Source organism: Flavobacterium mesophilum (genome assembly GCF_039581405.1).
In the GTDB taxonomy this organism is placed as follows: Bacteria; Bacteroidota; Bacteroidia; order Flavobacteriales; family Flavobacteriaceae; genus Flavobacterium.
This window is the reverse complement of record NZ_JBCPXZ010000001.1, coordinates 1-230,686: the sequence shown is the minus strand read 5'-3', so window position 1 is coordinate 230,686 and position 230,686 is coordinate 1. Positions and strand designations below refer to the sequence as shown.

At 34.8% G+C, this 230,686-nt stretch carries 181 protein-coding genes, 1 pseudogene and 1 riboswitch (1 of these 183 cut by a window edge); of the genes and pseudogenes, 115 read left to right on the top strand and 67 right to left on the bottom strand.

Annotation, left to right across the window (positions count from 1 at the left end; genetic code table 11):
• Positions 1-35, top strand: the 3' end of a protein-coding gene (locus AAYQ19_RS00910) for a GNAT family N-acetyltransferase (protein WP_343532886.1). 580 nt of this gene lie to the left of the window's left edge; only the last 35 of its 615 coding nucleotides appear in the window; its start codon lies off the left edge, out of view; it ends in the stop codon at positions 33-35.
• Positions 36-103: 68 nt separating this feature from the next.
• On the opposite strand, the gene AAYQ19_RS00905 is transcribed toward AAYQ19_RS00910, so the two are convergent.
• From AAYQ19_RS00905 to AAYQ19_RS00870, 8 genes are all read right to left on the bottom strand, one after another.
• Positions 104-910, bottom strand: a complete 807-nt coding sequence (locus AAYQ19_RS00905) for an SDR family NAD(P)-dependent oxidoreductase (protein WP_343532884.1) — start codon at positions 908-910, stop codon at positions 104-106.
• A gap of 48 nt (positions 911-958) precedes the next feature.
• Entirely contained in the window at positions 959-2,509 is a 1,551-nt protein-coding gene (locus AAYQ19_RS00900) for a DHA2 family efflux MFS transporter permease subunit (RefSeq protein WP_343532882.1), read from the bottom strand.
• Between the two features lie 54 nt (positions 2,510-2,563).
• Positions 2,564-3,013: a PaaI family thioesterase gene (locus tag AAYQ19_RS00895; RefSeq protein ID WP_343532880.1), complete on the bottom strand. Its 450-nt coding sequence runs from the start codon at positions 3,011-3,013 to the stop codon at positions 2,564-2,566.
• Positions 3,014-3,245: 232 nt separating this feature from the next.
• Positions 3,246-3,836 (bottom strand): TetR/AcrR family transcriptional regulator, encoded by a 591-nt coding sequence (locus tag AAYQ19_RS00890; RefSeq protein ID WP_343532878.1) that lies wholly within the window; start codon positions 3,834-3,836, stop codon positions 3,246-3,248.
• Between the two features lie 164 nt (positions 3,837-4,000).
• Entirely contained in the window at positions 4,001-4,636 is a 636-nt protein-coding gene (locus tag AAYQ19_RS00885) for a carbohydrate-binding protein (RefSeq protein ID WP_343532876.1), read from the bottom strand.
• 2 nt (positions 4,637-4,638) lie between these two features.
• The gene (locus AAYQ19_RS00880) at positions 4,639-6,087 is read right to left on the bottom strand and encodes a glycoside hydrolase family 30 protein (RefSeq protein WP_343532874.1); all 1,449 of its coding nucleotides are present in this window, start codon (positions 6,085-6,087) and stop codon (positions 4,639-4,641) included.
• 23 nt (positions 6,088-6,110) lie between these two features.
• A complete protein-coding gene (gene mgrA, locus AAYQ19_RS00875; protein ID WP_343532872.1) occupies positions 6,111-7,106 on the bottom strand; it encodes an L-glyceraldehyde 3-phosphate reductase in 996 nt (331 codons plus the stop codon).
• Between the two features lie 32 nt (positions 7,107-7,138).
• A complete protein-coding gene (locus tag AAYQ19_RS00870) occupies positions 7,139-7,579 on the bottom strand; it encodes a GlcG/HbpS family heme-binding protein (protein ID WP_343532870.1) in 441 nt (146 codons plus the stop codon).
• Between the two features lie 151 nt (positions 7,580-7,730).
• Between AAYQ19_RS00870 and AAYQ19_RS00865 the strand changes: the two genes are divergently transcribed.
• Positions 7,731-8,324: a Crp/Fnr family transcriptional regulator gene (locus tag AAYQ19_RS00865; RefSeq protein WP_343532868.1), complete on the top strand. Its 594-nt coding sequence runs from the start codon at positions 7,731-7,733 to the stop codon at positions 8,322-8,324.
• A 4-nt stretch (positions 8,325-8,328) separates the two neighbouring features.
• On the opposite strand, the gene AAYQ19_RS00860 is transcribed toward AAYQ19_RS00865, so the two are convergent.
• Positions 8,329-8,676 (bottom strand): winged helix-turn-helix transcriptional regulator, encoded by a 348-nt coding sequence (locus AAYQ19_RS00860; protein WP_343532866.1) that lies wholly within the window; start codon positions 8,674-8,676, stop codon positions 8,329-8,331.
• Between the two features lie 229 nt (positions 8,677-8,905).
• Between AAYQ19_RS00860 and AAYQ19_RS00855 the strand changes: the two genes are divergently transcribed.
• The 3 genes from AAYQ19_RS00855 (at position 8,906) to AAYQ19_RS00845 (ending at position 11,226) form a co-directional block, all read left to right on the top strand.
• Entirely contained in the window at positions 8,906-9,397 is a 492-nt protein-coding gene (locus AAYQ19_RS00855; protein ID WP_343532864.1) for a GNAT family N-acetyltransferase, read from the top strand.
• Between the two features lie 3 nt (positions 9,398-9,400).
• Positions 9,401-9,886 carry a MarR family winged helix-turn-helix transcriptional regulator gene (locus AAYQ19_RS00850; protein ID WP_343532862.1) on the top strand — a complete coding sequence of 162 codons (486 nt, stop codon included), beginning with the start codon at positions 9,401-9,403 and terminating at the stop codon, positions 9,884-9,886.
• 371 nt (positions 9,887-10,257) lie between these two features.
• The gene (locus AAYQ19_RS00845; protein WP_343532860.1) at positions 10,258-11,226 is read left to right on the top strand and encodes a hydrogen peroxide-inducible genes activator; all 969 of its coding nucleotides are present in this window, start codon (positions 10,258-10,260) and stop codon (positions 11,224-11,226) included.
• A gap of 142 nt (positions 11,227-11,368) precedes the next feature.
• Here AAYQ19_RS00845 and AAYQ19_RS00840 read toward each other — a convergent pair whose 3' ends face one another.
• Together AAYQ19_RS00840 and AAYQ19_RS00835 are read right to left on the bottom strand one after the other, a co-directional pair.
• Positions 11,369-12,142 carry an alpha/beta hydrolase gene (locus AAYQ19_RS00840; RefSeq protein WP_343532858.1) on the bottom strand — a complete coding sequence of 258 codons (774 nt, stop codon included), beginning with the start codon at positions 12,140-12,142 and terminating at the stop codon, positions 11,369-11,371.
• 126 nt (positions 12,143-12,268) lie between these two features.
• A complete protein-coding gene (locus tag AAYQ19_RS00835) occupies positions 12,269-12,685 on the bottom strand; it encodes an OsmC family protein (protein WP_343532856.1) in 417 nt (138 codons plus the stop codon).
• 346 nt (positions 12,686-13,031) lie between these two features.
• Between AAYQ19_RS00835 and AAYQ19_RS00830 the strand changes: the two genes are divergently transcribed.
• Entirely contained in the window at positions 13,032-15,575 is a 2,544-nt protein-coding gene (locus AAYQ19_RS00830) for a dermokine domain-containing protein (RefSeq protein ID WP_343532854.1), read from the top strand.
• Positions 15,576-15,647: 72 nt separating this feature from the next.
• Here AAYQ19_RS00830 and AAYQ19_RS00825 read toward each other — a convergent pair whose 3' ends face one another.
• Complete coding sequence (locus AAYQ19_RS00825; RefSeq protein ID WP_343532853.1) at positions 15,648-16,010, bottom strand: restriction endonuclease; 363 nt, start codon at positions 16,008-16,010, stop codon at positions 15,648-15,650.
• Between AAYQ19_RS00825 and AAYQ19_RS00820 the strand changes: the two genes are divergently transcribed.
• Positions 15,997-16,770, top strand: coding sequence for a LytR/AlgR family response regulator transcription factor (locus AAYQ19_RS00820; protein WP_343532851.1), 774 nt, complete (start codon positions 15,997-15,999; stop codon positions 16,768-16,770). The genes AAYQ19_RS00825 and AAYQ19_RS00820 overlap by 14 nt on opposite strands.
• Before the next feature lie 174 nt (positions 16,771-16,944).
• Here AAYQ19_RS00820 and AAYQ19_RS00815 read toward each other — a convergent pair whose 3' ends face one another.
• Together AAYQ19_RS00815 and AAYQ19_RS00810 are read right to left on the bottom strand one after the other, a co-directional pair.
• Positions 16,945-18,534 (bottom strand): ABC-F family ATP-binding cassette domain-containing protein, encoded by a 1,590-nt coding sequence (locus AAYQ19_RS00815; RefSeq protein WP_343532849.1) that lies wholly within the window; start codon positions 18,532-18,534, stop codon positions 16,945-16,947.
• A gap of 306 nt (positions 18,535-18,840) precedes the next feature.
• Positions 18,841-19,239, bottom strand: coding sequence for a DoxX family protein (locus AAYQ19_RS00810; RefSeq protein WP_343532847.1), 399 nt, complete (start codon positions 19,237-19,239; stop codon positions 18,841-18,843).
• 163 nt (positions 19,240-19,402) lie between these two features.
• Here AAYQ19_RS00810 and AAYQ19_RS00805 point away from each other — a divergent pair, with 163 nt between their 5' ends.
• The 15 genes from AAYQ19_RS00805 (at position 19,403) to AAYQ19_RS00735 (ending at position 33,735) form a co-directional block, all read left to right on the top strand.
• The gene (locus AAYQ19_RS00805) at positions 19,403-19,975 is read left to right on the top strand and encodes a Crp/Fnr family transcriptional regulator (RefSeq protein ID WP_343532844.1); all 573 of its coding nucleotides are present in this window, start codon (positions 19,403-19,405) and stop codon (positions 19,973-19,975) included.
• Between the two features lie 400 nt (positions 19,976-20,375).
• Positions 20,376-20,930: a YceI family protein gene (locus AAYQ19_RS00800; protein ID WP_343532842.1), complete on the top strand. Its 555-nt coding sequence runs from the start codon at positions 20,376-20,378 to the stop codon at positions 20,928-20,930.
• 4 nt (positions 20,931-20,934) lie between these two features.
• Entirely contained in the window at positions 20,935-21,153 is a 219-nt protein-coding gene (locus AAYQ19_RS00795; RefSeq protein WP_133524145.1) for a tautomerase family protein, read from the top strand.
• 5 nt (positions 21,154-21,158) lie between these two features.
• A complete protein-coding gene (locus AAYQ19_RS00790; protein ID WP_343532838.1) occupies positions 21,159-21,893 on the top strand; it encodes an SDR family NAD(P)-dependent oxidoreductase in 735 nt (244 codons plus the stop codon).
• A gap of 1 nt (position 21,894) precedes the next feature.
• Positions 21,895-22,344, top strand: a complete 450-nt coding sequence (locus tag AAYQ19_RS00785) for a nuclear transport factor 2 family protein (RefSeq protein WP_343532835.1) — start codon at positions 21,895-21,897, stop codon at positions 22,342-22,344.
• Between the two features lie 16 nt (positions 22,345-22,360).
• Positions 22,361-23,446, top strand: a complete 1,086-nt coding sequence (locus tag AAYQ19_RS00780; protein ID WP_343532833.1) for an NAD(P)H-dependent flavin oxidoreductase — start codon at positions 22,361-22,363, stop codon at positions 23,444-23,446.
• A 239-nt stretch (positions 23,447-23,685) separates the two neighbouring features.
• Positions 23,686-23,786: riboswitch (SAM riboswitch) on the top strand.
• Positions 23,787-24,079: 293 nt separating this feature from the next.
• On the top strand, positions 24,080-25,069 hold the full coding sequence (locus AAYQ19_RS00775) for a redoxin domain-containing protein (RefSeq protein ID WP_343532831.1): 990 nt from the start codon (positions 24,080-24,082) through the stop codon (positions 25,067-25,069).
• A 56-nt stretch (positions 25,070-25,125) separates the two neighbouring features.
• Positions 25,126-26,604 carry an aminotransferase class V-fold PLP-dependent enzyme gene (locus AAYQ19_RS00770; protein WP_343532829.1) on the top strand — a complete coding sequence of 493 codons (1,479 nt, stop codon included), beginning with the start codon at positions 25,126-25,128 and terminating at the stop codon, positions 26,602-26,604.
• 491 nt (positions 26,605-27,095) lie between these two features.
• Positions 27,096-28,127: a methionine ABC transporter ATP-binding protein MetN gene (gene metN / locus AAYQ19_RS00765; protein WP_343532827.1), complete on the top strand. Its 1,032-nt coding sequence runs from the start codon at positions 27,096-27,098 to the stop codon at positions 28,125-28,127.
• Positions 28,120-28,773, top strand: a complete 654-nt coding sequence (locus tag AAYQ19_RS00760; protein WP_343532825.1) for a methionine ABC transporter permease MetI — start codon at positions 28,120-28,122, stop codon at positions 28,771-28,773. Before metN ends, AAYQ19_RS00760 begins: the two co-directional genes overlap by 8 nt.
• Before the next feature lie 40 nt (positions 28,774-28,813).
• Positions 28,814-29,626, top strand: a complete 813-nt coding sequence (metQ, locus tag AAYQ19_RS00755) for a methionine ABC transporter substrate-binding lipoprotein MetQ (RefSeq protein ID WP_343532823.1) — start codon at positions 28,814-28,816, stop codon at positions 29,624-29,626.
• Between the two features lie 514 nt (positions 29,627-30,140).
• On the top strand, positions 30,141-30,392 hold the full coding sequence (locus AAYQ19_RS00750; protein WP_343532821.1) for a hypothetical protein: 252 nt from the start codon (positions 30,141-30,143) through the stop codon (positions 30,390-30,392).
• Between the two features lie 540 nt (positions 30,393-30,932).
• On the top strand, positions 30,933-31,154 hold the full coding sequence (locus AAYQ19_RS00745; protein ID WP_343532819.1) for a hypothetical protein: 222 nt from the start codon (positions 30,933-30,935) through the stop codon (positions 31,152-31,154).
• 40 nt (positions 31,155-31,194) lie between these two features.
• Positions 31,195-32,643, top strand: coding sequence for an aspartate ammonia-lyase (locus AAYQ19_RS00740; RefSeq protein WP_343532816.1), 1,449 nt, complete (start codon positions 31,195-31,197; stop codon positions 32,641-32,643).
• Between the two features lie 24 nt (positions 32,644-32,667).
• Positions 32,668-33,735 (top strand): type II asparaginase, encoded by a 1,068-nt coding sequence (locus AAYQ19_RS00735; protein ID WP_343532814.1) that lies wholly within the window; start codon positions 32,668-32,670, stop codon positions 33,733-33,735.
• 320 nt (positions 33,736-34,055) lie between these two features.
• Here AAYQ19_RS00735 and AAYQ19_RS00730 read toward each other — a convergent pair whose 3' ends face one another.
• A complete protein-coding gene (locus tag AAYQ19_RS00730; protein ID WP_343532812.1) occupies positions 34,056-35,129 on the bottom strand; it encodes a BamA/TamA family outer membrane protein in 1,074 nt (357 codons plus the stop codon).
• Between the two features lie 248 nt (positions 35,130-35,377).
• Here AAYQ19_RS00730 and AAYQ19_RS00725 point away from each other — a divergent pair, with 248 nt between their 5' ends.
• The 9 genes from AAYQ19_RS00725 (at position 35,378) to AAYQ19_RS00685 (ending at position 46,020) form a co-directional block, all read left to right on the top strand.
• Positions 35,378-36,712: a TolC family protein gene (locus AAYQ19_RS00725; RefSeq protein WP_343532810.1), complete on the top strand. Its 1,335-nt coding sequence runs from the start codon at positions 35,378-35,380 to the stop codon at positions 36,710-36,712.
• Between the two features lie 11 nt (positions 36,713-36,723).
• Complete coding sequence (locus AAYQ19_RS00720) at positions 36,724-37,785, top strand: HlyD family secretion protein (RefSeq protein WP_343532808.1); 1,062 nt, start codon at positions 36,724-36,726, stop codon at positions 37,783-37,785.
• 3 nt (positions 37,786-37,788) lie between these two features.
• Positions 37,789-39,357, top strand: coding sequence for an efflux MFS transporter permease (locus tag AAYQ19_RS00715; protein ID WP_343532806.1), 1,569 nt, complete (start codon positions 37,789-37,791; stop codon positions 39,355-39,357).
• A 21-nt stretch (positions 39,358-39,378) separates the two neighbouring features.
• Positions 39,379-40,071, top strand: coding sequence for an ion channel (locus AAYQ19_RS00710; RefSeq protein WP_343532804.1), 693 nt, complete (start codon positions 39,379-39,381; stop codon positions 40,069-40,071).
• Positions 40,072-40,102: 31 nt separating this feature from the next.
• Positions 40,103-41,203 (top strand): AI-2E family transporter, encoded by a 1,101-nt coding sequence (locus tag AAYQ19_RS00705; RefSeq protein WP_343532802.1) that lies wholly within the window; start codon positions 40,103-40,105, stop codon positions 41,201-41,203.
• Between the two features lie 182 nt (positions 41,204-41,385).
• On the top strand, positions 41,386-43,188 hold the full coding sequence (locus tag AAYQ19_RS00700; protein WP_343532800.1) for a type VI secretion system Vgr family protein: 1,803 nt from the start codon (positions 41,386-41,388) through the stop codon (positions 43,186-43,188).
• A 2-nt stretch (positions 43,189-43,190) separates the two neighbouring features.
• Positions 43,191-44,528, top strand: coding sequence for a DUF3289 family protein (locus tag AAYQ19_RS00695; protein ID WP_343532798.1), 1,338 nt, complete (start codon positions 43,191-43,193; stop codon positions 44,526-44,528).
• A gap of 10 nt (positions 44,529-44,538) precedes the next feature.
• A complete protein-coding gene (locus tag AAYQ19_RS00690; RefSeq protein WP_343532796.1) occupies positions 44,539-45,048 on the top strand; it encodes a hypothetical protein in 510 nt (169 codons plus the stop codon).
• Positions 45,049-45,582: 534 nt separating this feature from the next.
• The gene (locus AAYQ19_RS00685; RefSeq protein WP_343532793.1) at positions 45,583-46,020 is read left to right on the top strand and encodes a hypothetical protein; all 438 of its coding nucleotides are present in this window, start codon (positions 45,583-45,585) and stop codon (positions 46,018-46,020) included.
• A 175-nt stretch (positions 46,021-46,195) separates the two neighbouring features.
• On the opposite strand, the gene AAYQ19_RS00680 is transcribed toward AAYQ19_RS00685, so the two are convergent.
• From AAYQ19_RS00680 to AAYQ19_RS00660, 5 genes are all read right to left on the bottom strand, one after another.
• Positions 46,196-47,248, bottom strand: a complete 1,053-nt coding sequence (locus AAYQ19_RS00680) for a sialidase family protein (protein WP_343532791.1) — start codon at positions 47,246-47,248, stop codon at positions 46,196-46,198.
• A 175-nt stretch (positions 47,249-47,423) separates the two neighbouring features.
• Positions 47,424-48,044, bottom strand: a complete 621-nt coding sequence (locus AAYQ19_RS00675) for a hypothetical protein (RefSeq protein WP_343532789.1) — start codon at positions 48,042-48,044, stop codon at positions 47,424-47,426.
• A gap of 169 nt (positions 48,045-48,213) precedes the next feature.
• A complete protein-coding gene (locus tag AAYQ19_RS00670; RefSeq protein ID WP_343532787.1) occupies positions 48,214-50,142 on the bottom strand; it encodes an OmpA family protein in 1,929 nt (642 codons plus the stop codon).
• A 10-nt stretch (positions 50,143-50,152) separates the two neighbouring features.
• The gene (locus AAYQ19_RS00665; RefSeq protein ID WP_343532785.1) at positions 50,153-51,076 is read right to left on the bottom strand and encodes a PorP/SprF family type IX secretion system membrane protein; all 924 of its coding nucleotides are present in this window, start codon (positions 51,074-51,076) and stop codon (positions 50,153-50,155) included.
• Positions 51,077-51,103: 27 nt separating this feature from the next.
• Entirely contained in the window at positions 51,104-62,311 is an 11,208-nt protein-coding gene (locus tag AAYQ19_RS00660) for a PKD domain-containing protein (protein ID WP_343532783.1), read from the bottom strand.
• A 436-nt stretch (positions 62,312-62,747) separates the two neighbouring features.
• On the opposite strand from AAYQ19_RS00660, the gene AAYQ19_RS00655 reads away from it, so the two are divergent.
• From AAYQ19_RS00655 to AAYQ19_RS00600, 12 genes are all read left to right on the top strand, one after another.
• A complete protein-coding gene (locus AAYQ19_RS00655; RefSeq protein WP_343532781.1) occupies positions 62,748-63,086 on the top strand; it encodes a hypothetical protein in 339 nt (112 codons plus the stop codon).
• A gap of 100 nt (positions 63,087-63,186) precedes the next feature.
• Positions 63,187-64,842: a peptidase domain-containing ABC transporter gene (locus AAYQ19_RS00650; protein WP_343532779.1), complete on the top strand. Its 1,656-nt coding sequence runs from the start codon at positions 63,187-63,189 to the stop codon at positions 64,840-64,842.
• Between the two features lie 2 nt (positions 64,843-64,844).
• A complete protein-coding gene (locus AAYQ19_RS00645) occupies positions 64,845-66,200 on the top strand; it encodes an HlyD family secretion protein (protein WP_343532777.1) in 1,356 nt (451 codons plus the stop codon).
• A complete protein-coding gene (locus AAYQ19_RS00640; RefSeq protein WP_343532775.1) occupies positions 66,181-67,596 on the top strand; it encodes a TolC family protein in 1,416 nt (471 codons plus the stop codon). Before AAYQ19_RS00645 ends, AAYQ19_RS00640 begins: the two co-directional genes overlap by 20 nt.
• A 275-nt stretch (positions 67,597-67,871) precedes the next feature.
• On the top strand, positions 67,872-71,090 hold the full coding sequence (locus tag AAYQ19_RS00635) for a glycosyl hydrolase (RefSeq protein WP_343532773.1): 3,219 nt from the start codon (positions 67,872-67,874) through the stop codon (positions 71,088-71,090).
• An 89-nt stretch (positions 71,091-71,179) separates the two neighbouring features.
• Positions 71,180-73,165, top strand: a complete 1,986-nt coding sequence (locus AAYQ19_RS00630) for a GAF domain-containing hybrid sensor histidine kinase/response regulator (protein ID WP_343532771.1) — start codon at positions 71,180-71,182, stop codon at positions 73,163-73,165.
• Between the two features lie 74 nt (positions 73,166-73,239).
• The gene (locus tag AAYQ19_RS00625) at positions 73,240-73,605 is read left to right on the top strand and encodes a response regulator transcription factor (RefSeq protein ID WP_343532769.1); all 366 of its coding nucleotides are present in this window, start codon (positions 73,240-73,242) and stop codon (positions 73,603-73,605) included.
• Positions 73,605-74,819 carry a YaiO family outer membrane beta-barrel protein gene (locus tag AAYQ19_RS00620; RefSeq protein WP_343532767.1) on the top strand — a complete coding sequence of 405 codons (1,215 nt, stop codon included), beginning with the start codon at positions 73,605-73,607 and terminating at the stop codon, positions 74,817-74,819. The genes AAYQ19_RS00625 and AAYQ19_RS00620 overlap by 1 nt, the downstream gene beginning before the upstream one ends.
• 1 nt (position 74,820) lies before the next feature.
• Positions 74,821-75,642: a hypothetical protein gene (locus AAYQ19_RS00615; protein WP_343532765.1), complete on the top strand. Its 822-nt coding sequence runs from the start codon at positions 74,821-74,823 to the stop codon at positions 75,640-75,642.
• Between the two features lie 10 nt (positions 75,643-75,652).
• Positions 75,653-77,086: a glycosyltransferase family 2 protein gene (locus AAYQ19_RS00610; protein WP_343532763.1), complete on the top strand. Its 1,434-nt coding sequence runs from the start codon at positions 75,653-75,655 to the stop codon at positions 77,084-77,086.
• Between the two features lie 43 nt (positions 77,087-77,129).
• The gene (locus tag AAYQ19_RS00605) at positions 77,130-77,942 is read left to right on the top strand and encodes an AraC family transcriptional regulator (protein ID WP_343532761.1); all 813 of its coding nucleotides are present in this window, start codon (positions 77,130-77,132) and stop codon (positions 77,940-77,942) included.
• A 79-nt stretch (positions 77,943-78,021) separates the two neighbouring features.
• The gene (locus tag AAYQ19_RS00600) at positions 78,022-78,633 is read left to right on the top strand and encodes a DUF417 family protein (protein ID WP_343532759.1); all 612 of its coding nucleotides are present in this window, start codon (positions 78,022-78,024) and stop codon (positions 78,631-78,633) included.
• Positions 78,634-78,705: 72 nt separating this feature from the next.
• Here the strand turns inward: AAYQ19_RS00600 and AAYQ19_RS00595 are convergent, their stop codons facing one another.
• A complete protein-coding gene (locus AAYQ19_RS00595) occupies positions 78,706-80,649 on the bottom strand; it encodes a glycoside hydrolase family 97 protein (RefSeq protein ID WP_343532757.1) in 1,944 nt (647 codons plus the stop codon).
• Between the two features lie 610 nt (positions 80,650-81,259).
• On the opposite strand from AAYQ19_RS00595, the gene AAYQ19_RS00590 reads away from it, so the two are divergent.
• The 4 genes from AAYQ19_RS00590 (at position 81,260) to AAYQ19_RS00575 (ending at position 85,239) form a co-directional block, all read left to right on the top strand.
• Positions 81,260-82,444, top strand: coding sequence for a serine hydrolase domain-containing protein (locus AAYQ19_RS00590; RefSeq protein WP_343532755.1), 1,185 nt, complete (start codon positions 81,260-81,262; stop codon positions 82,442-82,444).
• A 117-nt stretch (positions 82,445-82,561) separates the two neighbouring features.
• Positions 82,562-83,557 carry an SDR family NAD(P)-dependent oxidoreductase gene (locus AAYQ19_RS00585; protein ID WP_343532753.1) on the top strand — a complete coding sequence of 332 codons (996 nt, stop codon included), beginning with the start codon at positions 82,562-82,564 and terminating at the stop codon, positions 83,555-83,557.
• Positions 83,558-83,634: 77 nt separating this feature from the next.
• Positions 83,635-84,459, top strand: a complete 825-nt coding sequence (locus tag AAYQ19_RS00580) for a helix-turn-helix domain-containing protein (RefSeq protein ID WP_343532751.1) — start codon at positions 83,635-83,637, stop codon at positions 84,457-84,459.
• A gap of 12 nt (positions 84,460-84,471) precedes the next feature.
• On the top strand, positions 84,472-85,239 hold the full coding sequence (locus AAYQ19_RS00575) for a methyltransferase domain-containing protein (protein ID WP_343532749.1): 768 nt from the start codon (positions 84,472-84,474) through the stop codon (positions 85,237-85,239).
• A 28-nt stretch (positions 85,240-85,267) separates the two neighbouring features.
• On the opposite strand, the gene AAYQ19_RS00570 is transcribed toward AAYQ19_RS00575, so the two are convergent.
• Positions 85,268-86,407: a PepSY-associated TM helix domain-containing protein gene (locus tag AAYQ19_RS00570; protein ID WP_343532747.1), complete on the bottom strand. Its 1,140-nt coding sequence runs from the start codon at positions 86,405-86,407 to the stop codon at positions 85,268-85,270.
• Positions 86,408-86,634: 227 nt separating this feature from the next.
• Between AAYQ19_RS00570 and AAYQ19_RS00565 the strand changes: the two genes are divergently transcribed.
• Positions 86,635-89,031 (top strand): TonB-dependent siderophore receptor, encoded by a 2,397-nt coding sequence (locus tag AAYQ19_RS00565; protein ID WP_343532745.1) that lies wholly within the window; start codon positions 86,635-86,637, stop codon positions 89,029-89,031.
• A gap of 79 nt (positions 89,032-89,110) precedes the next feature.
• Here the strand turns inward: AAYQ19_RS00565 and AAYQ19_RS00560 are convergent, their stop codons facing one another.
• Positions 89,111-89,890: a bestrophin-like domain gene (locus tag AAYQ19_RS00560; protein WP_343532743.1), complete on the bottom strand. Its 780-nt coding sequence runs from the start codon at positions 89,888-89,890 to the stop codon at positions 89,111-89,113.
• A 64-nt stretch (positions 89,891-89,954) separates the two neighbouring features.
• Complete coding sequence (locus AAYQ19_RS00555; protein WP_343532741.1) at positions 89,955-92,414, bottom strand: glycoside hydrolase family 95 protein; 2,460 nt, start codon at positions 92,412-92,414, stop codon at positions 89,955-89,957.
• Positions 92,415-92,662: 248 nt separating this feature from the next.
• Between AAYQ19_RS00555 and AAYQ19_RS00550 the strand changes: the two genes are divergently transcribed.
• Both AAYQ19_RS00550 and AAYQ19_RS00545 read left to right on the top strand, forming a co-directional pair.
• Positions 92,663-93,298, top strand: coding sequence for a hypothetical protein (locus AAYQ19_RS00550; protein WP_343532739.1), 636 nt, complete (start codon positions 92,663-92,665; stop codon positions 93,296-93,298).
• A 154-nt stretch (positions 93,299-93,452) separates the two neighbouring features.
• Positions 93,453-93,905, top strand: a complete 453-nt coding sequence (locus AAYQ19_RS00545; protein WP_132991169.1) for a hypothetical protein — start codon at positions 93,453-93,455, stop codon at positions 93,903-93,905.
• Positions 93,906-93,991: 86 nt separating this feature from the next.
• On the opposite strand, the gene AAYQ19_RS00540 is transcribed toward AAYQ19_RS00545, so the two are convergent.
• On the bottom strand, positions 93,992-95,599 hold the full coding sequence (locus tag AAYQ19_RS00540) for a class I SAM-dependent methyltransferase (RefSeq protein ID WP_343532735.1): 1,608 nt from the start codon (positions 95,597-95,599) through the stop codon (positions 93,992-93,994).
• A 149-nt stretch (positions 95,600-95,748) separates the two neighbouring features.
• Here AAYQ19_RS00540 and AAYQ19_RS00535 point away from each other — a divergent pair, with 149 nt between their 5' ends.
• The 18 genes from AAYQ19_RS00535 to AAYQ19_RS00450 all read left to right on the top strand — a co-directional run bounded on the left by AAYQ19_RS00535 (position 95,749) and on the right by AAYQ19_RS00450 (position 130,120).
• On the top strand, positions 95,749-96,195 hold the full coding sequence (locus AAYQ19_RS00535; protein WP_343532734.1) for a YybH family protein: 447 nt from the start codon (positions 95,749-95,751) through the stop codon (positions 96,193-96,195).
• Positions 96,196-96,445: 250 nt separating this feature from the next.
• Positions 96,446-98,626 carry an alpha-N-acetylglucosaminidase gene (locus AAYQ19_RS00530; RefSeq protein ID WP_343532732.1) on the top strand — a complete coding sequence of 727 codons (2,181 nt, stop codon included), beginning with the start codon at positions 96,446-96,448 and terminating at the stop codon, positions 98,624-98,626.
• A 271-nt stretch (positions 98,627-98,897) separates the two neighbouring features.
• Positions 98,898-101,909: a SusC/RagA family TonB-linked outer membrane protein gene (locus AAYQ19_RS00525; RefSeq protein ID WP_343532730.1), complete on the top strand. Its 3,012-nt coding sequence runs from the start codon at positions 98,898-98,900 to the stop codon at positions 101,907-101,909.
• 19 nt (positions 101,910-101,928) lie between these two features.
• Entirely contained in the window at positions 101,929-103,545 is a 1,617-nt protein-coding gene (locus AAYQ19_RS00520; protein WP_343532728.1) for a RagB/SusD family nutrient uptake outer membrane protein, read from the top strand.
• A 133-nt stretch (positions 103,546-103,678) separates the two neighbouring features.
• Positions 103,679-105,991 carry a GH92 family glycosyl hydrolase gene (locus tag AAYQ19_RS00515; RefSeq protein WP_343532726.1) on the top strand — a complete coding sequence of 771 codons (2,313 nt, stop codon included), beginning with the start codon at positions 103,679-103,681 and terminating at the stop codon, positions 105,989-105,991.
• 51 nt (positions 105,992-106,042) lie between these two features.
• Positions 106,043-108,313 carry a GH92 family glycosyl hydrolase gene (locus AAYQ19_RS00510; RefSeq protein ID WP_343532723.1) on the top strand — a complete coding sequence of 757 codons (2,271 nt, stop codon included), beginning with the start codon at positions 106,043-106,045 and terminating at the stop codon, positions 108,311-108,313.
• A 13-nt stretch (positions 108,314-108,326) separates the two neighbouring features.
• Complete coding sequence (locus AAYQ19_RS00505) at positions 108,327-108,893, top strand: hypothetical protein (protein ID WP_343532721.1); 567 nt, start codon at positions 108,327-108,329, stop codon at positions 108,891-108,893.
• Positions 108,894-108,980: 87 nt separating this feature from the next.
• Positions 108,981-110,777 carry a hypothetical protein gene (locus AAYQ19_RS00500; RefSeq protein ID WP_343532719.1) on the top strand — a complete coding sequence of 599 codons (1,797 nt, stop codon included), beginning with the start codon at positions 108,981-108,983 and terminating at the stop codon, positions 110,775-110,777.
• 172 nt (positions 110,778-110,949) lie between these two features.
• Complete coding sequence (locus AAYQ19_RS00495; RefSeq protein ID WP_343532717.1) at positions 110,950-111,807, top strand: DUF4861 family protein; 858 nt, start codon at positions 110,950-110,952, stop codon at positions 111,805-111,807.
• Between the two features lie 72 nt (positions 111,808-111,879).
• Positions 111,880-113,709: a metallophosphoesterase family protein gene (locus tag AAYQ19_RS00490; protein ID WP_343532714.1), complete on the top strand. Its 1,830-nt coding sequence runs from the start codon at positions 111,880-111,882 to the stop codon at positions 113,707-113,709.
• Positions 113,710-113,767: 58 nt separating this feature from the next.
• Positions 113,768-117,805, top strand: a complete 4,038-nt coding sequence (locus AAYQ19_RS00485) for a hybrid sensor histidine kinase/response regulator (protein ID WP_343532712.1) — start codon at positions 113,768-113,770, stop codon at positions 117,803-117,805.
• Positions 117,806-117,927: 122 nt separating this feature from the next.
• On the top strand, positions 117,928-118,800 hold the full coding sequence (locus AAYQ19_RS00480; protein WP_343532710.1) for an inositol oxygenase family protein: 873 nt from the start codon (positions 117,928-117,930) through the stop codon (positions 118,798-118,800).
• A gap of 97 nt (positions 118,801-118,897) precedes the next feature.
• Positions 118,898-122,044 (top strand): beta-galactosidase, LacZ type, encoded by a 3,147-nt coding sequence (gene lacZ, locus AAYQ19_RS00475; protein WP_343532708.1) that lies wholly within the window; start codon positions 118,898-118,900, stop codon positions 122,042-122,044.
• Positions 122,045-122,075: 31 nt separating this feature from the next.
• Positions 122,076-123,221, top strand: a complete 1,146-nt coding sequence (locus AAYQ19_RS00470; protein WP_343532707.1) for an acyltransferase family protein — start codon at positions 122,076-122,078, stop codon at positions 123,219-123,221.
• An 86-nt stretch (positions 123,222-123,307) separates the two neighbouring features.
• Entirely contained in the window at positions 123,308-124,945 is a 1,638-nt protein-coding gene (locus tag AAYQ19_RS00465) for a sodium:solute symporter family transporter (RefSeq protein ID WP_343532706.1), read from the top strand.
• Between the two features lie 78 nt (positions 124,946-125,023).
• Positions 125,024-126,550 carry a glycoside hydrolase family 28 protein gene (locus AAYQ19_RS00460; protein WP_343532705.1) on the top strand — a complete coding sequence of 509 codons (1,527 nt, stop codon included), beginning with the start codon at positions 125,024-125,026 and terminating at the stop codon, positions 126,548-126,550.
• A 69-nt stretch (positions 126,551-126,619) separates the two neighbouring features.
• Entirely contained in the window at positions 126,620-128,062 is a 1,443-nt protein-coding gene (locus tag AAYQ19_RS00455; RefSeq protein ID WP_343532703.1) for a glycoside hydrolase family 28 protein, read from the top strand.
• Positions 128,063-128,128: 66 nt separating this feature from the next.
• Positions 128,129-130,120, top strand: a complete 1,992-nt coding sequence (locus AAYQ19_RS00450; protein WP_343532701.1) for an alpha-L-arabinofuranosidase family protein — start codon at positions 128,129-128,131, stop codon at positions 130,118-130,120.
• 72 nt (positions 130,121-130,192) lie between these two features.
• On the opposite strand, the gene AAYQ19_RS00445 is transcribed toward AAYQ19_RS00450, so the two are convergent.
• From AAYQ19_RS00445 to AAYQ19_RS00435, 3 genes are all read right to left on the bottom strand, one after another.
• The gene (locus AAYQ19_RS00445; RefSeq protein WP_343532699.1) at positions 130,193-130,546 is read right to left on the bottom strand and encodes a gamma-glutamylcyclotransferase family protein; all 354 of its coding nucleotides are present in this window, start codon (positions 130,544-130,546) and stop codon (positions 130,193-130,195) included.
• Between the two features lie 147 nt (positions 130,547-130,693).
• Positions 130,694-131,512: a helix-turn-helix domain-containing protein gene (locus AAYQ19_RS00440; RefSeq protein WP_343532697.1), complete on the bottom strand. Its 819-nt coding sequence runs from the start codon at positions 131,510-131,512 to the stop codon at positions 130,694-130,696.
• 110 nt (positions 131,513-131,622) lie between these two features.
• Complete coding sequence (locus AAYQ19_RS00435) at positions 131,623-132,609, bottom strand: GlxA family transcriptional regulator (protein WP_343532695.1); 987 nt, start codon at positions 132,607-132,609, stop codon at positions 131,623-131,625.
• 140 nt (positions 132,610-132,749) lie between these two features.
• Between AAYQ19_RS00435 and AAYQ19_RS00430 the strand changes: the two genes are divergently transcribed.
• Together AAYQ19_RS00430 and AAYQ19_RS00425 are read left to right on the top strand one after the other, a co-directional pair.
• Positions 132,750-133,061, top strand: a complete 312-nt coding sequence (locus tag AAYQ19_RS00430) for an EthD family reductase (protein ID WP_343532693.1) — start codon at positions 132,750-132,752, stop codon at positions 133,059-133,061.
• Positions 133,062-133,126: 65 nt separating this feature from the next.
• The gene (locus AAYQ19_RS00425; RefSeq protein ID WP_343532691.1) at positions 133,127-134,053 is read left to right on the top strand and encodes an NAD-dependent epimerase/dehydratase family protein; all 927 of its coding nucleotides are present in this window, start codon (positions 133,127-133,129) and stop codon (positions 134,051-134,053) included.
• A gap of 73 nt (positions 134,054-134,126) precedes the next feature.
• On the opposite strand, the gene AAYQ19_RS00420 is transcribed toward AAYQ19_RS00425, so the two are convergent.
• Together AAYQ19_RS00420 and AAYQ19_RS00415 are read right to left on the bottom strand one after the other, a co-directional pair.
• Positions 134,127-136,268 carry a catalase gene (locus AAYQ19_RS00420; RefSeq protein ID WP_343532689.1) on the bottom strand — a complete coding sequence of 714 codons (2,142 nt, stop codon included), beginning with the start codon at positions 136,266-136,268 and terminating at the stop codon, positions 134,127-134,129.
• 45 nt (positions 136,269-136,313) lie between these two features.
• Positions 136,314-137,891 carry an FAD-dependent oxidoreductase gene (locus tag AAYQ19_RS00415; RefSeq protein ID WP_343532687.1) on the bottom strand — a complete coding sequence of 526 codons (1,578 nt, stop codon included), beginning with the start codon at positions 137,889-137,891 and terminating at the stop codon, positions 136,314-136,316.
• 230 nt (positions 137,892-138,121) lie between these two features.
• On the opposite strand from AAYQ19_RS00415, the gene ku reads away from it, so the two are divergent.
• A complete protein-coding gene (gene ku, locus AAYQ19_RS00410; RefSeq protein WP_343532685.1) occupies positions 138,122-138,901 on the top strand; it encodes a non-homologous end joining protein Ku in 780 nt (259 codons plus the stop codon).
• Between the two features lies 1 nt (position 138,902).
• Here the strand turns inward: ku and ligD are convergent, their stop codons facing one another.
• On the bottom strand, positions 138,903-141,461 hold the full coding sequence (gene ligD, locus AAYQ19_RS00405; RefSeq protein ID WP_343532683.1) for a DNA ligase D: 2,559 nt from the start codon (positions 141,459-141,461) through the stop codon (positions 138,903-138,905).
• On the bottom strand, positions 141,448-141,927 hold the full coding sequence (locus AAYQ19_RS00400) for a hypothetical protein (protein ID WP_343532681.1): 480 nt from the start codon (positions 141,925-141,927) through the stop codon (positions 141,448-141,450). The genes ligD and AAYQ19_RS00400 overlap by 14 nt, the downstream gene beginning before the upstream one ends.
• Positions 141,928-142,084: 157 nt before the next feature.
• Here AAYQ19_RS00400 and AAYQ19_RS00395 point away from each other — a divergent pair, with 157 nt between their 5' ends.
• The gene (locus AAYQ19_RS00395; protein ID WP_343532679.1) at positions 142,085-142,867 is read left to right on the top strand and encodes an SDR family oxidoreductase; all 783 of its coding nucleotides are present in this window, start codon (positions 142,085-142,087) and stop codon (positions 142,865-142,867) included.
• A gap of 64 nt (positions 142,868-142,931) precedes the next feature.
• Here AAYQ19_RS00395 and AAYQ19_RS00390 read toward each other — a convergent pair whose 3' ends face one another.
• Positions 142,932-143,729, bottom strand: coding sequence for a polysaccharide lyase (locus tag AAYQ19_RS00390; RefSeq protein ID WP_343532677.1), 798 nt, complete (start codon positions 143,727-143,729; stop codon positions 142,932-142,934).
• Between the two features lie 568 nt (positions 143,730-144,297).
• Between AAYQ19_RS00390 and AAYQ19_RS00385 the strand changes: the two genes are divergently transcribed.
• Positions 144,298-145,911 carry an arylsulfatase gene (locus AAYQ19_RS00385; RefSeq protein WP_343532675.1) on the top strand — a complete coding sequence of 538 codons (1,614 nt, stop codon included), beginning with the start codon at positions 144,298-144,300 and terminating at the stop codon, positions 145,909-145,911.
• Between the two features lie 61 nt (positions 145,912-145,972).
• On the opposite strand, the gene AAYQ19_RS00380 is transcribed toward AAYQ19_RS00385, so the two are convergent.
• The gene (locus AAYQ19_RS00380; protein ID WP_343532673.1) at positions 145,973-146,452 is read right to left on the bottom strand and encodes a hypothetical protein; all 480 of its coding nucleotides are present in this window, start codon (positions 146,450-146,452) and stop codon (positions 145,973-145,975) included.
• Between the two features lie 536 nt (positions 146,453-146,988).
• On the opposite strand from AAYQ19_RS00380, the gene iadA reads away from it, so the two are divergent.
• From iadA to AAYQ19_RS00345, 7 genes and pseudogenes are all read left to right on the top strand, one after another.
• Positions 146,989-148,140, top strand: coding sequence for a beta-aspartyl-peptidase (iadA, locus tag AAYQ19_RS00375; protein ID WP_343532671.1), 1,152 nt, complete (start codon positions 146,989-146,991; stop codon positions 148,138-148,140).
• 6 nt (positions 148,141-148,146) lie between these two features.
• Positions 148,147-149,490 carry a putative porin gene (locus AAYQ19_RS00370; RefSeq protein WP_343532669.1) on the top strand — a complete coding sequence of 448 codons (1,344 nt, stop codon included), beginning with the start codon at positions 148,147-148,149 and terminating at the stop codon, positions 149,488-149,490.
• Positions 149,491-149,495: 5 nt separating this feature from the next.
• A complete protein-coding gene (locus tag AAYQ19_RS00365; RefSeq protein WP_343532667.1) occupies positions 149,496-151,034 on the top strand; it encodes a M14 family zinc carboxypeptidase in 1,539 nt (512 codons plus the stop codon).
• 7 nt (positions 151,035-151,041) lie between these two features.
• Entirely contained in the window at positions 151,042-152,325 is a 1,284-nt protein-coding gene (locus AAYQ19_RS00360; RefSeq protein WP_343532665.1) for a hypothetical protein, read from the top strand.
• 10 nt (positions 152,326-152,335) lie between these two features.
• Complete coding sequence (locus AAYQ19_RS00355; RefSeq protein ID WP_343532663.1) at positions 152,336-153,103, top strand: lamin tail domain-containing protein; 768 nt, start codon at positions 152,336-152,338, stop codon at positions 153,101-153,103.
• 36 nt (positions 153,104-153,139) lie between these two features.
• Positions 153,140-153,550 (top strand): (R)-mandelonitrile lyase, encoded by a 411-nt coding sequence (locus tag AAYQ19_RS00350; RefSeq protein ID WP_343532661.1) that lies wholly within the window; start codon positions 153,140-153,142, stop codon positions 153,548-153,550.
• A gap of 165 nt (positions 153,551-153,715) precedes the next feature.
• Positions 153,716-153,979, top strand: a pseudogene (locus AAYQ19_RS00345) (putative quinol monooxygenase); the annotation flags it as partial.
• A 115-nt stretch (positions 153,980-154,094) separates the two neighbouring features.
• Here AAYQ19_RS00345 and AAYQ19_RS00340 read toward each other — a convergent pair.
• The 5 genes from AAYQ19_RS00340 to AAYQ19_RS00320 all read right to left on the bottom strand — a co-directional run bounded on the left by AAYQ19_RS00340 (position 154,095) and on the right by AAYQ19_RS00320 (position 161,889).
• Positions 154,095-155,531: a TolC family protein gene (locus tag AAYQ19_RS00340; RefSeq protein ID WP_343532659.1), complete on the bottom strand. Its 1,437-nt coding sequence runs from the start codon at positions 155,529-155,531 to the stop codon at positions 154,095-154,097.
• Positions 155,521-158,727: an efflux RND transporter permease subunit gene (locus tag AAYQ19_RS00335; protein WP_343532657.1), complete on the bottom strand. Its 3,207-nt coding sequence runs from the start codon at positions 158,725-158,727 to the stop codon at positions 155,521-155,523. The genes AAYQ19_RS00340 and AAYQ19_RS00335 overlap by 11 nt, the downstream gene beginning before the upstream one ends.
• Before the next feature lie 21 nt (positions 158,728-158,748).
• The gene (locus tag AAYQ19_RS00330) at positions 158,749-159,831 is read right to left on the bottom strand and encodes an efflux RND transporter periplasmic adaptor subunit (RefSeq protein ID WP_343532655.1); all 1,083 of its coding nucleotides are present in this window, start codon (positions 159,829-159,831) and stop codon (positions 158,749-158,751) included.
• 144 nt (positions 159,832-159,975) lie between these two features.
• Positions 159,976-160,368 (bottom strand): hypothetical protein, encoded by a 393-nt coding sequence (locus AAYQ19_RS00325; protein WP_343532653.1) that lies wholly within the window; start codon positions 160,366-160,368, stop codon positions 159,976-159,978.
• A 192-nt stretch (positions 160,369-160,560) separates the two neighbouring features.
• Positions 160,561-161,889: a TIGR00341 family protein gene (locus tag AAYQ19_RS00320; RefSeq protein WP_343532651.1), complete on the bottom strand. Its 1,329-nt coding sequence runs from the start codon at positions 161,887-161,889 to the stop codon at positions 160,561-160,563.
• A 184-nt stretch (positions 161,890-162,073) separates the two neighbouring features.
• Here AAYQ19_RS00320 and AAYQ19_RS00315 point away from each other — a divergent pair, with 184 nt between their 5' ends.
• Genes AAYQ19_RS00315 through AAYQ19_RS00305 form a run of 3 tightly spaced genes read left to right on the top strand, consistent with a single transcriptional unit; the run spans position 162,074 to position 164,852 of the window.
• A complete protein-coding gene (locus tag AAYQ19_RS00315) occupies positions 162,074-163,435 on the top strand; it encodes an NAD-dependent succinate-semialdehyde dehydrogenase (RefSeq protein WP_343534378.1) in 1,362 nt (453 codons plus the stop codon).
• Between the two features lie 32 nt (positions 163,436-163,467).
• On the top strand, positions 163,468-164,166 hold the full coding sequence (locus AAYQ19_RS00310; protein ID WP_343532649.1) for a DUF1826 domain-containing protein: 699 nt from the start codon (positions 163,468-163,470) through the stop codon (positions 164,164-164,166).
• A 47-nt stretch (positions 164,167-164,213) separates the two neighbouring features.
• Positions 164,214-164,852, top strand: coding sequence for an MEDS domain-containing protein (locus AAYQ19_RS00305; RefSeq protein WP_343532647.1), 639 nt, complete (start codon positions 164,214-164,216; stop codon positions 164,850-164,852).
• A gap of 55 nt (positions 164,853-164,907) precedes the next feature.
• Here AAYQ19_RS00305 and AAYQ19_RS00300 read toward each other — a convergent pair whose 3' ends face one another.
• Complete coding sequence (locus AAYQ19_RS00300) at positions 164,908-165,111, bottom strand: hypothetical protein (RefSeq protein WP_343532645.1); 204 nt, start codon at positions 165,109-165,111, stop codon at positions 164,908-164,910.
• A 248-nt stretch (positions 165,112-165,359) separates the two neighbouring features.
• On the opposite strand from AAYQ19_RS00300, the gene AAYQ19_RS00295 reads away from it, so the two are divergent.
• The 4 genes from AAYQ19_RS00295 to AAYQ19_RS00280 all read left to right on the top strand — a co-directional run bounded on the left by AAYQ19_RS00295 (position 165,360) and on the right by AAYQ19_RS00280 (position 168,731).
• Positions 165,360-165,974 (top strand): YdeI/OmpD-associated family protein, encoded by a 615-nt coding sequence (locus AAYQ19_RS00295; protein ID WP_343532643.1) that lies wholly within the window; start codon positions 165,360-165,362, stop codon positions 165,972-165,974.
• A gap of 51 nt (positions 165,975-166,025) precedes the next feature.
• Positions 166,026-166,511, top strand: a complete 486-nt coding sequence (locus AAYQ19_RS00290) for a GNAT family N-acetyltransferase (protein WP_343532641.1) — start codon at positions 166,026-166,028, stop codon at positions 166,509-166,511.
• 149 nt (positions 166,512-166,660) lie between these two features.
• Positions 166,661-168,085: an amino acid permease gene (locus tag AAYQ19_RS00285; RefSeq protein ID WP_343532639.1), complete on the top strand. Its 1,425-nt coding sequence runs from the start codon at positions 166,661-166,663 to the stop codon at positions 168,083-168,085.
• Positions 168,086-168,128: 43 nt separating this feature from the next.
• Positions 168,129-168,731, top strand: coding sequence for a hypothetical protein (locus AAYQ19_RS00280; RefSeq protein WP_343532637.1), 603 nt, complete (start codon positions 168,129-168,131; stop codon positions 168,729-168,731).
• 203 nt (positions 168,732-168,934) lie between these two features.
• On the opposite strand, the gene AAYQ19_RS00275 is transcribed toward AAYQ19_RS00280, so the two are convergent.
• The 3 genes from AAYQ19_RS00275 to AAYQ19_RS00265 all read right to left on the bottom strand — a co-directional run bounded on the left by AAYQ19_RS00275 (position 168,935) and on the right by AAYQ19_RS00265 (position 170,690).
• Complete coding sequence (locus tag AAYQ19_RS00275; protein ID WP_343532635.1) at positions 168,935-169,648, bottom strand: hypothetical protein; 714 nt, start codon at positions 169,646-169,648, stop codon at positions 168,935-168,937.
• A 20-nt stretch (positions 169,649-169,668) separates the two neighbouring features.
• Positions 169,669-170,127: a hypothetical protein gene (locus tag AAYQ19_RS00270; RefSeq protein ID WP_343532633.1), complete on the bottom strand. Its 459-nt coding sequence runs from the start codon at positions 170,125-170,127 to the stop codon at positions 169,669-169,671.
• Between the two features lie 197 nt (positions 170,128-170,324).
• The gene (locus AAYQ19_RS00265; protein ID WP_343532631.1) at positions 170,325-170,690 is read right to left on the bottom strand and encodes a DUF3887 domain-containing protein; all 366 of its coding nucleotides are present in this window, start codon (positions 170,688-170,690) and stop codon (positions 170,325-170,327) included.
• 297 nt (positions 170,691-170,987) lie between these two features.
• Here AAYQ19_RS00265 and AAYQ19_RS00260 point away from each other — a divergent pair, with 297 nt between their 5' ends.
• Positions 170,988-172,118, top strand: a complete 1,131-nt coding sequence (locus tag AAYQ19_RS00260; protein WP_343532629.1) for a helix-turn-helix domain-containing protein — start codon at positions 170,988-170,990, stop codon at positions 172,116-172,118.
• 146 nt (positions 172,119-172,264) lie between these two features.
• Positions 172,265-173,254, top strand: a complete 990-nt coding sequence (locus AAYQ19_RS00255; RefSeq protein WP_343532627.1) for a pepsin/retropepsin-like aspartic protease family protein — start codon at positions 172,265-172,267, stop codon at positions 173,252-173,254.
• 712 nt (positions 173,255-173,966) lie between these two features.
• Here AAYQ19_RS00255 and AAYQ19_RS00250 read toward each other — a convergent pair.
• The gene (locus tag AAYQ19_RS00250) at positions 173,967-174,293 is read right to left on the bottom strand and encodes a winged helix-turn-helix transcriptional regulator (RefSeq protein WP_343532625.1); all 327 of its coding nucleotides are present in this window, start codon (positions 174,291-174,293) and stop codon (positions 173,967-173,969) included.
• A 204-nt stretch (positions 174,294-174,497) separates the two neighbouring features.
• Between AAYQ19_RS00250 and AAYQ19_RS00245 the strand changes: the two genes are divergently transcribed.
• Positions 174,498-175,187, top strand: coding sequence for a hypothetical protein (locus AAYQ19_RS00245; RefSeq protein WP_343532623.1), 690 nt, complete (start codon positions 174,498-174,500; stop codon positions 175,185-175,187).
• Between the two features lie 61 nt (positions 175,188-175,248).
• Positions 175,249-176,274, top strand: coding sequence for a saccharopine dehydrogenase NADP-binding domain-containing protein (locus AAYQ19_RS00240; RefSeq protein WP_343532621.1), 1,026 nt, complete (start codon positions 175,249-175,251; stop codon positions 176,272-176,274).
• Positions 176,275-176,424: 150 nt separating this feature from the next.
• Here the strand turns inward: AAYQ19_RS00240 and AAYQ19_RS00235 are convergent, their stop codons facing one another.
• Entirely contained in the window at positions 176,425-177,909 is a 1,485-nt protein-coding gene (locus AAYQ19_RS00235) for a S41 family peptidase (RefSeq protein ID WP_343532619.1), read from the bottom strand.
• Positions 177,910-177,964: 55 nt separating this feature from the next.
• Here AAYQ19_RS00235 and AAYQ19_RS00230 point away from each other — a divergent pair, with 55 nt between their 5' ends.
• A complete protein-coding gene (locus tag AAYQ19_RS00230; RefSeq protein WP_343532617.1) occupies positions 177,965-178,345 on the top strand; it encodes a hypothetical protein in 381 nt (126 codons plus the stop codon).
• A 120-nt stretch (positions 178,346-178,465) separates the two neighbouring features.
• Here the strand turns inward: AAYQ19_RS00230 and AAYQ19_RS00225 are convergent, their stop codons facing one another.
• The gene (locus AAYQ19_RS00225; RefSeq protein ID WP_343532615.1) at positions 178,466-179,095 is read right to left on the bottom strand and encodes a nitroreductase family protein; all 630 of its coding nucleotides are present in this window, start codon (positions 179,093-179,095) and stop codon (positions 178,466-178,468) included.
• A 269-nt stretch (positions 179,096-179,364) separates the two neighbouring features.
• Between AAYQ19_RS00225 and AAYQ19_RS00220 the strand changes: the two genes are divergently transcribed.
• The 4 genes from AAYQ19_RS00220 (at position 179,365) to AAYQ19_RS00205 (ending at position 183,193) form a co-directional block, all read left to right on the top strand.
• Entirely contained in the window at positions 179,365-180,417 is a 1,053-nt protein-coding gene (locus tag AAYQ19_RS00220; RefSeq protein ID WP_343532613.1) for a DUF1852 domain-containing protein, read from the top strand.
• 30 nt (positions 180,418-180,447) lie between these two features.
• Positions 180,448-181,479 (top strand): methionine synthase, encoded by a 1,032-nt coding sequence (locus AAYQ19_RS00215; RefSeq protein ID WP_343532611.1) that lies wholly within the window; start codon positions 180,448-180,450, stop codon positions 181,477-181,479.
• 57 nt (positions 181,480-181,536) lie between these two features.
• Positions 181,537-182,535: a bile acid:sodium symporter family protein gene (locus tag AAYQ19_RS00210; RefSeq protein ID WP_343532609.1), complete on the top strand. Its 999-nt coding sequence runs from the start codon at positions 181,537-181,539 to the stop codon at positions 182,533-182,535.
• Between the two features lie 205 nt (positions 182,536-182,740).
• Positions 182,741-183,193 (top strand): Lrp/AsnC family transcriptional regulator, encoded by a 453-nt coding sequence (locus AAYQ19_RS00205; RefSeq protein ID WP_343532607.1) that lies wholly within the window; start codon positions 182,741-182,743, stop codon positions 183,191-183,193.
• Positions 183,194-183,354: 161 nt separating this feature from the next.
• On the opposite strand, the gene AAYQ19_RS00200 is transcribed toward AAYQ19_RS00205, so the two are convergent.
• Positions 183,355-184,509 carry an OmpA family protein gene (locus AAYQ19_RS00200; RefSeq protein WP_343532604.1) on the bottom strand — a complete coding sequence of 385 codons (1,155 nt, stop codon included), beginning with the start codon at positions 184,507-184,509 and terminating at the stop codon, positions 183,355-183,357.
• 505 nt (positions 184,510-185,014) lie between these two features.
• On the opposite strand from AAYQ19_RS00200, the gene AAYQ19_RS00195 reads away from it, so the two are divergent.
• Positions 185,015-185,392, top strand: a complete 378-nt coding sequence (locus AAYQ19_RS00195; protein ID WP_343532602.1) for a hypothetical protein — start codon at positions 185,015-185,017, stop codon at positions 185,390-185,392.
• A 644-nt stretch (positions 185,393-186,036) separates the two neighbouring features.
• Here the strand turns inward: AAYQ19_RS00195 and AAYQ19_RS00190 are convergent.
• From AAYQ19_RS00190 to AAYQ19_RS00140, 11 genes are all read right to left on the bottom strand, one after another.
• On the bottom strand, positions 186,037-186,249 hold the full coding sequence (locus AAYQ19_RS00190; RefSeq protein ID WP_289877080.1) for a hypothetical protein: 213 nt from the start codon (positions 186,247-186,249) through the stop codon (positions 186,037-186,039).
• A complete protein-coding gene (locus AAYQ19_RS00185; protein WP_289877081.1) occupies positions 186,227-187,339 on the bottom strand; it encodes a hypothetical protein in 1,113 nt (370 codons plus the stop codon). Before AAYQ19_RS00185 ends, AAYQ19_RS00190 begins: the two co-directional genes overlap by 23 nt.
• A 173-nt stretch (positions 187,340-187,512) precedes the next feature.
• The gene (locus AAYQ19_RS00180; protein ID WP_343532598.1) at positions 187,513-187,686 is read right to left on the bottom strand and encodes a hypothetical protein; all 174 of its coding nucleotides are present in this window, start codon (positions 187,684-187,686) and stop codon (positions 187,513-187,515) included.
• A 127-nt stretch (positions 187,687-187,813) separates the two neighbouring features.
• Entirely contained in the window at positions 187,814-188,377 is a 564-nt protein-coding gene (sigZ, locus tag AAYQ19_RS00175; RefSeq protein WP_343532596.1) for an RNA polymerase sigma factor SigZ, read from the bottom strand.
• A gap of 33 nt (positions 188,378-188,410) precedes the next feature.
• Positions 188,411-188,974, bottom strand: a complete 564-nt coding sequence (locus AAYQ19_RS00170; RefSeq protein WP_281233739.1) for a hypothetical protein — start codon at positions 188,972-188,974, stop codon at positions 188,411-188,413.
• A 68-nt stretch (positions 188,975-189,042) separates the two neighbouring features.
• Positions 189,043-189,618, bottom strand: coding sequence for a Crp/Fnr family transcriptional regulator (locus tag AAYQ19_RS00165; protein WP_281233738.1), 576 nt, complete (start codon positions 189,616-189,618; stop codon positions 189,043-189,045).
• A 20-nt stretch (positions 189,619-189,638) separates the two neighbouring features.
• The gene (gene arsB, locus AAYQ19_RS00160) at positions 189,639-190,718 is read right to left on the bottom strand and encodes an ACR3 family arsenite efflux transporter (RefSeq protein ID WP_281233737.1); all 1,080 of its coding nucleotides are present in this window, start codon (positions 190,716-190,718) and stop codon (positions 189,639-189,641) included.
• 1 nt (position 190,719) lies between these two features.
• The gene (locus AAYQ19_RS00155; RefSeq protein ID WP_281233736.1) at positions 190,720-191,334 is read right to left on the bottom strand and encodes an arsenate-mycothiol transferase ArsC; all 615 of its coding nucleotides are present in this window, start codon (positions 191,332-191,334) and stop codon (positions 190,720-190,722) included.
• A 44-nt stretch (positions 191,335-191,378) separates the two neighbouring features.
• Positions 191,379-191,852: a DUF6428 family protein gene (locus AAYQ19_RS00150; RefSeq protein ID WP_281233735.1), complete on the bottom strand. Its 474-nt coding sequence runs from the start codon at positions 191,850-191,852 to the stop codon at positions 191,379-191,381.
• A 33-nt stretch (positions 191,853-191,885) separates the two neighbouring features.
• A complete protein-coding gene (locus AAYQ19_RS00145) occupies positions 191,886-192,371 on the bottom strand; it encodes a GNAT family N-acetyltransferase (protein ID WP_281233734.1) in 486 nt (161 codons plus the stop codon).
• 10 nt (positions 192,372-192,381) lie between these two features.
• Positions 192,382-192,714: an ArsR/SmtB family transcription factor gene (locus tag AAYQ19_RS00140; protein ID WP_281233733.1), complete on the bottom strand. Its 333-nt coding sequence runs from the start codon at positions 192,712-192,714 to the stop codon at positions 192,382-192,384.
• Between the two features lie 756 nt (positions 192,715-193,470).
• Here AAYQ19_RS00140 and AAYQ19_RS00135 point away from each other — a divergent pair.
• The 3 genes from AAYQ19_RS00135 to AAYQ19_RS00125 are packed head-to-tail and all read left to right on the top strand — an operon-like array spanning position 193,471 to position 196,532.
• On the top strand, positions 193,471-194,970 hold the full coding sequence (locus AAYQ19_RS00135; protein WP_343532586.1) for a DUF1254 domain-containing protein: 1,500 nt from the start codon (positions 193,471-193,473) through the stop codon (positions 194,968-194,970).
• 39 nt (positions 194,971-195,009) lie between these two features.
• The gene (locus tag AAYQ19_RS00130; protein ID WP_343532584.1) at positions 195,010-195,813 is read left to right on the top strand and encodes a DUF1254 domain-containing protein; all 804 of its coding nucleotides are present in this window, start codon (positions 195,010-195,012) and stop codon (positions 195,811-195,813) included.
• Positions 195,814-195,869: 56 nt separating this feature from the next.
• Positions 195,870-196,532 carry a DUF1214 domain-containing protein gene (locus AAYQ19_RS00125; protein WP_343532582.1) on the top strand — a complete coding sequence of 221 codons (663 nt, stop codon included), beginning with the start codon at positions 195,870-195,872 and terminating at the stop codon, positions 196,530-196,532.
• Between the two features lie 685 nt (positions 196,533-197,217).
• Here the strand turns inward: AAYQ19_RS00125 and AAYQ19_RS00120 are convergent.
• Together AAYQ19_RS00120 and AAYQ19_RS00115 are read right to left on the bottom strand one after the other, a co-directional pair.
• The gene (locus AAYQ19_RS00120; RefSeq protein ID WP_343532580.1) at positions 197,218-199,608 is read right to left on the bottom strand and encodes an arylsulfatase; all 2,391 of its coding nucleotides are present in this window, start codon (positions 199,606-199,608) and stop codon (positions 197,218-197,220) included.
• Positions 199,609-199,689: 81 nt separating this feature from the next.
• Positions 199,690-201,162 (bottom strand): DUF1254 domain-containing protein, encoded by a 1,473-nt coding sequence (locus AAYQ19_RS00115; RefSeq protein WP_343532578.1) that lies wholly within the window; start codon positions 201,160-201,162, stop codon positions 199,690-199,692.
• 507 nt (positions 201,163-201,669) lie between these two features.
• Here AAYQ19_RS00115 and AAYQ19_RS00110 point away from each other — a divergent pair.
• From AAYQ19_RS00110 to AAYQ19_RS00080, 7 genes are all read left to right on the top strand, one after another.
• Entirely contained in the window at positions 201,670-201,816 is a 147-nt protein-coding gene (locus AAYQ19_RS00110; RefSeq protein ID WP_343532576.1) for a hypothetical protein, read from the top strand.
• Positions 201,813-201,965, top strand: coding sequence for a PepSY domain-containing protein (locus AAYQ19_RS00105; protein ID WP_343532574.1), 153 nt, complete (start codon positions 201,813-201,815; stop codon positions 201,963-201,965). The genes AAYQ19_RS00110 and AAYQ19_RS00105 overlap by 4 nt, the downstream gene beginning before the upstream one ends.
• Positions 201,966-202,523: 558 nt before the next feature.
• Positions 202,524-205,085 carry a beta strand repeat-containing protein gene (locus tag AAYQ19_RS00100; RefSeq protein WP_343532572.1) on the top strand — a complete coding sequence of 854 codons (2,562 nt, stop codon included), beginning with the start codon at positions 202,524-202,526 and terminating at the stop codon, positions 205,083-205,085.
• A gap of 4 nt (positions 205,086-205,089) precedes the next feature.
• On the top strand, positions 205,090-206,541 hold the full coding sequence (locus tag AAYQ19_RS00095) for an L-type lectin family protein (protein WP_343532570.1): 1,452 nt from the start codon (positions 205,090-205,092) through the stop codon (positions 206,539-206,541).
• Between the two features lie 19 nt (positions 206,542-206,560).
• The gene (locus AAYQ19_RS00090) at positions 206,561-207,802 is read left to right on the top strand and encodes a T9SS type B sorting domain-containing protein (protein ID WP_343532568.1); all 1,242 of its coding nucleotides are present in this window, start codon (positions 206,561-206,563) and stop codon (positions 207,800-207,802) included.
• A 120-nt stretch (positions 207,803-207,922) separates the two neighbouring features.
• Positions 207,923-208,840, top strand: coding sequence for a PorP/SprF family type IX secretion system membrane protein (locus tag AAYQ19_RS00085; protein ID WP_343532566.1), 918 nt, complete (start codon positions 207,923-207,925; stop codon positions 208,838-208,840).
• Between the two features lie 11 nt (positions 208,841-208,851).
• Positions 208,852-210,771: an OmpA family protein gene (locus AAYQ19_RS00080; RefSeq protein ID WP_343532564.1), complete on the top strand. Its 1,920-nt coding sequence runs from the start codon at positions 208,852-208,854 to the stop codon at positions 210,769-210,771.
• 168 nt (positions 210,772-210,939) lie between these two features.
• Here the strand turns inward: AAYQ19_RS00080 and AAYQ19_RS00075 are convergent, their stop codons facing one another.
• The 4 genes from AAYQ19_RS00075 to AAYQ19_RS00060 are packed head-to-tail and all read right to left on the bottom strand — an operon-like array spanning position 210,940 to position 213,449.
• Positions 210,940-212,247 carry a PcfJ domain-containing protein gene (locus AAYQ19_RS00075; RefSeq protein WP_343532562.1) on the bottom strand — a complete coding sequence of 436 codons (1,308 nt, stop codon included), beginning with the start codon at positions 212,245-212,247 and terminating at the stop codon, positions 210,940-210,942.
• Positions 212,244-212,627, bottom strand: a complete 384-nt coding sequence (locus tag AAYQ19_RS00070; protein WP_343532560.1) for a PcfK-like family protein — start codon at positions 212,625-212,627, stop codon at positions 212,244-212,246. The genes AAYQ19_RS00075 and AAYQ19_RS00070 overlap by 4 nt, the downstream gene beginning before the upstream one ends.
• A 23-nt stretch (positions 212,628-212,650) precedes the next feature.
• Positions 212,651-213,013: a DUF7222 domain-containing protein gene (locus AAYQ19_RS00065; RefSeq protein WP_343532558.1), complete on the bottom strand. Its 363-nt coding sequence runs from the start codon at positions 213,011-213,013 to the stop codon at positions 212,651-212,653.
• Between the two features lie 43 nt (positions 213,014-213,056).
• The gene (locus AAYQ19_RS00060) at positions 213,057-213,449 is read right to left on the bottom strand and encodes a single-stranded DNA-binding protein (RefSeq protein ID WP_343532556.1); all 393 of its coding nucleotides are present in this window, start codon (positions 213,447-213,449) and stop codon (positions 213,057-213,059) included.
• A gap of 289 nt (positions 213,450-213,738) precedes the next feature.
• On the opposite strand from AAYQ19_RS00060, the gene AAYQ19_RS00055 reads away from it, so the two are divergent.
• From AAYQ19_RS00055 to AAYQ19_RS00045, 3 genes are all read left to right on the top strand, one after another.
• A complete protein-coding gene (locus AAYQ19_RS00055; protein WP_343532554.1) occupies positions 213,739-215,880 on the top strand; it encodes an AAA family ATPase in 2,142 nt (713 codons plus the stop codon).
• Positions 215,877-216,851, top strand: a complete 975-nt coding sequence (locus tag AAYQ19_RS00050; protein ID WP_343532552.1) for a hypothetical protein — start codon at positions 215,877-215,879, stop codon at positions 216,849-216,851. Before AAYQ19_RS00055 ends, AAYQ19_RS00050 begins: the two co-directional genes overlap by 4 nt.
• A gap of 214 nt (positions 216,852-217,065) precedes the next feature.
• Positions 217,066-218,433, top strand: a complete 1,368-nt coding sequence (locus AAYQ19_RS00045; protein ID WP_343532550.1) for a hypothetical protein — start codon at positions 217,066-217,068, stop codon at positions 218,431-218,433.
• A 98-nt stretch (positions 218,434-218,531) separates the two neighbouring features.
• On the opposite strand, the gene AAYQ19_RS00040 is transcribed toward AAYQ19_RS00045, so the two are convergent.
• From AAYQ19_RS00040 to AAYQ19_RS00030, 3 genes are all read right to left on the bottom strand, one after another.
• Positions 218,532-220,145, bottom strand: a complete 1,614-nt coding sequence (locus tag AAYQ19_RS00040) for a DUF4209 domain-containing protein (RefSeq protein ID WP_343532548.1) — start codon at positions 220,143-220,145, stop codon at positions 218,532-218,534.
• A gap of 83 nt (positions 220,146-220,228) precedes the next feature.
• Positions 220,229-220,843 carry a hypothetical protein gene (locus AAYQ19_RS00035; RefSeq protein WP_343532546.1) on the bottom strand — a complete coding sequence of 205 codons (615 nt, stop codon included), beginning with the start codon at positions 220,841-220,843 and terminating at the stop codon, positions 220,229-220,231.
• Positions 220,844-220,981: 138 nt separating this feature from the next.
• Positions 220,982-222,724, bottom strand: coding sequence for a hypothetical protein (locus AAYQ19_RS00030; RefSeq protein WP_343532544.1), 1,743 nt, complete (start codon positions 222,722-222,724; stop codon positions 220,982-220,984).
• Between the two features lie 231 nt (positions 222,725-222,955).
• Between AAYQ19_RS00030 and AAYQ19_RS00025 the strand changes: the two genes are divergently transcribed.
• From AAYQ19_RS00025 to AAYQ19_RS00005, 5 genes are all read left to right on the top strand, one after another.
• Complete coding sequence (locus AAYQ19_RS00025; protein WP_343532542.1) at positions 222,956-227,374, top strand: NACHT domain-containing protein; 4,419 nt, start codon at positions 222,956-222,958, stop codon at positions 227,372-227,374.
• A 155-nt stretch (positions 227,375-227,529) separates the two neighbouring features.
• The gene (locus AAYQ19_RS00020) at positions 227,530-228,690 is read left to right on the top strand and encodes a hypothetical protein (protein ID WP_343532540.1); all 1,161 of its coding nucleotides are present in this window, start codon (positions 227,530-227,532) and stop codon (positions 228,688-228,690) included.
• Positions 228,691-228,790: 100 nt separating this feature from the next.
• Positions 228,791-229,255: a hypothetical protein gene (locus AAYQ19_RS00015; protein WP_343532538.1), complete on the top strand. Its 465-nt coding sequence runs from the start codon at positions 228,791-228,793 to the stop codon at positions 229,253-229,255.
• Positions 229,256-229,322: 67 nt separating this feature from the next.
• The gene (locus tag AAYQ19_RS00010; RefSeq protein WP_343532536.1) at positions 229,323-229,727 is read left to right on the top strand and encodes a hypothetical protein; all 405 of its coding nucleotides are present in this window, start codon (positions 229,323-229,325) and stop codon (positions 229,725-229,727) included.
• A 37-nt stretch (positions 229,728-229,764) separates the two neighbouring features.
• Entirely contained in the window at positions 229,765-230,202 is a 438-nt protein-coding gene (locus AAYQ19_RS00005) for a DUF1810 domain-containing protein (RefSeq protein ID WP_343532534.1), read from the top strand.
• Positions 230,203-230,686 lie beyond the last annotated feature (484 nt).

Sequence of the window (230,686 nt, the reverse complement as noted above, 5' to 3'; positions counted from 1 at the left end):
TTTTTGATCCAAAGAAAAACGAAGATGAAATTTAAATCATAAAAAAAGCGAGACTTCTCAGAAGAGAATTGTCTCGCTTTTTCAACTAAATCAGAAATTTAAATTATCCGTGCGCTTCAACAGAAACGTCTTTCCATTCTTCCCACGTTTTTAATTTTTGCTCGTAAGTTTGTTTTACAAATGGCAACGCCACTCTTCCTAAAAGCAAACGCAATGGAGGGTTTTCAGTTTCAACAAGTTTCAAAATTGCAGATGATGTCGCTTCAACTTTTCCAAAATCATTTTCTGATTCTGATACCGCTTTTTTAAGTCCGTCGTAAACCGGATTGCTTTCACTTCTAATTTCGTTGTGCCAAATATTTGAAGCGTAACCGTTTGGTTCGACTAAAGTAATATTGATTCCAAATTGTTTCACTTCTGTCGCCAAAGTTTCACTTAAACCTTCCAACGCAAATTTTGAGGCATTATAAAGTCCCATTGTTGGTAAAGTTGCTAATCCTAAAATTGAAGAAACTTGAATGATATGACCGCTTTTTTGGTTTCTCATAATTGGCAAAACAGCTTGCGTAAGCCATAAAGTTCCAAAGAAGTTGGTGTCAAATTGTGCTCTTGCTTCATTTTCAGAAGCTTCTTCTATGGCACCCGTTAAAGCATAACCAGCATTATTGATTAAAATATCAATTGAGCCAAAATGTTCTTGCACTTTCTGAACTACCGAAAGTGATTCTTCGCGTTTGTTTACATCAAGTTTTAAGGTCAAAATAGCGTCTCCATATTGTTCTTTTAGATCATTTAAATCGTTAATATTTCGCGCAGTTGCAGCTACTTTATATCCTTTTGCTAAAAAAGCTTCTGTCCAGGCTTTTCCAAATCCTTTTGAAGCTCCTGTAATTAAAATTGTTTTTGACATGGTGTTTGTAATTAAATTATATTAAATATGTTGTTATGATTTTTGTTTTTAGTGATCAGAAAGGATCATGTTTGTTTTTGGTTTTTTTGATTTGCTCATTACAAACAACAATAAGGGAAGTGTAATGGCAAAAAATAATCCTACAAAGAGAAATGCATCTCTGTAACTCAATAATGAAGATTGTCTTGTCACAATGTTTTCCATAAGTTTTAATGCTTTTGATCTTGCTTCGTTGTATGCAAAACCTCTGTTTTGGAAGTAATTGATATAACCGTTTATTCGGTTCATGGCTTTGATATTATTTGGCGTAACATTCGAAATCAAAACATTTCGATGTTCAGCAAAACGGTGCGCGATGTAGGTATTGATGATGGATACACCAAACGAACCGCCCAATTGTCGCATCATATTGTTAAGCGCCGCACCTTGGCCAACATCTTTGTCATCAAGTGAAGAAACTGCGAGCATGGTTAGCGGAACAGTTAATAAAGCCATTCCTAGGGCGCGGAAAATTAATGATGTCGATACCTCAAAAGCACTGGTTTCTAGTGTTATTTCAGACATTCTCCAATTGAAGTAGATGAATAGCAGAAACCCTGTAGCAATTATAATTACAGGAGAAACGCCTTTTTGAAGTAATGTTCCGCAGGCTTTTAAGGCGACTAAAGCAAATAATGCTCCCGGAAGTAAAAGCAAGCCCGTTTGATAAGGTGAAAAACTTAAAAGTCGTTGCGCGACAACAGGACTTATGTAAATGGAAACAAACATTCCGAAACCAGTTACAAAAGTCAAAACTGCAGCAATACTTAATGATTTGCTTTTTAGCACTCTAAGATTTACGACAGGCTTATCGATTTGTAATTCCCAATAAATGAAAGTCAATAAAGCAATTGATGCAATAACGGCAAGAACCACGATATAACGAGTTTCAAACCAATCTTCGACTTCGCCTCTTTCTAAAACCGTTTGCAGGGCGCCAACTCCAATTGCAAGCAAAGCAATTCCTGTCCAATCGACTTTTGAAACCTCGGGTTTTACAGGTGGTTCTTTTAATAGTAAAAGGCACGAAATGGTTACTAAAATCCCAATTGGGATATTAATTAGGAAAATCCAAGGCCAATCATAATTTTCAGTAATATAACCACCAAGCGTTGGCCCAATCGTTGGTCCAATAAAAATTCCAGCTCCAAATAATGCCCCAGCCGTAGATTGTTTATCTTTTGGAAAAAGCTCAAAAACCACAACTTGCGATATTGATAGTAAAGCACCTCCGCCAATTCCTTGAAAGAATCTGAAAAATACAAGCATCCAAATATTTGACGAATGACCGCACATAAAAGAGCAACAAGTAAATAAGATCACGGACCCTATATAATAATTTCTTCGCCCGAGATTGGCACTTAAAAAACTCGTAATCGGAATGATAATTACATTGGCAATTGCATAAGCCGTTATAACCCAAGAGGTATCTTCTAAAGTTGCACCAAGATTACCACTCATGTGCGAAAGCGCAACATTGACAATTGAAATATCAATAAGTTCCATAATCGCGGCGAGGATTACGGTTAAAATCAGCAGTTTTCGTTGTAGAGGTGTCATAATTTTATTTTGTACCGATTGGTATATTTTATGGTAAAAAAAAGCCTTTTGGTATTAAAGGACTTTTTTAACCACATTTGTTTTGAATAAATTAGAATATGCTCTTGCAATTAAGCGAGTTTCGGCTTCGTTCCAGATTTCGCATTGTGCATTTACAAACTGTTTTCCTTTTTTGATAATTGAAGATCTTGCAATTATAGTGTCGCCAACATGTGCCGGAGCAAAATAATCAACATTAAGATTGATGGTGGTATAGAAGTTTTCTTCATCGAGCGAGAACATTGTCGCACCTATGCAATCATCTGCAATTGCGGCTGTTATGCCGCCGTGTAAAGACTGAATCGGATTTGACATTTCATGTCGGATTACATATTTAAAAGTAACGGTACCTTGTTCTGCAGCTACAACAATTGGATTCATCCAAAGCATGAATGGAGAAGGGGAGACAGAAAATTCTCTGCCAATATGATCCTGAAGGACTTGTAATCTGGTTTTTGTTTGCATTTTTTTGTTTTTAGATGATTGTTGATTGTTAATGGTTGATTGTTGGAATTTTGAGTTTTGAGTTTTGCAGCTGTTAGCCTGAGCGAAGTCGAAGGGCACAAAGAAGGGCTTCGACTTCGCTCAGCCTGACAAACGCAAATTTGGAATTTGGATTTTTTTAATTGTTATTTGTTTTTTTTGTACCAATCGGTATATTTTTAATTAATAAAAAAAGCAATTTTTTTGATTGCTTTTATTCCAGTTCTTCTATTGTTTTGCGTACTGAAAACATGACATTGTTTAAATCGGCTAAATTTCCAGTCAATTTGCTGATCATAATAGCGCCTTCAATAAGTGCTAAAATAGTTAAAGCTGTTCTTTCCGCGTCTATATCTTTTGCTTTGAATTCTCCCGCTAAGATTCCTTGTTCAATGAAATAAATTATTTTTTCCTTCCAAGAAATTAGAGTTCTTTCAGCGTATTTTTTTAATATTGGGTGCGTATCGTCACATTCTGTTGCTGTGTTTAAAATTGGGCAACCGCCTTGAGTAACATTTAAATCTGAATACTCGCAATAAAGTTTTGGATAGGCCAATAACTTCCCTTTAAAAGTACTTTCTTTATCAATTTCTCTCGAAAATGCATCCTGAACTTTCTTTACATTATATTTAAAAACCGCAATCGCCACTTCATCCTTGCTTTCAAAATTACCATAAATACTTCCTTTCGTAAGTCCGGTTATATCGGTAATATCGCTTATCGAAGTACCGCTGTATCCTTTCATATTAAAGATTGGAGCCGTTTTTTCAATAATAAATTGCTTTGTTTTTTCTGCTTTGCTCATGACAAAATCATTTTGACACTGCAAATATATACCAATCGGTATAATTAATTACGTTTTTTTTGATTTATTTTTAAATAAACCTGAAAAACAGCTTTTTAAGTAGTATTTATTGGATGAAAAAACTCCCATTTAGGTTAGAATGGGAGTTTTAGGGGCATTATAAATTATTGGGCAGTAAAAGTCAAATAATCAAAATTCATGTTACCGTTTGAAACAATATGAAGCTTTAAGGTTTGTCTGCCTTTTTGCAGCTTTATAGTTCCAATTGTTGCACTGTTCCAATGATGCCATTGCCGCCAATCAATTGGATCTTTGTCATCATGCGTTGAGACGATTTTCATTTTTCCTGTAGCATCTTTTCCGCCCACTTCAATCGAAATTTCACCATCGCCGTTTGCGGTATAAAGTGCTTCTATCTTATAAGTTCCAGATTTAGTTACTTCTACCGTATAATTAATCCATTCTGATGGCATGGTCCAGCCGACATAAAGCGAACCAATACTTCTCGGGACTTTATTATATGGATTGTTGTCAATATCTCCATCTTTAGAATACGAAATATCGACACCTTCATTTATTCTGAATTCATTTAGTGGATTTCCGTTTACCGGATTTAATTTTCCGCTTCCATTATTCTCGGCATCTGTATCATGATAAGCGACTCCTTCGCCACCTAAATCATACAATTCGCATTCGATTTTACCAGGAATATGCTGTAATGCTTTAGCAGTGGAAGTCTGCGAAAAACACGACGACCAACTTATGAGTGCTAAAACATAAAATGTTGCGATTTTTTTCATAGTTATTGAACTTCTAAGGTTGCAATTGAATGTGCTACACTAGTAATTTTTGTCGCTTTTCCTTTTATCCAAAGAAAATAATCTACATCGGCATCTGTTTGATTCATAACTACAACTTCTAGTTGATTGTTTTCATTTACAAATGCAGTCGACAAAAGTTTGTTGCTGCTTGATGAACAAGCAATGCGTTTTGCTCCGGGACGAATAAATTTTGAGAAATGTCCCAAATAGTAATATCCGTTAGTATAAATCAGATTTCCAGTTTTTAGATCAGCGTGAATAGGAGCCATGCAGAAATTCTGAACATGATTTGGACCTCCTTTTTCATCTAATAAAACATTCCAATCTGTCCAAGCCACAGTTCCAATGTTGAAATCATTGATCATTGACATTCCATATTTTTCTCCAAAACTCCAATCGGTCAATAATTTTTGATCAAAATCAGCAGCACAACCTTCCGTTAAAATTAATGGTTTGTCAGGAAAAGCTTCTGCAACACGACGTTCTGCCTCAAAATTCATTCCGGCTTTCATCCAGTCTTCATACCAATGATAGCCAACACCCCAAACATATTTTGCAGCATCTTTATCTTCCAAAACTGTGCTTACACGCTGATACATCAAATCGCGATTGTGGTCCCACATGATCAATTTCTTTTTAGAAAGCCCTGCTTTTTGCATGGTTGGTCCAAGAAAGTTTTTGATAAAATCGCGTTCTTCCTCGGCAGTAAAAATACAAGATTCCCAGCGCTGCACTGCCATTGGTTCGTTTTGGACTGTATAACCCCAAATCGGAATGCCTTCTTTTTCATATTCTTTGATAAATTTGACAAAAAAGTTAGCCCAACTTTGATGGTATTCTGGCTTTAAAGTACCGCCTTGCAAAACATTATTATTGGTCTTCATCCAAGCCGGCGGACTCCAAGGCGAAGCATATAAAGTGATTTTTCCGCCTGCTTTTGCAATGACTTCTTTAATAAAAGGAATACGATATTTTCTATCATGGCTAATGTCAAAGGTTTTTAAGGCAACATCGTTTTCAGCAATATAACTGTAAATATCGCTCGAGAAATCACAGCTTTGCATGTTGGTACGTGCTAAAGTGTACCCAATTCCTTTTTCTTTATCATAATAAGCAGTCAGGATTTCTTGTTGCTTATCTTTTGGAAGCTGATAGAAAACTTCTGCGGAAGCGTCAGTCAAAGCACCTCCAATTCCTAACAAAGTTTGATAGGTTTTAGCTGGATCAACAAAAACAGCAATTTCTTTTTCTGTAGTTTGTGGTTTTGCAGAAAAAGAAAGTGTTTCTGTCTTGCTTAGTTTTTTGTCTGAGTTTTTAGCTGTTACATAAACCGTAACATTTTTATACTCTTTTTGTTGCGCCGAAATATTCGCAACTAAAAATCCAGATAACATGATGGTCAGGCATGTTTTGTTCAAGGATAAATTCATAATATAGTTTTTTGGTTAGAGCGTTATGCTAAAATTTGGTCGATAGCTTGTAATTCATATTCTGAAAACGAAGTATTTTGAAGACAGCCTAATGAATCAAGAACTTGTTCTGCTTTGCTTGCCCCAATGATTACTGATGTAATGCGTTTGTCTTTCAAAACCCAAGCCAATGCCATTTGTGCCAAGCTTTGACCACGTTCTTCGGCCATTTTGTTTAATCGGCGAACTTTTGCAATGTTTTCTTCAGTGATAGCATCTTTTTCCATTGCGCCGTTGCCGCGATTGGCATTTGCTCTTGAATTTTCTGGGATGCCGTTCAAATATTTGTTGGTCAAAAGTCCTTGAGCAAGTGGAGAAAAAGCGATTCCGCCAATTCCGTTTACCTCTAAAACATCTAATAATCCATCTTCAACAGAACGCTCAAACATGGAATATTTCGGTTGATGAATCAAGCAAGGAGTTCCTAATTCTTTTAAAATTTGATACGCTCTTTCGGTTTCGGCAGGACTGTAGCTTGAAACGCCTACATAAAGCGCTTTTCCTTGACGGACAATCAAATCCAGTGCTGCCATGGTTTCTTCCATCGGCGTATTTGGGTCGGGTCTGTGATGATAAAAAATATCTACATATTCCAATCCCATGCGTTTCAGACTTTGATCCAAACTAGCAATCAAGTGTTTTTTAGACCCAAAATCGCCATATGGGCCGTCCCACATTGGCCAGCCGGCTTTGCTTGAAATCAAAAGTTCGTCTCTGTAACTTCTAAAATCATGTTTGAATATTTCGCCAAAAGTGCTTTCGGCAGACCCAGGAGGCGGACCGTAATTATTGGCAAGATCAAAATGTGTAATGCCATTATTAAAGGCAGTATGTAAAATTTCGCGTGCATTTGAAATATCGTCAATAGCGCCAAAGTTGTGCCATAATCCCAAAGAAAGTGCCGGCAATAATAAACCACTGTTGCCGCAACGACGGTATTCCATTTTTTGATAACGATTTGAATCGGGTATGAAAGTCATTTTTAATTATTAATTGTCAATTGTTAATTTATTTAGATGTTTTCAAAAGCTTTTGTCGCGATTTCTAAATCGGTTGTGCCTCTGAAGCCACTGAAACCTACAGATAATTTTGTTCCGTTATTTAAAGTTATAGGTTGTCCGCCTTGCCAGCCAATTAAGTCTGGAGCTTCGATTCCGTTAGCATTTTCATCGAAAATTCCGTTAAAAACCATTTTTTCATATTCTCCCGTTTTTATTCCAGTAAGCCAAACTTGGCTCGCTTTTGTCCAAGCAATTTTGTATGATTGCCTTTGGCGTGGTTTGTCATTTCCATACATTCGGCCATATACGGCACCATCTTCATCAATAATGCAAATCGCGACATTTCCGTTTGAGATTTGTCGATCTTCTTCAATTTGAAGATATTGCGGTATTAGTTTTTCAATTTCGGCGAAAGCCAAAGCAATTTGTGAATCAAGAGTTTGTTCGTTCATTTTTAGGTTATAACAAATAATTTTTTCAAAATTGCAGGAATAAATTATTTCATTTCTTAAACTAGATCAAGAAATATTAATAAATAAAACCTCTTATATTTACTTTTTGTTTGTAAAAGAAGTCATTGCCAATTCCTAAAAAAGATAAAAAATGTTTGCGAAAATTCACGATTACCTTTCCAGATCTGCTCGTCTTTCAAAAGAGGAAGTGAAAATCTTTGAAAAAAGTCTTGAATTTAAATTGGTTCCGAAGAAAACGATTCTGCTCAAAGCCGGAGAAATCTGCAATTTCGAAGCCTATATCAATAAAGGATGTATCAGAGAATATTTTATCGATCGAAACGGACAAGAATTAACGCTCCAGTTTGCTATTGAAGATTGGTGGGTAAGTGATATCACCAGTTTTGAAGATCAGGTTCCGAGTGATATGTATATTGAAACTTTAGAAGATTGTGAACTATTGGTTTTGACCCGACAATCCAAAGAAAATCTAATCAATGAAGTGCCGAGTTTAGAAAGAATGTTTCGATTGATGATTCAGAGGCATTTATCGAAACTCCAAAAACGATTATTCAAAACAGTTTCTTCAACGGCGATGGAGCAGTATGTTGAATTTATAACGCGTTATCCTTCGATTTCACAGCGTGTGTCGCAGCAATATATTGCGTCTTATCTCGGAATAACCCCCGAATTTTTAAGCAGGTTGCGAACAAAACATTTGAAAAGCTTAAAAACTCAGGAATAGAAAATTAGTTTTTTTCTGCTTGTCTGTTTTTAATATGATTTCGATGTGAAATGCCCCATTTAATCATTTCCGAAATTATCGGTCCAAAAGATTTACAATAGGGTGTCGATTCATATAAAATAGGAATCAAGGCATCTGGATCTTCAGTTCTTTTAACCAAATTATTCAGTTCCATATCTTTTAATTCTTTAGACAACATTCTGGATGTGATTCCAGGAATACTTTCCTTGATATCTTTAAATCGGTTATTTCCGTTGCAAATCGAATTGATGATTGGCAGTTTCCATTTTCCTCCCAAAACGTATAAAGTATCTTGAAGTGCTTGAAATTCTTCTTTTTGATTTCTCGCCATGACTTGTATTTGCTTAATTTCTAATTAAAAAATATTTCACGCAGATTCTGCAGATTTAAGCTGATGAATGCAGATTTATTATTGATGATTTTGCATTTCAACTTAACCAAAATCAAAACAAATCTGCTACAATCTGCAAAATCTGCGTGAAACAAAAATATAAATAAATCATAAATAATTGCATTTATGTATTTAACTACGTAGTTTTGTAATATAAAATTTTAAATGCATGAAAACAGTAATAAAACCCATAGCAAACGAATACGAAAATGAAGCTGCGAATTTAATAATCAACATTCAGCAAAATGAATTTGGTGTACCAATTACTTTAGAAGATCAGCCGGATTTATTTAATATTCAAAACTTTTATCATGCTGGAGGTGGCGGTTTTTGGGGCGCTTTTATCGAAGATGAATTAGTTGGAACCATTGCTTTGGTAAAGTTTGATGAACACGAAGCCGCAATCCGAAAGATGTTTGTTAAAAAAGAATTCCGAGGAAAAGAATTTTCGATTGCCCAGAAATTGTTAGAGACTTTAATTCAATATTCCAAAGAAAACGGAATCAATGATTTATATTTGGGAACCGTTTCGATTTTAAAAGCGGCGTTACGATTTTACGAAAAAAACGGTTTTGAATATATTGAAAAGGAAGCACTGCCAGAAAAATTTCCGTTAATGAAGCCCGATACGGTTTTCTGCCATTTAAATTTAAAGAAATAAGAGATGAATATTATAGACGAATCAGGAATATTGGCGATTTCAACGCGATTACAGCGTTTGAGCGAGCAATTGCGAAAAGATGGCGCATTAGTTTATAAATCATACGGAATTGATTTTGAGCCCAAATGGTTTCCTGTAATCTATACGCTTCATCATAAAGATACTTTGAGTGTGGTCGAAATCGCTAATGAAATAGGCTATACGCATCCGTCAACAATTAGCTTGCTGAAGGAATTAGAAAAACAAAAACTGATTCGCTCTAAAAAAGACAAAATCGACGAACGAAAAAGGTTGATTCAGTTAACAGCAAAAGGGCAGGAGCTGATTGAACAAATGAAACCTGTTTGGGAAGTTATGAAAAATGCATTGACTGAAATCACTAATAATCAAAACAATTTATTACGAGCAATTGAAGAAGCCGAGAATAAAATTTTGCATCAAAGTTTTTTGCAACGGGCTTTACAGTTGAAGGGTCAAGAAGAGAAATAAACAAAAGCGATCTGTTTAGGATCGCTTTTCTTATTTATAAATCGGCTTAGAATAATTTGATATTCAGGATGTGATAAATTTCGATATGCTCCAAAAACTACTCCATTCTAGTTTACCACATGCCTAAAAATCGTTTCTATTATGTACGATAAATTTTATCTTTTGGTTTCTTTAAAAATGTTAAAAATTTGGAAAAAAATCCTGCTGCGTAATTTTGTCAAAGTTTTAAACTTTGACAAAGTTGATTAATAAGGAGTTATGCTTTCGTTATAATTTAAATTGATATTTATGTATCTTTATAAAATAGAATTATAAGCGTAAAAGCTTAGTATCTTAGCGACTTAGTAGCTTAGTACCTCAAAAGAAAAATCATGACTATCCAGCAATTAAAATATATTGTAGCACTTGACGAAGAACGTCATTTTGCACGCGCCGCCGAAGTCTGTATGGTGACGCAGCCTGGACTTACAATTCAGCTAAAAAATCTGGAAGAAGAAATCGGAATCAAGATTTTTGATCGCAATAAAGTGCCGCTTACGCCAACCGTTTTAGGAACTGAAATTATTACCAAAGCCAAAAAGATTCTGCGCGAAGCTGATGAAATTCGGGATTTTGTGGTGAATCAGAAAAATCTATTAGAAGGAGAGTTGAAGCTCGGTATTATTTCGACTTTGTCGCCTTATTTGATTCCGCTTTTTATTCAAGCGATGAAAGAAGCGGCACCAAAAGTACATTTCATTATCAAAGAAGGTTATACCGGACATTTAATGCGAGATCTAGAAACCGGAGCAATTGATGTCGCGATTATGGCAACGCCAACAGGAAATCCAAATTTAATTGAACATGTTATTTTTAAAGAACCTTTTGTGGCATATTTGAACCAAACGCATCCAATGGCGAATGATGAATTTTATGAAATGCAACCGGGAGATAAAACTGAATTATTGTTGTTGCATCACGAATATTGCTACAACGCACAATTGCTAGATATCTGCGGATTAAAATCATCCGATAAAATAAAAGAGCAATTTACATACGACATTAATTCGATTGAAACTTTAAAAAATCTAGTTCGTGCGCATTTGGGATTTGCCATTATTCCGAAGCTTTCTACATTGAACGAATCAGGCGGACTTTTCAAACCTTTTAAAGAACCGGTTCCGGTAAGGGAGATAAGCTTAGTAGTTTCGGATTCATTTTCAAAAAAGCTTTTATTAGAAAAAATGAACGAGGCCATTTGGAATTGTCTTCCCGAATCCCTCAAAAAAGATTTTAATTATAGAAAAATCCGTTGGAATGATTCGCCTTATTTTATTAAAGAGGTTAGTAAGTATTCTTAAGAAAATCCAATAAATGAGGAAATTCCAATACAAAAATTCCAAATTCCAATTTGAATAGTTATGTGTTCAAATTGGAATTTGGAATTTATTTTTAGAAATTTCCCCCCAAACCCTTGGAATTTGGAATTTAAAATATTGAAATTTATTTCTTAGATGCCTCAATAATCACATTCGCCACTTTCTCAGGTTGAGAAATAAACACCACATGGCTACCTTTGATTTCAGTGATTTTAGTGTTTGAACGTTTGTACATGGCACGCTCGATATCTGGATTGATGCTTTTGTCTTCTGTAGCAACTATTCCGTATGAAGGTTTAGTTCTCCAAGCCGCTTTAGTGATTGGTGTTCCAAAACCTTTTGCGTAGAAAGCACCTTGAGAAGCGAACATAAAATCAGCATCTTCTTTGCTTAAATCGCCCGCAAAACCAGCGCGGAATTTCGCTTTGTCATAGTATGCAATACCTTTGTCGTCTGGAGCCAAAACACCATTTTCAGGAGCTGGGGGAGCAGTTTGCAACCATTGAACAGAGTTTTCGCCATTATCAGGCTGTAAAGCTGCAATGTAAACCAAAGCCGCAACTTTTGGGTGATTTCCAGCTTCAGTAATTACAGTTCCTCCCCAAGAATGTCCAACCAAAATTGTTGGTCCGTCTTGTTTGTCTAAAGCTAAATTTGTAGCTCTCACATCATCTTCCAAAGAGCTTAGCGGATTCTGAACGATTGTTACATTATACCCTTTTTTAGTCAAAATTTGGTATAAACCTTTATACCCTGATCCATCTGCGAAAGCACCGTGAACCAATACAACGTTTTTAATTTGAGAAACTGTTTTTTGAGCGTTTGCATTTACTGTTGTAAATAATAAAGTAAGAATTAGTGCTCCGAATGCTAAAAAGCTTTTAAATATTGTTTTCATTTTATTTAGATTTTAAATTTTTATTGTTGATTTAATTAGAAATTCCAATATTGAAATTCCAAATTCCAAGCTTTAGCTTGAGGTGTTTTTTAATTGGAATTTGGAATTTTAAAAATTGGGATTTGTTTATAATAAGTTGATTGATAATGTAATTTCAGTATTAAGCAATTTAGAAATTGGACAAATCTCTTTTGCTTTTTGAGCTGTTTTTTGGAAATCTTCTTCAGAGATTCCTGGAACTTTTCCAGTAAGCTCTAATTGGATTAAAGTAATTGTTCCGTCTTCAAAAGTTACTTTGGCTGTTGTATCTAAATCTTCTGGAACAAAACCAGCTTCAGATAATAAAAAGCTCAATTGCATAGTAAAACAGCCAGAATGTGCTGCTGCGATTAATTCTTCAGGATTAGTTCCAACACCTTGCTCGAAACGAGTTTTAAAAGATAATTGTGCATTATCTAAAGTTGTACTTTGAGTACTAATGGTTCCTTTTCCTTCCATTCCTGTACCTTTCCAGTTTGCGTTTGCTCTTCTTGTAAATTTCATGATTTCTATTTTTTAAATTATTTTTTAAGATGTTCAAATCATTTCTTTGATTTTGATGAGACAAAGGTATAGCGATGGCTATTATTAATCAAATTAATAATTTTTAGTATTTATAAAAATAATTTATAATTATTGATTTTACTGGTATAGATTTAAACTTTGAGTCGAAACTTTTTTTGTTCTTAAATTTTCAATAAAAGAAATAAAAGAGGGGATTTACTTACTATTTGGTTTCAGATTAGAATTTGAAACAAACTAAATCGTTGATTTTTAGTTTTATAAAAGCATTGAAATTATTTTTATCCGAAACAATTTTTTATAAGTAAACCAGAAAAATAATTTTTGAATGAATAACCTAATTTTTAGATTTATGAAAAATGCTTTTCTACTAATTACAGTTTGTTTGAGCGCTATTTTGTTCTCTTGCAAGAAAGATAAAGATCAAGTACCGACAGAAACTGAAAAGTCTGAAACTGTCGATTCCACTTTTGCGGATAACGGTTGGCCACGCGAAGCTGAAAATAACGGAACAAAACTCGTTTATTATCAGCCTCAGGTGGATGACTGGAAAGATTTTAAAGAATTGACAGCTCGAGTGGCTTTTTCTTTGACACCGAAAGATGGAAAACAGGTTGTAGGAGTGGCTTCTTTAAAAGCAGAAACTTTGGTTGATAAAGACAACCGAAGCGCTTTTATTAAAAATCTTCAAGTAACCGATATTCGATTTCCAGCTTTGGATGAAAAGAAAGTTCCTGAAATGACAAAACTTTTCAAAGAAACGTTGCCTCAAAGTGGTGATCCGATTTCGGTAGATCGAATCTTGGCCGATTTAAGCCATACGAAAGCGCCACCAAAAGGAATTGCCGCTAAAAACGATCCGCCAGCTATTTTTTATAGTACGAATCCATCGCTTTTGTTGATTGTACAAGGAGAGCCGGTTTTAGTGCCAATTGATAAATCGGATATGCAATATGTGGTGAATACCAATTGGGATTTGTTTTTTGATAAAACAACTAAAGATTATTATTTGTTAGCCGAAAATATTTGGCTGACTTCAAAAGCGCTTGACGGTAAATGGACAAAAACGACGAAACTGCCTTCAGGATTAACCAATCTGCCATCAGGACAAAATTTTGATGAAGTCAAAAAAATGATTCCGCCTCCATCTTCAGGAAATGCTCCAGAGGTTTTCTACAGCAATAAACCAGCCGAATTGATTGCCGTAAGCGGAAGTCCGAAGTTCATTAAAATTGACGGAACTAAATTAATGTACATCGACAATACGGAAAATGATGTTTTTGCCAATGAAGCCGATGGTCAATATTATGTATTATTATCAGGAAGATGGTTTAAATCTAAAGAGTTAAAAGGACCTTGGTCGTATGCAGGAAATAGCCTGCCTGCCGATTTTGCTAAAATCCCTAAAGATTCTCCACGTGCAAATGTGTTGGCATCAGTACCGGGAACGCAAGAAGCCAAAGATGCTGTAATGTTAGCGCAAGTTCCAACAACGGCTATTTTGAAAAAATCAGATGCTGAAGCAAAAGTAAAAGTGACTTATGATGGCGGAACAGCTCAATTTAAACCAATTGAAGGAACAAAAATGCAATATGCGAGCAATACACAAGAGAAAATCATCAAAGTAGGCGATTTGTATTATTTATGTTTTCAAGCGGTTTGGTTTATGTCGACAAGTCCAAACGGACCTTGGAAAACAGCGGATTCTGTTCCGAAAGAAATTTATACAATTCCGCCAAGTTCGCCTGTATATAACGTGACGTATGTAACGCAAACCACTACGGATACTACTGTAGAAAGCAGTTCAACTGCGGGTTATTTGGGTGCTTTTATTATTGGAGCTACTTTTGGCGCGATATTGACATATGGTACAGGCTGGTATTATCCGCCTTATGTATATTATGGAGGATTATATCCAATTTACCGTCCGTGGCCGTATGCGTACGGAGGCGGAGCGGTTTACAATCCGTGGACGGGTGGCTACGCAGCCGGAAGACGCGTTTACGGACCTTATGGCGCTGCAGGAACTTCGGCTTGGTACAATCCAGCAACAGGAAGATACGGGCGTTCTGCAAGTGTGCAAGGTTGGTATGGTGGTCGTACTGCGGCAAGTACATACAATCCGTGGACAGGAAATTACGCCAGAACCAATCAAGGTCATAACGCTTATGCACAATGGGGACATTCTGCCGCTACAAACGGAAATCAATGGGCACAAACCGGACATATCACAACCCGACGCGGAACAGCAGTTGCGTACCAAACTTCGGGTGGAAAAGAAGGTGTAATTACACATCACCGTGGTGGCGGAACGACTGTTCGTACCAACAATAATCTATACGCAGGCCATGACGGACATGTTTATAAAAGAGATGCCAACGGAAACTGGAGTCATTACAACAACGGAAACGGTGGCTGGACGCAAGCAGGAACTTTAGGTTCGTCAAAAAAAGCAGGTGAAGGCATTCAGAATAGAGCGAATCAAGGACTTGGTGCCAATGGAGCAGGGGAGCGCATCCAGCGTGATAACCCGAATCAGGGACTTGGAGCCAATGGTGCTGGCGAAAGAATCCAACGTGATAACTTGCCGAACAACCAAAATTTAGGTGGCGAAACCCGATTAGGTGACAGAACGCAAGGAAATAATTTGAATAGACCGGATCAAACGCTAGGACAACCAAACAAACCTCTTGGAGAACCTGGCCGTGCTGATGTTACAAATGATCTTGACCGTTCTGCTTTTTCAAGAGACCGTGGCGAATCGCAAACGCGTAATTTCCAAAACTTCCAACGCCAAGGTGGTTTTAATGGTGGCGGATTTGGCGGTGGTGGATTTCGTGGCGGTGGTGGCGGATTTAGAGGTAGAAGATAGGTTTTTAGGTTAGTTATTAATTCATAAAAAAATCAGGTTTGGTAGTTGGATGCCGGGCCTGATTTTTTTATTTTAATTTATTTCATCAAAGAAATCCATATCAATTCGTTTTAGTAGAATAGTTTCTTCTACTTGAACGCCTACATTAAATTCTATTGCTAGATTAGCTAATTTTTTGCCATCTATAAGGATTATTTTATGCTGTTTGCTTTCCAACGCAGTCTTTATAGCTTCTGGTGAGAAAGAAGAAGTTGTTAAAAACACCCCTTTATTAAATCCTTTAACTGCTAAAGAACCTATGAAATTTCTAATATCTGGTGAGCCTACATTTCCTTCTTTAAATCTTTTTGCTTGAATACCGACAGATTCGAGACCTAATACATCTTGCATTATTACTCCATCTATACCATTATCGCCACTGGTGCCAGTTACCAAACCAGTAATTGAGGATGAAGTAAAAACGGCCAAAGCACTTGGTCAGCTTATTTTGAGTATCAGGCCGGATGCCAAGATTTTATCGTACATTCAGAGTATTGATGGCGCTGTGACTTATTTGATGGAAAACGATCAGCCGGACTTGATTTTTATGGATATTCAGCTGGCGGACGGACTTTGTTTTGAGATTTTTAAAAACGTTGAGGTCTTGTCTCCGGTTATTTTCTGTACTGCTTTTGATGATTATGCTATTGAAGCTTTCAAATCTAACGGAATCGATTATGTCTTGAAGCCTTTTTCAAGAGATAGCATTTCGCAAGCCATTAAAAAAGCAGGCGAATTGAAGAATTTCTTCCAAAGAAATAAAAAAATGATGCCCGATTTCGATTATCTTTTAACGAGAACTGGGGAAAACACGGGTAAAAGCAGTTTCTTGGTTTTTAAAAACAATAAATATCAAACGATTCAAACCGAGAACATTGCGTTTTTCTTTATCAAAAATGAAACGCCTACGATTATGACTTTTGATAAAAATGAATATCAGCTTACGCAATCGCTAGACGAGGTTCATAAGTTATTGTCACCGATTCAGTTTTTCAGAATGAACCGACAATATTTGGTCAATTTTTCTGCAATTAGAGAAGCAGAGCATTACTTTTCGCGTAAGCTGATCATCAAACTAACAATTCCGACAGAAGAAAAGTTATTGGTTGGAAAAGAGAAGGCAACGGCTTTTTTAAGCTGGCTGGAAAACCGATAATAAATTTGGGTGATTTAACCGCAATCCCGATAGCTATCGGGAGCTAAGATTTTTTTACATTCAAGACTGAATATAACCGCAAAGTTCGCAAAGCTATATGTTTTAAAGCTTTGCGAACTTTGCGGTTAAAAACACGTTGCGTTATATTTTAAGTTTTTGTTTATATAATTGTTTTTAAAGTAAACTAATATAGCTGTTTATATTTATTTCTTTAAGAAATATTTCATCGTGCGAAACCACAATCAAAGTACCTTGATATTCATTCAAAGCGGCAGTCAGAATTTCGATATTTTGAATGTCAAGATTGTTTGTTGGTTCGTCTAAAATGATTAAATCTGGCGCTTGATTTTTTATTGTCAAACCGCAGAGCATTAAGCGCATTCTTTCTCCTCCGCTTAAATAAAGGCAAGGTTTATCCCAATCCGATTGTCCAAAAAGGAAACGGTTTAATCGCATTTTGACATCGTGTTCTTCTAAACCTGAAGTATTGTTTTGTTGCGCTTGCTCGTAAACTGTCAAAGAATTTCTTATTAGCGAATAATCCTGGTCGATATAAACGCTTTCGCAGTCTGCAACCTTAAGAGTTCCTGTTTTTGGCTGTAATTCGTTTAAAAGTAGCTTAATTAACGTGGTTTTACCAGATCCGTTATTTCCTTTTAAAGCGATTCGTTCGCCTGAAAGAATCTGAAAATTCAAATCGGTTTTCCAGAGTTTTTCTTCGCTGTAGCTGTAATTCAGTGATTCGGCGGTAAACATTACTTTTCCTTTGTGCAGGCGTGAATTATCTAATCCGAATTTCATTTTGTCCAAACTGGAAACATTATCGCGCAATTCCCTTAATTCTTGTGCAATGCCACCAATTTTTTCCGCATGAACACTTTTGGTTTTCGAAGTGCTGTTTTCGGCCTTATTTTTCAAAGTATTCATCATAATGCGGGCAACTCCAGCTTTTTCCTGTTTCTTTTTGCCTTTCGCATCTGATTTTTGTTGTCTTTCAATCGTTTCTCGTTGTTTTTCTTTTGCTTTTTGAAGTGCTTTTTCTTTCGAATGAATATCCTGCGCTAATGCATTCTTTTCGACATTCTTTTGTTCCAAATAAAAATCATAGTTTCCGCCGTACGTTTTGATTCCGTTTGACTTTAACTCGCAGGTTGTGTCGAGCAAATTCAGCAATTTGCGATCATGGCTTACAATCAGCATCGTTAAGGACGAATCTTTGATGAATTGATACAACAGATTTCTTCCTTCAACATCAAGATGATTACTGGGTTCGTCCAATAAAATAAGTTTCAGCTGATGAATTATAATTCCAGCAAGAAAGACTTTTGTTTTCTGGCCTCCGCTCAAAAACTGCATTTTTTGATTCAAATCTAAATCAGTTAAATGCCAGTATTTTAAAGCTTCGTTGCATCGATCTTCAATCGTCCAGTCGTCGTTGAGTGTATTTAAATTGGCTTCGCTAACATTTCCTTCTAGAATCTCTCTAAAAGCAGTAAGTTTTGGCCCAATTTGCAACGCTTCAGCAATTGTCAAATGATTGTATTGCCCGAAAATCTGCGGAATATAATACGGTTCCGACTCCATTTCGATTGTTCCGCTTGACGGAAATAATTCTTTTGCAATAATTTTAAGCAAAGTTGATTTTCCAGAACCATTATGTCCTGTTAAGGCAATTTTATCGCCTGTATTTACTGTTAAACTGACGTTGTTGAACAGCAATTCTGTATTAGAATGTGTATATGAAATGTTTTGAAGAATGATCATAATTTCTTTCTTAAGCATTAATAAATGAGCAAAACCAAAGTCTGGCTTGCTGTCTCTATATCTGAAAGAAATTATTTATTCACATTTACTTGAAGCGTTCGTTTGAAAGTGCAAAGATAAGAAATGTTTTAAAAATCAAAAACGACTTTTAAAGCTGCGGCCTGGGCGCATTTTAAATAATAGACCACAGATGAAACAGATCGAACGGATTTTCGCTGAAATTAATCTTGAAAACATGCTTTAGATATTTAAATAAAAATCCGTGATAATCAGTACAATCTGTTTTATCCGTGGCCCATTTAAAAATTAGCCTACAATCATGTTTTTAGAATAATTAGCGGCATATAATTGTCTAAACATAGCATAAGTTACGCTTACCATCGTAAAAGCAATAATGGCATCGATGGTTGCTGGGAAGCCTAAAACTGCCAATTTTGAAAAGAAAGCAAAGATGATGTCAAAGAAAACTCCAGCAAATACCCATTCTTTCAATCGCAATAATTTGTTCGGAATCAATAAAGTGATTACGCCAGAAACTTTAAATACGCCCAAAATGTAAATGAAATGTGCTGGGTAGCCCAATTGTTGTGTTATTCCCCAAACAATTGGGTTAGATGTTAGTTCGAAAAACCCGCTGGCACCAAACCATAAAGAAGTTAAAATGATTCCTGTCCAGTAAATAATTTTTGTTGTTTTTGTGTTCATGATTTTAATTTTTAAGTTGTTAAACAGGACAAAATTGCGTCAGATACAGCAGAAAACATATCAGATTTTAGGTGAAACGGACAATTTGATTTCTCAAATAGACATTCTGAAAGTTCAGCCGATTTTATAACTTTACAGTAGACTTAAAAACCGAAACTAAACGATGGAAGCCAAAGCCATTTTGCAACAACATATCGCCAAGACCGCTGTATTGACAGACGAGGAATTTGATTATTTCTATTCTCATTTCAAACCTTTGTCTTTCAAAAAAGGGCAAACCATTATTAGCGCGGGCGATAAAGTGAACTGCGAATATTTTGTGATTTCAGGCTGTTTAAAGTCTTTTTTCATCAATGATGAAATCAAAATGTATATACTGCAGTTTGCAATGCCAACTTGGTGGGCATCAGATTATAGTGCGTTGTACAATCAAACTGAAGCGACCATAAATGTGGATTGTATTACAGATGCCGAGGTACTTTGTCTCTCAAACGAAGACCGTGAAAAACTCTGCAAAGAATTTCATCAAGTGGAACATTTCTTCCGTTGGCGAACGAATAAAGGATATATCGCTTCCCAAAAAAGGCTTTTATCGTTTATGAATAATAATGTCAAAGTGCGTTACGAAGAGCTTTTGGCGTTATATCCGCAGTTGTATAATCTTGTCCCAAAACATTTAATTGCCGCTTATTTAGGCGTTTCCAGAGAAACCTTAAGCCGACTTTATAATTCATAATCTTTTTTGCCCACGGATTTGAGGGATTAAACTGATTTAGATAGTTTGTTTCACGCTCCCGATAGCTATCGGGATTGCTGATTTAAGCTGATTATTTTTTATCTGCCTAAATCGGCGTGAAACCAAAATTATGCGACACAATATGAATCTGTTCAATCTGCAAAATCTGCGAGAGCTTAAAAATTATGCAGCATTTGACATAAAAAATCTGTGAATATCAGCTTAAATCTGCTATCCCGATAGCTATCGGGAGCGTGAAACAAAAGCCTTTATGCGTGTGCAAAATAAACCTTTGCAACTTTGTCCCTCTGTCTCTTTGTCCCTCAAAAAGTGATCTAGGTCACGTAACCAATTTTGATAACCGCCGTTCCTTTGTATTGTACTTTTAAATACAATAAAAATGGAAACAACAAATTATAAAATCGTAAGTTCAAACAGCAACGTAGAATGGACCGGAAGAAAAGTAACCGGTGCGCATAATGGTACAATTGGTATCAAAGAAGGTAATTTCATCTTGAATGATGGAAAAATAAAAGGAGGAAATGTTGTCATCAATACTTCCAAAATAAAAATTTTAGACATTACAGATCCAGATGCAAATGCACAATTTGCTGGACATTTGGCTTCAGATGATTTTTTCTCAATCGAAAAATTCCCTACAGCATCTTTTGACATTCTTAGTGTAAAAGAAACTGGAAATGGAGTTTATCACTTAGAAGGAAATCTTACCATTAAAGACATTACGCATTTAGTCGGTTTTGACGCCAAAATAGAAAATGGCAGAAATGCAATTTCGCTTAGCGGAAAACTGCTTATTGATCGTACCAAATATGATATTAAATTCCGTTCAGGAAATTTTTTCAAAGATTTGGGCGACACTTTGATTTACAATGACTTTAAGTTGGATTTCAATATCACTGCCGAAGCCATATTTTCAGAACAATCTAAAAACTAAAGACATGCCTTACGTAAAATTAGAATTGACTCGCGAAGGCGTAACACGTGAGCAAAAACAGCAATTAATCAGCGGTATCACCAATTTGATTACCGAGGTTTTGAATAAAGATCCGCATTTGACCCATATTGTGATTCAAGAAGTTGAGTTGGACGATTGGGGTTATGCAGGAGAACAAGTATCAGTATTAAGAGAAAAAGGCATTACAGCCGATAAAAAATAAATACCATGAAAAAACAAACTATAATCGTTACAGGAGCTGCTTCTGGAATTGGAAAAGGAATCGCAAAATACTTTTTGGACAGAGGAGATAATGTTGTTATTAATTCATTGACTCCAAGTGCGCTAGAAAATACATTTAATGAATTTGGAGGAGGAAGTAATCTAGCAATGTTTGCTGGTGATGTAAGCAATAAAGAAACAGGAAAACAATTAGTTAAATTAGCAATTGAAAAATTTGGTTCGGCAGATGTTTTGGTTAATAATGCTGGAATTTTTGATAGCAAGCCATTTTTAGAAGTTGATGAAACGTATTTGGATAAGTTTTTGACAACCAATTTAAAAGGAACCTATTTCACCACGCAAGCAGTAATTCCTCAAATGTTGGAACAAAAAGATGGTGTTGTCATCAATATTGGGACACCCTTGGTAAATCACGGTTTGGGCGGATGGCCGGCTTCAGCACCAGTTTCGAGCAAAGGCGCAATTCATGCACTTACAATTCAATTGGCGGCTGAATTTGGGAAACAAAATATTCGCGTAAACACTGTCGCTCCTGGCGTAATCAGAACGCCAATGCACGGTGATAAAGTTGACGCAAACGGAGGTCTGCATTTACTAAACCGAGTTGGAGAAATTGACGATGTTGCCGAAATGGTTTATACTGTTGCTAAAAGCAATTTCATTACCGGCACAATCATCAATGTTGACGGTGGAAAAGGAGCAGGACACAACTTAAATTAAAATGAAACCTATTTTATTAATTGCTTTTATGCTCTGGACTTTTCAGGGCATAAAAGCTCAAAATACAATTAAAATGGAAAATCAAGCCGAAATTGCTGCTATTAAAGATGCAGTTGAGAATTATTATTTTAAAGGAATTTACGAAGGCGATGTGATGCTTTTGGGAAGTATATTTTATCCGGGAAGCTTTATTTTTGGAGATGTGAAAGGGCAACCTTATTTTAAAACTGCTGATCTTTACTTAGATGGAGTGAAAAACAGACAAAGTCCGAAAGATTCAGGAAAACCTTTTAAAGGCGAAGTATTAAATATAAAAGTCGTAAATTCAATCGCCATTGCAGAAGTTAGTCTGAAAATGTACGATTTTAATTATCGGGATTTTTTATCTTTCCATAAAGTAAATGGAAAATGGCTTATCGTCAACAAAATGTTGACTGACTTAAGTGAATAATTTTAAATTTTAAGTGATGTGGTACAATACAAAAGCATCGGAATTGTTAGGAATTCAGTACCCGATTTTGCAAGGGCCATTTGGCGGAAATCTTTCAACACCAGAACTAACCGCGGCAGTTTCTAATGCTGGCGGTTTGGGCGGTTATGGCGCATATACGATGAGTCCGCAGGAAATTTATGAAGCAGATAAACAAATAAAAGCCTTAACCAGCAAACCGTATAACTTAAATCTTTGGGTTTCGGATTCGGATATGGATCCAAACGGAATTACAGATGGACAATATGATAAAGCAAAAGAGCTATTCAAGCCTTATTTTGATGAAGCGGGAATTCCGTTGCCAGAAAAACCAGCGCCGTTTCAATCCCGATTTGAAAATCAATTGCAAGTGCTTCTAGATATTCGTCCGAAAGTTTTCAGTTTTATGTTTGGAACACTTTCTCCGGATGTTTTGGAACAATGCAAGAAACTTGGAATTGTAACCGTTGGTGCGGCAACAACTTTAGATGAAGCTATTTATTTAGAAAATTCAGGTGTTGATATGATTATCGCTTCTGGATTTGAAGCGGGCGGGCACCGGCCTTCTTTTTTGGCTTCTGCCGAATCATCAGTAACGGGAACTTTTGTTTTATTGCAATTAATCAGAGAAAAAGTAAAGGTTCCGGTTATTGCAGCAGGAGGAATTGCAAATGGCAAGGGAATTGCCGGAGCATTAGCTTTAGGAGCGAGCGCCGTTCAGATCGGAACTGCATTTTTAGCCACTGAAGAATCAAACGCATTGCCGATCCATAGAGAAATGTTATTTTCAGAAGGATCAAAATACACCACTTTATCGCGCGCTTATACTGGAAGGCTAGGGCGTGGTATTTCAAGCCGAATTGCAAAAGAAATTTTAGGAAAAGAAGCATCAGTGTTGCCATTTCCATTACAAACTACTTTTATGTCTCATTTACGAAAAGCGACTTTAGAACAAAAAAAATGGGATATGATACTTTTTTGGGGAGGCCAAATTTCGCCAATTTTAAAGCATAGAAGAGCAGGGGAGTTGATGCATTCTTTAATTGAAGAAACTACAACGTATTTTGACGAATTGAAGAAATAATTACTTAATAATGCTATTCTTGAAGATTAAGTAGAACTCATTTCAGTATCGAAATGAGTTTTTTTTGTGGGTTCCTAGTAAGTTTTAATCTTAAAAAACAAACATTTAAAGGTTTTTAAAATGTTGTTTTTAAGATGGTTATTTCATTCTTTAAAAAATAATTCAAAAAAATCAATTTAAAACTATACTAATTCGGTAGAATTAATATATATTTGTAACGCAGAAAACATCTGCAATGATACTTATCCAGAAAGACTGAGGGAGTAGGCCCAATGATGTCTTAGCAACCTGTTGCTAAATAAGGTGCTAAATCCTTCCCGCCTTGCGGGACAGATAAGGAAGATTTCCAAAGTGAATCTGAGTAAGGTCATCAATATTAAAATTTATTTTTTCAAAAATGAAAACCAAGTCAGTTGCTTCTCGAACTTATTCAGATCGTTTGAATTTATTCTTTCCAGAAAATAACGTTATGGTTTTCCGAATGCGACCACGTTAGATTTTCTTCTTTTTCAATTCTTTAAAATTATATAAAAAGGACTTTGAAATAAAGTCTAGGAGAATTCTATTGCCCAATTTTAAGTAAAAAATCACATTTAAAAACAAAACATATTAATCACTAAAAATTAAATTACCATGAAAAAAATACTATTAGGCTTAGCGTTCTGCTTTGGAATCGTCCAAACTCAGGCACAAGAAAACAATTTGCAATTAAAAGGAACTGTTGTTGATACGGTTGCGCAATATGTATATCTGCAAAAATTTCACAATAAGATGTTTACCACAATTGATTCGGCAAAAGTGAAAGATGGGAATTTCAGTTTTAAAACCAAAGTTAAAACCCCAGAATTATACGGATTAAGCGTGAATACTGCCAGTTCTCCATTGTATGTTTTTCTTGAAAAAGAGCCTATTACGGTAAAATTGAGTCCGAAGAAATATTATTCTACTTCAGTTGTAACAGGTTCAGCTTCTCAAGATTTATTTGAAACGTACAAAAAGAGCAACGATATAGAAATCAGCAAATTCATTACGTCAAACCCTAAATCTATAGTTGCAGCTTATGTTTTGTACAGAAACTGGTCATATCGATTGACTCCAGAACAAATCACACAAAACATTGCTTTATTGGATAAAAGCCTTCACACGACTTCTTATGTGAAAGAACTAAAAGATCTTGCTGTTGTGTTGGATGGACTAGCAGTTGGAAAAAAAGCTCCTGATTTTACTGCCAATAATCCAGAAGGAAAGCCAGTTCGTCTTTATGAAAATTTGAAAGGCTATACACTAGTTGATTTTTGGGCTTCTTGGTGTGGACCTTGCCGAAGAGAAAATCCAAATATTGTGGCGGCGTATAAGGAATTTCATGATAAAGGATTCAATATTATTGGAATTTCATTGGATAAAAAGAAAGAAAACTGGGTTAAGGGAATTCAGGATGATAATTTAACCTGGACACACGTTTCTGATTTGCTTTTTTGGAATAGTGCCGTTGCTAAATTATACGGTGTACGTGCAATTCCAGGAAATTATTTAGTGGATTCAAAAGGAATTATCGTTGCTAAAAACCTGCATGGAGAAGAATTGCAAGCGACATTAAAAAAGCTTTTGGAAAATAAAATCTGATCATCTAAAAGAATTGAAATTAAGAATACAATCGTTAATTAAAAAATGACAAGGAAATGAATGCTATTGAGCCAACAACAAAACCAACAGAGCCTGAATGTTACTTTTCTAAATTTAGAGAAAACACACTAGGAGTTGAACATACTTTCGAATCGGTTTACGGAGAACAGAATCTGATTTATGCAGATTGGGTTGCCAGCGGAAGATTATACGTCCCGATTGAAGATATTATGCTCAATAAAGTTGGTCCGATGATTGCCAATACGCATTCGCTTTCAAGTCAAACAGGAAAAGCTTCCACTTTTGCATATCAGCGCGCTCGAGAGATTATTAAAAAAGCAGTAAATGCTCATGATTCAGATGTTTTGGTAGCAACTGGAAGTGGCATGACTGCTGCTTTGTCCAAACTGCAGCGTATTATGAAGTTGAGAAATAATTCTGAAAATGAAGCAGACAAACCTGTCGTTTTTATTACGCACATGGAGCATCATTCGAATCAGGTTTCATGGTACGAAACGAATGCGGATGTTGTGATTTTGCCTCCAGACGAAAACAATTTGGTTGATCCTAAAATCCTTTTAGAAGAAATAAAAAAATATTCTGATAGAAGTTTGAAAATTGGTTCGTTTACCGCTTGTTCTAACGTTACTGGAATTATAACGCCTTATCACGAATTGGCTAAAATAATGCATCAAAACGGCGGATTATGCTTTGTAGATTTTGCAGCTTCGGCGCCTTATGTAAAGATTGATATGCATCCAAAAGATCCAGAACAACATTTAGATGCTATTTTCTTTTCGCCACATAAATTTTTGGGAGGTCCAGGAACTTCTGGAATTTTGGTTTTTAATGAACAACTTTATAAATCTGATTTTCCTGATAATCCAGGAGGAGGAAATGTAAAATGGACGAATCCGCTAGGGAAGTATTGCTACAGTGATGCGATAGAAGTAAAGGAAGATGGCGGAACTCCGGGATTTTTGCAAGTTATTCGAACGGCTTTAGCTTTGGAGCTAAAAGAAAAAATGGGAGTCGAAAACATCGCCAAAAGAGAAAAAGAATTATTGGATATCTGTTTTTCGAGACTTCAAAAAATACAAGGATTGTCTATTTTGGGCGATTTAAAAAGCAAACGAATAGGCTGTGTTTCGTTTGTGATTGAAGATATTCACTATAATTTGATTGTGAGGCTTTTAAATGACCGTTTCGGAATTCAGGTTCGCGGTGGCTGGTCGTGCGCGAGTACGTATGCGCACTATCTTTTTAATATCGACGAAAAGCGATCAAAAGCCATTACAAATGAGTTGCTTCAGAAAAACCAAACCAATAAGCCGGGTTGGGTTCGTTTGTCGCTTCATCCGATAATGACAAATGATGAACTGCTGTTTGTTTGCAATGCGATTCATCAAGTGGCTTCCAATTACAAAAAATGGCAAAAAGATTATGAATATAATGCAGCAACAAATGAATTTGAAAATCCTAGAATTCAAGATACAATTGCTCGAGAAGTGAATGAATGGTTTGTTTTAGATTAGAAATTTGATCCTGTTTCGATTTTGATTTAAAGAATGTTTCACGCAGATTTTTGTTGATTTAAGCAGATTAGCACAGATTTGTTTTTTAACTCAAAATGCAAAATTTATTTTCTTTCAGGTTTAGTAAAAAATCTATTTGAATCTGCTGAAATCTGTAAAATCTGCGTGAAATCTTAATACATAGTATTATGAAAAAATCAGATGGGTTTCGTGCTGATAGTTTTGAAGAAATCAAATTAATCTATTATTTTGATAGGGTAATAAAAGTTTTTGTGTTTTTTGTATTAAAATTGGAAATTAGTGTTTAAATTTGCAACCGAAATGAAGAAAAATAACCGCAATATGAAGAATTATTACAACAGCAACATGATGTGCTGTAATGTTGTAATGCAATTCATTGAGCTGGCTTCTCTATAAAATGATATTATTTATTTCGAAAAAGCCTTTCATGAACCGTTGAAAGGCTTTTTGTTTTTAACCTTGATTATAAAATGATTGAATTAAAAAATGTAACCAAAACTTTTCACCAGAAAGACAGGATTGTTACTGCTCTTTCTGATGTGTCGTTACACGTTCCACCAGGGAAAATTTTTGGTGTTATTGGAACTTCAGGTGCAGGGAAAAGTACTTTGATCCGTTGTGTGAATTTGTTGGAAAGACCCACTTCAGGCGAAATCATTGTGGATGGAAAAGCTTTGATGCAATTGTCAAACGCCGAATTGGCAATTGAAAGAAGAGAAATCGGAATGATTTTTCAGCATTTCAATTTATTGTCTTCTAGAACTGTTTTTGAAAATGTTGCATTTCCACTGGAATTGGCAGGAACTTCAAAAACTGAAATTAAAACCCGCGTTTTAGAATTATTGGAATTGGTTGGTTTAGCTGAAAAAGCAAACGATTATCCGGCAAGTCTTTCGGGCGGGCAAAAACAGAGAGTTGCGATTGCAAGAACATTGGCAAACAATCCTAAAGTTTTATTGTGTGATGAAGCTACAAGTGCTCTAGATCCTGCAACAACACGGTCTATTTTGAATTTATTGAAAGACATCAACAAACGCTTGAACATTACCATTTTATTGATTACGCATCAAATGGAAGTGGTAAAATCAATTTGTGATGAAGTGGCCGTAATCAGTCACGGAAAATTGATCGAACAGGGAAGTGTAGGCGAAATTTTCGCAGATCCAAAACATGAATTGACAAAAGAATTTATTTCGTCTTCGCTTCATATTGAAGTTCCATCGGTTTATCAGGAGAAATTGCAGAAAGAAGACAACGGAAATTTGAATCCGTTATTGAAACTAGAAATGACAGGAAAATCAGTTAATGAACCGGTTATTTCAGAAGTTTCAAGACTTTTTGATACTGATTTCAAAATCGTAAGTGCACAAATGGATCAAGCGGGCGAAGTTAATTTTGGCGTTATGCTGATTGAACTTTCAGGAAAACGCGAAAATTATGATGCTGCAATTCAATATTTTAATTCAAAACACATAAAAACAGAAATTATAGGTTATGTCTGATTCAATTATAGATTTATTATTAAAAGGAACATGGGAAACCATTGTTATGACCTTTGTCTCGGGATTTTTTGGTTTTGTAATTGGTTTGCCAACAGGAATTTTGCTTTTCTTGACGCGTAAAAATCAAATACTGGAACAACCCGTTTTAAACAGAATTTTATCGGTTTTGGTAAATGTATTTCGTTCTATTCCATTTATCATTCTAATCGTTTGGATGATTCCGTTTACACGTGCTATTGTTGGAACTTCTATTGGTGTTAGTGCGGCATTGGTTCCATTAAGTATTGGCGCGGCGCCGTTTATTGCGCGTTTAGTTGAAAACTCTTTGTTGAGTCTTCCTTCTGGATTGATTGAAGCTGCAAGAGCTTTAGGAGCGACACCTTTTCAGATTGTATATAAAGTATTGCTTCCAGAAGCGTTGCCATCGTTGATAAATGCCGCATCGATTACATTGATTACTCTTGTAGGCTATTCTGCTATGGGTGGAGCAGTTGGAGCTGGCGGATTAGGGCAAGTTGGTTATCAGTATGGATACATTGGTTATGATGCCGTTACAATGAATTCGGTTTTGGCTTTATTGGTAATATTAGTATTCATCATTCAATTTACAGGAGATAAATTATCAAAACGATTTGATCATAGATAATCATCAATTAACAATTTATAATTAACAATTTATAATTATTATGAAATTAAATATTTTAAAAACTGCTGGGTTTTTGGCTTTGGCCCTTATATTGTCTAATTGCGGAAAAGCAAAAAATAATGATCCACATTTTATAAAAGTTGGAGTTGCTTTGGGACCGGAATTGAAAGTGGCTGAAGCAGCAAAAAAAGTAGCGAAAGAAAAATTCGGATTAGAAGTTGAATTGGTTTCTTTCAACGATTATGTGATTCCGAATGAAGCTTTAAGCCAAGGTGATATTGATGCTAATGCTTTTCAGCATAAACCTTATTTAGACGAACAATCGAAGCAAAGAGGTTACAAATTGGCTATTATTGGCAAAACATTTGTTTATCCGATTGCGGCCTATTCAAAAAAAATCAAAACCCTTTCTGAATTAAAAAATGAAAGCACCATTATTATTCCGAATGATCCGACAAATGGAGGACGCTCGTTGTTGCTTTTGCAGAAAAATGGCTTGCTGAAATTAAAAGATGGAGTAGGTTTGTTGCCAAAAGTAACAGATATTATTAGCAATCCTAAAAACTTGAAAATTTTAGAGTTAGAAGCGCCTCAATTGCCACGTGCTTTAGATGATGCAAATGTTTCTATTGCCATTATCAATAATACTTTTGCTTCTGCGGCAGGATTAGTTCCTTCTCGTGATGCTTTATTTGTTGAAGACAAAGAATCTCCATACGTAAATTTGGTAGTGAGCCGAGAAGACAATAAAAATGAAGAGAAAGTAAAACAGTTTTTGCAGGCTTTTCAATCTCCTGAAGTCGAAAAAGCGGCTGAACAAGAATTCAAAGGAGGTGCTGTAAAAGGCTGGTAATTGTAAAAGCCATATTTTATAATTAAAGAGAAAGATAGATTATTTGATTTATTTTTCTCTTTTTTTATTGATATAAACTTAAAAAGGGCAAGTTTTTTCTATTTGGAGAATAGATTGGAAAAATAATGAATGGAAATTATTCACACAATTTTTAAAAATTTCAGTTTTGACAAAGAGTTAAAAACAGCGTTCGATTTTTAATTTTACGAATTGAAAATTTCTGATCAGTAGCAGAGAAATAGCCACTTTATGTTAAAAATGATCTTATAAAATTCTTTTTTGTTCAAACGATGCAATTTAAGCTGTTAAAAATCAAAAGGTTTCATTTTATAATATGGAACAGAGTTGTGTTAAAAAAAAGATATTTTAAGTTTTATTCCTGCCTAACTTTATAAAATATTTAAATGTGTATCGAATTAAAAATAGTTGGGTAGCTTTTTGAACAAGCTTTTTTTGATTTTCATTTTGTTCTCACTAAAAACAAGGATTCATTTAATTTTATAAATTGTATAGTATGTCTGTTCCCAAAGAGTTATATAATTTAAAATTCTCAGAATATTTAGAATCGCTTAAAGTTTTATATCTGGTAGATGATAATTTTAAAGCAATCTGCGATGACTATTGTTCCAATATGCTAAAAACCGAGAAGTATAAGAAGAAATTTGAAATGTATTTTCAATATAAGTTAGAGGCGGAAAATTTAGCAAAAGAATTAGAGGAAGAAATTTTGATTTATCTTATCAGGAATGGCTGGGATAAAAAATAAATATTTTGTTAGTTTTGGTTTATATGGTTAGTTTTATAAAATCCCATTTCCAAGAAATGGGATTTTTTTTTTAATGCATATGGTAATCTCACACACTTATTTTAACTAATGTTTAAGCTTTTTCAGGGTGCTTTTTTTCTTTTGTTTTTAGGTAAAGCTTTAAAAACCTTTCTCTATAAGGATTTTCAAGACTATTTGTCCAAAAAAAGATCCTTTTATTTCATGTTTCAAATTATAAAATGAAACAAAAACATCTAATTCTCAATTGATTTACTTTGTAATTTTATCATGATTTAACATAATATTTTAGAAATACAGTATTTTCATCAAGAAAAGCAATAATTATTTATGATGATTTGTACTACATAATATAATTTCAGTTTTAGAGCATTTGATATACGCCAGTTTTTTATGCAAAAATGATCGGCATCCCCCTGCAGATTGTCGAGAGATACACGCCAGATTAAGAATGTGGTTTTAATTAACTAAAATAATCAAACAATTTAAACTAGAATCATTATGAAAAAAAAGTGTTTACGGATGGTTACGATCAGGTATCTGGCCATTACCATTTGCTTTGTGACCATAAACCTCATACATGGTCAGGATAATGAAGCAAAGAAAAGCATGGAAATCTGCGGATTTGTCATGACCGATGTAGGTTATAAATTTAATCAACAACAAGACTGGTGTTCTTTAGTTAGATCTACTAGTTTGAATACAACTTCTCAGAATTTTTCTAAAGAAAAAACTAATAGTTGATAGCTGTAAAACGTTGTCAATAAACAAAAAAATAGAAAACATGCTAAAAAAAATTAAATACATAGTACTGTGCGGTTTATGTATTACCTCTCTAAAAGCCCAAACCAGAACTGAAAAGGATTTGTTGGGCGAAAAACAAATTCCGTCTAATGCTTATTATGGAGTTCAAACAGCTCGTGCATTAGAGAATTTTCAGATAAGTGGTATGACGACACAGTTTTATCCAGATTATGTTAGAGCTTTTGCAATGGTAAAATTAGCAGCCGCTCGAGCAAATGCTGACGTAGGCCGACTAAAAAAAGACAGACTTGCAGCAATAGAAAAAGCTTGTCAGGCTGTTATTGACGGAAAATACCACGACCAGTTTCTCGTTGATTTGTACCAAGGAGGTGCAGGAACATCAGCAAATATGAACGTTAACGAAGTTCTCGCAAATATTGCCTTGGAAATGAGTGGTCATAAAAAAGGAGAATATCAATTTATAGAGCCTCATGACGACTTAAACATGGGACAATCTACAAATGATGTTTATCCAACTGCAATAAAAGTGGCGCTTTTGCTTCATAACGACAAACTTATAAAAGAAGCAGATTTACTGGCTAAAGCATTTCATAAAAAAGGTGATGAGTTCAAAGACGTTTTAAAAATGGGACGTACAGAAGGTCAAGACGCTGTTCCAATGACAGTTGGACAAGAGTTTCATGCTTTTGGAAATCAGCTTGATGCCGAAGTGAATACATTGCGTAAAGTTGAAGTCTTTTTATGTGAACAAAACATGGGAGCTACGGCTATCGGAACTGGAATTACAGCTTCACCGGGATATGCTGAAAAAGTGGCTACACATTTAGCAAAAATCACTGGAAAACCTATTGTCATGAGTAAAGATTTAATTGCGGCAACTACAAGCCAGCAAGGATTTGTGCTTTATTCATCGGCACTAAAAAGTATGGCGGTTGCGGTGTCTAAAATAAGCAGTGACCTTATTATTTTGACTTCAGGTCCTCGTACCGGTATTTTCGAAATCAATTTGCCTGCGCTTCAGCCTGGATCTTCAATCATGCCAGGAAAAGTTAATCCTGTAATGCCAGAGCTTATGAATCAGCTTTGTTTTAAAGTAATGGGTAATGATCTTACAGTAACGCTTGCGGCACATTCTGGTTTATTGCAGTTAAATGCTTATGAACCTATTGAAGCTATTGCAATGATGGAATCGCAAGGATTGTTTTTTAAATCGTTCCCTTTGTTTAGAAAAAATTGCATTGAAGGTATTACGGTAAACAAAGATATTCTGAACCATTACATGGAAAGAAGTGTAGGTATTGTAACTGCATTGAACCCTGTTCTAGGGTATGAAAAAACAACAGAATTAGCTAAGGAAGCACTTGCGTCTAATAAAGGAATTCTAGAGCTTATTCGTGAAAAGAAATTGCTTACAGAGGATCAAATCAAAAAACTTTTAGATCCTGCAAGTTTAACAGGCCAAAAATAACCATAAACTAAAACGTATATAATCATGAAATTAAATATAAATTTTTACAATAAAATGATTTTGCTGGTGATGTTATCTTTAAGCATCAGCATGTTTGGACAAGCAAAACCTAAAGTTTTAATTCTAGCAACAGGTGGTACAATTGCAGGAGCTGCTAAAAGTGGCGTTCAGTCAGGATATACTTCTGGGCAAGTTACAATTGATGCGATGGTAAATGCTGTTCCCGATGCTTTGAAATTAGCAGATATTAAAGGGGAACAAATCGCTAATGTTGGATCTCAGGATATGTCGTTTGATATTATGATGAAAGTGGCTAACAGAATCAATGAATTGGCTTCTAGCAAAGATGTAGACGGTTTCGTGATCACACACGGTACCGACACTATGGAAGAAACTGCTTATTTTTTGAATCTTGTAGTCAAAACAGATAAGCCAGTTGTACTTGTGGGTTCTATGCGTCCTTCAACAGCTATTAGTGCTGACGGACCTTTGAATTTATATAACGCAATTGCTGTGGCAGCAGATCCAAATGCTAAAGGGCATGGCGTACTTTTGGTGATGAACGATTGGATTCACTCTGCTCAATCCTTGACAAAAGTAAGTACTACTGCTGTTCAGACTTTTATGTCTCCAATTCGCGGACTTATTGGTACTACAGCTTACGGAGTAAATGATTTTTACCATTATCCTGACCAAAAATTCGGAAAAACCTCTGAGTTTGATGTAAAAGGAGTTACAGCATTTCCTCGTGTAGATATTATTTACGCAGATGCTGACATGAAACCTGATTTGATTGATGCTTCTATTGAAAGAGGCGCAAAAGGGATCGTAATTGCAGGAGTTGGAAATGGAAACATGAATAAAGCATCGCTTGAGGCATGCGCCAGAGCCAGCAAAAAAGGAATTATCGTTGTACGAAGCACTCGCGTTGCAACTGGTTTAGTTGGCCGAAATGTGGAATGTAATGATGATGAATTGGGGCTTATCGCATCTTACGGATTAAATCCGCAAAAATCTAGAATTCTATTAACGGTTGCTTTGCTTAAGCCAAGAAAGCTTGACGAGCTTCAAAAAATATTCATGGACTATTAAGAGGCCAATTAAAAAAAATTGTAATGGAGTTTGATTTGATCTTGAAAAAAGGTCAAATCAGCTCATTTTTTGAATTATCAGCGACGGATTTTTGTAAATGATTTAATTCGAAGCAATTCTAAGACTAAAAAATATATTCTTGATCAAAATGGTTTGATATAGAATTTAAGCATAGAATAATATAAGTTAAAAATTGGTTTATTTTTTTTGTTTTGGTTTAGTTTAGTTTAGTTAATGATAGCTTAATAGGTTTTATTATATGAGGATTAATAAAGCCTATGACGCTGTCTTAGCTATTAAACGAATTAAAAGCTGAATGTCTAAAAAGCTTCCCCAATTCTAAAATAAACTCCCCAATCACCTTTACCAACAGCACCATCCAATCCTACATTAAATTTTTCGTTTTTGAAGGCTCTATATCGGTAACCAACGCCGGCGCCTGGATATAATTTCCAGTCAAAACTAGGAGTGTCAGAACCGTAAATAGTTGCAACTCCGGCAAAACCTACAACGCCCATTCTTTTATGAAAATTATAACGATATTCACCTTGAATGGCCATTAATCCATCTCCACGATATTTTCCTTCAGAATAGCCTCTAATATCATCGTTTCCAATAGTGACTTGTTGTTCAAAAGAGATGTTTCCTAATCCAAATTTGCCTGCAAAACGTGCCGCAACAACATCTTTTTTATCTCTAACAGAAATATAAGTATTGTACTCTGAAATAATTTTATTTGCATTTACTTCATTGCCAAACCATTCCGGATAAGTGATCCATCTTGCTCTTATTTTGCTTCCCTTTGTTGGATAATAAACAGCATCGCGAGTATCATATAACAAAATTGTCTGTAAGCCATTTGTATGCGACACAGAGGCTGGCTGTATATCGTCTTGATACGTAGTGTCATAATGTGCGTAAGAATAGCCGATTCCGCCATAAAATGATTTTACTATTTTCCGCAAAGCACTCACGCTTACCAAAAAGGTTTCAGTTCCGTAATCATAAAATCCAGAAGAATCAAAATCATCCATAAAAAATTGCGCATTTTGATTCCCTGCCATCGCAAAAAGCTGCGCGCGCCATTTGTCTTCATTAAAATGCCATTTGTTGAACGAGCATACAAAATAAGATTTGTTCGTAGTGTAAATTGCCGTTATTCCAGACAAAGATTTTGGAGAAATCGTGTCGGTTTTGTCTGTTTTATACATCATCATCGGGATGGCTCCAAACATGAAATCCAATGTTCTATTGTAGCTGATGTACGGCATTACATTAAAATCGATATTCTTGTTTTTAGACTGTGATGTTTTAGTGCTATCTGAGGTCTTTTCTTGAGCCAAAGCGCCAGAAAAATAAAGTGAAAGAAGTATAACAAAAATAGGCTTTTGCATATGGTTTGAAATGAGGTGATTATATAATATTTAAAAGTAAAACCAATTTGTTTTCCATGAAACTTAAGAACGATTTAAGATGTTTCATTTTATAAAATGGAACAAGTTCTTGAAATTTTCCTTTTAAGAATTATCTAAATTTATTTCTTAAAAAAGTCCTAAAAAAGTTAAAATTTAACGGTTTGATTTTGACTAAAGGAAAGAAAAGCAATTCCAAAAAAAAATCAATCTAATAGCTATAGAATTCGATGAGGTATTGGCAACTAAAAGATTTAAAATTAAAGTTTTTGGCCTTGATGTGCTGTTGTGCCCATTTGAGTTTTGCGCAACGCGATACGCTTGCTACAGCAAAAACAATTAAGCTTGAAGAAGCCATAACATTAGGAATCCAAAACAATCGACAACTTAAAATAGCAAATACTGATTTGGCTATTGCCAATGAAAATATCGATCAGGCAAAAATTGCAAAAATGCCTCGAATAGGCGTAAACGGAGGTTATAATTACATAGGGAATCCTAAAATTTATGAAGGGTTTTATGAGAGCAATGTTACTGTAGATTATTACAATCATCAGGCCTTCGCTAATATTATTTCGTCGTTACCCATTTACAACGGAAGCGCAATCAATAAACGAATTGATCAACAGGAACTTATCAGCGAAATGCAAAAATCTGTAGTTAAGATGACCGAAGCGGATGTCAAAAATGCTATTACCGAGCAATATTTCACACTTGAAAAGTTGTACAGACAAATTGAAGTAACGAAACAAAACATCATTAATACCGATTTGCGAATCAGACAATTGAAATCACGCGTAGAAAATGGACAGAATATAAAAAGTGATTTGCTAAGAACAGAATTGCAACAATCTAATTTTAAAGTTTCGGTATTCAGAAGTACCAATACAATCGAATTGATCAGTAATTATTTGGACGTTTTAATTGGTTATCCAACGAATACCATTTTGAAGCCCGTTGTTGCAGAAAGTATGATTCCGACAGAAAATATAAACCTGCAGGAAAGTTTGGCAGAAGCTTTTCAAAATAGAGAAGAAATAAAACGTGCCGAGGTAAAAATCAAATTGTCTGAATCGTCTTTGAGTTTGACTAAAAGTGGTTTTATGCCAAATGTAAATGCTAATCTTATTTTAAATACCGAATATCCAGCACAATGGCCAAATTATGTCAATATTCTGAATTATTGGGCAGCTGGAGTTTCCTTGAATTGGGATGTTTCTAGTTTTTACAATCTTAAACACCGAATTTCAGGTGACAAATTAGAGGTTGATAAAAGCAATACTGCACTTCAAATGACAAAAGATCAAATTAGTACAGAAGTGAAAAATGCTTATGTAAGATATGCTGAAAGCAAAGAAAATATCAAAACGTATAAAAAAGATGTTGAACTTTCAATGAGCAATTATAAAATTGTGAAAAGCCGATATGATAATGATTTTGCTTTAATCAGCGAAATAGTCGATGCTGAATTGCAACTCAACAATTCCAGAATTTCATTAGTCAATGCCAATTTAGATTTAATCATTCAATATTATTCTCTGCAATATGCAATGGGGAAACTTTAATATAAAAAAGTATGAGCGAAGCAAATGCACAAAACGAAACAATTCAGAAAGATAAAAAGAGAAATACCATTCTTACCGTGCTGTCTTTTGGTTTTTTGATTGCTGGTGGTTTGTGGATTTTGAGTTTGTTTTTTGATTTCAGTACTTATGAAACGACTAATAATGCTCAGGTTGAAGCTTATATCAACAGTGTTGCAGCGAGGGCGACGGGGCATATTAAGGAAATTAGATTTGAATCGAATCAATTGGTTCACAAAGGTGATACGCTTGTTGTTTTAGACGATTCTGAATATGTCATTAAAGTAATGCAGGCCGAAGCTGATTTGGCTATAGCTGAAGGTAATCTTCATTCATTGGAACAAAATATTACAACGTCAGCATCAAATCAGGCATCAGGAAAGGAAAAATTGGCTGGCGATATGGCTAGCCTTGAAAAAGCCCAAAAAGACTATCAGCGTTTCAAAAATATGTATGCAGATTCAGCTGTGACTCGAAATCAATATGATCAGGTAATTTCAAAATTAAAATCGGAAGAAGCTTATGTGAAAGCGGGGCAAAAGAATCTGGAAGCTAGCAGTTCGATAACCAAGCAAAGTACGATTAATCTTGAAGCATCACGAGCAACAGTAGAAAGAAAGAGAGCTGATTTGGCCGCCGCAAAACTGCAATTATCATATACCAGCATTATTGCGCCGGGAGACGGATATGTGGGGGAACGCAATTTATCGATTGGAGAATTAATAAACTCAAACCAAACGGTTGCCACAATTGTCTTGAGTCAAAAATTATGGGTTTCTGCCAATTTCAAAGAAACGCAAATTGAAAAAATTAAAAGCGGACAAGAAGTAACGATTACAATAGATGCTCTTGACGGAAAAGAGTTTAAAGGAAAAGTAGTTGGATTTTCTCCAGCAACAGGCGCAAAATTTTCTATGGTTGAACCAGACAACTCCACAGGGAATTTTGTAAAAATAACACAACGAATTCCCGTTAAGATTGAATTTGAAACGCCTGCCAAAGAATTGCAGGAAGTTAGACCAGGAATGAATGTTACAGTTGACGTAAAAAAATAAGAGATGTTTGCAGGAAAAAAAGGAAGCGTTTTTACTCTTATAGGATTATACATCCTTACCATTCCTTTTTTTAATGGGCTTAATGTAACCACTTATGACAATTCCCAAATTATGGGACATTTTGGAGAATCGACAACCGTTTTTACGTACTCGATTTACATTCCCATTTTTGCTATGCTTGGTTTTATGCCTTTGGGACTAAAATTAGGAAAGCAAATCAAGGTGAGAACTATGATTTTATCGGCGTGTTTTTTGTCTTTGATTTTCAATACGGCTTTATTGTTTGTGTCTAGTATTGAGTGGTTTGTGTTTTTTAGATCGCTTTTGGCTATTGTTTCTGTAATTGGAATATTCGCTTCAATGGTTCCGATTTTGATGAAATACAATCCGGCTTTTAATATGGCTTTGTTGTATGGAATTTTGCAGTTTATTCAAAAAGGAAGCCAGCATTTGTATCAATATTTAGGAACTAATTTTACGAGTATGCACAATTGGACTTTCGGGATTTATTTTCTGAATGCCAATTTCTTAGTTGGAATTCTGCTCGCTTGGTTTTTTTATAAAGCCGATGTTGCTCCAATGAAAAATGCTTTTCAATTTGATTGGCGCGGTTGGATTATCATGCTTTTATTCTTTCTGATTATTCTTTTTTTGTGTGCCGAAGGACAAACCAGAAATTGGCTGAGCGATCCTAAAATAGTATTGGCAATAGGTTTATTGTTGATTATGGCAGGAATTTATCTGTTGCATGCTCGTTTTACAGCCGACCCGATTATCAATCCAGATGTTTATAAGTACAAAAATGTAGTAATTGGCGCTTTCTTGATGTTTTACATTGGCGTAATGAATGGCACGGGAAGTGTTGTAACAGGCTATATGACTAATGTGTTAGGTTTTGACCCAGTTCTTAATGCTTTGACCCATTTAGCCATATTATTTGGGTTGTGTATTTCGATTCCGCTTTCGACTTATCTTTTGTACAAAAGGATTTATTTGGCAACGATTTGGGTCATTGGGTTTGCCTGTTATGGATTTTATCATATTATTTTATTTTTTAGATTTTATCCCGGAATTGATTCTACTGATTTTTTTGTGCCGCTTGTTTTTAAAGGTATGGGAATTGGTTTCCTCTTTCCTGTTTCCTTGCTTTATATTTCAGAAGGTGTTCCGCCGCCATTGAGCACATCACGCATGATGACAGGAATTATTTCGCAAGCCGTTTTTGCATCTCTACTTGGAAGCGCAATTCTTGGAACTTTTATTTCGAATATGAATGTCCAGCATAAAACAGGTTTAAGCCAGCAATTGACAGCGATTAATAAAACGGCTGAAAACCAATTAGAAAGCTCCAAAAGAAATTTTATGTATATGGGATTATCAGATGCTGAGGCCCAAAAAAAAGCAGAAAAAAGCCTTTCGAATCAAACCTCGCAGGCAGCAATATTATTGGCTTACAAAGATATTTATCTCGTGATGTCAGCGATATGTTTTTTTCCCATTTTAATAATTCTGCTTTTCAAACTTTGGCGAAGACCAATTGGAAGAGTAGAAGTAGAGCCGATACCAATTTAATCTTAAAAATTGAATACAGTTATGAATGTAAAAAAAGATCGCTTTTTATTTGGCTTATGGAATAAAGAAAGTGGACTCCGTGGAATGCTTATTTTGCTTTTCATTATGCATTTTATTGCCATTCCATTTTTTGGCAATTATCCGCATTTTATGATTGTCTTAAATATTTTTTGGATGTTGTTTCTGTTTGCTGGTATTTTTTCACTTTCCAAGCATAAAAAACAGGCCTTTCTTATTTCAGTAATTCCAATTCTATTTGTTCTGATACAATGGATTGATTATTTCAACCGGAATATCATCATATTGTTTGCTGATCTTATTTTATCAGTAGCAGTTATGGCGCTTTTGATCATATTAGTTTTAAAAAAGGTCTTAGAGCCCGGACCCGTCAATACCTATAGAATAATAGGCTCAATTGTGGTGTATATGCTAATGGTTCATTTTTGGTGTACGCTATATTTATTTCTTTTTAGACATATTGAAGGATCTTTCAATATCGCAGACTCACAATTTGAAAGCAACAGCGATCAGGCGAGTTTTATGTATTTCAGTTACATTACCATGACTTCTACAGGTTATGGCGAAATTGTGCCACTTCATCCTATAGCACGTTCTCTTGTTCAGATTGAAGTGCTCACAGGAGTTTTGTATCCAGTAATTTTAATAGGAAGATTGGTTTCAGACGCTAATTTTTCTCGAGATAAACAAAAATAATTTAACCAATCACATCTAAATCAAAATAAACATGAAAACATCTTATTCGAATAAACGCAAAGAACTCTTTGACACTATTTTACAGTTATTTTTCATATTTCTGATTGTCGGATTCTGTCTCAAATTATTGTTGCCATTTTTTATGCCAATCCTTTGGGCGGTTATACTTGCCGTGGCATTTTATCCCATGTTTGATTTTCTGCAAAGAATCTTAAAAGGAAGAAAAACATTGGCTTCGATTATAATAACACTTGTGATTATTGCAGTAATGCTGGTGCCTGTCATTTATTCTTTGAAGGCGGCTATAGCCAATTTTTTAGAATTGAAAAATAATTTTGAAGCTGGAACCTTAAAAATTGCACCTCCCGGGCAAAACATAAAAGAATGGCCGATAATTGGTAAACCTCTTTATGAATTTTTACTCATGATGTCAACAGATATTGAGCAAGGCGTAGTAAAATATCAGGATCAGATTAAAGAGTTTTCGTCAAAAATTATGGGAAGTATTTTGAGTTCTGGTGCAGCATTTTTGCAATTTATTTTATCCGTAATTATTGCTGGGGTTTTATTAGTAACCTCTGGAGGAAAGGAATTTGCAATGAAATTTCTTGGGAAAATTGCAGGAAATAAAGCAGACGAAATTATGACAATTTCAGTATCAACAATTTTTCAAGTAGTTAAAGGAATTTTGGGCGTAGCGGTAATTCAAACGATTATTCAAGCTGTTGGTTTGTTTATGGCAGATATTCCGTATGCGGGAATTTTGACTTTAATTTGCCTTGTGTTTTCAATTCTGCAAATTGGGCCAATTATCATTAATATTGGTGTTATCGTTTATTTATTTTCTACAGGCGATTCTGGTCATGCTATTTTTTGGACGATATTTTTCATCATCAGCGGATTGTCAGATAATGTCTTAAAACCACTTTTGTTAGGAAAAGGAGCTTTGGTGCCAATGCTGATTATTTTCCTCGGTGTTATTGGAGGATTCATCATGTCAGGATTTATAGGGTTATTCGTAGGACCGATTGTATTTTCAATAGGCTATAAATTGTTTATTGCATGGTTGGATGATAATTCGGCTCCTGTTGAAGAAATTGAAACAGAAGATGTTATTGAGCCTACGGTTTAGGCTTTAATTTAGAAATAACTAAAAATAAAAAATCCCATTCCTAATGAATGGGATTTTTTTTACGGTTTTGTGACAGTAAAAATATCTTATTCTGTTGCAAAAATGTCTTTTAGGGGCTAAACGGAGAGTATTTGTAAAGATATATTTACAAATACACCAACTCAACTAAAAGCCAGTCAATTATGTCAAAATTATTAGAGCAAGTTCATATTTCGATAAGTTCATTCGAAAAAAACATCATTTATTATGATCTGCAACTTTCGCAGAAAATGGCTGATCACCATTATTTTTCCTTTATCTGGCAGTACACAGGAAAAGCCATTATCGATCCCGAAGACCAGGAAAAAGCCATCAGTAAATATATTGGAAGCGAAGTGATTTTTACCTTCAAAGTCAATGGAATCAGACTGATGTCTAAAGGTGTTATTAACGCATTAAAATCTGTTGACCTTCACGGGAGCCCCGCAGGTCTTCATGTTTATGGCATCAGCCATTCTGTACTTCTTGACGATCAGAAAAAATCTAGAATTTTTCTTAATCGAAATCTGCAGCAGATTGCTCTTGAGATTTTTGGAGAAACCAATTCAGGAGAATTTTATCAAAGGGATGCCATAGTACCAACTCATTCTAAAGTTTTTTCCAATAAACTGCAATACAATGAAACCAGTTTTGATTTTCTTAAAAGACTTGCTGCACGATATGGACAATGGTTTTATTTTGATGGTATGCGGATGCAGTTTGGCCAGACAAAAGCCAGCAAGGTAAAACTGATTAATGGATCATCACTTCATAAATTTACGATCGAAACAAGTTTGGTCTCCCGTAAAATTTCTTTCGGCGGATATGATTATTCTGTCGCCAACAGTATACGCAATTCATCTGAAAGGACTAATACAGGAAGCAGAGACAGATTTGCCGTTTCAATGGGATTCAACCAGCCTTCAGTTGCTCCGAGGGAGCTTGGTGTTGGGATTTACACCAACAACGCGCAGAACAAGGAGGAAATTGAAGAAATGGTAAAACTGCAGACTCAGTCAAAAGATGCAAACAGTGTTTTCTATAACGGGATTTCCTATTATCCAATTGGCTTGGGACAGGCTTTTACTATTCAGAACAAAACTGTCGAGCATGAATTGATAGCCGTTGAAGTAATCCATCATTCAGAAGTAAACGGTAATTACAGTTGCGAATTCAAAGCCATTCCTGCAGATGTTGCCGTGCCACATTACACTAATCCACAAGTTTTTGCACTTGCGGAGAGCCAACCTGCAAAAGTGATTGACAATAACGATCCCGAAAAAATGGGCCGCATTAGGGTTGAATATTATTGGAACGGCCGTGGGAACGAAAGCGATTGGATGCGTATGGTTCAACCTTACGCAGGTTTGGGAAAAGGAATGTATTTCAGGCCAGAAATTGGTGAAGAAGTCAGAATTGGTTTTGAAGGTGGCAATGCCGAATGCCCTTATGTTTCAGGAACATATTATAACGGACGTGAAATGCCTGAGTTTTTTGATGAGAACAACAGCATTAAAGGTTGGAAACTTCGTTTTGGGATGTTGTTCAAGTTTATAGAAAAAGTGGGAATCTGGCTTTCTGACCCTAGCGGGAATGAACTACATATGGATGAACAGTCTAAAAGTACAACCTTGACTGTGCCAGAAACTTTTACGATTAACTGTAAAAACTTGATTATAAATGCTTCTGAAAGCATTACTACGACTGCAGGGGGTGATATTACTGAAAGTGCAGGAATGAATCATAAAACTGACGCAGGTTTAAATATTATACAAAGTGCAACAGAAGATTATCTTTTAGCGGCTAAGAATATCACAAAACTTGCAACTGAAAATTATTCGTCTGATGCGAAAGATATATCAAGAAATGCTTCGGGAAAGATAGAGTCTCTATCGCAAGAAAATCACATTCAAAACAGCAAAGGAAACATTGAAAATAATTCCGGCGAAAATACAATTAACTCTTAATCATGGGAAGGATAACTATAGTAGCTAAAAATATTCTTGAGGAAGCTTTAGGAACTATCAGAAATGATGCTTCTCATATTGTTAATCGATCAGGTGGGAAAATAATTCAGAATGCAGATAAAGCAATAAATTATAATGACAAACAAGATCGACAGCCTCCAACAAATATTAGAATATCAAAAGTTGAAGGTCCTTTTGATGATAATGATAAGTTAGTGGATAAAATTGAGCTTGGCAAATCGTATAGTTTTAAAGCTACGCCAACTAGAAAACCAAGTATTACGGAAGTAGCGCTTCTAAAATGGGCTATAAAGTTAGACGACAATAAAAAAGAGATTATTGGCGGAGTAGCTTCATTAAACAAATTAGAAGACAGTAAGATAACGATTGCTTTTAAAATAAATCATGATTTTGAGACAGGCAGAATTTATGCTTTTTATCAAAAGACAGATGATTCCGTTAGTGTTACATTGAGTTTAAAGAAACTTAAATTTCCAATTTTAATTTTGCAAGGTTCCAGACGAAAAGGAAAGAGAGCAATTAAAGTTGGCGATAAAATAATAAGCACTAACGAAACCGCGCCAGATATGCTTCATGGCGATTATCCTGAAAATGAAATAGGCTTTAATAAATTGCAAAACGAGCTGTATTTGGAAGAATACAATAAGTTAATAGGAAAAAAGAATTCTGTAGAATCCTCTCATTCCAGAGCAAAATATTTAGCTGAAGATCGCTTATCACAAATTAAGATTTTTTGCAAAAAAAGCAATGATGAATTGTTTGAAATTTTTAAAGATAAAATGTGGATTTATGCTTCGGGAGATATTAAAACGGTGGTTAGAGATATGGTTGAAAAAGTTAGATCTAACAATGGAGGAGAATATACTAATCAAACCTTAACAAATGCAACTATTAAACATGATAATTCAATTGAGTTTATAAAAGGAGTAAAAGATGCAATAAAAGAATACTTAAAATCAAATTCAGGTAAAATCGATGACTTAGAAATTAAAGATGATTCAAATGGGAAGATTTATAAAATTTTACTTAAGAATGACATAAAAAGTCCAAAATTTGATGACAATTTTAGCGGATTAAGAATCGCGATGAATGATATTTGGACTTATCAAATTTATATTACTCGTTACAAAACTAATGGAACGAATTTTGAAATGGGGCTCGAATATATTTATTACGACCATTTTGGGCTCGATTTCCCGGATATTCATAAATACGACCAAGACATTTTTTATGTTTGGTTTGTATTACAGCACTTTAGAAATTTCAAACCATTTATTACTAAGATTGATATCGTAGGTGAGTTCAAAGGAAATATTTAATTTTATTAAAATGAAAAATCAAACTATATTTTACATCGGATTTATATTAATGATATTAACATCATGCTCTGACAATAAAATCAAAATAGAGCCAATCAATTCTCATTTAAATGAAAGATTAAAAACCGGCAAGAGTTTATCTGACCCTAATTATTTTACATCAGGATTTGTATTTCAATATTATCAAATTTCTGACTATAGTAATTTATCCGATGAGAAATTATTGGATAAATTGGAATCTTTCGTAAATAAAAAATATCCTTATCAAGAAATAAAGAAACATGATGATTTTATGGTGTTTTTTTATAAAAAAAAATTTTTCTCGGATTATGATTATGACACAGTTTATGAATCAGCTCGAGACAATGAATTTGGTGAGATTGACGGTTTTGATAATAATCTAGTATCTAAAATTTATTATTATAAATATGATGGAATGGATACCAGAAAAATATTTGGAAGGGTTATATACAAAAAAGACAAACTCGTTTTCAGTAAAGAAGATACTATAAGTTTTTGAGTTTATAGAGTCATGTAAACAGACATTTTTGCAAAATTGAAGATTTGAAGTATTTGCATTTTGTAAATTTAAACGGAGTAAAAAAAAAAAGACACTTTTTCTTTAATTTTAATCAGTAAGGATTTTAGCACGAGAAAAATAGATATAAAAAAGACAAAAAGCTAGAAATTTATTACATAGATGATCAAGTATTAAAGACTGATACTTTACTAATTAAAAACATAAATAATTAAGGAAATTAAAATATATGACTTTAAAAACAAGGCTATCAATATAAGAGCAGGAAAAAGAAAAGGAGAGCAATATTGTACTCTTATTTATAGAGATAATTTTCATAATGAGAATTACTACAATGATGATTAGGAGTCTATTAACTATATATCTGCAAATCTTTATTAATTCGAAAAACCTCACATACATAAGTACGACCAAGACATTTTTTATGTTTGGTTTGTATTACAGCATTTTAGAAATTTCAAACCATTTATTACTAAGATTGATATAGTAGGAGAACTTAAGGGAAATATTTAATTTATGCTAAAAACAATAAAAATAATAGTTCTTCTTAGCTTAGCAAGTTGCACTAAAAATAGGTCTTTAATAATCGAATCGATCGATGATAGTTACAATAAAAATAGTATTTGTCAATATTATCAACTATCTAACTATGATAATTTATCAAGTCAAGAATTATTAAATGAACTTGATGATTTTGTTGAAAAAAAATATTTTGTTGAAAAAAAATACGAGTTTACAACTTATTATTATAAAAAATGTTTTTTTGTAGATTATAAAAAACATTTAAATGAAGATGAAATAGATTCGGAACTAGGTTTTTTATCAAACTATAAAAGTAAAAACATAGCTTTATTTTATTCTTATAGATATAAAAAAAATATAGTATACAATAGAATAATTTACAATGAAAATGCTGTTGTTTTAAAAAGGGTAGATACTATCGTGCTAAAATAATTTCTATTTTATGAATAGTACGTAATCCGATCGCGCGAATCTTCTTCGCAACGATCGCGCGGATTTGCAATTCGTGCCCATAACGACAAGCAAACATTAAAAGTAAAAAGTCCAAACCAATCTTTGCGGGCACGGATTGTAAATCCGCGCGGTCGAGTTAAATGGGATTTTTTTTTTATTTTTTTAAATCAAATACAGTGTGCTTGATCAGCTTTCGATTATAAGTATAAAGAATATGCACTTTTTTATCTGAAGTCTGAATAATCGCCGGATAACTAAATTCTCCTTCTTTCTGATTTTCTAAATCGAAAAGTTTCTCCCAGTTAATTCCATCATTTGAATATTCAACATCCAGAACATTTCTTCCGTTGAACCAATCTTTCCCCATTTTCAGTGGATTATTAACCAATAAAAAAGATTTATTTGAAACCGTTAAAGCATCAATTCCCGAATTTGAATTGACAACATTTATACTGTCCGTTTTCGTCCAGTTTTGTCCGATATCGTGTGACCAGCTTGTGATAATTTTGTTATGTTTACTTCTAAAAAGCATTTGAATATCGCTTTTAGAATGAACCAAAAATGTTGGCTGAATAATATCAAAATTCTGATTGTCTTCTATATTGATTTTTGTCCACTTTCCGGTCGCTTCGTCAAAAGTTTCAACATGACTTCTCCATAAATTGTTTTGTATACTTTCAGTGCTGCTTCCGCATAAAATAAGTCCGGAAGTAATTTCAATTGGTTTATTTTTTATTGGACCTAAAATTCCGTCTGGCAGATATTCAGGATTGCTCCATGTTTTTCCGTCATCATTTGAAGAAATCATCGCACCAAACCATTCCCTCGGATTTTTTCCAACCTTATAAAATAAATACAGTTTTTTGCTTTCACTCTTGAATAAAACCGGATTCCAACAAGGCAAAGTGTCTTGTCCTTTTATTAATGGTTTAATTAAATTCTCCGGTTTAGACCATTTTTTGTCCTTATAAGAAGCCACATAAATACCTACATCTTTTGCGCCTTCATATTTACCGCCAAACCAAGATGCCAAAATCTCATTTGGTTTTGTTTCAACCAAAGTGGCAGCGTGACAACTCGGCGTTACAGGTTCAGCTGTAACAAACGAATTAGTAATATTATCAGCTTGTGGTTTTTGTTTTAGGCTTGTACAGGAAATAAAACATCCAAAAATTATTGTGCACAAAAAAGTAAACTTCGAATTCATATTTTAGATTTATAAGACAAATATAACATTCTAAAATTCTTTATTTTGATAAAATTTCTACGCTGCTTTTTTGCAAACCTAAACTACAGTTTGAGCTTTGTTTTAAAAACAGTTATAAATAAAAAATCCCATTTCATCAGGAATGGGATTTTTGGTTTTTAATTACAATTTTTACTTATTCTTTATACAAAACAATTGTGGCTTTATAGCCTGTACCAACATTCCATTGGCTTGATTCTATTACAGCACCTTTGTCATCATAAACTTGGAATTCGGCAGTGTTTGGAGAGGCAGAACCTTCGTTTAGGGCTTCAAAATCAATTTTGTTTATTCCCGGAACTAGCGTTATTTTAATGCTTTGATATTCTCCTTTCATGCTTACTTCTGGTTCAATTACTTTATCATTCAAATACACTTTGATTTTATCTCCATCTACAAAAGCTGCGTCACGATAACGAATTGTCGAAGTAAAAGTCGAGGTTTTAAAACTTCCTAAAAACTGATTTTGTCTGTAAAAAATACCCGGAACATTTGCTTCTTGTTTATACAAATTAGTGTCTTTGAAAAGTTCCTTCGGATCAATTTTTGACGGATCCGGTTTCTCGACAGGCGCGGGCGGATTCACTTTTGGTGCTTCTTCTGTTGGAGGAAGAACCTCTTTCGTTTTTGGCGTTTTTGACGGAATAGGTTTGAATTTATTCTCCAATTCTTTTTGCGCATATCCTTGCATCGAAATGCAAAAGATAAAAATCAACAATAAAAAAGGGTTTCTATTTTTCAGTTTTATTAAATACATATACTCTTAAAATTAAAATGTTTGTCTTTTAATTATAAACATTTAATTAGAGTATTTATTGCCTTGGCAAAGAATTGAAACTAAAGAAAGACCCAGCAGTGATTCTTTAGCGCTTCTTCAGAAGAAAAACTTAGAACCTTAGAATCTTAGCACCTTAGCATCTTAAAAACTACATTTTAGTGATTATAAATTCGCTTCGTCTGTTTATTTGATGTTGTGCTTCTGTACAAGGAACTCCATTTGAACAATTATTAAGAAGTTGTGTTTCACCATAACCTATAGCGCTTTCTATGCGTTCAGGAGGAATTCCCTGCGAAATGATATAATCTCGTGTTGCTTTGGCTCTTCGGTCAGAAAGTTCAAGGTTGTATTGGTCATTGGCTCTCGAATCGGTGTGTGATTCTATTTTTATGACTACTTTGCTGTATTGGTTCATTAATAAAACCACTTTGTTCAATTCGATTGCCGAATCATAGCGAATATCTGATTTATCAAGATCAAAATAGATAATTCCAATTTTGATTTTTAAAACTCCATTTTCGCGCAAAACAAGTCCTGCATCAAGTCCAACAGGAACTTCTGTAATTCCTGAATGCTCTGGCGTTGCAACAACAACTGAATTGCTATTAAAATTGTCTTTTGAAACGTCAATTGTATAAGATGTGGAACAATTTATATTTTCGCTGAATTCAAACTTTCCATCAATTTTAGAAACCGTTTCTTCTATTTTTATGCCCGCATTATTTTTAAGCGTTACGATCGCGCCGGCAATTTTGTTGTTTGAAATGGCATCAAAGACATACCCTTCAATAGCTTGTGTACAGCTTCTTTCGAAAGAATAAATATCATCGTCGCCTTTTCCGGTTTTTCGATTAGAACAAACAAAACCTTTGTTGGTTGATTCATTTACTATGTAGGCAAAATCATCCATACTGCTGTTCAATGGCGCTCCGAGATTTGCGGGTGTGTCAAAAATTCCGTCGTTTATTCGGCTTTCAAAAACATCAAGTCCGCCAAGTCCTAAAAATCCATCAGAGGCAAAATACAAAGCTTTATCGGTTATGTACGGAAACATTTCGCGTCCGCTGGTATTTACTTTTTCGCCTAAATTTTTTGGATTTGAATATTGATCTTCGCCTAAAATATCAACAACAAAAATGTCGCTAGAACCGATTGTTCCTGGCATATCAGAAACAAAATAAAGTTTTTTACCGTCTTTACTAACCGAAGGCTGTCCGACAGAATAATTATCACTATTAAAAGGTAGTTCTTTTACATTTTCCCATTTCACGGTTCCGTTGCCGTTTTCTACCGCTTTTGCCGAATAAATCTTCAAATTGTTGACACCTTTGCTGTCTCTTTTTAATTTTCCGTTATAATTATTTCGAGTAAAATAAATTGTTTTTTCATCTGGGGAAAAAGCAACGCAAGCTTCGTGATATTGTGTGGTGATTTCTTTTCCAAAACGTTCTTTAAAAGTCACATTGGTTTGTGATTCACTAATTTTTCCGAGTTGTATATTCAAGTACGGTTGATCGTTCCAGCCATATTTTGCAGTTTTGATATACGAAGAATCAGAAGTTGTTGAATAAACCAAATCTCCTTTGTAAAACATTGGAGCAAAATCAGAATAGGCCGAATTGATTTCCAGATTTTCAAGGATAAACTGTGGTTTTATTTTTTTGATGTCTTCAAGCGTCACGGTTTTTAGCGAGAAATTCTGGCCTCTGGAATCTGTAGATTTTTGCTTTTCAGAAAAGCTTTTCATCCATTTTTTTGCTAAATCATAATTTTGGATTCCTTGCAAAGACTGCGCATATCGGAAATAATATTCTGGTGAAACATCATTTGGATATTCAGACAAAAGTTTGCCATACCATTCGCTGGCTCTTTGCATTTGGGTATTAAAATAATGTGCATCTCCTATGCGTTGCAACATCTCTTTTGAACCATCTCCATTTTTTATCGACATTTCATAAGATTTTGCGGCATCGATATAATGCATTTTATCAAAAAGAGCATCGGCAGCTTTGTTTTTTGTTTGCGCGTTGACCAGCTGTATCGTCAGTAGTATCAGTATAGTAATTCTTTTTTTCATAAATTAAGTATTAAAAGAATCTAGGTGATTTTAAGCCATTTTTGCGTGATATCAATTCAAAACGAAGTACAATTTCATGCGTTCCGCTGTTGTAATTTTGCAATTCTGTTGTGGTGTAATCATATGCATAACCAATCATAAACTGAGGAGCAATTTGTAAAGAAGCCAAAGCACTTACAGAATCGGATGTACGATATGACGCACCAAGAGTAAAGACATTGTTGAACATGAAATTAGCCGAGAAATCAGCGATTATAGGAGCTCCTGCGACATATTTGACTAAAACTGCAGGTTTGAATTTTGTATGCGCAGAAAGATCAAAAACAATTCCGCCGATGAGGTAAAGATGCATTCTTTCATTTACAAGGTCATCTGCAATATCATCGTAATTGTATCGCTCTTTTGTCAAGAAATTCGGAACCGCTATACCAATGTAATCTCTCTCTCCATGCCAGTACATACCAGCACCAACCACTGGAAGAAATTTATTGGTAACATTTTCACGAAATTCAACATCAGGATCTCTGTGACTTCCTTTTGACCAATCGATATTGACTACTCGTCCGCCTCCTTTAATACCAAATGACAATTTATGTGTATCACCAGATTTAATGGTATAAGAGAAGTTGGCATCAATATATTGCTCTTCTGAAGGGCCAATTTCTTCGTTAACGATAGATAAACCAAGTCCAACGTTTTTTGCCACAGGAGTGTCCAGTGTAAATGATTGCGTTGTTGGCGCTCCATCGAGACCAACCCATTGTGTTCTATAAAGTCCGGTTACCGTTAAATGCCCCAATGAACCCGCGTATGCAGAGTTTACCGTGAGTGTATTGTACATATACTGCGTGTACTGCGGGTCTTGTTGTGCAAAAACTGCAGTGACAAAAAGCATCGTGACGATTTTGAAAATCTTTTTTATATTTTGAATCATAGCCAATTTTGTTTTGGTTATTCTTAATTATTTAATGTAAACCCAGCCTGAGATTTTTGGAGAACCATCACCGAGATCAAGAATATAGAAGTAAGTGCCTTCTGGAAGTGTTTTTGCAGATCCTTCGGCCTTTCCGTCCCAAGTATTATCGTAGCCTTTTTTAAAGTAAACGATATTTCCCCAACGGTTGAAAACTTCAAGTTGATTATCTGGAAATTGCGTGATACAATCAATGTAGAAAGTATCATTTTGTCCATCATCGTTTGGAGAGAACTCATTGTAAATTTTCAAGCAATTTGGTTTTACAGTCGCATTGTCTTGATTGTTTGATGCATTAGTGTCAATTTGATCAAGTTTGATAAGACGAGCTGTATTTAAATAACTATTTACATCAACTACTTTAGCAGTAATCGTCAAAGTTTGAGAGCCTTTTGCATTAATAACCGGAATTAACCAAGTTCCCGTTTTACCGTCATAAGTTCCTGATGAAACAGTATAACTCGTAAGTTCATATCCTTTTGGAAGCAAGTCTTGAATTTCTACATTTGTTCCAGCTAAATTTCCAAGATTGTCCGCTGTAATGGTGAAAACCACACTTGAATACATTGGAACATCCGTTTTGTCGACTTCTTTTGTAATGGCAATATCTGTTGACGGAATGTTTATGAATTCAGAATCTTCATCATCTTCGCTTTGATCTCCGTTATCATTATTTGGTTTACTATCAGGATCAAACTGGTTGCTTGCAGTGACTTGTGCAATATTCAGATAATCGTAACTGTCAAGTCCGTGCGGATTGACCACGGTAGCTTGATAGGTTAGGGTAATACCGCCAACAGGAACAGTCAAATCAACCCATCGTATTGTATTACTGCTAAAGATTCCACCTTGATTGATATTCGAAATATTTTTATATCCAAGCGGAATTAAATCTTCAACCGCGACACCAGTTGCTTGCGCAGGTCCGTCATTTCCTAATTGAAGAGTAAATGTTACAACCTCATCTACATTGGCGTTTTTATTATTGATGGTTTTTTCAAGGCTTAAATCGGCAATGTTGACATTGATTTGAACGCTATCGTAATCATCTTCTGTGGTTACTCCATTATTTGGTGTTGAATCAGGGTCGGGTAGGTTGCTTGCGGTAACTTCTGCAATGTTCAAATATTCGCCCGAAGTGCCCGATGGCGGATTTATAGTAGCATAAATATCTAATGTTTGCGTATTGCCACTGTTTACAATTCCTGCGCGCCAAACTCCTGTAACAAAATTGTAGATTCCGCTAGTAGCTGAACTTGTTACATATTTGAATCCCTTCGGAAGTAGATCTTTTACCTCAACGCCTGAAGCATCGCCCGGACCATCATTTGTGACTGTAACATTAAAGACTACTGTATCACCCACATCATAACTAGTATTTCCAGTTAGTGTCGTTTTATTTACAGATAAATCGGCCATTACAATTACTGGTGTTACAGCAATACTATCATAATCATCTTCTGTTGTAATGCCGTTTCCAGGTGTACTGTCAGGGTCAAATTGATCAGAAGTCATTATTTCGGAAGTATTCAGATATTCATTTGCCGAGCCAGTTGGATTTTTTACAAAAACATTAATGATGAGTGTATGACTATTTCCTGGCAAAATAATTCCGGGATTCCATATTCCAGTTACACGATCATAACTTCCTGATGTCGCACTGTTGAAGATGTAATCATATCCTGGTGGCAAAATATCTTTTATAGTAACTCCTGTAGCAATGCTTGGTCCATCATTTCTTACCGTAACCGAAAATGAAATTTGCGAACCAACTGCTGGAGTTAGGTTGTTGTTTATTACTTTTTTCTCTATTGAAAGATCTGCGACTGCTAGTACAGGAGAGATGAGAACCACGCTTAAATCATCTTCACCAAATACACCATTATTAGGTGTTGAATCAGGATCTTTTTGGTCAGAAGCATAAACTTCAGCAATGTTTTCATAATTTCCAGTTCTATTAATTTTTGCAGTAATCAATAAAGATTCGGTTGTTCCGTTTGGAAGGCTTCCAATATTCCAAATTCCTGAACCATTTAGATATTGACCTTTTGTAGCGCTATAAACAATATATTCATAACCACTTGGCAGAAGATCTTTTACTTGAACTCCAGTAGCATCTTGAGGCCCAGTATTAACTACTAGAACTTCAAAAGTAATCGTTGAACCAAAAATTGGATTGAAATTACCGCCAATAATAGTTTTCACAACGGCTAAATCAGCTAATGCTTCTTTAGGAGTTATGGATATGGTTGCATAATCATCTTCAGTTGTGACACCATTATTTGGCGTTGAATCTGGATCAGGAAGACTACTTGCTGTTACCTCAGCTACATTGGCATAGTTTCCTGTTGGATTTACAATCGCTGTAACTTGTAAAGTTTGAGAGTCGCCATTTAATAATGACCCAATGTTCCATTTACCTGTTGTTGGATTGTAAGTTCCTTTGGTAGCCGTAAAACTTGAATATGTATATCCCGAAGGCAATAAATCAGTGACTTCAACTCCAGTTGTATTTTGTGGTCCACTATTAGTAATCACAATTTCAAAAGTAATCTGTGAACTAGTCAATGGAGTTACATTATTTACGGTTTTGGTCAGAGATAAATCTGCAACTTGAATAATTGGTGTTGTGGTTGCCGTTGCATAATCATCTTCAGTTGTTACGTTGTTATTCGGAGTCGAATCTGGATCAGGAAGATCGCTTGCTGTTATTTCGGCAATGTTTAGGTAATCTCCTGTTAGATTAGCTGTTGCCGTAATTTGTAATGTTTCAGATTTTCCATTGATTAAGTTTCCGACTGTCCATAATCCAGTTGTTGGATTATAAGTTCCTGTTGAAACTGTAAATGCGTTATAAGTATATCCAGACGGAAGCAGATCGGTGACTTGAACGCCTGTATTATCCTGCGGACCACTGTTGGTTACCACAATTTCAAAAGTAACTTGTGAACCAACTAATGGAGTTGCGTTGTTTACGGTTTTGGTGAGAGATAAATCTGATGCTTGCGTCGTCGGTGTTATGGTTGCTGTTGCATAATCGTCTTCAGTTGTAACGCCGTTATTCGGAGTTGAATCTGGATCCGGAAGATCGCTAGCACTAATTTCTGCTATATTAGTATAATCTCCAGTAAGATTTACGGTTGCAGTTACTTGCAAGGTTTCGGAAGCTCCATTGGCTAGATTTCCAATTGTCCATAAACCGCTTGTTGCATTATAAGTTCCGCTAGAAACTGTGAAACTGCTAAACGTATATCCTGACGGAAGAAGATCTGTAACCGTAACTCCCGTTGTGTTTTGTGGGCCATTATTGGTTACTACAACTTCAAAAATAACTGGCGCACCAACTAAAGGCGTTGTATTGTTTACCGATTTAGTTAAAGATAAATCAGCAGATTGTGCAATCGGCGTTATGGTTGCTGTTGCATAATCATCTTCAGTTGCAACATTATTGTTTGGAGTTGAATCCGGATCAGGAAGATCGCTTGCGGTTACTTCTGCAATATTTAGGTAATCTCCTGAAGGATTTACAATTGCTGTTACCTGTAAAGTATAAGCGGTAGACACAAGAACTGCTCCAATTGTCCATAATCCAGTTGCAGAATCATAATTTCCAGCAGTTGCACTATATGAAACGTAGTTATATCCAGAAGGCAATAAATCGGTTACAGTTACGCCATTTGTGTCTTGCGGACCTGCATTGTTAATCGTTACACTAAAAGTAACTTGTGAGCCAACCAATGGAGTTGTGTTGCTTACAGTTTTAGTCAAAGACAAGTCGGCAGAAGGAGCAACTGGAGTAGTTGAAGCTTCGGCATAATCATCTTCAGTTGTAATTCCATTGTTTGGAGTTGAATCAGGATCAAGCTGGTCGGCCGCGGTAACTTCCGCTATATTAGTATAATCTCCAGAAGCATTTACAGTTGCATAAAGTTGCAAAGTCTCTGAATTGGCGTTTAATAAATTGCCGACAGTCCACAATCCTGTTGTTGGATTATAAGTTCCTTTAGAAGTGGTATATGACGAATATGTATAGCCAGAAGGAAGTAGATCAGTTATCTGAATACCCGTATTATCATTTGATCCATTATTGGTAACTACGATTTGGAAAGTAACTGTTGAACCAATCAAAGGCGTCGCATTATTAACCGTTTTAGTTATGGAAAGATCTGATGATTGTGGTATTGGAGTTGTTGAAACAGATGCATAATCGTTTTCCGTAATAACACCGTTATTAGGCGTTGAGTTAGGGTCCGGAAGATCAGCGGCTGTAACTTCTGCTACATTCAGGTAATTTCCTGTAGCATTTACCGTTGCAACGAGTTCAAGGGTTTCTAGATTCCCACTAATCAAATCTCCTATAGTCCATATTCCAGTTATAGGGTTGTAAGTTCCTTTTGAATTGTTAAATCCTACAAAAGTATATCCAGATGGAAGTAGATCAGTTACTTGAATACCCGTATTATCGTTAGGGCCATTATTAGACAGTATAATTTCAAAAGTAACTTGAGTGCCTACTACAGGAGTCGGATTGTTTACGGTTTTGGTTATTGACAAATCAGAAGATTGTACAATTGGAGTCGTAATTGCCGATGCATAATCATTCTCTGTCGTATCTCCGTTATTTGGAGTTGAATTCGGGTCAGGAAGATCTGCAGCTGTTACTTCAGCAGCATTAAGATAATCACCGGTATTATTTACTGTGCTTACGATTTGCAAGGTTTCAGAATTGCCATTTAACAAACTTCCAATATTCCATAATCCAGTCGTTGGATTGTATATTCCAGTGGTAACAGTAAAACCAACAAGAGTATAACCCGAAGGCAATAAATCGGTAACCTGAATTCCGGTATTGTCTTGTGGACCATTATTGGTTACAATGATTTGGAAAGTTGCCAGAGAGCCTACAACAGGTGTTGGATTGTTAACGGTCTTCGTTATTGATAAATCGGAAGAGAGCGGTACAGGAGTTGTAGTTGCAGTTCCGTAGTCATCTTCTGTTGGGACACCATTATTTGGAGTTGAATCTGGATCTGCTACACTGCTGTTTGTTATTTCAGCAATGTTTGTGTAGTCGCCAGAAGGATTTACGGTTGCGTTGATTTGTAGCGTTTCAGATTCCGTATTTCTTAGAATATCTAATGACCAAATACCTGTCACGGGATCATAAGTACCACTAGTTGAATTGAAATTAAGAAAAGTATAACCTGAAGGAAGTAAATCTCTAACCGTTACAAATGATGCATCTTGAGGTCCGCTGTTTGTTGTGACAATTTGAAAAGTAACAAGAGAACCGACTAATGGCGTTGGATTACTGACTGTTTTTGTTAGCGATAAATCTGCTAGAGGCTGAACAGGAGTAAGAGTAACGCTGTCTTCATCATCTTCACTTTGATCTCCGTCATCATTATTTGGCGTACTGTCAGGATCAGGAAGACTGCTGGCAATGACTTCAGTGATATTTTTATAATCTCCTGTTGGAAGCACTTTTGCATCTATGATAAGAGATTCTGAAGCACCATTATCAAGCGTTGCAACATTCCAAACTCCTGTTGTAAAATCATAAAGACCATCAGTAGAACTATAATTCACAAATTCATAACCAGAAGGCAAAAGATCTCTCACCAGTACTCCAGTGGTATTATTTGGTCCTTTGTTTGAAATAATAAGTCTGAAAGAGACTTGAGTGCCTATTACAGGACTCGTATTTCCAGCGACTACTTCTTTGGTTAGTTCAAGATCGGCTGTTGGACCTATAAAGGTTAGCGGAGCGTTAGCTTCGTCATCTTCGCTTTGGTCTCCATCATCATTATTTGGTGTACTATCAGGATCGGGAAGGTCACTTGCTGTTACTTGTGCTATGTTTACATAAGTTCCTGAAGGGTTTACAGTTGCTCTAAATGTCAAATCTATGGAAGACCCAGTTGTCAAGACTAAATTCTGCCAAGTTAGACTGCCATCGGCAACATTATAAAAACCACTATTGGATACTGAGCCTGGAATTATAGTAAAACCTTCCGGTATAATATCTTTTACAGCAACTCCAGTCGCGTTTCCAGGACCATTATTTAAAAGATGCAGTGTAAATGAAACTTGATCTCCAGCGGCCGCAGAAGTTGGTGAAACCGCTTTAGTAAGTTCTAAATCAGCTAATTTTAAATTAACGGTTGCACTGCTCATATCATCTTCCGGAAGTCCGTTTCCAGGTGTGCTGTCAGGATCGAATTGGTGAGAAGTTTGTATTTCTGCAACATTTACATAATTTGCTGCAGAAGCTTTATTTACCTTCGCTGTAACTTGAAGTGAGATCGTATTTCCATTATTCAGATTTCCAACATTCCATATTCCAGTAGTGTTGTTATATCTTCCTCCACCATTATCACTTACATAAGTATATCCAGAAGGCAAGTGATCTGAAACGGTAATTCCAGTAGCGTTATTTGGCCCACTGTTCGTAACAGAAATGGTAAAAATTACATTGTCATTAATACTTACAGTATTTGGTGAAACTGATTTTTGAAGTGATAAATCGGCAACATCAAGTACTACAATTGCATCATCCTGATCGTCTTCGGTAGGATTTTGATTATTTGGGGTACTGTCTGGATCATATTGATCTGAAGCAATAATTTCTGCTATGTTTAAATAGGGGCCTCCGGCTCGAATAGTAGCTTTAAAAGTCAAAACAGTTATATTGCCACTTGGAATTGTTAATCCTGTCCAGGTAATTGTATTGTCCCCTACATTGTATTGTCCTGCTAAATTTACTGAACCAGGCACAATTGCAAATCCTAAAGGAATGTAATCGCGCACAGCAACATTAGTTGCAGTTACAGTTCCGCCTTGGGCATTATTATTGTTAAATACTGAAATATTGAAGGTTACAACATCGCCAACACTACCCGTTGTTGGCGTTACTGTTTTAGTCAATTCCAAATCTGCGACAGCTAGTATAGTAAGTGTCATGGTATCTGATGAAACCGCGCAATTTCCGTTGCTTACATTCCATTGAAGTGTGTAAATGCCAGGAATGGTTCCGGTTACAGCAGTAGTTGGACTTGAAGGATCTGAGAATCCAATTGTACTTGGTCCACCAGTTTGTGTCCAAGTGGCGGTACCAATTGTTGGAGCGACAGCGTTCAGATTAATAGGCGAGAATTGAGGTACAATTTGATTGGGTCCCGCATCGGCCGTTGATGGATTTTGATAAATTGTTACAAGAACATTATCTTCAGAAATACAACTTGTTGAAGCAGTTGTAGTAACAGTCCATTTAAATTCATAAACACCAGGAATCAGTCCAAGCATTAAGGAATTTTCAAGATTTGGCGACGCAATATTAGCTGTGTTTGGACCAGAAACCTGTGTCCATGTACCTACGCCCGATGTTACTGCAACGGCATCCATTGTTGTGCTGGCTAGATTACAGAGTTCTTGATCAGGTCCAGCATTTGCAACAGATGGAGGGACATCATTAAATGTTATTTCGACAGTATCTGAAGTAGGTGCACATAATGATGGACTCGTAAAAGGTCCATTAGTAACAGTCCATCTTAAGATATAAGTTCCTAAAACATTAATATTGGATAAAGTTGTAACAGGACTGTTTGGATTATCAATTACAGCGTTTCCACCTGGAGGTTGGGATGCAAATGTCCAAGTTCCAATACCAACTGCAGGCGGTACAGCAGCTGTTTTGTAAGTAGTTTGACAAGCAACGGTGTCATCAGGTCCTGCATTTGCTGTGCTTGGCGGCGCATTCATTTGGATTCGGACAATATCAGAAAGAGAACGGCAGTTGTTGCTTTCAAAAACCCACTCCAAAATATAAAGACCAGGAACAGTCAGATTTGAAACGGTGGTTAACGGTGCCGAAGGGGTATCGATAACAGCGACACTTCCCGCAGGTTGATAAACAAAACGCCATGTAAAGGTGGTAACATCAGGAGGAGGAGCATTTCCACTCATTGTAGCAACTCCACCAACATCGCTGATACATAAAGTTTGGTCTGGTCCAGCATTTGGATCAATACTTGCGCCATTGTAGATGGTCACATTCATAGAATCTGATGTTCCAACACAAGAACTTCCATCTGGAAATGTTGTAGCTATTGTCGTAAAAGTAAAGACATAATCATTTCCAGGAACAACGGTTGCATTTGCTATGTAACTGTCCGGTGGTGATTGCGTAATAACAACATCATTTGCATTTCCTGTTGTACTTGTAAGGGTCCATGTTCCTCTAGAATTTTCACTGGCGATAAGTTGCACACTGGTCACATCGCAAGAAGTTTGATCTGGCCCGGCATTCGCAGCAGGGTCAACCACAACGATCATATCGTCAAAGCTACCCGGACATAAAAAGATACTTTTTGCTGTTATAGTCCATCTAAAAGTATATGTACCCGCAATAAGTCCGTTAATAACTGTATTTGGATTTGATGGATCAACAATCGTAGGCTGATTAGGAGCTCCTGTCAGTACTGACCATTGGCCTAATTCAAAGAAACTATCGTAACTATTTCCAGCCATCGTAACACTGCTGTTGTTGCAAATGTTTTGATCGGGTCCTGCCAATGCTGGGTGAGGCGGAATTCCAATTGTCAGATTGATATCGTCAAAAGCCTGACCACAAATATTAGCATCAACTGTCCATCTAAAAATGTAATAACCACTATAATTAAATGTAAAAACGGCATGAGGATCGTGAATATCGCTGATTGTATAATTTCCCACACCAGAAATTCGTGTCCAAGTACCTGTTGATCCGCCACTTTGTGTCGCAGCCATCGTAATAGTGTTGCCACAAATTTCTTGATCAGGACCAGCATCAGCTATTGGAGGAGTTTCTGCAACTGTTACAGAAACACTGCTTTCACTTGGAAGACAAGTTCTAAGTCTTGAAGTGATTGACCAAGTAAAGACATAAGTTCCATTTCCAGGTACTGTTACCATTGTGTTAGGATCATTAGCGTCAGTAAAAACTACTCCCGCCGATGGTTGCACTGTCCAAACACCAATATCACCAAAATCTGGTGTATTTCCGCTAAGATTAAAACTAGTTGTTCCAGATGTATAGCAGGCATTTGGACCTGCGTTTGAAGGAGTAGGAGCAAGACTGCTGCTGGTATTTATTATAACATTATCAGAAACAGAAGAACCGCAAGAAGGGCCAGGGTGCAAGTAAGAAACGGACCATTGCAGTTCATATGTTGCTGTTGGTGTTGCAAAACCGGAAGCAACTGCATTAGGATCATTTACATCAGAAAATGTAATGGTATCCGGTCCTGAAATTTGGCTCCACGTTCCAATTTCACCAGCTTCAGGCGCAATGGCTGTTAAAGGGACCTGCGAGTTAGCACAGACGACCTGATCTTGTCCCGCATCAACATTGCTTATGGAACTGTCGGATACATAAACAGTAACCGTCGCTACAGAAAAACCACACGTAGCACCACCACCTTTTGTAATATACTGAAAGACGTAAGTACCAGAAATAAGATTGCTTACTTGCGTATCGATAGCGAAATTGTCAGCAATAACTGCTGTATTTGGACCGCTGAGTTGGCTCCAAAAATGCAATCCATCATCAGTGGTTACACCCGATAGAATAGTTGAGGTGTCACCGCAGGGCAAACTGACATCGGTTCCAGCATTTGAAGGTGTAGGGTCTCCAGAAACTAAAATATTTAAAGTATCAAAACCGTAATCACATTCTACAGTTAATGCCCCAGTCTGTTTTCTAATAAATTCAACCGTATAATCTCCTGGTGCTGTAAGCGTTAAAGTCAGCGAATTTCCAACATCTTGCAAAGCGGTTGGAAATGGACCTAAAGGAGAAAGTGCAGGGCCGCTTACAATTCGGTATTGATTTGATCCAGTTCCGGTGACAGCAAGTGGAATCGTAAATACGGTAGCATTACAGCTTCCGACAATATCATTTCCGTTATTGGCAATAATCGTTCGGGTTGGGCCATTGTATTGTACAATATAATCTTTCGTAAAAACACAACCCGTATTGTTATTGGTAAGTGTGTATCTAAAACGGTATGGAGCTCCAGCTGATGAAATATTGGTTACTAAGGTCGTAGGGTTTGTAGGCGAAACAATAACAGCGCCAGGATCTCCTGAAACTTGTGTCCAAAGAACAGTTTCTCCAGCATACAAAGGAGTTTGCGCCACAAGAGTAACTTGATTTATAGTGTTGTCACAAAAGAAGATATTTTCATCTCCACCTGGTAATTGAGTTACATCTTGAGTAGCAGGTGGAACAGTTATTACCACTAAATCATTACCAGAAGCACAAGGTCCGTTAACAGTCCATCTAAAAGTATAAGTTCCTTCCACTAAATTAGAAATCCCCGTATTGTTTGAATTTGGGCTGCTGATTGTGGGTACATTTGGTCCAGAAACAAATGACCATTGACCATTTTGTCCATTAAGTCCACAACCACCATAAGTTCCAGTAAGGTTAGTAGATTGGGTTGTGGTATAACAATTGCTTAAAGTTTGGTCTGGTCCTGCCGAAACCGGTTTTACACCTCCATAATTTGTTACCGTAATCTGAGACGTGGTTCTACAGCGTTGGCCAGGTGCAAATTCTGGACCTTCAATAACCCATTGAAGCGTTGTAACACCACAACTTGTTGTAGGTAATGTTATGGTTGAGGTAGCTAAATTTGGAAAATTGATTACAACTCCTGCGTTATTGGCTCCAACAATTTCCCAAAAACCAGTTTCTCCACTGTTTTGGGGAGCGTTTCCTATAATTGCCAATGTGCCATTATTATTAGGGCAACTAGCAATATTGCTTCCGGCATTTGCAATTGTAATAGGCTTAACATTAACAACTTTATCTTGATAAGACAAAACTCCGTCACCACAAGTAGCGCTATATCTAAAAATATAAGTATTACCGCCAGTATAACCTGAAATTGTTGTACTCGAACTAGTAGGTGAATTTATGGTTACGGCGGGTCCTGAAATTTGAGTCCATTTTACTGTTCCAATTATTGGTGTTGGGTTATTACCTGTCAAGACCAAAGCATCAGTTTCACAAATCGTAACGTTTAATACTCCAGCATTTACGGTACAGTTTTGTGCATTTGTTTTAAAATTTGCTAGAAACAGCAGAGCAAAGATAAAACACAGTTTTGTAAAGGATTTTTCAATTTTCGGAAAAAAGTAAAATTGTGCCATAAGCAATCAAGGTCTTATAGGCGGTAAAAAGATTAAATAACCACCTAATTATTAATTAATGATGATTTGCATTTAATTTGCTGATTTTGTAGGAAGAAAAAAGGAGGGCTTTTCAAAATTAAAAAAAGAAAGCGCTAAAATACTGGTCTTGATGTTTCATATTATAAAATGAAACAATAAATTAGATGTTGCAACATCATCATTATCTGGTATTTATGTTAAAATAAGCTGTAAGAAAAATAAAAACAATGACTCAATTTAAGCATCAATTTCATTAAGAAAAAAATAACAGATACAGATTCAATTCTAATGTTATTTTAATGTAGCGCTGAAAATTTCGACCTAAATTGCGCCTTCAAATTTAGAAGATATGTTAAGCCAAATCAGAAATAGTTTTTTATGCAAATGCCTGCAGGTGTTGCTTATAGGCTATTTTTTGATTAGCAGTATAAACATATCAAACAGTTTTGGCAGAATCATTAAAGAGAATGCTGAAATGCATTCAGTAAAAGGAATCACTTGTCACTTTTTAAAAAAAATATTCAATTGCGACAGTATCTCAGAAGAACTGGATGATTATGAAGCAAAAGATACTAAAACAACAAAACTGGCAAAAGGAATTCTATTATTAGAATACATAGTCCCTTTAGACACTGCATTGCCAGATTTATATTTCTTGATTAGATCAAATACAAAAAACTACATAAGCAACCCGGTCTTCTTGTTTGGGTTTTATGGCAAAATTCATTTGCGCCCTCCTCAAATTGCGCTTTAATTAAAAAAGACTTTTTGAATTTAGAAGCGATTCTAAACCTCATAATATGGCTACTCGCCATGTTTTGATCTATCTATTAATCTTGTATTTACATAAAATCATGACACCTTTTAAACGTTTTTATAGTTTGCTAAAACTAGATAAGCGCGATGTATATCAAATTATATTTTACGCCGCTTTTGCAGGTATGGTAAACCTGTCGTTGCCTTTAGGAATTCAGGCGATTATTAATTTTATTCAGAGCGGACAGCTTAGTGTATCTTGGATTGTTCTTGTAATTTTAGTTACCGTTGGAGTTGGTTTTGGTGGTGTTTTGACCATCCTGCAACTTCGAATAGTAGAGAATTTGCAACAACGAATTTTTGTTCGTTCTTCTTTTGAGTTTGCTTACAGGATGCCTTTGATCAAATTTAAAGAAATGTATTCTGAATATGCGCCAGAAAAAGCCAATCGTTTCTTTGATACTTTGATGGTTCAAAAAGGTACGGCTAAGCTTTTATTGGATTTCTGTACGGCATTTTTGCAAGTTGGTCTCGGAATCATTTTATTGGTTTTGTATCATTCTTTCTTTATGGTAATCGGACTTTTGTTTATTGTGATTCTATATGTCATTTTTAAATTCTCTTATCACGACGGACTTGAAACGAGTCTTAATGAATCAAAATTCAAATACAAAGTTGCCGCTTGGCTTCAGGAAATTGCACGCAATCGTGAAAGTTTCAGGAAAAAAGGCGGTTTTGAATATGCCTTAAAACGCAACGATGGTTACGTAACGCAATATGTGAATTACCGCGAAAAGCACTTTCAGGTAATGAAAAAACAATACATTCAGCTGACTATTTTTAAAGTAATTGTTACGGCTGCCCTTTTATCTATTGGTGGTTTTCTGGTAATTCACCATCAAATGAACATTGGGCAGTTTGTAGCAGCTGAAATTGTAATTGTATTGTTGATCAATTCGGTAGAAAAAATCATTTTCGGACTTGAATCATTTTATGATGTGTTGACTTCTGTAGAAAAAATAGGGCAGGTGACCGATATGGAAATTGCATGTATTCCTGAAAAATCAGCAATAAACGAAGCAGGAATTACAATTGAAACCGAAAGTGTAGCTTACAATTATCCAGATCATAATAAAAAATCGCTAAAAAATATCAATCTGAAAATCAATCAGAGTGAAAAGATATTATTAAGAGGAACAAACGGTGCAGGAAAAAGCACCTTGTTGCGATTGCTCGCAGGTTTATTAGAACCAGAAAGCGGTGCTATGTATGTTACAGATACGTTTATGAATCGCCTTGATGAAGACAGTTACAGAGCGCAGGCGGGAACGTATTTGCAAGGTGACACATTATTTGCAGGCACAATTAGAGAGAATATTCTTTTTGGGAATGAAGAATTGAATAACGACGACTTGAAATGGGCTTTAGACAGTGTTGGCTTAACACCAGACATTAAAACATTTCCAAACGGTTTGGAGCATCAAGTGCATCCAGGCGGACATGAATTATCTGCTTCGGATATTCAGAAAATACTTTTAGCAAGAAGCATTGTTCATAAGCCAAACATATTATTCCTCGAAGATCCGGTTGATAAAATGGATGAATTGACTTCGGGTAAAATTGTTGATTTTTTACTTTCTGAAGAAAATGACTGGACGGTAATTGTTACTTCTAAAAATGATATTTGGAAGAACAAATGCGATCGTATGATTACAATCGACGACGGAAAAATTATTAATGACATAAAGCTTTAATCATGCTCAATATATCTAAAGATAACAATATACTTATAACGCCGGGAAAGTACGCTTCGATTACAAGTGTCGCGCGCCGTCCGCATTATAAAATTTTAAACAGAGTAATAATTGGTTTTTTGGCTTTTTCGGTAGCTTGTCTTTTCTTGCCTTGGACGCAGAATATTTCAGGAAACGGATCAGTAACAACTTTAAAACCAGATCAAAGACCTCAAACTGTACATAATGCCATTGCTGGAAGAATTGAAAAATGGTATGTGCAGGAAGGTGATTATGTGAAAAAAGGAGATACCATTGTTTTTATTTCTGAAGTAAAAGAAGATTATTTGGATCCAAATCTTGTTGACAACACAAAACAGCAAGTTGATGCTAAAAAAATGGCTGTGGAATCCTATGGAGACAAAGTGAATTCTCTTGAAGTTCAAGCAAAATCGCTGAATACAGAAAGAGAATTAAAACTCCAACAAGCGCAAAATAAAATAAGACAGTCACAGCTGAAAATCAAAAGTGATAGTATGGATCTTGAAGCTGTAAAAACACAATTGCGAATTGCAAAAACGCAATTTGATCGTTCGACAGCATTGAATAAAGAAGGTTTAAAACCGCTTACTGATGTGGAGCAAAAAAGATTAAAACTTCAAGAATCAGAAGCTTATATCATTACGCAACAAAATAAACTTTTGAGCAGTAAAAACGAATTGATAAACGCTAAAGTCGAGATCAATAGGATTTCTGCGGAATATGCGGAGAAAATCTCAAAATCAAGAAGTGATAAATTCACGGCTCTAAGTACGCAATATGACACTGAGGCGCAAGTGAATAAACTTCAGAATCAATATGTAAACTACAGTCTGAGAAATGGTTTGTATTACATTACGGCGCCACAAAGTGGTTATGTAAACCGTGCTTTATTGGCAGGTCTTGGAGAAACTATTAAAGAGGGAACTCCAATTGTAAGCATCATGCCAGCAAGCTATGATATTGCGGTTGAAACCTATGTTGATCCAATTGATCTTCCGTTGGTACATCGTGGAGCAAAAGTCAGAGTCTGGTTTGATGGCTGGCCAAGAATCGTATTTTCAGGATGGCCGGGATTATCTTATGGAACTTATGGCGGAAGAATTGTTGCAATTGAAAATTTCATCAGTTCTAATGGAAAATACCGAGTACTTATTTCGCCAGACGGCCCAGATAATAAATGGCCAAAAGAATTGAGTATTGGAGCAGGAGCGCAAAGTATCGCTTTGTTGGAAACAGTTTCAGTTTGGTATGAAATATGGCGAAACCTGAATGGTTTTCCGCCAAATTATTATAAGTCAGATGTAAAGGAGGCAAAAGATGGAAAAGACAAAAAATAAATTGAGGACAGCTATACTGTTTTCTCTTTTATTTCTATTTGGCTTTTCTAACCTATACAGTCAGGATTTTAATAAAGAAGAACTCAGTTACAGCGAATTTTTAGGATATGTAAAAAAATATCATCCGTTGGTAAAACAGGCGAATCTTGAAATCACAAATGCACAGGCAAAATTGATGCTTGCGCGTGGTGGATTTGATCCGAAAATTGAAGTAGATTACAGTAAAAAAGAGTTTAAAGGAACTGAATATTATTCGCTTTTAAACAGCAGCTTCAAAATTCCGACTTGGTACGGAATCGAGATAAAAGCTGGTTTTGATGATACTGACGGACAATATTACAATCCGCAGAATAAAACGCCAGAAGCAGGTTTGACTTCTTTGGGGGTAAGTGTTGCTTTAGGTCAAGGAATGTTTATCAACCAAAGAATGGCGGATGTAAGAGAAGGAAAATTACAATTGAAATTAAGCGATGCGCAACGAAAATTAAAAGCAATTGAAGTTTTGTACAAAGCCAGCGAAGCGTATTTTGAATGGAGAAAAAGTTATAACGAAGCACAACTTTACAACAAGTATTTAGGATTTGCAAGTACTCGTTTTGAAGGTGTAAAAAAACTGATTGAGCTGGGTGATGCGCCGTCGATTGATAGTGTTGAAGCGGGAATCACCGTTAGAAACAGACAATTGAATGTTGAAAACGGAAATTTGAAATTGGCTAAAGCCAAATTATATCTGGCTAATTATTTATGGATTGAAAATGTTCCAGTAGAGTTAGACGAAATGGTAAAGCCAGAAGAAAATCTAAGTCAAACAGTAGAAGGAACGCTTAAGACAGATGCCATGATGGTGAATCTTGAAAGTTTGGAAGCACACCCGAAAATTCAAGCTTTGGAAACAAAGATGGATATGTTGGAAATCAACAGAAAACTGAAAGCAAATTCAATGTTGCCAAAGTTAAATGTAGGTTATAATTATATTTCTGAGCCGTCGTATTGGAACTCTTTTAACGCTGATGACTATAAGTTTAATGTGGATTTCAGTATTCCCATTTTTTTAAGAAAAGAAAGAGGAAGTCTTAAAATGGCTAAGATCAAGATTCAAGATTTAAAATTCGATATCGACCAGCAAAGGCTTGAATTGAAAAACAAAATTAAAGCACAGCAAACCGAAATTACATCTTTGAAAAAGCAAAAAAATGTGATTGATCAATTGGTTAAAGATTATTTGACGATGCTTAATTCTGAAGAAAAGCTTTTTTCATTCGGCGAAAGCTCTATTTTTTTAATCAATTCGCGAGAAAATAATTTGGTTAGCGCAAAATTATCTCAGATTAGTTTGGAGAACCAATTTTACATTTCAAATGCTGAGTTGTACAAAATATTGGCAAATCCAGATTAAGTTAGGGTTTATTTGTTTACTTAGTTGTTGGTTATTTAGGAGAAAACAGCAGTAATTATTTTTACTGCTGTTTTTGTTTTTTATAATGCTGAACAAATATAAAAAATTAAAAGACAGGATAGTACATGACGGATGAATTGAAGGTATTGGATAAATTTGAATTTAATGAAAAATGATTTTCAGTATTATTTCTAACTATCCCAGACCAAACCAAAATGTTTTATAAGCCGTTATTTTTAATTTTTTGCATTAGCATAATCGCAGGTTGTAGCAGTTTGAAAAATAGTCATACAGATACTTTATCGAGTGCTAAATTCGGTTTTTACAATCCACAAGATAGTACACGAACTAAAGCCTGGTGGTTTCATGGAGAGACTGAAACGACAAAAGTAGGAATAACAGCCGATTTAGAAGCTTTCAAAAAAGCAGGAGTTGGAGGCGTGATTTATTATGATCAAAGCCATGGAAAAGCAATCAATGCTTTAGAAGGTTTTTCAAAAGAATGGTGGGCGATGTTGCGATTTTCGGCAGAAGAAGCAGCGCGTATCGGACTTACGTTTGAACTGCATCTTTCAAATGGTTATGTTGCAGGAGGTCCGTGGATAACTAATGAGACGAGTATGAAGCGTCTCACTGCGACTGAAATTGTTGTTGAAGGAGGAAAGAAATTTTCTGCTAAATTACCAGAACCGAAGAACAAGTTTAATTTTTTCAAAGATGTAGTTGTATTGGCTTTTCCAACGCAAGCAGGAGCAGGTAAAACCTCATTTTCCGAAGAGGTTAAAATTACCTCTAATAGCAAGGAAATAAATTTAAAATCCCTTTTCAATCCAGATTCACTCTCAACAACAAAAATTGCTAGAAACGATTCGGGTGTTTACATCAATTTACTATTTTCTGAAGATTTTGAAGCTCGTAGCATAACCTACAAAATGCAACCGAGAGGCAAAGCTTCTTCAAGCGCTACAAATGTTCCTGGTCCTCCAGGTGAAATTTTTGTTGGTACAGGATATCGAGTTCTGCCAGATTTTGGACAGTTGGAAGTTTCTTATGATGGTGTTCACTATGAAAAAGTTTGTGATCTAAAGCCTATTTATAAAGCGCACGAAAGCTGGAGACAAAAAACAATTTCTTTTAATGCCGTAAAATCACGCTATTTTAGATTGAATCTGCATGATTGGTGGGAAGAATCAGAAAAAAATCAAGAACTGCTTTTGAATTCGATTGTATTGAATTCGGTTGCAAAATTGGATCAATACGAAGAAAAAGCAGGACTTTTTGCAGAATATATCGAAGCAGACAAAACACCAAAATACAATAGCTCCGAAGTTATAAAGTCAGAAAATATTATAGATTTAACTGAAAAGATGGATGCTGATGGAACATTAAAGTGGGATGTGCCATCAGGAAATTGGGTAATAATGCGTTTTGCTTATGAACCAACTGGAGCATCAACTAAACATGGAAGGGCAAATTTAATTGGAAGAGAATGCGATAAACTTTCAAAGGAAGCGGCAGAAATTCATTGGAATAATTATGTTGGTGTCATTGCCGATTCTTTGAAAAAATCAAATAGCGGACATCTTTCAGGAATTGCGATGGACAGTCATGAAGCCGGAGCGCAAAATTGGACCAATAATTTCATACAAGATTTTAAAAATTATCGAGGTTACGATCCGACAAAACATTTGCCATCCATGATGGGCTATGTTGTTGACGATGTAAAAAGCTCTGATGGTTTTCTTTTTGATGTTAGACGAAATATAGCAGATTTAATTTCCGATAATTATTACGGAACATTCGATAAACTGGCAAAAGCCCGAGGATTGCATTTTACAGCCCAAGCAATTGGCAATGCCTTGTGTATTGTTGGCGATCCTATTCAGGCAAAAGGAAAAGTTGAAAAGCCTCAAGGCGAATTTTGGGTAATACATCCGAATGGGAATTACGATATAAAAGAAAGTTCTTCGGCGACACATCTGTACGGCAAGAAAATTGCTTCTGGCGAGGCTTTTACAGATGCCAAATATTCAACATCGCTTGCAGAATTAAAATCACTTGCAGATTATGCATATGCTTTTGGCATCAATGAATTTGTTATTTGTGCCTCTGCGTATCAGCCTTGGCTTGACAAAATACCAGGAAGCACAGGAGGCGGAAGACAATATGCAATTAACAGAAATAATACTTGGTGGAATTATAGTAGTCCGTTTTGGGATTACCAAGCTAGAAGTTCTTATTTGATGCGCCTCGGCAAATCGACCGCTTCAATATGTGTTTATCTTGGCGAAAATGCTCCTGTGAAAATTGTTACTAATCGTCTTCCTGAAATACCGGGAGGTTTTGATTTTGATGCATTTTCAACTGATGCTTTGCTGAATAGGATGGATGGAACCGATGGTAAAATAGTGCTTCCTGATGGAGTTGCATATCAAATGATGGTTCTTCCACGAAATGGCGATATCACACTTGATGCCTTAAAGAAGATTGAAAAAATTGTTGAAAAAGGAGGTTCTGTTTACGGTTCTAAACCTCTTGTTTCAAAATCAGCTAAAGATATTGGAAAAGAGCAGGAATACACTAAAATTAGTAATCAATTATGGGGTGGAAATCCTTCTGAAAAAGGTAATAATAACTTCGGAAAAGGAAAGGTATATTGGGGTGGCACATTGAAAGAAGCACTTGAATCTGCAAATATTCAGGCAGATTTGTCTTTAGAAAATTCAGATTGTAAAAGTTCAGCTATTTATTTTACACATAGAAAATTGAAAGATGCTGATGTTTATTTTTTGGACAATCACAAAGACGAAGCAGAAAATAATCTTTTCACATTTTCTTCTAAAGGAAAACAGGTGCAGTTTTGGAATTTGATTACAGGCAAACGTTACGCTGTGCCAATCGAGAAAAACACAAACAATTGCGTTTCTGTTCGATTGTCTCTTGCGGCGCGTGAATCGGCTTGTATTATCATTACTAATGTGTTCGAAAACCTGCCTTTTTTGACTAATCTAAAACCTTCTGAAATTGATGTTTTAAAGGGACCATGGGAAGTTGATTTTGACCAAAAACTTGGCGGTGTCGGCAAAATAACATTTGAAAACCTAAAAGATTGGACAGCATTTAATGATCCCAAAATAAAATATTATTCAGGAACAGCAATCTATAAAAAAATCATATCTATTGATCCTGATGGAAAAAAAGTAACGATTGATGTTGGAAATCCAAATTTTGTTGCTCAAGTTTTTGTAAACGGAATAGATGCTGGAACTGTTTGGTGTTCGCCATGGCAAGTAGACATTACTTCATACTTGAAAAAAGGACAGAATGATTTAGAAATTCGAGTTGCGAATTCTTTGATGAATAGAATGATTTACGATTCTCAACTTCCAGAAAATGAAAGAATAACGTATTCGTATCCAAGTATTGCATCTTCATCAGATAAACTAGAAAATTCTGGATTGAAGAATGTAAAACTTATTATAGAAAAGCTTTAGGGAATTTTTATCATTGTTTTTGCATCTTAATATTTATTCGGAGTTTTCGACGAAATGCTGTACCTTTATGCACTTTACCACTAAATATAATGAGCAAAGAAAACCCCATTCCTGACAATGAATTTGAGCGTTTAGCAGCTTTAAAACGTTACAATATATTAGATTCACTTCCAGATCATGCTTTTGATGATGCCACAAAACTGGTTTCGTATATCTGTGGCGTGCCAATTGCCCATATTTCTTTTATCGATGAAAGCAGACAATGGTTCAAATCTGAAATCGGAATTGGAGTTTCTGAAGTACCACGCGAAATCAGTTTTTGCCAATATACCATTATGGAAAAAAAACTGGTCGAAATCGATGATACATTATTGAACGAACGATTTAAAGACGATCCGAATGTTACTGGCGGTTTTAAAATAAGATTCTATGCCGGAATTCCACTGACTACTCCTGATGGATATAACATTGGAACAATCTGTGCAATTGATCATGTCACTAAAAAACTGGATGAAAATCAACGTAATGCACTTTCAATCATTGCAAAACATGTCATCAATCAGTTAGAAGTGCAAACAAAAAATATTGAATTAGACGCTCAGAAAAAAATTGCGGAGCGAGCGGTTCACGCAAAAGACAGTTTTTTGGCTAATATGAGCCACGAAATCAGAACGCCTTTGAACGCGATTATTGGTTTTACGGATCTTTTGGCACAAACAGAATTGGATGAAGTACAGCGTGATTATATTGATAGTGTCCAAATTGCTGGTGAAAATTTGCTTCTAATTATAAATGATATTTTGGATCTTTCTAAAATGGAATCTGGAAACTTGACAATTGATTCCGAGCCATTTAATTTAAAAAAGACACTTAAGCATGTTTATAATTTGCTAAAAGTCAAAGCGCATAAAGAGGTCGAATTCAATCTGTTTTTAGATGCTGATATGCCAGACATGGTTATTGGAGATCAGGGAAGATTAAACCAGATTTTAGTAAACCTTGTTGGAAATGCATTAAAATTTACTGTTGAAGGTGATGTCACGGTTTCGGTAAAAAAGGTTGATGAAACAGAAGACCATTATTCGCTTAGATTTTCAGTGAAAGACACCGGAATTGGAATTCCGGAGGAAAAACTTAATAGCATTTTTGAACGTTTTACACAAGCTGAAGAAAGTACAACAAGAAGATTTGGAGGTACTGGACTTGGATTAAATATTGTAAAACAGTTGATTGAATTGCAAAAAGCCGAAATCAATGTGAAAAGCAAAGAAGGAAGAGGCTCAGAGTTTTCTTTTGTTATTTCATATAGAAAAGCAGATAAAGCTGTTGATGAAATAAAAATATTATCAAAAAATGATCTTGGAAACCTGAAAATTTTGCTTTGTGAAGATAATCCACTGAATCAAAAATTAGCAAAAAGCGTTATCAATAATTTTGGTTTTGAATTGGATATTGCTGAAAATGGGGAAGAAGGAATCGAGCTTTTGTCCAAAAACAAGTATGATTTGATTCTGATGGACCTTCAAATGCCCATAAAAGATGGGTATCAAACGACTGAGCATATCAGAAATGAAATGAATTTGAATATTCCGATTATCGCTATGACCGCACATTCGCTTGTTGGAGAACAAGAACGCTGTTATAAATCGGGAATGAATGCTTATGTGCCAAAACCTTTCAAACAAGCAGCGCTTTTAAAAGCGATAAAAACAGTAATGAGTCAAGACCCAGATCAAGTAAAAAGAAGATATATTGATTTTTCTATTTTAGATGAAATGGCTTGCGGAAACCCAGATTTCAGAAAAGAAATGATTGATCTTTTTATTGAAAAAATTCCAGCTCAAACGGAGAGTTTAGTTGAAGCATTTAAAAATGAAGAATACGATATAACAAAAAAACTGGCACATAACATGAAATCAAGCACAGACATTTTCATGCTGACCGATTTGACAGAATGTTTGTCCATTATTGAAGAAGAAGCTTCGCAAGGTGAATTCACTTCTGAAAGTGCCGATAAAGTAAATGTTTTACAATGTGGCATCGAAGAGACCGTTAAAATCCTTAAGGAGCTTTGATAAAAAAGAAATAAGTTTTAGCTTTACATATACGCCTAACATAAATAACATTTTTGCCTCAAAATTTAATACCAATGAGAATAGTTTTAGCTGAAGATAATGATATCCTACGCAAATCATTATCATTTTTCTTAGAGTCCAAAGGATTTGATGTCGATCAATTTTCTGATGGAAAAGATGCGCTTGAAGCCATCGAAAAAAACAATTACGACTTGATTTTAACCGATATAAACATGCCCGGCATTAGCGGAATGGAAATTACGCAATATGTCAGGGAAACTATTAATTCAGATGTTCCTATCATAATACTGACTTCTTCTGGTGTAGAACAGACTGAATTGGATTCTTTTGATCTTGGCGCTAATGAGTTTATTGCCAAACCAATTAGTCCTGCTGTTCTTTTAGTACGAATTAATAAGTTGTTAAAAATCAAAGCTTAATGAAATTTCTATATTATTCGATTGTTTTGCTTTTTGTTTCTTCCATTTGTTTTGGACAAGAAGTAAATGTAGACGCCGTTTTGGAACAGGTAAAACAAGAAACAGAGAAGAAAAATTTTGATAAAGCTTTATCATTAATCGAACCTTTGCGTGCAAAATTCCCTGAAAATGAAGATATTCAAACCTACACAGGCCGAATTTATAGTTGGAAAAAAGATTATGCCACATCAATAAAAATATTGAGCCCGTTGGTGGATAGAGCAAATCCAAATCCGGATGCTTTGTTGGCCATTATCAATACCTATTTTTGGTCAGAACAATATGAAAAATGTATTTCGTATTGCGATAAATATTTGGCAATCGAGTCAAAATCAACAAATGTGATCAAAATAAAAGCGACTTGCCTTGAAAAATTGAATCGAAACCAAGAAGCTTTAGAACTTATAGAAAGAGCATCGATTGCAGATAACAGCACACAACCTTTTAGAAGTATTCGAACGCTTATCGGGCAAAAAGCAAAAAATGCAATTGCAGTATCTTACCTTAATATTTCTACGTCAGAGCCTGGAACATCGCCATTGCATTATGGATATGTAGAGTATTCGCACAAATTCAGCAAATCGGCAATTGTGGGGCGTGCAAACGTCGGAAACACAAGCAACGATACGCAAATGCTTTTTGAAACCGATTTTTATCAAACCTTTTCAAATAAAAGTTATTTGTACGCTAACGCTGGACTTTCAACAGGAGAAACGATATTTCCAGTTGCAAAGGCTGGTCTAGAATACTATTTTGCACCAGTTAAAAAATTTGATTTCGCATTTGGAGCCCGATTTATGCATTTTGAAAGTGATGATATAACGTTGCTTACAGGACAAGTTGCATATAATACTGGAAATTATACTTTAGCCTATCGACCATATTATGATACCGGAAATTCGCTGTTTTCTCATGTTCTGAGTTTACAGAAAACCAATGAAGAAAAAGAAAGCATCATAAGACTAGAACTTCAATACGGAACAGTTCCGTATTTGTATCTTTATAATGGTTTCACTCAACCATTAGAAGCATTTAGAGTTGGATTACAATACCAACATCGTTTTGGAGATTCATTTTTCGTTCGTCCAATTTTCCTTTATGAACGCGAGGAATACATTCCAGGAGAATATAGAAACAGGTTTAATGTTCAGTTAATCGTTACGAAGCGTTTTTAATATGGAAAAAGTTTGGGAACTATATGAAAAAGGCGATTGGGTTGTACCATTTTTGATTTTTTCGATATACTTGTTTATTGGATTGTCTTTTGCTTTATATCTGTTCATTATTTGGAGCCGAAATAAAAATATAAAAAGAGAAAAACGCAGAATTGAATACAGCGCAGCAATAGAAGAATTAATGGCAGCCGTTGTGTTTGAAGATAAGACTTTTGCCGTAATTAAAGAAGAGCGAAGTTTGAATTTGTTTTTAAATAATGCATTTTTCAGGGAAGTTGTAATGGAAACGATCATAAATCTGCATAAAAATTATGACGGCGTTTATGCTAAAAAATTAGAGCAACTTTATAAAGATTCGGGGTTGATAAACGATTCGTTTAAGAAACTTCGAAACTTTAGATGGGAGGTAAAGTGCAAAGGAATCACAGAACTTGCTGAGTTTAATATCAATGAGGCATTTGAAAACATTATAACATTTTCAAAAGCAAGAAAAAAGACTCTAAAAATTGTCGCAATTAATGCTTGCATCAAACTTGCGGGAACAAAAGGTATTGTTCATTTGGCAGAACATCGTGATCCTATTGATGATTGGACGCAACTGAATATCATTGGTGCTTTTAAAAAACATGACATTGGTGATACAAAAGGAGTAGAGCTTTTATTGGAATCAAAAAACACTACTGTAATTACACTCGGCTTAAAACTGATTAAGGAGTTAAAGCTTACGCAAAAAGTGCCTTATGTTGCAGAGTTAGTAGATCGGGCGCCGAATACTGTAATTAAGTATGAAGCACAAAATGTATTACAGACCTTAACCGTATAATTATTAGCTAATGGATTTTTTAAATAATGATTTGATATGGTTTGTAGATTGGTATATAGTCCTCATTTTGGGCTATGCTATATTAATCATGTCATCGTATCTTATATTAGCTTATTTGTCTACAAAAGAACTTACGAGCTACCTTAAAAAAAATAGTTTTGTCGATTATGAAGTTTTACTTACAAGCGAATTTGGACCAAAACTTTCTTTGATTGCGCCAGCTTATAACGAAGGTTTTACGATTGAAGAAAATGTAAAGTCTTTGCTTTCATTGAATTATAATAATTATCAAGTTATTGTGGTGAATGATGGTAGTAAAGACAATTCAATGGAAATTCTCATCAAAACGTATGATTTAGTTTTGACCGAACTTGATTTTCACCCCCAAATAGAAACCAAAAAACTAAAAGGAATTTACACTTCCAGAAACGCCGCTTTCAAAAAATTAATTGTAGCCGACAAGGAAAATGGAGGTAAAGCCGATGCTTTGAATGTAGGGTTGAATATTGCTCAAAATCCGTATGTGGTTTGTATTGATGTAGATTGTATTTTGGATAAAGATTCACTTTTGAAATTAGCAAAACCATTCTTAGAATCTCACGGAAAACGAATTATTGCGACTGGTGGTGTAGTGAGAATTGCGAATCAATGTATTATCAAAAATGGGCGTTTGGTCGAAGTGAATATTCCGGATAGTATGATTCCGAGGATTCAGGTTTTAGAATATTTACGTGCTTTCCTTTTAGGAAGAATGGCATGGGGAAGATTGGATGGTTTATTGTTAATTTCGGGCGCTTTTGGCGCTTTTGACAAAGAAATTGCATTATTGGCTGGAGGATATAGCACAAAAACGGTAGGAGAAGACATGGAACTTGTGGTGCGTATGCGCCGTTATATGCTTGAAAATAAATTGCCATATTCCGTAAGTTATATTCCAGATCCGCTTTGTTGGACAGAGGCTCCGGAAGAGTTTAAAATATTCAAAAAACAACGCAGTCGTTGGATGAGAGGAACAATTGAGACATTGAGTTTTCATAAAAAAATGTTCATGAATCCTAAATATAAATTGCTAGGAATGATTAGCGTTCCATATTGGACATTGTTTGAGTTTCTGGCTCCAGGTATTGAATTTATTGGCCTTCTGATCACCTTAGTTTTTATAATTTTAGGAATGCTTAATTGGCATTTTTTCTTTTTGCTGGTATTGTTTGTTTATACTTTTGCCGTTTTCTTTTCAGTTTTGGCATTGTTCAGTGAAGAAAGAACGTTTCACAAATACCCAAAACAAGCCGATTTTTTTAAATTGCTTTTGGCAGCATTTATTGAACCGTTGTATTTTCATCCAATGGCGGTTTATGCGGCTTTAGTAGGTTATAAAGAAAAAATCAAAGGAACGCATGGTTGGGGCGAAATGACCAGAAAAGGTTTTACCAAAAAGCAATAGTTGTTTTTGGATTTTCTTAATCTTCAAAAAAGGAATTTCAGCTATGAAAATTGAATTAGAGAAAACCGATTTTTTAGGAAAAGAAATAAACGAACCGTATTATTATATCTTGATGTTCGACGGAAAAGTTTCTTTTTCGGTTGATCTTGTCGATTATGAGTGCAATGGAAAAAGCCTCATTTTTTTATCTCCTTATCAGTTATTCAAATGGCAAAATTCTTCGGCAGCTTTCATAAACGAATTAAGTTTCCACGGCGATTTTTATTGTATTGAATATCATAAAAAAGAAGTCGCCTGTAACGGAATTTTATTTAACGATATTTATAGCGAACCTTTTGTAACGATTTCTGATTTCATTTATGAAGAAATTAGAAATATTTTTGAAAGAATGAAAAGGGTAGAAGATTCTAAGCTTGATTATGATGATTCGATTCTTAAATCTTATCTGCAAGTTGTTTTGGCATTGAGCAGCAAAGAAAAACAATTGAAAATGTCTTCTGAAATTCAGGAATCTATCGGTAATGCAACGATTTTACAATTTCAGCAATTACTTGATGAACATTTTCGTGAAGCAAAAGAAGTCGCTTTTTATGCTTCAAAATATAAATTGACCGTTAATACATTCAGCAAAAGAATTAAAAAGCATTTCGGGAAATCGCCAACACAACTTATACAGGAACGTATCGTTTTAGAAGCAAAAAAACTGATGCATTTAACGGTCAAGCCGATTAGGGAAATTGCCGTAGATCTTAATTTTGAAGATGAGTTTTATTTTAGCCGATATTTCAAAAAGAATGTTGGAATTTCTCCTAAAGACTTCAGAAAAAAAGTCGGTATTTCTATTGTGGCAAAATAGTCCATGTAAACTCCTTTAAGTCCATTTTTATCCAGACACTTGTAAACTAATTTTGGTGTGTATTTAAAACACAATCAAAATGGAAAAATTTATAAGATTTATTGCTGGCGGACAAAACAATTTTGTTCACTTTTTAAGAATAGCCATCTTCGTTGTTATGGCTTGGATTGGCGGATTAAAAGCCTTTAAATATGAAGCTGACGGAATTGTTCCGCTTGTTGCAAATAGCCCTTTTATGAGTTTCTTTTATAAAGATGCCAATAAAATTGTGGTAAATGAGGAAGGGAAACAAGTTGCTGCTTATACATTACACAAAAATCTAGAAGGCAAAACAGTAGAAAAAAATATTAAATGGCACGAAGAAAATGGCACTTACATTTTCTCATACGGCTTAGGTACTGTAATTGTGTCAATTGGCTTATTGGTTCTTTTAGGAATTTGGTTTCCAAAAATTGGACTTTGGGGCGGACTTTTGACGTTCGGAATGTCATTTGTCACGTTATCTTTTTTAATCACAACGCCTGAAGTTTACGTTCCAAATTTAGGAGGCGATTTCCCAACGCCAGAGTTTGGTTTCCCGTATCTTTCTGTTGGAGGACGTTTGGTTTTAAAAGATATAATTATGATGGCCGGCGGTTTGATAATTGCTTCTGACAGTGCCAAAAGAATTCTAAGCAAAGCAAAAAAATAATTCAGTAAGAAAATAAAAAAATCCCTGCATATTAAGAGTGCAGGGATTTTTATAAAGTCCTGTTTTAAGGAATTATGGCATAAACAAAACCGTTCCACCATTTGCGGAAAGCTCTAGATTGAACGATGCATTATTTAATTTTGTCGTACTGAATTTTGATTCCTGACCTTCACCGTCACTTATGATAGAAACGTTTTTGCCTTTTAACATCGGAAGATTTACTGTGATGTTTTTTGGTGCATTTTCGCCATTAATTGCAGCAACATACCATTTCGTGTTTTTTCTGCGGGCAATTACACAATATTTTCCAGGATAACCGTCTATAAAAACCGTTTCGTCCCAAACTGTTGGGACAGCTTTTAAATAATCGAATAAATACGCTGGTTTTTCTTTTAAGTTTTCTGGTGTCAACCCCCAATGTTGAACGGCAGAAAAGAAAACAACTGCTGTTGCCATTTCAAAAGCATCAGTAGTTTTACGAATTGTACCTTTGTTGGGCTCACGATGCAAACGTTTATTTAGAAAAACTGGACCAAAATCCATTGAAGCCACAGCATTTCGTGTAAAAGGATAAATCGTTGCCGTTGAAGGATATTTGTCGCTGAATGCTTGTTGGAAAACCAAATTTTCTGAAGCAAGAACAGCCTCGCTAGTCATGTAATTTGGGTACATTCTTTCCCAACCACGCGGAAGTGTAGCGCCATGAAAATTAATATTCAAGCCAAATTCTGCCGCATCAACAAGTATGTCGTGATACAATTTCATTGTGGCTTGTTTGTCTCCGCCAAAAAAATCAATTTTTAATCCTTTTACACCAATTTGTTGCAACCATTTCATTTCTTCACGACGTGCTTCTGAAGTATTCATTTTGTTTTTTGGCGTTTGTGGCGCGGTATTCCAATTTCCATTTGAATTGTACCAAAGCAAAACGCCAACATTTTTTGATTTGGCATAATTCACCAATTCAGCCATTTTTTCTTTCCCAATATTGACATCCCAAAGCGCATCAATTAAAATGAATTCGCATTTCATGTCTGCTGCAAGATCAATAAACGTTTTTTGATCGTTGTAATTACAACTTTCATCTTGCCAAACAATCCAGCTCCAACTTGCACGGCCAGAATCAAATATTTTTGAGGTTTTTACCAACGGTTTTACAACATCTGTAGAAGCTGTCGATTCGACAATTGGCTTTAAATTTTTTCCGATTGTAATTGTTTTCCATGATGTTTGCATAGGCAAAGTTGCTGTTGCTGTAATTGGGCCATTATGATTGTTCTCGCCTTCTTGCGGAAAAGTAACAGTGTAAATTCCGTCTGCACTTGCATCACTTAGGCGAGTTCCAACATAATTTCCACTGATTCCAGTTTCAGAAATCAACATCCAGCCTTTATCTTCTACATGAAAAAGTGCAGGAAAAGTAAAACCTAATCCATATTGCGATTTTGTTCCAACAGAAGCTTCTCTAGTATATTCTTCTTCATAAGAAGGTTTTGTTTTTTCCCAACCGCTTAATGGTGGTGCTTGAGGGGTAATAAACGTGGTCGATTGTAAAGGAAGCTTGAAACCCGTAATTTCTTTTTCAATAGTACAGTCTCCACTATTTTTTTTGCTTTTCGGAATTAGATAACTGAAAGCAATATCTGTATTTGTAATTCTAAAAATGACATTTAAGGTATCGTTTGCATTGTTTGTGAAAATGCATTTTAATTGGTTTGCCTTATAATTCACTTGGCTGGTTTTAGAACGATCCAGTTTATAAGACTCTTGGATTTTTTCTTTGGTACTACCAACCAATTTTAGGTTTTTAGAAAAATCTCCGGCAGTACTTACTAGACCAAGGGGAGACTGGCCAAGAAATTCATTGTTTTGAAAATGTATATTATAGAAAGCATTTCCATTGGTTACAGAAATTTCGAGTTTTATGTTTTTATCAGGACTAAAAGCTTCTGTTTTTTGTGCTTGAAGCGAATATGTAATTGAAAATAAAAAGAAACTAAAAAAAAGACATCTCATTTTGGCGGTTTTAAATAGGTTAGTAAAATATAACGGTTAAAAAATAGTTATAAGTGTAAAAATAACACTATTTTTGAAATGTTTTTTAAATGAATCATTTTGAATGAAGATTTTATTTGGCAATTTTGAAGAATAGTTTTGAAAACCCAAGTGTTTAAAGGCGTTTAAGCGTTTTGATTTTCTTTAAAAAAAATTCCAGAACAACCCTATAAGTTGTGTATAAATGATCACGACTAAAATTTATTTACCCAGAGAAGATGCTGTTTATTTTTGAATTAAATATTGTAGATATGATTCTTGAGATTGTATCGCAAAATGTAATAGTTGAAATGATGTTATTGCTTTTCATCTTTTTTGGATACGGAGTTTGCTTATTTATTATTAGAAAAACCATTTTGAATTCTAAAAAAAAGCAATAAGGATTAAAATTCCATTGGTATGATTTCGGTAAAATTAAACTAGAAAATTCTTATTTTGAAATTGTTTATTTTTCTATTAAGTTTATAATCAGATTGTTTAACGATGATTGTACTTTAGAAAAGCTATTTAAAAGCTTAAGTCGGTTGTCTGATAAAAATCGAAAACAGGCTAATCTTTTAATAACTTTAAAATGAGAAAAATTCTTTTGATTACTTTTCTTGCAGGTCTTTTTTCTATGTCTGCCCAAAAATCTACTTCAATTCATAAACTCGACGGAACTTCTATTTCCTCGGATTCTTTAACCAACAAAATCAAAACCTTAATGGCAAAAGCCGATGTTAAAGGATTGGCTGTAGCAGTTTTTAATACAAAAAAGCCTGTTTATATGAAGGCTTTTGGTTACAGTGATGTCGAAAATAAAAAAGAATTGCAATTTCAAACTAATATGTACGGCGCTTCTTTAAGTAAAGCGGTTTTTGCTGTTTTAGTACTGAAAATGGTTGAAGAAGGCGTCATAACTTTAGACAAGCCATTACAAAGTTATCTTCCAAAACCAATTTACGAATATGAACATAAAGTATGGCATGAAGATTACACTGATTTGAAAGCAAGTCCTAATTATGTTAAAGTTACAGCCAGATTGTGTTTGGATCACACTGCTGGATTCCCAAATTGGCGTTGGTTCGAACCTGATGAAAAATTCCGCATAAAATTTGAGCCCGGAACAAGATATAGTTATTCAGGCGAAGGGCTTACATATCTTCAAGTTGTGATTGAGAAAATTACAGGAAAACCCTTGGAAGAGTTGGCTCAAGAAAAAATATTCAAACCATTAGGAATGACAAATTCCAGCTATAAATGGCAGGAAAAATTTGAAAAAGATTATGCTTATGGTTATGATAATGATGGAAAAAAACAGGAAAAGGATAAAGATAATGCACCAAGAGGAGCAGGGACACTCGAAACAACTGCAGAAGATTACAGCAAATTCCTTACGGCAATTTTGAACAAAAAGATTCTTAAACCGAAATCGTATCAAGAAATGTTTAGTTCGCAGATTCGCATTCGTTCTAAGAATCAGTTTGGGCCTGGCGCAACAGAAGATGGCAATTGGAATGATGCAATCGATCTTTCGTATGGTTTAGGATGGGGCGTTTTAAAATCACCTTATGGAGTTGGCGCTTTTAAAGAAGGGCAGGGTTCTGGTTTTCAGAATTATAGTATTGTTTTTCCAGAAAAGGGAATCGGAATGCTGATTTTGTCTAATAGCTATAGTACGGGAGAAATCATAAAATATCTATTAGAAACGGCAATTGCAGATACATATACACCTTGGGAATGGGATCAATATATTCCATATGATGCAAAAAAATAATTTTTATTCTTAAAAATGGCCTTTTAAGCAAAGTGAATTGAGACGTTTAAACAAAGTTGAACCAATACCTTGATAATACCTTTGTTCCAGTTAGAAACAATTAAAAAATTTCAAAAAATGGAACAAAACAATTATCAAGGTGCATTACAACAGCCAATCAATTCTGGTTTTAATGCTTTATCAACAGCTAGCGAAGTCATAAAAGGTATTGATCTTACTGGAAAAATTGCAATAGTAACAGGTGGAAATACAGGTATTGGCCTGGAAACCGTAAAAGTACTTGCAGCTGCAGGAGCAACAGTAATAGTGCCAGCAAGAGATTTAGAAAAAGCAAATAGAAATTTGTCAAATATTGCAAATGTAAAAGTTGAAGCAATGGATTTGTCAGATTCTAAATCAATTGATGCTTTTGCGGAGAAATTTTTAGCTTCAAATAAAACACTTCATTTGCTTATTCACAATGCAGGAATTATGTGGGTGCCACTTCGAAGAACAAATGATGGTATTGAATCACAATTAGCGACAAATTATTTAGCCCAGTTTCAGCTTACCGCAAGACTTTGGCCGGCGCTCAAAAATGCAAATGGCGCAAGAATAGTAAATGTATCTTCACAAGGACATCAATTTGGGAATTTCGATTTTGAAGACCCAAATTTCTTTAATAGAGAATGCGAAACACTTCAGGCTTATGGACAATCAAAAACGGCAAGCAATCTTTTTGCGTTAGAGTTGGATCAAAGGGCAAAAGAATTCAACGTAAGAGCCTATTCGGTTCATCCAGGAGCTATTGGCGGAACTGAATTGGCTAGAGAAGCTCCATTGGAATTATTTATTAAAATGGGATTTTGTGATGCAGAGGGTACTATTTTGCCTGAAGTAGCGGCATCTTTAAAAACCATTCCGCAAGGCGCTGCAACTACAGTTTGGTGTGCTGTAAGTCCTAAACTCAACACTATTGGTGGCGTTTATTGTGAAGATTCAGAAATCGCCTCAGTAACAAATGCTGACCATATAACTCCCGGCGTAAAAAAATATGCATTGGATGAAAAAAATGCCAAGAAATTGTGGAGTTGGAGCGAAAAAAACACAGGAATCAAATTCAATATTAATTAAAGCAAAAAAAGACTGCTGCTTATTTTTTTAATATCTTTAGAAGAAATAAACAGCAGTTTTTCCTGTTAGAAAAAGCAATGGATTACGAAGCAAAATATATTACCGAAGACATCAAACTTTCCTGTTATGAAGATAAGTTTTTCAAATTAGATGTTATGTTTGAACATCATATGCTAATATGGTTTATCTCGGGCGAAACAAAAATTGTACAGGCAGATGCCACATATGTTTATAAAAAAGGAGATATTTTTTTAATTCCGAGAAATCAACTGGCAACTATAATCAATTACCCTAAAGACGGACAACCGCACAAAACCGTCGTTATGCATTTATCTGTAGCGAAATTACGTGATTTTTATGCGAAAATTGAGGTAAAGCCTAAAACGATTGAATCTCATAAAATATATAGCTTTAATGCTCATCCTTTGTTAGAAAGCTGTTTGGCCTCTTTGATTCCATATTTTGATATTGATAATCTTCCGGATGACATTGCTTCCCTTAAAATCACAGAAGCGATTACTATACTTAGAACAATCGATAAAGAAATTGACTCTATTTTGGCGAATTTTGAAGAACCAGGAAAAATAGATTTGGCGGGATATATGGAAAGAAATTTTATGTTTAATCTGCCGTTAGAAAGATTTAGTTATTTAACAGGACGAAGTCTGACTACTTTCAAAAGAGATTTCAGCAAAACTTTTGATATGACGCCACAACGTTGGCTTACGAAAAAACGCTTGGAATTAGCACATTATCAATTTTCTGAAAAAAAGAAAAAACCAATTGATGTTTGTTATGAAACAGGTTTTGAAAATCTTTCGCATTTTTCAACCGCATTTAAAAAGAAATTTGGATATGCACCAACAGATTTATTAAACCGATTAAATAAAGATAACTTATAAATAAAAATAGATATGCCTTGGAATCCAGAAATATACAATAAGTTCAAAGATATCCGATTCAAACCTTTCGTAGATTTAATGGAGCTTATAAAGCCTGCAGAAGCTGGAAATGCAATTGATTTAGGTTGCGGCACTGGAGAGCAGTCGATTTTTTTGGCCGAGAAATTCAAACAGCTAAATTTTCTTGGCGTTGATTCTTCTGCTGAAATGCTGGTAAAATCAAAAGCATTTGAGACAGAAAATCTTCATTTTGAACAATTTTCAATTGAAGCAATCGCTAATTCGGATAAAAAATGGGATTTAGTTTTCAGCAATGCCGCCTTGCAATGGTCGGACAATCACGAAGAATTATTTCCAAAACTCATCAATTCACTTAACTCGGGCGGACAGTTTGCTGTACAAATGCCAGTTCAGAATGAAAATGTATTGAATAAAATATTGCATGAGCTAGTTGATGAAGAACCTTTTAAAAGTTATTTGAAAGGCTGGAAAAGAAATTCCCCTGTTTTAAGTATGGATCAATATGCACAGCTAATGTTTGATGGCGGACTTGAGGACATACAGGTGATTCAGAAAGTATATCCAATTATTGCTCAAAATCACGACGAGCTTTATGATTTTATTTCAGGCTCAGCATTGATTCCGTATATGGAACTTTTGAATGAAGAGCAGAAAAAACTTTTTACAGCTGTTTATAAAGAAAGAATAGCAGTCAATTTCCCGAAACTTCCTGCTATTTACGCTTTTAAAAGGATCTTCCTTTACGGAACAAAAGCCTAAATAATATAAAATTTGAAAGAGGCGATATTTAAATTATTGCCTCTTCTAATTTTTTATGCGTCTTTTTTGCAGGAGCTTTTTTCTTTGATTTTTTCTTCTTTTTAAGCCAAATAATAAATCCTGTGATCGGTAAGCTTGCCGCAATCAAACTGGCAAGAAAAGCAATTATTTTACCGAATAAGCCGAAAAATCTTCCCGTATGGATATCATAATTCGAAGCTTCTATTAGGTCTGCAGTATTAAAATCTTCATATAATTTATAGCGCAGCATTTGCCCAGTTTCGGCATTAAAAAAGAATGTATTTTGCTTTCTTGACCATTTATAAGGGTACAACATTCTCAATCTAATTTCCTCGCTCTTTTTTATAGAAAAGGTTACGGTATTTGCACCAGGATAATTCTGATTTTCTGTTTTGTAAATTCGGTCGTATCGTGCGGCTGAAGATTCTTGGTGAATCATTTCTGAATGTACTTTCCTGCCTTCGCTAAGTTTTGTTCCGGTAACAAAAGCGGCTGCATTTTTTACCTCTTTAAAGGCAAAAAACAGACCAGTAGATACAATGACAATCAAAAAGAAAGAACCATAGAATCCTAAAACATTATGCAAATCATAGTTCACTCTTTTAAAAGTTCCTTTCCATTTTACAGTCAACGACTGTTTTAAAGATCTGATTTGTTGTGGAAACCATAAGATTAATCCCGTCAAGAGCATTATGGCAAAAATCACCACAGCCCATCGCTGAATGAAACCACCTGTTTCGCCTAAAAGCAAATTGGTATGAAGTTTTCGTACTACGGTAAGCCAATCTTGTTTTTCGCTGTTAATTAAAGTGGCATTGTAAGGATTGAAATAAAAAGTCTTCTTTTTGGTACCGATTTCTACGGCTGCGTTTGGAATTTTTTGGTTTATCTTAATTAAAGTAATCTTTTGCTTTGGAACTTCTTTTTCAAAACTTTCGACAATTTTTTCGAGCCCGATAAATGGTTTTTCTTGAACTGGAACATATAATTTTTCTTCTTTTGAGAAACTTCTTATTTCTTCTTCAAAAACATAAATGCAGCCTGTTATACTAATGATGAAAACGATAATTCCAGTAGCTAGTCCAAGCCATAAGTGAATTTGGCGAGTGACGTTTTTTATTTGCTTTAGACTCGGAACTGAAATCATGATCGAAATGTATTTATTAGAAATAATAGGGCTTAGCGCGCAAATATAGTTGTATTTTAGAAATAGTCCAAATAATAATTAGAACGTTTTAAGAATTTGATTTAGTGTTTTTTTGACGCTTATTTTTGGTGATTTTTTTCTAAAAAAATATGGTGATAGAGTTGATAGATTGGAATAAATATTGTTCATTTGCGCCTTAATTTAGAATAAGTATAAATAAACACAATATGAAAATAGCACTACATTTAATATCCTTTTTTATAAAAATACCCCGTTTAAAAATATCATTGTTCAATAATATTGCAGTGTTATTAGTGGTTTTATTTTTCAGTTTTGGCTCAGCTTTTGCTCAGAACGGACAAATTTCTGGAAGTGTAATTACTAACGAAGGAAATGCAGGTCAGGGAGTTTTGGTCAAATTGATTGAAATAAATAAAACTGCTGTAACAAACTCAGCGGGAAATTATGAGTTCAAAAAAGTTCCATTTGGAAAATATACTTTAGAAGTTTCAATGTCAGGTTATGAATCTTCGTTGGAAACAGCTGAAATTACAGAGCAAACACCTTCAATTTCCATTGATATTAAAGTAAATACATCAATTGAAAATTTAGATGATGTTGTAATTCGAACAGGAGGAAACCGATTTGCGAAAAAAGAGAGTTTTGATGTGGCTAAAATGCCTTTGAAAAACATTGAAAATTCACAAGTTTATATCGTAGTAAGCAAGGAATTAATGAAAGAACAAGTTGTCACAGATTACAACAGCGCTTTTAAAAATGTTCCTGGAGCGGGTATTGCCGAAGTTCGTAATCAAGGTCGTACAACTTCAATGTCTCGCGGTTTTCCTACACCACAAGTAGTTAGAAATGGTGTTGGAAGTTTTACTTATACTACAATTGATCCGGCAAACTTAGAGCGTATTGAAGTAATTAAGGGACCATCTGCAACACTTTTTGGAAGTACTTTATCTTCTTTTGGAGGTTTGTTTAATCGCGTTACTAAAAAACCTTTTGACACTTTTAAGGGCGAAGTTTCATATTCTGCTGCAAGTTGGGATTTGAACCGATTGACTTTTGATGTCAATACGCCAATAAATCAAGACAAAACAGCTTTATTGAGAGTCAATAGTGCTTTGCATAGTGAAAGAAGTTTTCAAGATGCTGGTTTTAATAGAAACTTCTCAATTGCTCCAAGTTTTTCATACAAAATCAATGACCGCTTGGATCTTTTGATTGATATTGAATTCGGTTTATACAAAGCAACTTCTCCAACAAGACTTGCGCCATATACAAAAGGAACTGCGACAAGTATTAAAGAACTTGAAATTCCGTACAAACTGTCTTATGCAAATAATACAATCAATTATACAAGCCAACAGTATAATATATTTACACAATTAAAGTATAAAATATCTGATAATTGGACCTCACAGACTCTTTTGTCTCGAACAAGATCCTCTTCTGATGGCTACGTAGTGGCTTTGCAAATGATGTCAAATACTACTTTGAGACAACAGGTTACGTATCAAGAATCACCATTTTATGGAACTGATATTCAACAGAATTTCATTGGACAATTCAATATCGGAAAACTTAAAAACAGAGTTGTAGCAGGTTTGGATTTTTATAGTCTGCGCGCCACTCGAAATGATGCAACAGTAAACATGCCAGCAATGGATTATAAAAAACCAGGTGCTGCATATAACAATTTCAATATTCAGAAAGTACAACCTATGTTTGCGAACGCGACATTCACTAATTTTGTTTCCAATGACGAAGATACCTACAGCGCCTACGTTTCGGATGTGTTGAATGTAACAGATAGATTATTGGCAATGGGAGGTTTACGCGTTGATAAATACGAAAATCATGGAACTTATTACCCAAGTCGTGATTCGATCGCAGGAAATTACAACCAAACGGCTTTGTCTCCAAAATTTGGTTTGGTGTACCAAATCATGAAAGATAAAATTGCTGTTTTCGGGAACTACATGAACGGATTTAGCAATGTTTCTGGTTCTGATTTTAACGGGAATACGTTTAAGCCGAATCAAGCAAATCAATTAGAAGGTGGATTTAAGTTTGATCTTCCTAAAATATCGGCTACGCTTAGTTATTATGATATTGCCGTTACTAATATTACACGCGACGATCCAGATCACGCTAATTTCTCGATTCAAGATGGAACTCAGGTCAGCCGAGGTTTTGAAGCTGAATTGATTGCAAACCCAATTTCGGGATTAAATGTCGTTGCTGGTTATACTTATAACGATAGTAAATACGAAAAAAGCAACCCAAATGTTGAAGGTTTACGACCAAGTACGGCCGGATCACCAAGAACGGCCAACTTGTGGGCAAGTTATAGAGTTGTAACTGGACGTGCACAAGGATTTGGAATTGGTTTTGGAGGCATTTACGGAAGTGAATATTATCAAACGAATACGACTACATTTAAGTTTTCAATTCCGTCTTATACCGTTTTGGATTGTTCGCTTTTTTACGATCAACCAAAGTATAGAATTGGCTTGAAAGTCGATAACTTGACAAACGAAAAATATTGGTCATACCGACTTGCGGCGCAAAACCCTACGCGCTTGACAGCAAATGTGACATTTAAATTCTAAGTTTTTATAATCTTATAAAATCAAAAATGGGATTAGTTCGATGAGAACTAATCCCGTTTTTATTAGTTTATGTTTTATATTATTTAAAATTCTTTCTCAAATCGATGATGGTCTGATTTGGAACATCCAGATTTACAAAACCCCTTCGTGGTCGGTCTAAATCGAGCGTAAATAGCATGACCAAAGAGATTAAGAGGCAAAAACCGATTTGTACCAACCAATCAATTCTGCCACTTCGTCCATCCGAATAACCACCATAAAATGCTGTTATAATCGATAGAAAAAATAGCATGATCAAAATACTTTGCGGTACTTTTGATTTTTCTCCAGCGAGTCGGGTGGAGGTAACATCAATCATGATATTTAAAGCAGGAATCATTTGTTGTGTTGCGGCAAGATTATTAGGGTCTTTAGAAAGATCTGTTGCACGCTTCCATAATTTCGCTGAAATGACTTGAGACAAACTGTCGGCGGCTAAAATTCCTTTTAAGTTTGCACCAGCTTCAAAATAAGCTATTCGAGCTTCAACATAATCCTTAAAATCTTTTCTGAAAAGCGTTCTTGTAGAATCTGGATACAAATCGCTTCGCAATATTGCTGTTCCAATATCATTTGCTTCTTCAACAACAATTTGTCTTCGTGAATTGTAACGATCACTGCTCATTCCGAATGTAAAAGCCAGCAAGAAAAAAAGCAAGGCAACGAGCGCTGATGTTTCAGTAGATTTTTCTTTTGGAGGCCTTTTGCTCTGAATGTAATTCCCAATTTTTTTTCCAATAAAACTTGAAATAATCATTAAAACAAATAGCAAAAGTGCAATTACCCATGCTTCAGTCTGAATTAGCGCATTGTTTTCCATATATTGATTTTAAAATTATGTTTTTGGACATTTTTTATTCTAAATCAATATAAAGATATTGTTTTTATTTTGCTTCAAAAGTATAAGTTCCGCCTTTTTTTGTTTCAAAATCAAATAGTTGTGTTTCTGGAACAACAATTCCTTTCAATTCCGCCTTTTCTGATATTAGAGGTTTTGTAATAGGATTTACTTGATAATATTCATTTGGATTTTCACCTTTAGCGGTTTGTAGTTTAGTTTTAAGTTCCACATTTTTAGCAATTCTGATTCGCGCATTTCCGCCTAAAGAAGATTTGATTACGAATTTTGTCAATTGTGAATTTTTCCATTCAATGTCGATTTCAAAGCCACCTCTTGCTTTTAAACCTTTTACGGAACCATTTGGCAAGGCATCAGGAAGTGAAGGCAAAATATAAATATACCCGTCATAACTTTGAACCAGCATTTCAGCGATTCCCGAAGTACAGCCAAAATTTCCATCAATTTGAAATGGAGGATGAGCATCTAGAAGATTAGGATAGGTTCCTCCAGATTGTCCTTTTGATTCTAGAGGCGCTGGAGTCAATTGGTCAGAAATTAGTTTAAAAGCTCTATTTCCATCCAACAATCTTGCCCACCAATTTACTTTCCAACCCATGGACCAACCTGTTGATTTGTCGCCGCGATAGGTCATGGAGTTTTTTGCAGCTTCCATCAATTCAGGATTTCTAAAAGGCGAAATTTGCCCAGACGGAAATAATCCATACAAATGCGAAATATGTCGGTGTTTATCATCGGTTTTATCCATATCGATCAACCATTCCTGTAACTGAGCATATTGACCAATTTGCATTGGGGGTAATTTACTCAATGCAATTTTTACTTCATCTGAAAGACTTTTATCTTCGTTTAGAACTTTTGAAGCATTTATGAAATTATTAAAAACATCAAAAATCAACTGATTGTCCATCGTTGTTCCGGCAGTTATGCTAACATCTTTAAAGTATTTATTTTCTGGCGACATAGAAGGCGAGACGACAAGATATTTATTTGAAGGATCTTTTTGCAGAACATCTAAATAAAATAGTGTGACTCCTTTTAATGCTTCATAATGCTTTCGCAGAAATTCTTTGTCGCCTGTATATAAATAATGATTCCAAAGATGCTGTGTCAGCCAGGCACCGCCCATCGGCCACATACCATAGAAACCGCCATCGACGACACCGGTAATTCTCCAGATATCTGTGTTGTGATGCATATTCCAACCTCTCGCATGGTACATTTCTTTCGCTGATTCTTGTCCAGTTATGGCCAAATCATCAATCATATCAAACAAGGGCTCGTGCATTTCGCTTAAGTTCGTGTTTTCAGCAGGCCAATAGTTCATTTCAGTATTAATATTGACGGTGTATTTGCTGTCCCAAGACGGATTAAGCTGGTAATTCCAAATTCCTTGAAGCGTTGCAGGTTGTGTTCCAGGTTGTGAGGAAGAAATTAGAAGATAACGGCCAAACTGAAAATACAATGCTACAAGTGCTGGATCGCTGGAATTTGCAAATTCCTTTATTCGTATATCAGTTGGTTTTTTGGCTTGTTCAGACGTTCCCAAATTCAGGCTAACGCGATTGAAGTATTTCTGATACGTTTGAATATGCGCTTTCAGTTCATCATTATATTTTTTGCTAAGCGCATTTTTTAGATATTTTGAAACTTTTTCATCAGGATTTCCCGAAATATCATTGTACTTTTTAAAATTAGTACCAATTGATAAGTAAACAACCACTTCATCTGCTCCAGAAATGGTCAATTGATCTGAAGAAGAAGTTAGTTTTCCGCCTTTTAAAACAGGGATAATTTCGGTTTTAAAATTGATTTTCCCAGTTTTATTCTCCCAAGAACTGCTGGTTCCAGTCGCAATTAAGTGATGGTCAGAAGTAAAGATTGATTTCTTTAAATGAGGAGAAGCAAGACTAATATTAAAATTAAGTTTCCCTTTTTTACTAGAAGATAATTTAATCACAATGACATTATCTGCGAAAGAAGAAAAGATTTCACGTTTAAAAATTACTCCATCAACTTCATAAGAAACCGTGCTGATTGCATTTTCAATATCTAAAGTTCGGCTGTAATTCTTAAAATTTTGGTGTTCTTTAAAATCAAGGTATAAATCGCCCATCGTTTGATAAGGCACTCCATAATTTAGGTCTTTTGGAACAGCTCTAGGATAAGTCTTGTTTGATAGATTTTGAGCTTCTTCAAATTTGCTTTCATTTAAAAGTCTTCTAATTTTCTGAATGCTGTCAAAAGTATTTTTCGGAACGTTATTCCCCGGTTCTCCTGCCCAAATCGTTTCTTCGTTAAGTTGCAGATGTTCTTGTGAAACGCCTCCAAAGACCATTGCGCCTAATTTCCCGTTGCCAATTGGCAAAGCTTCGTTCCAGTTTGTAGCAGGTTTGTCGTAGGTTAATTTCAGGTTTTGCTGCGCATATAGTGGGATTGTAACCATAGCGGTCAAGACGAATAAATAAAATTTATTTTGAATCATATTTGAGTCATTTTAAAGTGAAAATGTCGCAATGAAGTTTTATTTTTATCCAAAATAAGGATTTTGATTCATTTGCTTTTGAAGCATTCTCAAAAATAATATTAGATAATCAGCAGATTATCCTGCAGTGTCCTGTGATTTTAATTCTAAATGAATATTTTTACACAATTATAAGTTGATTTTTATAGATTTGTAAAATCAAAGCATTTCCCAAATCGATGCCGAGAAACAATTAAAATCCAAAGACGATGAAATCTGTAACTTCAATATTTTTATTTTTAGTTTTTGTCTGTTCAAATACCTACGGCCAATTAAGTTCTGATAAAATATTTGAAAGCTTTAAGCAGGGCGAACGCACAAATTGTTCGTCAATTGCATTTATTAAAGCTTCTTTAAATATTTATGGCTTAGACAATCTTTTTGTGACCGAACAAATAAACGAGAAAGAGCAAAAAATAACCTTAAAAAACAATGACTCTTTCCATATTAATAGTGACGAAATAAGCAAAGCCAAAATATCAGCCGATTTTGTTTGTATCAAAGATAATTGTGAGAACGAAAAAATAATCGAATATGCAATTCTGACCTATGCTGTAATGGCAAAATACAAACAGATTATAGATAAAGAAGATACTTTTGACAAAGCATTGGAAGATTTAGAAAGCGGTGAAGTATATACACCAACAATCTATAAGTATTTAGGATTTCAAAAAGGCAAACAAATCGAAAAACTAAAACGCGAAGCAGGAAGTGAGTTTTGCGGTGTGGTTGCATGGTCAACTGCACATGCTGTATTTGTTTGCGAAGAATATATGGACTATTATGGCAACAAGAAAAGCATATGGATTAAATATCCAGGACGCTTCAGAATCATAAAGTCATAAGAATTTAAGATTGAATTTTTAATAATTTGTAATATTTAACCTATAAATTAATATAAACGAAAATTTAATTGCAAAAAAGAAATCAATACAGTTGCAATTTAAGTTAATTTATATATTTTTGTTTCGAAACACCATTAACCAAATCTACTAACAAATGAAAAGCAAGATCTTTTTACTAAGTTTTCTATGCTTCTTGGCTACTGTAGCAGTATCAGCACAAGCAAAAAATGCTCCAAGAAGTATTATCAGTACAACAGCCCTAATCCGTAAATACCATGATCAAAAAGAATTGAGCGGTATGCAAAAGGGAGAACTTTTAGAATTGTACATCGAGCGTATTAAAGTTTTGGTAAAAACACTTCCTTACATTGCTTTGGTTACAAAACCAGGAGTTACAATGGCTGATTTAGGTATTCCAGACGATAATGAGCACAAAAAAGTGTTAGATACTCAAGCACTTGGTACTACAACTTTCTTAGACACAACTGTTGATTTCCAAAGAAAGATGATGCCTTACTCTGATAAAGGAAACCTTATCGCGGCTATCTTATTTTACGAAAGCACATTAAAATCTTTACACGAATTCAACGACTTGAACGAAATGTAATATTTTAGAAAGTATGATATAAAAAACTCCAAAGTCTTTTGATTTTGGAGTTTTTTTATTTTAAAAATTCGATGATTATTTGCAAATCAATTCCCTTTCAATAAATTAATGCTTACCGTCGCAGTGTCAGCATCGGGGAATCTTCTGAAAAATGTTGGATCAGGAAATAATCCGGCTTCGGCAGCAATTTTATTGAAGACGTCTATTTCAACAATATATTGATCAGAAAAGCCATGTGTAGCGTCGTACGCCGTTGCAGGCGTTTTGCCTAAATTTTGAGACGTGAGTTTTGGATTTATTGTATGCAATTCAATTAGAAGCAAGCCAAATTTCCGTACATAAGGCGACCATTTTTGCAAATGCTCCAAAAGATTATCTTCAACAAGATTATTGCTGATTCTTTTTCCTCTAAAAGCGAAAGCACCAGTAGAAGTACTGATTCTTTCTGTATTTACGTTTTCTGGATCTTCCCAAATTCTGTTATGATCCAAAAAAGTTCTTACGTTAAGCAAATCTTTCAGATCAATATTATAGTTCTCTCGCAAATCATCTGAAAGCAAATCGGGACGTCCAATATCGCCCCAAATTACTTTTGCCCAAATATCTGCTTTTATAAGGTTAGCTCTGGTTACTTTCAATGCTGCTTGATTATAATCGGCTCCAACTAAAAATAACGGATATTCGTCTAGCATTTTTCCTCTTAAAGTCTGCCTGTCGATTACTTCAAAAATATGTTGCAGAAAAGCGCCATTTCCACAACCCATATCCAAAATTCCTTTTGGTTGTTCTTCAATCGGCAAATTAAAAAGTTTGACTATAATTTCATCTACCACTTTAAAATAAGTATCATGTGCGCCACCGCTTCCCCAAACATTCATTTCCCGATCTACGTGAATTTCATTTTCGCCATCGGCTATCATTCTTAAAACTGTTGGATCGCCAAACATTAATTCTTCAATTTTGGCAAATGTTGGCAAATACGAAACCGTAACGCCATAAGCACTGGCTCTTTTGGCAAAAAACAAACCGATTTCCGTAAATTGATAATTTCCTTTTTTTTCTAAAAACCATCCTAAATGAACAAAAAAATCGAGTATTTTTTTAAAGTTTTCGGGTGATTTATGAAATTCTTCTGGTTTGAAGGATGTTTCCATAAAATATTTATGAAACATGCCTTTCATGGCCAAACGGACAATTGTAGGTCCGATCAAATAACCTTCAATATGTTTTAAAATTTGATTTTGAATATCATTTGTTAAAGGATTATTAGAAGATTCTAGTCCGTAATTCTTTTTATATTTTTCAAAAATTAAATTTAGTTTTTCGAATGGTGCATCTTCAAATAAACACGGATGAAAATGAGCTGAAAATTGAAGCAAATCCACTACATCTTCATAAAGATAAAATAATGAAAAAGCAGTTTCTGATTTCTCATTTACCGAAATTACGATTTCTTGAGTGCGATTATCGATTTCATAATCTAAGAATCCTTGCGAAGCCAAAATTCTCAAACCCACATTCAAGTAGCCTTCATTTGCTTTGAAAGTAGCGGTAAGTTCGGCTAATTGTACTGTTTTTTTCTTCAGAATATAATTTAAAACGGCCTTGTTTTTTAATGCAATTGCAGTGGGAGCAACTGCTAAACCGTCAAGATGTTTAAAAATGGAGCTTCGAAGTTGTGAGATATCGGTCATAGTACAAAAATGAAGGTTAGTTAAAATTAAGGATTTTTCTTGATTGTTGAACTATTGTTATACAGCTTTTTAGCTTTCTGAAGAGTTGTTCGTTATTTTACAATTTTCGGGATTTGAGAATAATTTCCTTTGTAAAAAATATACAAACCATGAAAACAAAAATTATTTTAAGTGCATTTATGATGCTTACTTTTTGGTGTAAAGCCCAAACGACAGATTCAGCTTTAAAAGAGGTCAAAAAAGTAATTGAAGATAGCAACAAAACGTTCTCTGATTTTACTAACAAAAACGACGGTTCAATTATGGCGAGATATACAGAAGATGCTTGTTTGTTTCCGCCAAATTCAGAACCAAAATGTGGCGCAAAGCAAATCGATTCTTTCTTTAGAGGCGGACCTCAAGTGCATGTTAAATTTACTATTCAGCATCTTTATGGAGACGGAAAAACAACTGTAACCGAAGAAAGTTTTTATGAGATGACGGATATGAACGGCAAAAAACTAGATGACGGAAAAATAATCGTGATTTGGAAAAAAACAAAAGACGGTTGGAAAATGCATCGCGATATGTTTAGCAGTAATCATCCGGCCAAATAACATTTAAAAAAAATGTTGACTACCTGTTGAAATCAGGTCTTTTTCTTGAGATGCCCTAGCAATTTTATTGCTGGGGCATTTTTGCTTAATATTTCTATGGTTTTGAATGATATGTCCATTCTCCCAAATTTCATTCTCTATACTTTTATCTTTAATTCAGTCTTTGCGAAATTGTTCTTTCTGCACAATAATAAAACTGTAGCTATTTTTAAAAATTAATGAAGCCAAGTCTGGCGATAAATAAATTTATATGAAAAATGAATTTCTCAAAATTAAGTGCGATAAGCATTTGATAAAATCCTTTGTTGTTTTTGCATTATTTATTTTGATGCCAAGTGCATATTGTCAAAATACGCAAAAAACACAAAGTGCTTCGGCTGTTCTAGAAAGATTGATAGGCAAGCGTTCGAATGAATTTGTTTTTGAAATTGCCAATAAAAAAGAAAAAGATGAAAGAGATTGGTTTGAAGTGGAAACTACAGCCAACACAGTAAAAATTACCGGTACTTCAAATACGGCAATTTGTTATGCAGCATATAATTTTTTGAGAGATATCGGTGCTGTTTTGATAAGTTGGGAAGGAAATAGAATCGATTTGCCAAAAACATGGCCGAAATATTCAAAAAAACAAACTACGCCTTTTAAGTATAGAGAATATATGAATGCCTGTACGTTTGGTTACACGACTCCTTGGTGGGACTGGAAACGCTGGGAACAAGAAATTGACTGGATGGCTTTTCATGGCATTAATCTTCCGACAGCAATGGAAGGACAAGAAGCCGCTTGGCAATTATTATGGAAAGAGTACGGATTAACTGATCGTCAGTTGCAGGAGCATTTTGCTGGACCAGCTTTTTTGCCTTGGCAAAGAATGGGAAATATCAATAGCCTTGAAGGTCCATTGCCACAAGAGTGGATTGCTAAAAAAGAAGATGTTCAAAAGAAAATTCTTCAACGAATGAGAGAATTGGGGATGCATCCTGTGGTTCCAGCTTTTAGCGGTTATGTGCCAAAAGCGTTTGCAGAAAAACATCCAGAATCTAAAATAAAAGAATTGAAATCGTGGTCGGGAGGAGGTTTTGAAAGCACTTATTTGCTAGATCCAAAAGATCCTTTGTTCAAAGAAATAGGAAAGCGCTTTATAGCGATTTATGCTAAATTATATGGTCAATCGGATTTTTATTTGGCGGATTCTTTTAACGAAATAATACCACCTGTTTCAGAAGAACATAAATATGATGAGTTGTCAGATTATGGAAAAGCAATTTATGAAGCCATCAATGAAGCTTCTCCTGGTTCGACTTGGGTAATGCAGGGCTGGCTTTTCGGCGATAATAAAGAGTTTTGGACCAAAGAAGCTACAAAGGCTTTTCTGAGCAAGGTGCCGAATGATAAAACTATGATTCAGGATTATGCAAATGACCGATATAAAGTATGGGAAAATCAAGAAGCTTTTTATGGAAAACAATGGACTTATGGTTATGTACATAATTATGGTGGTTCCAATCCAGTTTACGGTGATTTGAATTTCTACAGAAATGAGTTGACAAGTTTGCTTAAGAATCCAAATAAAGGAAATATAGTTGGTTACGGCGCAATGCCAGAAGGATTAAATAATAATTCATTAGTCTATGAATACATTTATGATCTTCCGTGGGAACAAGGAAAAGAAACAGTAAATGATTGGTTGCAGAAATATCTAAAAGCTCGATATGGAAAGAATATTTCGGCGCCAGTTGCTCAGGCTTGGCAACTTTTAATCGAATCGGTTTATAGCACAAAATATTGGGAAACTCGCTGGTGGAAGGAAAAAGCAGGGGCGTATTTGTTTTTTAAAGGACCAACGCAAGAAATAACAGCGTTTAAAGGAAATCCGGGAAATAAAGAAAAATTGAAACAGGCTTTGGACATTTTGAAAAAAGAAGCCAAAAATTATAGCAAAGAAAGTCTGTATAATTATGATGTAATTGAAGTTTCCAGACATTATTATTCGCTTATTATGGATGACGTATTGATGGAATGCGTGAAAGCTTATAAAGAAAAAAACATAAAAAAAGGAGATGAACTCTTTAACAAAATAGAAAAACAAGCTTTGGAAATTGATGCTGTCATAGCAGGTGAGCCTTTAAATAATTTAAATCACTGGCTAAAATCGGCGTGGAATTATGGAAGTTCTGAATCTGAATCAAAATTATACTTAAAAAACGCCAAAACATTAATCACGATTTGGGGAGGCGAAGGACATTTAAATGATTATGCTTCTCGTGCCTGGAAAGGAATGTACAAAGAATATTATTGGCCAAGATGGAAGATGTTTTTGAAGGCTCAAAAAGAAGCAGTAATAAAAAACGAACCGTTTGATGAATTGAAAGTGAGAGAATCAATAAAAAAATGGGAAATAAAATGGTGTGAAAGCAATGAAATGTTTTAGCATAAAAAAATATAAAAGGATTTAAAAATAGGATATTGAAATTTGTGAGAATTAAGAAATATTTCTGAATTACTTGCCTTTGATAAAGTTGTAATTTTAGAAAGATATCGAATTTTTAAAGGATATAATATGACAGAATTAGCGTGTAAAGCCTTGATGTTGTTGGGATAATTAAAAAATCCATGTTTATGAATAATCTGTCCATTTACTAAACAAAGCAATAATGCTAATTTCGCTTAACAATTATTTAACCAACTAACTTTAACTTAATATGGAAAAACTAAAACTATTATTATTAGTCTTTTTTGCCGGCTTCTCCTTTAATTGCTGGGCGCAAAAAGCAGAAGTGTCCGGTGTAGTTTTGGACGACAAAGGCATGCCATTACCAGCAGCCAATGTAATTGAAAGTGGAACTAAAAATAGTACCATGACCGATTTTGACGGAAGATTCAAAATCACTGTTTTGAATAAGAATACAAGTCTTTTAGTATCATTTGTTGGGTTTGTAGACCAAACAATAAAAGTAAACGGATCGCAATCAAATTATACGATTAGATTAGCTTCTAGTTCTACAAACTTAGAGCAAGTGGTGGTGGTAGGATACGGAAAAGGATCACGTAAAAATTTAACAACTGCAGTTTCATCTGTAAAAGCGGATGATTTAAATAATGGTGTAATTGCCGATGTTGGTCAGTTGTTGCAAGGTAAAGTTTCTGGTTTGAATGTTTCAAGCAGCGGTGATCCAACTAAAACTGCTTCAGTGGTTTTGCGTGGAGCTTCGACTTTGAACAGCTCACAAGGTCCTTTTTATGTGGTGGATGGAGTTCCAGGTGTTGATATTTCAATTATTGCACCTGATGATATCGTTACAATTGATGTATTAAAGGATGCAGCGGCAACTGCCATTTATGGAAACCGTGCTGCCAACGGAGTTATCATGGTAACAACAAAAAGAGGAAGCAAAGACAGATCACAAATTAGTTATAGCAACTATTTTGGTTTTGAAAAAGTTTCGAATCAGCTTGATATGATGAATGCAGATCAATTGAGATCTTTCCTAACAAAAAATAATTTAAGCTTTACTCCTGAAAATGATAAAGGAGCAAATACAGATTGGCAAAATGCAATTCTGAGACCTGGTTATACTCCCTCAACAACTCAAAACCTGTCGATGAGCGGCGGTGGAGAGCATGGTAATTACTTTGCGAGTGTAAGTTACATCAATAAAGAGGGAGTTCTTCAGGGGAATGAATTTTCACGTGTAATTGCGCATTTAGCTATAGAGCAAAATGCTTTTGATGATCATGTAAAATTCGGTTTGAATGTTACCAATTCAAATAGTAAATACAACAATGTTCCGCAACGAAATGTTGTGCTTCAACAAGCAATCAATCACTTGCCAGTTTCTCCAATAACAAATCCTGACGGAACTTATTTCGAGAATTTTATTCAAACAGGTTATTTTAACCCTGTGGCAATGATGAATCATGCTGATGACGATACAAAAACGAACAATTTCGTTGGAAGCTTAACGACTGAAGTTAAACTTCCTTGGGGATTTACTTATAACTTAAATCTTTCTTACCAACAATTAAATTCATTGCATGGGGAGTATTATGATAGTTATTACCAAAAATACAATAGCTCGAATTTCTACAACAATCCTGATCCACCACAAGTTCACTCATTAATGAATTTTGGTGTAAACGGATCAGCGCTTAGAAACTCATATCAAACAAACAATACAATTATTGAGAGTTTCTTAAACTGGGACAAAACATTCGGAAATCATAAACTAAAAGCTGTTTTAGGTTATTCTTGGCAAGAAGATGTTTTAGGAGATGGATTCCAAGCAACAAACACAAATTTCCCAGTTGACAATGTGAGTTATAATAATCTTGCTTTAGGAAATTATAGTTCAGTTTCTGGTTACAGAGTAGATTTTGGCGATAGTAGAGCGTATCAGAAAAAACGTTTGATTTCTTATTTTGGACGTTTGAATTACAACTTTAAAGATAAATATCTTTTGCAAGGATCTATTAGAAGAGATGGTGGTTCTGTATTTGGAGCAAACAATCAATGGGGATATTTCCCTTCTGTTGGTGGAGCTTGGAGAATTGACAAAGAAGGTTTTATGGCTGACCAAAAAATCTTTACTGATTTGAAACTTCGTGCAAGCTGGGGACAAACAGGTAACTCTTCTGGATTCAATGCTTATACAGCGCAATTTATCTCAGGAAGTTTAGGTACATTTTATTACAACGGACAACAAGTTGGTGCTTACGGACCAAATCAAGCTGCAAATCCAGATTTGAATTGGGAAAAAACAGCTACAGCTAACCTTGGACTTGATTTTACAGTATTAAAAGGAAGATTATCTGGTTCTATCGAGGTATATAACAAGAAAACAACTGACATGATTTACAACTATAATGTAAACCCAGTTTTGGTGCCAGTTGGAACAATTGTAGCAAACGGTGGTGATATGTCAAACAAAGGGGTCGAGGTTACTTTAAACAGTAATGTTGTTAAATCTAAAAACTTTACTTATAATACAAGTTTGAATTTTTCTCACAATAAAAACGAGATTACTAAATTGACTAATCCATATTTTATTGGAGGAGATTCAATCAGAAGAGTGCAACCAGAAGGAGGCGGACAAACAGGAAGTACTTTGCAAATTTTAAAAGAAGGAAAACCTCTAGGACAATTTTTTACGCTTCAATATGCAGGAAAAAATGCAGCAGGTGTTTCTCAATACGTTGCTAAGGATGGTAGTTTAACTACAACACCTCAAATTGGTACAGATTATCACTATGCAGGAAGTGCACAGCCTAAGTTCATGATGGGTTGGAATAATAATTTCACTTACAAAAAATTCGATTTGAATATTTTCTTCCGTGGAGTATTTGGAAACAAAATCTTCAATGCAACTCGTGCCGATTTATTCAGACCTAGTACAGCAATGTCCAGTAATATTCTCGTTGATGCCGCAGATGAATCGCCAAATGACTTGAATGCTTACAAATATTCAACGCGCTTTATAGAAGACGGAAGTTATATCCGATTAGATAATATGACACTGGGTTATGATTTTGGAAAAGTCGGACGATATATCAAAAAGATCCGTATTTACGAAACTGTAAACAATTTGTTTGTGATCACAAAATATACCGGAATTGATCCTGAAGTTGAACAAGGAGGAACGGCACCGGGTGTAGATTCAAATAATTTTTATCCAAAAACCACAACATTCTTGTTTGGTATGAACGTAGTATTTTAAAAATTAAACTGTAAACACGATGAAAAATATATTTAAATATTTAGGACTTCCACTTCTTATGGTTGGTGGTTTATTTGGTTCTTGCGATGATCTTGAGGTGCCAATTACGACACAGTTGACACCGGATGTTTTTCCACAGAATTCGACACAATATATTCAGACAGCGGGACCGGTTTATGCGGCATTCCGTGGTGAATTTTCATTTGCCTATTGGTTTACACAATCACTAAGTACAGATGAATCTATTATGCCGGCAAGAGGAGGAAACTGGTTTGATAATCAGAATTACAGAATGTTGCATTATCATGACTGGACACCAGACAATGGCTGGGTTTCGAGTCTTTGGGATTGGTCATCAAAAGTTATTGGTACAAGCAATCAGGCAATTTCAATTTTAGATAAAGCAATGCCTGCCGGTGCAGAAAAATCAACTACGATTGCAGAATTAAAAACAATGCGCGCAATTTCATATTACATTATGATGGATAATTATGGAAATGTGCCTTTAGATACTGTTTACGGAGATTTCTCAGCACACGCAAAATCAGATCGTAAAGTAGTTTTTGAATTTATTGAAAAAGAATTGAAAAAAGCAATTCCGAATCTAAATCCGGCATCTGGAATAACAACTTATGGAAGACCAAATAAGCAAACTGCAAATGCTTTGCTTGCGAAATTGTATTTGAATGCTGAAGTTTATACAGGAACGCAACGTTATAATGATTGTATTGCAGCAGCCGATGCCGTAATTAATTCTGGATTGTATTCTATTGAACCAAGAGCTAGTTATCTTCAGATGTTTTATCCAGCTAACGGTCCGCAAATGAAAGAGTTCATTTTTGCAGTGCCTTATGATCCAGCTGCAGTAACTGTTGGTTTTAATGGTCAAATGTATCATTCACGTTACGATGTGCCACGTTCTGAAAGAGCAAAATTTGGACTTCCATTTACGCCAAGTGCGCCTAGAAGTACTCTAGCATCCTTCTATGCTTATTTTGATGATCCAAATGATATTCGAAACAAACAATGGTTGACTGGTTTGCAATACATGAATGATGGTGTGACTCCTGTAATGGTTACTACAACTAAAAAAGGGTACGATCAATTCTACACGGGTTCAGATGGTGGCGCAACTTATACATATCAAGTAAACTTGACTCCAGATATTGTTCTTCGTCAAAATGCTGCATTGTTTGACTGTGGAAATGATGAAATTGCTTGGAACATGGGGTACAGAAACATCAAGTTTTATCCAGATAATACGTCAACAAGCCGTAATCAAAACAATGACGTGCCTTACTTGCGTTATTCAGATGTGCTTTTAATGAAAGCTGAAGCGATTCTTCGTGGAGGTACTGCAACTTTAGGTCAAACTGCAACTTCATTGGTAAATATGGTTCGTTCTAACCGTACAACATCTGCTGCTTGGACATCTGTAACATTAGATGATCTTTATAAAGAAAGAAGCCGAGAATTTGCACATGAAGCTTGGCATAGAAATGATATGATTCGTTTTGGAAAATATGAAGGTCAATGGGGCTTCAAAACAAACGCGGATACATATCGCAGAATTTTCCCAATTCCAACCAATGCTTTGGTTTTAAATCCTGCTCTAACTCAGAATACAGGGTACTAGGATTAAAATTTAATTAGAACGCAAATCGCAATTTAATATGGATTTTATAAAAAGGAGAGGAAGAGTAATATTTCTTCTCCTTTTTTATTAAAAACCAAAATTCAAGAGTTGAAAAACCTTTTAGAATAGAATAATGGAATTAAATAAAATATATAAAATTGGACGTATAGGAGTAAGTTTTTGTCTTATGTTTTTAGCGTCATGCCAAAGTGAGAAAACAGTTTATCTCCAAAAAAATCAATTGGTAGATAAAGTGTATCCTTTGCTTGATACCGAAAATTCAAGATGGTTTTACTTTTCATCTGCAAGCCGTCCTTTCGGTATGGTGAATTTAAGTCCTGATACAGAAATTAAGGGAGATTGGGGATGCGGTTATAAATTTAGTACAGATACTATAAAAGGTTTTAGCCATGTTCACGAATGGCAACTATCAGGAATTTCACTAATGCCCGTTGTAGTTAATAAAGAAAATTCGAAAAGGATTTTTAAAGATTTCTATTCAAAATTTAGTCATGAAACCGAAAAAATTACGCCAGGATATCATTCGCTAGTTTTAGACCGTTACCAAATAACTGCTGAATTAACAAGCACAAAAAGGGTAGGTTTTCATCGATATACTTTTCCGGTTAAAGCGCAAAAAGCAATTCTTTTTAATCTGAATACGGTCTTAGGCCCTTGTGAAAATACAGATGGAATATTAGAAAAGAATAATGATAATGAACTTTCAGGATCATTGATTTTGAGTACTAATTTCAGACGACCAAAACCATTAAAAGTATTCTTTAAAGTCAAAATTAATGCACCAATTGCTTCTGTTGTTAAAGATGCTACTACAGGAAATTACCTCATTAACTTAGGCGATTTTGATAAAAATGTATTGATGAAAGTCGGAGTTTCCTATACTTCAGTCCAAAATGCTTCAATTAATATTGATGAAGAATTGCCTCATTGGGATTTTGACAAAGTAGTTGAATCATCAAGGGAAGAATGGAATAATTTATTGGGTAGAATTAAAATCGAAGGTGGTTCAGAAACAGATCAAAGACGATTTTACACTGATCTTTGGCATGCACTGCAAGGCAGAAAAATGATTAATGATGCAAATGGCGCTTATCCTGATAATACAGGAGAAAAATTTAGAGTTGGACAATTACCGTTGGATCAAAACGGGAAACCAAAATACAATCAATTTAATTCCGATTCGTTTTGGGGGGCGCAATGGACAATAAATTCACTTTGGGGGCTTGCCTATCCTGAAATTATGGAGGATTTTGTGCATTCCTTGATGCAGTATTATAAAGATGGAGGAATGATTCCGCGTGGTCCTTCCGGCGGTAATGATACTTATGTGATGACTGGAGCATCGACAACACCTTTTATGGTTACTGCTATTCAAAAAGGTATTGTAAAAGATGATTTAGAATCCATTTATGTTGCGCTTAAGAAAAACCATATGCTAAACGGTATCATGGGAAAAGCAGGTTATGAGCATAAAACCAATATTGGTGGCGGATTAAAATATTATTTAGAAAAAGGTTTTGTGCCTTATCCTTTACCGGAAGGGAATTTTGGAAGTCATCAGGATGGTGCAAGCTTAACTTTAGAATATGCTTATGAAGATTGGACTCTAGCGCAATTGGCGAAAAAACTGAACCATCAAGAGGATTATAATTATTTCTTGAAGCGCTCAAAAAATTACCAAAATGTTTTTGACAAAACGATAGGATGGATGCGCCCTAAAAATGTGGACGGAAAATGGCTGGCGAATTACGATATTTATAAGTATGAAAATGGTTTTATAGAAGCAAACGGAGCCCAGGCAACTTGGTTTGTACCACATAATATTAGCGATTTAGCAAAGTTAATGGGAGGAAATGAAAAAGCGGTCGAAAAATTAAACTCGCAGTTTGAAACTGCTAAGAAGCTAAAGTTTACATCGGGAACCTCTCATGAAGCTGAATTGCATCCAGAATACAGTCGAATTCCGATAAATTTTGGAAATCAGCCATCCATTCAAACTTCGTTTATTTTTAATAAATTAGGAAGGCCAGATTTGACTCAATCGTGGACTCGTGATGTTGTAAAGGAAACCTTTAGCGGCTTAAGTCCTGAAACAGGCTACAATGGCGATGAAGATCAAGGTTTGATGGGAAGTTTGAACGTATTGTTGAAAATTGGTTTATTTCAATTGAATGGAGGAACAGAAGAAAACCCTGAATATCAAATTGGAAGTCCTGTTTTTAATAAAATCTCAATTCAGTTGAATCCTCAGTATTACAAGGGAAAAACGTTTGTTATTGAAGCAAATAATAACAGTTCGAAGAACATCTATATTAATACGGTTAAATTTAATAATAAAGTTATTGATGATTATGCGATTTCGCATAACGATATTACAAATGGCGGAACATTAATTTTAGAGATGTCTGATAAACCAAAACAATAAAACAGCAGCGATTTAAAAGAATAGACTCATAACAAGAAATAAAATCAGCAAATGAAAGTATATACTAAAGCCATTCTTTTTTTAGGAATATCATCATTTTTTACCATTAACGCACAAAATAAGGTATACAGCAACGTAGATCCGATGATTGGATCTGAAGGTGTTGGACGTGTTTTCATTGGACCTTCATGTCCCTACGGAATGGTCAAGCCAAGTCCGGATTGTACTGTAAGTCCCAACAGCGGATGGCTTCCTTTGCCAAAAGAAGTTACAGGATTTAGCCAAGTACATGTGAGCGGAACTGGCGGTGGACCAAAATATGGAAACATCCAAATAATGCCTTTTTCGGGTGAATTAAATAAGCTGGATCAAACTTCATATCGAGCAGAGGAAAATGTAAAACTAGGATATTATGAAACTGTCTTTAAAGGAAATAATATCAAAACTGAAATAACAACTGCTGAAAAAGCGGCGTTTTACAAGATTACATATCCTAAAAATGGAACTAAAGATTTAAAAATTGACCCAGGTTTTTTCTTAGGAGAATCTCCTGAGCCAGATGGGCGTGAAGCACAACAATTTGTAGGTTCTCAAATTGAAATTGTTTCAGATCATGAAGTGAGAGGATATAGCAGAATCCGTGGTGGCTGGAATAATGGTCGTGCTTATACTGTTTATTTTTGGGCGACTTTCGATCAGCCAATTGCAAAATATGTGACTTGGAAAGATGGGAAATTTTATGCTGATCAATCGTCTCAATTTGATTCAGGAAAGAAAACTGCAGCATTGCTTTCTTTTGGAGAAGATGGAAAACAAGAATTAAATGTAAAAATTGGAATCTCTTTTTTAAGTGAATTAAAAGCTAAAAATAACATAGAAGTCGAAATTCCACATTGGGATTTTAATTCGGTATTATCAAGTTTAGAAAATAAATGGGAGGTTTTGTTAAGCCGAATTAAACTTTCGCCAGATACATCTGAAGACTATAAAAAGATGTTTTATACAGGTTTATACCACACGATGTTGGCTCCTGTAAACAGAACAGGCGAAAATCCGTTATGGACAAATGACGAACCTTATTATGATGATTTTTATTGTATTTGGGATACTTTCAGAAGCTCGAGCCCTTTGATCACTTTGATTGATTCCAAACGTCAAGTTGAAATCGTAAATGCCATGTTGAATATTTATAAAAGAGATGGCTATATGCCAGAAGGCAGAAGCGGAAATGATAACGGCCGTACACAAGGCGGATCAAACGCAGAAGTTGTAGTAGCCGATGCTTTTGTTAAAAAACTAAAAGGAATTGATTATGAATTGGCATTAAAAGCGATGCTGAAAGATGCTACAGTTCCTCCAGGTGGAAATGAAGAAAAAGAGGGAAGAGGCGGTTTGATGGAATATCTGCGTTTGGGTTATGTGCCTTATAATGTACCGCGTGCAGGAAATATGACAATCGATTTTTCATATAACGATTATAATATTGCAACCGTGGCAAAAGGATTAGGCTACGCAGATTTATACAATCAATATATTAAACAAGCTGATAGCTGGCAGAATTTGTGGCGTCCCGATTATGAGAATAACGGTTCTAAAGGATTTATTATGCCAAAAGATGCCAATGGAAATTGGTTGGACGATATTGTTTTTGGAGAATCCAAAATTCAGAAACCGACATTCAAATATACGCCCGTAATTATTGAATCGCCTTGGTATGTTTGCCATTGGTGTGTATTTTTCTATGAAGCAACTTCTTGGGAATATTCGTTTAGCATTCCGCATGATGTTCCGGAACTTGTTCGCAAATCAGGAGGAAATATTGCTTTCCAAAAAAGATTGGATACTTTTTTTGATGCGAAATTATATAATGTTGCCAATGAACCTTCGTTTTTGACGCCTTGCTTGTATCATTGGATTGGAAAGCCTTATTTGAGCAGTGACAGAATTCACGAAATTATCACAAACAATTTCAATACTTCTCACGAAGGTTTGCCTGGAAACGATGATTCTGGCGCGATGTCTTCTTGGTTGGCTTTTCACATGATGGGATTATATCCAAACGCTGGTCAGCCTTACTATTTGTTGAATGCACCGTTTATTAAGGAGACTGCGATACAATTAGAAAACGGCAATCAATTTAAGATTACGGCTAAAAATATGAGCAGTAAAAACAAATACATCAAAACAGCATTCTTAAACGGAAAAGCTTATAATCAGGCTTGGATTACGCACGACGATATTATGAAAGGTGGAGAATTGATTTACGAAATGGATTCAAAACCTTCGGCTTGGGGAACGACTATTTTACCACCAAAAAAATAAAAATATCCAGTAGATGAAAAATATAATTTTAGCAATTCTTTTTTGCATAACCTATCAGTTTGGTTTTTCGCAAAATTATGTTCCATCAATTAAAAACAACACAGAGCTAAGCTATGTCTGTAAGTTGCATGGACAAACCAGAACCCTGACGCTTTTGACAAAAATGACTAAAGACACACTTGTTTTTGGTCTGGAAACAAAAGGCGTAAAAAGCAATATTGTAACGAATCAAAAAGCATTAAAAAAAGGTGATGCATTAAGTTTTAATCAAGGCGAATATTCGAATGTTTTAGTTTTAAAACCAAACGAAACTTTCTTCATGATTTCCCAATCAGCCTATCAGGATTTAGTCAAAAATAAAAAGTTTGTCTATAACAATACAACCTATATTTTGGATGAAAAACCAGATAAAAACAGTGTCGTTATAGATGGAAAATCAATTGATGTTTTTCATGTAATTGGACAAGTTGATAAAACCGAAATCTGGATCATAAAAAATCCTGATTTTCCTTTAATCTGTAAAATGACTGAAAACCCATTAGGAATAAATTTTACACTAGTAAAAGTGACAGACAAATAATTTTTTAGCATTACTAAGAACCAATTGACCACTGGTTTTTTATAAAAAAAAACAATCCAACTATTATCTTAACCAATAAACAAGTTTATGAAGAATCAAATGAACCGTGGCGAATTTCTTCGACTTGGAGGACTGTCATTAGCAGGAATTTTAGCAAGTGACCTCGTCTTTGCAAATGATTTTTTTTCGAATAATAATTCAGGAAAAGAAGATGTTCAATTAATGAAAAAACTCATTTCAGGCAATGATGCCAGAGTCAAAAGCATATTGAATAAAAAGCTGAACGAACCTGGAATAAGAATTAGCAATTTTAGACCAATTGCAAGTTCTATAACCATACTTACTGCATCTTTATTAAATTCAAAATCAGAGTACTATAAATCAAAAGCTGTAGCAGAAAAAATTAATGAAGCTGCAGATGTTTTGCTAAAAGAGCAATATAGTGATGGCACATTAGATGCCGGTGGAAATAGGCAGTCGCCTCCAGATACTGCTTTTATTCTGGAATATATTTGTCCTGCCGCCACTTTGCTCAATAAAGACAAACAAAAAGACTTTGCAGATTTACGAGAGAAATTGAAAAAGTTTGTTTTAAACGCCGGCGAAGCAATGATTACTGGTGGCATTCATACCCCAAATCACCGCTGGGTTATTTGTGGCGCTTTGGCAAGTATTAATGCTCTTTATCCTGATCCAAGATACATTAAAAGAATTGATCAATGGCTGGCAGAAGGCATTTATATGAATGCAGACGGACAATATTCCGAGCGAAGCGGTATATATTCAGCTGTTATCAATAAAGCATTGATTACCATGGCAAGATTGCTTAATAAGCCAGAGTTGCTAGATATAGTAAATAAAAATTTGGCTACTTATTTTTATTACACGGAGCCGAATGGAGATTTAGTTACAGTCGATTCTAAACGACAAGATCAGTTTATGAGTATCAAAGTAAATAAATTTTATTTGTCTTACCGATACATGGCTATTCATACCAAAAGTCCAATGTTTTCGCACATGGTAAAGGTTATTGAGAATCTTCCGGAATTTAATACTGAAATTTTAGCTGAATCTTTGGCGTTTTTTATGGAAACTCCTGAACTTCAAAAAGAAATTCCGACCGATGCCAAAATAGCAAATGATTTTGTAAAGTTTTTTACAGTTTCAAATTTAGCACGAATCAGACGAGGCGAAACATCAGTAACATTATTTGGTGGCAACGATAAACCTTTGCAGATCGTTTCAGGCAGATCTTCAAATCCTAACTTTTTATTGTTTAGAAAGGGAGATGCTATTTTAAAGTACATGCGACTTTCTACTTCTTTTTTTAGATTGGGATATTTTAGCAGTGACGGAATTGTAAAAGAAGGAAACAAATACATTCTCAAAGAAACCAAAGAGGGCGATTATTACCAACCACTAGAATCACAATATCTCAAACCTGATGGAGATTACAAATTATCGCCTTCTCCTGATGGTCGTTTTTGGAACAAAATGGATTTTGAATCTAGAATAAAAAGCAACGTAAAAACACAAACAACCAGTATTGAAATTACAGAAAACAATGGAAGCTTGAACTTAGATTTTAAAGTTGACGGGCCTCCAAATGTCGAAGTAACAATCGAAATGTGTTTTAATGAAGGAAGCATCGTTTCAGGAGCTGATAAGGATGAAAAGAAAAATTATTTTCTTAAGTCTGGATTCGCCATGATTTCTACAGGAAATGATACCATAAAAATAGGCGAAGGAAAATGCGAACATCTTAACGTCGACAATTTAGATAGTGAAGAATACACGTATCATCAAGGCACTTTGCGAACGGCTGGTGAACATGTTTACATCACGGGATTTACGCCATTTAAACACACTTTGACAATTTCTTAAACATATTTTTAGAATCTCGTTGAATTCTAGCTATTTGAAGCAGTATAAATATGGATTTTATGTATCTAAAAATAAATTTCACATAATTTTTAAATAATATTATAGAATTATTCGTGTAATTTCAACAGTTATTTTAAATTTATGGAAATTAAATATCTAATAAATTAACATTATGAAATTATCATTTTTAGCAGTGTTGTCCTTTTGCTTTACTGGTTTCGCACAAAATAAAACAGATGCAAGTTTGTATATGAAAGCAGAGAAAATATCGTATTTGACTGATATTGGATCGGAATCAGGAGATTTGTATAGCACAATTGGACATCACGGACCTGCAGTCGAAAATGAGTGGATGGCTTTAAGGATCTATTTTAGTGATAAAGTTGCGATTGATGTTTATTCAAAAGCAAAACCAGGTTTAGAATTAAAAGCAGCGCATTGGTATCCAACTCCGGAGCAACAAAAAGAAGGATGGGGAGCAGACTATTACAAAGTTGCCAATACAGTTGGATTAGGAGGAGTGAAGCTTTGGGATGGAGAAAAGTTGATTCCATTGAATCCAGTGTCAAATCGCTTGGCTCACGTTGGTAAAACCGAGACAACTTCTTATATGGAAATGATTTCAAGAGGAGTTCCTTACAAAGGAAAAAAAGTTGATATTTTGGTTCGAGTTACTGTATTTTCTGGAAAAAGAGAAGCCAAAGTTGAAGCTGTAAGTTTGACAGGAGAAAAAGTGCAATTTGCTACCGGAGTAAATTATTTCAAAGATTTTGAAACAAAAAAAGGAACAAATTATATTGCAGTTTGGGGAAAACATCCAGAAGATGTAGCTGCTGAAGTTGTTGGAATTGGGGCTGGAATTATGTACAATCCAAAAGATTATGAAAAAACAACTGATGACGGAAATCAGTATTTGTTGATCTCGAAACCAACTAAAAATTTAGAGACAAAAATTATTTCATCAAGCGCCAGAGAACAAGAATTAAACACTTTGGACAAATTGGAAGCTTACATAAAAAATATACTATAGCTTTTCACCCATTGGGTGCAGCTGTTTTAATTATCTTAAAAAAATGCACCCCATGGGTATAAAAAAAGTTATATGTTTAGAATATTGAGTTTATTATTGCTGTTGTTTTTTCTAAATGGATGCAAAGTAAAACAAACAGAAAAACCAAAAACACAACAAATCGCCTTTATTGCTGATGTGCATTTAGGTGACATTTTTGGGAAATTTGAAGACAATAACTACAAAGGCATCAAAAATCCTGCAACTGACGAATATGCTAATATCAGAACGATGAGTTCACAGTTGCATTCTACCCGAATTTTCAATGAAAATTATTTTGCTTTTATCGAAGCTCTAGACGATATCGCAAAAAGAGGAATCAAACAAATTGCGCTTCCTGGTGATTTTAGCGATGACGGTCAGCCGGTTCATATCCGTGGCTTAAAAAAAATACTCAAAGAATATGAGACAAAATACGGAATGTCATTTTTTGTAACCACTGGAAATCATGATGCGCCAAAACCTTTTGCTCAGGAAGCTTCTAAAATTGATTTTTTAGGAAAAGATGGTAAAGAGCAGATTATCAGCAGTTCTAAAAGTATTGTAAAAACAAAAGAAAATCAGTTAGAACCAATCATTACCGCCGATATAAAAAATGGCGGATATAAAGAGACTTTGACTGAAATGGCTGATTTTGGATTTTATCCCAAAAAAGAATATTTGTATTGGGAAACGCCTTTTTCGACTTATTCCTATGCGAATTATAATTATGACAACGCTTCAAAAGAATCGGTATTAGAGAAAAGAATTTATCCGATAAAAAATACCAATTTATTTCTTCCCGATGCCAGTTATTTAGTTGAACCCGTTAAAGGAATTTGGCTTTTGGCAATCGATGCAAATGCGTATGTTCCGAATGAAAAATTATCAGGTTTGCCAAACAATCCAAATGATTTTTCAGGAGCAAGTATTGGTTATAATAATGTTCTCATTTATAAAAAACATCTGATTGAATGGGTTAAAAAAGTTTCGGCGGAAGCCAAACAAAGAGGCAAAGTATTGATTGCTTTTAGTCATTATCCGATGGTTGATTTTAATGACAATGCATCAACAGAAATGAAAAGCCTTTTTGGTTCAGATAAAATGCAATTGTCTCGAGTTCCAAATGAAGAAGTAGCACAATTATTTGCTGATGCTGGAATTCAGATACATTTTGGCGGACACATGCATATTAATGATACAGGAGTACGCACATCAGCAAAGGGCAATACGTTGTTTAATATTCAAACTCCTTCTTTAGCGGCATATAAACCCGCTTATAAAATTCTGACCATTCATTCAAATTCTGACCTTGAAGTTGAGACTATTGTAGTTGGAAATGTTCCAAAATTCAATAGTTTGTTTCCATTTTATGAAGAAGAATACGCGCATTTGCAAAATAGTAAAAGTCAAAATATTTGGAATAGAGCTATTTTGAAATCCCAAGATTATGAGGATTTTACGCGATGGCATTTAAAAGAATTAGTCCGTTTGCGATTTTTGCCAGAAGATTTTCCAGCGACATTTTTATCATCAATTACAAATCTATCCGGCAAAGAATTGTTGACGATAAATAAAAACAATGCTGTAATTCAAGAACAATTAAAAGAATATAATTTGACCGAAAAAGATTTTGAATTGTGGAAAGGATATGATATGATTTTTGATTTTTACAGATTAAAAAATGCTGATGAATTAGCCATTCCCGAAATTGGTTTTAGCAGACTAAAACAGTATCAACTGGTTTGCCAAGAACTTCAAAAATCGAGTGATGAAAAATGGGTCTTATGGGGCAAAATTTTTCTGAAAACGATGAACAGCCAGCCTTCAAATCATTTTAAAATAAATCTAAAAACAAGTACTATGGAACGCGTAAAACCTTAAACAAATCTTAAGGTATTATGTGCTTAAAAATGAGTAGATTGCATATAGAATTCATAACATGAAACAAAATTCCTTTATATTATTTTTTTGCTTGATTTTTAGTTATTATTCTCATTGTCAGAATATTAAATTTGATCATTTTAACGACAATAACGGATTGTCCCATAATTCGGTGCGTCATATTGTACAGGATAAAAAAGGCTTTTTGTGGTTTGGTACTTTTTCTGGATTAAATCGTTTTGATGGATATCAATTTAAAAAATACATGAGCGCTTCACCAAGTGAAAATCGATTGCATAATGATGATATTACAGCACTCGATCTTGATGAAGAATCCAACAGTTTATGGATTGGAACCAGAAAAGGATTGACGCTTTATAAAATTGATACAAATAAATTTGTCACTTTTTTGCCTCAGGCAAATAACCCTAAAAGTTTGCCAGATGAAGAAATCAGATCGGTTCATGTAGATAAGTTTAAAAGAATTTGGGTTGGAACTAAAACCAAGGGAGTTTACATTTTTTTTCAAAAAGAAAATCGTTTTGAGAAAGTACCGATACCGGGATTTCAGTACGTAAATGAAATTTTTGAAGACAAAAAAGGAGGCATCTGGATTGGTAGTTATGAAACCGGATCAGTAGCAAGAATTTCATTAGATGCTAAAGGAGAAATTGTTCGTATTGTCAATTATATATTGAAAGTTCCTAATTCTACTGAAAAAAATCCTTACATCAACTTTATTTACGAAGACGCAAAGTCTGATATTTTTATAGGAACGAGAGAAGGTTTGTACAAACTGGATAAAACTGCAAATCAATTCGTAAACCTGTATATTGAAAACAAAGAGATACGAAACAACCTAGGGCCATATTTTATTTCAGTAGCTCAGGCTCCAGACGGGAAATACTGGGTAGGAACACTTGGTGGTTTATTGGTTTGCAATCAGTTAGAAGACATTCAAAAAGGAAATTACAAATGGTATTATTCTATTTTATCTGATGATTCTTCAATTGTCGATAATTTGGTATCATCATTATACTTTGATGCTTCAGGAGTTTTGTGGATTGGAACTGAAGATGGATTAGACAAATACGATCCTTATGAGAATCAGTTCGTTCTTAATAAAGATATATCACATTTTATTGGAAATCAATCACCTAGAATAAGAGGATTTGCTAAAACCTATGATGGAAAAGTTATTGTAGAAACTAGACATAACGGGCTTTTTATTTCAAATGCAAAAGGCTTTAGTCCACTTTACAATGTTCAAAAAGACATGGTAAGTATCTATTCAGATGATGGAAAAATATTTTATTGCGGACTCTGGAATGGAAATGTTTTAGTTTATAATTATTTGACCAATTCTTCGAAAGAAGTGCATATCGGTTTTAATACAGCACCTGTTTTCGCTTTTAGTAAAATTGGCGAACAAAGCATGATGGTTGGCTCTTTTGGTGAAGGTGCTGTGATTTTAAACACTCAAACGTTGCAAGTTCAAACTTCGACTGGAAAACTTCTTCCAGGTTTTCAAATCAATGCAATAGAAAAAGACAAAGCCAATAATGTTTGGATAGCAACTGAAACTGGAGTGGCAAAGTACAACATAAAAACAGGTAATATTAAAATCTATAAGTCTTTGTATGCTAAAGAAAAAGGCATACCACACGATGACAATATTAGTGATATTTTGGTCGATATTAAAGGTAGAATCTGGGCTTCGACACGTGTTGGTTTATGTCTTTATTCCCCATCTAAGGATAATTTTTTTCCACTGACGAATCCTAAAGAATTATCGGGGAACTGGATAACAGATATGCTATCAGATGCGAAAGGAAATTTATGGTTGAACATCAACAACAATACGGTCGCAAGACTTAATTCTAATTTAAAAGATGTAAATGTTTATCACGTAAAAAGCGGCAACAGGCTGGATGTTTTTAGCTCTAGCAGCTTTTTCAATTTTAATAGTTCAAACATTTATTTAGGAACTAAAAACGGTATTATTTATTTTTCTTTGGATAAAATAGTCAATAATAAATGGTCGCCATCACCCGTTATTACCGAATTTAAAATTCAGAATGAAGAGATTGTTCCTGGTACGGAAATTAATGGTCAAATACCACTTGTAATTGATTTGAATTACAGCAAAGAAGTAAAACTGAGTTACAAAAACCGTGATTTTTCGCTTCAATTTTCAACTCCGTCTTTTACAAATGAAAAACTGAATAAGTTCGAATATATGCTGGAAGGTTTTGATAAAAATTGGATTACTACTAATAGCAATTCAAGAACAGTTCAATACACCAACCTTTATCCAGGACATTATACATTTAAAATTCGATCAAGCAACAGCGACGGACATTGGAGCAAAGTGGTTTCATATGAAATCGTCATTCATCCTCCTTTTTGGTTGACGCCTTTCGCGTTGTTTTTGCTTTTTATATTGTTATGTATGTTGTTTTATTTTGTTCGCAAAGAAATTCGAAACCGCATCAGATTAAAACAAGAATTGCTTACGGAGAAAATCAAGAGAGAACAAGATATAAAACTGAATAATGAAAAACTTCGTTTTTTTACCAATATCTCGCACGAATTGCGAACGCCTTTAACCTTAATCTTAGGTCCTGCCAAGCAATTATTGGAAGAAGGAAATGCAAGCGAATATCAAAAAAGTAGATATAATCTAATTCATCAGAATGCGAGCAGAATGCTGAATCTTGTGAATCAGGTTTTGGATTTTAGACGTGCTCAAGCTGGAGAATTAAAGCTGAAAGTCTCTCAAACGGATATTATCTCATATTCTAAAAACATATTTGAATCGTTTAAAGAGTTGGCATACAATAAAAATATTACCCTAAATTTCACTACCGAGAATGAGAATTTAACGGGTTGGGTTGATAATGACAAGTATGATAAAATTTTGTACAATTTATTGTCCAATGCTTTAAAGTTTACGAATAAATTCGGAAATGTAGATTTGTTCATCAGACTCAAAGATGGAGAAGAAGGCAGGTTGATTATAGAGGTAAGCGATGATGGAATCGGAATTCCGCTGAAAAGCCAGGAGAAAATTTTCAAACGTTTTTATCAAGTAAAAGGAAATAAAAATCAAAATACCGGTTCTGGAATTGGTTTGTCATTGGTGAAGTCTTTGGTAGCACTTCATAAAGGCACCATTAAATTAGAAAGTACAGAAGGAGAAGGAAGTATTTTTACGGTCGAATTGCCAATCGAACGTAGTTTTTATACCGATAAAGAGGTTTTTGAGTTCGTTTTGAAAAACGACAATCAAAGTATGTTGCTTCCTGAAAAAGCGCCAAAAAAGATTCTGCAAAACACAGAGTTAAAACAAAAGATATTAGTTGTTGAAGATAATACTGAACTGAGAAAATATCTGGTGGATTATCTTTCTGATTATTACAAAGTCTACGAAGCCGAAAATGGAATGGAAGGACTAAAAATTTGCAGACAAATTAAGCCAATTCTTTGCGTTGCTGATGTTATGATGCCTGTAATGGACGGACTGGAGTTTTGCGAGGAATTGAAAAGGGACGAATTTATAAGTCACATTCCGGTTATTTTATTGACAGCGCTTTCTGAAAATGATGATAAAGTAAGAGGTTACGGCGTAGGTGCTGACGGTTATATTGTAAAACCGTTTGAGCCTTCGTTGCTTAAAACTGTTATTGAAAACATCATTAAATCGAGATTAGAACTAAAAGAAAAATTCTCAGGCGAAGTAGATAGTAAAGCTAGCTTACTGACACATTCTCCAATCGATGAAGAATTTATGGAAAAAATCACGAACTTGATTAATGATAATTTAAGCGAAGTTGAATTGTCGACAGAATTTCTTTGTGACAAATTAGGGGTAAGTTCTTCTAAACTTTACAGAAAAATTAAAGAACTGACTGATTTGGCTCCAAATGAATTTATCAGAACCATACGTTTGAAAAAAGCGGCACAACTTTTAAAGACAAAACGCTATAATGTTTCTGAAGTTACGGAGTTAGTCGGCTTTAATGACCCACTGTATTTTAGTCGTTGTTTCAAAAAGCAATTTGGATTCCCGCCAAGTAAGCTAATTAATGGTTGATTTTTTAAAGTATTGATAATCAATTATTGATTTCAAAATATATCCATGTTTTTGATGAATTAGTCCATTCTGTTTTCTAGTTGATATTATATTTTTGTTTAGTAATCATTAATAAAAATGTCATGAAAAAGATAATAGACACTGATAAGCCGTTAAAAAATTTGGACGAATGGGAAGATGATTTATTGATACGTTATCCTGATCCAGCTGAAAATATAAAAGAGAAAGAAGAGTTTAGAAATTACGTCGATTCAGAAAGAGTAGAAACAGTCAAAGAGTTTTACAGAATGAATCACACCTATCAAACTTATGATTTTGTGTGCAGCAAGGAAGAGGAGTTTTTGCAGTTCAACAAAAAAAGCATGTCAATTTGGGAAGCTGTTGAGTTCTTGAATACCCTTGTTGATGACAGTGATCCAGATATTGATTTAGATCAAACACAACATCTTTTGCAAACTTCAGAAGCAATTAGAGCAGATGGTCACGAAGATTGGTTCGTTCTTACAGGATTTTTACATGATTTAGGAAAAGTGCTTTGTTTGTTTGGCGAGCCACAATGGGCAGTAGTGGGCGATACATTTCCTGTAGGTTGTGCTTATTCAGATAAAATCGTTTATCCTGAATTTTTTAAAGATAATCCAGATTACAGCGATGAAAGATTCAATACCAAATTAGGAATTTATACTGAAAATTGTGGTCTCGATAAAGTAAAAATGAGTTGGGGCCATGATGAATATCTGTACCAAATTATGAAAGATTATTTGCCAGATCCAGCATTATACATGATTCGATACCATTCTTTTTATTCACAACATAGAGAAAATGCTTATGCACATTTGATGAATGAAAAGGATATAGAAATGTTCGAATGGGTCAAAAAGTTCAATCCGTATGATTTATATACAAAAGCCCCAGTAAAGCCAGATGTAAAAGCTTTGCTTCCATATTACAAAGAATTAGTTGCGAAGTATCTGCCGGAAAAACTTAATTTTTAGAATACACGTCACATTCTATTTTTATGAAGAGAATCCTCCTGCAAGGTTTTTAAATCTTGTGGGAAAGGCTCTTTGTTGAATTATTTAAATGAATAAAATGAAGATTATCAGAACTAAAATATTTTTATTAAGCTTTTTTGCCATTTGCGGTTCTATTGTTTTTGGGCAAGAAAAAAACAGTAGAAACGATTGGGAAAATCCAGAGGTGTTTCAGATCAATCGAGAACCGGCGCGCGCGACGTTTCTTCCCTATGCAGATGAACAGTCGGCTTTAAAGGATATTTATAGTAGTTCGCCATGGTATTTTTCATTAAATGGAAATTGGAAATTTTCCTGGTCGCCAACACCAGATCAGCGACCAAAAGATTTCTATAAAAATGATTTCAATACAATCAATTGGAAAGAAATTTTGGTGCCTTCAAATTGGGAATTAAAAGGTTATGGAATTCCAATTTACACTAATATAACGTATCCATTTGAAAAAAATCCACCTTTTATAAATCATTCTGATAATCCGGTTGGGTCTTATAAAAGAGATTTTATTTTACCAGAAACTTGGAAAAACAGACACGTATTTCTTCATTTTGAAGCAGGAACTTCGGCCATGTATATTTGGGTAAATGGTGAAAAAGTTGGTTATACAGAAAACACAAAAAGTCCAGCTGAATTTGATATTTCGAAATACTTGAAATCAGGAAAAAATAGCGTAGCTGTTGAAGTTTATAGATGGAGCGATGGTTCTTACCTTGAAGATCAAGATTTTTGGAGGCTTTCTGGAATTGATAGAAATGTTTATCTGTACAGTACTAATCACATCCGAATTTCAGATTTTTTTGCAAAACCTGATTTAGATTCTAATTATAAAAATGGAAGCCTGAATGTTGACGTTAGTTTGAAAAACCTGACTTCAACTTCAGTGAACAATCAAAAGTTGGAAGCTAAGTTGGTTGATTCTTTTGGACAAAATGTTTTTGTAAAGGAATTGAAAGTAAATTTCGAAGGAAATAAAACGCAGACTGTTATTTTCTCTGAAAATGTTTCCAATCCAAAATTATGGAGTTCTGAAGCGCCTAATTTATATACTTTACTACTGACGTTAAAAGACGAAAAAGGGAATGTCATAGAATCGGTTTCTACAGAAATCGGATTTAGGAAAGTGGAACTGAAAAATGGGCAATTGCTAGTGAATGGTGTCCGAATACTATTTCATGGCGTAAATATTCACGAGCACAACCCGATAACTGGTCATTATCAAGACGAAGCGACGATGATGAAAGATATTAAATTAATGAAGCAATTTAATATCAATGCCGTCCGTCTTAGCCATTATCCTAACAATGTAGTCTGGATGAAACTTTGCAATAAGTACGGATTGTATTTGATTGATGAAGCGAATATCGAGAGTCACGGAATGGGAGTAGAGGGACAACCGCTTATGTGGATGAATCCAAAAACTAATCTAGGTCACCTTCCTGAATGGCATGCCGCTCACATGGACAGAATTTATAGTTTGGTGGAAAGGGATAAAAATGCCCCTTCAGTAATCATTTGGTCTTTAGGAAATGAAAGTGCAAATGGCCCCGTTTTTCACGATGCGTACAAATGGATAAAAAACAGAGACAAAACCCGATTGGTTCAGTTTGAGCAAGCCAAGGAAAACGAAAATACAGATGTCGTTTGTCCGATGTATCCAAAGATCGAATACATGAAGGAATATGCTGCTCGAAAAGAAGTGAAACGCCCTTTTATTATGTGTGAATATTCACATGCGATGGGAAATAGCAATGGGAATTTCCAAGAATATTGGGATATTATCCGCGGAAGCAAAAACATGCAAGGTGGTTTTATTTGGGATTGGGTAGACCAAGGATTTGAAACATATGATGAAGCGGGACGCAAATATTGGGCATATGGAGGAGATTTGGGAAGCCAAAATTACACCAATGACGAAAATTTTTGCCATAACGGATTGATTTGGCCTGACAGAATTCCGCATCCTGCGGCCTATGAAGTAAAGAAAGTGTATCAGGACATCCTGTTCAAAGCAATTGATATAAAAAACGGTACAATTCAAATTATAAATGACTTTGGTTTTACAAATCTGAATGTTTACGATTTTAAATATCAAGTTTTAGAGAATGGAAAGGTTATAAAAGAAGGCTTAATTAATGTGGATTTGAATCCGAAATCAGAGAAAGAATTTAAACTTGATTTACCAAAAATAGTTTCAAAAGTGGGTACAGAATATTTATTAAATGTATTTGCCTATACCAAAACAGGTTCTGAATTGATGCCACAAAATTTTGAGATCGCTAGAGAACAATTTGTCATTGAAAGTGGAGATTATTTTACAAAATCGAAAGACAAGAATTCTTCTTCAAAAATAAGCGAAGATAAAGACCAATTCGTTCTAAACACATCAAATGTGGTGGTTAAGATTAGCAAATCAACAGGCTTAATGACATATTACAGCTCAAAAGGAGAAGAATATTTCAAGCACTATCCGGAGCCTAATTTCTGGAGAGCGCCTACTGATAATGATTTTGGAAACAAAATGCCAATAAAATTGAATGTCTGGCGAAATGCAGGTAATAATACTAGTTTGGAAAACATTCAGGTAGTAGAAGAAAACGGTAAAAATTATGTGGTTGCAAAATTGAAACTGAATGATGTTTTTTCAGATTATACTATAAAATATGCCTTGAATGATGATGGTGCATTGGAGATCCAGCCTTCGTTTAAAAGAGGAAGCAATCCTTTGCCTGAAATGCCGCGTTTCGGAATGATTTTTTCGCTCAAAACCGATTTTGAAAACCTTGATTATTACGGAAGAGGGCCATGGGAAAATTATTCTGACCGAAATGAATCGGCAATTAAAGGAATTTACCAAAGCAAAGTTTCTGATCAATATGTGCCTTATACACGTCCTCAGGAAAACGGATATAAAACAGATGTTCGTTGGTTTAAACTTTCAGACAATACAGGAAAAGGGCTTGAAATTAAAGGATTGCAGCCTTTAGGAATGAGTACATTGAATAATTATCCAAGTGATTTTGATCCAGGATTAACAAAAAAGAATCAGCATATCAGCGATGTAACGCCTAGAAAAGAAGTTGTCGTTTGTGCAGATTTGGCACAACGAGGATTAGGAGGTGATAACAGTTGGGGAGCTTATCCGCATGAACAATATTTACTGAATGCAAGCGAATACAGTTATGGTTTTGTGATAAAACCGATTGAGTAAAATGGAATTTAAAGTGCTTTAAATACAATATATGAGTAACAATACGACAAACGAAAGATTAATTTCTTTGGATGCTCTAAGAGGATTTGTAATGTTTTGGATTATGAGCGGTGAGCACATTGTTCATGCTTTAGCAAAAGCAGCTCCAATACCTGTATTGGTTTGGATGTCATCGCAATTGCATCATACAGAGTGGGAAGGCATAACATTTTACGATATGATATTTCCTGTTTTTCTTTTTGTGGCGGGGGTTTCGATGCCTTTTTCTTTTGATAAAAAAATGAAAGCAGTTGGTGTAAATACAGTGCAGGAATTGCCATCAAAGGAAAAACAAAGAATATATCTTTCAATGCTCAAAAGAACATCAATTTTATTGGTTTTGGGGTTTATTGTCAACGGATTATTGCGTTTTGACGGATTTGACCAAACGCGTTTTGCAAGCGTATTGGGACGTATTGGGCTTGCGTGGTTTTTTGCAGGTTTAATTTATTTGAATTTTGATTTAAAAAAACAGATAATTTGGTTTCTAAGTATTTTGTTTGGTTATTACTTAGTTATGAAGTTGGTGCCAGTTCCAGGTTTTGGAGCTGGCAACCTAACCAAAGAAGGTTCCTTGGAAGGCTATATTGACAGATTGTTTTTACCCGGACGCTTGCATAGCACAGTTTATGATCCTGAAGGCTTGTTGTCAACAATTCCCGCAATTTCAACTGCTTTGTTAGGAGTGTTTTTAGGAACATTTTTGCGAGCTAAAAACGATTTTTCAATAAATCAAAAACTATTGATATTAGTTGGTTCAGCCATTATTTTTATTGTTTTAGGATTGCTTTGGGATTATACCTTTCCAATTAATAAACATCTATGGTCCAGCTCATTTGTATGTTTTGTGGGAGGATGTAGCATATTGTTTTTTACATTTTTCTACTTAATAATTGATATTTTAGGATTTCATAAATGGGCTTTTCCTTTAATAATAATAGGTTCCAATTCAATTTTGATATACATGGCAGCTGAAGGATTGGTAGATTTTGCCCATACTGCGAATTATGTCTTTGGCGGGCTTATAAAATTTACTCCCATTATTTGGCAACCTGTTTTTACAGCCGTGTCTTTAACTTTTGTACAACTTGTTTTGCTGTATTTCCTCTACAAGAAAAAATGGTTTTTAAAAGTCTAATTATATACAACCGAGGATTTTGAATACGATCACTTAAGTTGAAACAAACTTACTATACTAACTAACCACTGATTAACCATCAAATTATGAATTCATTACAAACCGCAGATTACATCGTTTTTCTCATTTATTTTGTGATTGTGACATCATACGGAATGTACATTTACAGAAGCAAGAAAAATGCTGCCACCAGTTCCAATGACTATTTTTTAGCAGAAGGATCACTAACCTGGTGGGCAATTGGAGCCTCATTAATTGCGTCCAATATTTCAGCAGAACATTTTATAGGAATGAGTGGTTCAGGTTTTGCGCTCGGATTGGCTATTTCTTCCTACGAATGGATGTCTGCAGCAACATTAATCATCGTTGCTGTTTTTATTCTTCCTGTTTACCTGAAAAACAAAATATATACAATGCCACAGTTTTTGGCAAAAAGATATAATAATACCGTTAGCGCAATCATGGCTGTCATTTGGTTGTTGATTTATGTATTTGTAAACCTTACGTCGATTATTTATTTGGGGGCATTGGCAATTTCGTCTATTGCGCCATTGAGTTTTGAATTTTGTGTCATTGCATTAAGTTTATTTTCTGTTATTGTAACATTGGGAGGAATGAAAGTTATCGGATATACTGATATGTTTCAAGTTATTGTCTTGATATTAGGAGGTTTGGTGACTACATATTTAGCGCTAACCTTGCTTTCGGAACAATTTGGATATGGAAAAGACATTTTAAAAGGACTTGCGGTTATTGCCGAAAAAGCGCCCGACCATTTGCACATGATATTCGATAAATCAAGTCCGCATTATGCTGAATTACCTGGAACTTCTGTAATCATTGGCGGTATGTTGATTAATAATCTGGCTTATTGGGGTTGTAATCAATATATTGTGCAAAGAGCTTTGGGAGCCGATTTAAAAACAGCCCGAAAAGGAATTTTATTCGCAGCATTTCTAAAGTTATTGGTTCCTGTAATTGCAGTTTTGCCGGGAATTGCCATGTATGTAATGCACCAAAACGGAATGTTTCAGCATGAAATGCTCGATGCTTCTGGAGTTTTAAAACCAGATCGCGCTTATCCAACATTGATGAATTTATTGCCTGCTGGTCTAAAAGGAATTGCTTTGGCGGCTTTAACAGCGGCAATTGTGGCTTCATTGGCAGGAAAGGCAAATAGTATTTCAACTATTTTTTCTTTAGATATTTATAAAAAATATTTCAATAAAACTGCAACAGAAAAACGATTAGTTCGTGTGGGCAGAATCACCGTAGTGATCTGTATGATTATTGCCGCTTTTGTAGCACCAGCGCTAAAATCATTGGATCAAGCGTATCAGTTTATTCAGGAATATGTTGGTTTCTTTTCACCGGGAGTTCTTGCGGTGTTTTTATTGGGAATGTTTTGGAAGCGTACAACTGCAACAGCTGGACTTGCCGGAGCATTGCTTACGGTGCCAATTGCGGCAGTTTTGAAATTTTTGCCAATGTGGACCAATGGTGCTTTTCCTGATTATCCATTTTTAGACCGAATGACGATTACTTTTATTGCAATCGTTTTGATCATGGGAACTATCAGTATCTTAAAACCAGAACCAAAACTACAGCACGAAGCACATAAAATAGAAGTTGACACCGCGATGTTCAAAGTCTCTTCAGAATTTGTTATCGGGTCGTTTATTATTTGTAGCGTTCTAGTAGCTTTATACACCGTTTTTTGGTAATTTTTTATATTTAATGAGTAGTATGTTTAAACCTAAGAACCTTAGCTTCTTAGAACCTTAGCACCTTTAAAAAAAATAATGAAAAAATATATAATTATAATAGTCGTTTTTTGTTTTTCATTGACAGTTGGAGCTCAAAAAGTATTTGATGTTACAAAATACGGAGCTGTCGGAAATGGAAAAACGCTAAACACCAAAGCAATTCAAAAAGCAATTGATGAGGCCAGTAAAAATAAAGGCGGAAGGGTAGTTTTATCAAAAGGAAAATTCCTTTCGGGAAGCATTGTTTTGAAAAGTGGAGTGGAATTGTTTTTGGATGAAGATGCTGTTTTGTTAGGAAGTACCGATGTTAATGATTACCCGAAATATGATGGCAGAAGAGCCTTAGTTGTTGCAACAGATTCAAAAAATGTTTCGATTTCAGGAAAAGGTAGTATTGATGGACAAGGCAGAGAATTGGCATTGGCTGTTGATAGCTTGCATCATACAGGCGTAAGAATCGATCCCGAATATAATTACCGCAGATTACGCCCCGGAGATGGAAGAGGAAAATTAGTTTCGTTCTTGAAATGTGATGTTGTAAAAATAAGTGGCATTACATTGAAAAATAGTTCTGGCTGGGTGACGTGTTTTGAGCAGTCCAAAAATATAATTGTCGATCATGTAAAAGTAGAGAGCAGAGCATATTGGAACAATGACGGAATTGATATCAATGGATGCGAAAATGTAAGTGTTACAAATTGCGATGTAAACGCTGCAGATGATGGAATTTGCTTAAAATCAGATTCTCCGGGTTTGGAAAACAACAACATTTATATTGCAAATTGTGTAGTACGATCCAGTGCAAGTGCCGTGAAATTTGGAACTGGTTCTTATGGAAGTTTTAAAAACGTTACTATCGAAAACATTCAGGTTTATGATACTTTCAGATCAGCTATTGCAATTGAATCTGTAGATGGTGCTGAAATCGAAAATATAAAAGTCTCAAATATTACGGCTGTTAATACAGGAAACGCGATTTTAATTCGTTTAGGCCACAGAAATGGCGATAAAGCGGGTTATATAAAAAATGTATCGATTAAAAATGTGAAAGCTCAAATTCCGTTCGGGCGTCCCGATATTGATTATGATTTAAGAGGACCCGAAGTGGATTATTTCCATAACCCTTTTCCTGCTGCAATTGCTGGAATTCCAGGACATTCGATCGAAAATGTAATTTTAGAGAATATCGAAATTAGTTATCCAGGTAGGGCCTCAAAAGGAATGGCTTATCTGCCTTTGAGCCGATTAAAAGATGTACTTGAAAATGAAAAAGGCTATCCCGAATTTACCATGTTTGGAGAATTGCCTTCGTTTGGTTTTTACGTTCGCCACGTCAACGGAATTGAGATGAAAAATATCAAAATCACATTGGAAAAAGAAGATTTTCGTCCTGCTTTTGTCTTTGATGATGTAAAAAATCTAAAAATGGAAAAAATTGATGTTCCAACAGATAAAACAAATCAGATTATTTTTAAAGATGTTCTTTCAAGTAATCTTGATTCTGAAGCTATAAAAAGAAAAAATGAGCCAAAACAAAATACGTTTGTATTACCAGCTCATTAATATAATAACTCAAAAAGAGCGTAGAATTTTAGTGTCTTAGAAACTTGACACCTTAAAAAATATAAAATAATGATAAAGAAATTAGTTATAGTCGTAATTCTGTTTTGCATTTCACTTTCTGCAATAGCGCAAAAGGTGTACGATGTTAAAAAATATGGAGCTAAAGGTGATGGAAAAACTAATGATGCGGCAGTAATTCAAAAAGCAATTGATGCTTGCAGTTTGACGGGTGGACAAGTACTAATTCCGGCTCCATTTACATTTTTGGCAGGACCTTTCAATGTTAAATCAAATGTAGAGTTACATATTGAAGCAGGTGCAAAAATTTTGGCGAGTCCAGATGAAAAATTATATACAGAAAGTGCCTTTCGTGATAACAAAGGTGAAGGTACCATCTGGATTGGTGGAAAGAACATTGAGAATTTCACTATCAGCGGAAGCGGCAAAATAGATGGAAACGGAATTTCTTTCATGGGAGAGGAATTGCCGGATTCTTATGTTTTAAAACCTTTTAATGTGTTGGATCCACGTCCGCATGTTTTGACTTTAATAGGAGGAAAAAATATCCGAATTAAAGACGTTCACATTGGAAATTCAGCTTATTGGACTGTTCATTTAATTGGTTGTAATGATGTTGTAATCAGCAGTATTACTTTACTAAACAGTTTGAAAGTCCGCAATAGCGACGGAATTGATATTGATCATTCAAAAAATGTTCGTATCAGCGATTGTTATATTGAAAGTGGTGACGACTGCATTTGTTTGAAAAACAGGAGAGAATTTGAAGAATTTGGTGCCTGCGAAAACATAACGGTGACAAATTGCACCATGACAAGCAGCAGTTGCGCGATCAAAATTGGTTCTGAAAATATGGATGCCATTAGACAAGTGGTTTTCAATAACTGCATTATCAAAAATAGTAATCGTGGCGTCGGAATTCAAAATAGGGATGAAGGAACTGTAAGCGATGTCATTTTTTCTAATATTATTGTAGAAGGCCGTCTGACTACCGATACATGGTGGGGAAAGGCAGAACCTATTTATGTAACTGCTTTTAGTCGTGCCAGCGGAAACCATAAAGATGCAAATTGGCGTTTTCCAAAAGGTGCAACAGAAGGAAAAGTTGGAGCAATCAGCAATATTTATTTCACCAACATTCAGTGCACAGGTGAAAATGGTGTTTTTGTGAGTGGAGAAACTAAAGATAAAATCAAAAATATCGTTTTTGAAGGTGTCAATGTTTCGATCAATAAAACTTCAAATTTCCCTGGGGGGATTTATGATCGTCGACCAGCAAAAGTTGATGGTTTTGTAAAAGGCAGTACATCAGGGTTTTATTTCGATAATGCCGAAAGCATAAAAGTTCAAAATTGTTCGGTAACTTGGGGAGAGAACAAACCGGATTATTTTAAATATGCTGTTGAAAGCAAAAATGTGGATGTCTTAAAAGTGAATAATTTAGATGGTCAAGCAGCATTTCCAGATAAATATGAAGCTGTGAAAAAACAATAGTAAAAAGTAGAAATCCAGACATTTTTTTTAAGTTTACAGATACTATACAAGCAGAATTACGATCAAATGAAGAGAAACATAATTACAAGAATATTTTTAGGCAGTTTATTATTGAACTTTATTTACGGACAGGCACAAAAAACGACTTTGGAAGTTGATACAAAAAAAACGATTACCAAAATACAGCCTACTATGTTCGGTTTGTTTTTTGAAGACATCAACTTTGCCGCTGATGGAGGTTTGTATGCTGAAATGATTAAAAACAGATCTTTTGAATTTGACAAACCCTTGATGGGTTGGGAGCAACCGAATACGAAAAGATCGTCAATGAATATGAATTCTGGTGTTGCGACTCCAATTAAGGAAGCGAAAAATCAAACCAATACAAACTTTTGCCGAATTCTTGTAAACGATCCTAAAGGCTATGAAATAATTAATGAAGGATTTAGGGGAATGGGAGTTAAAAAAGATGCGAAATATAATTTTTCTTTGAAGGCCGTTAATCACGGTGAAGCGATCAAAAAAATAATTATTCAGCTTATCGATAAAGACAAAAAAGTGATTGGAGAAACAAGCATTGTTCCAACATCTAATGAATGGAAATCGTATTCGGCACAATTTACAGCGACTCAAACGGAAGCCAAAGCAAAGCTAAGAATAACTTTTGAAGGAACAGGAACTATTGATTTGGATATGATTTCATTGTTTCCAGATGATACTTGGATGCACAGAAAAAATGGTTTGCGCAAAGATCTTGTGCAACTTTTGTATGATATGAAGCCAGGTTTTCTTCGTTTTCCAGGCGGTTGTATTGTTGAAGGAAGAACTTTGGCAGATCGTTACCAATGGAAAAAATCAGTTGGAAATGTGGAAGATAGAAAAACAATGATGAACCGTTGGAATGTTGAGTTTAGCCATAAGCAAACACCCGATTATTTTCAAAGTTTTGGGCTTGGTTTTTACGAATATTTCCAGCTTTCAGAAGATATCGGTGCTACACCGTTGCCAATTTTAAGTTGTGGAATGGCTTGCCAATACAACACCGGCGAATTAGCAGAAATGGAAGAATTAGATCCTTACGTGCAAGACGCTTTGGATTTGATTGAGTTTGCCAATGGTTCAGAAACTACTTCTTGGGGAAAACTCCGCACAGAAATGGGACACCCAAAACCATTCAATTTAAAATATATTGGAGTAGGGAACGAGCAATGGGGACCAGCTTATATTGAGCGTTATAAAGTTTTTGAAAAAGCGATTAAAGACAAATATCCGAATATTACAATCGTTTCAGGAAGCGGACCTTCACCAAGCGGCGAGTTTTTTGATTTTGGCATGAAAGAACTAAAAAAATTGAATGCTGAATTGATTGATGAGCATTATTATGAAAGTCCAAAATGGTTTAGGGAAAATGCTACACGATATGACAAATATGATCGCAAAGGGCCTAAAATATTTGCAGGAGAATATGCCGCTCAAAGTGTTTCGGGGGCAAATCCAAACAACAGAAATAACTGGGAATGCGCGTTCTCTGAGGCAGCTTTTATGACTGGTTTAGAACGAAATGCCGAAGTGGTTAATATGACTTCGTATGCGCCTTTAATGGCTCATGAAGAAGCTTGGCAATGGACACCGGATATGATTTGGTTTAACAATTTACAGGCATATGGTTCTGCTAATTATTATGTGCAAAAGTTATTTTCAAACAATAAAGGAACCGATTTGCTTGCAATTACTAAAAACGGAAAACAAGTTTCTGGAGAAAATGACTTGTATGCATCTGCGGTAAAAGATGCAAATACAAAAGAGATCATTATAAAATTGGTAAATACATCATCAGCGAAGCAAGAAGTTAGTGTAGATTTAAAAGGTGAAAAATTGACTTCTGCAGGAAGTATCATAACTCTCGCTAGTTCAAGTTTGCAGGATGAAAATACGTTTGATAATCCGAAAAAGATATATCCGGTTGAAAGTGCATATAAATTAAGAAATCAAAAAGCAGAAATAGCCTTGCCAGCGTATTCTGTGACAGTTTTGAAATTAAAACTTGTTGGAAAATAATAAAGATTTGATGGCAATACGATTAGTTTGAAATTGTATTGCCATTTTTATTAAAGATTATTTTTGGTGCTTTTACAAATTCAATTTATTTGTTTCTCTGCACACATAAACCCATCCTGAAATATTATTATCAAATACGACTTTTACTCGCTCGTACTCGTCGACTTCGTATTCATCTGATTGTAGTAATTCCTCGTATGTAATTTCAAATAAAACACCAGAAATACCGTCTGTTTCATTGCCTGTAAACTTTGCAATTGGATGAATATTCTTGCCACTTTTTTCAATAACAGATTGATCCTTAATTTCGGTTTCTCCTAATTGATATTTTCTTAATTGTACTTTTTCGCCCTTTAAAATCCTGCCAAATGTTTCGAGTTGAACTTTCTCTAATTGTAAAGTTCCGTATGAAAAAAGATGTTCCATTGCTATTGTATTTGTTTGTGAATCAAAAGTAGGATTATTTTTTTCTAAAATAATCAACATATGTCGAACGATGCAGAAACATCTGTAACAAAGGAAAGATATTATGTGAGAGAAATGTTGAGCAGAAAAGCAAACTGAAAAACAATTTTAAAAACCAATGTTCACAGCTTGTTGTAAATCCGCGTCATTTTTTAATATAGAATTTCTTGATGCCGAAGGTGTTATTCCAGTAAATTTTTTGAATTCTTTAATAAAATGTGCTTGATCATAATATCCACAATCATATGCTATTTCTGTTAGTAATCGTGGCGTATTGAGTACCAATTCAAGACTTTTGTTAAATCGAAGCACAGAAGCGTAAGCAACAGGACTAATGCCAATATTGGACATATAAAGTTTTTGAACATATCTTTCGGATAAGCCTGATTGTAATGCTAAAGTTGGTAAAACTGACAATTGTGAATCAATAGAAAGTTGTTGGCTCAATGCATGAAGTGTTGTAACTTTTTTTAATCGGGTTTCATTTTTTTTCAATTGATTCAGAAAGTAATTTTCTAGAATTTTGATTTTGGCAGAAAGTTCGGTTGCTTCCATGATTCGGCCATATAATTCTCTGTTTTCTATTAAAGAAACATCATACATATCAGTCGCATAATTGGTGAATTCTGATAGCGGATCGGAGAAAAACAAAGCACTTGCGTGAGGATAAATTCGCGCAATAAGTACCGAAGTTCCTTTGGCTACAGAAAGGCGAGTAGGAAGTGTGAGATGCCCTAAAAGTTCAATTGCAGGAGTATCTTTTTGTTTTCCGTTGATGATCGTAGCGGCAAATCCTTCCGATATGTTCACAATAAAATCAACATAACCGCTGGGATAGAACACTTCGTTGTCGAGATCTTTTTCGATCGTCACAATAGTGTAGTTTTTTATATACGGCGCTAAACTGGAGGAAGGCAGTATCTGCATACGGTCATTTATGAATTTATTGATTTTAAGCTAGTTCTAAATTAAAAAGAATAAAAAAGCAAATGGATTATAAGGCTAAAAAATAAGATAATTATAACATTTAGAAATCGTTACGCTGTCAAAAGAACATCTTTATAATATTTCTTTTTGTATTCTATTGGTGATATTCCGGTAACTTTTTTAAACACATCTCTAAAGGTTTTAATGTCTGAATAACCCACTTCATACATGACTTCATTGACTGTTTTTCGGTTTGTTTCAAAAGTCTTTTTTGCCGCCTCAATTTTAACTCTTTGTGAATATTCAATTGGTGTATTTCCGGTAGCTTTTACAAATCTTCGATCAAAATTTCTTCTGCCGACATTAAATTTTGAAGACAATTCGCTTATGGATATTTTTTCTCCGAGATTTTTTTCAATATACAATTGTGCTTGCTGAACGATTTGGTCATCATGTTTCTTCTGACCTGAGAAAATCGCAAATTGCGACTGCGTATTTCGGTTCATTTCAATCTGAAAAACCTTCGCACAATAAACTGCAGTTTTTCTATCATAATATTTTTCAATAAGATAAATCATCAGATTCAAAAAGGAATACGCACCGCCATTGGTGTAAATTCCATTTTCATCTGTGATCAATTCGTCAGTGCGTAAATTGACTTTTGGAAATAATAGATTAAAATTTTCAGTAACAGACCAATGTGTCGAACAACTTTTTCCGTCTAAAAGTCCGGATGCGGCTAACATAAATGCTCCGGTACAAATTGTAGCAATTTCCGCTCCGTTGTGGTATTGTTTTTCCAGCCATTTTACCAATAGCTCATTGTGTTGCAATGCTAAATTGTAATTGTGATTTAATGACGGAATTATGATAAGATCTGATTTTGCAACGGCAGAAATATGAGTATGCGGTGTTACAGTGAAAAGTCCGCCATTAAATTCTACTTTTTCAGAAAGTCCAGCGAGCTGAATCTTGAATAATTCTTTTTTGCCGTTTGTTTTGTAAAAGGCGTTTGCTTTATTAAAGATTTCATAGGCGCCTGTAATGCTGGAAAGATTATTCTCTCCTTCAGGAACTAAAATAGTAAGCAGTTTCATCTTTGTTTTTCTTATAAAGATAAGAAAAGTTTTTGTCCAAATATCCCCTTAAGAATGTCTAATTAACACTTTACAAAAATTGAGTTATGATATTAATTTTAACTTACAAAAAGTCTAAACTATTTAAACAAAATATTATCATGGCAAAAATGACTGTAATTTACAAAACGCCGAAAGACGTCGCTTTCTTTGAAAAACACTATTTTGAGGTTCATGTTCCTTTGGCAAAAAAGCTTCCAGGTTTATTAAAATATGAAATTAATGAAGGGTCAATCGTATCGTTGACAGGACATTCCGATGTATATCGCGTAGCTAATTTGTATTTTGAAACAATGGAATCAATGATGAGCGCTTTTAAATCTGAAATTGGACAGGAATGTGCCGCGGACAGAAGGATTTTTGCCAGCGATGATGAAGTTCAGATTTATGTTTATGATACAAAGAACACATAGATTTTGGCTGGGATAATGGTATTGCAATTTTCTGTAATTTAGTTGAAAGAAAAACAGAATTAGCAATGCAAACAATATTAGGCGCAAACGGACAAATTGGAGAGGAACTTGCAAGAGAATTAAAAAGAAATTTTACTTCTGAAATTCAAATCGTCAGTCGTAGAGCACAGAAAGTCAATGAAACAGATACCGTTTTTTCTGCTGATTTGACCAATAAAGAAAAAGCCATCGAAGCAGTAAAAGGAAGTGAAATCGCCTATTTTACGTTGGGTCTTCCGATGGATACTGATTTGTGGGAAAAGCAATTCCGACTTATTTTAAGGAACGTTATTGACGCTTGCAAAATTACAGGAAGTAAACTGGTATTTTTTGACAATACCTACATGTATCCGCAAGATGATACCATTCTTACTGAAGAAACTCTTTTTGCTCCCGTTGGGAAAAAAGGTAAGATAAGAGCAGAAATGGCAGAAATGATTTTAAGCGAAATGAAATCAGGCGAATTGAAAGCGGTTATTTGCCGTGCTCCCGAATTTTACGGTCCAATGAAAACGCAAAGTATCACGAATACTTTAATTTTTAACGCTATAAAAGAAAACAAAAAACTCAAAATACCTTTGAGCGATTCAAAAAAGAGAAGCCTTATTTGGACTCCAGATGCAAGCCGAGCTACTGCATTGATTGGAAATACACCCGATGCTTTCGGTCAAACTTGGCATCTGCCTGTTGATCAAAGCCATCCAACTTATAAAAAGTTTATCGCTTTGGCTTCGGAGATTTATGGAAGAGAATTAAATTATTCTGTTATTCCAAAATTTGTCTTTAAAATTGGCTCTTTTTTTAATAAAAGATTAAAAGAATTGCAAGAGCTTTTGCCAAGATATGAACACAACAATGTATTTGATGACTCAAAATTCAGAGCACGTTTTCCAAATTTTAAAGTGACTTCTTATCAGCAAGGAATTGAAGAGATCAAAAATGAAAAGTTTTAATCTTGAATGACAGTAAAAGATAAGTGAAATTTGAATAATAAAAAACTCTTGAAATGATCAAGAGTTTTTTTATTTAATTATATAAGTTTTTTTCACGTTGCCAAAAACGATGCATGGTCATGGCGGTGATAAAATCCTGAGCAAATTCTGGGGTAGCAATTTCATCGGTAATTACAATTCCTGGATCGTAATCAGTCATTTGTGAAATAAATGAAGCACGGCTAATTATTTTAGAAGCCTTACCATCAGCACCAATTACTTTGCAATGTTTGTAAGCATCACTTAAAAATTCGATTACATCATCACTCTTTTCTAAAGTTGCTAAATCAATTCCATGTGGAATATAAACGGCATCAAATAAAACCGATGATGCAGTAAGAAAACTAAAATTAGGAGAAAGTTCAGCATGAGAATCTGTTTTAACAGATCCTAAATGTGGCGCAATTATGCATCCTTGAGCGCCTTCTTTTTTTAGTGCATTTTTTAAATTTAATACAGAAGCCTCAGATACTCCGTCAGAGCAAAGAATGGCGATTTTTCGTGTAGCAATAGTCGGTGAATTCGTTGGATTATTTATCATGCTCAAAGCATCAGATGATTTAACTGAAGATTCTCTACTGTGAGGTTCTTGATTCCCACCTTCATTTTCTGGAGAAACACCTTTGTTTATTGGCGTTTCAGGAACAAATGGAACAGTTAATCCAAGTCCGTCAGCAACTTTTTCTGCTAATTTTTGATCTACTTGAGATAGTAATCCAAGCATTCGTATTTGTATTGGTGTGGTTTGGACTTTTCCAAGTTCAAATCGGAGCGCTTTTACAATATGGCTTTTTTCTTCAGGAGCTTGACTTTCAAAAAACAATCTCGCCTGACTAAAATGGTCGTTAAAGCTTTCGCTTCTTTCACGTACTTTATGCGAATCAATTCGTTCGTTGAAACTAGAAAATCCGCCTTCTGCAATTTTAGCTTGATAGGGGCATCCGCCACCAAGCGAATTTGGATGATAACTTACACGACCTTGATTGATTTCTTGGCGCATATGGCCGTCACGTTGGTTATTATGTACAGGCGCAACGCTTCTGTTAATTGGGATTTCATGAAAATTCGGGCTTCCTAATCGTGATAACTGAGTATCTGTATAAGAAAACAATCTTCCCTGTAATAAAGGATCATTTGTAAAATCGATTCCTGGCACAATATGTCCGGGATGGAAGGCAATTTGTTCTGTTTCGGCAAAGAAATTATCGGGATTTTTGTTCAAAACCATTCGGCCAATAATCTTTACAGGTACTAACTCTTCGGGAACAATTTTAGTTGGATCAAGCAGATCAAAATCATATTTATTTTCATCTTCTGACGCGATAATTTGGATACCCAATTCCCATTCAGGGAAATTTCCCATTTCAATAGCTTCCCATAAATCTTCGCGGTGAAAGTCTGAATTTTTTCCTGAAATTTTCTGTGCTTCATCCCAAGCGACTCCATGTGTTCCCAATTTTGGTTTCCAATGAAATTTTACAAAAACAGTTTGATTTTCAGCATTTACTAATCTGAATGTATGTACACCAAAACCTTCCATCATACGAAGGCTTCTAGGAATGGCACGATCAGACATTACCCACATAATCATATGCATCGATTCTGGCATCAAAGAAATAAAATCCCAAAAAGTATCGTGCGCAGATGCGGCTTGTGGCATTTCATTATGAGGCTCTGGTTTTACGGCATGAACGAGATCAGGAAATTTAGAAGCATCTTGTATAAAAAAGACAGGAATATTATTAGCAACTAAGTCATAAACACCTTCCTGCGTATAAAATTTGGTTGCAAATCCTCTTGCATCTCGTGCGAGATCTGTTGAACCTCGTGATCCTGCAACGGTAGAGAAACGCACAAATACGGGTGTTTTTAGCCCTTTTTCTTGCAAGAAACCTGCTTTTGTCAATTCCGGAATTGGATTTGTGACTTCAAAAAAGCCGTGTGCCCCAGATCCTCGTGCATGAACAATTCTTTCCGGAATTCGTTCATGATCAAAATGTGTTATTTTTTCTCTTAGAATAAAATCTTCCAATAAAGAAGGTCCTCTTTCGCCAGCTTTTAGCGAGTTGTTGTCGTCGTTAATTTTGACACCTTGATCTGTAGTCAAAAATTTATTGGTCCCATCTGATTTGTTGATGGACAAATCTTGTTGTTTTTCGTCTTGAAAATTTTTCATAAACTTAGTGTTTTAAAGGTTTGATTTGTAGTGTGTTTGTACTGATTATTTTACATGAAGCTTGTTCAAATCAGATTTTGCCGGACCATTTATTACAGTTCCATCACTAGCGAACCGTGATCCATGGCAAGGACAGTCAAATGATTTTTCATCCGAATTCCATTGCACAATACAGCCTAAATGCGGACAGATTGCAGAAAAAGCCGTCAGTGTATTATCATAGTCTCTGTAAACCGCAATTTTTCTAAGGCCGGCAGAAAGTATTCCGCCGTTTCCAGGTTCTAAATCGGCAGTACTTTTTAAATCAGCTGCAGAAATCCAATCGAGATATTGTGATGCCATATTTCCAACTTCTTTTAAAAAGTCGCCAGTAGCATTTAAAGTAATTCGGGATGGATTGTATAAATCTTCCCATTTATTTTTAATTCCTTGAATGATATCTGTAATTATAATGGCTCCAATCGTGGCATGGGTCATTCCGTTTCCGGAATCGCCGGTAATGATGTAAATGTTTTCGTCCCCGGGATTTTTTCCTAAAAAGCCAAGCGAATCATAAGGTTCCATAACCTGTCCCGACCATTTGTAGCTGATTTCATCCAGCATTGGAAAATGACTTCTAGTCCAAATTTCGAGTTCGTCGTAACGGGATATTTCTGAAATTTTCTCTTCATCGGCTTGACCGGTTTTGTGATCTTCTCCACCTGAAATCAATAAATCATATTGATCATCAAAATTTTCTGTCCGTACATAATGATAAGGTTCTGCCACCCATTTTGATTTCATGTTTCCGGTATCCCACCACAAAGCATTGGGCAAGCTTCCTTTCGGAATTTTTCCAGCAATTACATAGGTCCGATACGCATGCTGTTTAGTGTGCATAGTCAAAACATCGTTAATTGGAGTATTTGTTGCAACGACAATGTGATTGGCTGTAAAATTAAATCCATTTATAACAGCGCCTTTATCAGTTATATCTGCGGCGTGAGCTTCGGTATAAATTGTTCCACCAAGTGAAATAACGGCATTTGCAAGTCCTTTTAAATATTTTAAAATGTGAAATTGTGCTTGATTTTTAAAAGCCAAACAAGGCTGATTTTCGGGATTTATTCCGGGTGTAACATTTAAAAGAGAAGTTTGTAATCCGGCTCTTTGTGTTGCTTGATATTCTTTTTCTAAATTTTCAATTTGATCTGTTGGATTCAGAAATAAATACCCATTGACTCTCATAAAATTGCAATCAATATGAAGTTTGTGTACTATATTTTCAATTTCGTCAATAGCAGCACTGTGACTTTCGGCAGCAAGTTTTGCATTTTCTTCCCCAAAAATATTTTCAAGATTGTAATATCGATCATCGAGTGCACAGGTTAAATGTGCAGTTGTTCGTCCGGTTTCGCCACTTCCAATAAAACCGTCTTCGACTAAAACTACTTTTTTTCCAGCTTTTAAAAGTTTATAAGCAGTTGTTAGTCCGCCAATTCCTCCACCAATCACCAATACATCAGTTTTTAGATCTTGATATGGTTTTCCAAAAGCAATAAAATCGGTGGAATCAATCCAAAAAGAAACATTATCTCCAGATGTGATGCTTCCTTCGTTAAAAGTTGTGTCAGAATTATTCATAAAATAAGTTTTAATGATTTGTAATTCGTTCATTTCAAAGCTACTAACTGTATTTTTGAAGTGATTACAACTTTGATTTTAGATTTTATAGGATTGCCATTAAAAGTTATGTTGTATAAATAAATTCGTTCGTTTTTGATAGTTATTTTATAAAATCAGCAAATGATCTTATAAAGTACAAAACCGAAATTTGGCGTACTTTCAATGGCAAATTTTTAAAGGCACAAATTATGAGATCAATATGGACGGGTTCAGTGAGTTTTGGGTTGATAAATATTCCCATAAAAATGTTTTCGGCGGTTCAAGAAAGCAGTCTTGACATGGATATGCTGGACAAAAAAGATCATGCGAATATTAAATTCAAGCGTGTCAATGAAAATACGGGCAAAGAAGTCGATTTTTCGAATATTGTGAAAGGGTATATGCTTGATGATAAATATGTTGTTTTAGAAGATTCTGATTTTGAAGCCGCCGACGCCATCAAAACCAAAACAATTGATATTGAAAGTTTTGTTTTGGAAAAAGAAATCCAAAGTATTTATTATGAACAACCCTATTATTTAGAGCCAGATAAAGGCGCAATGAATGCTTATGGCTTATTGCGCGATGCACTTCAAGCATCTGGAAAAGTTGGCGTTACGCGTTTTGTTTTGCGTAATAAGGAAAGTTTGGCCATTTTAAAACCGTACAAAAATGTCATTGTTTTAAACCGAATACGTTTCGAACAAGAAATAAGAGCAACAGACGAACTAAAATTACCTCCGATTTCTAAAAGTGCAACTAAAGAAATGGATATGGCCGAAAAACTGATTGATCAGCTCACAGAGAAATTTGACATTACAGGTTTTAAAGATGAATATACTGCCAAACTTTTGGATATAATTAAAAAGAAAGCCAAAGGAAAAGTTCAAAAAGCATCTCCAAAACTAAAAGTCGTACACAAACAAAGCGACGATTTAATGTCGATGTTAAAAGCAAGTTTAGAAACAAAAGCAAAAAAATCTTCCTAGTTTATTTTTCTTCTTGATGCTGATTGTCTTCTAATTTTTTGATGATTTTTTTAATATTAGCTCCTTTTGAAAGTACAGGTTGCCACAAATCTCCTTTTTGCTCAAAACGGCTCAAAACATTTTTGATTGTAAATTGTGATGGGTGTAATTTTTCATTGACTTCATTCCATTCTAAAGGAGTTGAAACAGTTGCTCCAGGCTTCGGGCGAACGGAATATGGCGCTGCCAAAGTTTGTCCGCGTCGATTTTGCAAATAATCGATGTATAGTTTGTTGTTTCTTTTTTTGATGCTTCTTTCGGTTGTGGTAATATCTGGGATTCTACTTTGTGTTTCTTTGGCTATTAATTCTCCTAAAATTTTGATTGAATCGTAATCATATTGCGCGCCAAGCGGAATGTAAATATGAAGTCCAGTAGCGCCCGAAGTTTTACATAGGCATTCAGTTTCTAATTCATCCATAACTTCTTTTACGGTCAATGCCGTTTTAATTACGATATCAAAATCATCTTTTGTTGCGGGATCTAAATCCATTACAAGCCAATCTGGATTATGGATTTTTTTTATGGTCGAATTCCACGGATTCATTTCAATACAACCTAAATTTGCCATATAAAGCAAGGTTTCCTTGTCATTGCAAATAAGGTAATCAATGTTTTCATTATTGGATTCTGAGAATATTTTTTGGGTTTTAAGCCAAGATGGCGTTTTGTCCAAATCAATATCTTTTTGATAAAAACTTGGCGCGTTAATTCCATTTGGAAAACGGTTGAGCGATTCCGGACGATTTTTCAAATAAGGCAAAATCAATGGCGCGACTTCATTGTAATATTGAATTATTTCACCTTTTGTGATTCCGTCTGCTGGATAATATATTTTGTTTTGATTGGTCAAATGAAGCGTTCTTTTTCCTACTTTCAAATCATAATCATTTTCCGTTTTCTGTTCTTTTGAATGTTTCATTTTGCTATTATTCTGAGTTATGTTTGGGGCATTTATATTTGAAATTACTTGTCCGGCATTTTTGTCAATTCGCAAACCTAAATAAACAGGATGTCTCAAATGCTTGTCTTCAGTCCATTCGGAATACTTGACCTGACAAACTAATTTGGGCTTGACCCATTGAATCTTATCTCTAATAGGAATTCGTTCGTCAAGAGGCGATTTTTCAATAAAAAGAGGCTCTAACTTAGTATAAAGTTCCTTTAAAACTGATTCTGTAAAACCAGTGCCACATTTGCCAATGTATTTCAAAACTTTCCCTTGGTATTGTCCAAGAAGAATTGCACCAAAGTATTTTCTCGAATTTTTAGGTTCTGTAATCCCAATAATGATAGCTTCTTCTTCATTTGAAAGTTTAATTTTGAGCCAATTAATGCTTCTGTTTCCAATGGAATAAGAGGAGCTTGCTCTTTTGGCGATAATGCCTTCGCTTTTGTTTTTCTCAGCAATCTCAAATTGTTTGATTCCGTCGCCAATAGTATGTTCCGAATAAAAAATATTTGAAAATGAATATTTATTGAATAAGATTTTCAAAAGTTCTTTTCTTTCTAACAAAGACAATTCGGTTAATAGATTTCCGTCTAGATTAAGCAGATCAAAGACGTAATATTTGAGGTTTCCAATGCCTGTTTTTAGATAATTTTGAAGCATTTGAAAGTCGGCGCGTCCCGAATCATTTTCTACGACAATTTCGCCATCTAAAACCACTGTATGATCTATTTCTCTTAATTCTTCGGCAATAGGTTTGAAATTCGTATTAAATGAAATTTGATTTCGGCTGAAAAGCTCAATTTTATTTGGATTGATGACGGCTATGGTTCGGTAACCGTCATATTTATTTTCAAAAACCCATTCTTCATCATCAAAAGGCTTTTTTACCGTATTAGCGAGCATTGGTTTAATAAATTCGGCTTGTACTATTTCTGGTTCAACCTTTTTTTTTACGGATTTTTTCTCGGGTTCTTTTTTTGCTGAAGACGAAATCATTTTTTCAGCTTTGGCTTCCAATTCTTCCAAAGTTCGTTTAGAAATAACCGATTTGTTTTTTTTCAAAATATCAACATCAGTGGCATATTTATCTTGTTTTTTGATCAAAAGCCATGCATTTTCCTGTTTTCCATGAAGTTTTACCAATGAAAATTCGCCTTTGAGTTTTTTTCCTTTTAGAATGAAACTTATATGTCCTTTTTTGAGATGTGCCAGCATTTGTTTTTCATCCGTAGTATTATCGTCAGAAGTAAAAGTTCCATTATCCCAAACAATTACATTTCCGGCGCCATAATTTCCTTCTGGAATTGTTCCTTCAAAATCTTTATAACTGTAGGGATGATCTTCAACCATCATTGCAAGACGCTTAATTTCTGGATCCATAGAAGGACCTTTTGGAACAGCCCAGCTTTTTAAAACACCATTTATTTCAAGTCTGAAATCATAATGCAAATGCGAAGCGGCATGTTTTTGAACCACAAAAATCAATTCGTTTGCCGATTTTCCAATCTTTCCTTTCGGCTCACGCGTTTGTTTGAAATCTCTTTTTTGATTGTATTTAGACAGCGACATAAACTTTAGCGAGTATTAAAATGGTTAATGAAATAGAGTACAGGAATGTGGCAGTAACTGCAAAAATTATATGGGCAAAGAACAGCTGAATACAATAACCGCGAATATCAGTTGGGGCTTGATACCCGGTCATTTTAAAAATAATTATCCAGCTGATTATGCCAATTATTCCGCTGATTACTCCTAATATCAGAGCACTCCAAGGCGAAATAGGCAAAATATCTTTGTCCCAAATAATATGATATACTACGACAAACAAAAAACCGATTATATAATGCAACAACCATCCCCAAGTTTTTTTTGATGTTGCCAAAAGACCAATATTAAGTTTGTCAATACTGTATGATAAAAGCACAGGTTCTTTGTATAATTTTTTAAAATTATTTGACATTGCGTAACTAAATGTGGTCATCACCGAGGTTGAAGCAATTGAAACTGTCAATAATTGTAGAAAAACATAGAACATGGCTTCTGCTTTAAAACTTATTATCAAAGTTACTGATAATCAGTTTTTTTGAATTATACGATTTAAAACTTCAAATTATATAATTTTCAGCATGTTCGGATTCTTGGGAATTAAAAACTATTTTTATAATGTATTTTTTAATTTCAAATAGATTTTCATGAGTAAAGTATTAGTTGCAGGCGGCAATGGACATTTAGGAAAACACGTAGTGGATTCTCTTTTGTCTAAAGGATGCAATCCTATTGTATTGACTACAAAAACAATTAATTCGGAATCAAGCCAAGTGCAATTTTTTACGGGAGATTTATTTGAAAATAAAGGATTAAAAGAAGCAACAGCAGGAGCGGAGGTAATTATTCATTGTGCTAGCAATCCGAGAAACTTTAAGCAGATCGATATTGAAGGAACTAAAAATTTGCTTGATGCCATTGATAAAAATGTTACAAAACATTTTATATACATCTCAATTGTTGGCATTGATAAAAGTGATTATCCGTATTATGGTGCGAAGTTGGAAGTAGAAGATATTATAGCGAAGAGCGGTATTCCTTTTACGATCTTGAGAACGACGCAGTTTCATGATTTTGTATTTAATATGATAAAAACGTTAGAAGATCAAAATTCAGAAAATGAGGATTTTATGATAATTCCATCTGGGATAAAATTTCAATCTATCGCGGTACATGAAGTTGCAGATTTGCTTGTTTCTTTTGCATTTGAAAAACCAAAAGGTTTGCTAGAAGATTGCGGAGGCCCTGAAGTATTTTCTTTTGAGAAAATGGTTGAGTCTTATTTGGGAATCAATCAAAAAAATAAAGGAATAAAGTTAGTTGAATCAGAAGATGTACGACATAAGTTATTTATGACAGGAATAAATTTATGTCCGAATCAGAATCTTGGCAAGGAGACTTGGGAAGAATTTTTAAATAAGAAAGTCTAAATGTAAATAGATAAAAAAAGCCCATTTCCGTAGAGATGGGCTTTCATTTTAAAGAGTGGAACTATTATTTTGCATCCCAAGATGCACTTGGATAATAAATAGAACTTGTTACAGGTGCTGTCCAATAATCTTGGCTACCACCACGGAAAGTGTGAAGACTTACGGCATTAACGTTTCGTTTAGCGTCATTAGTTACCCAACGAATTTTTTGATTTAATATTTCTGTACCATTTACGTAGTATTTCACGTACCCATCAGTATTTGATCCGGTATTCAGCTTTACAGAGATTTGGCAGTTGTAAGTTACGCCTTCTTGGATGTAATATTTTTTTCCAAAATCATTCCCATATTGCCCCGGCTGATCTTTATAATACACATAAGGTTGAAGGTAAGCGCCACTTCCTTTAGCGGTGTTTGATCCATTTGGACAATACCACATAAATCTCGCGCTACCACCGTTTCCATCCCATCCTGGATCGCCGCCTGTATTTTGGTCACCAATTAAGATACCGTAACCGCACTTACCGCCTCGGCTCCAATAAAATCCTGAGTTGAATTTCATTTGAAACCAAACCGTATAAAGCCCTTCAGACCAAACACCATATGAGGTACACAAACCTCCTGGGCATGACAATGTATTGGTTTGCAATGTAATTGTTCTGGCTCCTGCACTTCCTGCTAGTGCGGCAACAGCAGCAGTTTCAGCAGTGGTTTTGGCAGTTTTTGCGCCGTCATTGTTTACGATGGGTTGCTCATCTTTTTCAAGATTTTGTGCAACATTTAAGTCTTGCTCATTTCCGCAGGAATAAAACATAACTGTCATTACTAATAACAAACTGGATAATTTTAATAACTTCTTCATTTTTAAAATTTTAAGGTTAGTAAATAATTAATAGATAGTAAATAATAAATTGTGGTTATTGCTTTTGATGCTGAAAGAAGAGACTTTTCCAAATCTCAAAAATCAGTATATATTTTTTGTGATTCTTTGTGTTTTAATTTATTGTCAATTGAAAATCAGATGTTTGATTTAATTGGTTTTTAATTGACGTTGTAAAGTTGATTAATAATAATTTATAGAAGGAGTAATAAAGTACGGTTTTACGTACACAGAAGTACGACGCTAGAAAATTATATCTGAAACTTTGTACAATTTTGAAAGTCTACTGAGGAATGGCGAATGTTTCTTGGATCAAAGCGACAAGATCTGCTAATGAAAAATGAACTGCTTTTATTTTGAATTTTTTTTAATGTTTTGAAGTGAATAGTCATCAATAAAAGGAAGTTTCATAAAAACAGATATGTTTCATGTTATAAATTGGAACATACTTTTTGTAAGTGCTCCGTTCGTAATTCGTTAAATTTGAGGTTATTCGTAGATGAAGTTGTAGGAATTATATCTTGAAATTAAATAATCAAAAACAAATATTATGAGCAAACAAAATTTTTCATTGGTATTTTTTAGTATGCTGTTTTTTTCATTCTCGCTGTTGGACGCACAAACTAAAAAGAAACCCAATATTGTAATGGTAATTTCTGATGATACAGGTTGGGGAGATTTAGGTGTGTATGGAGGAGGTGAAGGACGTGGAATGCCTACACCAAATTTGGATAAGATGGCAAAAGAAGGAATGCAATTCTGGTCTTTTTACGGCCAACCAAGTTGTACTCCTGGGAGAGCAGCAATGCTGACAGGGCGTATACCAAACCGTAGCGGTATGACTACCGTTGCTTTCCAAGGACAAGGAGGCGGATTACCAAAAGAAGAATGGACATTGGCATCAGTACTTAAAAAAGCAAATTATAAAACCTATTTTTCAGGAAAATGGCATCTTGGAGAAGCAGACTATGCTATGCCTATTGCACATGGTTTTGATAAAATGCAAAACGTGGTTCTATATCATTTGAACGCTTATACTTATGCTTTTGAATCTTGGAATCCTGAAATGTCTCCTGAAATGTTGGCAATGTTTAAAAAAGTAACGATAGGAGTTCTTGAGGGAGAAGCGGGTGGAAAAGCGCGTGAAATAAGCAAAGTTACAGAGGATAATATTGCAGAACTAGATATGATGATGGTCGAGAATAATTTAAAACAGCTTGACGAATATGGCAAAAGCAAAGATCCATTCTTTATGTGCATCAACTTTGCTAAAAATCACCAGCCCAACCTTCCTTCTAAACAATTTGCAGGTAAATCACCTGGAAAAAGTAAATATTCAGATGCTGTAGTAGAAATGGATTATAATGTTGGTCGTATTATGGATAAGATTCGTTCTTTAGGAATTGCCGATAATACGATTGTTATTTATACTGTTGATAATGGAGCATGGCAAGATGTGCATCCAGATTCAGGATATACTCCATTTAGAGGTAGTAAAGGGACTGATAGAGAAGGTGGTAGTCGTGTACCAGCAATTGCATGGTGGCCAGGACAAATTGAAGCAGGAAGTCAAAGCCACGATATTGTAGGAGGTCTTGATCTTATGGCGACATTTGCAAGTCTAGCAGGAGTAGAACTTCCTAAAAAAGATAGAGCAGGTGTTGACATGGTGTTTGACAGTTATGATATGTCGAATGTGTTATTTAAGAAAGGAAAACCATTACGTGATAGATGGTTCTATTTTACCGAAGCTGAATTATCTCCGGGAGCTATACGTATTGGAAAATTCAAAGCAGTTTTTAATACCCGTGGAGATAATGGCGCAATTGCAGGTAGTGATGCACCTGGACAACAACTTGGATGGAGAGGCGACGAAACTTATGTTGCAACAATACCAGCAATCTATAATCTTTGGCAAGATCCACAAGAACGCTATGATTTGTTTATGAATAGCTGGACAGAAAAAACATGGACTGCTATAATTTTTAATCAAGCCGTTGATGATTTGATGAAAACTTATGCAAAAACACCTCCAAGGGTACCACAGAGTGAAACCTTTACTGGTGAAATGGAAATTGGTCGCTACAGAACAATTGAACAAGTGAAAAAAATGATGAATGAAAAGAAAACTGCACTTCCTCCGTTGAGTGTGGATTCAAAATAGTGTATTAAAAAGGTTTTTACATTAAAAACAAGAAAACTCCAGAGAAATCTGGAGTTTTTTTTTATTTTTCGAGTTGCACCTTAAATTCTCCAATGTAAGGGCTATCAGCCATTTGAGAATGTCCAATTATTAAAATATAATTCCCTTTTTGTTTGAGTTGAGTTTTCAAATCCATTCCGAAAGGCCCGTCTGAAGTTTTATCAGGAAAAATGATTTGATTAAAACGTATATTTCCTTTTCCAGTTGCTGGAATAATTTTACCATTTAGCCCACCTACATCTTCATTATTAAATTTGACATAAACTTTTGAATGAACTGAATCCAAAACACCAGTGGCAACATAAACATTCTTTTCATCTTTAAAGTTCATAAAGATCGTATCGCCAACTTGTTTGTTTTCTTCGATTTCTTTTTTGCTGATTTCGTTTTTATTTTCATTTACAACAATCGAATCTGAAGTGGAATAAGTTGTATTTGTAGGTTCCTTTTTTTGGCATGAGAAAAAGAAAACGGTTAGGGCAAGTAATAGGAAATTTTTCATGGTCGCATTTTTTAAACTATTGCAAATTAAATTTTTTAACCGATTTTTTTGTTGCAGAATGAAATTTTGATTTTACAAAATTTAAAGCTATTACTTGACTAATGAGCATTGTTCGTTTTTAGAAAAAGTTCAATAAAACAAATGACTTTAAATGATTGTAATTCCGAAAATATGGTTGCAGATTATAATCTGCAACCATATTACTTTATGTGAAATTTCATAAAGTCATAATTTTACTACTTACAATCGTTATTGATTCAAATATTTATCTTGTCTTATATAGAATTGTATGAATAAATTAGGCTTGGTTGTTAGTATTTTGTTTATAGTTGATATAGCTTATCTGCTTGTGAAAAAATGCAATTCGCAAGCTGTTCTTCCTTTCGTTTCTATAGCTACGATAATCATTACATCTTTATTAAACTTTATTATTCCAGTGGCAAGCACTAGGTCTTGCTATTCAAAAATAATTGCCATATCTGTAGGTCTATTCTTTACGCCTGTGTTTCATTATTATATTTAAAAATTAAATAAAAATGTTTAAACTCATAAAAAATTCAATCCTATATGCTCCCGAGTCATTGGGAAGAAAAGATATTTTAATATGTGGAGAGAAAATCGCACTCATCAGAGATACTATAAGCCCGAATCTTCCCGATGTCGAGATTATTGATGCAAACGGGAAAATAGTAACGCCAGGATTTATAGATCAGCATGTACATATTACAGGAGCGGGGGGCAAGCACGGCTTTAATTCGCTTACGCCCGAAATCGTGTTGAGTGAGTTTATTAGTTGTGGTACAACAACCGTAGTTGGATTGTTGGGTACTGATGGAGCTACTAAAAGTTTGAAATCGCTTTATGCTAAAACTAAAGCATTGGATAACGAAGGAATTACAGCTTATATGTTCACCAGTTATTTTGGTTTGCCTCCAATTACCATGATGGATTCGGTATTAGAAGATATGTTGTTTATAGATAAAGTATTAGGATGCAAGGTAGCACTTAGCGATGAACGTTCGTCTTTTCCAACCGCAAAAGAATTGCTGGCTATTCTAAAAGACGTGCATGTAGGCGGTCTTACATCTGGTAAAAAAGGAGTTATGCACGTACATCTTGGAGCGCTAAAAACCAATATGCAGTTGTTGCTCGATTTGGTGGAACAATATGATTTTCCAATTAGAAATATCTCGCCAACTCATGTGGGAAGGACGGCTCCTTTATTTGAACAAGCCATTCGTTTTGCCAAACTTGGTGGAATGATTGATATTACTACAGGCGGAACAAAGTTTGACGAACCTTATAAACAAGTGCTTTATGCGCTTAAAAAAGGTGTGCCGATGGAGAATATGACTTTCAGTAGTGATGGAAACGCTGGTTTGGGAGTCAATGATACTGACGGTAATTTGATAGGTTTTAAAAAAGCGCCTATTGATTTGAATCTAAAACAGGTGCAGAAATTAGTAAAAGAAGCTAATATGCCAATCGGGCAAGCTATTCAGTTGGTAACATCTGGGCCTGCACGTAATCTGTCACTCAAACATAAAGGAAGCGTTTTCGCTGGAAACGACGCCGATTTATGTCTCTTTGATTCCAATTTTAATTTAACCGACGTCATAGCTCGTGGAAAAGTGATGATGAAGGATGGAGAAATTATAGTACGCGGAAGTTTTGAAAAGAAAGATTAGATAAATATGAAAGTAAAACTATTCTTATTGTTGTTATTTTTCTCAAACTGCTACTTTGCAATAGCACAGGAAGATGACGAGGCCGAAGTAAAAAATGACATTGACTCCGAGCAAACAGCCCAAACTCAGGATTTGTCTGAAGCCATGCGCTTGAAAAAAGGTTATGAATTAGGCGATGGATTGACTTTGGAGTCGGCCAGTACTTGGCTTAACTTTACGCAAAGCTTGCAGTTATTAGCAGGCGTGAGTTCTACAGATGGCTTTGACACTTATAGTTCAGAGTTTAATATGCGAAGAGCGAGATTCAATTTCAGAGGTACTTTGTTTAATGAAAAAGTTTATGTGAGACTTCGTGTAAACTTAGTTGGAAATTATCAAAGTACAACAACTGGGGCACGTTCTTACAATGGTGCTTTACAAGATGCATTGATAGAATATAGACCAACTCCTAATCATAGAATAAACTTTGGAGTACGTGCCAATTATGATGATTCACGCGAAGCCAGGATAGAAGGTGAATCTCTTGGTTTTATTGAAAGAAGCGCCGTATCTACAGCTTTTGATCCAATATTTGATTATGGAATTCGGTACTACGGTGTATATCGTTTCGGAGGAAATGTCCTAAAACCATATGTTTCTATCACAACAGGAGATGGAACTTCTGCTTTGCAAAAAAATTATGGTGGATTACGATATGGTATTCGTCTGGATTATCTGCCTTTTGGAACTTTCAGCAAAGGCGGCGAATATTTTATGGATGATTTAGTGCACGAACGTGTTCCTAAATTAATAATCGGGCCAACGGTTAGTTACAATGACGGTATAAGTTCTGCAAAAGGAACAAATGGAGGGCGTTATATTTACGGAGATGCCAATCAAAACGAGCTTTTGCCTGATTTGTTTAAAGCAGGAATCGATTATATGTTCAAATACCGCGGATGGTATTCTTTGGGCGAATATATTTATACTCATGCCAAAATTCCATCAGGCATTGCAGGAGAATTTAGTACCAGCGGAAAATTTACACCATATACCGGACAAACTCCAGAACAGATTGAAAATACAGTCCTAAGCCGATTAAATGTTGGAAGTGGATTTAATGTACAAGTGGGCTATTGCTTTAATGCATTTGCTTTATCTGGCAGATATTCTTATTTAGAAAATGATCCTAATACAGCCAATTTTGCTGATATGAACCGTTATTATACTTGTGTTGGAACCTTTTATTTTAGCGGGCATAATTTAAAACTGCAAACCGAAGTTGGTTATCAGGAATACAAGGACATATTAAAAACGCCTGATGTAAAAGGGAATATATACGGTCAAATAATGTTTACTATTCAATTATAGGGAAAATGAAAAAGTCACTATTAATTATCCTGTTTACAATCTGTTTTGTCCCATTAATGCAGGGGCAAACAGCAGATATTTATCAAAAATATTTTCCAGATCCAACTACTAATATGCCTTTGCCAATTACTAAAGGTGATCCTGTATTCAATTATTTTACCAAGTATAAAGATGTAATTTCTTTTATTCAGGAATTAGCGGCTAAACATTCCGATATAATGTCAGTTAGTTCAATTGGAACAACTCAAAAGGGAAAAAATCAGCCTATGGTTTTGCTGACACGCAAAAGTAACATTGCAGATCAAGATAAATTAAGAGTTACTTTTATTGGAGGTATTCATGGCAACGAGCCTTTGTCAACTGATGGAATGTTGTATTTGATGTATTTGGTAGTAAATGACGCTTCAAACACTGCTTTGCTCGATAAAGTTATTTTGGAAGTGATACCAATGGTAAATGCCGACGGACGAACGGCAGAAACAAGAGTAAGCAATAACACTACCGATTTAAACCGAGATCTTACTATTCTCAATGCTAAAGAAAGTACAAATTTAAAATTAGCTATAAATAAATTCGATCCTCATGTTGTAGTAGATTTTCATGAATTTTCTCCAGCAAGAATGGACTTTAAGGAACTAAATGACTGTTATACCTCAGCGTACGATATTTTGTTTCTCTATACAGGAAATTTAAATGTAGATCCAGGGATTCGTGACATGATTAAGAATGTATTCGTTGAACCTACAAAATCTGTTTTAATGGATCATGGCCGAAGAGTATCTGATTACTGCACAACATTTATGAAAGATAATGAAGTCTGGCTAAACATTGGAGGAATAGCTTCACGTTCAAGTGCTACGAATTATGCCTTGCAAAATAGAATTTCGATGTTGATGGAAATTCGAGGATTATCAGAAAAAGAAAAGTCGGCTAAAAGAAGAATCGAAACCTCAGCCATAACAGCACTATCGTATTTAAAAATAGCGCATGATCATGAAGCTGAAATAAAAGAGGTTGTTAAAACGGCTAATAAAAGTGCTGTAGAAGCAACACGTCCGTCAGTAAGTACTTCAAAACCAGATGTGATGCAAAGGGATTATAAGTTTGTTGATAAATGTAAAGTTTCTGATACGACTATTGTTTTTAATGCCAATTACAACATAAAGCAGACGCCTTTAATAGAACGACCAAAACCAGGTGCATTTTTGATTTTTCCCGCATCTGAAAAAACAAAAAAAGTGCTTGAGGTGTCAGGTATTTCGGTGAAAACAACTACACAGCCTTTTCAATTGAATAATACAGAACAGTATGCTGTAAATGAAAATGGGCAAATAAATATTGTAAAAGAAGCCGTTTCTATACCAGAAGGGGCTCTTGTTATCGACTCGCAACAGGCTATGAGTAATGTCATCGCTGATCTTATAGAGCCTGATGGCGCTAATTCTTTGTACACCAATAAAATTATCAGAAAGAAAAGCAAGGAAAGTAGAATTCCTATATATCGTATATCTCGTGAACAATTATCTCAATTATCCACTAAATAATAACAGCATGAAATTGAAATACTCCCTGTTTATATTTTGCACTTTAGCAATTGCATCTCAATCGTTAAGTGCGCAATTGTCTGAGGTAGCAAAATCTGACTCAAATGTTCGTTATGTTGCAGGAGACGGCACATTTATAACGCTTAGCAAAAAAGACAAATTTGTTTTTAATATTAATGCCACGCTGCAGCCTGGTTTTCAGCTAAAGAGTGAAGATGCTGATGATGTAACGACAAATTCGGAGCAGTTATCTCTTAATTTGGTTCGTCTTGGATTGAATTTTTCCGCTTATGATGATCGGCTTACTATGGCTATTTTGTCTGACTTTACTGGAACAACCGGTATATTAGAAGGATGGATTGGATTTGCCAGCAAGAATAAAAAATACCGAGTTGTATTCGGTGAGCGACAAACCAATACAAACAATCGACTTGCAATGGCTGATGAGAGATATGCTTCGGTTATGGCTCCAACAATATCAGGAAAATCAAATGATGGAAGTATCTATGGCGGTCTGATGCAGAATTTTGTAAGTACAACGAGAGAAGGAGGTTTGTTTTTTGAAACCAATTTCAATATTAATAAAATGAGACTTTATCCATCTGTTTCTATAACCACCGGAGAAGGACAGGGATTTTTCGATCCCGTGGCTAATTCTGGTTTCAAATATGGCGGGAGAATTGATTTGATGCCATTGGGAGATTTCATCAAAAACAATGCTTTTATTTCGCAAGACATTTATCATGAACCAAAACCTAAATTAGCTATAGGAGTTGCTGATAGTTATAATGTGAAAACTAGCAATTCTGTTGGCGCTGGAAATGGTACTGTTTCAGGTATTTATGACGAAAATGGGGAGGCTGCTTTTGCAAATTATAATAAATTTGTTCTGGATTTTATATTCAAATATAACGGCTTTGCTTTTGTTGGAGAATATATGGATGCCTCTATACACGGAAAAGATTTATTTACAGATGCCGCTGCTTCAGTAAGGCTGACGCCAGAAAATGCTTCTGCCAAATATAGTATGGGAAGCGCAATAAACCTTCAGTCATCGTATGTGACACATGATGGTTGGGCATTTGAAGGCCGTTATTCGTATGTAAAACCTGAGTTTGATGTAGCGACATCAATAATTCAGACACAACATTGGTACACTGCAGCATTTAATAAATATATGATGAATAATGCTCTGAAGTTCGGAATTAATGCAACGTACATCGACCAGAATGGAGCAGGTCCAAACAAAACAACTTGGATTAATAACCTAGCGGTACAAATTTCATTTTAAATTGACAGTTATGAAAGCACTAAAAATAATAGCGATTGCCCTATTAATGGCTGGATGCGACTCTAATATTGATTTTTCAGGTCCAGATCCAGAACCGCCATCACCAGACGAAGGAAAAGATCTTCTTATATCTGAAATAGCAACATTTATTAACACAGATGGTAATGCAGGCGGCGTAAGAAATCATTATGTTGAATTGTATAATGGTACAGGCAGTACAGCAGATTTATCAAAATATGCAATAGGTTACCAAGCCACAACAGATGAAAGCACCTTGGTAGACTGGAGTTTTTCTAGTAGTTCAAATTATTTGCAATTGACAGGTTCATTAGAAAAAGGGAAATGTTATGTTATTGCTTCTCCACAGGCAAATGCAACTGCTGTAAAGCGCGATATTGATTGGGGAACTACAAGCAGTGCCAATGCTGATTCAAGCAAGCCTCTGCAATTAAGTGGTAATAGTGGAATTGCTTTGTTAAAAAAAGACGCAACGGGAAAATATACAATTAATGGCGAATCGTATACGATTATTGATGCTTTTGGAAGTCCAAATGTAGCACGTGTAACCTCAGGCGGAAGCAGCAGCAGCCGTAACAATTTTATGTGGACAATTGCTGGAGAAACTAAAGATACACGTAACAGAACGATTTGGAGAAAAGCCACGGTAAAAGATCCTAATCCAAATTGGGGTACTGGTAAGGGAACTTCAGCCAGTGATTCCGAATGGAGTATTTCAGGCGACAGAACTTGGGATTATACCAATCTTGGACTTCGTTAAAATTACTATTTATTGATCGACTGAAATAAAAGAAAAATGACAGAAGAAAATAACAATTCGATTTTTCCAAAAGGTGACCCATTATCAAATGAATATTTTTCAGGAAATGCATTTCTAACGCCATTATTGGCAAAAGATAAAAATAATGAGTTCGCGATGGGATGCGTAACTTTTGAAGCAGGAGCAAGAACTAATTGGCACACACATCCAAAAGGTCAGGTTTTAATTGTAACAGAAGGAGAAGGTTTTTATCAGGAAAAAGGAAAAACAGCACGAAGGATAAAAAAGGGAGATGTTATTAATATTCCCGAAAATCTAGAGCATTGGCACGGAGCTTCAGCAGAAAAAAAATTGGTGCATATTGCCATCACAAATTATCTGGGAGATATAAATGTGGTGTGGCTGGAAGCTGTTTCAGACGATGATTATAAAAGCGTAAACAAATAAAAATCTAGCTGTTTAATGAATAGGCTCTTCAATAAAACAAACCTTTTACTGCTATTAATTTTTTTCTCGATTAGAATAATGGCGCAAAATAAAAATCAAATCGTTCGAATTGCTGAAATTGAAATATTTCCAGAATATCTGTAACAATATAAATCACTACTCAAAGAAGAGGCGGAAGCATCTGTTCGACTTGAAACTGGAGTAATTGCAATTTTACCAATGTTTAGAAAAGAAAATTCACCTCAACTAAAAATTTTGGAAATCTATGCAGATAACGACTCTTATCAGGCACATTTAAAAACATCACATTTTCTGCATTACAAAACCGCTACGCTTAAAATGGTTAAATCATTACAGCTTATGGATATGGATGTTTTAGATCCAGAAACAATGCGTATGATGTTTATAAAATACAGCGAGAAGAAATAAGTTTTTGATTTTCATCACTGCGTATTAGAATGCAATTGCATGCTAGAGAAGTTGTAAAAGAAAAAAGGAGATCAGTTTTTTAACTGATCCCCTTTGTAAAAAACAAAAAAAAATACTAATTCCAGCCACCTCCTAATGCTCTGTAAATATTTACGAAGGCGTTCATTTGCTGTTTTTTTGTTTCTATAAGTTCAAACTTAGATTCTAAAGCATCTTTTTGTGTTAAAAGTACTTCCATATAATCTGCTCGGGCAGAACTAAACAAATTGTTAGATATTTGAACAGATTCGTTTAGCGCATCGACTTGTTTTGACTTTAAATCATAACTCTGTGCTGTATTCTTAATTTTAGACAATTGATTTGCTACCTCTACATAAGCATTTACCAATGTTCTTTCATAATTGTAAACAGCCTGAATCTGTTTCGCACCAGCGGTAAGATATTCCGCTTTAATAGCATTTCGGTTGATTAAAGGTGCAACCAAATCGCCTGCTAAAGAATACAATAAAGATTCTGGAGAAGTTAGTAGGTATTTGGTATTAAAAGCTTCGTATCCAATTCCTGCTGAAATGCCAAGCGAAGGATAAAATTTGGCTTTAGCGGCTTTAATATCCAGTTTGGCAGCAACTAATTCCATTTCTGCTTTTTTAATATCAGGGCGATTTTCTAGAAGCTGAGAAGGTACGCCAGCATGAACATCCGCAGGAGTTATAGTACTGAAAGTACTGCTGTTTCTAGCAATTTTTTGAGGAAAACGTCCTAGCAGGAAATTGATTTTATTTTCCGTTTCCGTAATCTGCTGTTGAATATCAAATTGCAGACTTTGCGTACTTAAAATCTGCGCTTCAAATCTGCGTACTGCTAGTTCGTTAACTCTTGCCGCTTCTTTTTGTATTTTAACTACTTTTAAAGCGTTAGTTTGAATGTCAATATTTTGTTTGATGATTTCTAACTGATTATCTAATGCTAAAAGTTCGTAATATGAATCGGCTATTTCGGCAATCAAATTCGTGACCACAAAATTCTTTCCTTCAATTGAACCTAAATAACGGTTTAAAGCAGCTTTTTTGGCATTGTGCAGTTTGTTCCAAATGTCTATTTCCCAACTTGAAGTTAATGCAAAACGAAAGTTTGGAAGTGGATCTGGTGTTTCTTTGCCCGGCATAATTTCCGTTGTAGCTTCTCCCGAGCCTGTGCTCGTATATCTTCCAGATTTGGTGACATCTGCACCAGCAGCGAAACCAACAAAAGGTAAATATTCTCCTTTACGTGCCCTTACTTCGCTTTTTGCAATTTCAATTTCTTGAAGTGTAATATTTAATTCCTGATTGTTTTTCAATGCGATATCAATCAGATTTTCTAAATTTTCATCGGTAAAATAACTTCTCCATTTTACTTTTCCAGTATTGAGAGTATCTAAGCCGTTATCAGCATAATTTTCGGGTACCGTTTTGTTTTCTGTTTTTTCTACAACAGAAGTCGTTTTACATCCTGCTATAGTGAGTAATACGCAGGCAAGACCTGCGTATTTTATATTTCTGTTATTCTTCATTTTCCTCCATTTGATTGTTTTTTGAAAAATCATCTACATGATGCATAAAATCATCAGATAATGAACTTTCTTCTTCTCCTTTTATAAGCTTTCTACCTTCTGCCATTGAACCAAAAATGTAATATAGTCCAGGAACTATGATTACTCCAAAAATGGTTCCGAAAAGCATTCCTCCAAGTGCAGAACCTCCAATGGTCCTATTGCCAATTGCACCTGCTCCAGAAGCAAAAATCAACGGAATCAAACCAGCGATAAAAGCAAATGATGTCATTAAAATTGGTCTAAAACGGACTTTAGCTCCTTCAATCGCAGCTTCGAGAATAGTAGCGCCCTGCTGATGTTTGAGGACGGCAAATTCGACAATCAATACGGCATTTTTACCGAGAAGGCCAACCAACATAATCAATCCGATTTGGGCGTAAATATCGTTTTGTAAGCCCATCATTTGAAGAATTACAAACGAACCTAAAATTCCAACAGGAATAGATAAAATCACAGATAATGGAATAATAAAACTTTCATATTGTGCAGCCAATACAAAGTAAACGAATGCCAATACGATTAAGAAGATATAAAGCGATTCATTACCTCGTCCAGCTTCATCATAAGAAAGACCTTCCCATGCAATATCATATCCTTTAGGAAGTGTTTTAAGAGCTGTTTCCTGTACTGCTTTAATGGCATCTGCAGTGGTGTATCCTTTTGCAGGTTGTCCTTGAATTGCTGCAGAATTATACATGTTGTAACGCGTGATCTCATTTGGTCCCTGTGTTTTCTTAAGCGTCATGAAAGCAGAGTACGGAACCATTTCTCCATGATCATTTTTGACAAAAAGATTCAATACATCTGATGGAAGTCTTCTGAATTTTGGATCTGATTGTACATACACTTTAAAGAAACGCCCAAATTTGATGAATCCTTGTTCGTACGTACTTCCAATTAAAATGTTGAGGTTTTCCATTGCTTTTCCAATAGAAACGCCTTTCTGCATGGCCAAATCATTATTAATCTCCAATTCATACTGCGGATAATTGGCCGCGAAGAATGTAAACAAACCAGAAAGTTCTTTACGTTTGCCTAATTCAGCCATAAACTGCTTGTTGATTTTGTCAAACTCCTGATAATTGGTAGTGGTCGTTTTGTCTAATAAACGCATAGAAAAACCTCCAGAAGAACCAAATCCCGGAATTGCAGGCGGTTCAAAAAACTCTACAACAGCACCCAGATCTTTGGATTTCTTTTCTAACTCTTCCATGATTTCTGTTACAGAATGTTTTCTGTCCGACCATGATTTCAAGTTAATCAAACATGTTCCAGCATTAGAACCACGACCTTCCGTCATGATTTCGTAACCCGCCAAAGAAGAAACTGATTCAACACCTTCAACTTTTTCACAGATTTTCTGCAATTTCTGCGCTATTTGGTTCGTTCTTTCTAATGTCGCACCCGGCGGTGTCTGAATGATTCCGTAAATAGTTCCCTGATCTTCACTCGGAATAAATCCCGATGGTAATACTTGATTTTCTACAAAAATGAAAGCACAGAATGCGAATAGAATTGCAAAAGTTAAAACTCTTCGGCTTACAATTGTTTTTAAAACCACAACATAACGGCCTGTAAGTCTTTCAAACCATCTGTTAAAAGCATCAAGAGATTTAGTTAATATATTTCCTTTTTTCTGTTTTCCGTGATTATTTTTCAAAAGAATCGCGCAAAGAACAGGGGTAAGGGTTAAAGCTACAATTGCCGAAATGATAATCGAACTTGACATTGTAACAGAAAATTGTCTGTAGAAAGTTCCAACCGGACCAGACATAAACGAAACCGGAATAAATACAGAAACCATAACGGCAGTAATGGCAATAATAGCGCCTCCAATTTCACCTAATACCAACTTCACGGCATGATAAGGCGTAATATGCGGAAATTCTTCAAACTTGGCATGAACGGCCTCGACGACGACAATCGCGTTATCAACCACAATTCCGATCGCTAATACTAATGAGAATAATGTTACCAAGTTGATTGACATTCCGAACATTTGAATCACAAAGAACGCTCCGACCAAAGAAACCGGAACAGCAATAATTGGAATTAAAGTCGAACGCCAATCTCCTAAAAATATAAATACCACTAAGGCAACCAAGATAAAGGCATCTCTAAGAGTATGAACTACCTGATCGATAGAAGCATCCAAGAATTGCGAAACGTCATAACTAATTTTATAATCCATTCCTGGAGGAAAACTAGCTTTCATTTCTTCCAGTTTCGCTTTCACGTCATTGATTACGTCACTAGCGTTACTTCCGTAGTTTTGCTTTAATACAATCGCAGCAGAAGGGTGACCATCTAAATTTGAATAAATATCGAAGAATTCACTTCCTAATTCTACTTTTGCAATGTCTTTTAGACGAATGCTTTCTCCTTCAGAATTGGCACGTACAATTACATTTTCATATTCTTTTGGTTCGTTGTATCGTCCCTTGTACGTTAGTACATATTCTAACGATTGTGCAGCGATACCAGAACTTTGCCCTAATCGGCCAGGACGGCCAATAATACTTTGTTCTTGCAGAGCTTCCATAACTTCTTCGACAGAAATTTTGTAAGCTCGCATTCTATCAGGATTCAGCCATACACGCATGGCATATTTACGGCTACCTAATATTTGAGTTCTCGCAACACCTTTAACACGGCTGATTTCAGGGATCATTTTTACATCGGCATAGTTGTATAGGAATTTCTCATCCATGCTTTTGCTCTTCGAGTAAAGATTCACATACATCAACATACTCGGCTGAATAGGAGTAATCACGACTCCTTCACGCTGAACCAGTTCAGGTAATAATGGCATTACCTGATCGACTCTTGTTTTGACTCTAATTACAGCTTCATTAGGATCGGTTCCTGGTTCAAATATGATTCTAAGTGTTGCTTCTCCGGCACTCGTGGCATCTGTAGCCATATAACGAACACCTTGTGTACCGTTAAGTGAATTTTCTAATGTAATTAAGGTTGATTTTACCAATACATCGGCACTTGCTCCCGGATAAGCGATAAAAATATTTACTGTTGTGGGTGCAATTTGCGGAAATTGCGATATAGGAAGCTGTTTGATCGACAGCGTACCTATAAATACAATTATAATCGAAATTATAATTGCAAAAACGGGTCTATGTATAAATTTATTAAACATTACTTCTTTTTTTAGATTCGGTTATTCTGCGTATAGTTCTAAATTTGACAGAACCGATTGGGGTTTTACCACTTCGTAGTTGATCTTTTCATTTTCTTTTACAAGACGAAGCCCCTCTAAAAGTATTTTGTCATTAACAGACAATCCTTCTTTTATCACAAATAAATGAGGCATTTCTGCAGCAATTACAACCTCTCTAGATTTTACAGCATTGTTTTTGTCAATTACATAAACGTATTTTTTATCTAAAACTTCAAAAGTCGCTTTTTGCGGAATCAGCATTGCATTTTTCAAATCAATAGGCATCTGGATGCTTCCTGTTTCACCGTGTCTCAATAATCTTTTCGGATTTGGGAAAGTCGCTCTAAAAGGAATGTTTCCCGTTTCATTATCAAAGTCAGCTTCAATGGTTTCTACAACTCCCGGATATTGGAATTTCTTATTGTTAGCCATCAAAAGATTAACTTTCATTTTACCGCTTTTTCCAGTCTTTTCTTGATAATCTAAATATTCAGATTCTGGAACATTATAATATACCCACATTGAGCTGTTGTCTGCTAATTCTGTAAGCAATTCTCCTTCGTCAACTAAACTTCCCTGACGAACATGAAATTTATCTATAATGCCATCAAAAGGGGCTCTGATTTCAGTAAATTGAAGATGTACTTTGCTAAGAGCCATTTCAGCATTTGCTTTTTCTAGTTTGGCTTTCGCCATTGCCAGTTCGTTTGGAGAAACCACCTTTTCATCGGCTAATTTTTTAGCGTTTTGATATTCTATTGAGCTGAAACTAACTTCTGCTTTAGATTTTTTTAATTCTGCTTCGTAAAGCGCTGGCATGATTTTAAATAACAATTGGCCTTTTTTAACCATTTGTCCTTCATCTACATAAATTTTTTCAAGATAACCGCGTTCTTGCGCTCTTATTTCGATATGTTGTATAGAGTGTATCTGTGATACGTAATCTTTTGTAATAGTAGTATCTTTTTCAATTGGAGTTGTAACCACAAATTTGGTTTTTTCCTCTTTTTCTTCTTCTTTTTTGGAATTGCAGCCTGCAAAAACTAAGGCGCATAAAGTCATGATCATGAAAATTCTCTTCATAATTATTTCAGCATTAAAACGTAATTTATTTTGATTTTTATGTGTAAAGACCTTTAGGAACAGGCCATAGCGGTTCATATCCGTCTTTTTTTGAGAGGATAAACCGTAAAGAAACTAGCTGTTAGATGACAGCTGTATTAAAAATCAAATTCGAAAAACCTGAAATAACAGATATACTTTATTATCAAGTAAACTGAAAATTTTGCAGTCATTTACTTTTTGGGTAAAAGCAGTCGCAGAAACGACAAAATGATTGCTGCTGTGAAAAGTTAAAAAGTAATTGCTCTTTGCAAGCTGTTTTTGAGAAGCCGAAAAGTTGTCTTCATTTTCTTCGTTGTCAAACAGACAGATCTTTCTTTTAAAAGTTTCAAACAAACGACCATGATTTATTTGATGAGCCGTATTAAAATCGGTTTTAAAAATTAAAGAAGAAGAAAAGTCGTTAACGATTGAAGTTGTTGAGTGTGCATAAACATTGCCATATCCATTTAAGAGAATGACAATTGAAAGTAAAAGTTTAGTGCACCAATTTTTCATAAGAGTCACAAATTTAAACAATCAATGTCATATAAACAAAGGCGTTATTTTATTAATTGCAGAAAATATTGTTTTGTTAACAAACTGTTCTGTAATTTAGAATTGTATTATTTTTTTAGGGAAATAAAAGCAATAACTCAATAAATTTAGTTGTTATTTGATCACAAAATTCTATTTAATCCTATTTAGAATTTATTTTTTGGATTCATTTTTTCTAGCAAAAAGCTCCACATTATTTACAGTAAGCCTTTCATTAAGCCAGTTTTTTAATTTTTCAGTATCGGCATCATTAAGATTTTTGTCGCTAGTATACAGTACAGTAGTAATAGGAGTGATGCTGTCACGCTGATTTATTAAAGTGCTTTTGTTTATCGAAAGAGATTGAACAGAAGGGAATAAAATTTTAATTTCTTTGAGTATAGGACGGCTGTCGATTTTATTTTTAGAAATTTCCTGTTCGAGTTGTGAGATCCTAACGTCTTTTAGGTTCATTTCGTTTTCATTTCCTTTAATTTGGTTTAAAATGTCACCTTTTAAAAGAGACAAACGATCTGTTGAGTCTTGACGGATAAAGAGTTGCGTTCCTTCAAGTTGTGTATTGCTATTAAGCTTGTTTTTTAGTGCAATAATTTCGTCGGGTGAAAAACGTTTGGAAAGAAAAGCAAGTTCAAGCGTTTTTGCCTTCGGATTAAAGTCGGTCTTTTTGTAAACTACCGTATATCCCTTTGCTGTAAATTCGTTTTCAATAAAAACATTCACATTTTTTTTAAATTGCTGTTCTCTGTAAAGCGAGAAAGCAAGGTAACTACTAGGAAGAAGCATAATGGTGATCAAAAATGCAATAGTATATTTTACTCTTCTTTGTTCTGATTCATTGACCTGTTTAACTGCTGGATATTTGAGATATTTAATGATTAAAAACGTTGCAATTCCGATAAAAACGCAGTTGATGGTATACAGATAAAAAGCGCCAAAGAAGAAAAGCCATTGAGCTGTCGCCAGTCCGTAGCCAGCGGTACACAAAGGAGGCATTAAAGCCGTTGCAATGGCAACTCCAGGAATTGGATTGCCTTTTTCAGATCGTGTTACAGCAATAGCACCTACAATTCCTCCAAAAAAAGCAATCAAAATATCATAGATATTCGGCGAAGTTCGGGATAATAATTCGGATTGAACGTCTTTAAATGGACTTATATAAAAATAAATAGTTGAAACAAAAAGACTGACAAAAGTTGCCGTTACAAGGTTTTTTAGTGACTTTTTTAATAATGAAAAATCATAAATGCCCAAAGCAAAACCTGCGCCTACAATTGGTCCCATAAGAGGAGAAATAAGCATTGCTCCAATTATTACGGCTGTAGAGTTTACATTCAGCCCCACTGATGCTACAATTATCGCGCATGCTAGAATCCAGAGATTAGCTCCTTTAAAAGAGATGTTTTTTTTGACGGCTTCTAAGGTTTTCGCTCGATCATCTTCGCCATCTCTAAGATTCAGTAAATTTGCAATTGTTTCTATCATTTTTCAGGAAATTCAATTTGTACTGTTAAATATACAATAAATCTCAATTTTCTCTTTCGTTTCGGGAGCGTTAATTATTTTCTTGTTTCACAGTTTCAGAAAATAACCCGATTCTTGCAGTATTAAAATTAAAATAAATTGTACCTTTTACTTAGCTTTTAAAGAAATAGTAAAACAAAGTAGTATTATGATAAAGTCAATAAATCCATATAACCAAGAGATAGTATTTGAAATTGCTGAATTCGATAAAAAAGAGGTTGAAAAAGCAATAGATAAAGCCGAAGCTCAATATAAAATTTGGAAAGAAACCCATTTTTCTGAACGTGCAATTTTGATGAGAGCGGTAGGTGAGGAATTAAGAAATAATTCAAATGAGTATGCAGAAATTATTACTCAAGAAATGGGAAAACCTATTACTCAGGCAGTAGCTGAAGTACAAAAATGTGCTGCTTTATGTGATTTTTATGCTGAGAATGCTTCTAAGATGCTTTCTGATAAGATAATCGAAACAGAAGCCTATAAAAGTTATGTTAGTTATGAACCAATCGGAATTGTTTTGGCAATTATGCCATGGAATTATCCGTTCTGGCAAGTAATGCGTTTTGCAGTACCGGCACTCATGGCAGGAAATGTTGCTATTTTAAAACATGCCAGCAACGTAATGAAAAGCGCCATGAGTATTGAAAGAATATTCGAAAGAGCCGGTTTTCCAGCGGGTTGTTTTACGAATCTACCTATTGGAAGTAAAATGGTAGAAGAAATAATCAAAAATCCAAAAGTCAAAGCAGTTACACTTACTGGAAGTGAAGCTGCAGGAAGAGCCGTAGCAGCTGTTGCGGGAAGTGAAATTAAAAAAACGGTACTTGAATTAGGAGGAAGTAATGCTTTGGCCGTTTTTGCAGATTGTAATTTAGAGCAAACCGTAAAAACTTGTGTTCAGGCCCGTTTTCAAAATGCCGGACAAAGTTGTATTGCAGGAAAGCGTTTGTTGGTAGAATCATCAATTGCTGAAGAATTTACGAAAGCTTTTTTAGGAGAGGTAAGCAAGCTTCGTTCTGGAGATCCTTTGGACAAGGAAACAACAATTGGTACGATGGCCCGCATTGATCTTGCTGAAGAATTGGAAAAACAACTTCAAGATGGGCTAGATAAAGGAGCGAAAGTCTTGTTAGGAGGACAAAGAAATAAAGCCTATTTTGAGCCTACTGTTGTTGGAAATGTTACAACAGATATGGCGATTTTTAAAGAAGAAGTTTTTGGCCCTTTGATTGGAATTACTACTTTTAAAAATGAAGAAGAAGCAATTGCGCTCTCAAACAACAGCCCTTTCGGACTTGGAGTTACAATTTTTACCGAAGATTTTGAAAAAGCGACTAGGTTAGTGCCAAAGTTTAATGAAGGAGCAGTTTTTGTAAATGAATTGGTAAAAAGTGATCAGAGGTTGCCTTTTGGCGGAACTAAAAACTCAGGATATGGCCGTGAACTTTCACAAGATGGTATTCAGGAATTTGTAAATAAGAAGACGGTTTACATCAATAAATATTAATATCGAACGAATTACGTTCTTTAAATTAAAACATGAATAATAGATTTTCCAGCAACAGCCAAATAGGCATTGTTTCCACTTTTTCTGAACTTGTAAATACTGATTTCAAAGAAGAAATGAATGCGTTATGCTGGTACAGAAATTTAGATGGCGATTTTAACGAGATTGTGGCTAAATTATCTTTAAAAGAAAATATAACTGAAATTTCTCCTAAAGATTTACAGGCGCTTCAATTATCAGAAAGAGGAAATTTTGCACGCGAAATAATTCTAAATGATTTACAATTATTAGCTGATTTCGGAGCATCGCCGTCTCTTAATTTGCTGAAATGTTATGAACGTGATGATGAGTTTGATTTCATATCTACAGATGTTTATTCATTTCATGTGGATCGTTCTCCTATTGCAACAGACACATTTTTATGTACTTATCACGGGGCATCAAGCGATATTGTTTCCAATTCGCAAGCAGAACAAAAAATTTTGATTCCAGAAATTCGTGCAAAACTAAAAGAGATTCATGATGGAACAGAGGAAGAATTTGAAGACTTCTTAAAAGAGAATTATTTTGATTTGCATTATCAATTGCATGAAGATGCAGAACCCATCAATTTAGGACAAATGCATCTTTGGCGTTTGGCTGTTGATCATCCAAAACAAAAAGTACTTCCTTGTATACATCGAGCGCCAATAGAAAACGAAGGAGAATATCGATTATTATTGATTTGTTAAGAGGAAATTAATTGTGTTGTAGGAAATTAATTGCCTATATTTGATGTATGAACAAACAAACATCTTTTTCAGTCTGCGGCGAATCTTTGTCGGCACCAATGCACATTTGCGGTTTTTTCGATTCAAAAGAACAACAATATGAGGTGATCGTTCCCTATATTATGGAGGGCTTGGAGGCAAATGACAAAGTCATTAACATCCTTGAAGGGAGCCATCACGGTGAACATTGCAGGTGTCTGGCTGATAATGGAATATCTATTTCCGAAAAATTAGCGAGTGGTCAGCTCGAAGTATTGGCTTCTGAAAATACTTATATAAAAGATGGCAAGTTTGTAGCTGAAAAAATGTATAAGATGCTTGAGCAAACCTTATTGTCAGCATCGAGATCAGGTTATGAAAGCGTAAGAGCTTGTGGCGATATGGTTTGGGCTCTCAAAAATCTGCCAGGAACTGATGAACTTTTAGAATATGAGGCAAGCCTAAATGTGCTTACTCCAAAACATGCTGTATCACTCATATGCATGTATGATATAAATAGTTTCAGTTCAAATACACTCGCCGATATATTGCTTACTCATCCTTACGTCATCAAAGACGGAAAGATCAGCAAGAATCCGCAATATGTAGAACCTTTGGAATTGATTTCAAAATTTTCAGATTTTTCATCTAGTCCACTTAAACTTTAAGATTATTGATTTTTTTTAGTGGGCAAGACACCATGCTGAAGAGAATTTTGGTACACTAATAAATTGATTCCAAATCATAACTAATGCCTGGTAAAAATTCGCAGTCAAAGTCTGGCTCATCTTCATGTTTGTAGTACAAGTTATGTATTTGAGATGGATGTTGTTTTTCAGAATGAAATTCTGCATCAATAAAATTGTTGTCAGAGGAGAATGATTTTATGAAGTTGAAATTTTGGCTTGAAGTTGTATGTGGTTTCATAATTAAAAAAAATTATAGGTGTTTATATTCGTTATCCAAAAATATAATGCTCAACACTCTTTTTAATTATAAAATTCAAGCAAGGGCTTATATAATTAACAGTAAAAAACAAAATTTGACAAAGTAATTTGTTGTTGTTAAATAGCATTAATTTAAAATGTTTAATACTCGCATTTTTAGAGATTTATTATAACTTCGAATAATCATTTAATAATTAGCTAATTATCAGAAATTAAATGCCTCAATCAATGGAAAATTATAATCAAGATGTTACGGCATACATTGCAAAAATGGCCGACTTTGCAAAACCTATTCTTACTAATTTACGTGAAATAATTTTTAGCACTTGTCCCGAAGTTGAAGAAAATATTAAATGGGGAACACCGCATTACTCTTATAAAGGCGATCATTTAGTGATGATGGGCGGTTTTAAACAACATTGTTCTTTTAGTTTGTATAAGGCTGAATTAATGAAGGACAAGGAAATACAGGAAAGTGTAAAAGCGGGTAAAAAGTTTGGTTATTTGGATAAAATTAAAGACATCTCTGAATTGCCAACTAAAGAAAAATTAGCTGCATACATTAAAGAAGCAATGGTTTTAAATGAGAATGGTAAGGCAAAACCGAAACCAGTAAAAGAAAAATCAACTACAGAAGTTATAGCTCCTAAAGAATTTATGGATGCGTTAAAAAAAGACAACAAAGCGATTGAAATTTTTGAAAGCAAATCGCCGTCATTTCGTAAAAATTATATTATTTGGATTGCTGACGCAAAAACAGATGAAACGCGAAATAAAAGGATTGCCCAATCTTTAGAATGGATTTCAGAAGGAAAAGACAGATTTTGGCAATCTAAAAAATAAGTATAGCCAGATAAAAAAGGCTCTTCTTGTTTAAATTTGTATAAAAAAACTATGATTACTTTTAGAAATGCGACCTTAAATGATCTTGAAGTTATAACAATTGTTGAAAATCTTTGTTTTCCGCCAAATGAAGCAGCGACAGTTGAGTCATTTACCAAAAGAATACAAGTTTACCCAGAACATTTTTGGCTGTTAGAATCAAATGACGAATTGATCGGTTTTATAAACGGAATGGTGACGAATCAAGAAACGATAAGCGATGATTTGTTTGGCAACGCACAACTTCATGATAAAAACGGAAAATGGCAAAGCATTTTCGGAATTGCAGTTGCCCCACAACACAGAAACCAAGGTTTTGCCGCACAGCTAATGAATCATTTAATTGCTGAGGCAAAAAGCGAAAACCGTAATGGTGTAATCTTAACTTGCAAATCGCATTTAATTCCGTATTACGAACGTTTTGGTTTTGCTGATAGGGGAGTTTCAGCTTCTGTACATGGTGGCGAAGTCTGGCATGATATGACTTTGACTTTTTAAAATATTTAAAACCCCTTAAAAAAACTTTAAGGGGTTTGTTTTTTTTTCGAAAGATTATAAAAGGGCGATGCTTTGTATGGTTTCTTTTTTAACTTATCTTCGCTGTCTATAGATTTCCAAAAACATTTAACTCCTTTAAAATCTAATTTGTGAAAAATAATCATGATGCTGCAGAAGAGACTCAGCTTAAACGCGGACTTACGAACAGACATATTCAGTTAATTGCCTTAGGAGGCTCAATAGGAACAGGTCTTTTCCTTGGTATAGGTCCAGCGGCCGTACTAGCAGGGCCATCTGTAATTTTAGGATATGCTATTGCCGGAATTATTGCCTTTTTTATAATGAGACAACTTGGCGAAATGGTGGTTGAAGAGCCTGTTTCAGGAAGTTTTAGCTATTTTGCTTATAAATATTGCGGTTCTTTCGCGGGTTTTGCCTCAGGTTGGAATTATTGGATTTTGTATATTCTGGTAAGTATGGCCGAACTTACGGCTATTGGCGTTTATGTACAGTTTTGGTGGCCCGAAATTCCACTTTGGGCATCTAGTTTGTTTTTCTTTCTGGTGATTAATGCTTTGAATTTTGCCTCTGTAAAAGTGTATGGAGAAACCGAATTTTGGTTTTCAATCATAAAAGTAGTTGCGATTATTGCGATGATTCTTTTTGGAACTTATTTGCTAATAAGCGGAACAGGAGGAGAGCACGCTACGATTCATAATTTGTATAATGACGGAGGTTTCTTTCCGAAAGGTTTTTTTGAAAAAACGGCAAAAGGAGATTTTCAAGGATTATTATCAGCAATGGCGCTGATTATGTTCTCTTTTGGCGGATTAGAGTTAATTGGAATTACGGCAGCCGAGGCAGAAAATCCAGAAAAAAACATTCCGAAAGCGACTAATCAGGTTATTTATAGAATTCTGATATTTTATGTAGGTGCATTGGTGATTTTATTTGCTTTGTCACCTTGGAGACAAATTACTACAGACAGTAGTCCGTTTGTAATGGTTTTTCAAAACTTAAACGGGATGGAATTTACATTGTTTGGCCACAAAATATTTTTTACAAGCCTTATTGCGAATGTGCTTAATTTAATTGTATTAACTGCCGCGTTGTCTGTGTATAACAGCAGTGTTTATAGTAATTCACGAATGTTATTTGGTTTAGCAGATCAAGGAAGTGCGCCTAAGTTTTTAAAGAAATTAAACAAACACTACGTGCCCGTTAATGCTATTTTAATCTCATCTTGCTTTGCTGCGATTTGTATTTTAATAAACAAAGTAATGCCAGAAGAAGCTTTTAGTATTTTAATGTCTTTAGTCGTGTCTTGTTTGGTGATTAACTGGGTTATGATTTCGTATACGCATCTAAAATTTAGACAAACAAAAGACAAAGAAAACACCAAAACGAAGTTTGCTTCTATATTTTATCCCGTAAGCAATTACATTTGTTTTGCTTTTTTATTGGGTATTTTAGCTATCATGTGGATGACTAATATGAAGTTATCTGTAGAATTAATTCCGGTTTGGTTGGGGATTCTTTTTGTGTTTTATAAGGTTTTTAAAAAGGGAGAATAGTTAGATTTTATTGATTTTGAAGTAACAAATTAAACTGCTTTATATGAAAATATTAGATTTATTTAAAAACTTAAATTTTATAAAGGCTAAAAATAAGGAGGTTGTTTCCATTGAAGAAGTTGTTACGGAATCCTCAGTAGATGATAATATAGAATACTCACCAGAAGAAAGAGAAAGAAATTTTTATTTCGAGAAGTTTGAAACTTTTGATAAAAACAGAATAATTCAAGATAATTTAGAGCTTAATGGAGAAGGTACTTGCATAATGATTTCTGGAAGTGATCGCTATGGACATGTCAAATTTAGACTTTATTCTTCTGTTAAAGATAATTCAGAAATAGTTTGGAGCGTAAATGAGAAAGAATTACCTAAAGCTTATAGAGATGGTGTTGATAAGGTTGCTAACCTATTTATTGATTTTATAGAAAAAGAAAGAGGAGATCTTAAAAAATTTATTTTTGAAATTGTAGATACTAGTTATCATCCAGTTGATGCAAGACTCGTCGCGTATGAAGTAGCAACCTTTCGTGCAATACAAAATTCGTTTGACGAAAAATTACATAAACCCAATTTAAGATTAATTAGAAGAGAAATTAAAAAGGAGGAAGTAGTAAAAATAAAAAGGAAAAGTAATTTTAAATTATAATAAGTTTTTTGGATCTGTGAAATTATCATGCTCTGCTATCCGAAAAGTTTAACTGAAAAGCTGCGCAAATGTCTCTGACTTTGCGCATTTTTTTTATCTTGTTTTGAATAAAAAACTTCTTAAAAGTCTCCGACTTTTAACATAATATCGTGATGATATTAATGTCACAGTCGGGGCGAAATTTAAAATAGCTTTATCTAGTTTTATTTCTTACTGTTGTGGGAATTAGAATTGTATGTCTCTGTTTTAAAAAGATATTCTTGGCCATGTTTGTCTTTAGCATAAAAGTTCCATTTGCCTACAGGAATTGTGTCTTTATCGAGCCAGCCTTCTCCGTTGCTTTTAATTTTTATAATAGAATCGCCTTTCTTTTGTATATCAGTAGGGCGAATAATTTTTAAAACTTCGGCACGCAACATATCTGTTTCTTTTTCAGATCTATAAATAAAATATACTCCTTCTGAAGGTTTTGATGGCGATGAAGTGTAATGACAGCCGTTTACTATTAGATCATTTTGTTGAGCCAATAAGAAAATTTTTGTCAAAGTAATGTAAGCCGCTTTTGTTTCAAACGCATTGGTAAAACGTATCATACGTATTTTATCTGCAGATATATGAAACCAGATGAATTTATTGTCGGGAGATATGTTAAATCCATAATCTTTTGGGTCTTCTTTATAAAGTTGCAAAATGTTAAATGCTAAAGGTGCCTTTTTATCAGAGTAAAATAATTTAGCATCTCCGTTTATCGCAACAGCAATACTATCTACTTTTCTTTTTGTAGAAGCCGAAAAGGGAACAGAGCAACATCTGATTTTTTCTTGAAGAAATGTTACGTTTTTCTCAAAATCCACATTTTGAGCTTTCGATAAAAAACTAAGTATGCAAAATCCTAAAACAAATACAGTTTTTTTCATTTTCCAATTATTTTTTTTGGTTAATCTGCCCAATAATCTGTTTTTATGTTATAACCTGCTTTTTTGAATGCACTGACTATCTTTTTTGCAAATTTTTCTTTGTTTGGTGCTTTCATATGCACATCCATTGCATCATCGATATATGTTTCTGTTGTTGCGGTATTATTGGCAACATAATTTACAGTAGTTGTTTTTACAGAACCTGGAGCCTGAATGAGAATAGCGATGTCTTTATTTATCGATTTTATAGCAGTTAATGACACTTCCTGTTTTGTAGTTTGATAACCGTTATTAGGTCGTGAAGTGCGAATTTCAAAACTCAAAACATCATTTTCATCAATACTAAAGGGGTGAACGATACTTAACGTGTCTTGCGAAGAAGATTGCTTAGATTCATATTCCATTTCACTTTTCAATTCCTTGTTTAAAAGCTGTACAATTTCGCTTTTTTGTGCTGGCGCTGAAAATATGCTTGCCATAAAAATAATAGATAGAAAAAAGTATTTCATTGGTGTATTTGAGATTGTTTCTTCGATGCTATATGTGTGCTATTTATTGTTAAAGTCTAGACGTTATTTAATTTTTCCTTTTAAAAGGGAGTTCAGGCAGCAGTAGTTAAGAATAATGCTGCTGCTGTAATAATGATCTTGATATTTTTATAAGTTTTGGTTTTAACTTAATATTTAAAATACAATCCTATGATTTTGTCATCTTCATTAAATGTAACTTCTAAATTTCTATTGTCAATTTTAAATTGCAACCTTTTTTTTACAACATTGTATCCTTGAGATTGATATTCAGTAGTTTTTAAAACAGAAATGTAATTTCCTACCTCGGCAATAACACCTTCCCATGCATCTTGTAACTGCTGTTGCGATAGTTTATTTTTTAAAGTTCCTGAAAAGTCTTGTTGAACTTTTGCATAATCTTTTTTCACAAAGTTTTTAATAATATTTTGTGTTATTTCGTCTCTGGTTAACTGAGCGTTCGCCAATGTTGACATACAAAAAGTACAAATCAGAATAAGTAAAGTTTTTTTCATTTTTTTTAATTTAAAAGATTTAGAAAATAAAGATATTTAATTAATTGAATACAAAAAGTTTTAACGCTTAAATGTTTAATTAATTTTTATTAGGGGAGCATATCAAAATACGATGATCATATCTGCTGATTTTTGGTGAAATAACAATATTTAGTTTAATTCATTAAATATTATTCCGCCGAAAGTTAAAAATTGATTTATTTCTGCGTGTAACTTATTATAATTCAGTATGAAAATAGAACAAAATGAAATATAAAATTTTACATTTGATAAGCTTAAAAAAAATCAGTTTAATAAATGCCAGAAATTATTATTAATTCATTTTCAGTTGCAACTTGCTTTCTAATAGGGATATTAGTAATTTTTTATATACCGTATAATAAAAAGGGAAACCTATTTTTTGGTGTTTTTCTCATCTCTGTTGGATTTGCATTACTAAGCAAAATTATATGGGATGAAAAACTAGACATAAAATTTCCATATATAGTTCCGTTTTCAGAGCTATCTCGTTTTGTTCTTGCTCCAAGTTTTTATTTAAGCATTTGGTATTACACCCATTTGGGCAAAGTAAGTTTTGGGAAAAAATGGTTGCATTTTATCCCTGCAATACTATTTTTTCTTTTGGTATCATTGCCTTATTTTCTTTCGTTAGAAAACATATCACATTTGATAGGCGATCGGCTAAGCAGGATAATTGGAGGCTTGATGGGCTTGGTGTTTCCAGTTCAATTAATCATATATTGGATTTTATCTTACCGATTGTTAAAAAGGCATGGGATTAGTGTAATGCTGTTTTCGTCTCAGAAAAAAGAAAGAGATTTAAAATGGCTCTTACATATTTTAGTCTGGATGTTGCTTATGATTGTCGTGTCAATAATAATGAAAATAAAAGAAAATGATAATCTGAATTTAGTGAGTAGTTATTTGTATCTACTACTTGTACTATTTATGGTTTACAGTATTTTGAAACAAAAAGATATTTTTTTTAATGATGAAAACAAAAATTTAATACTTCAAAGTATCCTATATCCGGATGTAAAGAATCAGATTGAAAAATCGACATCACGGCTGAATGAAGATGACTTACTAAAATACAAGTCAGTTTTGAATAATCTTTTACAGAAAGAAGAAGTATTTATCGATCCCGATATTAGTTTAGCTTCACTTGCTGATAAAGTAGGAATTTCAATGAACGATTTGTCGTTTCTGATAAATAATAGTTATAACATGAATTTCTACACCTTAATAAATAATTACAGATTAGATAAAGTTAAAAGCATGCTAATAAAAAAGCAGTACAGTCATCTAACTATTCTTGGAATAGCCTATGAAGCTGGATTTACATCAAAATCGACTTTTAATAATGCCTTTAAGAAAACAACGGGGCTAACGCCCAGTGAATATGTAAAAGAATATACTATAAAATAAGTCTGAATGGGTACATCAGGACGACTTAAAACTGAATAAGATGTTTTTTTGCTGAGAATTTAAACAGCAACATTATGTACTCAACATCTTTAAAAAACAAAATTTGGTTAGGTTTATGTTTTGGTTTGGTTATTGGCGCAGTCTTTTTGAGATTAGCGACAAAGTATTTCTCTCCGTGGATTTTTCCTCCCATTTTACTTGGTATCTCGATTCTTTTTTTAATTGCATCTTTAATTCTGCCTTTTGTCTGGCATTCAATGGAGAAACAGCAGGGCATTAATGGAATTGAACTTAAAATGAGACTAGAGCACCGGATGATTTATGCAATTTCTCTAGACTTAATAATGTTTGGTTTTCATAAAATAGAAGGATTGCAAATGATGGTTCCATTAGGTTTACTAGACACCCCATTTAGCACTTTGTCAGGAGAAACTCTTGTTTGGGCATTTTTCAAATTTTCGTATCCTTTTACTGTTTTTATAGCTTTATTGCAAATTGCAACTGCGGTGCTTTTGCTTTTTTCAAAAACAAGACTTTTTGGATTGATTCTGATTGTGCCTATGCTGGTTTTTATAACTAGTCTTGATGTTTTTTATCAGATGCCATCAGGGCCTTTACTCCATGGTATCATATTATTAATGGGGGTGTTTTACTTTTTGTCTCAGGACACAAAAAGATTAACCGCTTTTATTTTTCAGCCAATGCAAGGTGTTAAAAGTCTAACTGTCTCCAATTACTATAAAAATATGTACAGAGCTTCTTTATTTGTTTGGCCTGTGTTTTTCTATCTCATTTATAGTTATCCGAATAAGCATCCGCAATTTACTGGAAAATATCAGGTGCAAAATTTGAAAATAGATAATATTGCGATGAAGGCAAAGAGTCCTAAAGACAGCGTATTGACTACAATCTATATGGATCTTGAGGATGAAGTGGCTTTTGATTTTAATGATTGGCGATACAGGTATATTGGAACATATTATTTCAATAAAAAAAATGATTCCATAACAATTCGCTGGCGCTATCCTTCTGATAAACTAGATAATTTTAAAGGCAGATTAGTAAAAAGAAATAACCAATTTATTTTAAAAGGAAAAATGAACGGCGAACTGTTTGATATGGTATTGAAAAAATAGTCGAAAATAGTGATAGATTATCTTTGTTTTAAAAGCTCATTTCTTTTGAAATGAGTTTTTTTTGTAATGTTTTCTAACCAAATTTCTGCTACGATTGCGCTACAAAACAAGATACATAGGAAAGAACATAAAAAATGTTACATCGTATCAAAAAACTTTAAATCGATTTAAAAAATAAAGCTAGTTCCCAATAAAAGTCATATAGATTGCTACCATCAGAATAGTAAAAAAATTGTAAAAGAAAACGATCTGTAGGTAATGACCTTTAAAACTAATAAGACTCTGGTGCGGGAGGATGTGTATCAGCAGCGTCCAGGCTAGAAAGCGCATTATTGATATGAAAACTCCAATGCTAATTGTGATAGTCCATGAGATTTCCTTAAACTCGTTTAACCAAAGTATATAATATATCATTACAAATAGAAGGGCAATAAGATGGTGGGTAACGGTGCCCGCTAAAATCATGACTTTTTCGGATAAGTCCAATCTAAAGAAAGAAAATAAACTTGATAGCAGTTCAGGTTTTTTATATAACTCATTATCAGTTATATCAGAAACAGGTCTGATAAAAATGAATAAAGTTATTACGGCTGAAAGCCACGAAATAAAAATTTTAAACAGAATTAGCATAAAAAAAATGCAATATAAATTTGCCTGTCAAATATAGTATTTCATTTCAAAAATTAGCATAGGTTTTAATTTAGTTTCAAATCTAAATCAAAGCCATTTGTTTTTCAGCCCAAGCACTCATTTGGTTGATGAAAGGAATTAACTCGAGACCCGTTTCAGACAAAGAATATTCAACTCGAGGCGGTACTTCGAGATAAACTTTTCTGAAAATCAATCCATCAGCTTCTAATTCTTTTAAAGTCTGGGTGAGCATTTTTGGCGTGATTCCTTCAATAGTTTTTTTTAGTTCGCCATAGCGTAAAATGTCATCTTTTAGCGACCACAAAATTCGGCCTTTATATTTTCCTCCAATTCGCTGAAAAGCGTAATCAACTGGGCAATATGCTTTTACGTTTATTTTTTTTGCCATTTTTTTTGTTTTTTAAAATGCTGATTTTCAGCTTTAGTATAGTTTTCGTACGTAGGGCACTTTTTTGTACGTACTTGTGGTAAAGATATTATATTGTTTTCTTTGTTAGAGGAATTATCAGTATTTTTTATCAAACGGATTCTGATATTCCCTCGTAATAGATTGTTTTTGCTCCACTTTTAATCATTTTAAGAATTAAGAATTATGACAAACGCTCAAGAATCAAATAATCAGGAAATTACAGTATTAGAGCTTCGCAATTATTTATTGAAGCCCAATACAGCAGACGAGTTTAAAAAATACTTCAATATTCATTTTGTTACTCCAATGCATAATCTTGGGGGCTATACTTTGGGACAATTTAAAATTGATAAAGCAAATGATAAATTTGTCTGGTTTAGAGGTTTTAAGAATATGGAAACAAGACTAAAATTCTTAAATGATTTTTATGTTGACAGTAAAACTTGGAAAGACTTTGGAAAAGGAGCCAATGACATGATGATCAATTCAGACAACGTTTATTTGCTGCGTCCGCTTGCTAAAAGTATTTCGGCTAATTTTCTAGACGCGAGCCATAAAATTGTTGAAGTGAACTTTTATACTTGCAACGGTACGCTGGACAAAGTAATTGCTCTTTTTAATACTGAATATGTGCCATTTTTAGCAAGTATAGAGATTAATCATACAACACTTTGGGTTAGTGAAATGCAAGAAAATGATTTTCCGAGACTTCCAGCTTTTCAGGACAAAAATCTTTTGGTTTCCATTACATCTTTTGAAAATGAAAAAGAGTATCAATTAAAACAAAAATTGATTAATGAAATGAGTAGTCAACTGAAACAATCAATGCAGCAATTAATCACAACACAAAATACTTTATTGCTTGTTCAATAAAAAACAGTCTTTCAAATATTTAATAATCATCCGAGAGGATGATGTCTAAAAAATACAGTTTATGGAAAATACTATTGCAATTTATGGAGCATACGGACATACAGGAAAGTTTATTGTAGCAGAGCTTTATAGACAAGGTTATAGAAATTTGGTTCTCTCTGGAAGAGATTTAGAAAAGTTGACTGCTTTGCTTCCGTTTTTTCCGGATTCAGAAATAAAAGTGGCGGACATCAATGATCCAAAATCATTAGACGAAGCTTTTAAAGGCGCCAAAATTATTATAAACGCAGCTGGTCCATATTTAGATACTGCGGGACCCATAATTAAATCAGCTTTAAGATCTGGCAGTCATTATATTGATTTATCGGCAGAACAAAAACCGGTGTTGGATATCATTGATGAATTTTCAGAAGAAGCTAAAAATAAGGAAATCTTAATCATTCCTGCGGCAGCCTTTTATGGTGGATTAGCCGATCTATTGGCGACTGAATTAACAAAAGAGTGGGAGCATACAGATGAAATTAACGTGTATATTGGTCTGGATTCTTGGCATCCTACAAAAGGGACGAGATTGACAGGAGATCGAAATCATTACAAAAGATTAACGTTCCAAAACAAGCGTTTAAAGGAACTTGAGCCAACGCCTCCAAAAGAATGGAATTTTAAAAAACCAATAGGTAACAAAGAAGTGGTAAGTCTGCCTCTTTCAGAAATCATTACAATTTCGAATCATTTAAACGTGAATACGGTTAATACGTATTTGAGTCAGAATTCATTAGACGATCTTAGAAACAACGATACGCCAGAGCCAAAACCGACAGATGAAAAAAACAGATCTTCGCAGCAATTCAGCCTTGAAGTCGTTGCGTTAAAAGATAATGAAGAAAGAAGAATTTCGGCTCAAGGCCAAGATATTTATGCTGTGACAGCTCCCTTAGTTGTAGAGGCTGTGAACAGAATTTTATCTGGAAATGCAGTTTCAAAAGGTGTAAAGACACTGGGAGAAGCGTTTTTATCGAGCGATTTTTTAAATTCGTTGCATGAAGATGATATAAAAATTGCTTTAGAAGAGAAAATCACACGTTAAAAGGCTTGAAAAATATGCATATTTGTATATGAAAAAAGAGATAGCTAGCAACTAGTTATCTCTTTTTGTGATTCTTATTACATAATTTACAAACTATTCAAATCAAGATTTAAGCTGTGATTTTATTTTTAGATTTAATTTTGTTGCTATTTATTGATTTTTCAACCTTTTAAAATCCTCTATATATAAACCTTTTGCAGTATTTGTAGGGTTTAATGCAGAAAAATCGTCAATTTTTAATAAAAAAGAAGAATCGGTAGTTTTTGCTGTAGTTCGCATAGTTTGACCTGTAATTAATTCGATGGCTTTATTCAAATAAGGATCTTTTACGTTTCCAAATTCAACCAGATTTAAGAAAGTGCTATATGGATTAATTTCATAATCAGGTGTAATATTCGCTGGATTTACATCTTTATCTTTGTTGTAATATGAAAATGTAATGGGTTGCAATTGCCATTTATGTTTAGTGTTTCGATTGGCATAGGAGGTATAATTATAAGCAGGAGAATCGTATAGTGTATTAGATCCTACAAATTTGCCAACCGTCTCTTCACCAATTGTGATTACGTTAATGTACTTTTTCAGACATTGTATGGTGAGCTCGCTGGCAGAAGCGGTTTGAAAACTTATCAGCACATATATTTTTGTCAAAGCAAGGCTGTTTATATTTTCTTCTCGCTGAAAAGTTGGCTCGTTATCAACCAGATTAAAAATTTTTACTTTTTCGGAAAGATTTTCATAGCCGTCTTCACTATTGTGTTTATTATTGAAGTCTAAGTAAACATATGGTTTGTTGGTAAAACTTCCGTTAATCATTTGCGCCAAAGCAACTGCAGTTTCCAATGAACCTCCTCCGTTGTATCTTAAATCTAAAACCAGTTCGTTAATTCCGTCTGATTTCATTTTAGCGAAAGACGCATTGAGTTCGTCATTATAATCCGACTTGAAACCGTTAAACACCAGATAACCAATGTTCTTTGCTCCATATACTTTCTTTTCGTAATAAGCAACCGGGTTTTCATCAATATCAGCTTTTGTTAAGGTTACTGTTCCTGCTTTGTCTGTGGTTACCATACTACTATTTGTAAATTTCACGCTTGCCGCCAGAGTAATGGTAAGTTGTGCGTTTTCTAGTTGGCTATAATTACTTGAAGTAAGCTGATTTCCATTTACCTTTGTAATAACGTCTCCTCTTTTCAATCCCGCCAAAGCTGCTGGTGAGCCTGGCACAATGTAGTTAATTAAGGCTACCATATTTGTATTGAATCCATCTTTAGGATAAATTGCATAACTGAAACCGCCTTTTTTTTCAACCTCTGCAATTTTTGAAGCCTGTACTATTTCATTACTGTTTTCAATCCATGAGAATCTATCAACAGTTCCTCTTTGATATAGAAGGGAATAAAAAAGCGCGTCCGGAGTTTTTCCGTTGATAAAATTGTTATATGTAGCGGTAGAGGCGATTTTGCTGTCAGACAGATCACCAACGTCAGATTGCCAGTAATACCAGGAATTCATAGCTTTCCAAACAAAGTTGTTTATCTCGTCAGGCGTGGCTTCAGAATCAGAATCTTTGCTGCAAGCTGTAAAAACCAATCCTACGAGCAATGCTTTAGCAATATATTTTAATTTCATTATTTTTTCAATCGTTTAATTTAAGGTAAATTTGTGGTTGCAAAACGCTAAAAGTATGAAAAATAGTATTCCTAAAGCCGTCTTTTTATTATTTTCTCTTGGACTTTTTTCCCTTTTTTCCTGTTCCAGACAACTTTTGGATATTAAAAATCAAACGTATAGAAGTTATAATACTAATAGTGAAAAAGGATATATGGTTAGTTTTAAATTAAATGACACTACTGTTGTTCCTAAATCGGTTGTGATTAATGGTATTATTCAGGATATATCGATGGAGAATAAAACTGGAGATACTTATCATGTAAATGTTATTGCACAAACTACCTTAATTCATAATTACAAAGTCAAATTAGATAAAAAAGAAAATGGAATTTATTTTGAGAAAAATTCAAATATATTTTTTCAATCTGTAAAATTCAAATTAATCACAGACTAGTTTAAAAGATTTGATTGAACCTGTCTTTAGTGATCTAACCGAACAATTTACAAATCATTTTATAAATGATTTAAAGAAATTGACCTGCTTTCAAGTGAATAATTTACAAGTCTAATAATATTAGTAAACTTTAGTTATCATTTCATCTATAGGTAAACGAACTTTTTTGGTAGCTGCCATATAGTCTTTTTCCGAATCCCGATATCCTAAAGCGAGGATAACAGTAGAATGCAACCCTTTATCTTTTAAACTCAAAACCTCATCGATTGTGGTGGCATTAAATCCTTCGATAGGAGTGGCGTCCACTTTCAATTCTGCTGCAGCAATAAGTGCAGTTCCTAGTGCAATATAAGCTTGTTTGGCTGCCCAATTGGCTTTTTGTTCTGCGTTAATAGCGCTGAAATAGGAATGAAGTCCATTTTTAAATCCTGATAGGGCACCCGCATCAAGACCTCTTTGTTTTTCTGTCATTGCTATGTAGTCTTCAATGTAACTCGAAGTCATGTCAGTGAATGCAGCAAAAACCAACAAATGAGAGCAAGTGCTAATCTGTCCATTATATGAATCAGCACCTAATTTCTTTTGGATTTCTGGATTGCTTACAACAAAAACACGGTAAGATTGCAGACCACAAGAAGATGCTGAAAGATTTATAGCCTCTAAGATCTGATCGACCTTTTCTTCTGTTACTTTAATGTTGTTGTAAGCTTTTGTAGCGTAGCGCCATTTTAAATTTTCTATCAAATTCATTGTTATGTCTATCTTAAAATTTTGGTAAATATAAATTATATTGTTTTCTTTTTCGAGTTTTTGGAATGCTTCAAGAACCGGCAAATCAATCATCGTAGCTCACCTACAGAATAATTATCTGTTTTCCCTCACTATTATATTTGTTTAAAGATTAATAATCTTTATGAGTTCATTTAAAAAGAATATTTATCTGATTTTTTGTGTTAATAAAAATATTTAATCTTTTATTTTCAAATTTGCAGGGTAAAAAATCTAAACAGCATCAAAAGATGAAAGCGAACATACAAGAAGATAAAGGAATAAACGAAAAGCAGGATATTGAAAAAATCCAGAATACGATCAAGAATGATTTTGAATTCACACTAAAGAGCACTTGTTTAGATGAAAATTACCACCCTTCAAGCAAAACGCGTTTGACAACTAATTTTGCAAACTTGGCTAGAGGAGCTAATCGCCAACAAAATTTGCGTAATGCATTAAATATGATTAACAATCGATTCAATGCATTGGCTCATTTGGATAATCCAAAAGCTGATCGTTACCTTGTAGAACTTGAAATCATCACAGTAACGATGCGAATCGATGATAAGAATGGTATTAACAATTTGCCGTTGATTGAAGTTTTAAAAACGAATATTTTTGACCGTAAAACCAGTCAGCGTATCGAAGGTATTGCTGGGAATAATTTTTCTTCTTACGTACGCGATTATGATTTCAGTATTTTATTGATCGAGTACAATAAAGATAAATCTGATTTTTGTATTCCTGAAAATTTTGGTGATCTGCACGGAAAACTTTATAAGTCCTTTGTGAGTTCAGTTACTTATAAAGAGCACTTTAAGATGTCACCTATCATTTGTCTGAGTGTATCGAGTAACAAAACGTATACACGTACCGATTACCAGCACCCAGTCTTGGGGTTTGAATATCTGCAGGATCAGTATTCCATCACTGATGAATATTTCTCCAAAATGGGCTTAAAAGTTCGTTTTTTCATGCCTATTAACAGTGTGGCACCGATGGCTTTTTATCATTCCGGAGATCTACTTGCTGATTATACTGATCTTGGACTAATCAGCTCAATCAGCACGATGGAGACTTTTCAGAAGATTTATCGCCCTGAAATTTACAATGCAAATTCAGTGGCTGGAAAAATCTATCAACCTAGTCTTAGACACGAAGATTATTCACTGACTCGCGTGGATTATGACCGCGAGGAGCGCAGCCGATTGGCTGTTGAACAAGGTAAGTACGCAGAAGAGCATTTCATTAAACCTTACAAAAGTCTCCTGGAACAATGGTCTGCTAATTTTATTCTTTAATTGATTACAACGCATTAAAATTATACTATTATGAAGAAATTATTATTACCCACCTCTATTGTTGGAAGTTTACCCAAACCTGCCTGGCTTGCGCCACCCGAAAAACTTTGGTCACCATGGAAATTAGAAGGTGATCAGCTGCTTGAAGGAAAACAAGATGCATTGCGCATTTCTCTGCAGGAACAACAATTGGCAGATCTAGATATCATTTGTGACGGCGAGCAGACACGCCAGCATTTTGTAACGACTTTTATCGAGCATTTAAGCGGTGTAGATTTTGAAAATCGTAAAACAGTAAAAATCCGTAACCGTTACGATGCGAGTGTACCAGTGGTTGTAGGTGAGGTTGCACGTCAAAAAGCAGTTTTTGTTGAAGATGCTAAATTTTTACGCAAACAGACTAATAAGCCTATAAAATGGGCATTGCCAGGTCCCTTGACAATGGTAGACACCTTGTACGACGACCATTATAAAAGCCGGGAAAAATTGGCGTGGGAATTTGCGAAAGCACTCAATGAAGAAGCAAGAGAACTTCAAGACGCAGGTGTAGATATTATCCAGTTTGATGAACCTGCTTTTAATGTGTTCTTTGATGAAGTAAACGATTGGGGAATGGCAGCATTAGAAAGAGCAATTGAAGGTTTACACTGTCAAACTGCGGTTCATATTTGCTATGGTTATGGAATACAGGCGAATACTGATTGGAAAAAGACATTAGGTTCTGAGTGGCGACAATATGAAGAAATTTTTCCGAAAATTCAAAAATCTAAAATTGATGTGGTGTCTTTAGAATGTCACAACTCCAATGTGCCTTTAAATTTAATGGAACTTGTTCGCGGTAAAAAAGTAATGGTCGGTGCTATTGATGTGGCAACGAACACTATCGAAACACCTGAAGAAGTAGCTGATACCCTGCGTAAAGCTCTTGAGTTTGTAGATGCCGAAAATCTTTATCCTTCTACAAACTGCGGTATGGCACCGTTATCTCGAAACGTAGCTAGAGGCAAGTTAAGTGCTTTAAGTGCAGGAGCAGAAATTATACGCAAAGAACTTGGGATTTAGTCTCAATATATTAAAATGAATTCCGTGACTCTACGGAGAAATAATATTTAAAACACATTGAAGAAATTAGTAGAATTATTAAAAAAAGCAGGTTTCGACGGTTTCCTGTTAATGATAGCCACTATGATTCTGATGGCCTATTTTTTGCCAAAGCCAGGCATGGTCAAAGAACCTGTTTCACTGGAGCAGATTGCTAATGCTGGTGTATCCTTTATTTTCTTGTTTTATGGCATGCGACTAAGTGTTGAGAAACTAAAAGCTGGACTTTCCAATTGGAAAATGCACATTGTCGTCCAGTTGACCACCTTTTTATTTTTCCCGCTCATTGTTTTGATAATGCGTCCTTTTTTTGTCAATAACGGCTTAGAGTTGCTTTGGCTGGGTGTATTTTTTCTGGCAGCTTTGCCGTCTACAGTATCCTCTTCTGTGGTCATGGTTTCCATCGCCAAGGGAAATATCCCCGCAGCCATTTTCAATGCGAGTATTTCTAGTTTGATTGGAGTAGTGGTTACGCCGCTTTGGGTTGGGCTGTTTATTGCTTCTGCAACAGGTGATTTTGATGTCACTCAAATCGGCTTAAAGTTGATTTTGCAGGTCTTACTACCAGTCATCATTGGCATAAGCCTCAATCCCCGTTTCGGCGCCCTTGCAGAAAAATACAAGAAACAGCTCAAATATTTTGATCAGGCAGTTATTCTAACGATTATTTACACGTCGTTTTGCAAGTCATTTTCTGAACATCTTTTCGAAGGCTTCACCGCCCTTGAACTTGCTGGACTCGCTGCAGGGATGATGGTGTTGTTTTTTGCCGTATTCTTTTGTGTGGGACTACTTAGCCGTCTGTTTGGTTTTTCAGATGAAGATCGTATTACCGTCTTATTCTGCGGGTCAAAAAAGTCATTGGTACACGGCACAGTTATGTCAAAAGTACTTTTTCAGTACAGTACTATCACCGGCATCGTATTGTTGCCACTCATGCTTTATCATGCTTTACAATTGATTGCTGCAAGTATTATTGCTCAGGGTATGGCTCGACGAAAAGAAGTACAGTTTTAAAAGTCAATTTGGCGCATAATTGAAGTTTGCTTGAAATTTATTAAAAAACATTGTCTTTAGGATTTTTGTACTGTAAAACTAATTTTTGTAGGGTGTTATGTTTTTATTTTGCTCGAAATAGGATTTTTATGTTGTTTTTGATTGTATTTGAAGAATTTTATTCTAATTTAGAAATAAATTAAACTAAAATTCAAAGTAAAAAAATATGGAGCATATAGATGATATTGATCTTCAGTTACTAAATATACTGCATGATAATTCTAAGTATACAGTAAAAGAGCTTGCTAAGATGGTAAATCTTTCGGCATCGCCTGTTTTTGAGCGAATTAAAAGATTAGAAAACAGTGGTTATATTAAGAAGTATATAGCACTCCTTGATGCAGAAAAATTAAACAGGGGATTTATTGTTTTCTGTAATATCAAACTTAAACAGCACGATCGTAATATTGGGAATCAGTTTGTTAGTGATATTATGAAAATAGAAGAAGTTGTAGAATGTTATAATATCTCAGGGGATTACGACTTTTTAATGAAAGTCTCTGCCAAAGACATGAAACATTATCAGGATTTTGTGTTTAATAAATTGGGATCAGTTGAAAGCATAGGGAGTACCCAAAGTACCTTTGTTATGTCGGAGATAAAAAATATGTACGGATAGTTCTGCTTTTGGAGATTTCATCCAGAGTAGACAGGACTAACAACCCTTTCGAATTAAGATATTTTTCTATGTCTCCGCTTCGCACGCTTTTGCCAAGATCTACTTTGGGATCGATATTTACCTGTTAAGAAATCAGCGGCAAGCAACCAGTATGGAAAAAATTACTCATAGACATTGTTGTTTTTAGTTATTTTAAATTCTACTCGTCTATTTTTATTTCGACCTTCTTCTGTTTTATTTGATTCTATTGGCTTACTATTACCGTATCCAATCGTTTTTATTCTAGCCAAGCTTATGCCTTTATTACTGAAATATTCTGCGATTGCTTGGGCTCTATCATTAGATAGACTTTGATTATACTCATCACTTCCAACGTCATCGGTGTGACCCGAAATCAATATTTCAGTACTGTTATTTTTCTTTAAAAAATTGAATATTCTTTCGAGTTCATCTATGGCATCTTCATTCAAATCAATACTATTTGATTTAAAGTTGATGTTTTCTAAAGTATACGTCTTTTCAAGTACTAAAGTTTCTTCCTCAATAACTTTATTTGTTTTAATCTCAACAATATTGTCCGAATTGGGTTTTATCAAAGTAACAATCTTATTTAAAGGCTCTATTGAAACCATATCTATAAAGTAATATGAATTGTCATGAGTTGCGTTGCTATTGATTTTCTTCTTTTTAGTTTTTGAATCATTATTAAAGTTTCCAATTACAATATAGTTTTCTCCCCCTTTTGCTTTAATTACTTTTGAAACTAAGGTCCAATTATCTGAATCCGTATAATAGTTTTCATTTTCAGTAGAGTGCTTAGAAGAGCTATTTAACCATAATTTTTTTAGTGAATTGTCGGATAAATAATCGGAACCTGGAAGGTCTAATCTTGGATTTGAAAGAATAAAACTTATATCACTTAGTGCATACTTGGATTTCTCTGCTAGACAAACATAAAATGACACTTTATAATCTTTGTCCTTTTCTAAAGGACTTTTTAGAAGTCCTTGTATGTATTCTCTATAGTCATTCTCAGCGTAAAAGTAACATCCAGCATATTTTTCACCAAATTTAGCAGTTTGGTGTCCATTGTAATTTTCAGGAATGGAAATCATAAAATTTTTTGCATTAACATCAAATAAATCTGTTGTGCCATCATTAGGAGTTGACCAATATTTTACATTTTCATTAAATGCACTAATTGAATCAGGCGTGTGTCGAGTTTCTTCAAAACTTGGATTTAAAATTAAATTCTGAGAAATTAATTTTAAGGTTATAAACATAAAAACTGCAGTTAATTTAAAAGATTTGGTCATTTTTTGTTGGTTAAGTTTTTTAATTTAAACGAAAAGTAAATTCTTATATTGTGATACTTTTCTTTATAATTAGATACAATGTGAGGCTCTGTATAAATAGTTCTTTCTGCAACTTTTTAAAGGAATTACTTTGGATGGCAGAGGAAAAGGAAACAAAGTTGCATGGCCTCTACAAAACCATCTTTAGCCCAATATCCAATATCTTTAATGTTTATAAAACTACTCGCCATATTTCTTGGTTTAAACTTTCTTTCAACTAATTTACACCAGCTAATAAAATGGTATTAATAAGACGTTTTTAGCAGGCTTTGTGAAAATTATAAGCTTTTTAGCGAATATAAGAGTAATATTAAATCTTTTTGATTTGTCCAATGATGAGGGTTGCAGTTATATATTAAATAGCTTCTTTACTAAACATATCTTCGGCGAGAAATTTTCTATATATTAGCTGAACTAAATAGATGATCTTGGTACTTATTTATTCATATAAAAAAGCATAATAAAAATGAAAAAGATAATAATTCTTGCTTTGTTTTTTACAATTAATATGTTCGCTCAAGACAGCATAGTATGTAAACAATCGAAATCTGTGATGTTTTCGAATTGGTATGTTTTTTATCCAGACGGTACTTTTAAACATTATTTTAAGACAGATGATGGGCAATTATGGTATGGAGTAGGAATTTTTGAAGATCATGGCAGAAAGAGAGTTTTAAATTTTAAAGATCCGGATTTGAACTTTAAATGGATAGTGAGAGCTCAATATGAATCAAACTTTGAGCGTATTTTAATTCATAGGAAATCTGGTTTTAAATCTAAGGATTATTATAATACATCAAGAAGAAAGTTTGTATATTTTGAATCCCAGCAACCTAAAGTTTAAAAGCAATAGATTTTCCATTATGAATTTTTATAGGTAATTGAGAGAAATATATCAATTTTTAACGTCAGTTGAACAACAATATTTATTATCAAAAAATTACGATAAACCAAAAGAGAAAAAAATCCTACATCCTTAACGGGATTTCGAACCATCGTTCAGCTTCGATCAATTCTCTAATAGCGCCACTTTAAGATTGTTTATTTCAAACAGGCTAAAAAATCGAACCACAAATTTAGACTGTAAAGGTTTGAAAAATCTACATATTAATGCATAAAAAAAAGAGACAACTATTAATTAGTTGTCTCTTCTTGTGACCCTTACTGAACAATTTACAAACCATTTTATGAATGATTTAAAGAAATTAGCCTATTTTCAAGTGAATTTGTAAGATAATTATTTTAATTTTTTGATTTGAAAAGGTTTGTATGTATCGTAAGGGTTAAATGTTAAAAAAGCTAAATATTGTCATGTATTTTTATTTTTTCTAAAATATTTTTTTGGTGGAACATCGTTGCATAAAAACATAAATTGGAGTGATTAAAACTAAAATAATATTTTTAGAAAATTCACATCAAAATTTGTTGTTGATATAATTCTAAACATCAAAAATCATAAACAAAGAGATTTTATTCTTTTGAAATATATTAATTTTTATAATGCTTTAAATTGACAGCATTAAAAGAATATGAAATCATTAAATAACTCCAAATAGCAAGTTTATTTTCATCTTGTATTTTTGGCAGATATTCCATAGCGTTTGTTGATTTATAAAAAGAAAAGGCATAATTAATTTCTAGTTCTTTGACAGGTATGTATTTCAAAGAAAGATCAGATTCATATCCAAGAAACTTTGTCATTCTGGTCCAAATTATTTAGAAGAGGATATTGAGTATAAAAAAGGTGAAAATCAGAACGAAGCGATAGTTTACTATTTAAAGGAATTACAGTAAATAGATAGGGATTTACTAAACCTTTGCCGTTAACGTCGGTTGGAAAACGGGTGAAGACATTCATATTTCCATTGAACTTCCATGTCACGCCATATAAAACATCAAAATCGCCGGAACTGCCATCTGATATATGAGGACTACTGCCACTTATTATTTCAGCGCCTAAACGCCAAGTAGATTTTAGTAAAGACAACTTAACCTCAGGTTGGAAATAGTAAGCGAATAATTTCTGGCCTTTTGCATTACGTCCAAACTGCAAGTATGAATTTAAGGTATAATACCATTGTTTGGTTTTATATTCTATTCTTCCGCCTGCTGTTGCACGGCTGTATAATTTCCCAGAATTTGCATTTTCTAAAAAATCAACAGTATTCAATGAGGAAAATAAAAATCCATGATTGTCATTGTAGGTGAGGTTATTTAACAACAGATATTTATATTTATTCGATGCAACAGGTGAGTAGGTCGGTTCAAACTCAGTTCCATACTTTCGAGTAAATAAAAAGAAAAAGTCATTAGAGAAATATTTTGAGGATTTTATTATCCTAATTCCTTCATGAGCTCTCCCTTGCTGTGCCCAGGGAGCATCGGAGAATAATCTGCCATTGTCCAATAAAACACTCTGCCTTCCCAATCGTATATTTAGGGATTTAAACTTAGTCTCAAAATACAACTGATAAAAATTAATGCTTCCAACTTTGGAAGCTTTGTTGTTTTCATCCCAAAAATGAATTTCTTGTAAATCCGATTTTACAAGCCATTTTTCTCTAGCATATTGCATTGAAATTCTGTTTCTCTGGGTGATGTAAAAGTAAGGATCAATTGAGTCGTTAGGAGGAAGGATATAATTTGAAGTGTATTCGGCTCTTGGCCTGATTTCAATATTCATTAGGAACTGTTGGGATAAGCTGTCTTTTTGCTGTGCACATAATTGAAATACAGATAAAATAATAAAAGGCAATAAGATTCCTTTATTCGCAGGTGTTTTGATTATCATGCTTCTTATATCCTATAGAATTAGTGTATAAAAGTAACAATAGTATGCCTATTTGCAATACTATAATTAAGTTTGATAATTCTTATTTATAATTTTTTTGTTAAATAATTGATATAAAAAATAAGACAACTCAAAAAGTTGTCTTATAATTAATTGATAATTGCAAAAAAAAATTACTTTTTGCAATCTTTCGGAGCACAAGTTGCCGAATCGTCTTTGCAGCAATGGGTTGAACATTTTTCAGTGCAATTTTTCTCCGCATCAGTTTTTGACAAGTTTGCATAAGCGAAGATACTTCCAGCTGACAATACCAATGCTGCAAGAGTAAGGTACATTTTGTTTTTCATAATTTTAATTTTTAATGATTAATACTACTTAAGACGTACTAATCTAAAAATGATGCAGACTTTGCTGATTTTTTTTCTAACAGCCTGAATTTTTATATATGAACCTTCCGTAAATGATCCGGTGATATCAGCATTTTCCTCCGCTGCATGATTTTTTAGAGGTAACATTCATAACATTTCCACGGCGGTCTAATTCAATACTGCAGCAATCCAGAAGCATTTCCTTTAATTTGGATCTGCCTCTTTGCACGCGAGACCGTATGGAAGGATAGGCAAGGCTGTATTTTTCTGTTAAGTCTTTCTGTTTGATTCCATGTATATCGCTGTCCATGATAATATCCCGATAGTCTTCCGGCAGGCGCTCAATGAATTTTATTAAACAGCAGTCCAGACTTTCCGAAGTATCAAAATCTGTTTCATGCATTACTTTTTGCATCATACATTCGGTCAGCTCCGATTTTTTATGATTTGAATTTTTTCGGTAATAGTCAATAATGGAATTTCTTGTGATTGTGAAAATCCAGCTTTTTAGTTTGCCTTCGTCGGTCAGTGATCCTAAATTCTCGTTTATCTTTATAAAAACTTCCTGCAAAACATCAGATGCATCGTGGGTATCATTTATGCGCGCCTTAATATACTTGCCTAAAATGATATAAAACTGATTGTGAATAGTATTTATTTCCAAACTCATAGTTTTTATGTTCTGCTTATGCAGAAAGCGGGATTAGCAACAATTGATTTTACCTCTGAAATTATTCCAGATAAGGGCTGTTTTTGGCATGCATAAGAAAACATGAAGAAGTGCCATTAGGATAGCTCCCGGCAGTAGATTTACAATTAACAGATTAAAGAATCCCGGAGATTGATTGATATTGGAAATCATTATTTCCCCATTTTGAAAAGTAAACCTGATGGAGAGATAAACCGCAATTGACGCAAAATGAAACCCATTTACGAATAAATGGACAATATATTCCCAGCGCGGAAGCCCTCCCATAAACTGCCTGCTGTCTTTCTCTATAAAAGCGTCATACCCGAGCACCATTATATCCAAAAGAACTATGGTTAAGCCTATTACAAAACTAGTATGATTATCCTGTTTCAAGAACAAAAAATAAAGGATTGCCGGAAAGAAAACAGCTCTCAATGTATGGGTAATGTGCTCGGTTTTACTTTCTTCCCGATTGTGAAGCTGGTATTTGAAAATATGCAGATAAAAGCCATCATACAAGGCCAAGACCGCAAAAAGGACAAGAAAGAAGGATGAAATGATAATTGCTGTTTCCATTTTATTTTTGATTGATTATAAAAGCAAAACTATGGGGAAGCATAATTAAAACGAAGGACAAATGTCCTCTATTTTTGTGCTATCTCATTTCTTATCCTGCTGAGTGTCCTGCGTGTTATTCCAAGATAACTTGCAATATCATTTACTGAAGCCTTGTTTACAACTGCAGGCTGTTCCTTAAGCATGCGCATGTATTTTTCCTTTGCGGTTTCATTGCACAAAACACTGGCATACTGCTCCATAACCATATACTGCCGCTCGGCAATTGTCCTTCCTATATTCTGCCATAGCGGACTCTTCTGATAGAGAATCTGCAGGTCATTGTAACTGATTGTTATAAGCTGGGTATCTTCCACTGCCTGAATGGAAAGTTCCGAAGGCTGCTGCGAAATAAAGCTCTTATATGAAGCCGTGAGATTATTTTCAGCGCAGAAGCAGGAAGTCACTTCTTCGGATTTTTCATTTATGTAATAGGTCCTGAGCAGTCCTTTCTTTATGAAAGCGGCCTCATGAGATGTTTTGCCAATTTCTGCAAAATAACTCCCTCTGCTTATAGTGCGTGTTTTGAAATATTGACCGTAATTTTCAAATTCCTGGTCGCTGACTGCAGCAATACTCCGCAAAAATAATTTAAAGCCTTCCATTCTTATGAATTTTTAAAAACTTACAAACTGTCAGTACGATTTGAATAGAACTTTTTTCTAAACCAGAAAGCAAGATTTACCAAGGCTATAAGAGCAGGCACTTCTACCAGAGGACCTATAACACCTGCGAAGGCTTGTCCGCTGTTTATTCCAAATACTCCGATTGCCACGGCAATGGCAAGTTCAAAATTATTCCCTGTTGCTGTAAATGCAATAGATGTGGCTTTTGAATAGTCTGCCCCAAAATATTTGCCGATAAAGAAACTGATGATAAACATCAAAGTAAAGTAAATCACAAGCGGTATTGCAATGCGCACAACATCCATAGGGATCTGAACAATAAGTTCCCCTTTCAGGCTGAACATTACAATGATTGTAAAGAGCAATGAAATAAGAGTAATAGGTGAGATGAATGGCACGTACTTATTCTCAAACCATTCAGAACCTTTTAAAGCTATCAAAGCATAACGGCTTATAATTCCAAGAGCAAAAGGAATACCTAAATAGATACCGACGCTCTCGGCAATCTGAGCAATGCTGATGTTCACCTCAAAACCGTCATATCCAAAATAGGGAGGGAGGATGGTTATAAAGATGTATGCATATACGCTATAAAGCAGCACCTGAAAAATGCTGTTCAGGGCAATAAGCCCTGCAGCATATTCGCGGTTTCCGTCTGCCAGATCGTTCCATACCACAACCATTGCGATACAGCGAGCCAAACCGATCAGGATCACTCCAATCATGTATTCAGGATATCCGTTCAAAAACAGCAATGCTAATAAAAACATCAAGACAGGGCCTACAATCCAATTTAGGAATAAAGAGGCACCCAAGACTTTTGTGTTTTTGAAAACCTGTCCCATCTGCTCATATTTTACTTTTGCCAGAGGCGGATACATCATCAGGATAAGCCCTATTGCCAATGGAATGTTTGTTGTTCCGCTGGAGAAAGAATTGATGAAATCTCCGCTGGAAGGAATAAAATATCCTATTGCCACTCCTATTGCCATGGCAAGAAAAATCCAAAGGGTCAAGAAGCGGTCAAGGAAGCCTAGTTTTTTGCGTTTGACGGCTGGCGCACAGTTATTTGCTGACATTTTATTTTTTTATTTGCGAGAATACGTAAAACATTTCAGTTCCTATCTGCAGGCTGCGCTCCAGATAAGTTTCCTTCTGCTGAGGCGTTCCGTCAGAAATTTTTGGATCTTCAAAAGTGATCGGAATTCTTTTCTCTGCTCCTGCTATAAAAGGGCATCCGCCGTCAGCCTGTGAGCAGGTCATTATTGCGGCGAATCCGCTTTCAGGATTGAAATCATCATCATAGGTTTTGGAAAAACCAATGACAGGAAGTTCGTCAGCTGAATATTTTATGGAATAAAAAGGGTTCGATCCCTCTGAAAGAGTTTTGATGTTGAATCCTGAATACTTCAAAGTCTCCGCAGCCATCGGGAAAAGAGCAGTGGCCTCAGTTCCTCCTGAATAGCATGAGACATTTTTTACATCATAAAAGGCAGCCGCTGTCTGCGCCCATACCTGCGAGAGATGGCTTCTTCTTGAATTATGAGTACAGATTAAATTTAACCTGGTTTCCAGATTATTGTCAACTTTAGTCTGAATGAAGTCGATTAATGGCTGCAGGACTGCTTTGCGATCTTCGGAGATTTGCTTAAAATCAAATGATTTAACGGTATTCTCAATTTGCGGATATAACATAGTTTTGTGGGCTGTAAAAGGTTTATTAATTATCTCTTTAATGATTAGCAGCATCCTCCGCCTGGAGTGCATGAATTAGCATTGTCCGCATTTAGCTGAGATAATTTTACTTTAGGTTTGTCAGATGGAATACCGCACTGTTCCTGAGCAAGACAGGCTGTCTGTTTATTGAGTAGAGTGAAGTTTTTACCGTTAAAGTCCAAATCGTATTTCCCGATGGTTGTGTTCTGGTATTCTACCTCAATTTCATAATCTTCAATTCCCAATACTTTTTCTGAAAGCTCAATGATATGAATCAGTTTCTGAGGTTTAAGCCTGTGCTCGTAGTCGTTGGCATCCCAAAGCTGGAAATTTACGACAGTCTCTTTTCTTACTGTTCCTCCGCAGTCGATGAAGTTTTTGGTAACCAGACCTACTTCGGTTACATGAAAATATTCTGGTACAAATGTGCCGTCTGGCAGTTCAAAATTTACAGCCTCAACTGTTTTAAGCACTTCTTTAATTTCTGAAAGTTTCATAATTTTTTATATTTAGTTAAACTATATTTTTTATTAATTAATAAGACTGCTTCTTCTTTCAAGAAGCGCAGTATCTCTCCAGATACCATTTTGTTTTCCGATTTTCTCCCTTGTTCCAAGTATCCTGAAGCCTGCTTTTTCATGAATGCGGAGACTTGCCGTGTTCTCAGGAAAGATCCCTGCCTGAAGCGTCCAGATTCCTTCTGTTTCACTCTGTTTTACAAGTTCCTTTAAAAGGGCAAGACCAATTCCTTTTCCTGAATTTGCAGGATCCACGTATACGCTCACTTCTGCAACTCCAGCGTAAACGCAGCGGGAAGAAACAGGGGTAAGGGCAGCCCATCCAATTACTTTGTTATTTTCTTCCATCACAATTCGGCAAGATGCAAGATGAGACTGATCCCAGTCTTCCCACGAAGGGGCGCTGGTCTGGAACGTGGCGTTGCCGGTATCAATTCCTTTTTGATAGATTGATTTTACTTGATTCCAGTCTTCAACTAATAGTTTTCTGATTTCCATATCTCTTAGATTAACAGCATTCGTTTTTCTTTTTTGCTAAATGATCAGATATGTGCTCAAAAAAGCCTTTTATCTTTTCCAGCCCAGGCTCATTGATGCAGTAACAGATAGAATTTCCTTCGATGCTTCCTTTAATCAGTCCTGCATTTTTCAATTCTTTCAGATGCTGTGAAACTGTCGGCTGTGAAAGGGGAAGTTCGTTTACAATATCTCCGCAGATGCAGGCATCCACTTTTAATAAATATTCCATAATAGCAATACGCGCAGGATGGCCCAGCGCCTTGGCTAAAACAGCCAGCTCATTCTGGCTTTCTGTAAAGTGATCTGTTTTTGTTGCTCCCATCGTTTTATATTTATATTGCAATATTACGATATAAAATTGAATAAGCAATGATTTATGTTGTTATTTTTAATTTGTTTAATTGCTTTGAGAGTGATTTAATTTGAAAAATCTCTTAAAATATTGTTAAGGTGCTATTCTGGTCTTTGTGTTTACTAGGTATTTGAGTGGTTTGAATCCTGAATGGTTAACTTGACAGGATTTATAAATAATCTATTTTTTGAAGTAAAAGCTCGTTAAATGGTTTGTAAAAGGCATAAAAAAAAACGCTAAATCAAAGATTTAACGTTTTTTTAAGAGTGACCCTTACTGAACAATTTACAAACCATTTTATGAACGATTTAAAGAAATTAGCCTATTTTCAAGTGAATTTGTAAGATAATTATTTTAAATTTTTATTCAAGAGCGGTTTGTATGTATCTTAAGGATTAAAAATTACAAAAATGTTAAAGCATCTCTATATTTAAATATTTTTATAAAAATTCTTGATAATTAATTTGGTAGCACCAAAGAAAACGAATTTGCTGTAGTGAAATTATATAATAATTTTGAGATCATTCAAATCAAAATTTGGTAATCATATTTAGTTGGCTTCGATAAATAGTAAGCATTTAAGACTATTTAATAATTGTTATTACGATGGAGTAAAAAAATCAATTGTTTTCAAAAAAATGGTTGCATATTACAATCTGCAACCATTTTTTTGAAAACAATATTTGATATTGATTTAATTTTAAGGTGTTTAACTTTAAAATTTCTATGATGCATTTCAAAAAATACAAGAAAATTACAGTTTGTTCTTTGTTTGTTGCTTTTGGAATTTCCAGTTTTGCTCAGAAATTTCAAACGGAAATCCCAAAATCAATAATCATTCCCGATAAAGTCGAAACTCGATTAGGAACACTAAATTTTAATGATGGTTTTCCTGATGATAAAACAATTGAAAAAGTTTATGACAATCTTGATTTTCAAAGAGGCGTACAGACTTTTATGACGGCAATGCCTGCAGCTTCTCTTTATGCAATGCGGGAAGGATTAAAAAGTGTCGGCGTAAATAATCAGTCAGTAGTGGTTTTTGAGGACAGAATGGATTCCAAAACACTATTTCTTACAGCAAATACTGAATCTGTTTATCTTATGGGATGGCTGGATCTGAAAGATGGACCAATAGTAATTGAAACTCCTCCTAATGTATTGGGTTTTGTAAATGATTTTTGGTTTCATTATGTAGCAGATATTGGAAATGCCGGACCTGATAGAGGAAAAGGAGGGAAGTTCCTTTTTGTTCCGCCAAATTACAAAGGAGTGCTGCCAAAGGGATATTTTACTTATAATTCACCAACATTCGGAAATTGGCTCGTAATGCGTGGTTTTATTGTAAATGGAAGCAGTAAAACAGCGGTAGATAATTACAAAAAACATTTGAAGATATATCCGCTTTCAAAAGCATCCGCTCCTCCTGCTACTAATATAATCAATGGTTCGGGTAAGTATTTCAACACCATTCATTCTATGGATTATTCCTTTTTTGAAGAAGTAGATCATGTAGTTCAAGAAGAGCCTAATAAAGCAATAGATCCTGAGACGCTTGGTTTATTGGCTTCTATAGGCATAGAAAAAGGAAAGGAATTTGCTCCTGACGCGAGAATGAAAAAAATATTATCAGAAGCGGCACTTGTTGGCAATGCTACTGTGAGAGCACTCTGTTACAAATCTCGCATTCCTGAGTTTTATCTGTTTCCAAATAGTGCTTGGGGAACTTCATTTATAGGCAACAGCTATCTTTTTGAACATAATGATGTAAGATTAGTAGATCCGCGTAGCATGTTTTTCTTTGCAGCAACCGGAATAAGTCCTGCCATGACTATTGCTAAAGTAGGCTTGGGATCACAATATGCGGGTGCTTTTGTAGATTCTAAAAAACAGGTGCTGGATGGCGGCAAAAATTACAGAATTCATCTTCCTCCCGGAATACCGGCAAAAGATTTTTGGTCTTTTGTTGTTTATGATTTGCAGACCCGTTCAATGCTTCAGACCGATCAGCAGTTTCCAAGTTTGGGAAGCCAGAACAAAGAAATTGTAATTAATGCAGATACTTCTGTTGATGTTTATTTTGGACCAAAACCGCCAAAAGGAAAAGAGAATAACTGGGTGCAGACTATGCCAGGCAAAAATTGGTTTATAATACTTCGCTTGTATGGACCGCTTCAATCTTGGTTTGATAAAAAATGGCAGCCTGGTGAGATTGAAGAATTATAAAAAATTCTCCGATATATTAAACTATTAATCTTTAGTACTATGAAAAAAGTAATATTGATTTTGGTGCTATTATCTGCAATAGCATGCACCAATTCTAAAAAGGAAGATGTTATTTCAAATAAAGAAACTGCAAATAGTGAAGCATCTGCCGATAATTCTAACGGCTGGATCGGTACAAAAACGGTAAAGTCAAGATTAGGAGACTTTGAGTTCAGAAATGGTTATCCTACAGAAGAATCAGTTAAAAAATTGAATGAAGCTTTGGTTTTTAACCGAGCTATAGAAGCATATCTTGATCAGATTCACGGTGTTTCATGGTATGCTGTTTGGAAAGGTGTTGCAAATGCAGGTGCTAAAAAGCCTAATCAATTGGTGATTTGGGAAACTTTAATGGATGCTGAAACGCTTTTGCTGACAGGAAACAGCGAAACGGTGTACGGATTGGCTTCTATAGATTTGAAACGTGATGGTGCTGTAGTTGTCGAAGTTCCCGCCATGATGCTTGGCGGTTTTAGTGATATTTGGCAAAGTGAAATTGCTAACATAGGTCCAACAGGAATGGATAAGGGAAAAGGCGGAAAATACATTTTGCTGCCGCCAGATTATAAAGGAAATATTCCGAGTGGGTATATGGTTTTAAAATCTACAACATACAAAGTAGTTTTTGGAGTGCGAGGTTTTCAGCAGGAAGGTAAAACTGATAAGGCAGTGGCTTTAATGAAAACTGCAAAAATTTATCCGTTGTCAAAAGTATCAAGTCCGCCTGCGATGGAGTTTACAAACGGTTCTGGAAAAGCAATTAATACCATTTTTGCAGATAACAGCAGTTTTTTACTGATTTAAATGAAATCATTCAAACAGAACCTGATAATAAATTACAGACAAACGAAAAGTTTTTATTGGCTTCCATAGGCATCGAGAAAGGCAAACCTTTTAAACCAGATGCAGCTCGCAAAGACCTATTAAATGAAGCGGCACAAACGGCTTCTGCTTTGGCAAGAGCCAAAAGTTTTGCATCAGATGAACCTGAAAGATTAGTTTATACAGATAGGAAATGGGAGTGGGCTTTTGTTGGCGGAAGTGCAACTTGGGATTCGCAAGGTTACGTAAATACAGACAGGCGCGCCGCATTTGCTTATATTGCTATCGGAATGTCACCTGCAATGGTCTTGAAGATTGTTGGCGGAGGCTCACAATATCTATGCACGCCAAGAGCTGCCGATGGATCATTTTTGGACGGAGCAAAAAATTATAAATTGCATATTCCTGCCAATATTCAGGTAAAAAACTTTTGGTCTGTTGTGGCTTATGATTCTGAAAGCCGTTCAATGCTTCGCAATGGCGAACCCTTTCCAACAGTAAGCCAATACACAGGACCAAAAAGCAATTCTGACGGTTCTATAGATGTTTATTTTGGTCCAGATTTGCCAAAAGGTCAAGAAAAGAATTGGATAAAAACGATTAAAGGCAAAGGATATTTTGTTTTGATGCGTTTCTATGGCCCGCTTGATCTGTTCTTTAATAAAACTTGGAAACCTGATGATATCACTGAAATAAAATAAAAACTGCGATTTATTTGTTTTGGAGTGAAGAAGGGATGATATTGAAGCAAAAAAAAACGTTAATTCTTAAGAATTAACGTTTTTTTTTGACCTTACTGAACAATTTACAAACCATTTTATGAACGATTTAAAGAAATTAGCATACTTTCAAGTGAATTTGTAAGATAACTATTTTGTTTTTTAAATCAGGAGCGGTTTGTATGTCCTGGAGAGGTTAAAAGTTAAAAAATGTTAAAACAGAGGGATATTTAAATTTATTTAAGTTGTAATACTTTTTGTAAAATTCTTGAAAATAAAATTTAGTATTGACTAAAGAAAACAAGTTAGTTTGTAGTAAAATTATAAATAATATACAGATTATTCCAATCAAAATTTGGTGAGGATATTAGGGTTTTTATATTGCTTTAATCTAATCAGAATGAAATTTTGTTAGATATTTGATCTGCTAGTCTTCTATACAAATAAAAATATTTAATTTGACTCATTAATTGTCGCTCGATTGGGGTTAAATTGATTTATTTCTCTTTGTCTTGGAGGGATTTTATACGAAGAATATAAATCAAAAATGATTCAAAGTTACTGCTTAAGCGGGGCACATAAAAAAAGCGCCGATTGAAGAAAATTGGCGCCTTTCGACTGTGCCGGCCTCGGCTTAAAATCTGAAAAAAAATAAGAATTTAATGGCTTATTCCGTTTTCATTTTTCGCTGAAATTCTTTTTCTACATCGATGTACTGGTCATTGCCAACATCAAAAGTGACTTTCTTAATTGTTCCGCCGGCAAACGGAAATTTATAACCATAGTTTTTGCTGACCGGGTCACCCACATCATATCCGACAGCAAGGCCTTCACCGCTTAATGCATAACGATGTGCAACCGTACGGAAGGGTGCCTGTGCCACCATTTTATCATCTATATACAGTTTCATGTTTCCAAGACATTCTGCTTTTGGGCTCATTTTATCTTTCACAAATTCTACACCTATAATATGTTTGCCAGCAGGCATTGCATAACTCAATTTTTGCAGCGGATCCAATCCAAGGAAATTATATTCAAAATTTACTTTTTTATCTTTCAGATATAAGGTGTACCCTCCAAAACGTGATCCCTGCGATACTATTACACCTTTTGCATCTTCTTTTAAATCTACTTCCGCAAAAATTTTAAATGAACGTCCGGTAGTTGATGCTGCATTAGCTTCCGAAACTGCACTTGTGTTCGGATAATATGTATATTTGCCGTCGGCAGGTACTGCTACATAATATTCCTGTTTTATAAATTCAAGTATAGAAAGGTCATTTAGGGGAAGCACATTATTTTTTTTGGCTTCCTCCATCCATAGTTTTTTCATCTCCTCAACCTTTTCCGGATATTGAGAAGCTAAATCGTTTGACTGCGACCTGTCAATATCGCTGTGGTAGAGCTCCCATTTGTCTTTGTCGAAATTGCCAATATTGGATGGAAGCGGACCATGTACGGAAGTTGCGATCCAACCCTCTTTCCATATTCCCCTAGTTCCTAACATTTCATAGTACTGCACTTTTTTTTGAGTGGGCGCATTGACATCTTTAAAACTGGAGATCATAGAAACCCCGGCTAAAGGTGTCTGTTTTATTCCATTAACATATTCCGGCATCTTGACGCCGCAAGCATCTAAGATTGTAGGGACTATGTCTGTCGAATGATAATATTGGCTGCGCAATTCTCCACGCGCTTTAATTCCCTTCGGCCAGCAGATAACCAACGGGTCGCACGTTCCTCCGCTGTAACCGGCATAGCGTTTGAACATTTTATATGGTGTAGAAAATGCCATTGCCCATCCAGTAGGATAATGATTGTAAGAATCAGGAGTGCCTAATTTGTTGATCTGGGCAATATTGTTTTTAATGTCGTCAGGATAGGAGTTGAAAAAGTAATTTTCATTTATTGACCCATTTGGGCTTCCTTCGGCAGATGCACCATTATCTGCAGCATAGAGAATAATGGTGTTTTCATATTGCCCGGATTCTTTCAAGTATTGAATTACACGTCCAATCTGTGCATCGGTATATTCAGAATATCCTGCAAAAACTTCAGCCATATGAGAAAATAATTTTTTTTCATCAGAAGAAAGAGTATTCCATGGACGCACCATATCAAGTTCTGAAAAAGTTCCTTTTGGCATTGGATTCTCTGCGGTCAGTTTTGTATCTTTTGGCAGGATGCCTTTGTCAATCATACGCTTGAGCACCCAGTCTCTGTATGCTTCATAACCATCATCAAATTTACCTTTATATTTATCTATATATTCTTTTGGAGCATGGTGTGGAGCGTGGTTGGCTCCCGGACAGTACCACATGTACCATGGTTTGTCTGGACTTGCCTGCTTAGAGTCACTGATATACTCTATTGCCTTATCTGCTAAATCTTTAGATAAGTGGTAACCCTGATCAGGTAGATACGGCTGATCAATATCATGGTTGTCTTCTGACAATGCAGGATACCATTGATTGGTTTCCCCGCCGATGAATCCATAGTAACGGTCAAATCCCTGCCCCAATGGCCAGTCTTTTTTCGAAGCGCCCATTCCAAAAGCATCGACAGGTACATTATGGTTTTTGCCTATCCAAAATGTCGAATAGCCAGCGTCACGAAGAATTGTGGCAATCGTAGCATTTGATTGTGGAATATGTCCGCTGTAACCAGGATATCCTGCGGCAGATTCAGCAATTGTTCCAAAGCCATTTTGATGGTGGTTTCGACCTGTCAGCAGTGTGGACCGGGTCGGCGAGCATACTGACGTAGTATGCCACTGTGTATAGGTTAATCCATCGGCCGCCAAGCCGTCTAAGACAGGCATATTTACCCTTCCGCCATAGGGCGACCATGTAGCCTGACCCGTATCATCAAATAAAATGAATAGTACATTTGGAGAATCTTTCGGTGCTTTCGGATATAGGAAAGCCTCCCAATCCGCTTTGGAGTCCCTAATGTCTAATTTCATGTCTCCCTTAAAATTTGCAGGCGGATTTTGCGCAGTTAATAAATTAGGTGCAAACGCAAAAATAAACAGCAGATAATTCAGTGTTGTTTTCATAAGAATTTATTTTTGTAGTGTTGACATAAATAAAATGTGTACTGTAGGGTAAGATTTAGAATGGTTGCATTGTTTTTGGTCTCATTTTACTTCTTCAAAATCTCCAGGTTTCCATTTTCCATTGAAAGCCGCTGGCTCTGGTCCGTAAATTCGGAAATAACTGAACCAGCCTTGATTTGGAATAGTCTGTATCCATACATCTTTTTTTCCTTCAGGAGCTGTTGGCCCGAAATATAAATCGATCGTCGTAGTGCCTTTACCTTTTAGTTCAAAGAGAGATCTAAGTGCGGCTTTTTCCTGAGAAGTCAGTATTTCACTTCGAGTATTAGAATCATAAATTGTTACAGACCAAAAAAGTCTGGCGGGAACAGGCAGTGGCACTGTTAATTTATAATTTTTGCTTCCATTTAGATAGTTGCCAGTTTTGTCTTTTGTACCAAGCCAATATAAAGAACCGGCATTTGCTGATCGGTTGAACATTGCTGGTGATTCAATCTGTGCTTGAAAAAACCATTTTTCACGGGCATAAATATCTGTAAAATTATCTGTGTCAAATGTTCCATTTTTGTCCCTGAGAACCGCCCATTGCCACTGGCTTCCTTCCCATACTTTTCGGCTTTCACTTCTATCAGCGAATGATTGAACTCTCATAATGGCATTCCCCTCACGAGCGGCTTTTTCTAAAATTTCTTTCATTCGGGCATCGGGGGCAAAAGGTTTGCCTTTTTCAATTCCCAATTGAGCCAGCTCGCCATACATTGCTCTATAAGCTGGATTTGCAGGTTCTTTGTCTACTAGTTCAGCCAATACTTTCCAATATTCAAGATTGTTCTCCCATTTCAAGGGAGTAAAATCAAGCCCTTTTCTGTTTAAGCTTATCCAAGTAGGATCTTTCCAGTCTGAAGGTTTATTTAGAGGATATACTTTGATGGTTTTGATTGTAGCAACAGCTTCTTCCGGACCTCCTTTTAAAGGTATAGCCCTAATTAAGACCAGTACATTATTTGTCGTGGAATAGGCCGTATGGATTCCTGACGGAACTGGTCCTTTATAATTTGGGGGAAGAATGATATGTTTTCCTCCTTTGCCCTTGTCTGGTCCGGGAAGACCGAGATCCATTATATACAGCTGATTCATATCATTTGCGGCTCCCATAATTGGTCCGGGAGGCAGCTCGATGACCATTGGTCCATATTCGCTCAAATCTAAAGCTAAACCTGAATAAGGAGTATCTGAGTTAGGAGTGAAAACCAATTGATTAGGTGTGCCTTCCAGCATGGCAAATACTTTATTAGGCACAACTCCGGCGGCTAGATTGCCTTTCCATGTCCCCATGATTGAAACACTGGGAAAAAAGAAACGGTATGTCTGTAAGGCCCGATTGTAATCCGCTTTGTCGTAAGCTTTTTGGATAGTGGTTTCTGTAGGATAACCACCAATGAACTCATACCCATTATTTTGAGTAGTATCTTTAAGAAGATTTTCTTCAATTGCACTTTGTTTTTTACAGGCTGTAAAAAGAAGTAAAATACTTAAAATAGAGATTAGTTTCATAAATAAAATTATTTAAGATTAAGCAATGAATTTACTTACAAAAGTAAAATGTAATATTTTTAAATTTTACTTTATTTCTTAAATTGATGTTGCAGATTATAAAATGAAACCAATTATTATGATTACTTGTTATATAATTAAAATATTAAGCTTATCGGAGTTAACACTTTTTGCGCGATATTCTTTTAGTTCTTAAAATAGTGTTAAGAACTTTTAGGGTAATTTATTAAATCCCAGTTTTACAATTGATTTACAGGGTTTGAATCCTTTGCAGGCAGTTCTCTTTGCAGCTCTTACTGGCTGGTCTGGACATTTGAATGTGTCAGTCAGGCGGAATATTGGTTTGCAAGCGCAGGCGAAAAAAACTTGTAGTATCCAAACCCTATAGCAAGAAAAAACAAAAACAACAGCTTAGAGATCAGTCGAATCGATAGTATTTTTAAGGAAAAATTAAAAGAATATAAAAATCCTTATTCGATATCCATCAGTTTTCCTCAGACTGATTCGATGGCCTATTCAATTTCGGTATATCCTGAAGAAACATATTTTTCAGGGGATGATTACTATTACAATCAGCATGCATTTGAAGAGATTCCTGTAAAAGCATATGGTAAGTATAAAAATGCCAATGGCGGCGAATTGCAAGTAGAATGAATTACGATATCCATGTAGGAAGCATTTTTGGATTGCCAGGAAGAATCGCAATGTTTTTCGCTGTACTTATCGATGCCTCATTGCCTGTTACTGGATTTTATATTTGGTGGGGACGCAATGGTTTTGGTTTAATAACTAGGGTGATTTAATCTACGGGATTTGTAAAAAAAGATGTAATTAAATAATAAGTATATGGCAAATGCAATATTTGTTTTTTTCGCTCTTTAGTCCTAAGTTCAAAATTGTTATAAATTTCTGAAACAAATAGAGTCACATTCGTACTGAAGGAATAGGTCTCAAAGTACGGCAGGTAGTAAATTCATAAAGTTAAAAAATATTTTTTTTTATTTCTTGAAGAAGAGAGAAATATGTTCCAAATTATAATTTGAAACCAAAATGTAACAGTAAAGAACTAATCTAGGCGGTGTATTTTGTTAATTTTGGTAACTTGTTAATTTTTAACATTTTAAAATTTATTTTTAAAGAATTTTCGGATATATTTGTAAAGATTAATAAATACACGATAGTTCGCCCCTCTAATATCCTTAAATATAAAAGCACTTTCAGCATTTTGTTTATTTTGGATTATAGGCCTTATTTAAATTAAATTTTTCATCAAACCACATTTGTGCAAATAACAGTTTTTTTATTTGTATTTATCTAAAATGAATTAGAATGCTCATGTTTAATTAAAAAAATAATTAATTATGAGAAAAGCATTACTTCTGTTTAGTTTATTGAACTATTTAACTATTCTCGGACAGGTTGGTATAGGTACTTCTTCACCTAATTCTTCTTCACAGCTAGAAATAGTAGCCACAAACAAAGGAATTTTAATTCCTAGAGTGTCTTTAACAAGTTCAGTGGATGCAACCACAATCACAAATGGAAATGTAAATAGCCTACTGGTGTTTAATACCCAGACAGTGTCAGATATTAGTCCCGGCTACTATTATTGGTATATCGATAAATGGATTAGGTTGGGCATTGCAGGAAACATAACCAATTTGGTTGATAATGGCGACGGAACTATTACTTATACCAATGAATTAAATATTAAGGAGACGGTCAATATTGCCCAAATTGTTCGTGATTATCAGACTCTTACTTCAGTGTCTTTTAATAGTACGACTGGAATTCTGACTTATATTGATGAACATAATGTTTCCACCACCTTGAATGTCTCTGCGATGATTCCGAATTTTGAGACGCTTACCTCCATTTCTCAGGATGTGGCAGCCGGAACGATCACCTATGTAGATGAAAAAGGCGTTTCGACAGTTTTGGATGTTGCGGCGCTGATCAAACAGCATGAAACGCTGACTTCAGCAAGTTTTGATTCCGCAACAGGAACCCTGACATATATCGATGAGCATAATGTTTCCACCACCTTGAATCTCTCTGCGATGATTCCGAATTTCGAAACGCTGACTTCCATTTCCCAGGATGCGGCAGCCGGAACCATCACTTATGTTGATGAAGATGGAGGTTCGACTGTTCTAGATATTGCCACACTGATCAAGCAGCATGAAACGCTTACTTCGGCCACTTTTGATGCCGCTACGGGGATTTTGACCTATAACGACGAGGACGGTACGGCAAATACGCTGAATCTTTCCACCATGATTCCGAATTTCGAAACGCTGACCTCCATTTCCCAAGATGCGGCGGCCGGAACCATCACTTATGTTGATGAAGATGGAGGTTCGACTGTTCTGGATATTGCCACACTGATCAAGCAGCATGAAACGCTTACTTCGGCCATTTTTGATGCCGCTACGGGGATTTTGACCTATAACGACGAGGACGGTACTGCAAATACGCTGAATCTTTCAACGATGATTCCAAATTTTGAAACGTTGACTTCGATTTCGCAGGATGCTGCCGCTGGAACGATCACTTATGCTGATGAAGATGGAGGTTCAACCGTTTTAAATATTGCCACTTTAATTGCACAACATGAAACGCTGACCTCCGCAATTTTTGATGCCACAACGGGAATCCTGACTTATAATGATGAAGACGGAACAGCAAATACATTGAATCTTTCAACGATGATTCCAAATTTTGAAACGTTGACTTCTATTTCTCAGGACGCCGCTGCCGGAACGATCACTTATGTTGATGAAGATGGAGTTTCAACCGTTTTAAATATTGCCACTTTAATTGTACAGCACGAGACTCTGACCTCCGCCACTTTTGATGCCGCAACAGGAGTTCTGACTTATAATGATGAAGACGGAACAGCAAATACACTGAATCTTTCAACGATGATTCCAAATTTTGAAACGTTGACTTCGATTTCTCAGGACGCCGCTGCCGGAACGATCACTTATGTTGATGAAGATGGAGTTTCAACCGTTCTAAATATTGCCACTTTAATTGCACAGCACGAGACTCTGACCTCTGCCACTTTTGATGCCGCAACAGGAATCCTGACTTATAATGATGAAGGCGGAACAGCAAATACACTGAATCTTTCAACGATGATTCCAAATTTTGAAACACTGACTTCTATTTCGCAGGATGCTGCTGCTGGAACGATTACGTATATTGATGAAGATGGAGGTCCAACCGTTTTGGATATAGCAGCCTTGATTAGTGCAAATACCACAGTTTCAAATGCATCATTAATCAATACTGCGACCGTAACGGTAAATGGAGTAACAAGCACTGGAGCGCCCATTATTAATTCAAATTCATTAACAGCAACAAATGGTAATTTGATATCTTCAGTAAATGGTGTTGCATCAACTCCTGCTGTACCAATAATAACCACGGCGAATAATGGTTTAACAGCTGCTAATGGGAATGTTCAATTGGGAGGAGCACTAATTGTCCCAACTATAATCACTGCTGATGCGACGAACACTTTGGCAATTGCGGGTTTGCAGCCCTCAACTGCAACTACTGATAAGGTTGTTGTTACTGGCGCATCAGGCGTTTTAAAAAATGCATCAGGTGTTATGCCCAAATTTTTTTACATGCCGGCCATAACATTTGATACCTCAGTCCCGGCAACGGGCCAGACTGTAAATTTATATCAGCAATATGTCAATCAGTTCACAAATGTTGCAGTCAAAAATACCAGCGCACCAGCTAATATTCCATATGTGCCGGCAAATACGGATCTCAATTACTATGTTACTTATTTTGATCCAGCCGTTTTTGCCAACTTAAGCATTGACGATAATGGTATTTTAACCTATGATATTATCGGATCGGGTACACCTTCGTCTTATCTGAATATTGTATTTGTAATAAAATAGAGTTATGGACGCGAATTCTACATATTATAAAAAACATCATTTTAAGCACTTTACTCAATTTGCATTGATTTCTTTATTTTTTGGATTTCAGGCAAATGCACAATTTACTTTCCAGGATGATTTCAAAAATAATACGGCGCCTGATGTGGTCATTGGAGGTATTGGCGGTGTAAACGGTACTGCTTATCTTACCTCAGGAATAGATGATCCGCAGGGAGCAGGCTGGCTGCGTCTTACAAAGGCATCCACCAATCAGGGAGGGTATGCGTACGTTGACCAATCATTTCCTTCTACTCTGGGAATTGTAATGGATTTTGAATATAAAATGTGGCGTAATGTCAATGATCCTACATTTAATGGTGCCGATGGCATAGGCGTTTTTCTTTTCGATGCTGCTGATGTCCAGGCAAATGGTTTCAGACTTGGTGCTTATGGAGGAGCTTTGGGCTACACTTCCAATACAGATGAAGGAATTACATACGGGTTGAGAGGCGGTTATATAGGGATTGGTTTTGATGCATTAGGAAATTATGCCAACACTGTTTTCGGTCCCAAAAATGGGGGTGTGGGAATCCGTCCAAATGCGGTTTCACTTCGTGGTCCTACAAATGATGTTGATCTGACGCAATCCAATGTTTTTTTAACCGGTGTAACCATTTTATCAGGACATACGATTGTACCGATTACTACCCAGGGAAATTGGACAGACAATGAACTTGATTATAATACAGTTGTGAGTTCCAGACCTGATGATAATGCATTTTACAGAAGAATTCAGATTGAAATGCAGCCGGAAGGAGGCGGTTATCATATCACCGTGCGATGGAAAACAGCACTTAACAGCGATTTTGTCCAATTGATAGACTATAGTACGACTTTGCCGCCCCCGGCATTACTTTCTGTAGGTTTTGCTGCATCAACCGGTGCAGGAGTCAATTTGCATGAGGTCCGCAATTTAAGCTTGACAACACCCGGGAATCTGCGAATTACAAAAGAGGCAGATAAAAGTTTTTTGAGATCTTATACAACATCGGGATTAAATCAGATTACCTATTACATTGATGTAATCAATGATACTGCCGCTGCTTTATCAAATGTTGATTTTACAGATGCATTAACCGATGGAAACGGAACGCAGATCACGCCGTCTATGTTTTCGATCACCAATATTTCGCATGTCGGTTTTTTGGCAGGTACAAACCTGCCAACAACTTCTGCAGTAAATAATTTCAGCGGGACATTGAATATTGATGCCAATAGTACAGGACGAATTATAATTACAGGCGAATTAACATCAGGCCAGATTCCGGCAGGAAATGTCGTCACAAATACTGTCAATGTGACCTCGGCTGCCATTACAGATATAGATCCGGGAAATAATACTGCCGCAGTTACGGTTCCTGTGCTTGAGAGCAAGGTAGTTTCTAATCCGATGGTTCGTCAAAAAGTAAAATAAAAATTAATTCAGAAAAAAAATGAAAACGAAAATTCTCATATTGCTATTTCTGGTCTTAATTAGAACTGCATCTGCACAAAATGCCCAAACCGTAAACGAAGGCCTGCTGCATGTAAATCCCAATACGCTGGTAAGTGTGGAGTGGAATTTTGACAACAAAAATACCGGTGATTACGAAAATAACGGTGAAGTAATTTTTAAAGGCAATTACAACAATGACGGCATCACTACTTTTGATCCTTCATTTCAGGGATTTACCCGTTTTGAAGGTTTCCAGAATCAGGATATTAAAGGAACTGAACCCTCTGATTTTTTTGATGTATTGTTTAACAATGCAAATCCACAGCCTGCTTTTCGGTTATACAACTCGGTTTATATCAGCGGGGATGCTGATTTTACCAAAGGCATTGTGCAATCTGATGATTTTGGCGGAAGTATGACTTTTGAAAGAAATGCAACCCATACTCATACTTCCAATAATAGTCACGTTGACGGCGAGGTAACCAAAAACGGCAATGAAGGTTTTTTATATCCTATCGGGGATAAAGGGTTCTTCAGATATGCTGCTATTTCTGCTTCAGGGGACAATAACAGCAGTTTTGACGGGCATTACATTTTTGAAAATTCTAATGGTCTTTATCCACACGACAAAAAAGATCCGACAATCATTGATATTATTGATGATAAAGAATACTGGAGCATCAATAAAAATAAAAGTGCAGCAGATATACTGCTGACACTAAGCTGGGATGAAGCCACTACTCCGGCGGCGATTATTGCTTCTCCCCAGGATGTCATCCATATTGTCAGATGGGACGACATCAAACAATTATGGATAGATGAAGGCGGTGCTGCGGATTCCGATCAAAAAACAGTTACCACTATTGCTGCTGTTGCCGGTTACGGTGTTTTTACCTTGGCAAGGGTGAAGAGCAGTGATTCTGATGATGTCGTGATCCACGATGCGATCAGTCCGAATGATGATGGAAAAAATGATTATTTCTACATTAAAAACATAACAAAATATCCCGATAACAGAGTTGAGATCTTTAATCGCTGGGGCATAAAAGTATTTGATACTTCCAACTATGATTCCAATGGGAACGTCTTTAGGGGTTATTCCGACGGCAGGGCGACGATAAGCCCCGATAATATGCTTCCAAACGGAACCTATTTTTATATTGTCCAATATAATAAAACGACCGGCGGCGCATCAAGTACCATTAAAAAAGCCGGCTATCTATATCTAAGCAAGACCTGATATCAAGTTTTTACTATTGTTAAATGCTGTGGAAGCAGTAATTACAAATTGCATTGATCGGAGTGAGGAAGAGCGCTTTTATTTACTGAAGCGTTAAGTATAATTAGAAAATTATCTGCTATGGGAATAAAATTATTTTCCTTCGTCATAATGTTTACAACAATTGCAGGTTTTGCGCAGCAGGATGCCCAGTACACGCAATACATGTACAACACCATAAATATAAATCCAGCTTATGCAGGATCCCGTGGGGCATTAAGCGTTTTTGGTCTGTACCGTACGCAGTGGGTTGGACTGGATGGTGCCCCGGAAACCAGCAGTTTTTCTGTCAATACGCCAATCAACAACAGTAATCTGGGTATCGGGGCATCACTGGTAAATGATAAAATCGGACCCACCAATGAAAATAATATCTCCGCAGACCTTTCTTATACTGTTCAGACGTCTGCCAATTTCAAGCTTTCATTTGGTATTAAAGGAACTGCCAATATCTTCAATTTAGATGTTGCTAAATTAAACCCGGCAGATCAGGGCGACCCCCAGTTTCAGGATCTGGACAATAAATTTTCTCCCAATGTGGGAGCGGGTGTCTACTGGCATTCTGATAAAGCCTATGTGGGTTTTTCTGTGCCCAATTTCATTGAAACCAACCGGTATGATGATAATGATGTGGCGATATACAAAGATAAAATAAACTATTATCTGATGGCCGGGTATGTATTTGACCTTGATAGATACCAATACATAAAGTTCAAACCTGCTGTTCTTGCCAAAATGGTACAAGGTGCACCGCTTCAGGTCGACCTGTCAGCAAATTTTATGTTTTACGACAAATTTGTATTGGGAGCTGCTTACAGATGGAGCGCTTCGCTGAGTGCTATGGTGGGCTTTCAGATCACAGACGGACTTTATTTAGGTTATGGTTATGACCGCGAAACCACAAATTTAAATAATTACAATTCAGGATCACATGAGATATTCCTGCGATACGAATTTAAAATAAATCATGGTAAAATGACAACTCCCCGTTTCTTTTAAAATAGTGACCGATGAAAAATTATATATTATTTATCCTATTGCTTATAAGTATGTTTGAATGTGAGTTGTATGCACAAAACTCAAAAGTTGCTGCGGGCGATAAAAAATATGAAAAGTACGCCTATATTGATGCTATAAAGACTTACGAAATAGTTGCCGGCAAAGGATATAAGTCTGAGGATATGTTTAAGAAACTGGGCAATTCCTATTACTTCAACTCTGACTTTCAAGGAGCCGTAAAATGGTATGGAGCGTTATTTTCCATGAATACCCAGGTTGAATCGGAATATTATTACCGATATGCACAGTCACTAAAATCAACGGGACAAACAGATAAATCAAATTCAGTCCTGCAGGAATTTGTCTCAAAGAACAAAAATGACAGCAGAGCAATACTGTATCAGGACAATAGAGGCTATCTCGACAAAATTAAGGCTAATACCGGACGTTATGATATAGAGAATGCCGGTATCAATTCCAAATATTCTGATTACGGCACCATTGTACATGATAATAAAATATATTTTGCTTCTGCCAGGGATACGGGTAATTTTTCAAAGCGAAAACATGCATGGACAGATCAATATTTTACAAACCTCTATGTTGCAGATGTTGATTCGGTGAAGGTCAGAAAAATGAAAACCTCATTGAATACCAAATTCCATGAAGCGTCACCCGTTTTTACAAAAGACGGAAAAACAGTGTATTTTACACGGAACAATTATACACATGGGAAAAAAGGAAAAGACGGGCAAAGAACGACTTTAATCAAAATCTACAGGGCAACACTTGAAAACGGAAAGTGGGGCAATATTGCACCGCTTCCTTTTACAAGCGACAATTACAGCACTGCGCATCCGGCGCTCAGTCCCGATGAGAGAATCTTATATTTTGCATCGGATATGCCCGGGACATTGGGCCAGTCTGATCTGTATCAGGTGAGTATCAGCAATGGAAGTTTTGGAACTCCGATCAATCTTGGTAAGGGCATTAACACCGAAGGAAAAGAAACATTTCCGTTTGTAACCGATGAAAAAGAAATTTATTTTTCATCGGACGGCCATCCGGGGCTTGGAGGTCTGGATGTCTTTGCAGGAAAACTTGAAAGTGACGGAACGGTGAGTGATATTGAGAACCTGGGAGCCGACATTAATTCGGCACAAGACGATTTTGCCTATATCATAGACCCGGTTTCCAGAAAAGGATATTTTAGCTCCAATAAAGACGGCGGACAGGGTTCTGATGATATTTATAAATTTACCGAAAACAGGGCGCTGCGATGCATTCAGGAATTAAATGGGGTTATAACTGATTCTGAAACGGGACTTATTTTACCAGGAGCAACTGTTTCGCTCTATGAAAATCAAATGTTAAAAGAAACAACTGCTGCTGATGCAGGCGGGCTATATACTTTTGCTGTTGAATGCGGCAAAACTTATCAGGTGAGAGCTGAAAAAGAGAAGTATTCCACAAGAGAGGTTGCCGTAACAATCGGAAAATTATCAGGAAAATCAAGCCTTCCAGTTGCATTAGATCCAATTATCTGTAAAGTAACAATTGGTGATGATTTGGGAAAATGTTTTAAAATAAAGATGATTTATTTTGATTTAGATAAGTCTGATATTCGAGCTGAAGCGGCAATCGATTTGGAAAAAATACTTGTCGTATTGAACAGTAACCCAACAATGAAACTTGATATACGTTCCCATACAGACAGCCGTGCCACATTTAAATACAATAAGGTTTTGTCGGAAAGAAGAGCAAAGTCTACTATAAAATGGCTGATTGAAAATGGTATTGATGCCTCAAGACTGACCGGCAGGGGATATGGCGAAGTCCAGCTTACAAATAAATGTGCTGATGGTGTGCCCTGTACCGAGGCTGAGCACCAGCAAAACAGGCGCAGTGAATTTATTATTACAGCTTTATAGATAAAATGTTTGCCAAGATTTTGGCAGTGATGATATACCTGCACACTATTAGAAGTTAAAAGCTGCTTACTGCTTTTTTTTTTATCATCCATCTGCAAAAATCATCTTCTTGGAAGAATCTGAAATGTGTAAAGCGGAAAAACCGAATTCTATTCGGTTTTTCCGCTTTTATGCTTTTTCGCTTTTATCTTTTTTTATTCTTGAGCGAATCTGATAAAGGTTTTTATTCATCAAACGGACAATGACTTTATGATGTTTTGAATTGTGATTTTTCAAACCACGGCACTGTGCTATTTCCATTTTAGAAAGGGAAACCTCTATTGTTTCAATTGGCTTGTTGTCAATACGGGCAGAAAAAAGGAGGGAATCTTTCTTTTTGAAATATTCATTGGTAAAAACGCAGTGTCTCAGGCTGTCGCCTTCGGTCATAAAATCAGCCACATTCTCCAATACTGAAATAGTAATACCTGCGTGTGTAAAGCATAATCCAAAAAAATGCTTTTTTTGCTCAGCATACAGACTTTGCGCCTCTAGAATTTCAAGACGCATTTTCTTATGGTATTTTTTTCTCTGTACTGTTCGTTTTCTCCCGACCAATTTGTCATGCTCCAAATGCAAATCAGCAGGACAGACGATCAGGGCAGAAGTAATGTCTTTTTTGAACCAACGCAGAAGCTCGATATAATCCTCCCAAATTCCAAAATCGGAAACTGTATAATTCATTTTAAGACAGATTTTTACCGCCTGCCAGTTGCGCAAGACGTGCTGATGGGGAGATTCAAGGTAATAGTGAAGCCATGAAATCTGTCTAGTTTTCAGCAGGGTTTCAGCAATTGAATCTTTCAATAATGATGAAAGCAGTATTTGAGGTGCTATGTCGTAAAATGCTGTTTTAAAACCATTTCGTTTTATTACAGGAAGCACTTTCAAGCGCGGATAAACCCTGTAGGGATTGATTCGGTACTTGGGAGATTTCTGAAAATCCTTTGGGCGGATTTTAAGGGGCGAATAGTACTGCCATGCATCGTATGCGTGGGAGAAAACATTTGTACTGCGTGATACGGTGCGTACTTCTCCTTTCGGGTTTATCCAATGCTGCATCACTTCGGTATGGGAATAGGAGGGCAGACAGTTTTTCTTCATCTGTTTGGTGGAGCAGATGATGCGGACAATTTGAAAATCCGAAAGACAAGTTACTACTGCACTGTATTCTATTTCCTTGAAATGCACCTGATTGCAACCGTGCATTTTAAGTTTTCCTTTACAGGCAGAACAGGCGGTAAATTTCGCTGACTGCTTCTCGGATTCGGGTTTCCAAGCGTTTCCGCAGTCCAGACAGTGGAACTTTCCACGTGATAAAACACCCCATTTCAGAAAAATGGTCTTTTCTGCCCATGAGTGTATTTCGGGTGTAATGGGCGCAAGGGATTCGCTTAATGCGACTATCTGTTTTTCTATGGCGGTATGCGGTTTCATAAGTCAAAAAGTGTTAAGGTTTGCTGTACGGGTTTCGCTGTCTGCACGACTACTGTTTCGGGTCTTGTGACCTGAGTAGTCATTGCAGGAGCAGAGTTGAATAAATCAGCCTTTACAGGCTGATTTACGACCACTTTACAGTTGATTGGAACAGGCGCACCAATAGTGTCATCGTTGTAATATTTGAGTGCCATGTCAAAGATTTCCTGATTGTCAAAGGCGCACAATCCTGTTTTTTTGACCTCACCGAAAATGTAACTGCAACAGCTCTCGATGTTTTTGGTTTCTTTTACAAGGCTTCGGGCAAAAACAGCATCGTTCTGTGCAGTAGTATTCAGATAATTCTCTATAGCGGTTTTAAAGTCGTCAGATGGTTTCATGATGGAAAAAGTTTTATTAACAGCTATTGTTCAAAGACATCTCTGTAAATGCCGTAGCAGTACTCCTCAAAGCAGAGCCAGCATAAAAAAGTGTAATGGGGCAGTTTGTAGCGGTTTGCTACAGGCTCTCCGAATGCTTCTTCCAAATCATCCTTAATTCCTTCCAGATCTTCAAGGTGTTTGATGTAAAAAGCTCTGCAGTCGTTGTGATAGATAAATTCCCCTATCATACCGCTGATACAACCCCCTTTCTGAAGGTCTTCGAGGAAAGACTTCAACTGCTGTTTTTTCTTTCCGTTGTAGCCGTCCAAATGGCTTAAAATGATTTCGTTGAATACATGGCTTACATCGTAGTCAGAATATTCGTTTTTGTCCAAGGCTTTCATAATGTGATTTTTTGGCGTTTATAAATACAATTAGAACCCTCCGTTAAAAAGGGAGGTCATCAGGTTCTTCTGATTTGTTTTGTTTTTTAGGTGCAGTAACCGCACCCGCAGACCCATCTTCTTTTTTGGCAAAAGCCAAAATTTTAAGGCTGTTGATGTGAAAGGTCAAAGACCCCATAGCCGAGCCGTCGTGACCGATGTAGGTACTAATCCCCACACGTCCGAAGAGCTGAACAAGCGCGCCTTTTTTTAGCCACTCGGCTAGTTTTGCATTCAGCCAATAGGAGCAGTCGACAAAAGTTGTAATGTGTTTGTACTCGGTGCTTCCTTTTGGTTTGTAGCTGTCATTGATGGCAATGGAGAAGTTAACGACCTGTTTTTCATTTCCCACTTTATGGGCTAGTGCATCTTTTGTAATACGTCCTGTGATTTCCATGATTTTAAATTTTAGCGTTACTGTTATTTAAAATTTCTTTCTCCCTGCACTCCCAAAAATTGTTTTCAAAAGAAAAAACGGGAAAAAAGAAAGCAAGAATCAAGTGACCGGTTATGAGGATGCGGAGTGCTATAAGTCCCGAAGGGTGGCAAGCGAAAGCGACGCCATTATGCGCATGCAGCATACGGCGGGCACTATCTTGGCTGCCCTTTTAACCCGTTTGGAATTGAAAATTTACTTAAACCATCTATAATGAAATTCCTATATTTACCTTTAAAAAGTTACTTTTATGAAGCTTGCAGCAGTTTATATTCACGAACACTTTTTATTTGATCGGCCGCAAACCATTAATTTTGGGGGAGCGCATCAATTTGAGTTTAATTTGTCTATGGAAAATGTTTTGAGAGTTTCCATAAAAAAGAATCAAGGTTTTGTAGAAGGGTTCTTCGGTGAAGGCATATCCCTTATTTCAGCGCTTGTAGGGGCCAATGGCGCTGGGAAAACAAACATTCTAAAGGTAATCAATACCGGATTTCAGGAAAACACCAGAGCGGTTTTCATTTACGAGAGTGCTGACGGCACTTTTGCTGTCGATAATAGGTCGGGAAGAGGTGTTGGAGATGTTAAACATGGGAAGGGCTCAGAATTCACACTTGAATTTCCGTTGGGACTGGTGTATACTAATTTTGATACCCAGAAGCTGACCAAACTTTATTATTCTCCCGTATTTGATCCGGTAATTGATACATTCGGCACCCCACTCCGTCTGAATTCCAGCAGCCCGGAGCGCAAAATTGACGAACTGTTTATGGATAATGTCCGTAAAGATGTCGTTTTCCTGCATGCAGAGGTGAGTAAAACCGTAAAAGAAATCTATCCTGATTTTCCGAGCTATGATACTCTTTATATAGTACCCAAGATTCTGCACAAACGTGATTTCCGCAAAGTTTATATTGACACTAACCTAGGCAATCCCCAGAAGACAGAAACGCTCACTCATACCATTGAAAGAGATCTTCGGGTAGGGGACTATAGAAATCCGGAGCATCTTTTGAGAGAGTATTTAAATATTATAAAGAGTTCCAATATAACCGATGCTCTTAAAGAAGTCTGGGAGATGCCCCAGTATCAAAATAATTCAGAACTGACTGGGCATCTTTTGCACGATGGGAGAGATTTTTTAAAAAATATTGAAATCAACATCATATCCTTTCTGATTATAAACGATACCTTTCCGATAACCAGATTCACAGGATCTTATGATTTTGAAAAAATAATAACGAGCACCAGCTTCGATGAACTTTTAGATCGTTTTCTAGCCAAATACATAGTACAGTTTGACAAGCGTTTTTTTGATCAGTATGAGGATCAAATAAGACTTGATAATGCTGATGAGCTCATTTCAATTGTGATGAGCCATTATACAATGTACGCGAAAACTTATGGAGACGTTGAATCCGATAATATGCTGGAAAGGAATATCCATCACAATATCAATGGACTTTTGAATATTAAAAGACTGTATCAAATTTTTGTACAGCTTTCTGATTATATAGCCGAAGACGATGATCAGGCCATTATTAAAATAGATGTCGACAGGAAAGATATTGAAGAGCTGCTCGAAGTTCTTTTTAATATTTATTCAAAGGTGCAGGAGTATTTTTCCCATCTTCCGATGACAATTAAAGATATTATTGATATCGACTGCAATGTCCATCTGTCGTACGGCGAGAAATCAATATTGAATTTGTATTCAACTTTTTATGATTTTACGCGAACAAACAGCCATTACAGGGAGGCGGAGAATTTCCTTCTGATTTTGGATGAGGCTGATTTGGGCTATCATCCTATATGGAAGAGGAAGTTTATTCACGCGCTTAGCAGTACCATGCCGGCGATCTTCTCAGGTTTGACCCCAATGGTATTTGATCCTGTGACCAAAACCAAGAAAAAGTCACATAAGAGATACCCAAACCTGCAGATTATAATTGCAACTCATGATGCTTTAACGCTGTCGGATTTTCCAAACAGTAATGTAGTGTATCTCAGTAAAAATGTGAAGTACCATACCGATGTGCTGCAAAGCAGTTCCCATAGCATGAAATCTTTCGGTGCTAATATTACGGATCTCTTGGCACATTCATTTTTTGTCGAAGATGGGTTGATAGGCGATTTTGCAAAGAAAAGAATTGAAGATACTATTCAATGGCTCAACGAAGAGAGAATAAAAAAAGACAATCCGATGCCAGGATATACGGTCGACGAAAATAAATTTCGTTATCATGAAAGCATTATAAAGATAATTGATGAACCAGTGATACGCATAAAACTAGCCCAGATGCTTGACGGGCTTACAGATCAGAAAAATGTCCAAAGGGAGCTGATCCAGCGTGAGATGGAGCTGTTAAATAAAAAATTAGGGGAATTATGATTTATATTGATGCCACGAGCCTGAAAATAACCCAAGCAAAAGAGCTTCATTATGATGGACTGATTGAAGTAGTGAAAAACAGAATTACTGCTGAAGCAGATCCTGTTTTAACGGCATTTTTTAATAAGCGAAATTTGGAAGTGATTTTAAAGGGCAAACCTGATAAGCTGCTAACCCTGCAGTTTGTTTTTTTTAGCAAGACGGTGCCTGGCTACAGCTATGCAGAGTGGCTGACCTATCCGAGGCTGAAAAGAAAATCTACGATACCAAGGACTCTTGCAGAGCAAGCTGTAATCGTCAAATACAAAAAAGTATATGATCAGCTGAGCCGGATATTTGATTACAAAAAATTCTGCTCAAAAGATGTTGCAGGCTACAGCGCATATGATCTGGCACATAAACTGGATATTTGCACTTGTACCTACTGCAACAGGCTTTATACCAAAACCGTTGTTAAGCCTCATAAGATTACAAGGCCTGAGTTTGACCATTGGTTTGCCAAAAGCAGGTATCCGCTTCTGGCGATCTCTTTTTTTAACCTAATTCCCAGCTGCAACACCTGCAACAGCACAATCAAGGGAAGCTGTGAAATGAAGATAAGGACACATCTTCATCCTTATCTTGATAAGCCAGAATTCAAATTTTCATATTATAACAGGACGTATGGTACTTATGGATTTGAAATTAAATCAGTTCCAGGGACTAAGTCCCATAGAAGCATTGAGGCATTTAAATTAAAGGACATTTATGAAATGCACGAGGATGAGATTATAGATCTTACAAAGATTAAAACTGCCTACTCGGAAAGCTACCTTTCGATTCTTGCTGGGCAGTACAATGGGCTTGCGATTTCTGAAGATGAGATTTACCGTCTTGCTTTTGGAACCTATAATAATGAAGATCTTTTCGACAGAAGACCGCTCAGCAGAATGAAAAGAGACATTCTAACGGAATTAGGTATATTAAAGTAGTAAATTTAAGGTCAATATATGATGCTATCAATTATAAGGTTCAATTTAAGAAGCCTTTTCTGAGTTTATACTTAACTTTTAATCAATCAATTAATTCAATCAGTTGGAGTCTGTAAGATCTGTAAAATAGTCATGATATATGAATTAAATAATTGAGATATTTTTTTTAATCAAATAATAGAGTTAAAATTATAATAGTTAATTTAAAAAGGTTATGACTCACAGTTTAGAAACATTTATAAACAACGAGGCTTTCAGATTATTTGAAAAGCTTTCAATAGAAGATCTACCTACTAAATATCCTGTAGTTGACTTTGAATCGAAATCTAGATTGATCGGCGAAAAATGCATAGGGACATTTAAGCTAAAAGAAAATGACAGACCAATATATTCAGAACAGGATTTATTGGGAAATGCAATTAATATTGCGTGCAATATTAATGGAAAAAAAATTGGCTATAATGTAAATACCTATCCAGAACTTATAGATCTGGCAGTTAAATTTTTGGAGGTAGATTATTTCAACAGTTTTGTTGATTTTGAATTTGTATCCAGAAAAATATTTGATTGGATTATAATTCTTTATGAGAAGTCCAAAGCTGACTTCGATCTTTACACATATGTTCATAATGAAACTGAAAAAGAATTAAAAAACTATACCTTCTTTTTCATCGTACAAGATCTAATTATCGAAGAAGAGTTTAAAATAGGTGCCAGTACTTTTACATCTAAGAAAGAAGAATATTTTGAGACAATATCAAAAGAGATAGTAAAGAAGAGTATTAATAAAACAAATGAAGAAAAAGGCAAAATTTCACAATTGCATAATTCCTTTATTGATAAGGTATTGATCTGTTCCACTATGCGGGCAGTTAAAAGGAAAGCTGAGGCATTAATCAAAAAGGAAGTGGAACTCTCTGTAAATGCTATTAAAAGTTTACTGATTGAAGAAGCTTTACAACCAGATGCTGAATTGTTCCATGTTGATTTTCTCGCAAACAGCAACAGGATGTGCGAGTACTTTTCTGTTGCCGATTCAGTTGATGATTATTGTCATTATATGCAGAGCCTTAAGAATCCCACACCAGTTACAATTGACAAGAATCGAATGCGGATTCTTGCTGAAGGAGGACTTTGCACTTTAAATAGTTTCCTTCTCCATAAAAAGAATACAGAGCTTTATTATAGGACTGAATCACAAATAAATCTTCTTGGGGAAATAAATTCAACAAAAGATTTATACAGCAAGATCATAAAGCTGATTTCATATTTTGAAAACGTATTAATACCAGTGAATAACTCCAGCAGTAAAGGCCAGACCTATATGAAAAACATTATATCTCTACTCCCATTGGAAAATCAGGCACAAAGTATAAGATCCGTGAATAAAATATATGAAACTAGAGATAAATATCTTCATAATAGAACTATGCTTCCAATTGATTACCGAGATCTCTTTTGCGTAAACCTTCTTGCCGTAGTATTTCTTCTGACCATGGCTGATTTAAACGACGAGATCGATACAATTGAAGAAATGCAGTTAACTTTTGGTATCCAAAATAAAGTAAAAAGTAAAAAATAATTTTATAAAATTTCTTATTTCATAATTGATAATGGAATTATTTATAATTGACTTAGATGTTTTAGAAAAGATTTAGTATTTCTATGTAAAGTTTGAGATTAATCTACAGACTTAAAAATCTGGTCATAATCTTTAATCAATTTCAAGATCAGCCACCATACATATATGCCATAATGTTCAATGATAAAAGGAGAAGCAAGCCCATGACTTAAATCGTTTCTAAAATTGACGTTGCTGTTTTCAGTTAGGAAATCTTTAAGTTCCTTAAAGACTGGATGCGGTAATTTTTTAATGTAAATCTCTAAGATGCCTCCTAAGGTATTATCATGTTGAATTTCGTCATCAATTTTAAATGAAATTAGGCTGTTTTCTTCAAGAATATATTTTAGGCTGTTTTCCAGCTGTGGAAGCAATAAGTGTGCAGCAGTTATAAAATCATTGTTAAATCCTGCCAAAATTCCAGTAACAAATAATGGCTTTCTATCGAAAGGTACAAAATTGGCTGGTAAAGCTTCGAGAATCATGTAGACATAATTTTTGTCAATTTTCTTATCAAGGTCCATTTTGTGTTTCGTATCCCTGATATAGGCTATTACTGCTTCTCTTAAAAAGCTCTGTTCAAGATTTTGCAAATAAGATTCAAAGGAGGTTTCCGCTACAATACGCCCTTTATCGTTTTGTTTATATGCGGAACTAAAAAATTGGGATAAATTCTGGCTCTCATTTATGACATGATTGGTATTATCAATTAAAGCTATTGGAAATGACAGAAGGTTACTGAGACCAGATTCGAAATCATATGTTGCAATTAAAGAGGACCAGTGCTTTACACGTTCTTTTATGAAGTTTTCAATTTTAGAATTTTCTGTGCTGTAATTCTTTGCAACAGCGAGATGCATTTTTGCATGTTCATCCTGTTCGGCTAATATTTTACGGTAAATTCTAGATTTTATGTCATCCTGTCCATTGATGCTTTTTAATTCTCTCGAAGCATCTTTGTAATGTGACAATATAGTTGGGTAATATGTGTTGGGCTGAATATCAGACTTATGAAAATCTCCTTTTTTTTCGTAATTTTCTGCAAATTTAATTCTTGATTCATTTATCGAAATTAATTTTGTTTCTTTTAAAAGGGAAATATAAATTTGTGCCCCTTGATAGTCATTCATGTTTTGCAGATATGTAATCCAGTGATTTATAAGATCATGGAAATCATGCTTGGTACTAGACGGATTTATTGAAAATAATTCAGCTAATATGTCCTTAGATAAGGAAGGGTCACTTATATGCATATTCAGAGCCGAATTCTTAGATAATTTATAAACATCCTCAAGAAAATCTATCTTAAAGAGTGCTTTTGCCGATCTGATAAGTTTAAGGGAATGTACTAAATAATAATAGTCATTATTAAAATTAAATATCTTCAGATATGAAAATACAGCTTCTGGAAAATGCTCTTTCTTATTCTTTGGGGATTTATTTGATAGGTATTCTCTCCATCTGGCTGTAATTTCTTTATTTTTTATTTCAAATAAAGGAGCTGGATCATCGAGGAATTGATTCGAAACCACCCCTTGATTAAGTAAATTGCTGTTTTTGCTGCAGAGCTGGATAAAGACATCAATTTCAGCTGAATCGGGAAAATCGGATTTTAATTTATATAATAATTGCCTTAATTGCGATCCGAAGATATTATCCTCAATTTCTGCCATATAATTCATAGTTCAACATGTTTATTTTCTATTCTCCCAAATCTTCTAATAAAATAAAAAAGCTTAAGCTGGGTTAGTTACTCTCATTTCTGTATAATTGACAAGCAATATTTTTCAATTTTCGCAATGCAATTATCTATCTTTAATTCAATTTTGTCATTTTCAAATGAATTCCATACAATATCTTCATATTTTTCCATCTCTTGAAGATGTCTGTCGAATTGCTCCTCAGAAAAATTTTTTCTTCCCTGATCCTTCCAATAACGATTGCCCAATCTATTGGCAGCAAAAAAAATATCACTCAAGATTTTTGCAATTTCGTCAAACGGCAAAGTAGCCTCTTTTCCAAAAATGGCAATGAAGCGAAATTTTAATGAAGCTAGCTTTAGAAAAGGTTCTTTCTCTTTTTCATATCGTTCAAAGAAAACGTAAGCATTATCTAAAATTTCGCTTTCTTCGGGTTTTTCATTTTCCCTTCTTTTTCTAGTTTTGCCTTCACCTACGTAGCTTGCAGGATGCCTGATTACGGCTATTTTTTCCTTACACTCATAAAATAAAGAAAGCACTTCTTCTGCTAATTCATACTTTCGTTTCCATTTAGTTTCTCTTCGCCAAGAAGTTATTCCGTATATTGCAGTTACGGAAGCAACAACTACACTTATACATTGAATAAAATTAAAAATAAAATTTTCGCTCATAGGTTTCGTATTTTAATATTTTGAATTTCTTATTCTTATTGGTTTCAGAATTAGGTTAACGCTATAATGATAGTAACCGGATAAAATGATCATTTAGAGTTTAGAAGGCAGCTTATTTAAAAATTTTGGAAAAAGACATTATTCAAAAATTTTAAATCCTCTATTTTCAATATCGCGAGGTATTTTTCGATATCCCATTTTATCGATTTTATCATCTAAGTAGGCACTAAAAGGCAAAAAACTATTTTGTAGCGCTTGATTGTAAGACTGCTGCGTTGTGAAAATCCTGCCCTGCCCATTATAGCCGACATAATCAGTTTGGTAATCAGCCAGGCAATCTTCAAATTCAATAATTCTGTCGGCGAATACATCCTTATTGAAAATTAATGTATCTATATCTATCATAACAAGTGGCTTTACATTGGATATCTTTAAGCCTTCATTTTTTAAAATTTGAAGTTCTTCTTGAAACCAGAAATTTATGAATTTATTAAGTCCTACGGTGTTAAACATCCTATAATGTAATGTTATTACGGGATGGATAATCAGTTTCTCAGGAGAGTAATCTTTTTCAAACCCTAGTTGCATTGTAAGTGCTTTTCTAATATTTTTTATTAGCTGCACTACAGCTTTGGGAGTGCCATCTTCTTTTTTATAAAGTTTTTCACTTATAGCCTGCTGTATTTCCAAAAAATCCATTGATTCCTTAACCTTCGAATTCAGCATGATATCTTTAGATTCAAACAGTAACATTAAATTTCCGTTTCTGACATAGTAATCGGGAGCTCCATCATAATTTTTATCTAATTCATCACCAGTTTTTTGTATATATCTTTCTCCAAAGATTTCCTTTAATATTGTATTTAAGACATATTTTTCCGAGAACTCAAATGTTTTCAATCCATAAAGATCCTTTGGCCTGGCGGCTTTCGGCAATTTATCATTTATCTCTTTGAATTTCCAGTATAGACCATTGTATACAAGTTCCATAGCAAACAATGGACTTATCATCCTAAAAGTTCTACCGCTTACTCGATAAAGAGGAGTTGATCTGATGTTTTTGAAATCAAAATCCTCTAGTAATTCTATATTGTCAATGGTAAGTTTGTTTAAAAATTCTACGTCGTTGTTATCAGCAGAGTCATCTAGTACTATATCTGTATGGGCTTCTTTATCTTTTTTTATAACACTTGTAGTAAGGGGAAGTATTCTTTTCAAATATTCTTTATAATCTTCTACATCAAAGTATTTGTAAAATTTTTCTAAGAGCATTTTGCAATCTTCTCGCGTGTGTAGAAAATCAAAAAACATTAATGCCCTTAAAAATTGGGTTGTGAAAAGCTTATCTAAATCATAATTTGTCAGATCAAAATTATGTAATTGAAGAAAAAGTAATAGACCAGTTGCTTTTTTGTGAGGAGGCAACAGACTATCGATTTGATCAATCGCTTTGTCACGTACTTTAGTCAGCTGCTCATTTAATAAAAGATAAGCTTTAAAGACATCTCGCTCAATTTCTTCCTCAGACTTTGATAGTGCAATTTCTCCATCGCTATTAAAAGCAGTTTCAAAAAACTTTAGGCTGCTTACTACGTATGGTATTTCAGCATTCTTTAAAGTTTCTCCCTTTTCGGCTAAAAAAGAATCTATGTTTTGTGATGCTTTTTGAAATATTTCAATATTTCTATCGGAAAAAAACATCTGCATAAAAGTAATCGGATCAGCGTACTGCGATTCTCTGTGATTGAATCCAAGAAAAAAAGATCCAATTTTCATCAATGTTTTTCTGTCGATTCCTTCTAAATATTCGCTAAGAAGTTTAGGTTTTTCCTCAGGAAATACATCCGAAAAACTTAAAATTAATTTCATAGAAAATTTCATACTTAAATTTTAAAATTCTAATAGTAATATTACATAAATTCGTAATAATAAGAATTAAAATTTAACATGTATTTTTATAATTATTGGACGCTTGCTGTTGAAATTTAATTACAAATAGTAATAGTCTGTTCAAAGTAATTATAAATATGATTATACCTATGATTGACATTATTTTACATAGTTTAAGGTAGAGATTCTTTTAAATCAAGAAAATAAAAATATAGTTTCCCTATGAGCTGGCAGAATTACGTAATAAAAAATACAAATATTGAAGGTGCAAGGGCATCGTTTGAAACAGATTGCGCTACTTTGTTTCGAACAATTTATCCCGAAAATGATGTCAGACGTGTTGAAGTACGCAGAGGAGACGGCGGGATTGATATATTTATTGGAAATATTGGAATAGAGCCAATAATACTGATACAATGTAAATTTTTCTTAAATGAATTTGGAACTGCCCAACATCAGCAGATTTCAAAATCATTTAAAACGGCGGTAGAATCTTCTGAATATAAATTTAAGGAATGGATACTGTGTATTCCAGGCGTATTAGATTTGAAACAGAATTTGTGGTGGAGTAAATGGGTAAACGATCAGTTAGTCCAAAATAATCTAAAAAAAGGTTCCATTATTCTCAAGGATGGAGAAGCACTGATCGACTTGTTTAAAAAACATGATTTGTATGATCAGGTTTTTAAAGTTGAAGAACTCATATATCTTCAGAATATCGATGAAAAAATTGATATAATCTTAAAGGGCAATGAGCTGACCTATGAGCTTGCTAAATTTGAAGTTAAAAAAGCTTCATTTTATCTTGAAAATGTATCCAATTTTTTTGGTGATAATACTACAACACATATTGACCGTAAGGAGACTGTTCAAATTTATGATTGGATAAAAAGGGACCTTCATGTAAATGAGAAGAATGTTTTTATTGTTGAAGCAGAAAAAGGTTATGGAAAAACAGTTATTTTAAAGGACTTATTATCCAAATTAAATGAGGAAAAGATTGATAGCCTTGGCATAAAAGCCGACAAATATTATGCTTCAAGCAGGCAGGAGCTTGAAGAAATAATTTTTCAAAAACAAAATATCCATGTTGAAGATATTGCCAGAACTTATAATAAAAATGGTAAATTATTGGTTATTATAGTAGATCAGTTAGATGCATTATCGCAATCTTTATCTTCAAATAGAGAATATCTGCAGACTTACAATAGATTGATTGCTGATTTATCCTATTTTAATAACGTTCGTATTATTGTTTCAACACGTTCGTTTGATCTAAATTATGATGCTGAAATCAGTCTGTATAAAAAAACTGAATATACCAAACTAAAAATAGAATTGATCAGTGAGGAAAGCATCAAAGAGGTACTGGCTAAATATAAAATTCATAATGCATCCAAAAAGCTATTGGAACTTTTATCAATTCCCAACCATTTAGATATTTTCTGCAGAATTCCTGATAAAAAAGACCGTGATACATTAACATCCCTAAAAGATTTATTTGATGTATTATGGGACCAGCTTATAGGCAGCCAAAAAGAATTGAACTTGAAGGATATATTGTATAAAATATCAAATAAGATGTATGAGCAACAGCAAATCATTACTTTGAATTTATTTGATAATTCGCAAAAAGAACTCAATTATCTTAAGAGCAATACCTTGATAGTTGAAAGTGATAAGGAACTACAATTTTTTCATCAGACATTTTATGATTATACATTTTCAAGACAATTTGTTGAAAGCAAAAAATCACTTGAAAATTATATAAAAAAAAACTCTCAAAGTTTATATGTAAGATCTGTAACAAAAATGGTTGTGGAGTATTATCGAGAATATGATCACAAAGAATATATCAGGCTTCTGAGAAAACTAATAGGATCTTCTTACTATAGATTTCATTTAAAAACACTTGTGATTTCAAGTCTAGCGGCTATGAAAAAACCAACTGAAGATGAAAAATACGTAGCAGCAAAATATGTTCTTCCTGATTTTAGTTACACTCAATTATTTATAACTGAAGTAAAATCATCAGGATGGTTTAATTTTTTAATAGAAAAGGACATTCCATTAATTTATTTTCAATATTCTAAGAAATGGTATCACGTGGTGTACGAAAAACTTGTTAAAAAGAAAATAATTAAAAACGATTTCTTCTTCGATTACAATTTTGAAAAGCAAAAATCCGAAAGGATTACGCTAAACCTGCGATTGTTTGATAATAATTCAAAAGAGAATATTGAAACAATTTTAAATTATTTACCGAGAGTTCATGACTTTGATGGCAAGACGAATTTTATGGAAAATTTTTTATTTGATCTTGATGTTTGGAGCACTCCAAAATTGTTGCCTTTATTTGATATATATCTCGCGCCCAACGAGACTGATAAAAATAAGGATGTTTTCTGGTTTTATCATACATTAGAAAAAATAATTACTCTAGATTGTGATTTTGTTTTTAATAAAATCAAAAAAATAATACTTCGCGATTTTATTGAAGGAGGTATGTTTGCTGATTTCAGCCATGACCAGACAACACTTTTTGAAAAGATTAATGAAATTTATCCAGATAAAGCTTTTAAGTTCTTCTTTGAAATCTATAATCTCGTAGTTGAAGAGAACAGGTATGAGGACAAGTATGAAAAAGCAGGAAGCATTCTGTATGATAGTTATGTGTTTTCTTCAGATATAGAGGATTCAGATAGTGACAATGCAGAATTTTTTATACAGAAAAAATTATCAGACTATATTATGTCAAATGCAAAAAGCAAATCATTTTTTATTTCTTTTTTTAATGCCTATAAGGATTCAAATTCTATAAGCATACTGAAAATTTTAATACTTGGACTAATTGAATATCCAGGTTTATACAAAACGGAAATATTAGATTTTATCAAAATTATATATGTGAAAAATGGATTTAATACTGCTGATGATAAATTTCAATTTTATTTGAGAACACTTATAGGTAAATGCATTTCAATGTATAATGATAAGGAAAAAGCAGAATTGGTTGAGATAATTATGTCTGTAAAAGATCCTACTGAAATATATTCTCTGCCTAGGAAAGAATCACGAAATAAATTTGGGAGCTGTTACGGCAAGAAAAAGTATTTATTTTTAGATCTTCTGCCAGAAGAGGAAAGAAATGGAATTCCCATTATAAAAAAAACTTATTTGGAATTGCAAAGAAGATTTCCTGATTTCAAAATAAAGCCTTTTAGAAATAGACGGGTTACCTGGTCATCTGTGGGGGCTCCATTGCCAGCTAAAGCATATGCTAAAATGGATATGAAAAATTGGAAAGAAACAATAATCAAATATGGAGATACATATACAAGAGAAATAAATGCTCTAACATCAAAAGGGGAGAAATCAGAGCACGCAAGAGCACTTGAAGATGCAGTATGTTCCGATCCGGACAAGTTTTATCCATTCCTGTTTGAATTGCTAAAAGATAGCAGTATTTCACCAGATTATCTTGCTTCGGGTATAAACGGTTTAATTAAAGCTAAGTTTGATGCCTCTTTAGTGCTGCCTCTTTTTCATGAACATACAAAAAGGCATCTAAATTCATTTAATTCACTATGCGCAGTAAGAAATATAGATTATTTTATAGACCATAAAATTGTTGATAAAGAATTAATTACATTTTTAACTAATCTCTTGTTAAATAGTTCTGATTCTGATAAGATTGTGCGGTCAAAAGATCCGTTAACTGAAAGTCTTAACACTATGAGAGGAGCAGCGGCACATCGAATTATAAAGTGCAGCTATAATTATATGTTTCAAGAAGATATATTTAGAGTTTTAGAGCAAATAGCAGAAGATAAAGATGATGCTGTGAAAGCTGGAATACTTTATAATCTTGCTTATCTGAATAATTTTGATTTGGAAAGGTCATTTAGAATATTTCTAAGAATTACAGATACGGATAATTTTGAGCTTATTAAAAATTCTTTCAAGTCTGCCGCATATTTTCGAAATGCCTATTATGAAGAAATGAAACCTTTATTTAGAAAAATCATTGAAAATGAAGAATTACATAAGAACGGAGGTGTTCTCATTGCGTTAAATTGGATTTCAGGACTAGATAAAGAGAAAATTTTTTATAATAGCTTTGTTTCTAAGAGTGTTACCGCAAATTTAGAGCTATTAAGAACTGCAGAAGCTAATATTATAAAAGATGGGGAAATGGATGCAAAATGTATGGATATATTTTTTCAATTTTTAAATTGTAATAAGGATTTCGCCAATGTATATTCGGGTTTTGTTTTAAGGAAATTTACGGTAGCAAATTTTAAAATGTTTTTTCCATTTATGAAAAAATATGCTAGATCTGAGGTCTTTAGATCTGAGCCGAGATATTTTTTGAAGTACTTAATGCAATGTTCAAAAGATTTTCCAGTTGAATGTCTGGAGTTAGTTAGAGTAATGAGTTTTAAAAAAGGTCCAAATTTTAAAAATAGGGGGCAGTATGATTCTGAACCTGTTCAATTAATTTTATCAATTTATAGCAGCTTAAATAATAATTTCAAGAGTAATAAAAAAGAAATTCAGGTTTCTTTAAAAATTTTTGACAATATGATGAGATTAGATCATCTTAGGTATTCGGCTAATAGTGCTTTGGATAAACTCTGATTATGTTTCAATTGCAGATATACAAATTAGATTATTTTGTTTTTTTGCATACTAACTTAATTGGAGGAAATGTATTATGAATTTTATGGAATCATTATTGAAATTGAATATTTTAATGAGGAATTAAATTAATCGGTTTATAAAAAAAAATTACGATGACTAAACTTTTTGAAGAGACACTCGAAATTATTAAAGGATCAGCTGGTAACAATGAAGATTCTTTTAACTATTACCACAAAAGCGATAGAAGTGATATTAAAATAATACGTGAAACTTTAGAAGATTGGTTTTCAAAGTATCCAAAATCAGAAAAAGAAGAGCTAAAATCTCGTTTTAGAAAAGATTTTGATGCCGCTTTTTTCGAGCTGTTTTTATTTGAACTTTTCCGAAAGCAGGGATATGAAGTTGTTATCCATCCGCAACTAGAGAATTCCAAAAAGAGGCCTGATTTTTTACTCTTCAAGAATGATCATCAAATCTATGTTGAAGCAAAGGTCAGCTACGATAAAACAGAAGAAGAGATGGGTTTTGAAAGGCGACAGAATCAATTTTATGACCAGTTGAATAAAGTGCGTATAAAAGGTTTTTTACTGCGAATTGAAAGATTAAATTTCATTACTTCAAATCAGCCTAGGGTTAAAGAACTAATTGAACTAATAGAATCTGAGGTTCAAAAACTTGATCCAAATCAAATTACTTTAAATATGAATGAGTTCGGACTTGATGGATGTCCACGTATAGAATTTAAAAATAAAGATTTTGAGATTGTTTTACAGCCCATGCCAATGATGGAATCTAAAAGAGAAAAAGTAAGCACTACTCCGATAGGAATGTTTCCTTTTGAATTTTTTAGTGGTGGAAGTCAAGATTCTCTGCGTCAGTCAATTTTGAAAAAAGCGAAACGTTATGGTAAATTTGATGCCCCATATTTGATCTGCATAAATAATATAAGCTCAAAATCCTCAGGTCAATTTGATATTGAAAATGTAATTTGGGGCACACTTCAATATACTTTTTTACAAAATCCTGACAATTTGAATGCAAGAATGTCTAGAGATAAAGATGGGGTTTTTTATAATTCTGGAAGGCCGCAATTAACAAATGTTAGCGCTGTATTAGTGACAGGAGTATTTCCGTCAAATATTCCAAATGCCAAATATTTTTTGTATCAAAATCCTTTTGCTGTAAATAAACTTAATTTTGATGATTTTATGATGAACTATAATTATGTAGAAGGCGGTCAGATAATTAGTAATGAAGGAGATAATTTTGATCAAATATTTGAAATTAGTAAAAACTGGCTTAAAATACCATAAAAAATTTAGGAGGAATATTGATTAAATTTAATCAAGTCAATCTTATCATTATTTCAATCAAAAAAAAGTTTATTTTTATAAGTAATAAAAGTTTTAAGAGATGAATATTGATTATCAGGATTCTAATTTTTTTGAGGTTGACTATATATACCGGATACAGACTTTCGAAAAGTATCTGCAAAATCAAGCATCATCGAAGGACCATTATGCAAATTACAAGGCAGGGCTGATTCCGAATATATTTTATGAGCATAATATTCCAGTAGTATTAAACTTATTTAAAAAGGAGTTCCTTGAAGTAAAAGCTGGTGTTGAGAGTTACGAATTGGACAATAATAATGATTTTCCAATGCTCAAATCATACGTCAATACGGAAAGAAATCTGCGAAAATTGTTGGATGAGAGTCAGCTCAAGGATTATACTGCCTTGCTGGAAAAATCATTTGACAATCAGAGATTGGATACGAAAGCTGCGGCTGTAAGCCGATTTTTTCTGTCAACCCCGATATTGGAAAGCTATCTATTCCAAATCGAGAAAGCATTTGGAAAAGGCATCCTTGACTGATTCCATTAATGTATCTTAAAACTACAATAGTAATGTCTTGAGTTCAGAAATCTAATGTTTGTCAGTTATGAAGACGCATTTTAAAGATTTAGCAATTACAATTAGGGGCCAGAATTTGGAGGTACCTTATGATTTGATGGACGAATGCTTGTTTTGGACGATTCGTGCTGATTTGCTTGAATTGCTTTGCAATGACAAAACAGAAATTTTCTGTATTGGGGCAGCACCTGACAATACAGCTGATGGTCTGGATGAACTTTTGGAAAACGGAGTATTTTATAGAATTATCGCTTATAGAAAAAATTTAGGAATAGATATGGAATGTCCCGCAGATGTAATTTTGAGTTCTTTCCATTATCTTGTTAAAAATTTTGAACCTAGATGGACTACAATTTTTACTGAAGAAGGATCTGATAAAAAAGAAGTTACAATTGAATTGCTGTACCAGAATACTAAAAAAAGAAATTTATAATGTCTACACTCAATGTCAAACTTTAAATGCAACTGTTATGAATCTTGATGACAGCTTGGAAAGATATTTAGTGGCGCAGAATAAAGTCTACCAGCAGGCTTTAAAAGAGATTAAAAATGCAAAGAAAGAAAGCCATTGGATGTGGTTTATATTTCCTCAGATTAGAGGTCTGGGTTTTACTGACTATAATTTATATTATGGGCTAAAGGATCTTGATGAAGCCAAAGAGTATCTTGGCAACCCCATACTGGGAAAACGTCTGATAGAGATTTCGGAAGCACTGCTATGCCACAACGGTTATACTGCAATGGAAATTTTCGGCAAGCCTGATGAGAGAAAACTCAAATCCTGCATGACATTATTTAGCCAGATCCATGATACAAATCCTGTATTCCAAGAAGTACTCGATAAATATTATCAGGGATCATTTGATGAGAAAACAATGTCGATTCTTGAATCTCAAAAAAACAATTGAGATTTTATCATATCGTATTTAACTGATTAAAATTCTAGGCTAGCGTATCCAAAAAGACGTTCAATTTATAAATCCACAAAAGTAAGTTTTAAATTTTGCAGATAATCATCTGTCAATTTGCTTAGTTCCGGTACAAGCTCCAGCATTTTTGCTTTAACAATCGATTCACGTTCATTGTGTTCGGCCGCATACTTTGCAGTTTTTTCTTCCGCGGTCTGCTCGATTGTAAGGAGAATGTCATGCCTGTCTGGATTTTCAGATTCTTTTTTCTTTTCCTGCTGCCGTCTTTGAAATTCCGCATCCGCATATGTATTGTACAGATATTCGTATAGTATTCGCTCGCATCGGTTGAAGTGTTCCCACGGAATGGGGTCTTCCTCAACAAATTCGTGCGGATAGGTATAAATTGCAAATTCCGGTTATATTGATCACCCCATTCCGTTTTAAAGTGAGCACCTGATTCCATTTCAAAATGACCACCTAA

Coding starts and splice junctions, on each gene's coding strand:
- AAYQ19_RS00015 (WP_343532538.1), top strand. CDS start 228,791: ATGAATATTGATTATCAGGATTCTAATTTTTTTGAGGTTGACTATATA.
- lacZ (WP_343532708.1), top strand. CDS start 118,898: ATGAAGATTATCAGAACTAAAATATTTTTATTAAGCTTTTTTGCCATT.
- AAYQ19_RS00070 (WP_343532560.1), bottom strand. CDS start 212,627: ATGAAACCATCTGACGACTTTAAAACCGCTATAGAGAATTATCTGAAT.
- AAYQ19_RS00220 (WP_343532613.1), top strand. CDS start 179,365: ATGAAAGCGAACATACAAGAAGATAAAGGAATAAACGAAAAGCAGGAT.
- AAYQ19_RS00715 (WP_343532806.1), top strand. CDS start 37,789: ATGTTTGCAGGAAAAAAAGGAAGCGTTTTTACTCTTATAGGATTATAC.
- AAYQ19_RS00180 (WP_343532598.1), bottom strand. CDS start 187,686: ATGAAAAACAAAATGTACCTTACTCTTGCAGCATTGGTATTGTCAGCT.
- AAYQ19_RS00675 (WP_343532789.1), bottom strand. CDS start 48,044: ATGTATTTAATAAAACTGAAAAATAGAAACCCTTTTTTATTGTTGATT.
- AAYQ19_RS00090 (WP_343532568.1), top strand. CDS start 206,561: ATGAAAACGAAAATTCTCATATTGCTATTTCTGGTCTTAATTAGAACT.
- AAYQ19_RS00260 (WP_343532629.1), top strand. CDS start 170,988: ATGCCAGAAATTATTATTAATTCATTTTCAGTTGCAACTTGCTTTCTA.
- AAYQ19_RS00370 (WP_343532669.1), top strand. CDS start 148,147: ATGAAAGTAAAACTATTCTTATTGTTGTTATTTTTCTCAAACTGCTAC.
- AAYQ19_RS00650 (WP_343532779.1), top strand. CDS start 63,187: ATGACACCTTTTAAACGTTTTTATAGTTTGCTAAAACTAGATAAGCGC.
- AAYQ19_RS00005 (WP_343532534.1), top strand. CDS start 229,765: ATGAATCTTGATGACAGCTTGGAAAGATATTTAGTGGCGCAGAATAAA.
- iadA (WP_343532671.1), top strand. CDS start 146,989: ATGTTTAAACTCATAAAAAATTCAATCCTATATGCTCCCGAGTCATTG.
- AAYQ19_RS00480 (WP_343532710.1), top strand. CDS start 117,928: ATGAAAAAGATAATAGACACTGATAAGCCGTTAAAAAATTTGGACGAA.
- AAYQ19_RS00615 (WP_343532765.1), top strand. CDS start 74,821: ATGGAAAAAGTTTGGGAACTATATGAAAAAGGCGATTGGGTTGTACCA.
- AAYQ19_RS00395 (WP_343532679.1), top strand. CDS start 142,085: ATGAGTAAAGTATTAGTTGCAGGCGGCAATGGACATTTAGGAAAACAC.
- AAYQ19_RS00265 (WP_343532631.1), bottom strand. CDS start 170,690: ATGAAAAAAACTTTACTTATTCTGATTTGTACTTTTTGTATGTCAACA.
- AAYQ19_RS00855 (WP_343532864.1), top strand. CDS start 8,906: ATGAAAACAGTAATAAAACCCATAGCAAACGAATACGAAAATGAAGCT.
- AAYQ19_RS00460 (WP_343532705.1), top strand. CDS start 125,024: ATGAAAAAATATATAATTATAATAGTCGTTTTTTGTTTTTCATTGACA.
- AAYQ19_RS00035 (WP_343532546.1), bottom strand. CDS start 220,843: ATGAGCGAAAATTTTATTTTTAATTTTATTCAATGTATAAGTGTAGTT.
- AAYQ19_RS00760 (WP_343532825.1), top strand. CDS start 28,120: ATGTCTGATTCAATTATAGATTTATTATTAAAAGGAACATGGGAAACC.
- AAYQ19_RS00065 (WP_343532558.1), bottom strand. CDS start 213,013: ATGAAAGCCTTGGACAAAAACGAATATTCTGACTACGATGTAAGCCAT.
- AAYQ19_RS00350 (WP_343532661.1), top strand. CDS start 153,140: ATGACAGAAGAAAATAACAATTCGATTTTTCCAAAAGGTGACCCATTA.
- AAYQ19_RS00235 (WP_343532619.1), bottom strand. CDS start 177,909: ATGAAATTAAAATATATTGCTAAAGCATTGCTCGTAGGATTGGTTTTT.
- AAYQ19_RS00445 (WP_343532699.1), bottom strand. CDS start 130,546: ATGGAACATCTTTTTTCATACGGAACTTTACAATTAGAGAAAGTTCAA.
- AAYQ19_RS00830 (WP_343532854.1), top strand. CDS start 13,032: ATGAATAACCTAATTTTTAGATTTATGAAAAATGCTTTTCTACTAATT.
- AAYQ19_RS00845 (WP_343532860.1), top strand. CDS start 10,258: ATGACTATCCAGCAATTAAAATATATTGTAGCACTTGACGAAGAACGT.
- AAYQ19_RS00610 (WP_343532763.1), top strand. CDS start 75,653: ATGGATTTTTTAAATAATGATTTGATATGGTTTGTAGATTGGTATATA.
- AAYQ19_RS00300 (WP_343532645.1), bottom strand. CDS start 165,111: ATGAAACCACATACAACTTCAAGCCAAAATTTCAACTTCATAAAATCA.
- AAYQ19_RS00625 (WP_343532769.1), top strand. CDS start 73,240: ATGAGAATAGTTTTAGCTGAAGATAATGATATCCTACGCAAATCATTA.
- AAYQ19_RS00740 (WP_343532816.1), top strand. CDS start 31,195: ATGCTAAAAAAAATTAAATACATAGTACTGTGCGGTTTATGTATTACC.
- AAYQ19_RS00310 (WP_343532649.1), top strand. CDS start 163,468: ATGAATAATAGATTTTCCAGCAACAGCCAAATAGGCATTGTTTCCACT.
- AAYQ19_RS00200 (WP_343532604.1), bottom strand. CDS start 184,509: ATGACCAAATCTTTTAAATTAACTGCAGTTTTTATGTTTATAACCTTA.
- AAYQ19_RS00810 (WP_343532847.1), bottom strand. CDS start 19,239: ATGAACACAAAAACAACAAAAATTATTTACTGGACAGGAATCATTTTA.
- AAYQ19_RS00690 (WP_343532796.1), top strand. CDS start 44,539: ATGAAAAATCAAACTATATTTTACATCGGATTTATATTAATGATATTA.
- ku (WP_343532685.1), top strand. CDS start 138,122: ATGAGATCAATATGGACGGGTTCAGTGAGTTTTGGGTTGATAAATATT.
- AAYQ19_RS00860 (WP_343532866.1), bottom strand. CDS start 8,676: ATGGCGAGAAATCAAAAAGAAGAATTTCAAGCACTTCAAGATACTTTA.
- AAYQ19_RS00840 (WP_343532858.1), bottom strand. CDS start 12,142: ATGAAAACAATATTTAAAAGCTTTTTAGCATTCGGAGCACTAATTCTT.
- AAYQ19_RS00525 (WP_343532730.1), top strand. CDS start 98,898: ATGGAAAAACTAAAACTATTATTATTAGTCTTTTTTGCCGGCTTCTCC.
- AAYQ19_RS00775 (WP_343532831.1), top strand. CDS start 24,080: ATGAAAAAAATACTATTAGGCTTAGCGTTCTGCTTTGGAATCGTCCAA.
- AAYQ19_RS00595 (WP_343532757.1), bottom strand. CDS start 80,649: ATGAGATGTCTTTTTTTTAGTTTCTTTTTATTTTCAATTACATATTCG.
- AAYQ19_RS00680 (WP_343532791.1), bottom strand. CDS start 47,248: ATGAATTCGAAGTTTACTTTTTTGTGCACAATAATTTTTGGATGTTTT.
- AAYQ19_RS00835 (WP_343532856.1), bottom strand. CDS start 12,685: ATGAAATTTACAAGAAGAGCAAACGCAAACTGGAAAGGTACAGGAATG.
- AAYQ19_RS00415 (WP_343532687.1), bottom strand. CDS start 137,891: ATGAATAATTCTGACACAACTTTTAACGAAGGAAGCATCACATCTGGA.
- AAYQ19_RS00435 (WP_343532695.1), bottom strand. CDS start 132,609: ATGAAACTGCTTACTATTTTAGTTCCTGAAGGAGAGAATAATCTTTCC.
- AAYQ19_RS00590 (WP_343532755.1), top strand. CDS start 81,260: ATGAGAAAAATTCTTTTGATTACTTTTCTTGCAGGTCTTTTTTCTATG.
- AAYQ19_RS00240 (WP_343532621.1), top strand. CDS start 175,249: ATGGAAAATACTATTGCAATTTATGGAGCATACGGACATACAGGAAAG.
- AAYQ19_RS00390 (WP_343532677.1), bottom strand. CDS start 143,729: ATGAAGAAGTTATTAAAATTATCCAGTTTGTTATTAGTAATGACAGTT.
- AAYQ19_RS00225 (WP_343532615.1), bottom strand. CDS start 179,095: ATGAATTTGATAGAAAATTTAAAATGGCGCTACGCTACAAAAGCTTAC.
- AAYQ19_RS00170 (WP_281233739.1), bottom strand. CDS start 188,974: ATGGAAACAGCAATTATCATTTCATCCTTCTTTCTTGTCCTTTTTGCG.
- AAYQ19_RS00420 (WP_343532689.1), bottom strand. CDS start 136,268: ATGAAAAATTTTCAAGACGAAAAACAACAAGATTTGTCCATCAACAAA.
- AAYQ19_RS00885 (WP_343532876.1), bottom strand. CDS start 4,636: ATGAAAAAAATCGCAACATTTTATGTTTTAGCACTCATAAGTTGGTCG.
- AAYQ19_RS00895 (WP_343532880.1), bottom strand. CDS start 3,013: ATGCAAACAAAAACCAGATTACAAGTCCTTCAGGATCATATTGGCAGA.
- AAYQ19_RS00520 (WP_343532728.1), top strand. CDS start 101,929: ATGAAAAATATATTTAAATATTTAGGACTTCCACTTCTTATGGTTGGT.
- AAYQ19_RS00575 (WP_343532749.1), top strand. CDS start 84,472: ATGCCTTGGAATCCAGAAATATACAATAAGTTCAAAGATATCCGATTC.
- AAYQ19_RS00555 (WP_343532741.1), bottom strand. CDS start 92,414: ATGATTCAAAATAAATTTTATTTATTCGTCTTGACCGCTATGGTTACA.
- AAYQ19_RS00565 (WP_343532745.1), top strand. CDS start 86,635: ATGAAAATAGCACTACATTTAATATCCTTTTTTATAAAAATACCCCGT.
- metN (WP_343532827.1), top strand. CDS start 27,096: ATGATTGAATTAAAAAATGTAACCAAAACTTTTCACCAGAAAGACAGG.
- AAYQ19_RS00470 (WP_343532707.1), top strand. CDS start 122,076: ATGAGTAACAATACGACAAACGAAAGATTAATTTCTTTGGATGCTCTA.
- AAYQ19_RS00515 (WP_343532726.1), top strand. CDS start 103,679: ATGGAATTAAATAAAATATATAAAATTGGACGTATAGGAGTAAGTTTT.
- AAYQ19_RS00685 (WP_343532793.1), top strand. CDS start 45,583: ATGCTAAAAACAATAAAAATAATAGTTCTTCTTAGCTTAGCAAGTTGC.
- AAYQ19_RS00080 (WP_343532564.1), top strand. CDS start 208,852: ATGAAAAATTATATATTATTTATCCTATTGCTTATAAGTATGTTTGAA.
- AAYQ19_RS00275 (WP_343532635.1), bottom strand. CDS start 169,648: ATGAAAAAAACTGTATTTGTTTTAGGATTTTGCATACTTAGTTTTTTA.
- AAYQ19_RS00440 (WP_343532697.1), bottom strand. CDS start 131,512: ATGCAGATACTGCCTTCCTCCAGTTTAGCGCCGTATATAAAAAACTAC.
- AAYQ19_RS00735 (WP_343532814.1), top strand. CDS start 32,668: ATGAAATTAAATATAAATTTTTACAATAAAATGATTTTGCTGGTGATG.
- AAYQ19_RS00600 (WP_343532759.1), top strand. CDS start 78,022: ATGGAAAAATTTATAAGATTTATTGCTGGCGGACAAAACAATTTTGTT.
- ligD (WP_343532683.1), bottom strand. CDS start 141,461: ATGTCGCTGTCTAAATACAATCAAAAAAGAGATTTCAAACAAACGCGT.
- AAYQ19_RS00800 (WP_343532842.1), top strand. CDS start 20,376: ATGGAAACAACAAATTATAAAATCGTAAGTTCAAACAGCAACGTAGAA.
- AAYQ19_RS00495 (WP_343532717.1), top strand. CDS start 110,950: ATGAAATTATCATTTTTAGCAGTGTTGTCCTTTTGCTTTACTGGTTTC.
- AAYQ19_RS00505 (WP_343532721.1), top strand. CDS start 108,327: ATGAAAAATATAATTTTAGCAATTCTTTTTTGCATAACCTATCAGTTT.
- AAYQ19_RS00750 (WP_343532821.1), top strand. CDS start 30,141: ATGTCTGTTCCCAAAGAGTTATATAATTTAAAATTCTCAGAATATTTA.
- AAYQ19_RS00230 (WP_343532617.1), top strand. CDS start 177,965: ATGAAAAATAGTATTCCTAAAGCCGTCTTTTTATTATTTTCTCTTGGA.
- AAYQ19_RS00705 (WP_343532802.1), top strand. CDS start 40,103: ATGAAAACATCTTATTCGAATAAACGCAAAGAACTCTTTGACACTATT.
- AAYQ19_RS00630 (WP_343532771.1), top strand. CDS start 71,180: ATGAGCAAAGAAAACCCCATTCCTGACAATGAATTTGAGCGTTTAGCA.
- AAYQ19_RS00805 (WP_343532844.1), top strand. CDS start 19,403: ATGGAAGCCAAAGCCATTTTGCAACAACATATCGCCAAGACCGCTGTA.
- AAYQ19_RS00880 (WP_343532874.1), bottom strand. CDS start 6,087: ATGAATTTATCCTTGAACAAAACATGCCTGACCATCATGTTATCTGGA.
- AAYQ19_RS00120 (WP_343532580.1), bottom strand. CDS start 199,608: ATGAAAACAACACTGAATTATCTGCTGTTTATTTTTGCGTTTGCACCT.
- AAYQ19_RS00155 (WP_281233736.1), bottom strand. CDS start 191,334: ATGTTATATCCGCAAATTGAGAATACCGTTAAATCATTTGATTTTAAG.
- AAYQ19_RS00305 (WP_343532647.1), top strand. CDS start 164,214: ATGAACAAACAAACATCTTTTTCAGTCTGCGGCGAATCTTTGTCGGCA.
- AAYQ19_RS00425 (WP_343532691.1), top strand. CDS start 133,127: ATGCAAACAATATTAGGCGCAAACGGACAAATTGGAGAGGAACTTGCA.
- AAYQ19_RS00430 (WP_343532693.1), top strand. CDS start 132,750: ATGGCAAAAATGACTGTAATTTACAAAACGCCGAAAGACGTCGCTTTC.
- AAYQ19_RS00250 (WP_343532625.1), bottom strand. CDS start 174,293: ATGGCAAAAAAAATAAACGTAAAAGCATATTGCCCAGTTGATTACGCT.
- AAYQ19_RS00290 (WP_343532641.1), top strand. CDS start 166,026: ATGATTACTTTTAGAAATGCGACCTTAAATGATCTTGAAGTTATAACA.
- AAYQ19_RS00335 (WP_343532657.1), bottom strand. CDS start 158,727: ATGTTTAATAAATTTATACATAGACCCGTTTTTGCAATTATAATTTCG.
- AAYQ19_RS00905 (WP_343532884.1), bottom strand. CDS start 910: ATGTCAAAAACAATTTTAATTACAGGAGCTTCAAAAGGATTTGGAAAA.
- AAYQ19_RS00865 (WP_343532868.1), top strand. CDS start 7,731: ATGTTTGCGAAAATTCACGATTACCTTTCCAGATCTGCTCGTCTTTCA.
- AAYQ19_RS00665 (WP_343532785.1), bottom strand. CDS start 51,076: ATGATTCAAAATATAAAAAAGATTTTCAAAATCGTCACGATGCTTTTT.
- AAYQ19_RS00075 (WP_343532562.1), bottom strand. CDS start 212,247: ATGAAACCGCATACCGCCATAGAAAAACAGATAGTCGCATTAAGCGAA.
- AAYQ19_RS00105 (WP_343532574.1), top strand. CDS start 201,813: ATGAATTACGATATCCATGTAGGAAGCATTTTTGGATTGCCAGGAAGA.
- AAYQ19_RS00295 (WP_343532643.1), top strand. CDS start 165,360: ATGGAAAATTATAATCAAGATGTTACGGCATACATTGCAAAAATGGCC.
- AAYQ19_RS00530 (WP_343532732.1), top strand. CDS start 96,446: ATGAAAAATGAATTTCTCAAAATTAAGTGCGATAAGCATTTGATAAAA.
- AAYQ19_RS00730 (WP_343532812.1), bottom strand. CDS start 35,129: ATGCAAAAGCCTATTTTTGTTATACTTCTTTCACTTTATTTTTCTGGC.
- AAYQ19_RS00215 (WP_343532611.1), top strand. CDS start 180,448: ATGAAGAAATTATTATTACCCACCTCTATTGTTGGAAGTTTACCCAAA.
- mgrA (WP_343532872.1), bottom strand. CDS start 7,106: ATGACTTTCATACCCGATTCAAATCGTTATCAAAAAATGGAATACCGT.
- AAYQ19_RS00060 (WP_343532556.1), bottom strand. CDS start 213,449: ATGGAAATCACAGGACGTATTACAAAAGATGCACTAGCCCATAAAGTG.
- AAYQ19_RS00100 (WP_343532572.1), top strand. CDS start 202,524: ATGAGAAAAGCATTACTTCTGTTTAGTTTATTGAACTATTTAACTATT.
- AAYQ19_RS00695 (WP_343532798.1), top strand. CDS start 43,191: ATGGGAAGGATAACTATAGTAGCTAAAAATATTCTTGAGGAAGCTTTA.
- AAYQ19_RS00150 (WP_281233735.1), bottom strand. CDS start 191,852: ATGAAACTTTCAGAAATTAAAGAAGTGCTTAAAACAGTTGAGGCTGTA.
- AAYQ19_RS00465 (WP_343532706.1), top strand. CDS start 123,308: ATGAATTCATTACAAACCGCAGATTACATCGTTTTTCTCATTTATTTT.
- AAYQ19_RS00790 (WP_343532838.1), top strand. CDS start 21,159: ATGAAAAAACAAACTATAATCGTTACAGGAGCTGCTTCTGGAATTGGA.
- AAYQ19_RS00500 (WP_343532719.1), top strand. CDS start 108,981: ATGAAGAATCAAATGAACCGTGGCGAATTTCTTCGACTTGGAGGACTG.
- AAYQ19_RS00795 (WP_133524145.1), top strand. CDS start 20,935: ATGCCTTACGTAAAATTAGAATTGACTCGCGAAGGCGTAACACGTGAG.
- AAYQ19_RS00745 (WP_343532819.1), top strand. CDS start 30,933: ATGGTTACGATCAGGTATCTGGCCATTACCATTTGCTTTGTGACCATA.
- AAYQ19_RS00780 (WP_343532833.1), top strand. CDS start 22,361: ATGTGGTACAATACAAAAGCATCGGAATTGTTAGGAATTCAGTACCCG.
- AAYQ19_RS00400 (WP_343532681.1), bottom strand. CDS start 141,927: ATGTTCTATGTTTTTCTACAATTATTGACAGTTTCAATTGCTTCAACC.
- AAYQ19_RS00135 (WP_343532586.1), top strand. CDS start 193,471: ATGATGCATTTCAAAAAATACAAGAAAATTACAGTTTGTTCTTTGTTT.
- AAYQ19_RS00145 (WP_281233734.1), bottom strand. CDS start 192,371: ATGGAAATCAGAAAACTATTAGTTGAAGACTGGAATCAAGTAAAATCA.
- AAYQ19_RS00710 (WP_343532804.1), top strand. CDS start 39,379: ATGAATGTAAAAAAAGATCGCTTTTTATTTGGCTTATGGAATAAAGAA.
- AAYQ19_RS00280 (WP_343532637.1), top strand. CDS start 168,129: ATGAAAATATTAGATTTATTTAAAAACTTAAATTTTATAAAGGCTAAA.
- AAYQ19_RS00110 (WP_343532576.1), top strand. CDS start 201,670: ATGGCCTATTCAATTTCGGTATATCCTGAAGAAACATATTTTTCAGGG.
- AAYQ19_RS00815 (WP_343532849.1), bottom strand. CDS start 18,534: ATGATCATTCTTCAAAACATTTCATATACACATTCTAATACAGAATTG.
- AAYQ19_RS00320 (WP_343532651.1), bottom strand. CDS start 161,889: ATGATAGAAACAATTGCAAATTTACTGAATCTTAGAGATGGCGAAGAT.
- AAYQ19_RS00385 (WP_343532675.1), top strand. CDS start 144,298: ATGAGCAAACAAAATTTTTCATTGGTATTTTTTAGTATGCTGTTTTTT.
- AAYQ19_RS00770 (WP_343532829.1), top strand. CDS start 25,126: ATGAATGCTATTGAGCCAACAACAAAACCAACAGAGCCTGAATGTTAC.
- AAYQ19_RS00010 (WP_343532536.1), top strand. CDS start 229,323: ATGAAGACGCATTTTAAAGATTTAGCAATTACAATTAGGGGCCAGAAT.
- AAYQ19_RS00490 (WP_343532714.1), top strand. CDS start 111,880: ATGTTTAGAATATTGAGTTTATTATTGCTGTTGTTTTTTCTAAATGGA.
- AAYQ19_RS00545 (WP_132991169.1), top strand. CDS start 93,453: ATGAAAAGCAAGATCTTTTTACTAAGTTTTCTATGCTTCTTGGCTACT.
- AAYQ19_RS00585 (WP_343532753.1), top strand. CDS start 82,562: ATGGAACAAAACAATTATCAAGGTGCATTACAACAGCCAATCAATTCT.
- AAYQ19_RS00025 (WP_343532542.1), top strand. CDS start 222,956: ATGAGCTGGCAGAATTACGTAATAAAAAATACAAATATTGAAGGTGCA.
- AAYQ19_RS00540 (WP_343532735.1), bottom strand. CDS start 95,599: ATGACCGATATCTCACAACTTCGAAGCTCCATTTTTAAACATCTTGAC.
- AAYQ19_RS00560 (WP_343532743.1), bottom strand. CDS start 89,890: ATGGAAAACAATGCGCTAATTCAGACTGAAGCATGGGTAATTGCACTT.
- AAYQ19_RS00900 (WP_343532882.1), bottom strand. CDS start 2,509: ATGACACCTCTACAACGAAAACTGCTGATTTTAACCGTAATCCTCGCC.
- AAYQ19_RS00140 (WP_281233733.1), bottom strand. CDS start 192,714: ATGGGAGCAACAAAAACAGATCACTTTACAGAAAGCCAGAATGAGCTG.
- AAYQ19_RS00190 (WP_289877080.1), bottom strand. CDS start 186,249: ATGACAAAGTTTCTTGGATATGAATCTGATCTTTCTTTGAAATACATA.
- AAYQ19_RS00570 (WP_343532747.1), bottom strand. CDS start 86,407: ATGATTTCAGTTCCGAGTCTAAAGCAAATAAAAAACGTCACTCGCCAA.
- AAYQ19_RS00455 (WP_343532703.1), top strand. CDS start 126,620: ATGATAAAGAAATTAGTTATAGTCGTAATTCTGTTTTGCATTTCACTT.
- AAYQ19_RS00055 (WP_343532554.1), top strand. CDS start 213,739: ATGAAGCTTGCAGCAGTTTATATTCACGAACACTTTTTATTTGATCGG.
- AAYQ19_RS00330 (WP_343532655.1), bottom strand. CDS start 159,831: ATGAAGAGAATTTTCATGATCATGACTTTATGCGCCTTAGTTTTTGCA.
- AAYQ19_RS00785 (WP_343532835.1), top strand. CDS start 21,895: ATGAAACCTATTTTATTAATTGCTTTTATGCTCTGGACTTTTCAGGGC.
- AAYQ19_RS00870 (WP_343532870.1), bottom strand. CDS start 7,579: ATGAACGAACAAACTCTTGATTCACAAATTGCTTTGGCTTTCGCCGAA.
- AAYQ19_RS00380 (WP_343532673.1), bottom strand. CDS start 146,452: ATGAAAAATTTCCTATTACTTGCCCTAACCGTTTTCTTTTTCTCATGC.
- AAYQ19_RS00020 (WP_343532540.1), top strand. CDS start 227,530: ATGACTAAACTTTTTGAAGAGACACTCGAAATTATTAAAGGATCAGCT.
- AAYQ19_RS00050 (WP_343532552.1), top strand. CDS start 215,877: ATGATTTATATTGATGCCACGAGCCTGAAAATAACCCAAGCAAAAGAG.
- AAYQ19_RS00095 (WP_343532570.1), top strand. CDS start 205,090: ATGGACGCGAATTCTACATATTATAAAAAACATCATTTTAAGCACTTT.
- AAYQ19_RS00660 (WP_343532783.1), bottom strand. CDS start 62,311: ATGGCACAATTTTACTTTTTTCCGAAAATTGAAAAATCCTTTACAAAA.
- AAYQ19_RS00620 (WP_343532767.1), top strand. CDS start 73,605: ATGAAATTTCTATATTATTCGATTGTTTTGCTTTTTGTTTCTTCCATT.
- AAYQ19_RS00720 (WP_343532808.1), top strand. CDS start 36,724: ATGAGCGAAGCAAATGCACAAAACGAAACAATTCAGAAAGATAAAAAG.
- AAYQ19_RS00535 (WP_343532734.1), top strand. CDS start 95,749: ATGAAAACAAAAATTATTTTAAGTGCATTTATGATGCTTACTTTTTGG.
- AAYQ19_RS00510 (WP_343532723.1), top strand. CDS start 106,043: ATGAAAGTATATACTAAAGCCATTCTTTTTTTAGGAATATCATCATTT.
- AAYQ19_RS00640 (WP_343532775.1), top strand. CDS start 66,181: ATGGAAAAGACAAAAAATAAATTGAGGACAGCTATACTGTTTTCTCTT.
- AAYQ19_RS00365 (WP_343532667.1), top strand. CDS start 149,496: ATGAAAAAGTCACTATTAATTATCCTGTTTACAATCTGTTTTGTCCCA.
- metQ (WP_343532823.1), top strand. CDS start 28,814: ATGAAATTAAATATTTTAAAAACTGCTGGGTTTTTGGCTTTGGCCCTT.
- AAYQ19_RS00205 (WP_343532607.1), top strand. CDS start 182,741: ATGGAGCATATAGATGATATTGATCTTCAGTTACTAAATATACTGCAT.
- AAYQ19_RS00670 (WP_343532787.1), bottom strand. CDS start 50,142: ATGAAAAAAAGAATTACTATACTGATACTACTGACGATACAGCTGGTC.
- AAYQ19_RS00245 (WP_343532623.1), top strand. CDS start 174,498: ATGACAAACGCTCAAGAATCAAATAATCAGGAAATTACAGTATTAGAG.
- AAYQ19_RS00725 (WP_343532810.1), top strand. CDS start 35,378: ATGAGGTATTGGCAACTAAAAGATTTAAAATTAAAGTTTTTGGCCTTG.
- AAYQ19_RS00130 (WP_343532584.1), top strand. CDS start 195,010: ATGAAAAAAGTAATATTGATTTTGGTGCTATTATCTGCAATAGCATGC.
- AAYQ19_RS00085 (WP_343532566.1), top strand. CDS start 207,923: ATGGGAATAAAATTATTTTCCTTCGTCATAATGTTTACAACAATTGCA.
- AAYQ19_RS00195 (WP_343532602.1), top strand. CDS start 185,015: ATGAAAAAGATAATAATTCTTGCTTTGTTTTTTACAATTAATATGTTC.
- AAYQ19_RS00605 (WP_343532761.1), top strand. CDS start 77,130: ATGAAAATTGAATTAGAGAAAACCGATTTTTTAGGAAAAGAAATAAAC.
- AAYQ19_RS00450 (WP_343532701.1), top strand. CDS start 128,129: ATGAAGAGAAACATAATTACAAGAATATTTTTAGGCAGTTTATTATTG.
- AAYQ19_RS00270 (WP_343532633.1), bottom strand. CDS start 170,127: ATGGCAAGCATATTTTCAGCGCCAGCACAAAAAAGCGAAATTGTACAG.
- AAYQ19_RS00325 (WP_343532653.1), bottom strand. CDS start 160,368: ATGAAAAATTGGTGCACTAAACTTTTACTTTCAATTGTCATTCTCTTA.
- AAYQ19_RS00850 (WP_343532862.1), top strand. CDS start 9,401: ATGAATATTATAGACGAATCAGGAATATTGGCGATTTCAACGCGATTA.
- arsB (WP_281233737.1), bottom strand. CDS start 190,718: ATGTCAGCAAATAACTGTGCGCCAGCCGTCAAACGCAAAAAACTAGGC.
- AAYQ19_RS00185 (WP_289877081.1), bottom strand. CDS start 187,339: ATGATAATCAAAACACCTGCGAATAAAGGAATCTTATTGCCTTTTATT.
- AAYQ19_RS00890 (WP_343532878.1), bottom strand. CDS start 3,836: ATGAGCAAAGCAGAAAAAACAAAGCAATTTATTATTGAAAAAACGGCT.
- AAYQ19_RS00030 (WP_343532544.1), bottom strand. CDS start 222,724: ATGAAATTTTCTATGAAATTAATTTTAAGTTTTTCGGATGTATTTCCT.
- AAYQ19_RS00580 (WP_343532751.1), top strand. CDS start 83,635: ATGGATTACGAAGCAAAATATATTACCGAAGACATCAAACTTTCCTGT.
- sigZ (WP_343532596.1), bottom strand. CDS start 188,377: ATGAGTTTGGAAATAAATACTATTCACAATCAGTTTTATATCATTTTA.
- AAYQ19_RS00045 (WP_343532550.1), top strand. CDS start 217,066: ATGACTCACAGTTTAGAAACATTTATAAACAACGAGGCTTTCAGATTA.
- AAYQ19_RS00360 (WP_343532665.1), top strand. CDS start 151,042: ATGAAATTGAAATACTCCCTGTTTATATTTTGCACTTTAGCAATTGCA.
- AAYQ19_RS00550 (WP_343532739.1), top strand. CDS start 92,663: ATGAAATCTGTAACTTCAATATTTTTATTTTTAGTTTTTGTCTGTTCA.
- AAYQ19_RS00355 (WP_343532663.1), top strand. CDS start 152,336: ATGAAAGCACTAAAAATAATAGCGATTGCCCTATTAATGGCTGGATGC.
- AAYQ19_RS00700 (WP_343532800.1), top strand. CDS start 41,386: ATGTCAAAATTATTAGAGCAAGTTCATATTTCGATAAGTTCATTCGAA.
- AAYQ19_RS00115 (WP_343532578.1), bottom strand. CDS start 201,162: ATGAAACTAATCTCTATTTTAAGTATTTTACTTCTTTTTACAGCCTGT.
- AAYQ19_RS00165 (WP_281233738.1), bottom strand. CDS start 189,618: ATGGAAGGCTTTAAATTATTTTTGCGGAGTATTGCTGCAGTCAGCGAC.
- AAYQ19_RS00040 (WP_343532548.1), bottom strand. CDS start 220,145: ATGGCAGAAATTGAGGATAATATCTTCGGATCGCAATTAAGGCAATTA.
- AAYQ19_RS00645 (WP_343532777.1), top strand. CDS start 64,845: ATGCTCAATATATCTAAAGATAACAATATACTTATAACGCCGGGAAAG.
- AAYQ19_RS00485 (WP_343532712.1), top strand. CDS start 113,768: ATGAAACAAAATTCCTTTATATTATTTTTTTGCTTGATTTTTAGTTAT.
- AAYQ19_RS00340 (WP_343532659.1), bottom strand. CDS start 155,531: ATGAAGAATAACAGAAATATAAAATACGCAGGTCTTGCCTGCGTATTA.